This window comes from Streptomyces anulatus, assembly GCF_014650675.1.
Classification (GTDB): domain Bacteria; phylum Actinomycetota; class Actinomycetes; order Streptomycetales; family Streptomycetaceae; genus Streptomyces; species Streptomyces anulatus.
This window is the reverse complement of record NZ_BMVK01000004.1, coordinates 425,880-613,644: the sequence shown is the minus strand read 5'-3', so window position 1 is coordinate 613,644 and position 187,765 is coordinate 425,880. Positions and strand designations below refer to the sequence as shown.

The 187,765-nt window shown below is 72.0% G+C and carries 139 protein-coding genes and 5 pseudogenes; 89 read left to right on the top strand and 55 right to left on the bottom strand.

Features of this window, described 5'->3' with window-relative positions; all coding sequences use genetic code 11:
- On the top strand, positions 1 to 299 hold a 299-nt coding region (locus IE272_RS14205), incomplete at its 5' end, for an FG-GAP repeat domain-containing protein (protein ID WP_190006983.1).
- A 173-nt stretch (positions 300 to 472) separates the two neighbouring features.
- Here IE272_RS14205 and IE272_RS14200 read toward each other — a convergent pair.
- A complete protein-coding gene (locus IE272_RS14200) occupies positions 473 to 1,102 on the bottom strand; it encodes a class I SAM-dependent methyltransferase (RefSeq protein WP_190006982.1) in 630 nt (209 codons plus the stop codon).
- Positions 1,103 to 1,138: 36 nt separating this feature from the next.
- Here IE272_RS14200 and IE272_RS14195 point away from each other — a divergent pair.
- Positions 1,139 to 2,044 (top strand): annotated as a pseudogene (locus IE272_RS14195) (IS5 family transposase).
- Here IE272_RS14195 and IE272_RS14190 read toward each other — a convergent pair.
- From IE272_RS14190 to IE272_RS14175, 4 genes are all read right to left on the bottom strand, one after another.
- Positions 2,041 to 2,802 carry an isocitrate lyase/PEP mutase family protein gene (locus IE272_RS14190; RefSeq protein WP_098893288.1) on the bottom strand — a complete coding sequence of 254 codons (762 nt, stop codon included), beginning with the start codon at positions 2,800 to 2,802 and terminating at the stop codon, positions 2,041 to 2,043. The pseudogene IE272_RS14195 and the gene IE272_RS14190 overlap by 4 nt on opposite strands.
- Positions 2,803 to 3,066: 264 nt before the next feature.
- Positions 3,067 to 4,833 carry a discoidin domain-containing protein gene (locus IE272_RS14185; protein ID WP_190006981.1) on the bottom strand — a complete coding sequence of 589 codons (1,767 nt, stop codon included), beginning with the start codon at positions 4,831 to 4,833 and terminating at the stop codon, positions 3,067 to 3,069.
- 165 nt (positions 4,834 to 4,998) lie between these two features.
- Positions 4,999 to 6,114 carry a DUF1996 domain-containing protein gene (locus IE272_RS14180; RefSeq protein ID WP_190006980.1) on the bottom strand — a complete coding sequence of 372 codons (1,116 nt, stop codon included), beginning with the start codon at positions 6,112 to 6,114 and terminating at the stop codon, positions 4,999 to 5,001.
- Between the two features lie 408 nt (positions 6,115 to 6,522).
- Positions 6,523 to 7,668, bottom strand: a complete 1,146-nt coding sequence (locus IE272_RS14175; RefSeq protein ID WP_179890868.1) for a S1 family peptidase — start codon at positions 7,666 to 7,668, stop codon at positions 6,523 to 6,525.
- A 274-nt stretch (positions 7,669 to 7,942) separates the two neighbouring features.
- Between IE272_RS14175 and IE272_RS14170 the strand changes: the two genes are divergently transcribed.
- From IE272_RS14170 to IE272_RS38695, 3 genes are all read left to right on the top strand, one after another.
- Positions 7,943 to 8,983, top strand: coding sequence for an SCO7460 family lipoprotein (locus tag IE272_RS14170; RefSeq protein WP_190006979.1), 1,041 nt, complete (start codon positions 7,943 to 7,945; stop codon positions 8,981 to 8,983).
- 363 nt (positions 8,984 to 9,346) lie between these two features.
- Positions 9,347 to 12,898 (top strand): S8 family serine peptidase, encoded by a 3,552-nt coding sequence (locus IE272_RS39420; RefSeq protein ID WP_229897310.1) that lies wholly within the window; start codon positions 9,347 to 9,349, stop codon positions 12,896 to 12,898.
- Positions 12,895 to 13,137 (top strand): hypothetical protein, encoded by a 243-nt coding sequence (locus IE272_RS38695; RefSeq protein WP_229897309.1) that lies wholly within the window; start codon positions 12,895 to 12,897, stop codon positions 13,135 to 13,137. The genes IE272_RS39420 and IE272_RS38695 overlap by 4 nt, the downstream gene beginning before the upstream one ends.
- 99 nt (positions 13,138 to 13,236) lie before the next feature.
- Here IE272_RS38695 and IE272_RS14160 read toward each other — a convergent pair whose 3' ends face one another.
- Positions 13,237 to 14,250 (bottom strand): helix-turn-helix domain-containing protein, encoded by a 1,014-nt coding sequence (locus IE272_RS14160; RefSeq protein ID WP_190006978.1) that lies wholly within the window; start codon positions 14,248 to 14,250, stop codon positions 13,237 to 13,239.
- A gap of 259 nt (positions 14,251 to 14,509) precedes the next feature.
- On the opposite strand from IE272_RS14160, the gene IE272_RS14155 reads away from it, so the two are divergent.
- Positions 14,510 to 15,085 (top strand): GNAT family N-acetyltransferase, encoded by a 576-nt coding sequence (locus tag IE272_RS14155; protein ID WP_190006977.1) that lies wholly within the window; start codon positions 14,510 to 14,512, stop codon positions 15,083 to 15,085.
- On the opposite strand, the gene sigJ is transcribed toward IE272_RS14155, so the two are convergent.
- On the bottom strand, positions 15,082 to 15,996 hold the full coding sequence (sigJ, locus tag IE272_RS14150; RefSeq protein WP_190006976.1) for an RNA polymerase sigma factor SigJ: 915 nt from the start codon (positions 15,994 to 15,996) through the stop codon (positions 15,082 to 15,084). The genes IE272_RS14155 and sigJ overlap by 4 nt on opposite strands.
- A 96-nt stretch (positions 15,997 to 16,092) precedes the next feature.
- On the opposite strand from sigJ, the gene IE272_RS14145 reads away from it, so the two are divergent.
- The 3 genes and pseudogenes from IE272_RS14145 to IE272_RS14135 form a co-directional block, all read left to right on the top strand.
- Positions 16,093 to 16,455: a hypothetical protein gene (locus IE272_RS14145; RefSeq protein WP_190006975.1), complete on the top strand. Its 363-nt coding sequence runs from the start codon at positions 16,093 to 16,095 to the stop codon at positions 16,453 to 16,455.
- A 142-nt stretch (positions 16,456 to 16,597) separates the two neighbouring features.
- On the top strand, positions 16,598 to 17,494 hold the full coding sequence (locus tag IE272_RS14140; protein WP_229897308.1) for an ABC transporter ATP-binding protein: 897 nt from the start codon (positions 16,598 to 16,600) through the stop codon (positions 17,492 to 17,494).
- Positions 17,495 to 17,507: 13 nt separating this feature from the next.
- Positions 17,508 to 17,619 (top strand): annotated as a pseudogene (locus IE272_RS14135) (transposase); the annotation flags it as partial.
- An 828-nt stretch (positions 17,620 to 18,447) separates the two neighbouring features.
- Here IE272_RS14135 and IE272_RS14130 read toward each other — a convergent pair.
- Both IE272_RS14130 and IE272_RS14125 read right to left on the bottom strand, forming a co-directional pair.
- Positions 18,448 to 18,735, bottom strand: coding sequence for a hypothetical protein (locus IE272_RS14130; RefSeq protein ID WP_143674025.1), 288 nt, complete (start codon positions 18,733 to 18,735; stop codon positions 18,448 to 18,450).
- Between the two features lie 444 nt (positions 18,736 to 19,179).
- Positions 19,180 to 19,845 carry a hypothetical protein gene (locus IE272_RS14125; RefSeq protein WP_190006974.1) on the bottom strand — a complete coding sequence of 222 codons (666 nt, stop codon included), beginning with the start codon at positions 19,843 to 19,845 and terminating at the stop codon, positions 19,180 to 19,182.
- A gap of 274 nt (positions 19,846 to 20,119) precedes the next feature.
- On the opposite strand from IE272_RS14125, the gene IE272_RS14120 reads away from it, so the two are divergent.
- Positions 20,120 to 21,058, top strand: coding sequence for an SDR family oxidoreductase (locus IE272_RS14120; RefSeq protein WP_190006973.1), 939 nt, complete (start codon positions 20,120 to 20,122; stop codon positions 21,056 to 21,058).
- Between the two features lie 237 nt (positions 21,059 to 21,295).
- On the opposite strand, the gene IE272_RS14115 is transcribed toward IE272_RS14120, so the two are convergent.
- Positions 21,296 to 21,679, bottom strand: coding sequence for a hypothetical protein (locus IE272_RS14115; RefSeq protein ID WP_190006972.1), 384 nt, complete (start codon positions 21,677 to 21,679; stop codon positions 21,296 to 21,298).
- A 49-nt stretch (positions 21,680 to 21,728) separates the two neighbouring features.
- Here IE272_RS14115 and IE272_RS14110 point away from each other — a divergent pair, with 49 nt between their 5' ends.
- Positions 21,729 to 22,022, top strand: coding sequence for a hypothetical protein (locus IE272_RS14110; RefSeq protein ID WP_190006971.1), 294 nt, complete (start codon positions 21,729 to 21,731; stop codon positions 22,020 to 22,022).
- Positions 22,023 to 22,158: 136 nt separating this feature from the next.
- On the opposite strand, the gene IE272_RS14105 is transcribed toward IE272_RS14110, so the two are convergent.
- From IE272_RS14105 to IE272_RS14090, 5 genes and pseudogenes are all read right to left on the bottom strand, one after another.
- The gene (locus IE272_RS14105) at positions 22,159 to 22,311 is read right to left on the bottom strand and encodes a hypothetical protein (protein WP_190006970.1); all 153 of its coding nucleotides are present in this window, start codon (positions 22,309 to 22,311) and stop codon (positions 22,159 to 22,161) included.
- A 346-nt stretch (positions 22,312 to 22,657) separates the two neighbouring features.
- Positions 22,658 to 22,756: pseudogene (locus IE272_RS39295) on the bottom strand (hypothetical protein); the annotation flags it as partial.
- Positions 22,757 to 23,100: 344 nt separating this feature from the next.
- Positions 23,101 to 24,756, bottom strand: coding sequence for a carboxylesterase/lipase family protein (locus IE272_RS14100; protein ID WP_190006969.1), 1,656 nt, complete (start codon positions 24,754 to 24,756; stop codon positions 23,101 to 23,103).
- A 207-nt stretch (positions 24,757 to 24,963) separates the two neighbouring features.
- Positions 24,964 to 26,439 (bottom strand): UDP-N-acetylmuramoyl-L-alanyl-D-glutamate--2,6-diaminopimelate ligase, encoded by a 1,476-nt coding sequence (locus IE272_RS14095; RefSeq protein ID WP_056705281.1) that lies wholly within the window; start codon positions 26,437 to 26,439, stop codon positions 24,964 to 24,966.
- 531 nt (positions 26,440 to 26,970) lie between these two features.
- Positions 26,971 to 28,053, bottom strand: coding sequence for a DUF8017 domain-containing protein (locus tag IE272_RS14090; RefSeq protein ID WP_190006968.1), 1,083 nt, complete (start codon positions 28,051 to 28,053; stop codon positions 26,971 to 26,973).
- Positions 28,054 to 28,306: 253 nt separating this feature from the next.
- Between IE272_RS14090 and IE272_RS14085 the strand changes: the two genes are divergently transcribed.
- The 7 genes from IE272_RS14085 to IE272_RS14055 all read left to right on the top strand — a co-directional run bounded on the left by IE272_RS14085 (position 28,307) and on the right by IE272_RS14055 (position 36,634).
- Positions 28,307 to 28,840, top strand: a complete 534-nt coding sequence (locus IE272_RS14085) for a DUF5709 domain-containing protein (protein ID WP_050361921.1) — start codon at positions 28,307 to 28,309, stop codon at positions 28,838 to 28,840.
- Positions 28,841 to 29,016: 176 nt separating this feature from the next.
- Positions 29,017 to 30,456: an NADP-dependent phosphogluconate dehydrogenase gene (gene gnd / locus IE272_RS14080; protein ID WP_190006967.1), complete on the top strand. Its 1,440-nt coding sequence runs from the start codon at positions 29,017 to 29,019 to the stop codon at positions 30,454 to 30,456.
- 285 nt (positions 30,457 to 30,741) lie between these two features.
- Positions 30,742 to 31,716 (top strand): alpha/beta hydrolase, encoded by a 975-nt coding sequence (locus IE272_RS14075; RefSeq protein ID WP_050361923.1) that lies wholly within the window; start codon positions 30,742 to 30,744, stop codon positions 31,714 to 31,716.
- 313 nt (positions 31,717 to 32,029) lie between these two features.
- The gene (locus IE272_RS14070) at positions 32,030 to 33,103 is read left to right on the top strand and encodes a Dyp-type peroxidase (protein ID WP_190006966.1); all 1,074 of its coding nucleotides are present in this window, start codon (positions 32,030 to 32,032) and stop codon (positions 33,101 to 33,103) included.
- Entirely contained in the window at positions 33,103 to 33,900 is a 798-nt protein-coding gene (locus tag IE272_RS14065) for a family 1 encapsulin nanocompartment shell protein (RefSeq protein ID WP_050361925.1), read from the top strand. Before IE272_RS14070 ends, IE272_RS14065 begins: the two co-directional genes overlap by 1 nt.
- 91 nt (positions 33,901 to 33,991) lie before the next feature.
- On the top strand, positions 33,992 to 35,374 hold the full coding sequence (locus tag IE272_RS14060) for a type III PLP-dependent enzyme domain-containing protein (RefSeq protein ID WP_190006965.1): 1,383 nt from the start codon (positions 33,992 to 33,994) through the stop codon (positions 35,372 to 35,374).
- 486 nt (positions 35,375 to 35,860) lie between these two features.
- Positions 35,861 to 36,634, top strand: a complete 774-nt coding sequence (locus tag IE272_RS14055) for a PIG-L family deacetylase (protein ID WP_190006964.1) — start codon at positions 35,861 to 35,863, stop codon at positions 36,632 to 36,634.
- A gap of 144 nt (positions 36,635 to 36,778) precedes the next feature.
- On the opposite strand, the gene IE272_RS14050 is transcribed toward IE272_RS14055, so the two are convergent.
- Together IE272_RS14050 and panD are read right to left on the bottom strand one after the other, a co-directional pair.
- On the bottom strand, positions 36,779 to 37,132 hold the full coding sequence (locus IE272_RS14050) for a GNAT family N-acetyltransferase (RefSeq protein ID WP_190006963.1): 354 nt from the start codon (positions 37,130 to 37,132) through the stop codon (positions 36,779 to 36,781).
- A 61-nt stretch (positions 37,133 to 37,193) separates the two neighbouring features.
- Positions 37,194 to 37,619 carry an aspartate 1-decarboxylase gene (panD, locus tag IE272_RS14045; RefSeq protein WP_050361929.1) on the bottom strand — a complete coding sequence of 142 codons (426 nt, stop codon included), beginning with the start codon at positions 37,617 to 37,619 and terminating at the stop codon, positions 37,194 to 37,196.
- A 468-nt stretch (positions 37,620 to 38,087) separates the two neighbouring features.
- Here panD and IE272_RS14040 point away from each other — a divergent pair, with 468 nt between their 5' ends.
- The 3 genes from IE272_RS14040 to IE272_RS14030 all read left to right on the top strand — a co-directional run bounded on the left by IE272_RS14040 (position 38,088) and on the right by IE272_RS14030 (position 42,191).
- Positions 38,088 to 38,990, top strand: coding sequence for a DUF3626 domain-containing protein (locus tag IE272_RS14040; protein WP_229897312.1), 903 nt, complete (start codon positions 38,088 to 38,090; stop codon positions 38,988 to 38,990).
- Positions 38,991 to 39,486: 496 nt separating this feature from the next.
- Entirely contained in the window at positions 39,487 to 40,128 is a 642-nt protein-coding gene (locus IE272_RS14035; RefSeq protein ID WP_056705294.1) for a hypothetical protein, read from the top strand.
- Between the two features lie 284 nt (positions 40,129 to 40,412).
- The gene (locus IE272_RS14030; protein WP_190006962.1) at positions 40,413 to 42,191 is read left to right on the top strand and encodes an acyl-CoA dehydrogenase family protein; all 1,779 of its coding nucleotides are present in this window, start codon (positions 40,413 to 40,415) and stop codon (positions 42,189 to 42,191) included.
- A gap of 165 nt (positions 42,192 to 42,356) precedes the next feature.
- Here IE272_RS14030 and IE272_RS14025 read toward each other — a convergent pair whose 3' ends face one another.
- Positions 42,357 to 42,701 (bottom strand): twin-arginine translocation signal domain-containing protein, encoded by a 345-nt coding sequence (locus IE272_RS14025; RefSeq protein ID WP_050361934.1) that lies wholly within the window; start codon positions 42,699 to 42,701, stop codon positions 42,357 to 42,359.
- Positions 42,702 to 43,088: 387 nt separating this feature from the next.
- On the opposite strand from IE272_RS14025, the gene IE272_RS14020 reads away from it, so the two are divergent.
- Complete coding sequence (locus IE272_RS14020; protein WP_190006961.1) at positions 43,089 to 44,498, top strand: cytochrome P450; 1,410 nt, start codon at positions 43,089 to 43,091, stop codon at positions 44,496 to 44,498.
- A 104-nt stretch (positions 44,499 to 44,602) separates the two neighbouring features.
- Here IE272_RS14020 and IE272_RS14015 read toward each other — a convergent pair whose 3' ends face one another.
- Positions 44,603 to 44,962: a hypothetical protein gene (locus IE272_RS14015; protein ID WP_190006960.1), complete on the bottom strand. Its 360-nt coding sequence runs from the start codon at positions 44,960 to 44,962 to the stop codon at positions 44,603 to 44,605.
- Between the two features lie 354 nt (positions 44,963 to 45,316).
- On the opposite strand from IE272_RS14015, the gene IE272_RS14010 reads away from it, so the two are divergent.
- The 4 genes from IE272_RS14010 (at position 45,317) to IE272_RS13995 (ending at position 49,925) form a co-directional block, all read left to right on the top strand.
- Complete coding sequence (locus IE272_RS14010; protein WP_190006959.1) at positions 45,317 to 46,153, top strand: AraC family transcriptional regulator; 837 nt, start codon at positions 45,317 to 45,319, stop codon at positions 46,151 to 46,153.
- Positions 46,154 to 46,235: 82 nt separating this feature from the next.
- Positions 46,236 to 46,703, top strand: a complete 468-nt coding sequence (locus IE272_RS14005) for a cupin domain-containing protein (protein ID WP_057667136.1) — start codon at positions 46,236 to 46,238, stop codon at positions 46,701 to 46,703.
- Positions 46,700 to 47,419, top strand: coding sequence for an SGNH/GDSL hydrolase family protein (locus tag IE272_RS14000; protein WP_190006958.1), 720 nt, complete (start codon positions 46,700 to 46,702; stop codon positions 47,417 to 47,419). Before IE272_RS14005 ends, IE272_RS14000 begins: the two co-directional genes overlap by 4 nt.
- Positions 47,420 to 47,828: 409 nt before the next feature.
- Positions 47,829 to 49,925, top strand: a complete 2,097-nt coding sequence (locus IE272_RS13995) for a WD40 repeat domain-containing serine/threonine protein kinase (protein ID WP_190006957.1) — start codon at positions 47,829 to 47,831, stop codon at positions 49,923 to 49,925.
- Positions 49,926 to 50,018: 93 nt separating this feature from the next.
- Here the strand turns inward: IE272_RS13995 and IE272_RS13990 are convergent, their stop codons facing one another.
- Positions 50,019 to 50,267: a hypothetical protein gene (locus tag IE272_RS13990; protein WP_190006956.1), complete on the bottom strand. Its 249-nt coding sequence runs from the start codon at positions 50,265 to 50,267 to the stop codon at positions 50,019 to 50,021.
- A 137-nt stretch (positions 50,268 to 50,404) separates the two neighbouring features.
- Positions 50,405 to 51,382, bottom strand: coding sequence for a GNAT family N-acetyltransferase (locus IE272_RS13985; protein ID WP_190006955.1), 978 nt, complete (start codon positions 51,380 to 51,382; stop codon positions 50,405 to 50,407).
- Between the two features lie 53 nt (positions 51,383 to 51,435).
- On the opposite strand from IE272_RS13985, the gene IE272_RS13980 reads away from it, so the two are divergent.
- A complete protein-coding gene (locus tag IE272_RS13980; RefSeq protein WP_190006954.1) occupies positions 51,436 to 52,080 on the top strand; it encodes a TetR/AcrR family transcriptional regulator in 645 nt (214 codons plus the stop codon).
- On the opposite strand, the pseudogene IE272_RS13975 reads toward IE272_RS13980, so the two are convergent.
- The 3 genes and pseudogenes from IE272_RS13975 to IE272_RS13965 form a co-directional block, all read right to left on the bottom strand.
- Positions 52,081 to 52,269, bottom strand: a pseudogene (locus tag IE272_RS13975) (transposase); the annotation flags it as partial. It lies immediately after the preceding gene.
- A 52-nt stretch (positions 52,270 to 52,321) separates the two neighbouring features.
- Entirely contained in the window at positions 52,322 to 52,984 is a 663-nt protein-coding gene (locus tag IE272_RS13970) for a DUF1345 domain-containing protein (protein ID WP_073959473.1), read from the bottom strand.
- Between the two features lie 374 nt (positions 52,985 to 53,358).
- Positions 53,359 to 53,541 (bottom strand): hypothetical protein, encoded by a 183-nt coding sequence (locus tag IE272_RS13965; RefSeq protein WP_056705311.1) that lies wholly within the window; start codon positions 53,539 to 53,541, stop codon positions 53,359 to 53,361.
- An 81-nt stretch (positions 53,542 to 53,622) separates the two neighbouring features.
- Between IE272_RS13965 and IE272_RS13960 the strand changes: the two genes are divergently transcribed.
- The 3 genes from IE272_RS13960 to IE272_RS38690 all read left to right on the top strand — a co-directional run bounded on the left by IE272_RS13960 (position 53,623) and on the right by IE272_RS38690 (position 56,506).
- Positions 53,623 to 54,324 carry a hypothetical protein gene (locus IE272_RS13960; protein WP_190006953.1) on the top strand — a complete coding sequence of 234 codons (702 nt, stop codon included), beginning with the start codon at positions 53,623 to 53,625 and terminating at the stop codon, positions 54,322 to 54,324.
- 313 nt (positions 54,325 to 54,637) lie between these two features.
- Positions 54,638 to 55,528 (top strand): aminoglycoside phosphotransferase family protein, encoded by an 891-nt coding sequence (locus IE272_RS13955; RefSeq protein WP_050361948.1) that lies wholly within the window; start codon positions 54,638 to 54,640, stop codon positions 55,526 to 55,528.
- Between the two features lie 612 nt (positions 55,529 to 56,140).
- On the top strand, positions 56,141 to 56,506 hold the full coding sequence (locus tag IE272_RS38690) for a hypothetical protein (protein WP_229897307.1): 366 nt from the start codon (positions 56,141 to 56,143) through the stop codon (positions 56,504 to 56,506).
- Positions 56,507 to 56,645: 139 nt separating this feature from the next.
- On the opposite strand, the gene IE272_RS13945 is transcribed toward IE272_RS38690, so the two are convergent.
- Positions 56,646 to 57,914: a pyroglutamyl-peptidase I gene (locus IE272_RS13945; protein WP_190006952.1), complete on the bottom strand. Its 1,269-nt coding sequence runs from the start codon at positions 57,912 to 57,914 to the stop codon at positions 56,646 to 56,648.
- A 246-nt stretch (positions 57,915 to 58,160) separates the two neighbouring features.
- Here IE272_RS13945 and IE272_RS13940 point away from each other — a divergent pair, with 246 nt between their 5' ends.
- From IE272_RS13940 to IE272_RS13890, 11 genes are all read left to right on the top strand, one after another.
- Entirely contained in the window at positions 58,161 to 58,979 is an 819-nt protein-coding gene (locus IE272_RS13940; RefSeq protein ID WP_056705320.1) for a FadR/GntR family transcriptional regulator, read from the top strand.
- Positions 58,980 to 59,273: 294 nt separating this feature from the next.
- Positions 59,274 to 60,593 carry an ABC transporter substrate-binding protein gene (locus IE272_RS13935; protein ID WP_057667117.1) on the top strand — a complete coding sequence of 440 codons (1,320 nt, stop codon included), beginning with the start codon at positions 59,274 to 59,276 and terminating at the stop codon, positions 60,591 to 60,593.
- Entirely contained in the window at positions 60,593 to 61,573 is a 981-nt protein-coding gene (locus IE272_RS13930; RefSeq protein WP_190006951.1) for a carbohydrate ABC transporter permease, read from the top strand. The genes IE272_RS13935 and IE272_RS13930 overlap by 1 nt, the downstream gene beginning before the upstream one ends.
- Positions 61,570 to 62,415: a carbohydrate ABC transporter permease gene (locus tag IE272_RS13925; protein ID WP_032793553.1), complete on the top strand. Its 846-nt coding sequence runs from the start codon at positions 61,570 to 61,572 to the stop codon at positions 62,413 to 62,415. The genes IE272_RS13930 and IE272_RS13925 overlap by 4 nt, the downstream gene beginning before the upstream one ends.
- A gap of 37 nt (positions 62,416 to 62,452) precedes the next feature.
- Entirely contained in the window at positions 62,453 to 63,667 is a 1,215-nt protein-coding gene (gene manD / locus IE272_RS13920) for a D-mannonate dehydratase ManD (RefSeq protein WP_050361954.1), read from the top strand.
- A gap of 163 nt (positions 63,668 to 63,830) precedes the next feature.
- Complete coding sequence (locus IE272_RS13915; RefSeq protein ID WP_050361955.1) at positions 63,831 to 64,931, top strand: LacI family DNA-binding transcriptional regulator; 1,101 nt, start codon at positions 63,831 to 63,833, stop codon at positions 64,929 to 64,931.
- Between the two features lie 86 nt (positions 64,932 to 65,017).
- Positions 65,018 to 66,631 (top strand): FAD-dependent oxidoreductase, encoded by a 1,614-nt coding sequence (locus tag IE272_RS13910; RefSeq protein ID WP_050361956.1) that lies wholly within the window; start codon positions 65,018 to 65,020, stop codon positions 66,629 to 66,631.
- A gap of 215 nt (positions 66,632 to 66,846) precedes the next feature.
- Positions 66,847 to 68,976: a hydantoinase/oxoprolinase family protein gene (locus IE272_RS13905; protein WP_190006950.1), complete on the top strand. Its 2,130-nt coding sequence runs from the start codon at positions 66,847 to 66,849 to the stop codon at positions 68,974 to 68,976.
- Positions 68,973 to 69,605, top strand: coding sequence for a hypothetical protein (locus IE272_RS13900; RefSeq protein WP_190006949.1), 633 nt, complete (start codon positions 68,973 to 68,975; stop codon positions 69,603 to 69,605). Before IE272_RS13905 ends, IE272_RS13900 begins: the two co-directional genes overlap by 4 nt.
- Positions 69,606 to 69,609: 4 nt before the next feature.
- A complete protein-coding gene (locus IE272_RS13895; RefSeq protein ID WP_050361959.1) occupies positions 69,610 to 70,890 on the top strand; it encodes a TRAP transporter large permease in 1,281 nt (426 codons plus the stop codon).
- Between the two features lie 29 nt (positions 70,891 to 70,919).
- Positions 70,920 to 71,957, top strand: a complete 1,038-nt coding sequence (locus IE272_RS13890; RefSeq protein WP_050361960.1) for a glycoside hydrolase family protein — start codon at positions 70,920 to 70,922, stop codon at positions 71,955 to 71,957.
- A 167-nt stretch (positions 71,958 to 72,124) separates the two neighbouring features.
- Here IE272_RS13890 and IE272_RS13885 read toward each other — a convergent pair whose 3' ends face one another.
- Genes IE272_RS13885 through IE272_RS13860 form a run of 6 tightly spaced genes read right to left on the bottom strand, consistent with a single transcriptional unit; the run spans position 72,125 to position 88,317 of the window.
- A complete protein-coding gene (locus IE272_RS13885) occupies positions 72,125 to 73,315 on the bottom strand; it encodes a cytochrome P450 (RefSeq protein ID WP_057667107.1) in 1,191 nt (396 codons plus the stop codon).
- Between the two features lie 45 nt (positions 73,316 to 73,360).
- Positions 73,361 to 74,416, bottom strand: coding sequence for an MDR family NADP-dependent oxidoreductase (locus tag IE272_RS13880; RefSeq protein WP_190006948.1), 1,056 nt, complete (start codon positions 74,414 to 74,416; stop codon positions 73,361 to 73,363).
- Complete coding sequence (locus IE272_RS13875) at positions 74,413 to 76,137, bottom strand: phytoene desaturase family protein (protein ID WP_190006947.1); 1,725 nt, start codon at positions 76,135 to 76,137, stop codon at positions 74,413 to 74,415. Before IE272_RS13875 ends, IE272_RS13880 begins: the two co-directional genes overlap by 4 nt.
- A complete protein-coding gene (locus tag IE272_RS13870; protein ID WP_073959483.1) occupies positions 76,134 to 77,816 on the bottom strand; it encodes a phytoene desaturase family protein in 1,683 nt (560 codons plus the stop codon). The genes IE272_RS13875 and IE272_RS13870 overlap by 4 nt, the downstream gene beginning before the upstream one ends.
- Positions 77,806 to 87,315 (bottom strand): non-ribosomal peptide synthetase/type I polyketide synthase, encoded by a 9,510-nt coding sequence (locus IE272_RS13865; protein WP_190006946.1) that lies wholly within the window; start codon positions 87,313 to 87,315, stop codon positions 77,806 to 77,808. Before IE272_RS13865 ends, IE272_RS13870 begins: the two co-directional genes overlap by 11 nt.
- 60 nt (positions 87,316 to 87,375) lie before the next feature.
- Positions 87,376 to 88,317: a sterol desaturase family protein gene (locus tag IE272_RS13860; RefSeq protein ID WP_056705356.1), complete on the bottom strand. Its 942-nt coding sequence runs from the start codon at positions 88,315 to 88,317 to the stop codon at positions 87,376 to 87,378.
- Between the two features lie 585 nt (positions 88,318 to 88,902).
- Between IE272_RS13860 and IE272_RS13855 the strand changes: the two genes are divergently transcribed.
- Positions 88,903 to 90,111: a cysteine desulfurase-like protein gene (locus IE272_RS13855; protein WP_190006945.1), complete on the top strand. Its 1,209-nt coding sequence runs from the start codon at positions 88,903 to 88,905 to the stop codon at positions 90,109 to 90,111.
- 69 nt (positions 90,112 to 90,180) lie between these two features.
- Here IE272_RS13855 and IE272_RS13850 read toward each other — a convergent pair whose 3' ends face one another.
- Positions 90,181 to 91,155: a MerR family transcriptional regulator gene (locus IE272_RS13850; protein WP_190006995.1), complete on the bottom strand. Its 975-nt coding sequence runs from the start codon at positions 91,153 to 91,155 to the stop codon at positions 90,181 to 90,183.
- 193 nt (positions 91,156 to 91,348) lie between these two features.
- Here IE272_RS13850 and IE272_RS13845 point away from each other — a divergent pair, with 193 nt between their 5' ends.
- Positions 91,349 to 91,894, top strand: a complete 546-nt coding sequence (locus IE272_RS13845; protein WP_056705363.1) for a DUF4383 domain-containing protein — start codon at positions 91,349 to 91,351, stop codon at positions 91,892 to 91,894.
- Here IE272_RS13845 and IE272_RS13840 read toward each other — a convergent pair.
- Positions 91,879 to 92,721 (bottom strand): DUF1206 domain-containing protein, encoded by an 843-nt coding sequence (locus IE272_RS13840; protein ID WP_179890783.1) that lies wholly within the window; start codon positions 92,719 to 92,721, stop codon positions 91,879 to 91,881. The genes IE272_RS13845 and IE272_RS13840 overlap by 16 nt on opposite strands.
- Before the next feature lie 152 nt (positions 92,722 to 92,873).
- On the opposite strand from IE272_RS13840, the gene IE272_RS13835 reads away from it, so the two are divergent.
- From IE272_RS13835 to IE272_RS13825, 3 genes are all read left to right on the top strand, one after another.
- Positions 92,874 to 93,455, top strand: a complete 582-nt coding sequence (locus tag IE272_RS13835) for a fasciclin domain-containing protein (protein ID WP_050361969.1) — start codon at positions 92,874 to 92,876, stop codon at positions 93,453 to 93,455.
- 49 nt (positions 93,456 to 93,504) lie between these two features.
- Positions 93,505 to 94,005, top strand: a complete 501-nt coding sequence (locus tag IE272_RS13830; protein ID WP_056705366.1) for a MarR family winged helix-turn-helix transcriptional regulator — start codon at positions 93,505 to 93,507, stop codon at positions 94,003 to 94,005.
- A gap of 138 nt (positions 94,006 to 94,143) precedes the next feature.
- Positions 94,144 to 96,267: an MMPL family transporter gene (locus IE272_RS13825; protein WP_190006944.1), complete on the top strand. Its 2,124-nt coding sequence runs from the start codon at positions 94,144 to 94,146 to the stop codon at positions 96,265 to 96,267.
- Here the strand turns inward: IE272_RS13825 and IE272_RS13820 are convergent.
- On the bottom strand, positions 96,264 to 96,869 hold the full coding sequence (locus IE272_RS13820) for a DUF7144 family membrane protein (protein ID WP_169808554.1): 606 nt from the start codon (positions 96,867 to 96,869) through the stop codon (positions 96,264 to 96,266). The two genes, IE272_RS13825 and IE272_RS13820, sit on opposite strands and share 4 nt — an antisense overlap.
- Entirely contained in the window at positions 96,869 to 97,396 is a 528-nt protein-coding gene (locus IE272_RS13815) for a DoxX family protein (protein ID WP_050362258.1), read from the bottom strand. The genes IE272_RS13820 and IE272_RS13815 overlap by 1 nt, the downstream gene beginning before the upstream one ends.
- A 204-nt stretch (positions 97,397 to 97,600) precedes the next feature.
- Here IE272_RS13815 and IE272_RS13810 point away from each other — a divergent pair, with 204 nt between their 5' ends.
- Both IE272_RS13810 and IE272_RS13805 read left to right on the top strand, forming a co-directional pair.
- Positions 97,601 to 99,616, top strand: coding sequence for an NADPH-dependent 2,4-dienoyl-CoA reductase (locus IE272_RS13810; protein WP_190006943.1), 2,016 nt, complete (start codon positions 97,601 to 97,603; stop codon positions 99,614 to 99,616).
- Positions 99,617 to 99,685: 69 nt separating this feature from the next.
- The gene (locus IE272_RS13805) at positions 99,686 to 100,216 is read left to right on the top strand and encodes a PadR family transcriptional regulator (RefSeq protein WP_007456383.1); all 531 of its coding nucleotides are present in this window, start codon (positions 99,686 to 99,688) and stop codon (positions 100,214 to 100,216) included.
- A gap of 45 nt (positions 100,217 to 100,261) precedes the next feature.
- Here IE272_RS13805 and IE272_RS13800 read toward each other — a convergent pair whose 3' ends face one another.
- Entirely contained in the window at positions 100,262 to 101,230 is a 969-nt protein-coding gene (locus IE272_RS13800; protein WP_057667091.1) for a DMT family protein, read from the bottom strand.
- Entirely contained in the window at positions 101,227 to 102,222 is a 996-nt protein-coding gene (locus tag IE272_RS13795) for a phosphatase PAP2 family protein (protein ID WP_190006942.1), read from the bottom strand. Before IE272_RS13795 ends, IE272_RS13800 begins: the two co-directional genes overlap by 4 nt.
- Positions 102,223 to 102,382: 160 nt before the next feature.
- Between IE272_RS13795 and IE272_RS13790 the strand changes: the two genes are divergently transcribed.
- The 10 genes from IE272_RS13790 to IE272_RS13745 all read left to right on the top strand — a co-directional run bounded on the left by IE272_RS13790 (position 102,383) and on the right by IE272_RS13745 (position 110,540).
- Positions 102,383 to 103,012 carry a TetR/AcrR family transcriptional regulator gene (locus IE272_RS13790; RefSeq protein ID WP_190006941.1) on the top strand — a complete coding sequence of 210 codons (630 nt, stop codon included), beginning with the start codon at positions 102,383 to 102,385 and terminating at the stop codon, positions 103,010 to 103,012.
- Between the two features lie 239 nt (positions 103,013 to 103,251).
- Positions 103,252 to 104,046 carry an SDR family oxidoreductase gene (locus tag IE272_RS13785; protein ID WP_190006940.1) on the top strand — a complete coding sequence of 265 codons (795 nt, stop codon included), beginning with the start codon at positions 103,252 to 103,254 and terminating at the stop codon, positions 104,044 to 104,046.
- A 56-nt stretch (positions 104,047 to 104,102) separates the two neighbouring features.
- Positions 104,103 to 105,116 (top strand): SPFH domain-containing protein, encoded by a 1,014-nt coding sequence (locus IE272_RS13780; protein ID WP_190006939.1) that lies wholly within the window; start codon positions 104,103 to 104,105, stop codon positions 105,114 to 105,116.
- Positions 105,113 to 106,012, top strand: coding sequence for an inorganic polyphosphate kinase (locus tag IE272_RS13775; protein ID WP_050361978.1), 900 nt, complete (start codon positions 105,113 to 105,115; stop codon positions 106,010 to 106,012). The genes IE272_RS13780 and IE272_RS13775 overlap by 4 nt, the downstream gene beginning before the upstream one ends.
- A 93-nt stretch (positions 106,013 to 106,105) precedes the next feature.
- Positions 106,106 to 106,606 (top strand): nucleotide triphosphate diphosphatase NUDT15, encoded by a 501-nt coding sequence (locus tag IE272_RS13770; RefSeq protein ID WP_050361979.1) that lies wholly within the window; start codon positions 106,106 to 106,108, stop codon positions 106,604 to 106,606.
- A 110-nt stretch (positions 106,607 to 106,716) separates the two neighbouring features.
- Complete coding sequence (locus IE272_RS13765; RefSeq protein ID WP_007456404.1) at positions 106,717 to 107,121, top strand: SHOCT domain-containing protein; 405 nt, start codon at positions 106,717 to 106,719, stop codon at positions 107,119 to 107,121.
- Between the two features lie 104 nt (positions 107,122 to 107,225).
- Complete coding sequence (locus IE272_RS13760; RefSeq protein WP_229897306.1) at positions 107,226 to 107,636, top strand: hypothetical protein; 411 nt, start codon at positions 107,226 to 107,228, stop codon at positions 107,634 to 107,636.
- Positions 107,637 to 107,692: 56 nt separating this feature from the next.
- Entirely contained in the window at positions 107,693 to 108,241 is a 549-nt protein-coding gene (locus tag IE272_RS13755; RefSeq protein ID WP_190006937.1) for a hypothetical protein, read from the top strand.
- Between the two features lie 365 nt (positions 108,242 to 108,606).
- Positions 108,607 to 109,605, top strand: coding sequence for an acetylxylan esterase (locus tag IE272_RS13750; protein ID WP_190006936.1), 999 nt, complete (start codon positions 108,607 to 108,609; stop codon positions 109,603 to 109,605).
- 146 nt (positions 109,606 to 109,751) lie between these two features.
- A complete protein-coding gene (locus IE272_RS13745; RefSeq protein WP_050361983.1) occupies positions 109,752 to 110,540 on the top strand; it encodes an IclR family transcriptional regulator in 789 nt (262 codons plus the stop codon).
- A gap of 64 nt (positions 110,541 to 110,604) precedes the next feature.
- Here the strand turns inward: IE272_RS13745 and IE272_RS13740 are convergent, their stop codons facing one another.
- A complete protein-coding gene (locus tag IE272_RS13740; RefSeq protein ID WP_190006935.1) occupies positions 110,605 to 112,893 on the bottom strand; it encodes an FAD-dependent oxidoreductase in 2,289 nt (762 codons plus the stop codon).
- 343 nt (positions 112,894 to 113,236) lie between these two features.
- Here IE272_RS13740 and IE272_RS13735 point away from each other — a divergent pair, with 343 nt between their 5' ends.
- The 4 genes from IE272_RS13735 (at position 113,237) to IE272_RS13720 (ending at position 117,933) form a co-directional block, all read left to right on the top strand.
- Positions 113,237 to 114,163, top strand: a complete 927-nt coding sequence (locus tag IE272_RS13735) for a carbohydrate ABC transporter permease (protein WP_007456417.1) — start codon at positions 113,237 to 113,239, stop codon at positions 114,161 to 114,163.
- Positions 114,163 to 115,083, top strand: coding sequence for a carbohydrate ABC transporter permease (locus tag IE272_RS13730; RefSeq protein ID WP_032793577.1), 921 nt, complete (start codon positions 114,163 to 114,165; stop codon positions 115,081 to 115,083). Before IE272_RS13735 ends, IE272_RS13730 begins: the two co-directional genes overlap by 1 nt.
- Positions 115,084 to 115,145: 62 nt before the next feature.
- The gene (locus IE272_RS13725) at positions 115,146 to 116,447 is read left to right on the top strand and encodes an extracellular solute-binding protein (RefSeq protein WP_050361985.1); all 1,302 of its coding nucleotides are present in this window, start codon (positions 115,146 to 115,148) and stop codon (positions 116,445 to 116,447) included.
- Between the two features lie 181 nt (positions 116,448 to 116,628).
- The gene (locus IE272_RS13720; protein ID WP_190006934.1) at positions 116,629 to 117,933 is read left to right on the top strand and encodes a BNR-4 repeat-containing protein; all 1,305 of its coding nucleotides are present in this window, start codon (positions 116,629 to 116,631) and stop codon (positions 117,931 to 117,933) included.
- Between the two features lie 34 nt (positions 117,934 to 117,967).
- On the opposite strand, the gene IE272_RS13715 is transcribed toward IE272_RS13720, so the two are convergent.
- The 3 genes from IE272_RS13715 to IE272_RS13705 all read right to left on the bottom strand — a co-directional run bounded on the left by IE272_RS13715 (position 117,968) and on the right by IE272_RS13705 (position 120,596).
- The gene (locus tag IE272_RS13715) at positions 117,968 to 118,699 is read right to left on the bottom strand and encodes a C39 family peptidase (RefSeq protein WP_190006933.1); all 732 of its coding nucleotides are present in this window, start codon (positions 118,697 to 118,699) and stop codon (positions 117,968 to 117,970) included.
- Positions 118,700 to 118,783: 84 nt separating this feature from the next.
- Positions 118,784 to 119,569 (bottom strand): peptidoglycan DD-metalloendopeptidase family protein, encoded by a 786-nt coding sequence (locus IE272_RS13710; RefSeq protein WP_229897305.1) that lies wholly within the window; start codon positions 119,567 to 119,569, stop codon positions 118,784 to 118,786.
- Positions 119,570 to 119,663: 94 nt separating this feature from the next.
- Complete coding sequence (locus IE272_RS13705) at positions 119,664 to 120,596, bottom strand: peptidoglycan-binding domain-containing protein (protein ID WP_229897304.1); 933 nt, start codon at positions 120,594 to 120,596, stop codon at positions 119,664 to 119,666.
- 366 nt (positions 120,597 to 120,962) lie between these two features.
- Between IE272_RS13705 and IE272_RS13700 the strand changes: the two genes are divergently transcribed.
- From IE272_RS13700 to IE272_RS13690, 3 genes are read left to right on the top strand one after another with little or no spacing between them, the layout of a single operon-like run.
- A complete protein-coding gene (locus tag IE272_RS13700) occupies positions 120,963 to 122,048 on the top strand; it encodes a sensor histidine kinase (protein WP_229897303.1) in 1,086 nt (361 codons plus the stop codon).
- Complete coding sequence (locus IE272_RS13695) at positions 122,041 to 123,219, top strand: hypothetical protein (protein ID WP_229897302.1); 1,179 nt, start codon at positions 122,041 to 122,043, stop codon at positions 123,217 to 123,219. The genes IE272_RS13700 and IE272_RS13695 overlap by 8 nt, the downstream gene beginning before the upstream one ends.
- Positions 123,198 to 123,854 carry a response regulator gene (locus IE272_RS13690; protein ID WP_050362009.1) on the top strand — a complete coding sequence of 219 codons (657 nt, stop codon included), beginning with the start codon at positions 123,198 to 123,200 and terminating at the stop codon, positions 123,852 to 123,854. The genes IE272_RS13695 and IE272_RS13690 overlap by 22 nt, the downstream gene beginning before the upstream one ends.
- A 50-nt stretch (positions 123,855 to 123,904) precedes the next feature.
- Here the strand turns inward: IE272_RS13690 and IE272_RS13685 are convergent, their stop codons facing one another.
- A complete protein-coding gene (locus IE272_RS13685; RefSeq protein ID WP_373304172.1) occupies positions 123,905 to 127,213 on the bottom strand; it encodes a right-handed parallel beta-helix repeat-containing protein in 3,309 nt (1,102 codons plus the stop codon).
- A 201-nt stretch (positions 127,214 to 127,414) separates the two neighbouring features.
- Here IE272_RS13685 and IE272_RS13680 point away from each other — a divergent pair, with 201 nt between their 5' ends.
- Positions 127,415 to 128,710 carry a S8 family serine peptidase gene (locus IE272_RS13680; RefSeq protein ID WP_190006932.1) on the top strand — a complete coding sequence of 432 codons (1,296 nt, stop codon included), beginning with the start codon at positions 127,415 to 127,417 and terminating at the stop codon, positions 128,708 to 128,710.
- A gap of 94 nt (positions 128,711 to 128,804) precedes the next feature.
- On the opposite strand, the gene eccCa is transcribed toward IE272_RS13680, so the two are convergent.
- Positions 128,805 to 132,737 carry a type VII secretion protein EccCa gene (gene eccCa, locus IE272_RS13675; RefSeq protein ID WP_190006931.1) on the bottom strand — a complete coding sequence of 1,311 codons (3,933 nt, stop codon included), beginning with the start codon at positions 132,735 to 132,737 and terminating at the stop codon, positions 128,805 to 128,807.
- 269 nt (positions 132,738 to 133,006) lie between these two features.
- Between eccCa and eccD the strand changes: the two genes are divergently transcribed.
- The 16 genes and pseudogenes from eccD to IE272_RS38680 all read left to right on the top strand — a co-directional run.
- Positions 133,007 to 134,389: a type VII secretion integral membrane protein EccD gene (eccD, locus tag IE272_RS13670; protein WP_050362013.1), complete on the top strand. Its 1,383-nt coding sequence runs from the start codon at positions 133,007 to 133,009 to the stop codon at positions 134,387 to 134,389.
- A 72-nt stretch (positions 134,390 to 134,461) separates the two neighbouring features.
- On the top strand, positions 134,462 to 135,931 hold the full coding sequence (gene eccB / locus IE272_RS13665) for a type VII secretion protein EccB (RefSeq protein WP_190006930.1): 1,470 nt from the start codon (positions 134,462 to 134,464) through the stop codon (positions 135,929 to 135,931).
- A 233-nt stretch (positions 135,932 to 136,164) separates the two neighbouring features.
- Complete coding sequence (locus IE272_RS13660; protein ID WP_050362015.1) at positions 136,165 to 136,512, top strand: hypothetical protein; 348 nt, start codon at positions 136,165 to 136,167, stop codon at positions 136,510 to 136,512.
- A 48-nt stretch (positions 136,513 to 136,560) separates the two neighbouring features.
- Entirely contained in the window at positions 136,561 to 136,860 is a 300-nt protein-coding gene (locus IE272_RS13655) for a hypothetical protein (protein WP_050362016.1), read from the top strand.
- Positions 136,861 to 136,889: 29 nt separating this feature from the next.
- Positions 136,890 to 137,267, top strand: coding sequence for a hypothetical protein (locus IE272_RS13650; RefSeq protein ID WP_143666893.1), 378 nt, complete (start codon positions 136,890 to 136,892; stop codon positions 137,265 to 137,267).
- 3 nt (positions 137,268 to 137,270) lie between these two features.
- Complete coding sequence (locus IE272_RS13645; protein WP_190006929.1) at positions 137,271 to 139,475, top strand: flagellar basal-body rod protein FlgG; 2,205 nt, start codon at positions 137,271 to 137,273, stop codon at positions 139,473 to 139,475.
- Positions 139,472 to 140,149 (top strand): type VII secretion system-associated protein, encoded by a 678-nt coding sequence (locus IE272_RS13640; protein WP_056705429.1) that lies wholly within the window; start codon positions 139,472 to 139,474, stop codon positions 140,147 to 140,149. The genes IE272_RS13645 and IE272_RS13640 overlap by 4 nt, the downstream gene beginning before the upstream one ends.
- Positions 140,149 to 140,607, top strand: coding sequence for a YbaB/EbfC family nucleoid-associated protein (locus IE272_RS13635; RefSeq protein WP_056705433.1), 459 nt, complete (start codon positions 140,149 to 140,151; stop codon positions 140,605 to 140,607). Before IE272_RS13640 ends, IE272_RS13635 begins: the two co-directional genes overlap by 1 nt.
- Positions 140,600 to 140,911 carry a hypothetical protein gene (locus IE272_RS13630; protein WP_050362021.1) on the top strand — a complete coding sequence of 104 codons (312 nt, stop codon included), beginning with the start codon at positions 140,600 to 140,602 and terminating at the stop codon, positions 140,909 to 140,911. The genes IE272_RS13635 and IE272_RS13630 overlap by 8 nt, the downstream gene beginning before the upstream one ends.
- A gap of 33 nt (positions 140,912 to 140,944) precedes the next feature.
- The gene (locus IE272_RS13625; RefSeq protein WP_190006928.1) at positions 140,945 to 158,011 is read left to right on the top strand and encodes a WXG100-like domain-containing protein; all 17,067 of its coding nucleotides are present in this window, start codon (positions 140,945 to 140,947) and stop codon (positions 158,009 to 158,011) included.
- 98 nt (positions 158,012 to 158,109) lie between these two features.
- Positions 158,110 to 159,819: a hypothetical protein gene (locus IE272_RS13620; protein ID WP_190006927.1), complete on the top strand. Its 1,710-nt coding sequence runs from the start codon at positions 158,110 to 158,112 to the stop codon at positions 159,817 to 159,819.
- A 1,059-nt stretch (positions 159,820 to 160,878) separates the two neighbouring features.
- Positions 160,879 to 161,310, top strand: a complete 432-nt coding sequence (locus IE272_RS13615; RefSeq protein ID WP_229897301.1) for a hypothetical protein — start codon at positions 160,879 to 160,881, stop codon at positions 161,308 to 161,310.
- A 202-nt stretch (positions 161,311 to 161,512) separates the two neighbouring features.
- The gene (locus IE272_RS13610; RefSeq protein WP_098892495.1) at positions 161,513 to 162,379 is read left to right on the top strand and encodes a hypothetical protein; all 867 of its coding nucleotides are present in this window, start codon (positions 161,513 to 161,515) and stop codon (positions 162,377 to 162,379) included.
- Between the two features lie 242 nt (positions 162,380 to 162,621).
- Positions 162,622 to 162,861, top strand: a complete 240-nt coding sequence (locus tag IE272_RS13605; protein ID WP_179890785.1) for a hypothetical protein — start codon at positions 162,622 to 162,624, stop codon at positions 162,859 to 162,861.
- Between the two features lie 759 nt (positions 162,862 to 163,620).
- Positions 163,621 to 164,157 carry an ArsR/SmtB family transcription factor gene (locus tag IE272_RS13595; protein WP_050362026.1) on the top strand — a complete coding sequence of 179 codons (537 nt, stop codon included), beginning with the start codon at positions 163,621 to 163,623 and terminating at the stop codon, positions 164,155 to 164,157.
- A 495-nt stretch (positions 164,158 to 164,652) separates the two neighbouring features.
- Positions 164,653 to 164,913: pseudogene (locus IE272_RS38680) on the top strand (IS3 family transposase); the annotation flags it as partial.
- A 121-nt stretch (positions 164,914 to 165,034) separates the two neighbouring features.
- On the opposite strand, the gene IE272_RS13585 reads toward IE272_RS38680, so the two are convergent.
- Positions 165,035 to 166,825, bottom strand: a complete 1,791-nt coding sequence (locus IE272_RS13585) for a hypothetical protein (RefSeq protein ID WP_229897300.1) — start codon at positions 166,823 to 166,825, stop codon at positions 165,035 to 165,037.
- A gap of 252 nt (positions 166,826 to 167,077) precedes the next feature.
- On the opposite strand from IE272_RS13585, the gene IE272_RS13580 reads away from it, so the two are divergent.
- Entirely contained in the window at positions 167,078 to 168,091 is a 1,014-nt protein-coding gene (locus tag IE272_RS13580; RefSeq protein WP_050362028.1) for a LuxR family transcriptional regulator, read from the top strand.
- Positions 168,092 to 168,145: 54 nt separating this feature from the next.
- Here the strand turns inward: IE272_RS13580 and IE272_RS13575 are convergent, their stop codons facing one another.
- From IE272_RS13575 to IE272_RS13550, 6 genes are read right to left on the bottom strand one after another with little or no spacing between them, the layout of a single operon-like run.
- Positions 168,146 to 169,615: a phytoene desaturase family protein gene (locus IE272_RS13575; protein ID WP_229897299.1), complete on the bottom strand. Its 1,470-nt coding sequence runs from the start codon at positions 169,613 to 169,615 to the stop codon at positions 168,146 to 168,148.
- Positions 169,612 to 171,483 carry an ABC transporter ATP-binding protein gene (locus IE272_RS13570; protein ID WP_050362030.1) on the bottom strand — a complete coding sequence of 624 codons (1,872 nt, stop codon included), beginning with the start codon at positions 171,481 to 171,483 and terminating at the stop codon, positions 169,612 to 169,614. The genes IE272_RS13575 and IE272_RS13570 overlap by 4 nt, the downstream gene beginning before the upstream one ends.
- Positions 171,480 to 172,289: a class I SAM-dependent methyltransferase gene (locus IE272_RS13565; protein ID WP_056705456.1), complete on the bottom strand. Its 810-nt coding sequence runs from the start codon at positions 172,287 to 172,289 to the stop codon at positions 171,480 to 171,482. Before IE272_RS13565 ends, IE272_RS13570 begins: the two co-directional genes overlap by 4 nt.
- On the bottom strand, positions 172,286 to 172,894 hold the full coding sequence (locus tag IE272_RS13560) for a hypothetical protein (RefSeq protein ID WP_057667040.1): 609 nt from the start codon (positions 172,892 to 172,894) through the stop codon (positions 172,286 to 172,288). Before IE272_RS13560 ends, IE272_RS13565 begins: the two co-directional genes overlap by 4 nt.
- Positions 172,891 to 174,738: an alpha/beta fold hydrolase gene (locus tag IE272_RS13555; RefSeq protein WP_097967158.1), complete on the bottom strand. Its 1,848-nt coding sequence runs from the start codon at positions 174,736 to 174,738 to the stop codon at positions 172,891 to 172,893. Before IE272_RS13555 ends, IE272_RS13560 begins: the two co-directional genes overlap by 4 nt.
- Positions 174,645 to 177,311, bottom strand: a complete 2,667-nt coding sequence (locus tag IE272_RS13550) for an ATP-binding protein (RefSeq protein WP_229897298.1) — start codon at positions 177,309 to 177,311, stop codon at positions 174,645 to 174,647. The genes IE272_RS13555 and IE272_RS13550 overlap by 94 nt, the downstream gene beginning before the upstream one ends.
- A 110-nt stretch (positions 177,312 to 177,421) precedes the next feature.
- Between IE272_RS13550 and IE272_RS13545 the strand changes: the two genes are divergently transcribed.
- From IE272_RS13545 to IE272_RS13535, 3 genes are all read left to right on the top strand, one after another.
- Positions 177,422 to 177,901, top strand: coding sequence for a DUF309 domain-containing protein (locus tag IE272_RS13545; RefSeq protein WP_190006925.1), 480 nt, complete (start codon positions 177,422 to 177,424; stop codon positions 177,899 to 177,901).
- A gap of 90 nt (positions 177,902 to 177,991) precedes the next feature.
- On the top strand, positions 177,992 to 178,477 hold the full coding sequence (locus IE272_RS13540; protein WP_190006924.1) for a hypothetical protein: 486 nt from the start codon (positions 177,992 to 177,994) through the stop codon (positions 178,475 to 178,477).
- A 127-nt stretch (positions 178,478 to 178,604) separates the two neighbouring features.
- The gene (locus IE272_RS13535) at positions 178,605 to 180,530 is read left to right on the top strand and encodes a DUF2264 domain-containing protein (protein ID WP_050362052.1); all 1,926 of its coding nucleotides are present in this window, start codon (positions 178,605 to 178,607) and stop codon (positions 180,528 to 180,530) included.
- 4 nt (positions 180,531 to 180,534) lie between these two features.
- On the opposite strand, the gene IE272_RS13530 is transcribed toward IE272_RS13535, so the two are convergent.
- The 5 genes from IE272_RS13530 to IE272_RS13510 form a co-directional block, all read right to left on the bottom strand.
- A complete protein-coding gene (locus tag IE272_RS13530; RefSeq protein WP_050362053.1) occupies positions 180,535 to 181,167 on the bottom strand; it encodes a LutC/YkgG family protein in 633 nt (210 codons plus the stop codon).
- On the bottom strand, positions 181,164 to 182,720 hold the full coding sequence (locus tag IE272_RS13525) for a lactate utilization protein B (protein ID WP_190006923.1): 1,557 nt from the start codon (positions 182,718 to 182,720) through the stop codon (positions 181,164 to 181,166). Before IE272_RS13525 ends, IE272_RS13530 begins: the two co-directional genes overlap by 4 nt.
- Positions 182,717 to 183,484: a (Fe-S)-binding protein gene (locus tag IE272_RS13520; protein ID WP_050362055.1), complete on the bottom strand. Its 768-nt coding sequence runs from the start codon at positions 183,482 to 183,484 to the stop codon at positions 182,717 to 182,719. Before IE272_RS13520 ends, IE272_RS13525 begins: the two co-directional genes overlap by 4 nt.
- A gap of 173 nt (positions 183,485 to 183,657) precedes the next feature.
- On the bottom strand, positions 183,658 to 184,389 hold the full coding sequence (locus tag IE272_RS13515) for a FadR/GntR family transcriptional regulator (RefSeq protein ID WP_050362056.1): 732 nt from the start codon (positions 184,387 to 184,389) through the stop codon (positions 183,658 to 183,660).
- A gap of 126 nt (positions 184,390 to 184,515) precedes the next feature.
- Entirely contained in the window at positions 184,516 to 184,803 is a 288-nt protein-coding gene (locus IE272_RS13510; protein WP_032792764.1) for a DUF3040 domain-containing protein, read from the bottom strand.
- Positions 184,804 to 185,096: 293 nt separating this feature from the next.
- On the opposite strand from IE272_RS13510, the gene IE272_RS13505 reads away from it, so the two are divergent.
- From IE272_RS13505 to IE272_RS13495, 3 genes are all read left to right on the top strand, one after another.
- Positions 185,097 to 186,050 (top strand): HAMP domain-containing sensor histidine kinase, encoded by a 954-nt coding sequence (locus IE272_RS13505; RefSeq protein ID WP_050362057.1) that lies wholly within the window; start codon positions 185,097 to 185,099, stop codon positions 186,048 to 186,050.
- Positions 186,051 to 186,052: 2 nt separating this feature from the next.
- Positions 186,053 to 186,745, top strand: a complete 693-nt coding sequence (locus IE272_RS13500) for a response regulator (RefSeq protein WP_050362058.1) — start codon at positions 186,053 to 186,055, stop codon at positions 186,743 to 186,745.
- A gap of 79 nt (positions 186,746 to 186,824) precedes the next feature.
- Positions 186,825 to 187,733: a DUF2510 domain-containing protein gene (locus tag IE272_RS13495; protein ID WP_078961464.1), complete on the top strand. Its 909-nt coding sequence runs from the start codon at positions 186,825 to 186,827 to the stop codon at positions 187,731 to 187,733.
- Positions 187,734 to 187,765 lie beyond the last annotated feature (32 nt).

Below are 187,765 nucleotides of genomic sequence, written 5' to 3'. Positions count from 1 at the left end.
GACGCCTCTACTTCGCCGACATCACCGGCGACAACAAGGCCGACCTCATCGTCCACACCAACGACGGCAACATCGCCGTCCGCAAGAACATGGGCACCTACTTCGACGGCGGCACCCACTGGAGCGCCGGCTGGGGCCGCTTCCTCACCGGCAGCGACCAGGGCCGTCTCCGCTTCGGTGACACCACCGGCGACGGCAAGGCGGACATGTACGTCCACACGATCCAGAACGGCGAGGTCGCGGTGCGCACCAACATGGGCACCTACTTCAACGCAGGCACCCGGATGATCACTCTCTGACGGTCCCGTGTTCTGGCCGGCCTCCACCGGGCCGGCCAGAACACGCGAAGGAGCGCGGCCCCGGGGCGAAAGGCTCTAGGGCCTGTCTGACAATTCCCGTCGGACCAGCGAGCGTCCGTCGAGCTGGCAGCCCGGATATGCGCCGACGTCTGGCGGGTATTGCCGGGCAGGACCTACGAGCGGCGGGCCAGCAGGTGCGCGTCGAGGAAACCCCGTTCAGAGGCCGGATCGTGGAGCAGCCGGGCGAAGGGATCGAGCCCGGCATCGGCCAGCAGTTCGGCGAGGCTATCTGCCGGCCAGCTGTAGGCGGGCGCCACTTTGTGGTTGAAGCGAACCGGTTCTTGTCCGTCGGTCCCGAAGAAGGAGACCAGGAGCAGGCCATCCGGCGCCAGGACGCGTACCTGTTCGGAGAGTAGCTCCGGCAGCTCCCCCGGAGGGGTGTGGATCATCGAGTAGTGGGCCAGCACGCCGCCGAGCGCGCCGTCCTCGATCGGCAGGGATTCCATCCGCGCCTCTTGGAAGCGCAGCGCCGGATGAGCCTGCCGGGCGTGGTCGACCATGCCGGGGGCAAGGTCGAGCCCGAAGGCGTCCAGGCCCAGTTCGTGCAGCATGGCTGTCAGATGTCCGGGCCCGCACCCGACGTCCGCTGCCCGCGGGTTGCCCGTCGCGCGCACCAGTTCGGCGAAGGTGCCGATCATGGCCCGGGAGAAAGGCTGTGTCTCCAGCTGGTTTGCGAACAGCGATGCGTACAGCTCGACGACACCGTCGTAGGCCGTCCTGGTGTCGTCCTGATGATTTGCCACGGGCAGGACTCTATAGCCGGTCTGATAATTGATCTTGTGGCGGGTCGAGGTGAGTTGACGGATGCGGCATGGGGGCGAATAGAGCCCCTGTTGCCGCAGGTGGACGAACGCGGCCGTCCGTGGCGTGATCACCGGCAGGTGGTCAACGGGGTGCTGTGGCGGCTGCGGACCGGGGCCCCGTGGCGCGACCTACCCGAGCGGTATGGGCCGTTGCAGACCGTCTACGAGCGGTTCGCCCGCTGGGAGGCCGATGGCACATGGGCGAAGCTGCTGGAACACGTCCAGGTCCGTGACGATGCGGCGGGCCGGGTGGAGTGGACCGTCGCCGTCGGCTCCACGGTCAACCGGGCCCATCAGCATGCCGCAGGCGCCCGTAAAAGGGGGACGGGGACGAACTGGAAGATCCGGGCCGCTCGCAGGCGTGCCAGGCACTCGGTCGGTCTCGGGGCGGGTTGACCACCAAGGTCCATCTCGACGTCGACGGCCGGGGGCTGCCGCTGTCGATTGTGCTCACACCCGGAAACGTCAACGACGCCACAGCGTTCGCCGATGTCCTCAATGGGGTACGCACTCCTCGGGCCGGCACGGGCCGTCCGCGCACGACACCGGACCGTGTGCTGGGTGATAAGGCATATTCCAGCAGGGCCATCCGTCAACTGCTGAGGCGTCGGGGTATCGCTGCCACGATCCCCGAGCGCCGCGACCAGGTGGCCAACCGTCGGCGCCGGGGGCGCCGCGGTGGTCGGCCACCCGTCTTCGACACGGAGATCTATCGCGACCGCAACGTGGTCGAACGATGCTTCGCTCGCCTCAAACAGTTCCGCGCGATCGCAACCAGGTTCGACAAGCTCGCGAACCGGTACCGCGCGGGAGTCGTCCTGGCCTCCCTGATCCTCTGGCTCCGTGAAGCGGCCAGGTGATCATTTGTCAGACAGGCCCTAGGGCGCCCAGGGCGCCAGCATGCCCTTCATCGCGTCGGTCATCGCGAGTTGCAGCAGCGGGCCGTAGGTGATCCGGCCGACGCCGAGGCGGCGGAAGCGCTCGAGATCGTGCTTGACCGGATGGGCCGTGGAGTTCACGGGCACGGAGACGGCGGCCGTCACCGCCGCGAGCAGTTCGTCGTTGTCCTGGATGCGCACCGGGTAGACGCTGTCGGCGCCCGCCCGCACCAGGGCCCGCATACGCTCGATCGCCTCGTCGAGGACGGCGGAAGCGTCCTCCGCGTACAGGAAGAGGTCGGTGCGTCCGTTGATCCAGACCGGGACCCCGGCGTCGTCGGCCGCCGCGCGCAGGCCCGCGATGTAGCTCGCGTGCTCCTGCGTGCTGCGCACGCGTCCGCCCTCCGAGTGGACGGTGTCCTCGATGTTGAGACCGACGCCGCCGACCTCGATGAGACCGGCGACGAGATCCGCGGGCTTCTGTCCGTAGCCGGACTCCAGATCCACGGAGACGGGAACGTCGACCGCCGCGACGATCGGCCCGACGGCGGCGAGCACCTCCTCGAAGGTCTGCCCCTCCTGGTCGTCGGCCCCCCGGGAATCGGCGAGCGGGTGACTGCCGACGGTCAGCGCGGGGAATCCGGCGTCGGCCGCCGTCCGCGCGGACCAGACGTCCCAGACGGTCGGCAGTACCAGGGGCCGGTGCTCGGCGTGCAGTTGCTTGAGGCGTTGAGCGCGCTCAACGGTGGTACGAGAGTCCATGGGGAGGACGCTACCCCCCGCATCACCGAATACAACGTGCCGACGGGGCGCCACCGGGGGCGGACAAGGGGCTGTGTACGGGCGGGACGCCTCGGCGGCCGGTGAGCCGCGACCGGTACGCCCGGTGCACGGCGGTGTGCGGTGGTGCACCGCCCCCGGGCGCGACGAGCCCGCGGCGGTCACGGTGGTCCGTGGCCGCCGCGGGCCCCCTCCGCGCCGACAGCGGGGATGGGACGGCGCGAAGAGCTTCCCGGCCCCGCCGGATCAGCTCCGGTAGACGCCGAACTCGTAGAGCGAGTAGCCCCACGGGGTGCCGCGCTCGGAGGTGCTCACGCGGACGAAGCGGGCGTTGCCGGCGACCTCGATGTCATCGATGCCGCCGTTGCCCGCCGTCTGGGTGTGGACGGTGTTCCAGGCCTGCCCGTCGTCCGAGGTCTGGACCGTGTACGCCTTGGCGTAGGCCGCCTCCCAGGCCAGCTGGACGTGGTCGAAGGAGCTGGTCGCCCCCAGGTCGACCTGGATCCACTGCTGGTCGGCCCAGTCGCTGGCCCAGCGGGTGTCGAAGGAACCGTCGACGGCGTTGGCCGCCGGGCAGGGGCAGCCGACGCTGTCCGGCTGGAACGACGAGGCCTCGGCGGGCTTCCCGGAGGCCAGGTTCACCCCGTCGACCTTCGGCGGCACCACCTTGAAGGACTTCGTCTCGATGCCGACGTTGCCCTTCCCGTCGGTCGACTTGAGGTAGACCTTCCAGACGCCGAGCCTGTCCGGTGCGGTGACCTCGAACGTGCCGTCACCCCGGTCGGTGAAGGCCGCCTCCGTCAACTGACCACCGTTGTCGATGTACTTGGAGTTGACCAGCACCTGGTGGGTGAGCGCGTCGCCGTCCGGGTCGGAGACGGACGCCCTGAAGGTGAACGGCTTGCCCGCCTGGACGGCGGAGGCGTTGTCGACGGCCATCCCGCTGATGACCGGCGGGGTGTTGTCGCCCGAGGTGTCCGCCCCGAACGCCTCCTTCACCGCGTAGTAGGAGAGCCGCTTCTGGCCCGCGGGGAGCAGGTTGAACCAGACGCCGCCGAAGTCGTACTCGGTCCCGTAGTGGAACAGCGTGGCGCCGAGCGCCACCCCCTCGTGCCCGTCGACGCAGTCCCAGGCGCGCTGGTAGCCCTCGGCCTTCGCCACGTCGCCGGGCTCGTCCGGTACGCCGTTGGCGTCGTCCGGCACCTCCCACTCACCGGCGGGCCCGCCCTCGGTGACGATGTAGGGCTTGTCGTAGCCGCCGCTCTCCCAGGTGTCCCGGATGTCGCAGACGGCGTCGTAGGAGTTCACGGCGTACAGGTCGAGGTCGGGCGCGTTCTTCTTGTAGTACGGCCAGGCCCCGGTCCACGCGTCGGTCGAGGTGACCGGATGGTTCGGGTCGACCGCGTGGATCTTCTTGGCGATCTCGTTGACGAAGGTGGTGTAGGCATCGCGCTGCTGCTCCAACGCGTCGCCGCTGTAGCAGTTCTGCAGACCGAGCACCGACTCGTTGCCGACGTTCCACATCAGGACGCCCTCATGGTCCTTGTAGGTCTCCACCCACTTCGGGAACTCGGCGAGCATGTCGTTCTTGTACGCGGTGTCCGTCAGGTAGTTGACACAGCCGCCGCTGCCGGGACCGCCGCCCGGCTGCAGCCAGAACCCGGCGATCACCTTGATGCCGTTCGCCGCCGCGGTGTCCAGCAGGGGCTTCGTCGTGGCGTCGGTGCCCCAGGTACGGATCGTGTTGACGCCCATCGACTTCACGTCGGGCATGTACTGCCCGGCATCCGCGACGGACGGACCCCAGGTCAGGCCCTTCACGGTGTACGGGGCGCCGTTGACGGTCAGCTGCCAGGCGCCCTGGGAGCCGGTCACCTTCACCACGCTGCCGGCGGCCTGCGCGGCGGGCACCGGAAGCGCGGCCGCCGCGGCGGCCAACAGCGTGGCGACGGCGAGGCGTGCGGTGGTACGGCCCCGGGCGCGGGCCGGTCGTCGGATTCGGGACGTGATCATGGGGGGAGGGGCTCCTCACGGGAGTGCGGGTGGGGTGGGAGAGGCGGGAAGAGTGGGCCGGGGAGGCCGGACGGGTCGGAGCAGGGCAGGGAGATCACGGAGAGATGGGAGAGCGCTCTCCCCGATGGGTGCGGTGCGCCCATCGGGGAGACGCGGTGGGCAGGGTCAGGGCAGTTCGTAGTTCTCGTCCAGAACCGCGCCCTCGCCCGGGTTGTTCTCGTCGTAGCCACGGGCGTTGCACTGGAGGGCACCGACGATGCAGTGGTCGACCAGGGCGTCGAGCGTGGCGTCGTCCCAGGCGTTGAAGAAGTCGTAGTGGAAGGAGTGGCCGGTGCCGCTGGCCAGTCTCACCTGCGACATGTCACCGTTGACCGGCCACGCCATCTTGAACTCGATCATCGGCAGGGCGACCGGGTGGCTCGTCGGGCAGACGTCCTGGTTGGCCCCCATCACGACCGGATAGGCCATGTGGGCCTTGTGGTCGGGGGTGTCCAGGTTCTTGCCGTCCCAGCAACTGGGCGCCTGCATGCGCAGGTTGAGCTGGGTGTCCCGACTGGTCGGGCACGCGGCCGGGAAGTCGTAGTTGTGGTAGCTCTCGCCGCACTCGTAGCCCTCGACCATGCCGGGGTGGTCGCGGAACTCCTCGGCGGTCTGCGTGGGGCTGCCGACGACGAACCGCAGCCCCTTGGGGAAGGGCCGTACGGTGCGGTAGTCGGTGACTCCGGCCTTGTAGTAGATGGTCTGGGGGCCGACCGGGCGGATCTCCTCGTTCCCGTTGTAGAGGGTCGGCATCCAGTACGCGGACAGGTCGCCGGGCGCCAGGCACGCGGTACCGCCCGCGCTCAGGGACGCGGTGGTGCTGTTCGCGTTCGTGGTGTCGTTGCCCATGAACGTGTGGTCGTGCGACGCGCCCGCCCGGCCCGGGTAGACGATCGGGTCGTCCGGGGCGGTGTGGTTGACCGAGCAGTTGGCCTGGAACTCGTGGAAGTAGCGGTGCGGCGGGATCTCGTCGGACGGCTCCACTCCTGTGACCGGCGGGTCCGCCGGTATGTAGCCGTCGCCGTCGGGGTCGTCCCCGAAGGCCACGGGCTTCGCCGCCGCCATCGCGTGACCCCGCATGACGTGCGCGGCCGCAGCGGGCTTGTCGGACACGGCCGGGGCCGCCTCCGCGCCGGTCGCCCCGGCGTTCGTGATCGCGGTGAGCCCGAGCGCGACCAGCGCCAGGGCGGTCGCCACGATCAGCGCGGACACCAGGGTCGTTCTGTTGAGTCTTGTCACCATGGGGACCTCCATGCCGCTCTTCATCCCTGCACATCGGGTGCACGGTGGGGGGGAAAGGGTGAGCCGGACGGTGCAGCCGGGAAGAGGCTCGCCCCGTACGTCACGAGGCCGGCGGACCGCGGGATCCTCTGGGAGAGCGCTCTCCAAAGCGGTGCCAGTGTTGCGCCGGTGCTGAGAAGGTGTCAATAGCTGGTGAACGATGCACCGCGCACAGGCTGTTGAGCGGCGGGGAAACGCTCTCCCGCGGAGCCCGCATACGGAAGCGGCCCCGCACGTCGGCGGGGCCGCTCACACACTGCCTTCGCTGGGCCGGTCAATTTCGGCCACCCCGGACCGCACGCGGCCCGGCGCCTCACCCGTCGGCGGGAGCCGCTCCGCCGGGGAGGACGGCGGGGCGGCTCCCCCGGATCACGCGGTGTGCAGGGTCAGCCCGTACCGGTTGAGGATCTCGTTGACCGGCTGGTACCAGGTCTCCCCGCCGCCGGAGCAGTTGCCCCAGCCGCCGGAGGTGACACCCTGGGCCTGATCGCCGCTGATGAACGAGCCGCCGGAGTCGCCGCCTTCGGCGCAGACGCTCGTCTTGGTCATCTGGTGCACGGCGCCCTGGCTGTAGTTGACGGTCTCGTTCTTGGCGAGGACGTTGCCGCAGTGCCAGTGGGTGGTGGAGCCGGAGCGGCAGATCGAGGCGCCGATCGGAGCCTCGTTCGAGCCCCGGACGAGCTGGTCGGAGACGGTGCCCCAGCCGATGACGACCGGCACGGTCCACCAGCCGTTGGCCACGTTCACCCAGGCGTAGTCGTCGCCGGGGAAGGACGAGCCCTGGAAGTTGCCGATGGCCGAGCCGTCCCAGCCGCGCACGGACTGGCCGGCACCGCCGCAGTGCCCGGCGGTGACGAAGCCGCCGTGGACGGAGAAGCCGATGGAGCAGCGCACGTTGCCCGTGTAGTACGGGTCCCCTCCGACCGTTCCCGCGGCGAAGGTCTGCGGCGCTTCGGCCGTCGTCTCCACGGTCACGGGCCCGGCCTCGCGGGCCTTGGCGACGAAGGATCGGACATCGTTGTCACGACGCTCGGAGGCGACGACGTTCACGACGACGCTGCTGGTCGCCGGATCGACGTGCCAGCTGCTCACGCCGGACGGTGCGGGCAGGGCGTCGATGCGTGCCTTCGCCGCGTCGAGCTGCTTCGCCGAGTGCTCGACGAGCCGGGTTTCGGCACCGGCGGCCCGTACGGCCTCGGCCTTGCCGGCGTTCGTGACGGCGACGACCAGCTTGCCGGTCCTCGCGTCGAACCAGGAGCCGCCGAAGGCGGAGCCCGCGGCGCGCTGCGCCTTCGGCTCCAGGGCGGTGGCCGCCTTCTCGTCGGCGAGCCTCGCGACGGCTTCGCCCTCGGTGAGGCCGAAGTCCCGCTGCATCGCGGTGAGCAGGGCCGAGGAGGCGGGGGCCTCCGCGGAGTCGGTGGGGGCGGCGGAGGCGGTCGAGGGGCCGGCGGCGGCCCAGGCACCAACGAGCAGGAGTGCGGACAGACCGGTCCGCAGCACGGTTGCGTGTCTCAAGGGAGTGACCCTTCCTGTTGTTCCAGCGACGTGGGGGTGGAACGGGAGGCGTCCGGGAGCGCATGCCGATCGTGCCGCTTGAGAGCGCTCTCAGTGCGCCGTCCCGGACTGTAGCGGAGTTCGATAGTCAGGTCCATGCCAATGGCGGCGATGGGGTGGGAAGAGGTGCGCGAGGACGCCGCACACCGGGTTGAGTAGGCGTACTCATCCGGCCCGCGGGCGCTCGTCCTACTGTCACAGGAACAGGGGACGGGGCCAGGTGGAGGAGCAGATCATGACCGGATCACGCCGTAGAGGGTGGAAGGCCGCACTGACCGGCGTGCTGACGGGATCGCTGGTCGTGCTCCTGGGCGCGTGCGGAGTGGTCGACACCGATGACGACCGCCGTGCGGCGGAGGAACTGGCCGAGAAGCACTTCCCGGGGCAGCTCAAGGCGATCGGAGCACGCACGCTCTTCCCGGGCTCCGGCGGCTCGGAGGTCACGTTCGCGGTGACCGACGACCGCGATGCCGTGGTCCGGCTTCGCATCGACACGGAGAGGGCGGAGGAGGGCACGTGCGACCGGAAGGACTGCGCGCCCGCTCTGGCCGAGGCCCTGAAGCGCGGGCGGCAGCAGGCCGAGGACTTCCGCACGCTCAAGGGCGCCTTCGACGACTGCGGTTACGAGGTCGTCGCCCTGGGCCCGACCGGCGCCCCGCCCTACGTCGTGGCCGAGCTGACGAACGCCACCGTGACGAAGGTGCTCGGCGAGATCGGCGAGTGCGTCCAGCGCTGGGTCACGGCGAGCGGGGCGGACAGCACGTTGGCGCGGGGGCGGGGGTCGTACGTGAACGTGGTCTCCCCGTCCGTCGCCGACCGGCGCGACCGGGGCAAGGAGTCCTGGCCTGCCGTGATGCGGCTGACCCGGCCGGACCTTCTGGCCTCGCTCACCAAGCAGGCCTACTTCTCGGCGAGTTACGGGATCGAGGCGGGCCGGGTCGACACGACGGGCAGCGCCCGGGCCGTCCGCCCCTTCCGGGAGAGCCAGAAGTTCGGCGACACCGTGCAGAACGCGGTGAAGGAGCAACTCCGCGCCACCTACCCCCGGGTGGTGATGACCACCTACCAGGGGATCTGGCGACTGGAGCCGGGACGCGTCGACCGGCAGACCGGATACGTTCTCTTCTGCCCCGAGCCGGACGCGCGCGGGCGGTGCGTCAACAGCGACGACGCGGCCCTGGTGACCACGGACGAGCACGGCAGCCCGGTGGGGAGGATCCGGCTCGTGCACGACGTACGCGAGGGCACCGGGATGCTGCGACTGCCGCCGTACTAGTACGGGTCCTGGACCTCGACGGCGTCGGGCGACTGGAGGTCGGCGACGCCGCCGGTGACCGGACCCGCACCCGTGCGGGTCCGTACAGCGAGTGGTGCGACGCTCGGAGTTGGCCGCCACCAGCGCCCGGTCGGGCGAGTGCGACGTCCGTGAGGGCGTACCGGCCCCGTCCGCGGGGCTCGACCACCGCGGTGTTCCGGTCCACGGCAGCCCCGGGGATCCGAGGCACGCCGACCGGCTCTCCCGTGTCGTAGAGGCGACATGTCGCGATCACGGCACCCGCACCACGTGACACACGGGCTTCGCGGGACGGAGTGTTGATCCGAACCGCGCGCTCCGCTCCCGCACTTCGAAGAGGCCCCGATGCACCCACGGCTACGCCCCGCCGCGCTCCTGGCGGCTGGCGCCCTCATCGCCGCTCTGGCACCAGTTCTGGCCCCCGTCCCCCCGGCCGCCGCCACCGGACGGCCGGCCGCTCCCGCCTCCCGGACCTCCACCGTCACCCTCGTGACCGGGGACCGGGTACACCTGGAGCGCTTCCCCGACGGCCGGCAGGCAGTCTCCGTCGAGCCGGGCGCGGACGGCCCGGGCGGCGGCTACGACCAGGTGGAGATCGACGGCGATCTCTACGTACTCCCCGGCGAGGCCATGCCGTATCTGGCCGGCGGCGCTCTCGACCGCCAACTGTTCAACATCACCGGGCTGGTGGAGCAGGGATACGACGACGCCCGCACCAAGAGCATTCCGCTGATCGCCCGGTACCGCTCCGACGTCCGGCTCAACTCGGCCGAGGAGCCCGCCGGTTCCGAAACAGTACGCACGCTCGGCAGCGTGCGGGGGCGCGCGCTGACGGCCGAGAAGCGACAGGCCCGCCGCTTCTGGGAAGCAGTCGGCGCCGAAGCCCCCATGGCGTCGAAGGCTCCGAAGACGCCGCAGCTCGGCGCCGGAATCGACCGCCTCTGGCTCGACGCGAAGGTCCGCGCCTCCCTCGAAAGGAGCGTTCCGCAGATCGGCGCCCCGGAGGCCTGGAGCGCGGGTCACGACGGGACGGGCGTCACCGTCGCCGTCCTGGACACCGGCATCGACGACACCCACCCCGACCTCGTCGGCCGTATCGTCGGGGCCCGTAACTTCACCGATAGCCCCACCACCCGGGACGCCTTCGGTCACGGCACCCACGTCGCCTCCACCGTCGCCGGCACCGGCGCCGCCTCGCAGGGCTCCCGCAAGGGCGTCGCGCCCGGCGCGAAACTGCTGATCGGCAAGGTCCTCGGCGACAACGGCATCGGCTCCCTCTCCTCCGTACTCGACGGCATGGAGTGGGCCGCCTCCTCGGGCGCCGACGTCGTCAACATGAGCCTGGGCAGCGATACGGCGGGCGACGGTACGGACCCGCTCAGCCTCGGCCTCGACGAACTGACCGAGACCACCGGAACGCTCTTCGTCGCCTCGGCCGGCAACAGCGGCCCCGGTGAGTACACCGTGGGCACCCCCGGCGCCGCGGACAAGGCGCTGACCGTGGGGGCCGTGGACAGTGAGGAGCGGCTCGCCGATTTCTCCAGCCGGGGCCCCCGCACCGACGAGGCACAGAAGCCCGACATCACCGCCCCCGGCGTCGGCATCGTCGCCGCCCGCGCGGCGGGCACCGCGATGGGCGAGCCGGTCGACGACGCGTACACCGCCTCCTCCGGTACGTCGATGGCGGCCCCGCACGTCGCGGGCGCCGCGGCGATCCTGGCCTCGCAGCATCCCGACTGGCAGGCACAGCAGTTGAAGGACGCGCTGGTCAGCACGTCCCGCACCGCCCCGGACCGCACCGTCTACGAGCAGGGCGGCGGCCGCATGGACGTGGCGCGGGCGGTGAAACAGCCCGTGCACGCCACCGGCACGGTCGGCTTCGGTGAACTCACCCCCGAATCCGGCCCGCAGAGCGCACAGCTCACCTACACCAACACCGGCCCCACCCCGCTCACCCTGAACCTCGCCGCCGAGCTGCGCGACGCCACCGGCCGTCCGGCGCCCGCCGACGCGGTGCGCCTGCCCGACGGCGCGACGGTCACCGTCCCCGCGGGCGGCCGGGCCAGGATCACCGTCATCCTCGACCCGAAGTCCCTGCCCGCGGGCCGCTACGGCGGCAGCCTCACCGCGACGAGCGGCGACGGGAAGACCGTCGCGCACACCGTGCTCGCGGCGGCGAAGGGAGCCCCCCGGCACAAGCTCACCCTGACCGCCGTAGACCGCGCCGGCCGCCCGGCCTGGGTCACTCCGCTGGTGCTCGTCGGCCCCCACTCCCGCGACGACGTCGTCACCGCCCTGCGGCCCGGGGAGACGCTCACCGTGTCGGTGCCCGAGGGCTCCTACTTCCTGCACGGCGTGATCTCCGACCGTGTCGACAACGGCAGTGTGCAGAGCGTCGTCGTCGACCCCGAGCTGACCGTCGACCGCGACACACGTGTGGTCCTCGACGCCCGCAAGGCCGTCCGGGTCCGGGTCGAGACCGCCAGGCCGGCCGTCCAGGAAGCCGTCGTCAGCTTCTACACCCACCGCGCCGTCGGCGGGCGCAGCATCTCCAACGGGCACATGGACTTCAGCGCCGACGCCCGCCGTCTGTACGTCACCCCGACGAAGAAGGTCACCGGCGGTGTCTTCGAGTTCAACTCCCGCTGGCAGCTGACCGCGCCGCAGCTGACCGCCCGTTCGCTGCGGGCAGGCCGCGCGATCGACCTCGAAGGCGGTCTGCTGGGCAGCTCGCCCACCGTGGACGGCCGTCGCAGCCTGCGTCTGCTCGACGCGGGCACCGGCCGTCCCGAGGACTACGCGGCGCTGCGCGCACGCGGCCTGAAACCGGCCGGCGCCGCGGTGCTCGTGGACGCCACGGAGGCCCGCTACGAGGAGCAGGCCGTCGCGGCCGCGGCCGCCGGAGCAGCCGCCGTCGTCCTGACCGAAGGGGAGGGCGGCGTCGCCTGGACGCGCTGGAACCCCCGGGGCAAGCGCCTGCCGCTCCCCGCCGTCCTGACCCGCTACGACATCGGGGAGCGGCTGCGCGGGCAGCTGCGTTCCGGAAGCACCACACTGGAGCTGCGCGGCATCCCCTACAGCCCCTACCTGTACGACGTGATGCAGGTCGCCCGCCAGCGGGTGCCCGAGCGGGTGGTGCACCGGGTGACGGCCGCCAACACCGCTACGGTCGTATCGCGCTACCACCACACGGGCGGCGTCCCGTACGCCACGGAGCAGCGCTTCGGCTGGCGCCCCTGGATGAACACAGCCATCAACCAGTACCGGCGCGACGTGGCCACCCCGCTGACCCGCACCGAGTACGTGAGCGCCGGTGACACCCTCTGGCTCCACCGTGTGCACCACCGTCTGACCTGGGACGACAGCAGTCCCCTGAACTCCGGCATGCTCCAGCCCGCACGGACCTACCGGCCCGGCGATCGGCTGACCGAGAGCTGGTTCGCCCCCGTCGTACGGCCCGCCGTCCCCGCGGCGTCAAGGGCCTGGCCTCCTACCGCGAGAAGGACGAACTGGTCGTACGCATACCTGAGTTCGCCGACGCCACCGCGGGCCACTACAGCAGGCCGGACGGCGGCGACTTGGACGACACCCCCGCCGACGAGGTGCGGGCCGCCCTCTACCGCGACGGGAAGCTCCTGGCCGAAGCACCCGCCGCCTGGGAGGACTTCCCGGTCACCGGTGCGGGCGGCCGGTACCGCCTCGACCTGGATGTCGAACGCACCACCCCCGAATGGTCGCTGTCGACCGCCACCCGCACCAGCTGGTCGTTCACGGCCCCGCGCCCGCCCGCGGGCGAAACCCCGCTGCTGCCCCTGCTGCAACTCGACTACGACATCCCCACCGACCTCACCGGTACCGTCGGCGCACCGGCCGCCCGCACCCTCGGATTCAGGGTGAGGGCACGCCACCAGGACGGCCTCACCGGACCGAAGGTGGCGGGCATGGAGGTCTCCGTCTCCTACGACGACGGCGCCCACTGGAGCCGGGCGCGGACTGCTCCCGAGGGCGACGGGACGTACCGGATCCGGGCAGCCGGGTCCCGCACCGGCGGCTACGTGTCCCTGCGCGTACGGGCCTGGGACAACCGGGGCAACGAGGTGACGCAGGAGGTACGCCGCGCGTTCGCCACGAACTGAGCAGCGCCCTGCCGCGCACGTCGGGGCGTCCGTCGGGTCAGTATTCGGCCTTACGGACGCCCCGGCGTCCGCGCCCGTACGGGAACCTGGTCACGCCCGTCATGACAGCCACCCCTGCCGAGCCGCCTGCCACACCATCTGCGTACGGGTCGCGGCGCCGGCCCGCTGCATCAGCACCTGGATCCGGCGCTGCACCGTGCGCTGGCTGACCCCCAGCTGCGAGGCGATCGCCTTGTCGGCGACCCCGGCGACCACCAGGGACAGCAGATACCGCTCGTCGTCGGCGACGTTCGCGCCGGCCCGCGGACCACCGAAGTCGGCCAGCTCACCGGAGTCCGTGACGTGCAGCGGCGACGCCGCCGCCCACTGGCTCTCGAACAGCGCGATCAGCGCGTCGAGCAGACTGCTGCCGCGCACCACCGCGGCCGTCGGCTCCCCCAGAGAATCACCCGGACCGCCGGGCATCAGCGGGCAGATGGCCATCGCGCCGTCCGCGATCGCCAACCGCACCGGCAGCGTCCCGGTGGCCCGCGCCCGTTCACCCGCACGGATGCTCCGGGCGACGTTGTCCACCATGCCGGGCTCCTCCAGCAGCGCGCGCTCGTAGACCGCCTCGTACCGCACCCCGCGGGCGAGAAGCTCCCACTCCTCGTCGTTGTCGTCCGCGGGCATCGCCACATGGCCCGCCTTGCAGAACCACCGCAGTTCACGGGCCCCGTACGCCATATGACGCAGCCGCTGCCGGATCACGCTCGCCCCCGAGATCACCTCGACGAGCTGCCCCGCGTCATGCCGCCGCCCGCCTGCCCGGTACTCCTCGGTGAGCTGCTCCACCCCTCGCCGAGCCGACTCCAGCGCCTCATGCCCACGCAGCAGCAACGGGCGCAGCGCCGTATCGGGCGAAACCGGCACGTAGCGCACCGCGCCACCCGCCGCCGAAGCGGCCGCCGACCCCACCAGCCCCTTGTCGTGGAGCGAGGCCACCTCCCTCTGCACCTCTGCCACTTCCATGCCGAGGCGATCCGCGATCACCGAGGCATCAGCCTCACGCACCCCGACGAGGAAGCGGTACACCCGCTCCTCCCCCGCCCCGATCCCCGCAGCCTCCAGCACGTGCCCGCCTCCCACGACGCCCCGCCCACCCCAGCCGATGCGGGGCCTCTCGTTCGACCCCAGGGCCTGACACAGCGTGATCCAACCACACCCCGTACACCGGGACCGGCGCCACGGTTCCCGGCCTCGCCGCCACGCATCTGGAATCCGCGTCGCCGCAGCCGTCGGCTCCGGTGACCGAACCATCGCTTTCACCCCACTGGCCCGGCATGAGCAACACCCGGGGGTGCCATCGGTCGCTCCATGACATCGTGGCGCCATGACCATCGCAGTCCGCCCGGCTTCGGTATTCGAGGATGTCCGTACCCTGGTCGGCCCGAAGTCGCCCGGGGCCAACGTCTGCTGGTGTCTGAGCTACCGGATTCCGTCCAAGCTCAACAACGAGCTCCGCGGTCCGGCCCGAGGTGAGTATGTCGCCGGGCTGTGCCGTGCGGAGCCCCCGCCGGGGGTGCTCGCCTACGACGGCGACGATCCGGTCGGCTGGGCCGCCGTGGCGCCGCGCTCGGACACCGCCTTCGCCCGCAGTCGCAGCATCCCGCACGTCGACGATCTGCCGGTGTGGTCGCTGTGGTGCATCCGGGTTCGCCCCGGTCATCGCGGTGAGGGGATCTCGCACGCCCTGATCTCCGGTTCGGTCGAGTTCGCCCGTGCCCACGGTGCGCCCGCGGTCGAGGCGTACCCGCTCGACAGCGGCGACGCCAAGGTCGACCTGACGATGGCGTACGCCGGGATCCGGAAGAACTTCGAGCGCGCCGGGTTCACCCACGCCGCCGACACCACCTCCGTGCTGGCCGGCCACCCCCGCGTCCTGATGCGGCTCGACCTGCGCCGTTAGGGGCGACCGTCGCGGCCGCGGGTCACCCACGGCCGCAGCTTCTCCGGGTTGCGGACCACCCAGATCCGGGCGACGCGCCCCTCGGTCACGTCGAACGACGCCACGGTCAGGACGACACCGCCCCGCAGGGCCACCAGGCCCGGCGCGCCGTTGACCGATCGCTCCAGGAGTTCGAGCCCCGGGGCCCGGTCGGCGATGGCGACCATGTACGAGGCTATGCGCGCGTCCCCTTCGACCGGGCGCAGGGCGGCGCCGGCCAGGCCGCCGCCGTCGGCGGTCATCACGGCGGACGGGTCGAGAAGGTCGACGAGCGCCGCGATGTCCTTGTTCTCCCACGCCTCCTTGACGCGCCGCACCACGTCGGCCCGCGCGTCCACCGCGACCGGAGCCCCCGCGTCGGGCACCCGCCGCCGGGCGGAGGCCGCGAGCTGCTTGCAGGCGGCGGGGGTACGGCCGAGGACGGCGGCGATCTCCGCGAAGGGGTAGCGGAAGACATCGTGCAGGACGAACGAGACGCGCTCGGCGGGGGTCATCGTTTCCAGCACGACGAGGAACGCCATGGTCACCGACTCGTCCAGGACCATCCGGTCGGCGAGGTCGGATTCCCGGCCGCCGCCGCGCTCAACGGGGTCGGGCAGCGGATCGGGCAGCCACGCACCGACGTACCGTTCGCGCCGGACCCGCGCCGAGCCGAGCACGTCCAGGCAGATGCGGCCGGTCACGGTCGTCAGCCACGCGCCGGGCGACACGATCTCGTCCCGTCGGCTCCGCGGCAGCGCGTACCAGCGCGCGAAGGCCTCCTGCACGGCGTCCTCGGCCTCGGCGAGCGATCCGAGCAACCGGTAGGCCACATTGATCAGTCTGCCGCGCTCACCGGCTGTCTCCTCGGTGCCCGCCCCCGCCGCCCCCATGCTCCCGCCTCTTCCCGCCTTACCTTTCACCGGCCCGCGTCGAGGGTTGGTGAGACCTTATCGATCGACTGCCCACGGGCGGAAAAGAGGCGTGGCATGGCCACTCCGGCGACGGCACGGCGCGCATTCCCGTTTCTGCGGATCGCGATCGCCCTGCAGACTCTGACGATCTTCGTCCAAGCGGTCTCCTCCGGGCTGCTGATGACCTCGTCCTACGGGGAGACACTGCACAGCGCCGGAGCGCGCGTGATGTATGGGGCATCCATGCTGTACGTCCTCGCGGCGATACTGGCCTGGAAGCCGGGCGGCGGCTCGCCCCGCCCCGTCCTGCACGCGTCCGGCTTCCTGGTCCTGGCCTCGGTCCAGGTCGCGGTCGGCATCGCGCACCTTCCGGCGGTCCATCTCCCCCTGGGGGTCCTGATGTTCGGACTGAGCCTGCTGGCCCTGGCCCGGCGCTGAGGTCCGCCGCGGCAGCGCACGGGGAGCGGCTGCCAGGCCACGGGTGTCCGCGATGCAGTCATCCACGCGGATAAGTGCCACCTGCAGCTACTCTCCGTGCGGTACACGCGGCACCCACCGACGCGAAAGGCCGAACGACAGCATGGACGGGAACAACGGCACCGGCCACGGGCGCGTCGTCGCCGCATTGGACGGCGTGGGCATGCGCCGCCACACCACCGGTCAGGTCATCCTCGACAGCGTCGGCTGGACCGTCCGGGCCGGCGAGCACTGGGCGCTGCTCGGCCCCAACGGAGCGGGCAAGACCAGCGTCCTGCGGCTCGTCGGCGCCACCGCGTTCCCCACCACCGGCACGGTCGACGTCCTGGGCCACCGGCTCGGCCGCGTCGATGTGCGGGAGCTTCGCGCCCGTATCGGTCACGTCTCCACCTCCCAGCGCGTCCCGGGGGACCTGACCGGCCACACCACCGTTCTCACCGGCCACACCGGCACCGTCCAGCCGCTGTGGAAGTCGTACGACGACGAAGTGCGCGAGCGCGCCCGCACGTTGCTCGCCGAGCTTCGGATCAAGGACCTCGCCGACCGGCCGTACGGCGTCTGCTCGGGCGGTCAGCGCGCCCGTATCCTCATCGCCCGCGCCCTCATGGCCGATCCGGCCCTGCTGCTGCTCGACGAGCCGTTCAACGCACTCGATCTGCCCTCGCGCGAGGACCTCATCGACACCATGCGTCATCTCGCCCTCAACAGGCCCGAGTTGTCGACCGTGACCGTCACCCACCATCTGGAGGAGCTCTCCCCGGCGATCAGTCACGCCCTGCTGCTGCGTGAGGGGCGCGTCCTCGCGGCAGGGGCGGTCGAGGATGTCCTCACACAGGAGCGCATGACCGCCTGCTTCGGCCGCCCCATCGAGGTGTCACGACACGCGGGCCGCTGGCTGGCCCGCTCGGGCGGCTTCGGCCAAAGCGTGTCCGGCGGATCTCGCGACTGCCGCGGCTCCAGCTCGTCGACATGGACACGGGAGGGGAGATCTGACAGTTGATGAGTGACCTCGGCTGGTACCACATCTGCCCAAGACCGGACAGCGGGGCGGGCGTTGGTCGAGCCACCGCAGGGTGGTCAACGGAATTCTCTTCCGGGGCCGGACCGGGGCCTTGGCGGCACCTGCTCGGCCCAGGCCCTGCCGCTGCTGGGCGAAGATTTCGGTGACGTAGGGCTCGACGTATTCCTTGTGCTCGAAGTGGGCGTTGAAGTACCACCAGGCGACCAGTGAGTCGGGAGCCTGCGGCTCGGGCTGCCAGTCCCCCTGCAGTGCGAGTGGCATGCGGCCCTCGACCGGGGCGGACGCGAACCCCGTGCCGGTCGTGCGGAACACCTCGGCGTCAAGGCAGTCGGAGCTGTGCTCCAGAGTCTGGTAGGCGAGCCCGTGCAGGTCCAGCTTGTCGGCGATCAGCGACGCATACGCGCTGGGCACCAGGTAGCCGACGCGCACGGTGAACGAGGGCACTGTGCTGCCGCGATAGGGCACGCGCCAGATCTGCGGGGTTGCCGGGTCGTAGACCGTGACGGGTTCGCCGGAGATCAGGACAGTTCGCGGGTGTAGGCGTAACCGCGGAACTCGATGGTACTCACTGGCTCCGATGCGTTCTGTGGGCCTCCCTCTGTGCCGCTGGGGCCGTCGCGGCGGTCGACCACGACATCCAGGATGACGTCCTGGCCGCCCAGCATGCTCGCGCGCTGGAGGGCTGGTCGACCGCTCGACCCACCATCTGCGCCTCACCGACGCCGGGAAGTCCTTCCGTATCCGCGCGGCCGCCGCCCTCAACGCTGCCGAGGCCGCTTTCGACCCCGCCCGCGCGGGCCCCTGGCCGCTGCGTCTGGGGCACGCGTGGTTTGCCCTCGGCCGTCATACCGCCACCGTCATGCACCGCTGGCAGCAGCTCCATCCTCAGATGCCCCTGCACCTGCTGAGGACCGACTGACCGTCGGCGACAGCTACACGGTAATGGTCGTGACGTAGGCAGCTGTGGCCTTTACTCCCCCTGCGCAGTGGCTGGTTGAGAGCTTTCCGGCCTTCATCCAGGGGCCGACGCCCGCGTACTTGCCGTTGCAGTAGAGCATGACGGCGTGGCGGCGATTGGACGGCAGTTGCGGGCAGGACGAATAGCCGGTCCCACCGCCTTGATCGACGTCCATGGCGTAGAACTTCGCCTTGCATCCCCAGCGGGTCTCGGAAGCCGCCGCCGCTGAACCCGTGGTCGTCACGAGACCGGTCACGGCCATCGCGGATATAACAAATGCTGTCAATGTTCGCCTCAATGCACTGCCCTTTCATTGCCGTTCATTCGACTGCACTGGTGTGCACGATTCGACGTTATGAAGGGCCGGAACGACATGGGTGTGTTGTTACTGGCCTTGCATCAGGTGAGAACGCGATCGTCACCGAGGCCGCCCAGAATGCCCCGTAACCGCTGGTCCGGGCGGGATGGTCTGCCGCACGTGTTCGCGCCTGGCAGCGCCCGGAAACCTGAAGTCGTCCCGCCCGGACCATCCCGCGCAGCGGGGAGCAGTGCTCGGCGAACGCCGAGCCCAGGTTGATGGTGGGACCGTCCCAGCGCGCACGGGAATGGTCCCGGCGACGTCGTGGCGACCGCCGGACCGGCCGAATGTCTGCTTCCCGGGGAGCCGCACGGCCGAGTAGGTGCTGGGATTCAGTGGTGACGGCGATCAGCCGCCGTGGAGCCCCCACTCGTCGAGGCCGCCGTACACGTGGGCTTCCAGGCATTGCGGAGCGTCCATACCGACGGCCTCGCCCCGGTAGAGGGCGATGAGCGAGTCCTTGCCCCGCCACCACGTGTCCGTGACGCCCTGTACTTCAGGCACCGGATCGAAGCCGGCGAGGTCCAATGACTCAACCGCCTTCCCTTTGATTCTTGTCACGGTCCTGGCCCGGCGACCGGCATGGGCGGCGAGCGCCAGGGACTCCACCCATCCGTCCGTGCTGGCATGCAGTGGTGTCCAGCGGTAGGCATCGATCCCGAATGCGCCGTCGGAGCCGACCATGAAGCCATAGGCCATGGACACCCGACAGTCTCCCGCCGGAAACGACCAGCCCTCAGCGGCAGAGCCTTCAGGACAGTCGGCGTCCAGGATGCGCGGACCGCCCTCGTAGAACGGGGCGGGCGGCAGCGCGAGACCGCCCCAGCGGTCCTGGAAGGCCGCAGCACGGTCGATCTCCACCGCCGGGATCCCGTGCTCGATCCACCTCTCTCGGTACTTACCGAGGCCCTGCCGGGGAACACGAACGCCGTCCACCTCGACGAACCTCTGTGCACGGTCGGTCAGGCCGGCAGGCGCAACCGGAATGGGCGATACGGGAGGGGTGGCCGTCATGATGCCGGAGTCTAGTGGCGGGTGGAGGTCGCACTGCGGGTCGCGTAGCCGACCTCGCCGACCGGATAGGGGAGCACACCGGGCGCCGGCCACCGGCGGCGGCAGTTGCCCGCAGTCCTGCTCGCCGACCAAGACGGCGCCGCGCAGAGCCAGGCTCCCCTATCCGGCCGGCCCCGTCGCCCGGGTTTCTCCCGGTTGCGGTGGCCGGCTCCTGGCCTGACGGTGGTGCCGGGAGCACGGCCTGCAGCGGCACGGCCAGAAGCGAGGAGAACTGATGGACGACAGCCCAGGCGGGCGCCGGGTCCGGAGTGCTCCCGCCCGCCCTCTGCAGGGGCGGGTCGCTGTCGTCACTGGCGCCGCTCGCGGTGTCGGCGAAGCGCTCGCCCGCAGCCTCTCCGGTGCCGGGATGCAGGTCGCCCTGCTCGGCCGGGAAAGGGCGACCCTGCTGGAGACCGCCGGTTCCCTCCCCGGCCGGAGCATGTGCGTCGAGTGCGACATCACCGACCGCACGGCGCTGGTGGACGGTGCACGCCGCGTGGAGGCGGAGCTCGGGCCAGCGAGCGTGGTCGTGGCCAACGCCGGTATCGCGGTGAGCGGCCCGTTCGACCGTACGGCGGCCGAGCTCTGGCAACGCGTCATCGATGTCAACCTCACCGGATCCGCCAACACGGCCCGCGCCTTCCTTCCCCAACTCGGCGCGACTCGCGGATACTTCCTTCAGATCGCCTCCACCGCCGCGTTCGGTGCCGCACCCATGATGAGCGCCTACTGCGCCTCCAAAGCCGGAGCGGAGTCGTTCGCCCTCTCCCTGCGCGGCGAGGTCGAACCGGACGGCATCCAGGTCGGCATCGCCTACCTGCACTGGACCGGCACCGACATGCTCACCGGCATCGACGACGACCCCGTCCTCGAAGCCCTGCGCCGCAATCAGCCCCGCCCCGCACGCCGCATCCACAGCACCGCCGAGGTCGCCCAGTGGCTCACCCAAGGCATCACCCGCCGCAGCCCTCACATCTACGCCCCGCCCTGGCTCCGCTGGTGCCAGCCCCTCCGGCCCCTCTTCCCGGCACTCGTCGCCCGGACCGCCCGGCGCGAACTACGGGCCCACCCCGGCGGGACGAGGTCTTCCCGCGGCGAGGTCCTGGGCACCGGAGGGCACGCCGATTGGAACTCCTACCGGGCCTCCCGCTCCACGCCTCGGTCCGACCCGTAGGACGAGCAGTCCCTGTCCACGACCGCGGTCCGAGCCCTGGACAGTACAGAGACGCGACGAACAAGCAATGCCCGCAGGCGCGGAACCCGAGGCCTGCTGCTCCCCGCGCCCACGAGGATGGTCCACCGGTGTACGGCGCGAAGAGGGCGGCGGTCTCGGGCGTCGGCATGATGTGCCAGTGCAGATCACGGCGGCTTGCCGGCCAGAAGCGCCCCACCCTCTCGAAGAAGTTCTGCATCAGGCGTCCTCGATGCCGGGCCAGCGTTCCTGCCGAGTGATCCACTCCCGGCGGGCGTAGGCGCGGACCGCGTCGCGGTCGCTGTCGGTGCCACCGTCCTCCAGCTCGCCGGGGATGTCGCCGGTGGTGCTGGTTGCGTGCTGCTGGTCGTGGTGGACGAGTTGGTCGGCGACGTCCGAGGCGTCGGTGCGCAGCTCCACGTCCGTCGGGACCGGGGTGCTGGTCTCCTGGTAAAGGCGGGGCAGGTAACTGCCGTGTCCGCGGCACAGGGCGAGCATGTCCAGGACGACCGCTGTCTCCAGGAGGTCGTCGCGGCACTCCCGCGCGACGCTGGCGAGGTGGGAGTCGACCACGTCCTGGCGGCCGGCGTAGTGTGCGGCCACCAGGCCCCGCGGCCCATCAACGCCAGGCGCGGCCACGCGTTGGCAGCACATGACAAGCACTCGCATCACACAGCTGCACCGCGCCGCCCGTACGACACCCGCCCGGGCACAAGCCCGTCGCGCAGCACCGGACGACGCGGCCGAGCCTCGCCGCCGTCACCGCGTCGGCCGGCCACGCGGCCCCCGGAGGATCCCGCTGGCGACCCGGATCCTGCCGGAGGACGACACCTGGCTCACGGCGGCGCTGGAGCAGACCGGACTGGGTCTGCGGGACGGCGTCACCCAGGCACAGCGGCTGTGGTGCAAGAAGCTGAAGGTCCCCGTGCCAACCGCGCACGACTAAGGTGCGCGATTCACGGACGGGCGTACCTTCGAGGCAGTCGACGATCCCGTTCCGATCGTGGCCTGCGGCCGGGCGGCGGCGCAGCGAATCGTGAGCGTGTGCCGCCGAACCTTGTCGGACATGCGCAAGGTCGCCTTCAGTTGCCCTTCATCAGGAGATGCAGGAGTGTCACTACGCCGACTCCGACCAACAGGGCGGTACCGAACTGAGGATACTCAAGGGCCACGTACACCACGAAAGCGCCAGCAAGCATCATCAGCACGGTTCGGGGATCGAGTTCACTGTTCACGGCTACGGGCTCCTCGCCATGGTCTACGTGGAGGAACCAGCGCTTCCTGGGACAGCGCCATGCACACGCCTGCGAGGACTCTCGCCGCGCGCACGTGTTGGTGCAGCTCAGAAGGTGGAAGGCAGAGTCAACACCTCCCATGAGCTGGTGACCTTCTTGAGCAAGTGGGCGGAGATGATCCGGTATGACGGGCGGCCCGCTTGCCCGACCGGCCCTCGAAGTTGCGGTCGTTTGGCGGCTGCACCGCGACCGGCCCGTCCGCTATTCGCGGACGGGCCGGTTACCCCTGTTAGGTCTAATGGGGCTGCCCCGGGGTGGCGTGGGCAGAGCTGTTCAGCGGGGCCGGTCAGCGTTCGACGACGTCCTTGTCGAGGTCGCGGTCGACCAGGTCCACGTCCAGGCCGCGGGCAGCACAGCGCTCGGCGAGTTCGCCGGCCACCGTGGCAGCTCGGCGCCGGCCGCCCGCACACCCGGCGGCTACGGTGACCGGCTCCTCCTGGCGGGCCCGGCGAGGAACGCCCCGACCATGGCGAGGGGCGACTGGACCACCTCCTCGATGCTGTAGGTGGCCATCACCGCGTTTGTGCGACATCCCGTGAGTTCTCCTGAGCCCCTCAGAGTCACCACCCTCGCGGCCAGGGGATTCCCCCTCTCTGGATGTCCTGCCGCCGCCCACGGCGGCGCAGTTCAACCGCGACCCGAAGTAGCCGGGCCGACCGCGCGCGAGGCCCGTCCCCGCGATCGATCCGCTGCAACGCGCAGACCCGACAGGGAGGACGGCAGAGCGCCTCAGGGCGCCAGCAGGGGCAGTCCGGCCGTACGCCACAGATCACGGAAGCCGTGCTCCGCCCCGCGATCGTCCTCCACCCGGCGCACGCCCTCCGCTCTCCGCGCTCCTCCCGACCGCCGGGCCGCGTCCGCCTCCTCTTCCGCCTCCGTACGCCAGACCCGTACCGTCGCCCCGCTCCCGACGGGTCCGTCGAGGGGAGCCCAGCCCGGTTCGCCATGGGTGGCGAACTCGGCCCAGGCGCCGGCCATGCGCCGGGAGAGTTCCTGGTCCGCCGCGCCGGGCGGGCCGCCGACGAGGAAGTGGACGCTCTCCTCGTGGAGGTTGCCGAACGCGAACGGGATGTCCGCGCAGTGCCAGGCGCGCACCCGTCCCCCCGCACGGTCCCGGCGGCGGTCGAAGCGGGCGAGGAAGGCCCGGCCGCCCGCCAGGGCGTGGGCCTCGGCGAGGCGGGTGCTGTACTCGGCGAACAGGAGGCCGGAGTAGAGGGACAGATAGACATCGAGAAGCGGCGCGTCCGGCAGCCGCTCCCGGTGACCCTCGACGAGCGGTGCGGGAAGCCCGAAGTCGGCCGCGAAGGAGGCCAGTTGCTCCTCCGACGTGATCTTCGCACTGCTGCCGACCGCGTCCAGGAGCCAGTACTCCTCCGTGGTGTGGCAGACCAGCAGCTCCACCGCGCCGCCCGCTCCGGCCGCCAGTGCCTCCAGCGGGTCGGCGGTCAGGAGGACGCCGTCGGCGACCGGGCCGTAGATCGCCGGGTCGTAGTGGCGCTGCCCCGATCCGGGGTCCTGTGCGTACCGCTCGCAGACCCGGTCCGTCGCGGCCACGAGGGCCTCGGGCGGGGCGGCGAGCAGACCCGCGCGAGTGGCGGGCACGCCGGCCGCCGCCGCGACCTCGGCGGTCGTGCGGGCCGCCTGCTCCACCGTGGCGAAGGCGTTGACGGCGCTGTGCAGGACGGCGCGGCGGAAGAGGCCCCGCGCCCGGTCGGCCACCGTCAGGCAGGCCGCGGAGGTGGCGCCCGACGACTGTCCGGCCAGGGTGACCCGGTCGGGCGCGCCACCGAAGGCGGAGATGTTGTCGCGGACCCATTCCAGGGCGGCTATCTGGTCGAGGAGGCCCCGGTTGTCGGGGAAGGCCGCAGCGCTGGTGCCGACGCCGGGGACGGGCACATCGCCGTCGGCATCGGCGTCGGCGCCGGACAGATCGCTGTCGGCGTCGACGTCGGGCACATGGCCGAACCCCTCGAAGCCGAGGCGGCTGTTGAGGGTGACGACGACGAGCCCTCCGCCCGCCAGTGCGGTGCCGTCGAAGTCGGGCTGGGCCGATGACCCGAAGACGTACGCGCCGCCGTGAATCCAGACCAGCACGGGCAGGTCGCCCGGTCCGTCGGCGGGCGTCCAGATGTTCAGCGTGAGGATGTCCTCGTCGCCGGGCGACCAGCTCGGTGCGCCCGGCAGTTCGGCCGACTGGGGGGCCACCGGCCCGAAGGCGGTGCAGTCCCGCACGCCGTCCCAGGGTTCCGTCGGCTGTGGCTCCCGGAACCGGCGGACGCCGAACGGCGGGGCCGCGTACGGGAGTCCGAGTACGGTGACGATGCCGGGGTCCCGGGCGGCGCGTCGCCCCCGTACTCTCCCGGACTTCGTCGTGAAGACGTCCACGGCTCCCACGCCCCTTCCCCCGCTCCCGCTCCTGCCCCGTCCGGCCTCGGCGGGGCCGGGCCAGCATGCCAGCCCGCCCGACGTCACCACCAACGGATTGATCTTGGGCCGCTCCCCGCTCCCTCTCCCCCACGCGTCTGCCGCCTGCGCATCTGCCGGCTTCCTGCCCGCCGGCCCGCTTGCCCTTTCCGCCTTCCGCCTTTCCGCCTATCCGCCGATCAGCTCGCGCACGGTCGCCATGTCGCTGAACGGCAGCAGTTCGCCCCGGATGCTCTGGTGCGGTTCACTGCCCTTGCCCGCGATGAGCACGATGTCCGCCGGCCCCGCCTCCGCCAGCGCGGCGGCGATGGCCAGGCGGCGGTCGGTGATCCGCTCGAACGGCGTTCCGGTCGACGCGATGCCGGGGGCGATCTCGTCGAGGATGGCCTCGGGGTCCTCGTAGCGGGGATTGTCGGAGGTGAGGACGCACAGGTCCGAGTGGTCGCCCGCGATGGCGCCCATCTCGGCGCGCTTGGTCGTGTCGCGGTCGCCGCCGCAGCCGAAGACGGTGATGACCCGGCCCCGGGCGAAGCTCCGGATCGTGGTGAGGACCTTGCTGAGGGAGTCCGGCGAGTGGGCGTAGTCCACGATCACCGAGGTGCCGCCGGGGGTGTGGAGGCGTTCGAAGCGGCCGGGGATCTGCGGCATCCGCTCCAGTGCGTCGACCAGCCCGGCCAGACCGTGGCCGAGGAGGTGACAGGCGGCCACCGTGGCCAGCGCGTTGGAGACCGAGAACCGGCCCGGGGAGGGGATGGCCGCCGGGTACTTGCGGCCGTCGTGGTGCAGCGTGAACCGGGTGCCCGAGGCGTCCACGGTGAGATCGCTCGCACGGTAGTCCGCGTCGCCGTCCAGCGCGTACGTGGTCACGGCGTCGGGCATCAACTCCCGGATCCCTGCGCCCACCGGGTCGTCGGCGTTGACCACGGCACGGCGGCACAGCCCCTGGAAGAGGCGGAGTTTGGCGTCCCGGTAGTTCTCCATCGTGCCGTGGTCGTCGAGGTGGTCCTGGGTGAGGTTGGTGAAGACGCCGACGTCGATGAACGTACGGTCCAGACGGTGCGTCAGCAGGCCCATCGAGGTGGCCTCCAGGACGACGCTTCCGGTGGCGCGGTCGCGCATGTGCCCCAGCAGATACTGGAGATCGGGCGATTCCGGGGTGGTGAGCACCGAGGGGGGCATCGGGATGGGCTCGTCCCCGATGCGGCTGCCGGCGGTGCCGATCACCCCGACCCGGGTCCCTTCGGCGATCCGCAGAACCGACTCGGTCATGTACGAGACGGAGGTCTTGCCGTTGGTGCCGGTGATGGCGATCAGGTCCATCGCCCGGCCCGGTTCGCCGTAGTAGCGCGAGGCGAGGACCGCCGCGGCCCTGCGGACGTCGGGGACGCGTACGGCGCACACGTCGCCCGGCGCCGCGGGCAGCGGCGGCGCCTGTTCGTCGACGAGTACGGCGACCGCGCCGCGGGCGACCGCCGGGGCGACGGCTTCGGGACCGCCGGCGGCGTGGCCGGGCACCGCGGCGAAGACGGAGCCGGGGGTGACCCGGTCCGCGTCGAACGTCGCTCCGGCGGTGACTTCGGTGCGCGCGGGGGTTCCGCGCAGCACGTGGTGGTCCTGCCCGGCCATGAGGTCGCTCAGCTTCACGATGATCCCTTCGAGTGCGGCGCGGCCAGGTGGTGCGGCCGTCGCCGGGAAGCGGCACGGGCGGGTGTGCCGTGGGCCGCGTGGTGCTGTGGAGCCGATCGTGACGCTCGCGTCCGGCGAGCGCCGGAGGCGACGGTGAGCTCCGGCGCTCAGCGGGCCGGAGTGGTGGTGCGGGTGAGGGAGCGGCGGGCCGGGGGCGGTGACGCCGGGGGCCGGGAACGCCGGATGCTGCTGTCGGGAACCGCCGCGTGAACCGCTAGCCGTGGCCGTGCAGTGCGGTACGGCCCGTTCCGGGCGCCGCGTCCGCGGGCGCCGGGGGCACAGCCGCGCGCGTGGCAGCCGGGGACAGCGCGGAGACGGCCCGGTGCGGGCATGTCCTCGGTTCGGCGCTGCGTCCCATGGGCCGAGTGTACGTGCGGTGGGAAGGGTGCCGGTCCGCCGTCGGGCCGCCCCGACCGGGGCGAACGCCCGGAGCGGAGTCCCGGGCGGGGTTCGGGCCGAGACCGGGCGTCTTGGAGCGGGAGCCGGGCGTCAGGGTGTGCTGTCGACCAGCCGGACGGTGCCGAGGATCTTTCGCACGGTCGGTTCGGGGACCTCGTCGTCGACGCCGCGGACGCCGACGAACGTCCAGGAGACCGTCTCACCCGCCGGGTTCTCGAAGGCGAACGCGGTCGCCCTGCCGTCGTAGGAGCAGCGCCCCGTGCCGTCGACACCGGTCGAGGTGGCCGTCGCCACGCTCCCGGTGATGCCGGACCTGGTGGTGAACGGCTTCGCCGCTCCGGTGGTGACCTTCTCCTTCGACGGCTGGGCGTAGCTGCCGTAGACCCACAGGCGGGCGTTCTCCCGGGCCGCTTCGGCGGTGCTGCGGGCGTCGGGCTCGCCCCGGGAACCCGCGGCGGCGAGCGGGGTGTCCTCCTGGGTGCCGTTGCCGTCGTCGTCGGACCGGCACCACTTCTCCTTGAGGATCGCCGGGGCCGAGAAGCCGACGAGCGGTGTCTCCTCGGGATCGCTGTTCTCGGCGACGTAACTCACCCAGCCGGTCGACTTGAGCGCCCACGCGGCCGGGACGTCGAAGGCGATGCCGTGCTTGGGGTTGACCACGGTCTTCCAGCCGGGCACGAGGGGCGCGGTCCCGTCCTCGGCGCCCGCCCGGGTTTCCCCCGGGGACGCGGACGGCGGGACGGTGTCCGCCCGGGCGGGCCCCGCATCCGGCTTCCCGTCGTCTCCCCCGCCGCCGAGCACCAGGAACCCGGTGACCCCGGCGGCCAGCACCACGGCGGTGGCCGCGACGACGGCGACGACCGCGCTCCGGCGGCTGCCGCCGGTCCGGGACGCTCCGGGGTGCGGGGGCAGTCCGGAGGGAACAGTCTGCGCGCTCCAGGGGGCGGGGTGCCCGGGAGGTTCGGTCCGCGCGCCCCAGGGGGCGGGGGCGGCTCCCTCGTGGGGCAGGTCCTGCCGCTGCTCCTGGGGCTGCCATCCGTACGGCTGCTCCTGAGGCTGCCATCCGTACGGCTGCCCCTGCCCCTGCCCCTGCCCGTGCCCGTTTCCCTGTCCGTGCGGCGGCGGTCCCTGCTGGTGGTGATCGCCGCCGGGCGGCCGCTGTCCGTTCCCCATGGGACGTCACCCTATGCCGGACCCGCCGGACGATTCGAACGTCCGTGCCCGGGCTGCCGGACCGCCGGGAATCCCCCGGCTCCCACGACTCCCCGGATGCGCGGCGAACGGGCCGCGACCTGCGCACGGACCGGCCCGTACGCCCGTCCCGGGCACCGAAATCCGATCTTCCCTTTGCGGCCGGAGCGGGACCGGAGTGGAATTGCGTACAGGGGACAGTGGTATTCGGTACTCCCGGAGGAAAGGACGCGCCATGAGCGACACCGACTGGGGGGACGACGTCTACCAGCCCCAGGAACCCGAGGCTTCCGACCCCGGCGAACAGCTCGACGCCGGGGACACGCTCATGGATCCGTCCGGCACCGGCGACCCGCTGGACGAGGGCTACGCACCGCCGGACCGCCCCTGGGTGGTCGACGGCCTCGGCACCACGGCCAACGAGCGGCACACCGGCGAGTCCCTCGAAGCGCGGCTGACCAGGGAAGTGCCCGAGCCGGACGGTTCCGCCGGCGACGGCGTGGGCGATCTGGTGGGCGGCGACGGTGAGCCCTGGGACGACGAGGTCGGCGTGGCCCGCGCCGGACGGCTGACCCAGCAGGCGGACGGAAGCGTACCGGCCACCCTCACCGCCAGCGACGTGGGCATCGACGGGGCGGCGGCATCGGCCGAGGAGGCCGCGATGCACGTGATCCCCGAGCCGGGGGACGACGAAGCTCTCCTGGAGGCCGGTCCGGCCACCGGAACCGGCCCGGCCACCGGTGGCGCGGCAGCCTCGCCCTCGCCCTGAGCGGACCGTCGGCGAGCCCCCACTCCTGAACACGGCCGTCCCCGGGCCCGTACTCCCCTGACCGAAGCACCCCACGCACCGTCCAACGCACCTCGCGCCTCCGATCGCACCGGACGCACCGGACGCACCGGACGCACCGGACGCACCGACGTACTCGGATCCCCAGGAGCACACAGATGAGCGGCACTGCTCAGATCGGCGTCACCGGACTTGCCGTCATGGGACGCAACCTGGCCCGGAACTTCGCCCGCAACGGATACACCGTCGCTCTGCACAACCGCACGGTCGCCCGCACCCATGAACTCGTCGAAGAGTTCGGCGGCGAGGGTCATTTCATCGCGACCGAGAGCGCCCGGGATTTCGTGGCGGCCCTGGAAAGGCCACGACGCCTGGTCATCATGGTGAAGGCCGGGGAGGCCACGGACGCGGTGATCGCGGAGTTCGCGCCTCTCCTGGAAACCGGCGATGTGATCATCGACGGAGGCAACGCGCACTTCGAGGACACGCGCCGCCGGGAGCGCGAGCTGCGCGAGCAGGGCATCCACTTCGTCGGCACCGGCATCTCCGGAGGCGAGGAGGGCGCGCTCGAAGGACCCAGCATCATGCCGGGCGGCAGCGAGGAGTCGTACGACTCGCTCGGGCCGATGCTGGAGAAGATCTCCGCGAAGGCCGAGGACGGCGCTCCGTGCGTCACACATATCGGGCCGGACGGCGCCGGGCACTTCGTGAAGATGACGCACAACGGCATCGAGTACGCGGACATGCAGCTGATCGGCGAGGCCTACCAACTCCTGCGCGACGTGGCCGGATACTCCCCCGCGCAGATCGCGGACATCTTCCGCACCTGGAACACCGGGCGCCTGGACTCCTACCTCATCGAGATCACCGCGGAAGTCCTCTCGCATGTCGACGCGTCGACCGGCAAACCCTTCGTGGACGTCGTGCTCGACCAGGCGGAGCAGAAGGGCACCGGCCGCTGGACCGTGCAGATCGCCCTCGACCTGGGCGTTCCCGTCTCCGCCATCGCCGAGGCCGTATTCGCCCGCTCCGTCTCCGGCCACGCCGACCTCCGTGACGCCTCACGCCACCTCACCGGACCGACCGCACGCAGGCTCGGCGCGGACGAGGCGGCGGCATTCGCCGACCAGGTCGAGCAGGCGTTGTACGCCTCGAAGATCGTCGCCTACACCCAGGGCTTCCACGAGATCGCGGCCGGCAGCGAGCGGTACGACTGGAACATCGACCTCGGCAAGGTCGCCTCGATCTGGCGCGGCGGATGCATCATCCGGGCCGCGTTCCTCGACAGGATCACCAGCGCCTACGAAGCCCGGCCGAGGCTGCCCAGCCTCCTCGCCGACAAGGGTTTCGCGGAGGAGATCGCCGCCGCACAGGGCGACTGGCGCACCGTGACCGCCACCGCCGTCACCCGGGGCGTCCCCACCCCGGCCTTCGCCGCCACCCTCGCCTACTACGACTCGCTCCGCGCCGATCGCCTCCCCGCCGCCCTCACCCAGGGCCAGCGCGACTACTTCGGCGCACACACCTACCACCGCACCGACCGCGAGGGCACGTTCCACACCCTCTGGGGCGGCGACAGGACCGAGGTCGAAAGCTGACCCGCCTTCGAGACCGGCGCTCCGGTCGATCTGGACGGGGAGGGTGAGGATGCCCGTGTACCCGCGGTGAGGATGCCCGCGTACGTACCCGCAACCTCAATGTTCACCGTGCGTATTTCAGGTCCCGGTGTGTGCGGTCACCATCCGAAGCGGCGCCCGGCGCGGTTGCGCTCCACGGGCGGGGGGCGAGGATGGAACGAGGGGGCGGACCCGGGGGCGAACAGCAGCGGCGTCCCGCGAAGCCGCCCGAACAGGGTGCCCGCGCGCCCGCGACATGGAGCCGACATGACCGATCTTCCTCCTCCGATCACGCCCTGCCTCGAACCCGCCGCGAAGGAACTGTGCGAGGCCACGGACCCGCATCCGCGGATCTACGAGGTCCCCCCGGAGAAGGGCCGCGACATCCTGCTCGGCCTGCAGAGCGACCGGAGCGTGCCCCGCCCCGAGGTCGACGAGGAGTGGGTCGACGTGGACGCGGGCCAGTGGGGCACGGTCCGCACCCGCATCATCCGGCCCAAGGGGGCCACCGGACAGCTGCCGGTGGTGTTCTACATCCACGGCGCCGGCTGGGTCTTCGGCGACGACAGGACGCACGACCGCCTCTTCCGCGAACTCGCCGTGGGCGCCGGGGCGGCGGGCGTCTTCCCCGTCTACGACCGCGCACCCGAGGCGAAGTACCCCACCCAGGTCGAACAGAACTACGCGGTGGGCCAGTGGGTGCTGGAACACGGCGCGCAGCACGGCCTGGACACCTCCCGGATCGCCGTCACCGGCGAGTCGGTCGGCGGCTGCATGTCCGCCGTCTTCGCGCTGATGAACAAGGAGCGCGGCGGCATCGACCTCAAGGCGCAGGTCCTGCTGTACCCGGTCGCCGACGCCGACTTCAACACTCCTTCGTACCTCCAGTTCGCCGAGGGCTACTACCTCACCCGGGACGGCATGAAGTGGTTCTGGGACGCCTACACCGGCAACCTCGCCCACCGCACGGAGGCGTACGCCTCACCGCTCCGGTCCTCCCTGGAGCAGCTCCGGGGCCTGCCCACCACGCTGGTCATCACCGACGAGGCCGACGTCCTGCGCGACGAGGGCGAGAAGTACGCCAACAGGCTGCGCGAGGCAGGCGTGGACGTGACCTCCGTCCGCGTGGCGGGCATGGTCCACGACTTCCTCCTCCTGGACAGCCTGCGCGACACCCGCGCCGCGAACGTCGCCCGCAAGCTCGCCGTCGACGCCCTGCGAACAGCCCTGCACGACGGCTGAGGCCGCCCCACCGCGCCGACGGCCCGGACTCCTCGGTACCGGGCCACCACGATCTCGTGCCGGCCGTCAGGACGGCCCATCCGGTGGCGGACCCGCGCCATGCCCGCCGCCGGGCAAGGGCCTTGCCTGGCCAGCTCACCGGCAAGGCGTGTCCGGCGGATCCTGACCGGGTCCGTGCGCTCCCCCGGCCGGGCGCTCCCGGCGTGCGGCCGGGGGCGGGACGTGGGTTAGTGGCTGCGAGCCCTGTTCGTCGGGGTCCGTCGACCGCCGGCTGCTCACCGCCGTCCGTACACCGTCGTAGTGGAGTGCGCGCATGCCCGAAGCCGTCCCGGATCCCGTCTCCGTCCAGCCCGTCGTGGCGCCGTTGACCAGCGCGGCGCTGTTCCTGGTCGGCACGATCGAGCCGGGCGGCGAGAGCGCGGTGCGGGACGTGCTGCCGGATCTCGCGGCCGCCGCCCGGTCGCTCGGCTTCCGGTACCCGGACGCCGGTCTCGCCTGTGTGGCGGGGTTCGGCTCCAGCGCCTGGGACCGGCTGTTCGCCGGGCCGCGCCCGGCTCACCTGCACCCGTTCCCGGAGCTGCGAGGGCCTCTTCACCACGCCCCGGCGACCCCCGGTGACGTACTGCTGCACATCCGGGCCGAGCGGATGGACGTCTGCTACGCGTGGGCGACCCAGCTGCTCGACAAGCTAGGCGGAGCCCTGCGGATCGTGGACGAGACGCACGGCTTCCGCTACCTGGACCACCGGGACCTGCTCGGCTTCGTGGACGGTACGGAGAACCCGGTGGGCGACGACGCCCGTTCGGCGGCGCTCGTCGGGGCCGGGGACGATCCGGAGTTCGAGGGCGGCAGCTACGTCGTCGTACAGAAGTACCTGCACGACCTGACGTCCTGGAACGCGCTCTCCGTGGAGGAGCAGGAACGCGTCATCGGCCGCACCAAGTTGGACGACGTCGAGTTCCCCGACGACGAGAAGCCCGCCGACTCCCACCTCGCGCTCAACACGATCACCGACCCGGACGGCACCGAACGGGACATCCTGCGGGCGAACATGCCGTTCGGGAGCTTCGGGAAGGGCGAGTTCGGTACGTACTTCATCGGGTACGCCGCCGATCCCGACGTGACCGAGCGGATGCTCCGCAACATGTTCCTCGGCGATCCGCCCGGGACGCACGACCGCATCCTCGACTTCTCCACGGCGGTCACCGGTTCCCTCTTCTTCGCCCCCCGCGCCGACTTCCTCGACGCTCCGCCGCCCCCGCCCGTCCTGACCAGCTCCGGGGACCGGCCGGAACCGGTGCCCGCACCGGTCCGGCAGGAGCCTGTCGCGGCCGGGGCGGACCACGGTTCGCTGCGCATCGGCAGCCTGCAAGAAAGCGCCCAGTGATGAACAATCTGCATCGCGAACTCGCTCCGGTCACCCCGTCCGCCTGGGACGAGATCGAGGAGGAGGCACGGCGCACCTTCCGCCGCCATGTCGCCGGCCGCCGTGTCGTCGACGTGTCCGATCCGGACGGTCCGACGCTGGCCGCCGTCGGCGACGGCCATCTGACCGATATCGATCCGCCCACCCCGGACGTGGTGGCCCGGGCCCGCACATCGATGCCGGTCATCGAGTGGCGGGTGCCGTTCACGGTGACCCGCCAGGCCGTGGACGACGTGGAGCGCGGCTCCGCCGACAGCGACTGGCAGCCCGTCAAGGACGCGGCACGCACCTGTGCGTTTGCCGAGGACATGGCGATCATCGACGGGTACGCGGCGGCCGGGATCACCGGCCTGCGGGACGGTTCCTCGCACGATCCGCTGCCCCTGCCCGCCGACGCGCGGGACTATCCGGTGGCGGTCAGCCAGGCCGTGACGCGGCTGCGGCTGGCCGGTGTCGACGGCCCGTACCGGCTGCTGCTCGGCGCGGACGCGTTCACCGAGGCCGCCGAGACCTCCGACCACGGCTATCCGGTCAAGACGCACTTGAGCCGCCTGGTGGACGACGAGATCCTGTGGGCGCCCGCGGTCAAGGGCGGGGTACTCCTGTCGACCCGGGGCGGGGACTTCGAACTCTGTCTGGGCCAGGACCTGTCGATCGGCTACGCGGACCACGACGCCACGAGCATCCACCTCTACTTCCAGCAGGCCTTCACCTTCCGGATGCTGACACCGGAGGCCGTGGTCGGCCTGATCGCCTGATCCCCGGGGGCGCTCACCGGCGCGTGGCCGGGCGACCGAGCGCCCCCGTTCCGCCGAAGACCCGGGGGCAGCCATCAGGGACTCTGGCCGTATGACGCAGACGACTTCCGCGCACCACCAGGGCGGCACGGCACCTCCGGCAGCCCGCTTCGACGCCGTCGTCCGGGCGGCCGTCGGCCAGGGGCTGCTGGGCGAGGGCGGCCCGGTCGCCGGATTCATCGACCCGGAGGGCGTACGCGCCTCCGTCGGCGCCCTGCACGACGCCTTCGCCGCCACGCCCGAGGTGCTGCACACCTTCGCGGCCAAGGCCTGCTCCCTCGTCCCGGTGCTGCGACTGCTCGCCGACTGCGGCATGGGATGCGAGGTGGCGAGCCCCGGTGAACTGCGGCTGGCCATGGAGGCCGGGTTCGCCGCGTCCCGTGTCGTCCTGGACTCCCCCGCCAAGACTCGCGAGGAGATCCGGCTGGCGCTCGCCCTCGGTGTGGCCGTCAACGCCGACAGCCTCGACGAACTGCGCCGCATCGACGCCCTCCGTAACCCGGGCACCGCCTCCGTCCTCGGACTGCGGGTCAACCCTCAAGTGGGCGGTGGCTCGATCGGGCCGATGAGCACGGCGACGGACACGTCGAAATTCGGGGTCGCGCTGCGCGACCCGGGGGCCCGCGAGGCAATCGTGGAGGCCTTCCGGGAGCGGCCGTGGCTGACCCGGCTGCACACCCATGTGGGCTCCCAGGGCTGCCCGTTGGAGCTGATCGCGGACGGGGTGGCACGGACGTACGAGCTGGCCGAGGAGATCAACGCCACGCTGGGCGTCCGGCGGGTCACCAGCCTGGACATCGGCGGCGGCCTCCCGGTCAACTTCACCGATGAGACGGTGCGCCCCGGTTACGCGGACTACGTGGCGGCCCTGACGGCGGCCGCCCCCGGCCTCTTCTCCGGCCGCTACTCCCTGGTCACCGAGTTCGGCCGGTCGCTGCTGGCGAAGAACGGGTTCATCGGGGCCCGGGTGGAGTACACCAAGGATGCCGGGGGTCGCCGGATCGCGCTCACCCACGCGGGAGCCCAGACCGCGACACGTACCGTCCTCATGCCCGACGCCTGGCCCTTGCGGATCGGGGCATTCGGCCCGGACGGCACTCCCAAGACCGGGCCGTCGCTGGCGCAGGACATCGCGGGACCGTGCTGCTTCGCGGGGGACGTGGTGGCGTACGGCAGGGAGCTGCCGGAGCTGGCCGAGGACGATGTGGTCGTGCTGTACGACACGGGGGCGTACTACTTCTCCACCCCGTGGGCGTACAACAGCCTGCCCCGTCCCGCGGTGTACGGATTCCGCGCGGTGGCGGGGCCGGCGGACGGGTCGGGGCACGACGGACCGGTGACGTTCACGACGGTGCGGGACGCGCAGTCGCTGGACGACATCGCGGCGGAGAGCGGCCTCGCGCACGCGGACGCGCTGATCCAGCGGGACGGCTGAACGGGCGGGCCGGGCCCTGGCACCGGCCGGAACCGGACCCGGCCGCCGGTCACGTCCCGGCGGGCTGCGGCTCGGGCTCCGGATCCGGTACGGGGTCGGGGCCCGGCGCGGGCGGCTGAGGGATCGGGTCCGGCGCGGGGCCCGGCGGTACCGGCCCCGGGCCCGGCGGCACGGGCGGCGGGCTGGGCACCGGAGTGGGCGGGCCCGGTACGGGCGGAGGCGTCGGCGAGGGCGGTACGGGGTCGGGGTACGGGTGGGTCATCACGATCCTCCACAACGGTACGAAATGGACAGATGGAGCTTTCCTCCACCGTCTCCCGGAGCGGCTGCCCGCGCCTGCCGAGTCCACACCTGCGCCGGGCGACAGCCGCGCGGGCCGACGTGTGCCGGGCCGTCCGGAGTGGGCAGGACTCCGGCGAGGCGCCCGGACCTGACCGGATCCGTCCGGATCCGCGACCGGCGCCGTCGATGCGAAAGGTGTCTCCCATGCCCCTGCCGAGCGTTCTCGCCGTCCACGCCCATCCGGACGACGAGTCCCTGTTCTGCGGTGGCGTCCTCGCCCAGCACGCGGCGGCCGCCGGCGCCCGCACCGCGGTGGTCACGGCGACCTGGGCGGAGGGCACGCACAGGGCCGTCGAGCTCGCCGGGGCCCTCGACGCCCTGGGGGCGGGCGCCCCACGACTGCTCGGCTACGCGGACGCCCGTGTGCCGGAATCGGCCCCTGGCCGGCCCCGGTTCCTCGACGCGCCGCTGGACGAGGCCGTGGAGGCCGTCGTCGGCCATATCCGTGACGTCCGGCCGGAGATCGTGATCACGGTGGACGCCTACGGAGGCATGACCGGCCACCCCGACCACGTACACGCCCACCGGATCACCGCGCTGGCGGTCCGGGCCGCCGGCCTCCCCCGTTTCTGTCCGGGATCCGGTGATCCCTGGCAGCCGAGCGCCCTCCACCTCGCCACGCACCCCCGCTCGGCGGCCGTCCCGGTGGGCGGGCGGCTGGCCCGGCCGGGAACCCCGGCCGACGCGCTGTACTGCTCGGAGGACGCGTGGATCACCACGACCGTCGACGTGGGCCCCTGGTTTCCGCAGAAGCTCGCCGCGATCCTGGCGCACCGCAGCGAGGTGGAACGAGGAGCGGCGCCCGGCCGGATCGCCGCTCTGCCTCCGGCAGTTCAGCGCGAGGTGCTGGGCACCGAGTGGTACATCCGCCACGACCTCGCACCACGGAGCGGGTCGGCCACGGAACTGAGCGCGTGAGCTGCCCCGGGCCTTGCCCCGGTGGGGGGGGGCGGCTTGGTCCGGTAGCCCCTGCGAGGGCAGCGGCCGCGATTCCGCTACGGCCGCTACGGCGACTACACGCCCCTAGCCCTGCCCCTGCCCCTCCCCTCCCCTCCCCTGCCGTCAGAACAGCTCGGGGTAGTTCCTGAGCTGCCGCTCCGCCTCCTGAACGAGCTCGGCCGGTGCTTCGGGCGCCTCGTCGGGGTGACGCTGCGCCCACTTCGCCGCGTACGGGCACAGCGGAACGACGGGGACTCCCTCGCGGGCCGCCATGGTGTAGAACTCCCGGACGAGCGCCCCCGCGATGCCCTTGCCCTCGTGCTCGGGCCGGACGACGGTGTGCACGGCCACCAGCGCCCCGGGGGCCGGGTCCATGACGAAGTACGCGATGGTCCCGGTCGGCTTGCCGTCCTCGTACGCCACGAGACTGCCGTGCTCCCGGTCGTCCCTGATCTCTACCGCTGCCTTCTCGGCCATGGCCCCTGCCTTCTCGTTCGTGGACGGGGACGTCACCCGTCCGGAAACACGGACGGCAACCTCAGCCGCCCGCGACGACGGCCTGCGGGCTCCGCTCCGTACGGGTCCCGGGGACCGGCGCCGAGGCGTCGGCGCCGAGCGCCACGATCCGGTTGTCCGCATCCACGTGCACGACCCGCGGCACGAGGGCACGGGCCTCCGCGTCGTCGACCTGTGCGTAGCTGATCAGGATGACCAGGTCACCGGGGTGCACGAGGTGTGCGGCCGCGCCGTTGATCCCGATGACACCGGAGCCGCGCTCGCCCTCGATGACGTACGTCTCCAGGCGGGCGCCGTTGTCGATGTCAACGATATGGACCAGCTCGCCGGGCAGCAGGTCGGCGGCCTCCATCAGGGCGGCGTCGATCGTCACGGAACCGACGTAGTGCAGGTCGGCCTGGGTGACGGTGGCCCGGTGGATCTTGGACTTGAACATCGTGCGCAGCACTTGGGACTCCTCTGAGGCGGCTCCCTGCCTGCTTTGCGCAGGTCAAGGGCGCTCTCGACTTTACACCGGCACGTGCCGAACAATGCCTGTGAGGAACATCGCTCCCGCCGGGCGAAACGGCTTCCTCCCCGGGCTTGCCCTTCGCACCGCCGCCTGTTGGGACGACCGCCCCGGAACGCGCGGGGACTCGCACTGACCGGATGCCGACATGCCTGATGACCCGTCAAGCATGAGGGAGACCTCGGCGCCGATGGCTCCCCTCAGCACATGGGTGACCTGCTCGGGCTCAAGGTCGATACGTTCGAGCCCTTCCAGGGTCTGTGGGACCTCCTCCAGCGCAAACTCGCCGCGATTCTTTCGTCGCGATCGGCGATCGGCGATCGGCGCTCGGCGCTCTGTGACGCCGGGACGGAATGTCGGTGGACAATCCGGGTGCGCCGGTTGATCACGTCGGGAAACACTGTGCGGATGAACTCCGCAGCCTCCTCAACAGCGCATGAACGGGCCCTTCGGCATGTCGCGGAACTGGCGTCGGGCCCTCCGGTGGACCCGGGGCTGCGGGTGACCCTCAACTTTCACCCGGACCGGCTGCTGCACGGAAAGCCGATCCTGGACGCCCTGGCCGAGGACGGCGTCTACCGCTCGCAGTTCGTCACGGGGACCAGCAACGGCGGACTGACCGCGTATCCCGGCGGGGACCGGTGGGGCTGGGAGAGCCGAATCTTCGGCGGTGCATACGACAAAGCACCTGCTCATGAGCGGCCGGTCTACGGGGCGCTGAACTTCCGTCGCAAGCCGGTCGGAGCGGCACCACGGTTCGGCTCCGGCCACTTCCGGCTGACTGCCGAAACACTGGCGCGGACCACTTTCTGCTACCCGGACAGCTTCCTTGAACCTGCGGATTTCGGTGTCGCGGCCAGCATGGGGCTTCTTGAGCTTGCCCTCGCCGATCGTCAGGACGACCTGGACGACTACATCGAGGCGCAGGTACACGGGCCGGTGCGGCCGATATGCCACGTGGAGGCGCTGGTCCTGGACCCCTGCTACCGGGGCACGGCTGTCGAGGACGCGGCCCTGCGTCTCGGCTGCCCCGTGGAGTGGCATCTCGGTTTCCGGCTCAGCGTCGAGGAACTCCGCCGCCATCCTGGCTACCGCGGCCAGGAGCACGTCGACTTGGGCACGCAGATCGCGGTCGACGGCGTACTCGATCCCCGCCTCGTCGGGGATGCCGCACGCGCAGGCCACTACGACCCCCAGGCCGTCAAGAAGGTGTGGCACTACCTCGCGCGTTTCGGCGCGCCCCGGAAGGACGCTGACGAATCGGCGAGTGCGTCACCGGTGGAGGGGGCTGTACTCGATGGCCCTCGCTGAGGGCTGGTCCCGGAGATGCTGCGGGAGTCGTTTCGGGCCGTAAGGCTGATGGAGGAGTACGTCGCGGGCGAGGACCTGGTGGTGCTGCTGGGGCCGGTGTCGGAGCCGCTGCGGGTGCTGCTCGCCGGGCGCCCGAACGTGGCCGGGCGGCTGCTGGAGCCTTGGCGGTCGGTTGCCGGATCGGGGCCGGCTGGAGGCGGTGTGGCTGGGCCGGCAGGGCACCGCCCCGGCTCCCTACGTCTGGCCGCCCGCTCCAGCCGGGCGACCAGCACAGAGTGCCGATCGCCGTGTCGATGACCCGTCCGTCGGCGTGAAACGGCAGCAGAAGCCACGTTCTCCGAGGCGTGCCGAACCCGTCGCGCACCTGTGCCGCGCCTGTGGCGAGCCTGTGTCATTCCCACCTCAGCCTGATATGGGCGTCTCAGCGCGCCTCGCTGACGCTCCGTTGAACGTTCCGGCTGTCGCACGGGCAGCCCTCACCGCTATTTAGGAAAAAATGACATACAAGGGACGCATCGTCTTCGCAGTTGCCCTCACCACCCTGGGGCTCGGGCTCACAGCCTGCAACGACGGCGAGGACTCGGCAACGACACAGGAATCACCTTCGGCCTCCGCCCCGGCGTCGCCCGACCCGAGCAGCGAGAGCCCGTCCGCGGGCACCGACGACGACGCCGCCGCTCCGGCCGGTGATGTCGCCGCACCGGGCACGGAGGTCAAGATCGGTGACCGAGCGGTCCTGCCGTTCACGTACGGGACCGACAAGAAGGGCACCATCGCCGTGACCGTCACGGCGATCGAGAAGGGGGCCGAGGCCGACATGGCCGCCTTCGGTGACAAGGCGAAGGGCATGACGCCCTACTACATCCGGATGAAGGTGGAGAACGTCGGTGGCACCGACCTGTCGTACGCGTCACTGAAGTTGCGCGGCAAGCTGGAGGGCGGCGGCCCCACGGGCGTCATCCTGATCGGCGACCTCCCGGACAAGTGCGACAGCGAATCGGCACCCCGCGACTTCACCACCAAGGGCGCGTCCTTCGAGACCTGCTCGCTCAGCGCCACGAAGACCGATCCCATCGCGGCTGCCTCGTTCGAGGAGGGTGACGCGTACCGCGACAGCCCGGTCCTCTGGACGAGCTGACCACCCGATCCCGTAATCCGCGCGCCGGGCATCTCGTCCTTGACGGAATGCCCGGCCGGCGGCCGGCCCGCGCTCTCCAGCTTTTCGGCGAGCAGCACGGTGTGCGGTGGCCGACCGTGCTTTCTGAGCCGGATCGACCGGTTCGCACCCTGACCGTGATCATGCCCGGCCACCTGACAGGTGGAAGTGGGTGACGGAGCAGGCGCCTACCGTATTTTTGCCCGGTTCAATCGTGTTGATCATCACCCCGTCAGACATGATCGATCAGGCTAGTTTTCTCGAGTGTGACTGACTCTCATATTCCGGATTCCGCATACGTCTCCGCCGCGCTCGCCGACGCCCTGTTCGCTGGTCAGCTGGGCGCGGCTCACGATCGATGGAGGCGGCTCTTCAGCTCCGCCCCGTTCCGTTTCCAGGAGGGGCTGACCCACCGAGAACGCATAGACCTGAGCTACGACCGGCTCCGGCTGGTCAACGAGACCGTAGAGGCTCCGCAGGTCCTCGCGAACGATCCGGTCGAACTCACCGCCGTCCACGAGTGGGCCGGTGCGGTGGACCCCGGCATGGCCACCATCGTCGCCATCCACTACAACCTCTTCTTCGGAAGCCTGGTGGACCACGAACCGGCAGGGCGCGACCTGGCCGAGTACGTCCGCGCGGACCGCATCGGAACGTTTCTCTGTACCGAGGTTTCCCGTGGCAATGACGCCGTGCATATGTTGACCACAGCGACGTTCGACCGGGCGGCGCCCGGGTTCGTGCTGAACACCCCGACGCCCGCCGCCGCGAAGTTCATGCCCAACACCAGCCCGGCCGGAGGGGCGAAGGGGGCCGTCGTCGCGGCCCGCCTGATCGTCGACGGCACCGACCACGGCGTCTTCCTGTTCCTGACGCCGCTCAGCGACGCCGAAGGCAGCCCGTTACCCGGTGTAGAGGTGCGGCCGTTGCCCCAGACGGCCAGCAGCCCCGTCGACCACTGCGCCACGACGTTCCACAACGTCCGCCTCCCGTTCGACGCCCTCCTCCAGGGCGACCACGGCCGCCTCACCCCGGACGGCGAGTTCACCAGCGCACTCGGAAGCCCCCGCCGACGGTTCCTCCAGTCCATCGGACGGGTCACGATGGGCAAGCTCTGTATGACCGCCCACAGCCTCGGCGTCATGCGGCACGCTCTCGACGTCGCCATGCGCTACGCCCACACCCGGGTCACCTCGGGCATGACCAACGGACAGCGCGTCCCGCTGATCGCCCACCGCGGCCACCACACCCCCCTGCTCGACGCCGCCGCGACGACCTACGCCGCCACGCTGCTCCAGCGGTCGGTCGTGCGTCAGTGGGACCGGGCGACCGGCGAGGAACGCGAGGCGTACGAGCGGCTGACGGCGATCAGCAAGGCCTGGATCACCTGGCGGGCCCGCGCGGTCATGACCGAGTGCCGCGAGCGTTGCGGAGCCCAGGGCCTCATCCAGGCCAACGGCATCGCGTTGCAGCTCGCCTCCATCGAAGGCACGATCACGGCCGAGGGCGACAACCAGGTCATCATGCAGAAGGCCGGGGGCGAGATGCTGCTCGGCGGCGTCGACCTCAAGCCGGAGAGCGAGATCGCGCCCGCTCACCGGGAGCTGACCGACCCCCAGCACCTCCAGGACCTCCTGGCCGACATCGAGCGCATCTCCCACACCCGTGCGAAAGCCCGGCTCCGGCAGCGCGCCGCATCCCCGCTCGCCCGCTGGAACGCGACCGTGACGCCCGCCGTCGCGCTGGCCGACGCCCACGTCCACCGGCTCGCCGCCGAGTCCCTGCTGACCGCCGCCGATCAGGTTCCCTCCGGGCTACCGGCGGACCTGCTGCGCGGGCTGCACGCCCTTTTCGCCCTGCGCCAGGTCGCCGCGCACAGCGGAGACCTGCTGGCACGCGAGCGCATGACGGCCGATCAGGTCGAGCACCTGCCCGACGCCGTCGACGCGGTCCTCGGCTTCCTGGAGCCCCACGCGCTGACCCTCACCCACGCCTTCGCCATACCCGATGCGCTGCTGGAGACGCACCCGATGCTCAGCACCTGACCAGCACGACGGGGGAAACAGGTCCCCCGGCCGCCGGACGGGGACGGCGGCCGGAGCGACACCGGCGCGGTGTCGGCTTCCTTCTCGCCGCCGGTGGATTCGGCGGGATCGAGCCGGTACCTGGCGATGGACGGTCCGAGGGAACGCGAACGCTGCGCCTCGGCGTCAGTTGAGCGCGACGGGAGGCGGTGTGCCGTAGAAGGTGAGCGGCGGCCAGCCCTTCGACTGAGCAAGTGCTGACAGCGCCTCGGCCACCTCGAGGGGCGTGATGTCCTGCGCCGAGGGGTAGCCGTTCGGCTTGTCGACGCGGAGCTTGAAGGTCACGTCCATCATCAGATCGCTCTCGGACATTCTCGCGTCGGCCCGGAACTCGCTGCCCTCCATGAACTCAACCGTTGTTGTGGCCGGGTCCGCTTCCGCGGCGTCGGCCGCCGAGGTGGACGCGAACACGGCTCCTGCCGCGGCCGTCCCTGAGTACCCCAGCAGCTTGCGTCTCGATATCTCCGACACGAACCCCTCCCTCTGTCGACGTTCCGGGCATCCCGGAGCTGGAATCGATCCTATGAACGAGAGGCTCCTCGCGAAGGGCTTTCCCCGGTTCTGGGAGGGGCTGCTTGTTACCCCACCGCCGAGGCCGCACCCGACTCGGGCGGCCCGTCCCGTTCAGCTTCGCGCTGCCCTTGATCGCGGCGAGCACGGCGGTCAGCACGGGGTCGACCTGCTTGCGCCCCTCCATCGCCGCCAGGACCGGGCGTCCGTGAGGTCGTTGGTGTCGGGCACTCGACGGCTCGCACAGGACCGGCCCACCCGTGACCGCCCCCGCAGTTGATCGTTGCCCACACGTACTGGCGGCCGGAGCCGCAGAGGCCGACGAACGTGGACAGGACAGCGAAGCCGATGAGTGTGGACAGGACAACCTGCCCCGGACAACCGTTCGCGCAGCCCGGCGCGGGAGTACTCGCCCACTCCCGCGCCCTGCGGTTCTGGCTGGACCCGGCCAACCTCGCGGCCCGCCTCGAGCAGGCGGGCCCGGTCGTCCCGACCAGGACAGGCCCGGCGACAGCCTTCCAGGTCAACGACCCGGCACTGCTGCGCAAGGTCGGCAGTGATGAGGACACCTTCCGGTTCTGGGGCCCGGACCCGAGCCTGCGCGACTTCAACGAGAACGGGGTGGTCGGCCTTGAGGGCACCGCCCACCGGGAGCGGCGCGCCGTGATGAGGCCCGCGTTCACCGCGTCCCGGCTCACCGCTCTCGGGCCCAGCGTCCAGGCCCGTACGCGGCAGCTCCTCGCCGACCTGCCCGCGGACCGACCGCTCGACATGCGGGTGGAGATGAGCCGGCTCGCCTGCGGCCTCCTCGTCAGCTGTGTCCTCAACAGCGAGCTCGCTCCCGACACCCTGTCCAAGATCGCAGCCGCTCGCTCCACCCTGTCCGGCGGCATGTTCTGGCGCTACGCCCTCGCACCCTGGCCCTGGGTGCCCGTGCCCCGGCGCCGCGCCTGCCGCCGTGCGCTCGCCGAACTGGACGAGGCCGTCCGCCAGGTGCGAGCCCGCCACCGCCCCGACCCCGACGGCGGGGATCTGGTGTCCTTGCTCGAAGCTGCCGCTCCCGGGAACTCCCACGTGGTGCAGCGCGACATTCGCGCTCTGCTGATCGCCGGCATGGAGACGAGCGCCTCCACCCTCGCCTGGACCTGCTACGAACTGGGCCGCAATCCGCACTACCTGCAGGCGCTCCAGGAAGAAGCAGACGCCACGCCCGATCCGAGCCGCCTCCAAGCACACCAACTCCCGCTCGCGACCGCCTTCGTTCAAGAGGTCACCCGCCTCCACGGCATCCCGTTCCTGGTCCGCCGCACCCGCCACCAGACCAACCAGGGCGGTGTACAGATCCCGGCCGGAGCCGTGGTCACCCTGCCTCTGGGGGCCCTGCGCCGCGACAGGAACCGCTACCGCGACCCGGACGTGTTCGACCCGCAGCGCTGGCTCCCCCACGCCGAGCCGTCACCGGCCCCCACCGCGCTGCTCGCCTACGGCCTGGGTCCCAGGTACTGCCCCGGCGCAGCCGCGGCCGATGCCATGCTGCCCGTCGCCCTGGCGACCCTGGCCGGGTCGCGCACGCTGCGCCCGGCGCGGCCGGGCCGCAAGATCGGCGTGAGCCTGGAACTCACACCGACGCCCAAGGGCCTGACCATGTACGCCACACCGTGCGAACCTCAGCTCGCCGACACCGGGCCGGCACCCGACACGAACATCGTTTCCGGTTCCGGGGCGCCACCATGCTCAGGAGCTGGTCGGCCAGCCTGACCGCGCCCGCCTCCTGCTCGGCCCTCCGCCGCTTCGGCGCGGAGGGCCGCCGGTTGCGTACTTCATGCGCTCGTGAGTACCGGTCAGTCCTGGGTGCTTTTCCTCTACCAGGCATGCCAGAGCACACCATGACGGTGACGGACCGGCGGTATATCCGCGTCGTCAAGGTCGTGGCCGGCGCGATGCAGCCCGCGGATCCGCTGGGCCTCCAGGCGCCCCTGGAGCCGGGCGCGCCCCTCAGCCGAAGCGATCTCTCCGGAGAACGAGCCCTTCCGGCAGTACAGCACCATCCCTTGCCAAGAGGTGATCCGGCGCAGTGTCTTCGCCGGGGCAGGGCGACGGCCTTCACGGGCGGCTTGGGCCAGTTCGGCGTTCGCGTAGCGCAGGTCATACAGGGAGATGGTCTCCGATGCGCCCTCTCGGACGCGGAGCTGACGGGGAGTCGTGCGGACGGTTCGGGACATGAGAAACCTCCGTAAGGCTCTCTGGGCTTTCCAGAGGGCCTACGGCGGGTGCGTAGTGGTCAGCACAGCCCAGCTCCCTTCGTCGGGCGGGACGATCTACCCGCAGCACAGTAGTCGCGCGGAGATGTGGAGGCCGAGGTTTCCCGCTCGCCCCTACTGCCGGGTCAAGCTCCAAGATCACGTCCACGCGAGGAGAGATATGGGCACCTGGGACATCGGCCCCTTCGACAACGACACCGCCGCAGCAACGGGTAGTCGGTGTGCCCGTAGGAGCCGTGCCATCGGCCGCAAACGGCGGTGATCAGACCTTGAACGGTGATCTTGCTGGGCTGCGCGGCTCGTACACTGACGAAAATGGAGGACCACACGGCCACCGGGATCGCCGCCCATCCGGCACCCGCCTTGCGGCAGTACGTCGACTCGTACGTCGGTTTCGACCTCCGCGGGCTCCCGGCGGGGGTGCACTGCGGCCCGCCGAGCCGCGCGCTCACTGCGGTGATCAGCCTGTCAGTTCCTTTGGAGCTGTCGGCGGGTGTTGACGGCGGGTCACCGGCCACCCGATTCAGCAGCGTGGCCGGCGGTCTGATGAGCCGGTCCGTCGCGATCCACCACGACGGACGCCAGCGGGGCGTGCAGCTGTCGCTGACACCGCTCGGGGCCCGGGCCATCTACGGCATTCCCGCCGCCGAGCTCGCCCAGCGGCTGGTCCCACTCGACGAGCTTCTCGGAGCGCTTGCCATCGAGCTGGTCGACCGGCTCCGAGCGGCGACGACATGGACCGCGCGGTTCACCGCGCTGGACGAATTACTCCTCCGAGCTGTCGGCCGCCGCACCGGCGGCGACCGCGCGCCCCGGGAGCGCCCCGAGGTGGCCGAGGCGTGGCGCCGCCTCGTCGCCGCGCGGGGTTGCGTCCAGGTTGGTGCGATCGCCGCGGAACTGGGCTGGAGCCGTCGGTATCTCACGGAGCGGTTTCGCGGTGAGGTGGGCCTGTCGCCGAAGACCTTCGCCCGGGTTCTGCGCTTCGAGCACGCACACGAACTGGCGGCGGCACAGGACCCGCTTCCGTGGGCCGATGTGGCAACCGTCTCCGGCTACGCCGACCAGGCCCATCTCGTTCGGGACTGGCGCGAGTTCACGAACCGAACACCGACGGCCTGGCGTCGCGGCGAAGTCCTCCTCGGGGCCGGGTAGCCCCCAACCGTCCGCGCGTCGCGTCGGCCTCTCTTCCCTTTCCTTCAAGACCACCCGATCGCTGTCGTGGACGATCGCCGGCATGAGACTCGTCAACCACGAACGCAACGCCATGGACCTGCGGACCACCCCTGTGCACCTCGGACGGGGATCGAGAGCGAAGCCCGTCGAGGGCTTCGCCTGGGAGCCGGAGGTGCTCCAGGCCTACAGCGCCGCCGTCGCGGCGGACGGTGCCGAGGGCCGGATGGTGATGATCTTCGACGGCGACGGCCGCGGCGACCACTGGGAGAGCCACCCTGCAGGCGACGAACTGGTCGTTTGCCTCAGCGGGTCCGTGACGGTCACCCGCGACGTGGACGGGGTGCCCGACCGCGTTCAGCTCGGGCCGGGCGAGGCCACCATCAACCCGGCCGGGGTATGGCACGTGGTCGACATGGAAGGGCCGACGTCCATCCTGGCCATCACCGCGGGCCTCGGCACCGAACACCGCCCTCGGACCGACCCCCCGACCGGACGCGTCGGCGCGCCCGGCCCGGAGGAAGCGCCGTGACCCTACGCGTCGCGTGCCTCGGCGACAGCCTCACCCGCGCGCAGTTCAGCGCCGACTACCTGGGTCCTCTCGAACGACGCCATCCTCCCGGTGACGTGCGGCTTGCCCGCTTCGGCGTCAACGGCGACTTCGCCCACAACCTCTTGCAGCGCCTCGATGCCGTCGTCACGAACCCGCCCGATGTGATCACCGTGTTGATCGGAACCAACGACGCCCGAGCAAGCCTCGCCGGCTACCCCGTCGATCAGGCCATGAAGCGTAAACAGCTCCCCGAACGCCCGTCAGCCGGCTGGTTCCAACAGTGTCTGGGAGCCGTCGTCGCACGGCTGCGAGCGGAGACCGACGCGACGATCGGTCTGCTGTCGCTCCCGGTCCTCGGCCAACAACTCGACGGAGCAGCGGCCCGGGCATCGCAGGCATACAGCCGGATGGTCGCCGAGGTCGCCGCCACCGACGAGGTGGTCTACCTTCCGCTCCACGAACGCCAGACCGAGGAACTGCGCCGAGCGGACCCGCCACCGATTCCCTACCGCGAGGTGACGCCCGCAGCGGTCGTCGGCGTCCTCGTCCAGCACGCCGTGCTGCGCCGCAGCTTCGACACGATCGCGCAGCGTCGAGGTCTCGTGCTCACGACGGACCACATCCACCAGAACAGCCGTGGAGCCGCTCTTGTCGCCGAGGTCATCGACGCCGGACTGCTGACCCGGAGCACGTAGCTGGTTCCAGCGCCCAGCCGGTCGGATGCCATCTTCCGCGTGGAGGTGGCATCCGATCCAGGCGTTCAACGCTTACGGCCCCATCGCGGTGGGGCTTCTGCGCGGCGGTGATCAGCCTATGGGCGTCGACCGCGATGACAGCGGCACGGATGACGACGTACATGAACGGCTTCGTCGCCCGGGTTGCCCAGACGTCCGGGCGGGGCGACAGGCACGGCAGCCCCCACAGCCGTTCCGAACCCGGTGCGCTGTCCCGTCGCCGCGATCCGAAGTCAACCTCGGTGCCCATGAGTTGTGGTGTGAAATGATCCGGGCCAGGTTCGCGCGCCCCGACAGTCGCGGGCCGTCGTCGAGCAGAGGTTTGGAGTGTCATGATCCGCTGCACCGCATCCACCGAAGTGCTTGCGGGATGACGGGTAGGGCAGACCCGGCCGGTGGCATACCGGCGGAGATAGGTCCGTACCGGCTGGAGGGGTTGCTGGGTGAGGGCGGCATGGGCCGCGTGTACCTGGGGCGCACGCCCGCCGGAAGTGCCGTGGCCGTCAAGGTCGTTCACCGTGCGTACGCCGCGGACCCGGAATTCCGCAAGCGGTTCGCGCTGGAGGTCGCGGCGGCCCGGCGTGTTCAGGGGCTCTACACCGTGCCCGTCGTCGCGGCGGACCTGGACGCCGGGGAACCCTGGCTCGCCACGGCCTACGCCCCCGGGCCGTCCCTCCAGCAGGCCGTCGGTGAATGGGGGCCGCTGCCCGCCGACGAGGTCCTCGTGCTGACGGCGAGGATCGCCGAGGCGCTGGAGACCATCCACGCCGCCGGAGTGATCCACCGCGACCTGAAACCTTCCAACATCGTCCTCACCGCCGACGGACCCAAGGTCATCGACTTCGGCATCGCCCGCGCCGTGGACGTCACCGCCGTCACCGCCACGGGTATGCGCGCCGGAACGCCGGCCTACATGGCACCCGAGTACATCCGGGGGCAGCAGGTCACCGAGGCCGGTGACGTCTTCGCGCTCGGCCTCGTCGCCCACTTCGCCGCCACCGGACGGCTCGCCTTCGGCGGCGGCAGCGACCACGGTGTGGCGTACCGGATCATCGAAGCGGCGCCCGACCTCGACGGCTGCCCCGAGTCCGTGCGCCGCGTCGTGGCGCGCTGTCTGGAGAAGGACCCGGCCCGGCGGCCGACGCCCGCCGAGGTCGTCCGGCTCTGCGGCGGGGCGGAGACAGGGGGCACCGGTGACGGCCGCACGCCCACCGTCGTGTCCGCACCTCCGGTGACCGGCCCGGACGCGCCCACTGCCACCGCACCGGCGCGCACCCCCGCACCGGACGCCGGCCCCGTGACCCCGTCCACACCGCCGTACGTCGCCCTCCTCGGCGTCGTCGGTGTCATCGCCCTGGCCGCCGTCCTGGTCGCGGTGCTGCTTCCCTCGTCGAAGAAGCCCCCGAAGAGCAAGCAGCCGTACCCCGTGGTCGCGGCGACCGCGATCTTCGCCAAGGGGACCAGCGGCATCGCGTTCAGCCGGGACGGCAGGACGCTCGCCACCGGCGGCGAGCAGGGCAAGGTCAGGCTGTGGGACGTCGCCACGCGCAAGGTGCGCACCACGCTCATCGAGAAGGACTGGGCGGGGAAGCCCCTGAGGGTCCTCAACGTGGTGTTCAGCGCCGACGGGAAGACCCTGGCCACAAGGACCTACAGCCATGTGGTCGGTGTCTGGGACGTTGCGGGGCGACGGGAGATCCGCCGCATCGAGGAGCACGCCTATTCCATCGCCCTCAGCCCCGACGGCAAGCGGATCACCCTCGGCAGCAGCGTCGGAGCCGGCCTGTGGGACGTCAACAGCCGCAGTGAGGACCCGCGTGCCCACTTCACACAGGAGGTGCGCGTGACGGACGTGGCGTTCAGCTCCGACGGCAAGACCCTCGCCTCCGTCGGTGACGCGTCCGACAACCGCAGCTCCCCGAACAACGAGCCGGCCAAGCTGTGGGACCTGACCCGGATCGATCCGGAGCCCTACGGTCAGGGCGACCCCCGCCGCAACCTCGCTCTCGAGGACGTCACCTACGCCGTCGCGTTCAGCCCCGACGGCAAGACCCTCGCCACCGGCGGACCCGGCGGCGACGTGCGGCTGTGGGACGTGGCCACCGGCCGCCTCAAGGCCACCCTCGCCAACCGCCGCATCGAGGCCCGGGACCTGGCGTTCAGCCCCGACGGCCGGAGCCTCGCCGTCACCGCCGACGGCGGGGTGCTCTTGTGGAACCTGGCCGACCGCAGGCCGAGCGCCATCCTGGCCGACGACGACACCGGCTACGGTGACGACGAGATCCGGGAGCTGGCCTTCAGCCCGGACGGACGGCTCCTCGCGGGCAGCACCCTCGGGGGCGTCGACGAACCCGACGAAGGTTCGGACAGCCCGGACCAGTACGGCGCCCCGGACGACCGCGAGGCGAACAACGGCGTACGACTGTGGGAGGTCCCCTCGGGGTCCGCTCCGTCAGCGTCTCCCTGACGGGAAGTCAGGGGGACGCGGGTTCCGGGGCCCGCTTCGTCCTGCCGGCCTTCCACGCTGCCCTCCATCGGCCGACCAGCAGCGACCTATCCCCTACGCGTGGTCGGCGAAGGGCTGGGGCTCATGCGCCCTGAGCGAGACAGAGCGGCCGTCGTGCGGGGCGAGGACCGCCACAGCGCCACCACGCTGAACACTGCGCACCCACCGATCACCGTAGTCGGGCAGCCCACGCATGACGGACGAGGGCGCCTCGCAATCTTCGGCGGAGCCGAACCCGGTGATGGACTCGAAGTAGTTGCCGCCTCTGGCGTCCGGGCCGAAGATCTCGTGCGCTGCGTTCACTCCCCTCGGCCGCCTCACTGATCGTTTCAGAATGAGCTGCGGAGTCGGCTCAAGCAGATGACGGAACAGGCGAGATGAAGCCTGACGTGGAAGCTGCGCAGAAGCCCGGGCTCTCGGTCCCACCCTGGTCCGCTCGGTCATTCGGTGACGGTGGCGGGCGCGTCGTCCCAGGCCAGTGAGGACATCCTCCACCCTGACGGGGTCCGGACGAACTGGGTGGTCTTGTGGCCGGAGCCCTCGAACCACTCGCCGTGATGGAAGCCGGACTTGCGGTATTCACTGAACCGGTGCGCGATCGATCCGAAGATCTCGGTCCGCTCAGCGACCTCCCATTCGCAGAACTCCGTCAGCGTCCCATCTGTGAGCATCTTCTGCCGGGGCTCGATGAACGCATCGAGGTCGTAGATGACGGGCTCGTCCCCGACGTTCGCGATGATCCTGCCCTGCGGAATGAAGACGTCGCGGATGACCCCGAGGTCCGGCCGGCTGTCGCCGGTGTTGGTGAAGGCGCCGACGAACACGCGCATCAGCCGATCGAGCTCGGCCTGGACGCGGGACCCGGACACTTCGCCGGGAGAAGGCCATTCTTCGGAAAGGACCGACCAGACTTCGCTGTCGTGCCGCACACCTCGATACGAAGAACGCTGCCGCAGCACGCCGTCGCGGGTCATACCCAGCCGGCGCGCGACGGCGATGCTGCGGGTGTTGCCCGCCGCGACCCACCATTCGACGCGGCTCATCCCGCGTTCCTGGAAGGCCCAGTCGATCAACACCCGGCAGGCCCGGGTCACCAGGCCCCGTCCCTCCCCGGCCTGCTCCAGCCAGCAGCCGATCTCGCACACCCCGGAGGCGCTGTCGAAGCGGGTGAACATGACGCCGCCGACCAGCGTGCCGTCCAGCCAGATCCCGTAGATCCGGCCGGTGTCCTCGGCCAGACGGTCGGCGTAGCGCTGGAGGGAAGCCGTGGCCGAGTCGAGGTCGGTGCTGAACGTCGCCCAGGGTATCCACGGGTCCACGGAGACCCGGGCGCGGTCGATATGGGCGAGGAACTCCTGTGCATGCCAGGGCACCAGGGGGCGGAGTTGGGCATGGTCGCCGAGCGGCAGGGTGAACATGGGAGCCTCGCTCTCTGGATGCGTAACAAGCGTTCGGTACGTAAGCTAGCAGCATGCCGCCCGCACCAGGAGACCGTGAAGCCCGCCGCAAGGACGTATCCGAGGCGGTGTGGCAGGTACTCGCCGAGAAGGGGTTCGGTGGGCTGACCCTGCGTACCGTCGCCGCTGCGATGGGGGTCTCGACCGGGATGCTCATGCACTACTTCCCGAGCAAACGGGCCCTGATCACGCACGCCTTGGACCTGCTGGAGAAGCGCACCGCAGAGAGGCCCCGCCGCGCGCGTCCCGTCGCGGGCCTCGCCACCGTGCGCGCCATGCTCCTGGACATCCTGCCGCTGACCCCGGGCGACACCGCCCGCAACCACATCTGGGTCAGCTCCTGGGACCTCTCCCTTGCCGACGACGGGCTCGCCACGGATCAGGCCGACCGCTACACCCGGCTGCGCTCGACGATCCGCCCACACCTCGAAGCCGCACGCGACCTCGGCCAGCTCCCCGCAGACGCCGACCCGGAACAACTCGCCGCCACTGCGGTCGCCTTCACCCACGGACTCGTCGTCCAGGCCCTCTTCGACCCCGGCCGATTCCCCAAGGACGTGCAGATCACCATGCTCGACGACTTCCTCGCCTCGACCGCGCTGCCCCGGTCCGACGGCGGCAGCCGGCCGGCTCCTGGCATCAACGAACGGTCCTACTGATCAGAGGATGGTTCGCAGTCGTCTCAAGCGGATGAATGCTGCAGGCGAGTTGGAGCAGGCCGAGGGGGAGGTCGGCACGTATCCCGTAGCGGGTCCGCAGTCGTTCGAACCGGTGGAGCCAGGCGAAGGTCCGCTCGACGACCCAGCGGGTCTTCCTGGGCCGGAACCGTGGGCGGTGCCTTTGCGGGCGACCTTCTCGCACCTGATCCGGGCCGCACGCCACAGCCTTCCGCGACCCGCTTCAGTCGCGGAGCGCGGAGACCAGGCTGGCGACGGTGACCGTGTTGAAGACGAAGGCGATGATCGCGTTCGCCGAGATGGTCCGCCGCATGTCGCGTGAGGTCACGTTGACGTCGGTGGTGCCGAAAGTCGTCATGACCGCCACGGCGAAGTAGACGTAATCGGCCCAGGCGGCGGTCCCCGCTCCGGGGAAATCGAGTGCCTCACCGTTCTCCACCAGGTTGTCGGCCTGGAAGGTGACCGCGAACGCCACGACGACGCAGGTCCAGGCGATGACGACGAGCGACAGTGCCAGCAGGGCGCGCGAGCCCTCGCCGAAGGTGGTGCTGAGGTGGCCGGGCAGCCACACAACGGCCACGGCCAGCGCGGCGGCCGCGATGAGGATGGACGCCCCCGGTCCGGGCGCGGTGCCCAGGACGTACCGCTGCAGGAAGGTGCCGCGGGCTTCCCGGTCCGCCCAGGAGCGGATCCGCTCCGGTGAGGCGCTCAGGAAGGCGATCAGCGTGATGGCCAGGTACGGGACCAGGTAGGCGAAGAGCACCAGTACGCCGACGTCGGAAGCCGAGATCCGCGCGACGCTGTCGAGGGGCAGCACCAGGGCCGCGCTCACCGAGATGAGCAGGCACACGAGTGAACGGCGTCGTTCGGACAGCCAGGAATTCACGGGCAGGTTCCTCCGGACGTTCACGGTACGGATGCGGCGACGCTAGATGAATGAACTCCCCCTGATGGCGTGAGCCCTCGCGGCGTCCACGAGGTAGCGCTGCCCGTCCCCCGAACGGCGCACGGAGTGAGCTGCCCCACCGCGTCGGGCGCCCTCCAGGCCGACGGCCCGCAGCCGGGCGGGGAGTCCGTAACAGCGGCAGGTGGCCGCTGACGGCCCGCCGAGCGGGCCGCTGTCTCCTCGATCGCCCATGCTCCTCACGAGCGGCATGCTGCGTTTGAACCGATCATGCGGGCCAGTTGTCGGCCCGTCGCCCGTAGTGGGCTCCTCGCGGCGCACGGCCTGGGCGACCTGCTCGATGACCGTGTCGAAGTTCAGAGGGTGAGAAGGCTTCGCAGCGTGAGACTGATCCCCACGGTGAGGACGGCGAGCGCGGTGAGCACCGTCGCACAGCGGGTACAGCGGCGCAGGGAGGGCAGGTGGCGTTCGCTCAGTGCCGCGAGTCTGCTGCCGCCTCCGGAGAGCAGGAGGCCGGCGGCGGTGAGCGTGATGGCCATACCGAGCCCGTAGCCGACGTGGCCCCTCCGGGAAGCGCATCTGACGCCTTCCCCCACCCTCCTCACAGACTGGAACCCTCCATGGGTATGCACGCGATCCGCCGTCTCATCGCCGTGGCCGCCGTGGCCGCGCTCTCCGTCCCGCTCGGCCTGACGTCATCCGGAGCGGCCGCCCAGCAGCCGGCCGGCACCACCAGGGCGGCGGCCGTCGCCGCGCCGCTGCCGGGCGCCCACATCTCCCCGTGGGGCGACGCCCAGGTGGCGATCGGTGACGAGACCCTCGCCTGGATGGAGCGGGAGGGCATCACCCTGGAGGCCATCAGCCCGTTCGTGATGGACTCCGACGGCCGGGGTTTAGGCATGCCCATCGGTTCGACGGCCGGTGACGGGCTCGACTCCAAGGGACGCATCTTCTACCCCGGTGGCCTCAGGATCCAGCACCGGGCGTCCGGCAAGTCCATCACCCTGCAGTCCACGTTCATCCGCGTCATGCCGACACCCGCCTACTCCGCGGGCGTATCGATCGACGGCGAGAGGTTCCGCGAGGAAGTGGTGATCGCCGAGTCCACCTACGTCGAGGTCATGGCCGGCGCCCGTCCGAGCCCCACCGGCTTCCGCATCAAGAAGGCGCCGTTCTACGTCACTCAGGAAGCCGCGGACCTCTTCGCGGCGGCGACCGGAGCCACGGCTCCGCGCGCCGGCAGTCTCTTCGGGACGCTCACGCCCAACTTCGACTACGTCCCGGGTGCGGCGACGCCGCCTTCGTTCCCGACCTTCCCGTAACCCGTGGCGCGCGGCCGGCGTCGTGTGTCGCCGAACAGGCCGACTCCGGTCGACGTCGGTCGGCGTCGACCGATGCCGACCGGCTCCGGTCGCGCAGCCGCTCGGAGGGCGCGGACGACGAGCTGGTTCTGTTCCCCGTCGATGACCTCGCCCGGAGGCGCTTCACGGACCTCGCCAGGGCACTGATCGCAGCACGCCGATCACAGCGAGAGGTTCCGGAGAGCAAGAGCCGCGCCATCTACCGCCCGCCGCCTACCTCCTACCGCCTGCCGTCTGCCGTCTGCCGTCTGCCGCCTCGGTACTGTGATGCAGCATGACCGAGATCGAGATCACCGCAGACCTGGTCCGCGCCCTGCTGCAGGAGCAGCATCCAGACCTTGCGGGGCTGGCCGTCCGCGAGGTGGCGGGCGGCTGGGGCAACCAGATGTGGCGCCTCGGGGACGATTTGGCCGTGCGCATGCAGCGCATGGACCCCACCCCGGAACTCCAGCTCAAGGAGCGGCGGTGGCTCCCCGTGCTCGCCCCGCGCCTGCCGCTCCCGGTGCCGACCCCGGTGCGGTTCGGCGAACCGTCGGAGCGCTTCCCCAAGCACTGGACCGTGATGACGTGGGTTCCCGGTGAGCCGCTGGACCACGGCTCGATCAGCCGCGGCGACCACGCGGCCGACACCCTGGCGGGCTTCCTCCGGGCGCTCCATGTGGAGGCGCCCGCCGATGCGCCGATCGCCGAGGACCGCGGCGCCCATCCCAGGAACTGCACGGACGGCTTCGAGAACTGTCTCCGGTCCGTTGCGCCCGACGACATCGCCGCCGACGTCCGGGCCGTCTGGGCCGACGCCGTCGCGGCCGACGCGTGGGAGGGCCCGCCGGTGTGGGTGCACGGCGACCTGCATCCCGCGAACGTCGTCGTCTCGGACGGAACGCTCGCGGGCGTCGTCGACTTCGGCGACATGTTCGCCGGGGATCCGGCCTGGGACCTCGCCGCCGCATGGGTGCTGCTCCCGGCGGGCACGGCCTCACGGTTCTTCGACATGTACGCGCATGCGGACGAGGCGGCGATCCGGCGTGCCCGCGGGCTGGCCGCCATGAAGAGCCTTTTCCTCATGCTCATGGGGCAGAACGGCGACCGAGGCCTTCCCGGCGGCAAGCCGCACTGGGGACCTGCGGGTCGGGCGGCACTCGACCGGGTCCTGAAGGGCGTTTGACGCACGCTTCGGCGGCAGCGCCCCAGGTCCACCCGGCCAGGTCGTTCCCCCGGAGGCTTCCGCCGCATCCATCGCGGAACCCATTCCTCCACGGCATGGCACACATGCGATCCAGTCGCTGGTGGAACACGTCCCCTCGCCCTACCGTCGATCGGGGCGGCCGTGCACCGGCCGCCCCGATCACTGCGGGGACCTGATTCCCCCTGCCGAACGAGGGGAAGCGCCGTGTTACGAGGACGTAGGCACCCAGGTGGCCGACGCGTACGCGGGGGTCGCGACCGCGGCTTCCCGGGCCTGGCTGCTCGCCGACCCGATCACCACGACGCCGCGCCGGGCCGTCCCGGACGCGTCCTCGTGCCGCTGCTGCTCACGGTCGTCACCGCTGTACTGCTCACCGCCTGCGCCGGAGCCGCGTCCGGCCCTGCCTCGGGCGGCGCGAAGCCGCCCGCACGACCGACCCCGACGGCGCCTTCGTCTCCGACTCCGAGTTCGACCCGCCCTTCGTCTCCGACCACCTCGGCGACCGCCTCGCCGACACCGAGTACGGCCGCCGAGATCACCGAGGCCGTCACCCAGTGGTACGAGTACGGAGGCGGGACGGCGATGGTCAGTTTGATCGAGGAAGCCGAGAAGGCCCAGTCCGGTCGCCCCGACGAGGAAGAGGAATTCGCCCTCGTGATCCTGGACTTCAGCGGTCTCGATGAGGCGCTCAGCACCGCCCGGCTGTTCGGTTCGATCCCCGACCCCAAGACCCAGAAAACCTGGTCGGCCGCCATCGAGCGCCTCGACGAGGGTGCGCGTGAGGTACTGGCGTCGGTGCCGCAGGGCAGGACGTTCCAGTCGCCCACGGAGGCCGGACAGGCGTTCCGGGGGTGGAAAACCTTTGACGAGGGGCTCAAGAACCTCAAGAAGACCGTGGCGAGACTCGACCGCACCTTCGGGTTGAAGCCGCCGTCGGACCCGTGGGAAAAGGGATAGCCCCCTGGTCTCGTCCGTGAAGCCGGACGCCTGCGTGCCCTCGGGCCCGAGGGCACGCAGGGCAGCGTTCTGGTACGACCGGCACCACGGGCTCATGGATGCCGCAGCGGGACAGGGCGAGGTCGCGGCCGAGGTGCTTTCAGCCGGTCTCCCCCACCGCCGTCTTCACCAACTCCCTCACCTGGCCGACGATGTCCGCCCGGTTGCGCTCGAAGTCCGGGTCGGTGACCGTGCCCGTCCGCGGGTTCGTGTTCTCCGCGCCGAACTGCAGGACCGGTGTGTGCAGATGCCCGCCCGGCAGCTTCGGCAGCCCCAGCCGGTCGCGCAACAGGGTGGCCCGGTAGGCGATCTCGTTGGAGAGGTAGTCCCCGCCGCCTCCGGCGCGCGACGCCGAGCCCGGCGTCGGTCCGTCCGGCCTGGTCACCGGTTGGGTGCCGCCCGCGGGGATCTCGGTGACCTCGGTGTTGTCGTACACCGGGAAGCGGCCCGTCTCCGCTTCGGTGAGCTGTCGGTACGGGAGTGTCGTGGTCGTCCACTGCGGCTGCGAGCCGGGGTCGGCGACGGGGACCGTCCCTGTGCTCGCCGCGTTCTCGTTGTCGGGGAAGCCGCCGCGCCAGGCCCCGTTGGTGCGCTCCACGTCGAAGCGGCCCTGACGGCCCTGGCTGACAGTGGTGAACAGGTCCAGGTGGGGCAGCTGCCGGGCGAGGACCCGCTCGACGGTTCCCTCCGCGAAGTCCGCCCAGCGCACCGGGAAGACGACGGTCTCGATCCGGGCCGGCCCCTCGGCGGTCCGCACCAGGGTGCCGTCCAGGGCGAGCGCGCTCGCGCCCGAGGGGTTGCCGATGCGGGTGTCCCTGTCCAGCGTGAACGGGTCGAAGCCGGTGACGAGGACCCGCTTCACCCGGTGGCCCGGGAAGCGGATGTCGTCCTGGCCGCGCGAGGAGGTCTCCAGGGCCGTGTGCAACGCCCGGCGCTGCTCGTCGGCCAGCGCGAACCGGGGTGTCCACGCGCGCAGTTCGCGGCTGAGCGCGAGTCGGGCCCAGTACAGCGGGCGGTCGTCGCCCCGGCTCAGGTCACCGGTGGCGGGTCCTCGGCCCTGGGCGCGGTCGACGGCGCGCCGCCACAGAGCCGAGGCGTGGCGGGTCACCGTTCGCTCGGCCTGCGCGTAGCCGTCGGAGCCCCTGAGGGCACGCTCGAAGCGCGGGGCGAGGGCGTCGAATCCGCTGCGCCGCAGGATCTCCTGCGGCGCGGCCCGGTCGAGGCGCTGCTCCTCGACGGTCGTCGCCGTGGGGGTGCGGGCGCCGTCCGCCGGGGACGCCGAGGCGGGCAGCGCGGGGCCCGCGAGAACGAGCAGGAGCGCCACGCCGCCGAGGCCGAGCCGGGGGGTTGCGGAGAGTCGGTGCGTCACGTGGGTCCTTTCGGGTCAACGGCTCGTCGCAGTATCGCGGCACCGCCGGAGGCGATGCCATAGGGCAAGAACCGTGCAAGCACGTGGAGAAGGGGACGGAGTACGCAGAACACACGCGGAGCATCCGCGGGGGCGCCGGCAGCGCGCGACGCCCGTTCCGGCCTCCGCCGCGCAGGTCGCCTCCTCGCCCACGGGCCGGTGCCGGGAGATGCCCGTCGGGCCCCGACCGGCCTGTACGCTGCGATCATGCAGCCGTCCGCCCCCTCCTCCCCGTCGGGTTCCGCGCGGCCGGGTCCGGTCGCGGATCCCGCCCGGCGCGGGCTCCTGACGGAGCGCATCGCCCGCGAGCTGGAGCACGACATCCGCTCCGGCCAGATCGCCGTCGGGACGAAGCTCCCCTCCGAACGGGAACTCGCCGCCCAGTTCGGCGCCAGCAGGAACGTCGTGCGCGAGGTGCTGCGGCGGCTGGAGGCCCAGCATCTGATCGAAGTCGCCCCGGGGCGCGGCTCCTTCGTCCGCGAGCAGTCCTCGGGGCAGGCCCGGGGGTACGACGCGCTGTACCGGGCGGGCCGGCCCACCGTCCGGCAGCTCATCGAGGCGCGGATCCCGCTGGAGGTCGAGATGGTCCGGCTGGCGACCGAGCGGGCCACGGACGAGGACATCGCGGCGATGCGGGCCGCCCGGGACGCCCTGGAATCGGCGACGGACGTCGTGGTCAAGGCCCAGGCGGACATGGACTTCCACGAGGCCATCGCCGTGGCCAGCAAGAACCCGGTGCTGAGGATCATGCTGTCCTCGATCGGCGGCATGATGTTCGAGATGATGCTCCGCTCGAACTCCGATCCGTCGATCGGTGAACCCGGGGTACCGCACCACCCGGAGATCTTCGAGGCGGTCGAGGCACGGGACGTGGACCTCGCCTGCGCGCGGATGCGGGAGCACCTGATTCTGGGCCTGCGGACGTACGGGGCCGATCTCGACGTCCAGGTCGACACGATGGCGCGCAACCACATCGAGACGCTGCTGGACCAGGCCGAGGGCCGCCGGACACCTCCGGGACGCTAGTCCGGGGGCGGGCCGGGGGCGGGCGGCTACGCAGGGGGCCACTGACGCGGTACGCAGCCGGCCCGCCCGGCCTCGCCGGTCCCGCCCCGGTCCCGCCCCAACCCCGCCGGTCCACGCGACCCCGCCCGATCCGTCCGGTAGGCGGAATCTTTGCTTCAGGGTCTGGTCGGGGAGGTTTCCCTGCTGTTACGGTCCCGCGTAGACCAACTGGTCCTACCAGTTGGACCAGGTCGGACCAGTCCGGTCCCACAGGGGCCGGCAGGCAACACGTACCGCAGAGAAACGAGGACGAGGATGTCCACGAGCAGCCAGCTCCTGAGCCGGCGCGCCTTCGGCAGGCTCGCCGCAGGGGCCGCGGCGGCCGCCGGGGCGGGAGCGCTGAGCGCCTGTTCGGGCGGGGGCGGCAAGCCCTCGGCCGACGCACCGTTGCGGATCATGGCGATCAACCACGTCTGGTCCCAGGCGGTCAAGCGCCGCACCGCTGAGTTCGAGGAGCGGATCGGGCGGCGGGTCTCGATGACGCTGCTCACCGCCGACCAGCTCGCCAGCAGCTACAACGTCAAGCTCAACGCGTCGGGCACCGACGTGGACGTGATGATGGTCCGCGCGCTCCAGGAGCAGTTGCTCTTCGGCCACAACGGCTGGCTCGCCGACCTCAGCGACCGGGTGGCGGACGACGCGAGGTTCGCCTGGGACGACTTCCAGGAAGCGCCCCGCCAGGCGTCGACGACCGCCGGGAAGGTGCTGAGCGTCCCGGTGGTGACCGAACGCCCCGCCCTCTACTACCGCAAGGACCTGGTGGAGGACCTGGGCGGGCCGCCGCGCACGCTGGAGGCGCTGATGGAGGCCGCACAGGAGCTGACCCGCCGGGACAAGGGCTTCTACGGCTATGTCGGCCGGGGTCAGCGCAGCGGCGCGGTGTCCCAGTGGTCGAGCTTCCTCTACTCGCACGGCGGTGACTTCGTCGTGGACGGGAAGTCCGGGATCGGCAGCGCCGAGGCCGTCGCCGCCTACGAGTACTACGGCCGTCTGCTGGCCGGCTCCGGACCGCCCGGGGCGACCAATATGAGCCTCGAACAGGCGATGCCGATCTTCGCGCAGGGCAAGGCCGCCTTCTTCATCGACGCCGACGCGATCTACAGCAGCTTCCTCGACCCGAAGGTGTCCCGGGTGCGCGAGAGCGTCGGCTTCGCGCCCTTCCCCGCCGGGGCGGCCGGGGCCAGGCCGCACAACATCCCCTCCTGGAGTCTCGGCATCAACACCTTCTCCCGACTGCGCGACGACGCCTGGGAGTTCATCCGATGGGCGGCCGGGCCCGAGATGTCCGCCGCGCTCCAGTCGGAGGGCATCCCCGGCGCCCGCTCCTCGGTGTGGTCCGACCCGAAGACGCTGGCCGCCTTCCCGCCGGAGCTCGCCGAGGCCATGCGGCTCAACGCGGAGCGCGGGGTGGGCTACGACCGGCCCCGGGTCCTCCAGGTCGGCCGGGCCCGGGACATCGTCGGCCGCCCGCTGGTCGCGGGCATCCTCGGCGAGTCCGTCCGGCCGGTCGTGCGTGACGCGGACGCGGAGTTCGCCCAGTTTCTCGTACGCGACAACCGCCACAAGGAGTCCTGATGTCCGCCACCGAGGTCACCGGGACCGCAGAAGCCACCCGGGGCTCCACCGCCCGCGCTTCGGGCCCGACACCGCCCGGGGCGGGGCGACGGCAGCGGACCTTCGAGCAGGCCAACCGGCGGCTCAAGTGGGCGATGCTCAGCCCGGCGGTGCTCTTCGTCGGCCTGATGATCATCTTTCCGCTGGTCTTCACGCTGAATCTCAGCCTCACCGACGCCTTCGGGGCGGTGAACGCCGACAGCGCCCACGTCGGTCTGCGCAACTTCACCGACGCGCTGGGCGACACCCGCCGGTTCTGGCCCGCCGCCCGCCGCACCCTGGTGTTCACCGTGGGCGCGGTGGTGCTGGAGACGGTGCTCGGGCTCGCCCTGGCGATGCTGATGCGCAAGCCGTTCCGGGGGATGCGCTGGGTCCGTACCGTGCTCATCATTCCGCTGCTGGCCACGCCGGTCGCGATCGGCATCCTCTGGCTGCTGATCCTCGATCCCACCAACGGCATCGCCAACCATCTGCTCGAAGCGGTCGGCGTGCCCCGGCAGGAGTTCCTCGGCTCGGTCGGGCAGTCGCTGCCGACGCTGATGCTCATCGACGTGTGGCAGTGGACCCCGATGATGACGCTGCTGCTTCTGGCCGGACTGACCACGCTGCCCGAGGAGCCGGAGGAGGCCGCCCTGGTCGACGGCGCGAACGCCTGGCAGCGCTTCCGCCACGTCGTCCTGCCGATGCTCGGGCCGACGCTCGCCACCGCGTTGGTGCTGCGCGCCGTCGACGCGCTGAAGACCTTCGACATCCTCTACGCCACCAAGGGCGCGGGCGGCGGTTCGGACTTCGAGGTGGAGACCCTCAACGTCTACGCCTACGGGCTCACCTTCGACTACCAGGAGTACGGGCTGGCCGCCGCCGTCCTGGTCCTGTTCACGCTGTTCATCATCGGTGTCGTGGTGCTGCTGCGCCGCCGGGGCGGAAGGAAGAACGCATGAGTGCCACCCTCTCCCCCGCACGGGCCCGGCGTGGACGGCCGTACGGGTCGTGGCTGCGCGGGGCCGCGATCACGGTCGTGACGCTCGTCTTCGCGCTGCCGCTCGTGTGGATGTTCGCCGCGGCCTTCAAGACCAACGTCCAGGTCACGGACCCCTCGGTCGGGCTGTGGTTCACCCCGACGCTGGACAACTTCCGCGCGGTCGTCGAGGCCGGGCAGATCGTGCGGTCGATGGGCAACTCCCTGCTGGTGGGGGTGGTTTCGACGGTGCTCTCCGCCGTGATCGCCGTGCCGGCGGCCTGGGCGGTGGGCCGGTTCTCCATGCACCGCACCGGCTCCGTCATCCTCGTCGCGCGCATCGTCCCGGCGATCTCGCTGCTCGTGCCCTGGTACTACCTGTTCGCACGGATGGGCCTGGTCGGCTCCTACACGGTGCTGATCCTCAGCCATATGTTCGTCTCGGTGCCCCTGATCATGTGGATCATGATCAGCTTCTTCGCGGGGCTGCCGGTCGAGCTGGAGGAGGCGGCCCGCACCGACGGGCTGAGCGCCTTCGGCGCGTTCTGGCGGATCTCGCTGCCGCTCGCGGCGCCCGGAACGGCCACCGCGTCGCTGCTGGCCTTCGTCTTCAGCTGGAACAACTTCATGTTCGCGCTGGTCTTCTCCGACGACCGGACACAGACCGTGCCGGTCACGCTGTTCAACTTCATCTCCTACGCGAGCACGGACTGGGGCGGCCTGATGGCCGCCGCCTCTCTCATCACCGTGCCCGTCGTCCTGGCCGCCGTCCTCGGCCAGAAGTATCTGGTGGCCGGGCTGACGTCCGGCGCCACCAAGGGCTGAACCCCCACTCCCCCACCTGTGGAAAGAGCACACACGCATGAAGATCGTCGACGCGAAGGTCGTCGTCACCAGCCCCGGCCGCAACTTCGTCACCCTGAAGCTGACGACCGACGAAGGGCTCACCGGCCTCGGCGACGCCACCCTGAACGGGCGGGAGCTGGCCGTCGTCAGCTATCTCACCGACCATGTCGCCCCCCTGCTGATCGGGCTCGACCCGCACCGTGTCGAGGACACCTGGCAGTCGCTGTACCGGGGTGCGTACTGGCGGCGCGGCCCGGTGACGATGGCCGCCATCGCCGCCGTGGACGTGGCGCTGTGGGACATCAAGGCGAAGGCCGCCGGGCTGCCGCTGTACCAACTGCTGGGCGGTGCGAGCCGGGAGCGGATCGGGACGTACGGCCATGCCAACGGCCGGGACGTACCCGAGCTGCTCGACTCCGTACGGGCCCGGCTCGCCGAGGGCTACCCCGCCGTCCGCATCCAGTCCGGCATCCCCGGCCTCAAGGCGGTGTACGGGGTGACCGACACCGACGACACCGGTGCGGCCGTCCTCCACCAGCAGGCCCGCCCCCTGGTCGAGGACTGGGACACCGCGGCGTATCTGCGCCATGTGCCGGCCGTCTTCGAGGCGGTGCGCGCGGAGTTCGGCGCCGAACTGCCGCTGCTGCACGACGCCCACCACCGGCTCACCCCGATCCAGGCCGCCCGGCTCGGCAAGGACCTGGAGCCCTACCGGCCGTTCTGGCTGGAGGACTGCACCCCGGCCGAGAACCAGGAGGCGCTGCGTCTGGTCCGGCGGTCCACCACCACGCCGCTGGCCGTCGGCGAGGTGTTCAACACGGTGTACGACTACCAGGCCCTGATCACCGAGCAGTTGATCGACTACGTGCGCTCGGCGGTGACCCACTTCGGCGGCGTCACCCCGCTGCGCAAGCTCTTCGACTTCGCCGCGCAGTACCAGATCAGGAGCGCGATCCACGGCCCCGAGGACATCTCCCCGGTCGGGATGGCCGCCGCCGTGCACCTGGACCTCGCCGTGCACAACTTCGGCATCCAGGAGTACTCGGGCCACAGCCCGCTCACCGACGCGGTGTTCCGGCACGCCTACACCTTCACCGACGGCCACCTGCACCCCGGCGAGGAGCCCGGCATCGGCGTGGAGCTCGACGAGGAGCTGGCCGCGGCGCACCCGTACGCGGCCGCGTATCTGCCGGTCAACCGTCTCCACGACGGGACCGTCCACGACTGGTGAGCCCCCGGTGCGGGGTCCGGCGAGCGCCGGGCCCCGCACGCACAGGCCGGTACCCACACGGCCGAAAGAAGTCTTGCGCAATCCCTTGACCCCTGCGGAACGGAGGTTCACAGTACTCACTAATGCGCATTAGTAATACGCATTAGTGATCCGGAGGAACACCGTGGAAGAACCCAGGAAGCGGTCCAGGCCGGGCCGGGCGCCCGCCCCCGCGGGCCGTACGTCCCGTCCGCGCCAGGCCGAGGTCGCCCGGCTCGCCGGGGTCTCGCAGGCCACCGTCTCGCTGGTGCTGGGGGCCCGGAAGCAGGGCGCCACGATCTCCGAGGAGACCCGGCAGAAGGTGCTCGACGCGGTGCGGGCGCTGGGCTATGTGCCGGATCCGGCCGCCAGCCGTCTGGCGGCCGCGCGGAACAATCTGCTCGGGGTCTTCAGCTTCACGTCCACCTTCCCCACCGATGTACAGCACTCGTACTACCCCTTCCTCGTCGGCGTCGAGCAGGAGGCCGCGGCCCGCGGCTACGACCTGGTGCTCTTCACCGGCTCCAGCACGGGCGGCGCGGGGGCCGCCGGGCCGAACGCGCTCTCCCGGGTCCGGCTGGCCGACGGCTGCCTGTTCCTGGGACGCCACGCTCCCGCCGACGAACTGCTGCGGCTGGTCGCCGACGGCTTCCCCGTGGTCCACCTCGGCCGCCGGGACGAGCTGGAGGGGCTGGCGTGGGTCGGCGCGGACTACATCAGCGCGAGCCAGGAGGTCGTCGCGCACCTCGCCTCGCTCGGCCACCGGCGCATCGTGCTCGTCCGGGAGGACGACGAGGCGCCCGCCTCCACCGACCGTGAGCACGGCTTCCTCAAGGGCCTGGAGGAGGCGGGACTGCCCGGCGGCCCCGCCGCCGTCTTCCGCTCCGCCGACCCCGAGCGCGATCTGACCGCCGAGCGGCTGCGCGGCTGGCTCGACGACGGCGTGACCGCGTTCGTCGCGGAGGAGACCGACACCGGCGACGCCTGGCGCGCCCTGCACGGCGCCGCGCACTTCGTCGGCATCGACTGCCCCCGCGACGCCTCGCTCGCCCTGCTCGGCAGCCCCCCGCCGGATCTGGCGGACGGGCCCGTCCCCACCGGTTTCGACGTCCCCCGGCCCCAACTGGGCGCGGCCGCCGTGCGGATGCTCGCCGCGCTGGTGGCCGGGGAGGAGGCGACGGAACCCCTGGTGGCCTGTGCCTTCCGGCCCGGCTCGACGGCCGGCCCGGCCCCCGTACGTCTCTGACGCTCCCGTATCTCTCCGACCCGGCCCCCGGAGGCGGTCGCACCAGCTCCAACGCACCACGTTCACACAGCACTTCAAGGAGAACCGTGACATCCGAACCCGACATCCTCATCGTGGGCGCCGGACTCGGCGGCGTGGCCGCCGCTCTCGCCGCCTGCCGGGCGGGGCGCACCGTCGTCCTCACCGAGGAGACGGACTGGATCGGCGGCCAGCTCACCTCGCAGGCGGTTCCGCCGGACGAACACCCGTGGGTCGAGGAGTTCGGCACCACCGCCTCGTACCGCACGCTGCGCGAGTCCATCCGGGACTACTACCGCCAGTGGTACCCGATGCGTTCCGAGGCCCTGGCCCTGCGCAACCTCAACCCGGGCGCCGGGCGCGTCAGCAAGCTGTGCCACGAGCCGCGCGTCGCCCTGACCGTGATGGAGGCCATGCTCGCGCCGCATCGCTCCTCGGGGCGGCTGACACTCCTCACCGAGCACCGGCCGGTGGCCGCCGAGGCCGGCGACGACGACACCGTACGGTCCGTCACGCTGGCCGACCTGCGGGGCGACAACCACCGTACGATCAGCGCCCGTTACGTGATCGACGCCACCGAGACCGGTGAACTGCTCGAACTCGCCGGGGTGGAGCATGTGATCGGCGCCGAGGCGCGGAGCGAGTTCGACGAACCGCACGCCCCCGAGGAGGCGCAGCCCCTCAACCAGCAGGGCATCACGGTGTGTTTCGCGCTCTCGCACCACGAGGGCGAGGACCACACCATCGAGCGCCCCGCCGACTACGACTTCTGGCGCTCCTACCGGCCGGACTTCTGGCCGGGGCCGCTGCTCGGCTTCCTCGCCCCCGACCCGCGCAGCCTGGAAGCCGTCCCGCGGACCTTCGTGCCCAATCCGGAGCTGGATCCGCTGGACGTCAACGCCGACCAGTCGGCCGACGCGGGCGACAAGGAGCTGTTCGGCTTCCGCCGGATCCTGGCCCGCAAGCTGCACCGGCCCGGCGCGTTCGACTCCGACATCACCCTGGTCAACTGGCCTCTGAACGACTACTGGTTGAAGCCGCTGATCGGCGGGGGCGAGGAGACGTCGGCCGCCGCGCTGGCCGAGGCCCGCCAGCTGTCGCTCTCCGTCCTGTACTGGCTCCAGACCGAGGCCCCCCGGGCGGACGGCGGCACGGGGTTCCCGGGCCTGCGGCTGCGCCCGGACGTCACCGGCACGGCGGACGGTCTGGCCAAGGCCCCCTACGTACGGGAGTCGCGGCGGATCAAGGCCGTCACCACGGTCACCGAGCACGACGTCTCGATCGACATCGTCGGTCCCTACGGCGGCACCCGCTACCGGGACTCGGTCGGCGTCGGCAACTACCGCATCGACCTGCACCCCTCGACCGGCGGCGACAACTACGTCGACATCGGTTCGGTGCCGTTCGAGATCCCGCTCGGCGCGCTCATCCCGCGCCGCGTCCGCAACCTGCTGCCTGCGGGCAAGAACATCGGCACGACGCACATCACCAACGGCTGCTACCGGCTCCACCCGGTGGAGTGGAACATCGGCGAGGTCGCCGGCGCGCTGGCCGCCCACTGTGTCGCCGAGAGCGTCGAACCGCACCGGGTCCAGGCCGAGGACAAGCGGTTCGAGGCGTTCGCCGCGCTGCTGGAGCGCGACGGCGTGCAGCGCCACTGGCCGGACGTACGCGGCTACTGACCCCGTACGCGCACGACGGACGGCGCGGACGACGCACCACCCGCTCCACCGCGGTACCCGACACACCCGTTTCACCGCACGGCCCCCAGGGGTGAGCGCGGAGCGCCGGGCGGGCGCAGCTCCACCTGTACCCGCCCGGCCCCAGGCCCCGGCCGTCTCGCGACGTCCGGACCTGCCGCCCTCGCCCTGCCACCCGCACAAGGAGGTGCCCAGCCATGAACACCCACCGCATCCGCGTCGGCATCGACGTGGGCGGAACCTTCACCGACGCCGTGGCCGTAGACGCCACGACCCTGAATCTGCTGGGGCAGGTGAAGGTTCCCACCAGCCACCATCACGAGGACGGCGTCGCCCACGGCATCGTCGAAGCTCTCGACCGTCTGCTGGAGCAGACCGGCCACACGCCCGAGGACGTGACGTTCCTCGCCCACGGCACCACACAGGCTACCAACGCCCTGCTGGAGGGCGACGTCGCCACCGTCGGTCTGATCGGCATCGGTGCAGGCCCGAGCGCCACGCTGACCCGCCGGCTGGCCGCGTTCCGCAAACTGGAGCTGACGCCCGGCAAGCGGCTGCCGCTCGCCTACGCGCATGTGGCCGACCCGGACGACGCGCCCGCCGTGCGCGCCGCGCTCGACGCGGTCGTGCGGGAGGGCGCCGAAGTCGTCGTCGCCAGCCAGCCGTTCAGCGTCGACCGTCCCGAGGGTGAGGACGCGGTCGTGGCCGCCGCCGAGGAGCGGGGGCTGCCGACGACCGCCGCGCACGACATCACGTCGCTGTACGGGCTCCACAAGCGGACCCGGACCGCCGTGGTGAACGCCGCGATCCTGCCGCGCATGCTCGCCACCGCCGATCTGGTCGACGCCTCCATCACCAAGGCGGGCGTGAGCGCACCGCTGATGGTGATGCGCTGCGACGGCGGGGTGATGTCGCTGGACGAGATGCGGCGCAGACCGCTGCTGACGGTGCTGTCCGGACCGGCGGCGGGCGTCGCCGGCGCGCTGATGCAGGAGCGCGTCAGCGAGGGTCTGTTCCTGGAGACCGGCGGCACCTCCACGGACATCAGCGTCGTGCGGCGGGGCAAGGTCGCCGTCCGGCACGCCACGATGCTCGGCCGGACGTCGTACCTCTCGGCGCTCGACGTGCGGACCGTCGGGGTCGGCGGCGGATCGATGGTCCGCGTCGACGGCGGCAGGGTCGTTGGTGTCGGGCCGCGCAGCGCGCACATCGCGGGGCTGCCGTACGCCTGTTTCGCGACCGAGGACGACCTGCGCGACGCGAAGGTCACCATGATCCGTCCGATGGCGGACGACCCGGCCGACTACGCGGTGCTCGACGCCGCCGGGGGCCGCTTCGCGATCACCATGACCTGTGCGGCGAACGCGCTGGGCCGGGTGCCGGAGGGGGACTTCGCCCGGTGCGACCCGGCGGTGGCGAAGGCCGCGATCACCCCGCTGGCCGCCGCGCTCGGCACCGATGTGGCCACGGCCGCGACCCGGCTCCTGGACGCGGGCACCGAGCAGGTGAGGTCCGTGGTCGAGGCGATGATGCGCGACTACCGGCTGGACAAGGACACCGCGCTGCTCGTCGGCGGGGGCGGCGGCGCGGCCTCCGTGACCCCGCATCTGGCGGCCGTCACCGGCCAGGAGGGCAGGATCGCCCGGCACAACGAGGTGATCAGCCCGATCGGCGTGGCGCTGGCCCTCATCCGGGAGCAGGTGGAGCGGATCATCCCGGGGGCGGGCCAGGAGCAGATCCTCGCCGTGCGCGCCGAGGCGGAGGCCGCCGTCGTCGCCCAGGGGGCCGCCGCCGACGGGGTGGAGGTGGAGGTCACGGTCGACCCGCAGACCAGCACCGTACGGGCCGTGGCGACCGGCGCCACCGAACTGCGCACCCAGGACCGTGCCCACCGGGCCGACGAGGCGGACCGGCTGCGCGCCGCAGCGACGAGCCTGCGGACCGATCCGGCCTCGGTGCGGGTGCTCGCGGGCACGCCGGCCCACACCGTGTACGGCACCGAGGTGCACCGTCGTTTCCGGGCGGACCGGCACCCGGTGCGGGTCGTGGACGCGGACGGCGTCGTACGGCTGCACGCGCCGGACGCCCGGGTGGAGACGACCACCGTGGGGCAGGCGCCCGAGGTCCTCGCGGGGCTGGTGAAGGAGGCCACGTCGTACGGTGACGGCGGGGTCCGCGCCCCGGCGCTGCGGCTGCTGCTCGGGTCCCGGATCGCGGATCTGTCCGGGGTGATCGACCCGGATCCGCTGCTGGCGCTGGCCCGCAGCGAACTGCGCGCCCGCGCCGCCGACGAACCGGTCGTCGCCGTGGTGGAGGTGCGCTCATGAGCGCGGCGCTGCTGGACCGGGCGGCGCTGGCGGCCATCTCGGCGCTGGAGGCCGACGACGACGTCGAGTTCGGCGTACGGCTGCTCGCGAACACGCCCACGCACGAGGGGCGCGACCCGGAGCTGCTGCGCCACTGGGCCCGTACGGCCGACGCGTTCGGTGCGGCGCTGCCGCCGGTCGCCGCGACGGCCCGGATCGTGGAGAGCGACGGCGGCCTCGCGAAGGGGCTCCTGGCCCGCTACACCTCCCGGCCGGTGCCCACCGTCGAGCTGTTCACCGACACCCTGGCCCTCGCCGAGGAGGTGATCGACCTGCTCGGCTGGCGGGACCGCTATCCGTCCGGGTCGGTCCGGGCGGCGGCGATCGCGCACGAGGCGGTGCACGAGCGGCTCCACCACGGTCCGGCGAAGAAGGCGCTCAAGCACGCCCTGAACCATGTGGTGCTGCGCGCCGGCCGGCACACCCTGTACGGCCATGTCGCGGGCGCCGACGAGATCGCCGCCCATGCCCATGCCCGCACGGTCTGCGGCCTGGGCCGCAGTCCGCTCCTGCTGACGGCCGCCCTGGCCACCGCGGCCGAACCTCGGCACGGGTCCGCACCCGGATCCCCGCACGGAAGAGAGAAGTAACGCCATGGGCGTCGTCATCCTTCTTGTCATGGCGGCCGGTGTCGCCGCGATGCTCACCCGCAAACTGCCCACCGCCTTCGCGCTCGTCATCCTGGCCGTCGTCATCGCGTTCGTCGCGGGCGCCCCGCTGACCGGCGAGAACAGTGTGCTGGACACGGTCCTCCAGGAGGGCGCTCCGGCCCTCGGCGCGACGATGATCGCGATCCTGCTGGGCTCCTGGCTGGGCAGGCTCCTGGACGAGACGGGGATCGCGGGCACCCTGGTGCGCAAGATCGTCGAGTTCGGCGGGGACCGGCCGGTGGTGGTCGCCCTCGGCGTGCTCGCCGTCTCCACCCTGGTCGGCACGGTCACCGGTTCGGCCCCCGCGGCGATGCTCGCCGGGATCATCGGCATCCCCGCCATGATCGCCGTCGGCATCCCCAAGGTCACGGCCGCCGGGACGATCCTGATGGGCATCGCCGCCGGCATGCCGTTCGAGCTGCCCATCTGGCAGTTCTTCTCCACCGCGCTGGAACTGCCCGTCGAGACCGTGCGCGGCTTCATGATCAAGCTGTTCCCGTTCGCACTGGCCGCCGCCGTCCTCTTCGTCCTCGTCGAGACGCGCAGGCGCGGAGTCGAGCACGCCTGGTCGCTCAAGTCGGCTTCCGCCCGACCCGTTTCGCGCCGCAAGCAGCTGGGCGACGCCCCGTGGTACGCGCTGCTCACCCCGGTCGTCCCGCTGGTCCTCGCCCTCGGCTTCGAGGTGGCGATCCTGCCGTCGATGCTGGCGGGCATCCTGTTCGCGCTCGTCACGACCACCCGGCCGCGCGAGATGAACAAGCGGCTGCTGCGGACGCTGTACGGCTCGTTCGAGGTCGCGGCCGCTCCGATCGTCCTGTTCATCGCCATCGGCATCCTGCTCGCCGCGGTGAAGCTGCCCGGTGCGGTGGAGTCGCTGGAACCGCTGGTCAAGGCCGTCAGCCCGCAGAACCCGGTGCTGTTCGTCCTGGTCTTCACACTGCTCGTGCCGCTCTGCCTGTACCGGGGGCCGCTGAACGTCTTCGGTCTCGGCGCGGGCATAGCGGGCGTCCTCATCGCCGCCGGCATCTACCCGGCCGTCGCGGTGCTGGGCCTGGCGACCTCGTACAACCAGGTCTTCGGGGTGTCGGACCCCACCAGCACGCAGACCGTGTGGAGCGCGCAGTACGCGGGGGTGACGCCGCAGCAGGTGATGCTGCGGACCCTGCCGTACGTCTGGGCCGTGGCGCTCGGCGGCTTCTGCGTCACCGCCGCCAGTTATCTGTGATCGCTCACCTCTTCGGGACGGAGAACGACATGACACAGCACGAGGACACTCCGGTCGCGGCCGCCGCGACCCACCCGGGCCGCCGCATCTTCCTGCGGGGCGCGATAGCCGGTACGGCGGCGGCCGCCGGTCTGATCGCCACCGGCGCGGGGGCGGGGAGCGCGGTCGCGGCTCCCGGCGGATTCCCGGACTACCGCCATCTCAAGCCGCTGCTGACGCCCTCCCGGCTGAAGTACAACCCGACGGGCGAGATCATCTTCCCGTGCATCCGGGGCGTGTACGACAAGCTGGCGAACCCGCTGGGCCGCTACTACCTCTACTACGCCCCGCACGACGCACCCGGTGGCATCTGCCTGGCCTACGGCGACTCGTTGGAGGGCCCGTTCACGGAGTACCCGGCGAACCCGCTGGTCTCCAACGACTGGCAGCCGCACTACAAGGTCAGTCACGTCTCCTCACCGCACGTCCTGTGGAACGAGGACGTCAAGGAGCTGTGGCTCTACTTCCACGGCGAGAACCACACGACCCGGCTCGCCCGGTCCAAGGACGGCATCACCTTCACGTACGACAGGACCGTGCTCACCAAGGACATGCTTCCGGCGGGCACCAGCGAGACGTCCTACGCGCGGGTGTTCCGGCACGACCTGCCCGCGCGCGGTGCGCGATACGTGATGCTGTTCATGGTCAACAACCAGTCCGACCACCGCGACATCGCCTGGGGCTGGTCGAAGGACGGCCGTGACTGGACCTTCGCCCAGCAGCCGCTGATCCGCCACTCCGACGTCGGCGTGAACAACCTCAGCGGCCCGCACCTGCTGACCCGGGGCGGCAGCACGTTCGTCGTCTATCACACCGGCAAGGAGAACGGCGGGAACATCCTGATCAGCGAGGTCGGCAACGACTTCTCCCGTCGCGACCACCTCGGCGTCCTCTACGACTCGGGCAGCGCGGCGCCGGAGAACGGCCGCGCCGCCTCGCCGAGCTTCGGCACGGACCGGGGCGTGCCGTACCTGGTCTACGAGGCGGGCGACCGGCTCGGGGGCTCGATCGCCGTCGCACGCGGCTGACGGCGGCCGGGGTGCGCCGCACGAGACCGGCGCACCCCGGCCCGTTCTCCCGCTTCCCGCCGCCGGCCATCCCGCCCGCGTACGTCGACGTGTGCTCCCCCGCCTCTCGCTCCCGCGCAGGGCCGCCGGCGAGCAGATCGCGGTGCTGCGGCGGGTGCTGGGCGGCCCTACCATCTGACGCCGAGCCGCTGCGGGCTGCGGGAGGTCGTCCCGGTCCGCCACGCGACCGTGTCCATGGGCGCGGCCAGGCGCAGGTCCGGGAAGCGGGCCGCCAGGCGGTGGAGGGCGAGCTGCAGCTCCGTGCGGGCCAGCCAGGCGCCGAGGCAGTAGTGGGGGCCGGCGCCGAAGGAGAGCGTGGGGGCCTCCATCGGGGCGAACAGGTCGTGGAGGGTGGCGGGCGGGAAGACCTCAGGGTCGCGATTGGCCATGCCGCAGTCGGCGAGCACGATCGCGCCCGCCGGGATCGTCACCCCGCCGATCTCGACGTCCTCGGCGGCGTGGCGGGTGCTGCCCCGGTCGTCGCCCAGCGGGACGAGGTGGATGAGGCGGTCCACGAGGCGTCCGGCGGCCTCCTCGTCGGCGCCGAGGCGGGGCCAGGTCTCGCGGCGTTCGCCCAGGAGGTAGAGCAGCGCGTTGCCGAGCATGGTCATCGTGCTGTCGTGGCCGCCGACGACCAGGCCGCACACCAGGCTGACCAACTGGGCCTCGGGGACGCCCCCTTCCTCGTCGGCCGCCGCGACCAGACTGCTGATCAGGTCCTCGCCCGGCGTCCGGCGCCGCTCCGTGAGGAGGTCCGCGCCGAACGCGCCGAACTCCTTGAGGACCGATGCCACCTGTTCGCCCTCGTGGGTGCCGTCGGAGAAGGCGTGTTCGCTCCAGTGCCGCATCCGGTCCCACGCGGACCCGTCGATCCCCATGAGGCGGCTGATCACCGCCACCGGCAGCGGGAGGGTGAACTCCGCCACGACGTCGACGGGTTGCTGTCGCGTCTCCAGTCGGTCGAGGAGCTCGTCCACTATCGCGGCGATCCACGGCCGCCAGCGGGCGACGGCCCTCGGGGTGAACGCACGCCGCAGGGTGCGGCGCAGCCGCAGATGGTCGGGGCCGTCCTGGTTGAACATCAGGTCGGGGTCGTTCACGAGGTCGGGTACGCCGGAGAGGGCGGGCGCGTCGGGGGCGTACAGCTGCGCCCGGCCGAACCGCGGATCGGATAGCACCTGGCGGACGTCGTCGTACCGGCTGACCAGCCAGGCGGGTCCACCGCCCGGCAGCTCGGCGGGGCGCGGTGGCCCGGACTCCTCGAAGAACAGGCGGTGCATCGGCTCCGGGGCTGGTTGCGTGGGGTCGATGGTGGTCAACGTGCCTCCTGGGCAGGGGCGTTCGATGGAGGGACGGCGCCTCGGTCAGAGTTCGACGAGCACCTTGCCCCGGTTGGCCGCCCGGTCGCCGTAAAGGCTGCCGTAGGCGGCGGGGATCCTGTCGAAGCCGTGGTGCAGGGTGTGGTCGCAGACGACCTCGCCGCGCCGGACGCGGCCGCCCAGGTCGGTGTGGAGGTCCTGCCAGTTCTGTTCGGTGAACCACTCCAGGGAGAAGATGCCCCGGACGGTGGCGCGCGGGAACATCAGGTAGGGCAGGAGCCGGGGGCCGGTGGACTCGTTGCCGACCTGGGTCGCCCACTGCCAGCACACCGCCACCTGGCTCCCGATGTTGAGCATGGGGAACACCGCGTCGGTGACCGAGCCGCCGAGATTGTCGAAGTACCGGTCGACGCCGTCGGGGGCGGCCTGTGCGAGTGCTTCCCGGACGGTGTCCGCGCCGTCCCCGTGGCGGTAGACGATCACGGCGTCGAACCCGAGCCCGGTGAGGTAGTCCGCCTTCTCCGGGGACGAGGTGGTGCCGATCACCCGGGCCCCGGAGAGCGCGGCGAGCTGGCCGACGAGGGCGCCCACCGAGCCGGAGGCCCCGCTGATGACGAGGGTCTCTCCGGCGCTGATCGTCATGTACTTGGTGAGGGTCCCCCAGGCGGTCATGCCGGGGCCGCCCATCACGCTGAGGGCGGTCGGCAGCGGCAGGGCGTCGTCGTACCACCGGGGGTCGAGCCTGCGGTAGGCGGGGAAGACCATGGGGAACGTGCCGGTCTGCCAGAGTTCGGGGACGCCGGTGCTGATCACATGGGTGCGCCAGCCGCCGAAGCCCTGTACGAGGTCGCCGACGCGGTGGGCGGCGCGCGGCCCCGCCTCCACCACCTCCATGATCGAGTCGGCGCCCATGTGCCGGCCGATCGGGGTGTCGAGGGCGATGCCCTGGAGGTAGGGGTCGACGGAGACGTACAGCGTGCGCAGGAGCATCTCGTCGGGGGCGAGCGTCACGTCGATGTTCTCGACGACCTTCTCGTAGACGCGGTCCACGTCGGGGACTCCTTCGACGTGTTCGCGGACCACCCATTTCGCGATCTTCATGGTTTCCTCTCCGTCGGTACGGCGGGGCGGACGGGCACGGGGATGACCCGGTGGGTCGGTGGTGGTGCGGTGAGGTCGAGCGACGCGGTGAAGGGCCGGTCGTCGTCGCGGCAGACGAACTGCATGACGTGGCGTCCGGCGGCGGCGGCCCGGATGAGGCCGCCGGTGGTGGCCCAGACGCCGGACTGGTAGAAGTCGCGCAGTCCGGGGAGCCCCGGGCCGTGCTTCTTGATCAGCTCTTCCAGGGTCTCGCCGCTCTCGACGAAGGGCTGCCAGCCGAGGACGGTCCCGTCGTAGTTGCCGGTGTAGCGGACCTGGGTGAGGGGGCTGGAGACGTCCCGGACGACGATCGCGTCCCGCAGGCCGGGATAGCGCTGTTCCAGGAAGCCGACGAGCGCCTCGCGGGCCCGCCGTTTCGCCGCGTAGTAGCCGCGCCCGTGCCGTACGGGCAGGGTGTGCAGCTCCTGGCCGCCGCGGGTGCGGGTGATCTGTTCGGGGCCCTCGTCCAGGGACCGCCAGGGGGCGATGTCGCAGAAGTAGGTGGCGTAGACGACGGTGGTGCCGTCCGGGGACAGTTCGGGGTAGTGGCGGCTGCGGAACTGGACGTTGATGCTGGGGTGGCGGATGCCGGTCAGTTCGGCGGCCGTCGCCCCGTCGAGGAGGTAGGTGGTGCAGGGGTCGCCTTCGGGGAAGGGGCGGGAGAGGCCGAGGAAGAGGGTGAAGTAGCCGGGGAAGACCATGCCGGGCTCGTGGATGGTCTCGGTGTAGAGCTTCCGGTAGTCCTCGCCCAGGTACTTGCCCTCCAGGAACTTCATGGTCGTGGTGTAGCCGTCGCAGGCCGACACGACGATGTCGGCGCGCAGCTCCCGACCGTCGCTGAGCCGGACGCCCACCGCCCGGTCGTCCTCGACGATCACCGTCTCGACCTTGGTGTTGTAGGAGACCTCGCCGCCGAGCCGGCGGTAGCGGGCCTCGATCGACTCGGCGAGGCCGAGGGAGCCGCCCTCGGGGACTCCGGCGGAGAGGTTGGCGTGCGAGGCGAGCTGGAAGTGGAAGGGCAGGACGGGGAAGGCCGGGTGCTTCTCGTAGAGGATGAAGTTGAAGGCCTGCCGCAGGAGGGGGTCCTTGAACTTCGCGGAGAAGTCGCTCATCAGGACGGTGATCGTGGTGCGGACCGAGTTGAAGTACGGCAGGAACGAGGCGAGCATCCGCCAGCGCTCCCGGCGTCCCATCAGTCCGACGGGCTTGAGGAAGGGGTAGACCGCGAGCGCCTTGCGGAAGCTGCGCAGTTGGGCGCAGAACTTCCGTACGAGGCGGGCGTCGGCGGGCGAGAGGTCGATGAGGTGGGCTTCGAGCCGGTCGGGGTCGGAGTAGAAGTGGACGGCGCGGCCGTCCGTGCCGCGCACGATGTTGAAGACGTCGAAGTGGCGGATCTCCTTGCCCTGGAGGGCGCCGAGCTCCAGCCAGATCTGGTGCATCTCGTTGCCGGGGCCGCTGCCCAGGAGCCAGCTGACGCAGGCGTCCAGGGTGAAGCCGCCGCGCTCCCAGGCGGTGCAGCAGCCACCGGGGATCTCGTGCATCTCCAGGATGCGGGTGCGGTAGCCGTTCATCTGGGCGTAGCAGCCGGTGGAGAGCCCGCCGAGACCGGCCCCGATGATGATCATCGTCTCCCGGGGCCGGCGGGCGCCGCCGGGCCGGGTTCCGTTCCTGTCGACGCTCATGAGCCCTCGCTCTCCCGTGCGGACCACCGGTCGAGCTGGGGCAGGTGTCCCAGCTTCCCGGAGTGCCAGGGTTCGGCGCCCTTGCTCTCCCAGGCCCGGAATTCCAGGCCCAGTTCCTGGCAGAGGTACTGGACGGCGAAGCGGCCGGTGGAGGCGGCGCGGATCAGGCCGCCCATGCCGACCCACTGTCCGGCCATGGAGAAGCCGCTCAGTCCGGGCAGTCGCATCCGGTCCCTGCCGACGAGGCGCGCCGCGACGTCGTCGGCGTCGGAGAACGCCTTCCAGGCGAGGATGGAGCCACCGAGGTTGCCGGTGTAGCGGTGGGTGGTGGCGGGCGTGGCGACCTCGACGATGTCGATGCGCTCCGCGATGCCGGGGGTGCGGCGTTCCAGGAAGTCGCGGACGAAGTGGGCTACTTCGCGCTTGCGCCGGCGGTACTCCTTGCGGTCCCTGGTGCGCAGGTCCTTCCAGTGGGCGTAGTCGCTGAAGTAGGTGCAGTGCAGGACGGAGTGGCCCGGCGGTGCGAAGCCGCCGGAGTAGCGGGAGCGTGCCTGCACGACGAGGCTGTCCTGGAGGGCCCCGGGGAGGTGGGCCGCGTCGTCCGGGCCGAGGAGGTGTGTGGTGCTGTGCGCCTCCTCGGGTTCCAGGTCGCCGCGCAGGCCGACGAAGGCGGAGACGACGGCGGGGAAGAGGGTGCCGGGTCGGTGGAGGAGGTCGGTGTAGAGCTTGTCGATCCGGGGGCCGGTGTAGCGACCGCCCAGGAGTCCGTAGACGGTGGTGTGGCCGTCGCAGGCGGAGACCACGTGTTCGGCGAAGTACCTTTTCCCGTTGCGGAGTTCGATGCCGATCGCCCGGTCGTCCTCGACCAGGATCTGTTCGGTGCGAGCCCGGTAGGTGATCGTTCCGCCCAGGCTCTTGTAGCGCTCCTCGACGGAGCGGGCGAGGCCGAGCGAACCGCCCTGCGGGAAGCCCGCGTTGCCGTGGTGGGCGGCCGCCATGTTGAAGAGATACGGCAGCATCGGGAAGCCCTCGGGGTCCTGGAAGAAGATGTTGCGGAACGCCTTGCGCAGCAACGGGTCCTGGAACCGGTCGGCGAACACGTGCATCGGGGTGGCGGCGGTCCGCCAGAACAGCCGGAACGCGGGGAGCACCGTGCGCAGGGTCTGGGCGCGTTCCCGTACCGTCCGCAGCGCGGGCGCGGTCAGGAACGGGTACAGCTCGATGTCGATGAAGCGCCGCAGGTCCCGGGTGAAGGCCCGGATGAGCGGGGCGTCGACGGGTGAGACCTCCAGGAGGTGGGCCTCCAGGCGGTCGGGGTCGTTGTAGAACGTCACCGACCGGCCCGAGGCGTCCTCGACCTTGTTGAACAGCTCGAAGTTGGTGACCGTCTTTCCGTCGAGCGCGCCGAGTTCGCTCCACACCCGGTGGGCGTCGTTGCCCGGGGCGGTGCCGATGAGCCACTCGATGCAGTAGTCGAAGAGGTACCCGTCGCGGGACCAGGCGGTGCAGCAGCCGCCGGGCAGCACGTGCTTCTCGAAGATGCGGGTCCTGGCTCCGCTCATCTGCGCGTAGACGCCGGTGGAGAGGCCGGCCACCCCCGCGCCGACGACGATGACGCGGGGCGGGGTGCCCGGGGTGCGTTCCCTGCTGGTCCAGTCGGTGGGGTCGTCATCCGCCATGGGCCGCGTCTCCCCTCAGGACGGAGCGCACCAGCTCGGCGTTGCGGGGCAGGTGTTTGGCGTCGAGCATGTCGGCGTGGACGCCGGAGCCGCGCAGTACGGCGGTGGCGCCGGTGGAGCTGCCGTGCCAGGTGCCGTGCTCCCCGGCGGCGTAGAGGGCGGCCTTCTCCTCGTCGGTGATCACGCTGACCGTCGCGGCGACCGTGCCGGTGTTGGGGGTGCGCCCGCAGAAGGCGAGGTATTCGGCGGCGTGGGCGAGGGTCTCGTGGGCGACGGCCTCGGAGCCGGTGTGCTTGCGTACGTGGTCGGCGAGTTCGCTCTCGAAGGCGGCGATGCCCGAGGCGTCCGGTTCGTAGGCGGCGAGGATGCGGCGGGAGTCGAGGATGACGACGTGGTCGACGTGGCGGCCGCGCCTCTCCAGTTCCTTGGCCGTCTCGAAGGCGAGGTTGCCGCCGAGGGAGTAGCCCAGGAGCAGGTAGGGGCCGTCGGGCCGGGTGGCCTCGATGAGGTCGGCGTACCGGGTGACCTTGTCGTCGCCGGGGAGGTAGTTGAAGCCGGTGACGGTGTAGTCGGGGAGTTGTGCGGCCAGGCCCCGGTAGACGAGCCCGTGGCCGCCGGCGGGCGGGAAGCAGAAGAGGGCGGGGGCCTGTCCGGCGTTGAAGGTGAGGCTGGGCAGTTCGTCGGCGGTGGTGCCGAGCAGGACGTCCTCCACGGTGGCGGCCATGCCGTGCAGGGTGGTGACCTGGTAGAGCCTGCTGACGGGGACGCCGACGCCGAACTCGGTGCGCAGGTGGTGGAGGAGTTCGATGAGCTTGATCGAGCTGCCGCCGAGTTCGAAGAAGTCGTCCTCCAGGCCGATCTGTTCGCGCCCGAGCAGGGTCTTCCAGTGGCGGGCGACGCTGACCTCGTACAGCGTCACGGGTTCCTCGTGCGGCCGGTCCCGCTCCTCGGCCCGGGGGGCGGGCAGGGCGGCCCTGTCGACCTTGCCGTTGGCCGTCAGCGGCAGCGCGGGCAGCTCGGTGAAGTGGGACGGGATCATGTACGAGGGCAGCGAGCGCGCCAGGTGGCGGCGCAGGGCCCGGACGTCGAGGGCCGCGCCGGGCGCCGGTACGCAGTAGGCGCAGAGCGCCGCGTCTCCCCCGGTGTCGGTGCGTACGGTGACGACGGCCCGGGCGAGCGGGGGCCACTGGGCGAGCTGTGCCTCGATCTCGCCGATCTCGATGCGGTGGCCGCGCAGTTTGACCTGGCCGTCGGTGCGGCCGAGCAGGTGGACGCGGCCGTACGCGTCCCAGCGGGCGATGTCGCCGGTGCGGTAGAGCCGTTCGGGCCGGGCGCCGGCGGTCCGGCCGAGCGCCCGGGTGACGAAGCGTTCCTCGGTCTGCTCGGGGTCTCCGGCGTAGCCGAGGGCGACGCCGTCGCCGCCGATCCAGAGTTCGCCGGGCACACCGGGCGGGACGGGTTCGCCGTGGGCGTCGAGGACATGGAGGGTGCTGTTGGGCAGGGGCCGGCCGATCGGGACCATCGCGCCGGGCTCCAGGTCGTCGACGGGCCCCTCGAAGTACGCGCTGTCGATGGTGGCCTCGGTGAGGCCGTAGGAGTTGACGAGGCGGGTCCCGGGTCCGCAGAGCCCGGCCAGTCGGCGGTACTCCCCCACGCTCCAGGCGTCCGAGCCGACCACCAGCAGCCGCAGGAAGTCCAGCCGCAGCCCTTCCCGTGCGCAGTGGTCCATCAGGCCGCGGACGACGGCGGGCACGAACTCCGCGCAGTCGACCCGCTCCTGACGCATCGTGCGGTAGAGCCGGGTCGTGTCGAAGAGGAGGTCGCGGTCGGCCAGGACGAGAGTGCCGCCCGAGCAGAGGGCGCGCACCAGGTCGCCGGTGAACACGTCGAAGGATGGTTCGGCCATCTGGAGGTGCGTCCGCACGTCGGTCTCCAGCCGGTACTCCTGGCGCCACGCGGCGTGGGCGGAGGCGAGGTTCCGGTGGCTGACACGGACGGCTTTGGGGCGGCCGGTGGATCCGGAGGTGGTGATGACGTACGCGGGCGAGTCGGGGCCGGCCTCGGCCGCCGGTCCTTCCGGGTGCGGTGCGGTGCGCCCGAGCGCGGCGAGGGTGAGCGTCGGGACGGTCAGGGCCCCGGTCTGCTCCGGCGTGGCGTCGTCCGCGACGACGACGAGTGCCGCGCCGGTGGTCGTCACGAGGTGGGCGAGCCGGTCGGCGGGCTGGTCGGGCCGGAGCGGGAGGTAGGCGGCGCCGGCCCTGAGCACGCCGAGCAGGGCGGCGATCAGCTCGGGCGACTTGTCCAGGCACAGCACGACCACCGAGCCCTCGCCGACGCCGAGCGCCCGCAACCGGGCGGCGGTGTCGGCCGCCTGCCGGTCCAGCTCCGCGTAGGTCAGCCGGTGCGCCCCGCCGTGCGCGGTGGGCATGGTGACGGCGACGGCCGCGGGGTGCTCGGCGGCGATGCGGCCGATCAGCGTCTGGACCGGGGTGAACGGCTCCTCCCCGGGTCCGGCGGACGGCAGGGCCGGGCGGCTCCACTCCCCGACGATCCGTTCCCGCTCCCGGTCGCCGAGCATCTCCAGCCGGGAGGCGGGCTGTTCGCCCGGCACCCGGGTCATGCGGTCGAGGAGCCGGGTGTAGTGGGCGGCCATGCGGCGCATGGTCTCGGGGAGGAAGAGGTCGGTGTTGTACTTGAACACGCAGTGGAAGCGGCCCTCGGCCTCGTCCTCGTAGGCGGACAGCGTTATGTCGAACTGCCCTTCCTCCTCGGGGAGTTCGATGTACTCCAGTCGGTAGCCGTACTGCTGGGCGGCCACCTTGTGGGTGAGGAGGATGAACATCGCCTGGAAGACGGCGGAGCGGCTGGGGTCGTGCTGGAGGCCCAGCTCCTCGACGAGGAGGACGAAGGGGTACTCCTGGTTGTCCAGCCCGCCGAGAACGGTCCGGCGGACCTGTTGCAGCAGTTCGGCGACGGTCGGATCCTCGGACAGGTCGGCGTGCAGGGGCAGCGGGTTGACGAAGTAGCCGTAGACGGAGGCGAAGTCCTGCCGGGTGCGGCCGGTGACGGGGCTGCCGACGACGATGTGGTCCTGCCCGGAGTAGCGGTGCAGCAGGAGGTAGTAGGCGCTCAGCAGCACCATGAACGGCGTGACGCCGTGGGCGCGGGCGAGGGCGTGGACGCGGGCGCTGAGGGCGTCGTCCAGGACGAAGAACTCGGAGGCCCCGTTGTGGGTCTGGACCGCCGGGCGCGGCTTGTCGACGGGCAGGTCCAGGAGCGGGACCTCGGCCGGCAGGTGGCTGCGCCAGTAGTCGAGCATGCCCGCCGCCCCGGGCCCGGACAGGAAGGCGTTCTGCTGGTTGAGGAAGTCGAGGTAGCGGGCCTCGACCGGTGGGAGCCGGTGTTCCTGGTTGCGGCGCAACGCCTCGTAGACGGCGAGGAGTTCCTCGATGAAGGTGAAGGTGGAGATGGCGTCGGAGACGATGTGGTGGACGGCCTTCATGATGATCCAGCGGTCCGGGCCCCGCTTGAAGAGCCGGAAGCGGACCAGTGGGTCGTGGGCGAGGTCGTAGGGCTTGCGGTACTCCTGGACGATCGTCGCGTGGATGGACTCCCAGTCCTCGCCCTGGACGTCGAAGAGGGCGAGGTCGGTCGCCGCGTTCTCGGAGACCCGCTGCACGGCCTGCCCGTCCACCAGGAGGAAGTTGGTGCGGAGCGCGGGGTGCCGGGCGATGAGCCGGCGGACGGCCTCGAACATCAGGTCCGGTTCGAGCGCGACGTTCACCTCGACGGCCCCGCCGATGTTGTACGCGTAGCCGTCGGGGTTGAGGTGCTTGAGGAACCAGAGCGCTTTCTGGTTCTGCGTCAGCGGGTACTGCCGTTCGTCGCTGTGGAGTTCCACCGCGCCCGGGGTTCCGCCGGGGGTGTCGGCCGAGGCCAGGGCGGTGAGGCCGTCGTGGAGCTGGGCGGCGAGTTCCCCGGCCGGGGTGCCGCTGAGCAGGGCGACCACGGGCAGGGCGACACCGAGTTCGGCGTGGATCCGGGCCCGTAGCTCCATGGCGAGGAGCGAGTCGAGTCCGAGTTCGCCGAGTCCGGTGGCGGGGTCGATGCGGTCCGTGCCGGTGCGCAGCACGGTGGCGGCGAGCGCGGCGAACCGCTCGGCGACGAGGGCGCGGCGGGTCTCCTCGTCGGCGGCGCTGAAGGTGTCGAGGAATCCGTTGCCCGAGGCGGCGTCCGCCGGCGGGGCGGCGGCTGCCGCGAGGTCGACGACCAGCGGCGGCGGCGACGGGTACCAGGCGAGGAAGACGGGCCAGTCGACGACGGTGGCGACGACCAGTTGGGCGTGGTCCTGAGCGATGACGCGTTCCAGGACGGCCATCCCGGCGTCCGGGGACAGCGAGCTCATGCCGCGGCTGTGCAGGTAGTGGTCGACCAGGCCGAGTTCCTCGATCATTCCGGTGGCCCAGGGGCCCCAGTCCAGGCTGAGCGCGGGCAGTCCCTGGGCGCGGCGGTGGTGGGCGAGGGCGTCCAGGAAGGCGTTGCCGGCGGCGTAGTTGGTCTGGCCTGCCGTGGTCAGCAGCGAGGCGATCGAGGCGAAGAGCACGAAGTGTTCGAGGGGTTCGTCCCGCAGGTGCCGGTGCAGGAGGTGGGCGCCGACGGTCTTGGGGTCGTGGACGGCGTCGAAGGCGGCCCGGTCCAGGTCGGCGACGAGCGTGTCGCGGACCTGTCCCGCGAGGTGGAACACCCCGCGTACGGGTGGCGCTCCGCTGTGCCGGTGGGCGTCGAGCCAGCCGGCCAGGGCGTCCTCGTCGGTGATGTCGAGGGTCGCGAGGACGGGCTGCGCGCCGAGCGCCTCCAGCTCGCGGAGCAGGGCGACGGCCCGGCCCTCGGCGGTGGCGGGGTCGGTGCCGGCCCATTTCTCCCGGGCCGGGACGGGGGTGCGCCCGACCAGGATGATCCGGCGGGCCCCGCGGCGTACGAGGGTGCGGCACAGCAGCCGTCCGAGCGCGCCGAACGCACCGGTGACCAGATAGCTTCCGTCGGTCCGCAGTCGCAGCGGCAGCGGCCGGGTCAGGCCCTCTGCGGGGCGGAGGCGGCTGGTGCGGCGGCCGCCGTCGCGCAGGGCGATCTCCTCCTCGTCGTCGCTGAGGACCTCGCCGAGGAGCGCTTCGGCCTCGGCCCGGTCACCGTCGGGGCCCGGCTGCCGTCGGGGGTCGAGGTCGATGAGTTTGCCGGGGTGTTCGACCAGTTCCTGGTGCCGCAGCACGCGGCCGATGCCCCAGGCGGGTGCTCCGAGGGGTTCGGGCCCCTCGCCGGGCAGGGCGGGCTGGGCTCCTCGGGTGACGATGTGCAGGCGGCCTCCGTCGCCCCGGGCGAGCAGGAGCCGGGCGAGGGCGATCAGTGAGTAGGCGCCCGCGCCGGTGTGGTCGGTCAGTGAGGTCCGGTCGCACGCGGCGAGGGCGGGCGCGTCGAGGTTCCACAGGTGCAGGACGGCCCCGCGGAAGGGGCCCCCGTCGCGGTCCAGGTCGGCGAGGAGCCGGCGCAGATCGCTGTCGGATCCGGGGTCGACGGTGAACGTGGCGCCGTCGCCGGACGCGGTGTAGGCCGCGCCCCGGCGCACCAGGCGGCAGCGTTCGCCCCGGGCGGCGGCCAGGGCGGCGAAGGCGTCCGCGACGCCCCCGGTGTCGGCGAGGACCAGCCAGTCGTGGTCGCGTGCCGCTGTCGCGGGCGCCGGCCGGCGATCGGCTCCGCACCCCGTCGGCCCGCCGCGTACGTCACCGTCGTTCACGTCGCTGTCGATCACGTCGCTGTCGTTCACGTCCGACGGCCGGGCGCGGGCGTCCTCGGTGGGCAGCGGCGGGCAGTCGGTCCAGACGGGTTCGGCGAGCCAGGAGTCGATCGTGGTCCGGGCGACGGCGGTGGCGGCCTTCTCCACGTCGGCGGCGCGGAAGCCGAGGACGCGGCCGAGCGTCGTTCCGTCGTCGGCGTACAGGGCGATGTTGCCGAGGGTGGTGTCGGCGTCGCCGGGGAGCAGGGTGGCGTGGGCCCAGAACGGCTGGTCGCCGATGGGTTCGAGGGCGACCTCGTCCAGGGAGAGCGGCAGCCTGATCCCGGTGACCGGTGCGGGGTCCTCGGGGGTCAGCGGGATCAGCGGAGTCAGGAGCGTCTGGAAGCAGGCGTCGAGGAGGACGGGGTGCAGGTGGTGGCCGGCGGCGTCGTCGCCGATCGCCCGGGGCGGGCGGATCCGGGCGAGGACCTCTCCGGCGCCGATCCAGACCTCCTCGATGGCCTGGAAGGCGGGGCCGTAGTGGTAGCCGAGGGCGGCCAGAGCGGCGTAGCAGTCGGGGCCTTCGAGGCGGCGGAGGGACCTGGCCCGGATGGCGGGGGCGTCGAGCGGCGGGGCGGTGCGGCGGCGTTGCCCGGTGCGGACGATCCCGCCGGCGTGCACGGCCCGTTCCCCGTCGTCCCCGGCCGGGGAGGCGATGGTGAAGGCGGCGTTCTCCAGGGAGAGCGACACCTCCACGGTCCGGTCCTCGCCGTCGGGCAGGAAGAGGGCCTTGCGCAGATCGACGTCGGCCAGGACGGCGGTGGTGCCGCCGGTGAGCCGCAGGACGGCCTGGGCGGCCATTTCCAGATAGCCGGCGGCGGGGAAGACCACGGTGTCCTGGATGCGGTGGTCGGCGAGGTAGGGCAGGTCCTCGGTGTCCAGGCGGGCCTGCCAGGTGGGCTCCGTACGGTCGGTGCGGCGGCCCAGGAGGGGGTGGTCGCGGTGGCCCAGGCGGACCTGGGCGACCGGCCGGGGTTCGGTCCAGTGGCGGTCGCGCCGGAAGGGGTGGCGGGGCAGGGTGACCGGCCGGCCGGCCGGCTGGAGGACGCCCCAGTCGATGGTGACGCCCAGGTTGTGGAGCGAGCCGAGGGAGGCGGCGAAGCGCTCGCCCTCGTTCTCCCGGCGGCGGATCGAGGGCAGGGTGAGTCCGCTCGTACCGCCCGCGTCCAGGCATTCGCGGATCGCGTGGCCGAGGACCGGGTGCGGGCCGATCTCCAGGAACACCTGGTGGCCGTCGTCGGCGATGCGGTCGACGGCGGAGCGGAAGCGCACCCGCTCACGGACGTTCTTCCACCAGTACGCGGCGTCCAGTTCCTCGCCCCGGGCGGTCCCCTCGACGCCGGTGAGATACAGCGGCACCTGGGCCGCGCGCGGCTCCAACGGGGCCAGTTCCGCGAGCAGTTCGTCCTTGATCCGCTCCATGACGACGCTGTGGTACGGCACTTCGACGGTGAGGAACTTCGCGAACTGCTGCTCGGCCCGCAACTCCTCGGCCAGCAGCGTCAGCGCGGCCTCGTCCCCGGCCAGGGTGATCGCGGTGGGGCTGTTGACGGCGGCGATGGAGACCCGGTCGCTGTAGGGGCGTACCCGGCGCTCCGCCTCGTCCTCCGAGAGGCTGACGGCGAGCATGGCGCCGGTGCCGGCCAGGGTCTGCTGGAGACGGCTGCGGTGCACGACGATCCTGGCCGCGTCTCTCAGGGAGTAGACGCCCGCCGCGTGGAAGGCCGCGATCTCACCGGTGCTGTGGCCGACCACGGCGTCAGGGCGCACTCCGTGGGACCGCCACAGGGCAGCAAGTCCCACCTGCACGGCGAAGTTCGCGGGTTGGGCGAGCCAGGTCTCCCCCATCCGGGAGACGGACTCGTCGGCGGTCATCTCCTCGATCAGGGACCAGCCGGCGAACTCCCGCAGCGCCCGGTCGCACGCGGTGACGGCGTCGCGGAAGACCGGCTCCTCCTCCAGCAGTTGGCGGCCCATGCCCCACCACTGGGGCCCCATGCCGGTGAAGACCCACACCAGCCGCCGGTCGGCGGCGTCCCGGGCGCGGCCGTGGACGACCCGGGGGTGGGCCTCGCCGCGCTCGTGGGCGGCGAGGGCCTCGTCGAGGGAGGCGCGCGAGGTATAGGCGACGGACAGCCGCTCGGGGAGGTGCTGGCGGCGGTGGGCCAGGGTGTGGCCGAGGTCGTCGAGGGCCACGGCCGGGCCGTCGTCGCCCGCCAGCTCGCCGCGGATCCCGGCCGCCATCTCCGCCAGGGCGTCGGGGTTGCGGGCGCTGAGGGGCAGGATGCTCCAGCTTCGCCCGGCGGGCGCGTCGGACGCGTCGGACGCGTCGGGGCGGATGTCCGGCGGGGGCTCGGGTGCCTCCTCCAGGACGACGTGGGCGTTGGTGCCGCCGAAGCCGAAGGAGTTGACCCCGGCGCGGGCGGGCCCTTCGTGTTCGGGCCAGGCGGTGGGCCGGGTGGGGATCTCGTAGGGGAGGGTCGCCGGGTCGATGGCGGGGTTGAGGTTCTCCAGGTTGATGTGAGGCGGGATCGTGCGGTGCTTGATGCTCAGGACGGTCTTGATCAGCCCGGCGATCCCGGCGGCGGATTCGGTGTGGCCGATGTTCGTCTTGACCGAGCCGACGTAGGCACGGGCGCCCGGGGCCCGTCCGATGGCCAGCGCGCGGGCCAGGGCGTTCGCCTCGATCGGGTCGCCCACCGGGGTCGAGGTGCCGTGCGCCTCCATGTACTGGAGCGCCCCGGGGGTGATGCCGGCCTCGGCGCAGACCCGGCGGATGAGGTCGACCTGCGCGTCGGGGTTGGGCACGGTGATGCCGTTGGTGTGGCCGTCCTGGTTGACGCCGCTGCCGAGGATCACGGCGTGGATCCGGTCCCCGTCCCGTACGGCGTCGTCCAGCCGCTTCAGCGCGACCAGGCCGACGCCCTCGGCCCGTACGTAGCCGTCGGCGGCGGCGTCGAACGTACGGGAGCGGCCCTCGGGCGACAGGAACCCGCCCTTCGTCTCCGCGACGGTGTACTGCGGGGCCATGTGCAGCAGGGTGCCGCCGGCCAGCGCGAGGTCGCTCTCGCCGTTGTTCAGCGCCTGGCACGCCAGGTGGACGGCGACCAGGGAGGAGCTGCACGCGGTGTCGATGGACAGGCTGGGGCCCCGGAAGTCGAAGCAGTACGAGATGCGGTTCGACACCATCGTCATCATGGTCCCGGTCGCGGTGTGGGCGGCCAGCGAGGTGAAGCCCAGGTCGGCGAACTGCAGGATCTTGTAGTCCAGGGTGAACGCGCCGACGTAGACGGCGACGTTGCCTCCGGCGAGGTCGGCGGGCCGCTGGCCGCCGTCCTCCAGCGCCTCCCAGGCCACTTCGAGCAGTTTGCGCTGCTGCGGGTCCATGTGGTCGGCCTCGCGGGGGCTGATGCCGAAGAACGCGGGGTCGAACTCGTCGAAGCCGTCGATGTATCCGCCGCGGCCGCCGACGAGGCGTCCGGGTTTGTCGCGGAACCGGCTGCCGAGCGTGCTGACGTCGTACCGGTCGGGCGGTGTGGGCGTGATGCAGTCCTTGCCCTCCACCAGATTGCGCCAGTACGTACGGTGGTCCGAGGCGCCGCCGGGCAGGCGGCAGCCCATCCCGATGATCGCCACCTTGTCCCGTAACGCCCGGTTGTTCGCGTCGGCCATGTCGAACTCCTCAAGTCGTGGTGGAGCAAGTCGTGGTGGAGCGTCGGGAGGGGGCGGCGGTCACTCCGGCCCGGGGCCCGGTGCCGGTCGGCGTCGCCAGGGATGTGTGAGGGCGGCGAGGATCTCGCCGGTGCCGGGGAAGGACGTGGGATCGTGCAGGCCCACGGCGGCGGGCTCGCGGCCGGGGTACCAGGTGAAGCTGCCGAAGAGGTGGTCCCAGCACGACAGGTCGGAGCCGTAGTGTCCGGCTTCGGACAGATCGGTGCTGTGGTGCAGACGGTGCTGCTCGGGACTGGCCAGCAGATGGTTGAGCCGTCCGATGCGGACATCGATGTTGGCGTGGACGAAGTAGCCCTGGGCGGCGACGAAGAGTCCGACCACCAGCACCGCGGGGCGGGAGAATCCGACGAATGCCAGCGTCAGCTGGACGAGGCTCTGCGCCAGGACGATGTCCAGCACGTGGTTGACCCCGTTGTTGGCGACGTTGACCTTCTCCGGCACGTGATGCACTCCGTGCAGCCGCCAGAGCAGGGCGTTCCGGTGACCCAGCCGGTGCACCGCATAGCTGACGAGAGATCCGGCGAGGAGCGCGCCCGGGATCTCGATCCAGAGGTGGCGGGCCGATTCCGCCGGCGAGATCAGGCCGACGGCCAGCGCGACCAGGAGTTGCGCCAGTCCGCTTCCGACCATGGTGAGGAGGAAGTAGATGCCGTACCAGCGCCATTCGGCCTTTCCGGGGTGCCAGTTCCGGTCATAAGGAATCAGCCGTTCCAGGAGAGCCAGATAAGCGATGGCCCCGATCAGGAAAAGCGAACTGACCCAGGCCGGATCCCACTGCAGCCACAATGCGGCCACACCCACGGATACGACCGCGAGGAGGAGAACCGGGTACGCAGCGGCGCGAAGAAGCCGAGTCGAGGAATTACCGGCCGGCCCCTTCCGGTCGGCCGAATAGTCGGCCGAATAGATTCCGCCATCGGCGGAGTGCTCGCGCTCGTCCATCCGTGACCCTCCACAAGTGACAGTGACGGGGAGAGAGACCATCGCATCGCATCAGAGCAGGCCAGAGCACCCCTGGAACAGGACAGGAAACCCCGGACGGCGACCATGGCCCCCGCGCTGGCGACTTTCAGACACCCGACCCCGATGAAATTCGGCCGTGGCGTGAACTGATGCCCCCGACCCCATCAGCCCAGATCATCTATTTCCCGTTCCCACCGCTTTAATCACGACCGACTCGCAGAAATCATCCGGCACTTTTATCCAGGACGGGAATGCGAGAAGGATCGCACAACCGAGGCGAGTTCATTTGTGCGAGCAATTATTTCGTAGGATCATCGCGCCGTTTGAGTACGGCGCATTCCGGTGCGCCGGGAGACGCTGCCCCACGCTCGGGCGCGCATTCGGTCAGGGAGCGGAGCGCCCGCGCGAAACCAACTCTCCCGAAAGCGCCCCCCGATGCAGGACCCCGGAGCGGGGCTCCTGACGAGGCCCCTCCGGAGGGCTCCCACTCCTTCCGCCGGAGGACACCGCCCTGCGATGATCACAGCGAGATCCGGCAGTACATCAGCGATTCGAGGAGCCTCCTTGTCGTACGACGTCGGCGCGGTGCGCGCGCAGTTCCCTGCCCTGCGGTCCGGTACGGCGCACTTCGACGGGCCGGGCGGCACACAGACTCCGGCCTCCGTCATCGCCGCGATCGGCGAGGCGATGAGCGGTCCCCTGTCGAACCGGGGCGGCGCCCTGCCCGGGGAGGTGAACGCGGAGGAGATCGTCCGCGGGTTCCGGCAGGCGATGGCGGATCTGCTGGGCGCGGACCCGGGCGGGATCGTGTTCGGCCGCAGCGCCACCCAGCTCACGTACGACTTCTCGCGCACCCTGTCCGGGACCTGGAGCCCGGGGGACGAGGTGGTGGTCAGCCGGCTGGACCACGATGCCAACATCCGGCCGTGGGTGCAGGCGGCCGAGCGGGCGGGGGCGGTGGTGCGCTGGGCCGACTTCGATCCGTCGACCGGCGAGCTTTCCCCCGAGGCCGTCGGCGCGCAGATCACCGGGCGGACCCGGCTGGTCGCGGTGACCGGCGCCTCCAACCTCATCGGCACCCGGCCCGACATCCCGGCCATCGCCCGACTCGCCCACGGGGCCGGCGCCCTGCTGTACGTGGACGGGGTCCATCTGACGGCCCACCACCCGGTGGACGTGGAGCGGCTCGGGGCGGACTTCTTCGTCTGCTCCCCGTACAAGTTCTTCGGACCCCATCACGGGGTGCTCGCCGCCCGGCCCGAACTGCTCGGCAGCCTTCGCCCGGACAAGCTGGCGCCGTCCACCGACGCCGTGCCGGAACGTTTCGAACTCGGCACTCTGCCCTACGAGTCGATGGCGGGGACCCGCGCGGCGGTGGACTTCCTCGCGGGCCTGGGGGCCGGCGCGGATGCGGCGGGCGGGCGTCGCGAGCGGCTGCGTTCGGCGTACGCGGCGATCGACACCCACGAGACGGAGCTGCGGGAGAGCATCGAGAAGACGGTGGGCGAACTGGGCGGGGTGACGGTCCACTCCCGTGCCGCCGAACGCACCCCCACCCTGCTGCTCACCTTCGAGGGCCGGGACGCGGCGGACGCCTACCGCTTCCTCGCCCGCTCCGGGGTGCACGCACCCGCCGGTTCCTTCTACGCCCTGGAGGCCTCCCGCCATCTGGGGCTCGGCGACAGCGGCGGCCTGCGCGTCGGACTCTGCGCGTACAACGACACGGACGACGTGGAGCGCCTTCTGACGGGGCTGTCGGACTGGCTGAGCTGACGGCGGGGGCCACGGCTACGGTGACGCCGGGGTCGCAACCCCGGTTGCGACCCGGGTGACGGCCCCGGGTCACCGCGCACCGAGTGTGGCCAGGGCGTCCACCGCGTCGGCGAGCCCGGACGGGTGCCGGGTCCCCGGGGGCTGCCGCCCGGCCCAACCGGGCCCGGCGGTGAAGACGACAGGCCGTCTGCGCGCGCCTCGTACGCCCCACTCGATCGCCTCCACCCGGGCCGCGAGCGCGCGGCTCGCCGTGCCGTGCGACTGCGCCCAGAGCACCACCGCGGCGGGTCCGGTGCGCCGGACCGCCTGCTCCAGCGCCTCGACGGGCAGGGCGGCGCCGAACATGCGGACCGGCAGTCCATGCCGGGTGAGCGTGGCGGAGAGCGCCTCCAGGGCCAGCGTGTGGGTCTCACCGGGTACGCAGGCCAGCAGGGACAGGCCCGCACCGGGGACGGGAGACCCGGCGGCACGGACACCGCGCAGCGCGCCGGAGATGTGCCAGGACAGCAGGTGCTCGACCTCGATGTACCGCTCCCCCGCGGTCTCCCACTTGCGGCCCACCGCGTGCAGCGCCGGCGCCATCACCTCGTCCCACGCGGCGGGCAGCCCGTAGCGGTCGAGGACCTCCGTGAGCAGTTCCTCCATGGCCGGCGCGTCCAGCCGGAGCGCCGCCCGGGCCAGGCCCCGGCATTCCCGGCGGGCGCTGCCGAGCGGAAGCGCCCCGGGGGCCCGGGATGCGGGCCCGCACGGTGGCGGGGCCGTGGCCCGGGACGCTCCGGCCAGGACGGTACGAGCCGCCTCGGCCGGCGGCAGGCCCGCGCTCGTCAGGCGGCACATGTTCCGCAGAGCGGCGATGTCGGCCCCGGTCCAGCGACGGTGCCGGCCGCCCTCCCGTGCGGCCGGGCCGATGCCGTAACGGCGGTCCCACGAGCGCAGCGTCGTCGGCGCGACACCCAGGAGGCGGGCCACCGCACCCGTGGTCAGCCCTCCGTCGGCCGCCGCTCGCGGGGGCCGACCGCCCGTGCGGTGACCCTCGGGTCCCATCACCGCGTCCGCCACGGGGTCCATCACGGGTTCCACCACTGGGTCCACGAATCCCACCATACGACGCAAAACCGATGCATGTTGCCCGGCCTGCCGTCGCGCGGTTCGCTGGAGACATCGGGGCCCTGCTCGATGCCCTCACCCATCACACGTCGCCCCGCCCCGACCGCGGCAGGACGGACAGGAGACGGCCATGAAACTGAGCGACGAACTCCCCGTCGATCATCGGCTGGCGAAGGTGTACCGGATCGGCGCGGGTCTCTGCGGCACCATCCTGCTGGTCTTCGGCATTCTCGGCTTCACGAGTCGACTGAGCTTCTTCGACACCAGCGGCGATCACATCGCCGGACTGTCGACCAACGGTCTGCTGAGCCTGATCTCGGTGGTCGTCGGCGTGCTGCTGATCGCCGGGGCCGTGGTGGGCGGAAACATCGCGTCCACCTTGAACATGACGATCGGCGCGCTCTTCCTGCTGAGCGGCTTCGGCCACCTCTTCATCCTGGACCGGGCCGCGAACATCCTGGACTTCGGGATGCCGAACGTCGTCTTCAGCTTCGTGATGGGGCTGTTGATCCTCACGTTCGGCATGTACGGACGGGTGACGGGCGGCCTGCCGCACGACAATCCGTACTGGCGCCGCCGCCACCCGGAGCAGGCGGACCGCGAGGCCGCCGCCGCCCGCAGAAGCGCGGTGGCGGGCGGACAGCTCGGGCGGAGTGGCGCTCAGACCTTGCGGTAGCGGGCGTTGACCCAGGAGAACGCCCCGAAGGCAATCAGTCCGAGGGCGATGACCACGAGGAGCCACGGGCCGACGGGGGTTTCGGTGAAGGAGCGCAGGGTGTCGTCCATGCCCTTGGACTCGTCCGGCTGATGCTTGATCGCGGCGGCCACCGCGAATCCGCCCGCCGTGGCGAACACGATGCCGCGCGCCGTACCGCCGAAGACTCCGGTGAAGTCGACCGCCTGCCGGACCCGCTTGGACATCTCGGACATCTTCAGGTGCTTGTGGTACTTCCGCAGGAGCGCCCGCACCGCGATCCAGACACCGGCGCAGACCACGCCCACGCCCGCGATCCCGACGATCCACTGGCCTCCGGTCCAGCCGAGCGCCTTGGCGGTGATGTCCTTCGACTGCTGGTCCGACGACCCGCTCCCGCTGCCCGAGTCACCGGCGGCGAAGGCCAGTACGGAGTAGGCGACGAACCCGTAGAAGACGGCACGGCCCGCCGCCATGGCCCGCTTGGTCGGCTTGCGGCCGTCGGGTCCGGCCGCTCCGAACAGGGCCTCGGACAGCCGCCAGAGCGCCATTCCCACCAGGGCGATGCCCAGCACCCACAGCAGGATCTTCCCGAAGGGCTTCTCCGCTATCTCGCCGATCGCGCCGCCCCGGTCGGCCTGTTCTCCACCGCCTCCGGACAGCCCGATCCGCAGGGCGAGGACGCCCACGAGGACGTAGATCACCCCGCGGGCCACGAAGCCCGCACGGGCTCCCGCCTCCATCGCGGTGCTGTTCGCGGCTCTCTTCGCCTGGCCGCGTCCCTGCGCTGTTACTGAACGGGTATTCATGTATCCCGGTTGCCCCGGTCCGATGGATCGATGTCATGAGCGCATCGGAACGTGACTATCGACGCAGAAACGACGCGGCGGGCGGTGCGGGCGGAGGAGCGTCAGCGTGGGTGAGAAGGAGAAGACCCACCTCGCCCGCCGGAGGAGACATCATGACGATCACCCGTCCGCAGCGCACCGCGGCGGCCGCCGCGGCACTGGTCCTTCCCGCCTCTCTGGCGTTCCTCGCTCCGCAGGCCCGGGCCGAGGCGCCCGCCGAACCGTACGGCCCCGCCTGCTCCTCCGTACCGAAGGAGGGCGCGGGCAGCCTGGAAGGCATGGCGAAGGACCCGGTCGCCACCGCCGCGTCGAACAACCCCGAACTCTCCACCCTCGTCAGCGCGGTGAAGAAGGCAGGCCTGGTCGACACGCTCAACAACGCGAAGGACATCACGGTGTTCGCGCCGACCAACGCCGCCTTCGAGAAGATCCCGCAGGCCGATCTGGAGGCGCTCCTCAACGACAAGGCCGAGCTCACCAAGGTGCTGACGTACCACGTGGTGGGCGAGAAGGTCACGACCCAGCAGATGGAGGACGGCACCTTCAAGACGCTGGAGGGCAGCGACCTCACGACGAAGGGCTCGGGCACCGAGTTCACGGTGAACGACTCCTCGAAGATCGTCTGCGGCAATGTGCCGACGGCCAACGCCACGGTGAATCTGGTCGACACCGTGCTCATGCCGCCGTCCCAGTGAGGGCGGTCGCGCCGCAGCCCTCCGCGCGTCCGTTCTATACGCTGAGGGCGTGACCAGCGCCGACGACCGACCGACCCGCAGCGGCGCCTCGGAACCCGAGGCGCCGCTCGCGGACCTCCAGGCGTTCGCGGTCGAGCTCCGCCGGATGAACGGCGAGATCAACCGGATGACCCACGGTTTCGCGGCGAACCAGCAGCTGCACCCCACGGACGTGAGCGCGCTCGCGGCCATTCTCGACGCCCCGACGCCTCTCACTCCGGGGGCGCTGCGCGAGCATCTGGGCCTCACCTCCGGCGCGGTGACCGCCTGCCTGGACCGGCTGGAACGGGCCGGCCATGTCCGCCGGGCCCGGGAGAGCACCGACCGCCGGGTGGTGCACGTGTACTACGAGGCGAGCGCCCGGGCGGCCGCCCGCGACTACTTCATGCCGCTCGCCGAGGCCACGGCACGAGCCAGGGCGCGCTTCAGCGAGACGGAGCTGACGACCGTCCTGCGCTTCCTCGCCGCCATGAACGAGGAGCTGGGAGAGGTTCTCCCGGCGCGTCGCTGAGCCTTTCCCCGGCCGGGTGCGTCCATGAGGGGACGGGCCGCCGGACCACCCCCCGCGATGCCCGCGCGAGCAGTCCCGTAATGTATTTCAACGATTGAGATTGTTAACCGCTGAGATATCTCCACCCCCGGGAGAGACATGTCCACCCCTGCACGGTCGATCCGCTGGCTGATCCCCGTCGTGCTGCTGATCGCGTGGCTCGGCATCGGCGGCGGGCTCGGCCCGTACGCCGGGAAGCTCGGCGAGGTCGCCACCAACGATCAGGCCGCCTTCCTGCCCCAGAACGCCGAATCCACCCAAGTCATCGACGCGCAGAAGGCGTTCCAGCAGAACGAGACCCTGCCCGCCATCGTCGTCTGGACGTCGGCGGAGAAGGACGCTCCGGTGAGCGACGAGCAGCGGGAGGCCGCCACCGGCGCCCTCGCCTCGCTCGCCGGGAGTGACGGCGTCGTCGGAGCACCGTCCCCCGCCCTGCCCTCGAAGGACGGCCTCGCGCTCCAGGGCATCGTGCAGTTGAGCCCCGGTCTCGGGGACGAACTGCCGACGGTGCTGGAGAGGATCGACGAGGCCGGCGCGTCCGTGCCCGGCACGACGGTCCAACTGGCGGGGCCGGCCGCCAGCCAGGCCGACTTGTCCGACGCCTTCGCGGGCATCGACGGGCTGCTGCTCGGGGTCGCCCTGATCACGGTGCTCGTCATCCTGCTGCTGGTCTACCGCAGCGTGCTGCTGCCCTTCGTCATCATCCTCGGCGCGGTGTTCGCCCTCGCCCTGTCCTGTGCGATCGTCTACGTCCTCGCCGACCACGACATCGTGCGCGTGGACGGTCAGGTGCAGGGCATTCTGTCGATCCTGGTGATCGGCGCGGCGACGGACTACGCACTGCTTCTCACCGCCCGGTTCCGGGAGGAACTCGCCGTCCACGGCGACCGGTTCGCCGCGATGCGCATCGCCCTGCGCGAGTCCTTCGGTCCGATCACGGCCAGCGCCGCGACGGTGGCGGCCGGCCTGCTCGCCCTGCTGCTCAGCGACCTCACCAACAACCGGGCCCTCGGTCCGGTGGGCGCGATCGGCATCGTCTGCTCGGTCCTGAGCGCTCTCACCTTCCTGCCCGCCGCCCTGGTGCTGCTGGGCCGGAAGGCCTACTGGCCTGCCAAGCCCAAGCCCGCCGACGACAAGGTGTCCGGCGGCCACGGCATCTGGCACAAGGTCGCGGCCCTCGTCGACCGGTCACCCCGCAAGGTGTGGGCGATCACCCTGGCGGCCCTGATCGCCTGTGCCGCGTTCGCCCCCACGCTCACCTCCAAGGGGGTTCCGCTCGACGAGATCTTTGTCAACGACGCCCCGTCCGTGGCCGCCCAGGAGACGTTGAGCGAGCACTTCCCCGGCGGTTCGGGCAATCCGGCGGTGATCATCGCCGCGGCGGACCGCCTGCCCGAGGTCACCGAGGCCGCCGAACGCACCGAAGGAGTGGCCTCCGCCGCACCGGTGAGCGCGAGCGGGCGGCCGGGCGGCGAGCCCCTCGTCGTCGACGGCAAGGTCCGTATCGACGCGACCCTAGAGGACGCGGCGGACAGCGACAGCGCCAAGGAGGCGGTGGCCGCGCTGCGCACCGCGGTCCACGCGGTACCCGGATCGGACGCCCTGGTCGGCGGCTACACCGCCCAGCAGTACGACACCCAGCGGACGGCGGAAGACGACCGCATGCTGATCGTGCCGGTGGTGCTGGCCATCATCCTGGTGATCCTGGTCTTCCTCCTGCGGTCACTGCTGATGCCGGTGCTGCTCGTGGCGACCGTGGCACTGAACTTCCTCGCCACGCTGGGCATCTCCTCGCTGGTCTTCACCCACGTGTTCGGCTTCAGCGGCACGGATTCGTCGGTTCCCCTGTACGGATTCGTGTTCCTGGTCGCCCTGGGCGTCGACTACAACATCTTCCTGATGTCCCGGGTCCGGGAGGAGTCGCTGCGGCACGGCACCCGGGAGGGCATCCTGCGCGGGCTGACCACGACCGGCGGGGTCATCACGTCGGCGGGCGTCGTCCTGGCGGCCACGTTCGCCGCGCTGGGTGTGATCCCGCTGGCGTTCCTGCTCCAGATCGCGTTCATCGTGGCCTTCGGCGTACTGCTGGACACCCTGGTCGTCCGGTCGCTCCTCGTCCCGGCGCTGGTGCGCGACATCGGGCCGAAGGCCTGGTGGCCGGGGGCCCTGAGCCGCGAGACGCCCCAGGGGGTGTCCGGCGGATCGGGGCCGGACAAGCCCTAGGGCCGGCGCAGCGCGTCCCCCGGGGCCCAGCCCGGGTCCCGGTAGGCCGCCAGGGCCCAGATGACGAAGATGTCCAGGCCGATGACGATCACCGACCAGAGGGGCGCGTACGGCAGGAAGAGGAAGTGTGCGAAGAGGTTCAGGGAGGCGAAGACGATGCCGGTCACCCGCGCCCAGCCCGCCCCCTTGAGCAGTGCGGCCCCGGTGACGGCCACACAGACGCCCAGCACCAGGTGGATCCAGCCCCAGCCGGTGAGGCTGATCCGGTAGAGGTACTCGCCGACGTCGCCGTAGACGTCACCGTCGGCGAGGGCCGCGATGCCCTCCAGGGCCGCCACGACGCCCTGGCAGAGCATCAGGATCCCGGCGAAGAGCACACCGCCGGTCACCCAGAGGCTGTCCGGATCGGGCTCCGGCGCGGGGCCGGCCGGGCCGTCGGCGCGCTGCCACGGCGCGTCCTCCTGGCCGGGGCCGGTCCGGGGCCCCTGACCGAAGCCGGTCGGTGCCGGGGAGCCGGGCCCGGACGGCGCGACCGGGCCGGCCGGTCGCGGCGTGGCGTCGGGGCCGGACGGGTCGGCGGCCCGGGAGGGGTCCTCGCCCATCAGGACTCCTCCCGCTCCTGGTCGGCCTGCCCCTTCGCGCGCCTGCCGACCACCGCCGCGGCGGCGACCGCACTGCCCGCGAAGGCCAGCGCCACCATCCAGGGGCGGTCGAAGACATGGCAGGTGGCGTGGTCCACGGAGTAGCGGCCGGGGCCGGTCAGACCGATGGCCGCGGCGGTGAAGCCGAGGAACGCCGGGTACTCGTAGCCGCCGCCCTGGGCGAAGAAGCCCGCCGGGGCGTGCACGGCCACCGCGCCGGCCATCGCCCCGGCCGCCGCCGCACCCGCCGCCGGGGTGGCGAGGCCCAGCGCCAGCAGGACGCCGCCGCCAGCCTCGCCGAGCCCGGCGGCCACGGCGCTGTGCTTGGGCGGGTGGAATCCCATCGCCTCCATCGCGGCCGTGGTGCCCTGGATGCCTCCGCCGCCGAACCAGCCGGCCAGTTTCTGGCTGCCGTGGGCGGCGAGCACCGCGCCGGTGCCGACGCGCAGGGCGAGCAGACCGAGATCACGCCGGTTGACGCAGACCATGAGGACTCCCGGGGTGAGGGGGTTGCGGGTACGGATCCCACTCTCGTCGGAGGGCGGCGGGCGGGCGCGGCCGAATACGCCGTCCGTGGCACGGGCCCGGCGCCACACGGTGCGGGGTGCGACGCAGATCATTGTGCAACTTGTTGCATAAGCGCTTGACGGTGGTCTACAACTGACCCGACGACCCCGCGCGGAGGAGACCCCATGAGCCTGTATCCGAACCTGCTGAGCCCACTCGACCTCGGGTTCACCACCCTTCCCAACCGGGTGCTCATGGGATCGATGCACATCGGCCTGGAGGAGGCCGAGCGCGGCTTCGAGCGGATGGCCGCGTTCTACGCCGAGCGCGCCCGGGGCGGCGTCGGCCTCATGGTCACCGGCGGCATCGCCCCCAGCGAGCGGGCCTGCTCCTTCCCCGGCGGGGCCAAGATGACGACCGAGGCGGAGGCGGAGCAGCACCGGGAGATCACCTCGGCGGTGCACGCGGCGGGCGGCCGGATCGCGATGCAGATCCTGCACTTCGGGCGGTACGCGCACCACCCCGACCTGGTGGCGCCGAGCGCGCTCAAGGCCCCGATCAGCGGGTTCACCCCGAACGCGCTCACCGACGACCAGGTCGAGGAGACCATCGAGGAGTTCGTCCGGGCGGCCGGGCTGGCCCGCCTCGCGGGCTACGACGGTGTCGAGATCATGGGCTCCGAGGGCTATCTGATCAACGAGTTCATCGTCTCCGCGACCAACCACCGCACCGACCGCTGGGGCGGCAGTTACGAGAACCGCATGCGCCTGCCGGTCGAGATCGTGCGCCGGGTCCGCGAGCGGGTCGGCGACGACTTCATCCTGATCTACCGGCTCTCCATGCTGGACCTGGTGCCGGGCGGTTCGACGCTGGAGGAGGTCGTGACGCTCGCCAAGGAGATCGAAGCGGCGGGCGCGACGATCATCAACACCGGCATCGGCTGGCACGAGGCGCGGATCCCGACCATCGCCACCTCCGTGCCGCGCGGCGCGTTCAGCTGGGTGACCGAGAAGGTGCGCGGCGCGGTCTCCGTACCGCTGGTGACGAGCAACCGCATCAACACCCCCGAGGTCGCCGAGGAGATCCTCGCCTCCGGCCGGGCCGACATGGTCTCCATGGCCCGCCCCTTCCTCGCCGACCCGGAGTTCGTCGCCAAGGCGGCGGCGGGCCGGGCGGACGCCATCAACACCTGCATCGGCTGCAACCAGGCCTGCCTGGACCACATCTTCAGCCTCAAGATCACTTCCTGTCTGGTCAATCCGCGTGCCTGCCACGAGACCGAGCTGGTCCTGAGCCCGACCCGGACCCGTAAGCGCGTCGCCGTGGTCGGCGCCGGTCCGGCGGGCCTCGCGTGCTCCGTGACGGCGGCCGAGCGGGGGCACGCGGTGACCCTGTTCGACACGGCGGACGAGATCGGCGGGCAACTGAACGTGGCGCGCCGGGTGCCGGGCAAGGAGGAGTTCGACGAGACGCTGCGCTACTTCCGTACGCGGCTGGCCGAGCTGGACGTCGAGGTCCGCCTGTCCACCCGGGCCGACACCGGGACCCTGGACGGTTACGACGAGATCGTGCTGGCCACCGGCGTCGAGCCGCGTACTCCGGCGATCCCCGGCACGGACCGCCCGAACGTCGTCAGCTACCTGGACGTGCTGCGCGACGGGGCGCCGGTCGGCGACCGGGTCGCGATCGTCGGCGCGGGCGGCATCGGCTTCGACGTCGCGGAGTTCCTGACCGACGGCGGCGACGCGGCGAGCCTGGACGCGGACACGTTCTTCCGGCAGTGGGGCGTCGACACCTCCTACGCGGAGCGCGGCGGGCTGCGCGCGCCCGAGCGTCCCACCTCGCCGCGCACGGTCCACCTGGTCCAGCGCAGGACCACCAAGGTCGGCGCGGGGCTCGGCAAGACGACGGGGTGGATCCACCGCACCGAACTGCGCCACCGAGGCGTCGAGATGATCGCCGGAGCCTCCTACGACCTCATCGACGACGAGGGCCTCCACCTCACCGTCGACGGCGAGCGGCGGGTGCTGCCGGTCGACACGGTGGTGCTGTGCACGGGCCAGGAACCGCGCCGCGAACTGTACGAGGAGCTGCGCGCGGGAGCCGTCCCGGTCCATCTGATCGGCGGCGCGGACGTGGCGGCCGAGCTGGACGCGAAGCGCGCCATCCGCCAGGGCACGGAGCTGGCCGCCGCGCTGTGAGCGCCCGGGGCCCGGGCGCCGGGGGAAGGCCGCGCGCCCCGGTCTCCGTACGTCCTTAGGATGCACCCCATGTCACTGCCGCACGCGATTCTCACCGCTCTGCTGGAGAAGCCGTCCTCGGGTCTGGAACTGACCCGCAGGTTCGACCGGTCGATCGGCTACTTCTGGTCATCGACGCACCAGCAGATCTATCGCGAGCTCGGAAAACTGGAGCAGGCCGGGCGGATCAGGGCGCTGCCCGCCGCGGTGCCGGCCCGGGGGCAGAAGAAGGAGTACGAGGTACTGCCCGCCGGCCGCGAGGAACTGGCCGCCTGGGTGGCGCTCCCCGAGGATCCCCGGCCGGTCCGCGATCCGCTCCTGCTGCGGATGCGGGCGGCGGCGGTCGTCGGGGCCGACGGCATGGGCGCGGAGCTGCGCCGCCACCTCACGCTGCACGAACGCCAACTGGCGGAGTACCGGGAGATCGAGGAGCGGAACTTCACCCCCGCGCCGACGACCGACGAGGACCGGCTGCGGTATCTGGTGCTGCGGGGCGGCATCGATCTGGAGACGTTCTGGATCAGCTGGCTGACCCGGGCCATCGCCGACCTGGACGGCTGAGCGGTCGAACCGTACGCCCCGGTCGCCCTCCCGCCGCGCGGCCGGTCAGCCGCTCGCGTGCGCGGGGAGAGGTTCCGGGACGCCCGCCGGGGGTGCGGTGTCCGCGCGCCGGGGGCTGCCGATGACCACCCTGGAGGGGACCTGGTCCCCGGGGACGGGTGCCTCCGGCGGGGCGGCCGGGTCCGTGTTCCGCGCCTGGGCCCGGCTGAGGAGGACCACCCCGCGCACGGCCGCCGCCGTGCCGAGGAGCGCGAGCACCAGGCTGACCGGCCCGCCCTGGAGGCGCTCGCCGAGCAGGGCCAGGCCGATCGCGGCGGCGGCCACCGGGTTGGCGAGGGTGACCACCGCGAGCGGCGCGCCGAGCCCGCCCCGGTACGCGGTCTGGGACAGCAGCAGGCCGCCCATCGCGAAGGCGGAGACGAGCAGCGCCACGGTCAGCAGCCGCCAGCTGAACAGCGGGCCGCCGGAGTGGTCGGTGACCGCGACGGTGAGGGTCTGGGTGAGCGCGGAGGCGACCCCGGAGGTGATCCCGGAGGCCGCCGCGTGCCGCAGCCCCGGGCGGGCCCCGGGCCGGCCGAGTCCGGCGACGACCGCCATGGTGGCCGCGCCCACGCCGAGCGCCTCGGGAAGGCTGAGGGTCTCGTGCGGGGCGGAGCCGCCCGCGGTCAGGAGCAGGGCGCCGAGGCCGAGCAGGGTCAGGGCCGTGCCGCGCCACTCGGTGCGGCCGACCCGGCGTCCGGCGGCGCGCGCCCCGAGCGGGACGGCGACGACGAGGGTGAGCGCGCCCAGCGGCTGGACCAGGGTGAGCGGGCCGAAGTTGAGCGCGGCGACGTGCAGCAGCGCTCCCCCGGCGTTGAGGCCGACCGCCGACCACCAGGCCCCCCGGCCCAGCAGTCGCAGGACTCCGGTGGAGGGGTCGGTGCGGCCGGCGAGCCGGGACTGCGCCACGGCGGCGGCCGCGTAGGCGCCGGCCGAGACGAGGGAGAGCGCAACGGCGAGCAGTGTGGCGTTCATCGCGCGGCTCCGGCCCGGGCGGGCGCCCGTGATCCGGCGTCCGCGCCGTCGGCGGGCTCGGCGGACCCGCCGACGGCCCCGAAGGACGGCGGCGGACCGGCCGACGCGAAGGCCCCGGGCGCGAAGGCCCCGGGCGCGGCGGACCCCGCCGGGACGGCCGACGCGAAGGCCCCGGGCCCCCCGCCACCCGCGTACGCCGGTACGGGAGACCCTTCGACGCTCCCCCGCAGGTCCGGCCGGGGCTGCCGCGCGGGCGCGGTCCGGGCGGACGGCGGCAGCCGGAAGACGGCGAGGGCGACGGCGAGCATCGCCCCGACGACGATCGCGTCGAGCCAGTAGTGGTTGGCCGTGCCCACGACGACGAGCAGCGTCAGCGCCGGGTGCAGCAGCCACAGCCAGCGCCACCGGGAACGGGTGGCGACGATCAGTCCGACGGCCACCATCACGGCCCAGCCGACGTGCAGCGAGGGCATCGCGGCGAACTGGTTCGCCATCGTGTCGGTCGCGGGCGTCTGTCCGTACACCGTCGGCCCGTAGACCTGACCGGTGTCGACGAGCCCGGCGGCCGGGAGCATCCGGGGCGGGGCCAGCGGGAACAGCAGATGCAGCACCAGGGCGGCGCCGGTGAGCGCGGCGAGAACGCGGCGCGACCGGACGTAGTGGCGGGGCCGGCGCCAGTAGAGCCAGACCAGGAAGAGGGCCGTGGCGGGAAAGTGCACGGCGGCGTAGTAGGTGTTCGCCGCGTGGATCAGGGGCTGGCTGTGCAGCAGCAGACCCTGGACCGCGCCCTCGCCGGGGAGGTGCAGGGTGCGTTCGAGGTCCCACACGTTCCCCGCGTTGCGGAACGCCTCCTCGACATGGCCGTTGGCGGCCTGGCGGCCGAACTTGTAGGCCAGGAAGAGTCCGGCCACGAGAAGGAACTCGCGGACGAGGGGCGGTCGGGCACGTATGTCCGGCTCCTGGTCCGTGGGCTCGGTGCGGGCGTATGTCACCCGGTGCCCCCTTGGATGCGAAGCGGTGTCAGGACGGCCCGGTCAGATCCACGCCGTATCGATACGCCAGTGTACCGATACGTCGGCGTATCGGTACACACGCGTATCGGTACACTGGCGTATCGAGAACCTCACCGCACCGCCGCAGGAGGTACAGCCCATGCCGTCGCCCGATTCCGTACAGGAGTCAGCCCTCACGTCCCGCCGGTCGAAGATCACACCGGAGCGGGCGCAGGAGCTCTACGCGGCGGTGCTGCAGCTGCTGCGGGAGAGCGGTTACGAGTCGCTGACGATGGAGGGCGTCGCCTCGCGCACACGGTGCGGGAAGTCGACGCTGTACCGGCAGTGGGGCTCCAAGCCGGAGCTGGTCGTGGCCGCGCTGCACGGCACCCGGCGGATGCGGCTCCCGAACATCGACACCGGGTCGCTGGCCGGGGACCTGCTGGAGGCCGCACGGACGATCGGCGAGGCCTCGGGGAGCGACACCCCGCTGATGCACGCCCTCAGCCATGCCGCGCTCCAGAGCCCGGAGCTGCTGTGCGCGCTGCGCGAGGCACTGATCCTGCCGGAGATCGCGGCGATCGACACGATGGTCCGGCGGGGCCGGGAGCGCGGCGAGATCGCGGCGGACCTTCCGGGGGCCGAGTTCGTCGCGGCCCAGCTGCTCGGAGTGATGCGCGCCCGTCCGCTGCTGGAGGGGCGCTACGCCGACGCGGCGTATCTGACCCGGTTCGTGGAGATGGCGATCCTCCCGAGCCTCGGACTCACGGCGGGAGCGCCGGAGTCCTGACAGACGTGGACCGCCCACCCCAGCGGATGGGGGGCGGTCCACCCGCGCCGCACCGTGGGGACGGGGGCGGCGCACCGCCCGGCCGGCCGGTGACCTCTGCGGAGGCCACCGGCCGCCCGTGTGTCCGCGCCTCTTCACGGCTCACCCCTGGATCCCCTAACAAGCGCTTGGTAGATTCCGGGAGGAGTGGGCGGGACGAGCCCCGGCGAGGCTCCGGGACCAGGGGCGAAGGGAGGACCATGAACCAGTCCCACGCGATGGACTTCACCGGACGAGCGGTGCTGGTCACCGGCGGCACCAGGGGCCTGGGGGCCGCGCTGGCGAGAGCGTTCCTCGCGAGCGGGGCGGACGTCATGGTCTGCGGGCGCGGCACGCCGGCCGCACCGCCGTCGTCGGGCGGGCGCGAGGCCTCGTTCCGGGCCGCGGACCTGCGGGACCCCGCGGCAGCGGCGGACCTCGTCGCCGCGACCGCCGACCGGTTCGGCCGGCTCGACGTGCTCGTGAACAACGCCGGCGGCTCTCCGGACGCCGACGCGGCGACCGTCTCGCCACGCTTCGTCGAGAAGGTGGTCGCGCTCAATCTCCTCGCGCCCTTCTACACGGCCCAGGCGGCGAACCTGGTGATGCGGGAGCAGCCGGACGGCGGGTGCGTGATCAATATCGGCAGCGTCTCCGCCCACGACCCGCAGCCGGGCACCGCCGCCTACACCGCGGCCAAGGCGGGCCTGCTCGGGCTGACCCGGGCGCTGGCCCTCGAATGGGCGCCGCGGGTCCGGGTCAACCACATCACCGCGGGCCTCATCCGCACCGAGAACGCCACCGCGCTGTACGGCGACGACGGCGGGGCGGCGGTGGCGGACATCGTCCCGATGGGGCGACTGGCGGAACCGGACGATGTGGCGCGGGCCTGCCTCTGGCTGGCCTGCGACCTCTCCTCGTACGTCAGCGGGGCCGATCTCGCCGTGCACGGGGGCGGCGAGATCCCGGCCAGGCAGGTGATACGCCGCACCCGACCCCCCTTTTCGTCACCTTGACTCTTTCCCCTCCCACCCATTATCGTCGCAATGACGAAATCAAGGGGGGCCTCATCATGGCCGACATCACCCGGCGCTTCGGCTGGCGCCACCTGCGCTCCGCGCCCACCGCCCACATCCGCCACCACAACCGCGGCCGGCTCGCCCACGACGGTCAGGGGCTCAGCTTCTGGTACCGGTCGCTGTCGGCGGCGCTCTCCGAAGTGCCGGTCGACGACCGGGAGCTGGCCATGGCGTTCCACGCCCGTACGGCCGACTTCCAGGACGTCACCGTGCAGGCCACCGTCACGTACCGGATCAGCGATCCGGCCGAGGCGGCGAACCGGCTCGACTTCTCCGTGGACCCGGACACCGGAAGCTGGCGCGGCGCACCGCTCGAACAGATCGCCACCCTCCTCACCGAGACCGCGCAGCAGCACACGCTGGACGTGCTGGCCCGCACCCCGCTCGCGGCGGCCCTGGTCGACGGCGTCGCCTCCGTGCGCGAACGGGTCGCCGCCGGCCTCACCGCCGAGCCCCGCCTGCCGACCACCGGCATCGACGTGGTGGCCGTGCGCGTCGTCGCGATCCGCCCCGAGGCCGAGGTCGAGCGCGCCCTGCGCACCCCGGCCCGCGAGCAGATCCAGCAGGAAGCGGACCGGGCCACCTACGAGCGGCGGGCCGTGGCCGTCGAGCGGGAACGCGCCATCGCCGAGAACGAGCTGGCCAGCCAGATCGAACTGGCCCGGCGCGAGGAGCAGTTGGTCGACCAGCGCGGCACCAACGCCCGCCGCGAGGCCGAGGAGAAGGCCGCGGCCGACGGCGTACGGACCGAGGCGGAGGCGGCCCGCAAGGTGCGCCTGGCCCGCGCGGAGGCCGAGGCGGCGCGCGAGACGGGCGCGGCCCGGGCCGAGGCCCAGGCCGCCTGGCTGCGGGTGCACGGCGAGGTCGATCCGGCCACGCTGCACGCCCTGGCGGCGACCCGGCTCGCGGAGAACCTGCCGCGCATCGAGAGCCTCACCCTCTCCCCCGACGTCCTCACCGGGCTGCTCGCCAAGCTCGGCCGTCCGGAAGGCGGGGCGGGAGCGTGAGCCTGGCGCCCCGGGCGGTGCTCGTCCACCGGCGGACGGAGTACGAGGAGCTGCTCGCCCGGCACGGGACGCACGGGCAGGCCGCGTTCTTCCTGTCCAGCCGGGGCCGCTCGATCGACGAGGTGGCGCGCCGCCACGAGGACACCCGGCAGGCGCTGCGCGAGGTGGCGGCGGCGGTGCCGCTCACCTGGCGCTCCACCCGGGTGGAGCGGGCGGACCTGGACCGCTTCCTGTTCGCCCCGGAGGACGTGGTGGTCGTGGTCGGCCAGGACGGTCTGGTCGCCAACACCGCGAAGTACCTGTCCGGGCAGCCGGTGGTGGGCATCGACACCGACCCGGGGCGCAACCCCGGCGTCCTGGTCCGCCACCGCCACGCCGACGCGGCCGCCCTGCTGCGCGCCGCGACCGCCGCCGGAGGGCGGGCCGAGGAGCTGACCATGGTCGAGGCCGTCGCCGACGACACGCAGCGCCTCCTCGCCCTGAACGAGATCTACCTCGGGCCGCCCGGCCACCAGACGGCCCGCTACCGCCTGGGGCCCGACGGCGAGACGGCCCCCGGCGAAGCCCAGGCCTCCTCCGGGGTGCTGGTCGGCACCGGCACGGGCGCCACCGGCTGGCTGCGCTCGCTGTGGCTGGAGCGCGGCGGCACGATGCCGCTGCCCGCGCCGTGCGACGCGCGCCTCCTGTGGTTCGTCCGCGAGGCCTGGCCCTCCCCCGCGACCGGGACGTCCAGGGTGGCGGGCGAACTGGGCCGGGGGCAGGGGCTGCGGCTGACCGTGGAGTCGGACCGGGTCGTGGTCTTCGGGGACGGGATGGAGTCCGACGCGCTGGAGCTGACCTGGGGTCAGAGCGTACGGCTCGGCATCGCGGAGAGGTCGCTGCGCCTGGTGACGTGAGCGCGCCCGCCCTCGCCGCACCGGCCCCCGGCCGCCCCGGCCGCTTCGCTACGGTGGTCCGGACCCGGCACCGGAGAGCGGAGAACCAGCACCATGTCAGCCGACCCCGTCACCCCGCCCGCCCGCAACACCCGCCCGCCCACGGCGCAGGCGGCCCTCGGAGTCGGCGTGATCGTCGAGGACGGCCGGGGGCGCGTACTGCTGGGCCGGCACCACAGCGGTACGTGGGAGCTGCCGGGCGGGAAGGTCGACGCGACGCACGAGTCGATCGCCGCGGCTGCCGCCCGGGAGCTGCGCGAGGAGACGGGTCTGGCGGTGGACGAGGCGGCCGTGGACGTCGTCGCGATGGTCCACGACGTGATCGGCGGGATCAACCGCGTCAGCATGGCAGCCGTCGTACGGCTCGCCTCCGGCGTCCCGGAGGTGACCGAGCCGCACCTGATCAGCACCTGGCGGTGGACCGATCCCGAGGAGCTGCCGGCCCCGCTGTTCGACCCGTCGGCACAGATCCTCGCGGCCTGGCGACCGGAGCTGGGCGTCACCCACCCGCCCGCACATGTGCTGCGGATCGCCCCGGACGAGAACCGCACCTGACGCACGCCCCTCTGCTCCCGTACCTCCCCCACGGCCGCTTACTTACAGATGCGGACCAATCGGACCCACTGTATGAATAAGGGACCATCCGTGCGATAGGGAGTAGGACCATGGACGATTACCCGCTCCTGGACGTCTTTCTGACCATGCTGTACCTGTTCCTCTGGGTCATGTGGTTCTTCCTGCTGTTCAAGGTCGTCACCGACCTCTTCCGGGACCACTCGCTGAACGGCTGGGCCAAGGCGGGCTGGCTGGTCCTCGTCATCCTGCTGCCCTACCTGGGCGTACTGATCTACCTGATCGTCCGCGGTCGCAGCATGCACGAACGCGACGAGAAGCTGGCCAAGGACTCGGAGGCGGCGTTCCGCAACTATGTGCGCGAAGCCGCGGCGAGCCAGGGCGGATCCGGCGGCAGCGACCATGTGAACGATCTGGCGAAACTCGCCGAACTCAAGGACAAGGGCGCGCTCAACCCCGAGGAGTACGAGCGGGCGAAGGCGAAGCTGCTCGCCTGAGGCCAGGCTCCGGCCCTCGCCCTTTCCTGCTCCGGCCCCTGCTCCTGCCCTCGCCCGAGGTCAAGGGCAGGGGCCGGAGCGCTGCTCGCGTGTTCTATCGTGGGGTGACCTCCCAGGAAGAGCAGGCGTACATGAGGCGAGCGACGACCCCCGCGGCGGCCACCGTCGCGCTGCGCGGTCTGCTCGTGCTCCTGATCGCCGCGGTCGGCCTGCTGTGCCTGCTCGGCCGCGCCTCGCCGCAGGACACCGCCGTTTCCGGCGCGACGTCCGTAACGCAGGTCGCTACCGCCGTGCAGCCCTCGGCCGACGAGGGCTCCGCTCCGTGCGGCAAGAAACCGGTGGCAGCCGAGGACGTCGCGCCGCGCTCCGACGCCGCTTCGGGGACCGCCCCGGCGTCCGGTTCGCCGCAGTGGACGGACGGCCCCGTGCCGACGGCCGGTTCGGGCGCCTCGTTCTGCCGCGGTGGCCCCGCGCCACCTCGTCCCGTCACCACCTTCTCCGTTCTGCGGATGTAGGCCGGCCCTCGCGGTCGCGTCCTTGATCCCTTCCATCCGGAAACGGAGATTTCCGCATGTCCTCTTCCCGTCGATCCTTCGGCCGGGCCGGCAAGGCGCTGCGCGCGTGGCAGGCCAGGCAGTGGCTGGTGGCGGGGCTCGGCGCCCTGGCCACGGCCGTCGCCGTCGGCGTGCCCACCGATGTGGTGCCCACCCCCCTGTTCGGCCGCTCGGTACCCGTGCAGTGGTGGAACTATCCCGCCCTCGCCCTCACCGCCGTCCTGGCAGGCCTCGTGCTGAGCACGTACGTCCGCCCACCGGTCGCATCCCCGATCCAGCCCCCGGGCGCATCCCCGTCCGCGCAGCCACCCGGGACCGCCCGGGACGGCCGCATGGGGGCTCTCGGCGGGGTGCTGTCGTTCTTCGCCGTGGGCTGCCCCGTGTGCAACAAGCTCGTGCTCGTCCTCCTCGGGTCGTCCGGTGCGCTGAGCTACTGGGCACCCCTGCAGCCGCTGTTCGCCGTGGCGTCCGTCGCGCTGCTCGCGGAAGCGGCGCTGCGGCGCCTCTCCACCGAGAGCCAGTGCCCGGTCGTACCCGCGCCGAACGCCGGCGTCCCGGGCGCCTGACCGGGTGGGCCGCAGGGGGCACGCGTTCCCCTGCGGCCCGACAGCCCGCCCTTGCACGCCTCGGGTGAATCACCGTAGGGTCGCGCGGACGATGATCACGACGGGGAACCCCGTCGGCGGGCACCGCGAGGCCCTCGGGCCGCTGTCGGCGTCGGAGCGGGGTGAAGCCGCTTCGCACCGGGTCCCGGCATCGTCCACGGACCGGCGTCGTCCCGGTCCTGCGCACACCGTCGACCACGGATCGCCCTGCCGCCGGTCCCGTCGGGACCGCCTCCGTGACCTCGCGTCCCGGCAGGACGGGATACGTCGTGCCGAGAACCGTTCCGGTCGTGCGTGCCACCTCCTCCACCGAACAAGGAGAGATCTTGTCCACCCATCCGCTGACGTCCGACGGCACTGAACTCGGCCCCCTTCCCCATGACTTCCCCTTCGACCCGACCCACGGCTACGACCTCCCACGCCTCCTCGCGGTGGAGGCCCCGCCGGGCCCGGACGACTTCGCCGACTTCTGGCGGGAGCGCCATGCGCGTGCGCGGCGCGTCGACCCGGCGCCCCGGATCGAGGGGCCCTGGACCACGGTGGACGGCGTGCGGATCGCCGACATCTCGTACGTGTCGGTCGACGGCGTCCGTATCGGCGGGTGGCTGACCGTTCCCGCCGACGGCGGCGTCACCCAGGGCTGTGTGGCGACCCACGGATACGGAGGCCGGGAGGCCCCGGACCCCCGGCAGGCCCCACCGGGGACAGCGACGATCTGGCCCTGCCTGCGCGGGCTCGGAACACGGAGCCTGCTGCCCGGCGTACCCGCGAACTCGGCGGGGCACGTTCTGCACGGCATCGAAGCCCGGGAGTCGTACCTCATCGGCGCGTGCGTGGCGGACGTCTGGTGTGCGGCCACCGCACTGCAGCGCCTGGTGCCGGAGGCCGCCGGGCGGCTGACCTATCTGGGCACGAGTTTCGGCGGCGGCATCGGGGCGCTGGCGCTCCCCTGGGACGACCGCTTCCAGGCCGCCGGGCTCACGGTACCGACGTTCGGAAACCATCCGCTCCGGGTGACGCTCCCGTGCACGGGCAGCGGGGAGTCGGTGCGTTCGCGGCTCGCCGAGGACCCCTCGGTACTGGACGTCCTGGCGTACTTCGACGCCGCGACGGCGGCCCGGCACCTCCGTATACCCGTACAAGTGGGCGCGGCCCTGTTCGACCCGTCCGTGCCCCCGCCGGGCCAGTTCGCGGTGCACAACGCGCTGGCCGGGCCGCGTGAACTCGTCGTCCTGCGGGCGGGGCACTTCGACCACGCCGGCGAGCGGGCCGAAGCGGCGGCCCTGGAGGAGGCCCAGAGGCAGTTCCTGTCTCCCTCCCGGTGACCGGGTAGCCCGCGGTCCCACCGACGTCCGCCCCGCAGGACGCCGGTGGGACGGAACCGTCACGGTCGGGATTTCAGGTACGTACGTCGATCATGCGCGATAGGGTGATGCAGATAGTGCAAGAGATTTGCAAAGCTAGGAGGGTCATGGTTACGCGGGCTACTGATGTCGGGACGAACCAGAGCGTCGAACGAGCAGTCTCGGTGCTGCGCGCACTCGACTCGGGCCGGCCCGAACTCCGCGTCTCCGACGTCGCCGAGCTCACCGGACTGGGATCGTCGACCACCTCGCGTCTGCTGTCCACCCTGGAGCGCCTCGACATGGTCGAACGCGATCCGGTCAGCAACCTCTACCGGCTCAGCCTCGGTCTGCTCCCCCTGGCCGCCACCGCCACCAACCGTCACCCCGTGCACCGGGCCGCCCGCATGGTGCTCCAGGGCCTCGCCACCCGCACCGGGCTCGGGGCCAACGTGGCCGTACGCCGGGGCAGCGAGCTGATGTTCCTGGGCAACTTCGAGGGCACCCGCGCCCCCAAGTCCTACACGCAGGCCGGACACACCGCTCCGCTGCACGCCACGAGCATCGGGAAGTGTCTGCTCACCGGTCTCACGCCGAAGGAGCGTCGCAAGCTTCTGGGCGATCCTCTGGAAGCGCACACCGAGTACACGACCACCAGCCACGACCACCTCGACACCGAGATCGACACCGTCCGGCGCACCGGTTACGCCGTCGAGGCCGAGGAACGGGCCCTGGGCCGGGCGTCCCTGGCCGCGCCCGTGCGCGACGCCTCGGGGGACATCGTCGCCGCCATCTCCCTCTGGGGCCCGACCTCGGTGCTCGGCGACCACTCCGACACCGAGGGGCAGCGACTCGCCCTCGTGCGCGAGGTCATCGAGGCCGCTGACGCCATCAGTCAGGCGCTCGGCGCGCTCTGACGCACACGGCAAAAGGGCCGGTGGAAGGCCGTGACGGCCTTCCACCGGCCCTTTTGCCGTGCGGTTACGCGCCGTACGCCTTGAAGGCGATCACGTGCGCGCGCCGCGCCCCGTGCGTCGCGTCGACCACGAGCCGCAGCGCTCCGGTGCGTACGGGGCCGCCGTCGGCGTCCTCCAGCGTGTGCACGCGGTGGCGGCGCCGGTTGTCCGTCACCGTCAGGAGGGTGTGCCACGCCCCGGCGGCGTCGCGGCTCTGGACGCGGTAGTCGCGTACGAGTTCCGGCATGACCTCGTACGGGGTGCGGTGGCGGTGCAGGTTGTTGAGGTACTCGTCGACGTCGTCGTCGAACACCAGGCGGATCTCGGCGAGTTCCCGCTCGTCGTCCCAGTCGAGACGGAGCCACTCGGTGTCGCCCTCCGGCCCGGAGGACCACATCTGCGGACCGCCGTAGGGCCGCTGGTATCCGCCCACGGCCCGCTCGGGATGGAACGCCGTGGTGTCGGGGGTCGCCCGGAAGGCGAAGGTCTGCCGGCGCAGCCCGCGGGCCTGCCACTCCACGACCAGCTGACCGTCCTCTTCGGGGATGTCGTGGTCGACGGCCGCGTCCCCCTCGACCTTCCTGCGCAGAGCGAGGACGCCGTCGGTGCGTACGGGGAGGAGGACCAGGGCCGTGTCCGTGCAGGCCCGGACGACAAGGATCACGTTGCGGGGGGTGTCGGGGTGGTGGTCGAGGCGGGCCGTGACCCAGTGGGGGCCGTCGGGCGGGACGGTGACCGTGGTCGTGAGGAGATGGTCGACGGGGACCGCGTTCTCGGGGTGGCCCGTGCTCCACAGCTCCACGGTGAGTTCCCGGGACCGGCCGTCCGGGGCGCCGTGGACGAGCAGGTCGACCGTGTCGAGCGCGGGGTCGACCGGCAGCAGCAGGGCGAGGTCCCGGGTGAGGGGGTAAGGGGCGCCGGGCGCGTCCGGGGCGGGTTCGGCGGCGAGCCGGGTCAGCCAGGAGGAAGCGGTGACGCGGGCCGTGCGGGCGAGGTTGTCGGGGTCCTCGTCGGCGAGGCCGATCACCGAGGCGTCCTGGCGCAGCAGGGTGCGGCGCACCAGCTCCGGCCGTTCGGTGGCGAGCTGTCGCGGGGTGATTCCCTCGGCGACGCACAGGGCCGCGGCGGTGCCCGCGGCCTCGCCGAGCGTCGCGCAGGTGGCCATGACGCGGGTGGCCCCGAAGGCGATGTGGGTGGCGGAGATGTTGCGCCCGGCGAAGTGCAGGTTCGTGACGTTCGCCGAGTACAGGGAGCGCAGCGGAATGTGGAAGATGCCGTCCGCGTACTGCTGGCGCGCGCCGGGCTCGTCGGCGTACATGCCCTGGACGGGGTGGAGGTCGACGGACCAGCCGCCGAAGGCGATCCGGTCCTCGAACTGGCGCTGCTGGAGGATGTCCTGCTGGGTGAGGACGTAGTCGCCGAGGAAGCGGCGGTACTCGCGCTTGCCGGGGAGGCTGCCGACCCATTCCAGGGTGAGGTTCGCCGCGTCGGGGAACTGGCCGGAGTTCTTGATGTGGTCCCAGATGCCCATGATCACGGACTGGAGTTCGTCGCGGATGCGCTCGTTGTCGTGGACGGTGTCGAGTTCGCCGCCCCACTCGATCCACCAGTAGTCGCACCCGTTGTCGCCGGTGCGCAGGATGCGGTTGCGCAGGATGGGCGTGGTCGACAGGTCCTTGGCGTGGGCGGGCGGTACGAACTTCACCGGACGGCCCGTGTCCTTGGTGTGGAAGAGGATGGTCGAACCGAGCAGCGACCGGTCCGCCTCGGACGGCGCCCAGGGCTCGTCGAACTCCGTCCGCGCCTCCCGGCCTATGCGGTAGTGGGCGCCGGCGAGGTGGCCGAGCAGACCGTCCCCGGTGCAGTCGAGGAACTGGCGCGCGTGGAAGGTGATGCGGCGCTCCGAGCCCATCATCCAGCCGGTGCAGGAGTGCACCTCGCGGCTGTCGGCCGGGCCGCTCGCGTCGACCTCGCGCACGTCGGTGTTGAGGTAGAGGTCGATGTTCGGTTCGGCCCGGACGGCGTCGAGGACGACCTGGTCCCAGTAGTAGGGGTTGCCCTCGGGGTTGCGGTACTGGTTCTCGGTGTACAGCTCGCCCATGATTCCGGTCTCGCGGGCCCAGCGGTGCACGCCGTGTGCGGTGGCGCCGCAGACCCAGACGCGGATCTCGCTGCTGGCGTTGCCGCCCAGGACGGGCCGGTTGTTGACCAGGGCGACGCGTCGGCCGAGCCGGGCCGCGGCTATGGCCGCGCAGGTCCCCGCCAATCCACCGCCGATCACGGCGATGTCGTAATGGGCCTCTTCTTCCCGCACGGTGCGGCCTCCTTGGTGTGAAGCTCGGATACTCCCCGCCGCAGCGGAGCGACTCCGAACGTACATCACATCCATATTGTGCAACCACTGTTCAGTCAGTGGGAATCCCTGTAGGTTCCGGTTGCGGCCATCGACCTGGCCGTCGCGAGCCGACGTGCACCTTCGATGCAGGCGAGGCGTGTTCGCCAGTCCTGACAGAACCGGCGATTCACCGACCAAAAGGGTTGACGCCATCGCACGATATGGAGAACGATCCCGCATGCTGCAACTTGTATTCAACGCAGCAGGCTCGACGTTCGCGCAGGGCCCCGGCGCTCCCGCCACCATGTGAGAGGACAGACCCATGAGTACGGCCGCACCCCCCCAGAAGGCGCCCCCGCCCCGCCAGCGGACCGGGGCGCGGCTCTCCAACGGTGCGTTCGCCCTGCTGCTGACCGCGCCGGGACTGGCCCTGTTCGCGGCGATCATCTTCTACCCGCTGCTGTCGGCCCTGTTCACCGGCTTCTTCAAGCAGGACCTGCGGCTGCCGGGCCGGGAGTTCGTCGGCCTGGAAAACTTCGCCCACTGGCTGAACGGCGACCTCTTCACCATCCTCGAGCAGACGCTGGTCTTCACCATCGGCGCGACGCTCGCCCCCTTCACCATCGGCTTCGCGCTCGCTCTGGCCCTCAACACCGGGATCCGGGGCAGCGGGTTCCTGCGCGGCCTGTTCCTGTTCCCCTGGGTGATCCCCGGCGTGGTGGTCTCCTTCCTCTGGATGTGGATCTTCAACGCGAACTACGGGGTGCTCAACGGCGTCCTCGTGAAGGCCGGCATCCTCGACGAGTCGGTGGCCTGGCTCGGCCAGCCCGGCACCGCGATGCTCGCCGTCATCATCACCAAGACCTGGGCCAGCTTCCCCTGGATGATGGTGATGCTCCTGGCCGGCCTGCAGACCGTGCCGAAGGAACTCCACGAAGCGGCCGCGATGGACGGGGCCGGCTCGATCCGGCGCTTCTTCGCCGTCACCTGGCCGCAGGTCCGAGGAGTCGCCTCCATCGTGCTGCTGCTGGAGTTCATCTGGAACTTCCAGCACTTCGACACCATCTACGTCCTCACCGGCGGCGGCCCGGCCGGCACCACCGAGACGTTCGCGACCGCCGTCTACCAGACCGCGTTCAAGGGCTTCGACATCGGCCGCGCCACCGCGCTGGGCGGACTGTGGATGCTGCTCCTGCTCCTCCTCGTCGTCGTCTACCTCAGGATCACCGAGCGGAAGGGCGACGCCTGATGACCTCCACCACCTCTCCCCCGCTGCCCGCCGTAGACCGGCCGCAGCCGTCCGCCCCGCCGGCCGGGCGCAGCCCCCGGCGCCGTATGCGCAAGGACCTGCTGCGCTCGCGGATCGCCGCCTGGAGTGCGGTCGTCGTCATCGGCGCCTTCGGCCTGCTGCCCGTCTACTGGCTGCTCGCCACCGCGCTGAGCACCCCGGAGTCGACCTTCCAGTTCCCGCCCAAGCTGATTCCCACCGATCTCACCCTCGGCAACTTCACCGCCCTGGCCGAGAACGACCAGCTGATCGACTACATGATCAATTCGCTCGTCGTGGCCTCGGTCACCGCCGTGCTGAGCGTGGTCGTCGCCACGTACATGGGCTACTCGTTCTCCAAGTTCCGCTACACGGGCCGACGGTCGCTGATGCACCTGGTGCTGGCCTCCCAGATGTTCCCGCAGGCACTTCTGCTGGTGACGCTGTACACGGTCTTCTCCAGCTTCGGCATGCTCAACACGTACACCGCCCTGGTGCTCTCCTTCACCACGTTCACCATGCCGCTGTGCGTCTGGATGCTGAAGGGTATCTTCGACACCATCCCGGACGCGCTGCTGGAAGCGGCGTCCATCGACGGCGCGTCCCGGTGGCGGACGCTGCACTCCATCGTGGCGCCGCTGGCCGCGCCGGGGATGATCGCCGCCGGCCTCTTCGCCTTCGTACGCGGCTGGAACGACTTCATCTTCGCGCTGACCCTGGCCGACAAGGAGAAGCAGACCCTGCCCCCCGGGCTCGTCTCCACCTACATCGGCGAGTTCCAGACCGCCTGGCCCCAGCTGATGGCCGCCTCGCTGGTGGTGTCCGTCCCGGTGATCGTCGCCTTCATGTTCCTGCAGCGCTACCTGGTCGGCGGCATGACCGCCGGTTCGGTCAAGAGCTGATCCCCGGAGCCCGACGGCTCCCCCTCCACCTGCCCTCCCGCACACTCCCCCATGGAGAGATCATGACCACCTCTGGCATCAGCAGGCGCGGCGCGCTGCGCATGCTCGGCATCGGCGCACTCGGCGCGGCGGGCGTCGGTGCGCTCGGCGCCTGTGCGCCGTCCGGCGCCGGCGTCGCCTCCAACGGCGGCGACCCGAAGTCGAAGAACTTCGACTTCACCTCCTGGTCGCTCAACGAGGAGGCCGCCAAGCCCTCGATCGAGAAGATCATCGCGGCCTGGGAGAAGGCGGAGAACTCCAAGATCCGCGCGGTCTCCTATCCGTACAACGAGTATCTGAGCCAGCTCACCCTCAAGCTGGGCGGCGGGGAGACGACGGGGGCGGTGCACCTCGACATCGCCTGGCTCGCCGCGATGGCCCAGATGGGCAAGCTGGTCGACGTCGGCCCGGTGGCCGACAAGGCCGGGTACACGGACGTGGCGCTCAAGAGCGGTGTGTACGACGGCAAGCAGTACGGGCTGCCGTGGAACACCGGATCGATCGGAGTGATCGCCAACTCCAAGCTCCTGGAGAAGGCCGGGATCAAGGAGCACCCCGCCACCGTCGAGGAGTTCGAGGCCGCGCTGCGGGAGCTGAAGGGGCTCGGCGGGGGTGTCGTGCCGTACGCCGCCGCCACCAAGGTCGCGCAGCTCAAGGACATCTTCCCGTGGATGCAGACGTTCGGCTGCGACCTGTTCGACGGCGGGAAGGTCACGATAGGCGACGACGCCTCGGTCGACGCCGTCACCTGGTACAAGAAGCTGCACGACGAGAAGCTGATCGCCGCCGACGTGGACCGCTTCGACGCGCGCGCCCTGTTCGGGCAGGGCAAGGCCGTCTTCTACGACGACGCGATCATCGGCAAGGGTGTGACCTCCGCCCAGTCCAAGGACAAGACGCTGGCCGACGCCATGCAGCCGATGGAGCGTCCGGTGCTCAAGGCCGGTGACACCCCGCAGGCGATGCTGTGGGGCGGCGTGATCGCGATCGTGAAGGGCAAGGGGCAGGAGGCGGCGACCCGGTTCGCGCTGCACGCCACCACGGACCGGGCGACCACGTCCGAGTACTTCGCCGCACGCGCGCTGCCGCCGTCCACCACCGCGGGGCTGGCCGCGCCCGAGGTCGCCAAGGACACCTTCACCACGGAGTGGACCCAGAAGATCACGAAGACGGCGACCGGCAGCCCGTTCTGGCAGTTCGCCCAGAGCGCCCAGATCGACGAGGCCGTCGCCAAGCAGGTGCAGGCCGTCCTCGTCGGCACGTCGAAGCCGAAGGACGCGATGAAGCGGGCCGGTGAGGAGGTCGCGGCGCTCATCAAGCGCTGAGGCCCAGGACACGACCCAGCACCGTGCTCCGGGCCCGGCGGACGCCGCACGCTTCGCCGGGCCCCGCCCTGTCCCGCCCTGTCCCACCCCGCACGACGACCGCGCCGGCCGGCTGCCCGCGGGCAGCCGCCGTCCGCGTCACCTCCACGCCCGCACCCACGCACCCGCGAAGGAGTTCATCTTGCGACGTCACACGGTACGCACGTACACCGCAGCGGCCACGGCCCTGGTCGCCCTCCTCCTGCCCGTCCCGGCCGTCGCAGCCGACACCGCGCACAGCGCCGCGGCCGCGACGACGGTGACCGAGAAGGTCCCGTACGCGATGGACTCGTCGAACCAGGCCGCCTGGTGGACGCCGGTCGCCACGTACAAGGGCCGCGGCCAGTACACGTACTTCGCCTTCAACGAGCCGGGCTCGACGGCCGCGACGCACCGGCCCGCCATCGCACGGCGCGACCCGGACGGGGCCTGGAGCCTGCTGCCGCTGGTCAACCGCGACGGGCAGCGAGCCGAGTTCCCCGACGACAACGGCCACAACCAGCCCTCGGTCGCCCGCGACGGCAGCGGACGCCTGCACGTCTTCGCCTCCATGCACGCCAACGCCTGGCGCTACTACCGCACCGAGGCCCCCGGCGCCGCCGTCACCGACCACGCGACCGAGCTGCCCGACCAGGGCGTCGGCATCACCTACCCGATCGTCACCACCGCCCCCAACGGCGACCTGTACCTGGCGGCCCGCGTCGGTTCGGGCTCCGACCAGCGCCCCGGCAAGCTGTACCGCTGGAACAACGCCGACTCCCGCTGGAGCGTCGTCGCGACCTTCGCGAGCGCGCTGAACCGCTCCGTGTACCCCGACGACATCACCGTGGACGCCTCCGGCCGCGTCCACCTCCTCTACGAGTGGGGGAAGGCGCCGGCGACCGCGTTCCGTCACCAGCTCTCGTATCTGACCTACGACCCGTCGACCGGCGCCTTCGCGGACAGCACGGGCGCCACGGTCACCGCCCCGGTCACGCCCGCCACCTCCGACGTCGTCCAGGACCTCACCGCGGGCGAGGAGTGGAGCAACGACAACACCTACCCCGGCCCCTCGGTGCAGAGCGCCAAGCTCACCCTCGACGGCACCATCCCGAAGATCGCCTACCGCTACCGCTCGGCCGACAGCGGTGGCCACTTCCGCGTGTACTACGCCTATCCGAGCGGCGGCGACTGGGTCCGCAAGACCGTGTACGCCGGCGGACAGACCGCGGCCGCCCTCGGCATCACCTGGGACGGGACGGACACCAAGCGGATCTACTACGTGACCGCCTCGGGCACCGACCGGGTCTTCGCCGCGACGCAGTCGGCGGACGGAGCCTGGACCGCGCAGTCCGCCGCGCCGGGCGTGAGCGCGGACCGGCTCGCGGTGCGCCGGGACTCGGACGGCCGCGATGTGCTCTATCTGCCGGACACCACGCGCAACTCCCTCTATTACGTGTCGCGTTGAGGAGCGTCGCGTCGAGGAGTCCTACGGCGCGGGGTCAGGCCGCGTAACCCTTGGGCGGGATGAGGCCGGCGAGCTGGGAGAAGTTCAGCCAGTAGATCTGCCAGCCGTTGAAGGACGCGGAGTCGGCGATGCACACCGTGTTGTGGTCCGTGTCGTACCCGATCACCGCGAAGTAGTGGTAGACCGTCTGGTCGGCGGGGTAGCCCGGGGGCTGGTTGCCCGGGGGCGCGACGATGTTGGCGACGATCGGGTAGTTGTTGTCGACGTCGTCGACGACATCCGACCAGAGCAGGTCCACCTGGGCCTGGGTGGGCGGGTCGTCGGGCATCTCCCGGGTGAAGTACTGCCCCGCGTCGATACGGGAGTTCAGTACGGACGTCACCTGGCTGATGTGGTCGGTGCCGCCCTGGTGCGTGCCGAGTTCAGCGGCCAGCGTCGCCTGGCTGGGCGCCGCCACCCGCGCCGAGAGGGCGATGCGGGTGGCGGCGGGGCCGCACCACCAGCCGGTCTCCTGGACCTGGTACTCCACCGACAGGACGTGTTCGCCCCGGGCGTGCACCTCCTTGGTGCGCAGCACCGGGAACGCGCCGCGGTGTCCGCGTACGACCTCGGTGGCGACCTGGATGCCACGGGAGTGCGCGGGGCTCGGTGGCAGCGGGGCCATCTGCCGGCCGGCCGGGCGGGGCACCGCCTGCGCGCCGCCGGTGGAGAGCGCGACGCCTGCCGCGGTGAGTGCCGTCGCGCTGAGGAAGCTCCTTCTGAGCATCAGGTTCGATCCGTTCTTGGTGGGGGGATGGGTGTGCTGACGGAACGCCGCGGTCCGTGTCGTGTGGGGGCGGGCCGCTGATGGTCAGCCGTTCCGGCTCACCGGGGCGGAGCCCGTCGGGTAGCGGGTGCCGGCCTCGACGCTGTTGGGGATCTCTCGGCTGCGCTGGCTGTCGCAGTTCACCACGTTCCAGTGCAGGTGCGGGCCGGTCACGTTGCCGGTGGCGCCGGAGGTGCCGATCCGCTGGCCCTGGGACACCCGGTCGCCGTTGTTGATGATCGTGGCGCTCAGGTGGGCGTACTGGCTGCACCGGTTGCCGCCGTGGTCGACGAGGGCCATGATGCCGCCCGCCCCGTTCCAGCCCTCGAAGCGGATGGTGCCGGCCGCCGAGGCCAGGATCGGGGTGCCGGTCGGCGTGCCGAAGTCGACGGCGTGGCGGTTGTAGTCGTCGTTGTGCGAGTAGCCCTCGCCCGGCGTCTGGGTCACCCGGTACGCGCTGCCTGCGGGGAAGGGCAGCTTGAACGGGGCGCTCCCGCCCGTACAGGGCCCCACCACCGGGCTGTTCGACCCGGTTTCGAGGAAGCCGTCGGTGACCCAGCCGCCGGTCGGCAGCCTGTTCCAGATGGTGGTGTTGCCGCCGATACCGGCCACGACGTCGCCGTGGCCGTAACAACTGATCGTCACGCGGCTGCGGTTGGCCAGGCTGCCGATCACCGCGGCCCGAAGGTTCGGTTCGGCCCGCACCTGGAGCGGCAGTCCGCTCGGTACGCTCACCGTCACCACGGCGTCGGCGTGGGCGGCGGTGGCCGACACCATGACCCCGAGACCGGTGAGAAGCAGGGCCAGTCCGGCCCGTACGCCACGACGCATCGTCGCCTCCTGAGGGAGTGGGGAACGAGGGGAAACGCACCCGGGTACGCGTCGAGAGCGGGAACCCGGGTTGTTGAGCCGATCTGTCGTCGCTCTACGCGTCGGACCGGCCGACCAGTTGCTTCGCACGTTCGATCACGTCGCGGGCCACGCCTTCCACGGCGTCGTAGCGGTCGGGGTAGGCCGAGACCTGGACGGCCTGCGCCACCTGTCCCGCGGTCATGCCCGGGTTGTTCGCCGCCACCCTGATCGCGGGGGTGAAGAAGGCGTTGGACGCGTACGACACGTCCATGATCTGTTCCGGCGTGCCCCAGCCCTGCGACGGGCGCTGCTGGAAGACACCGAGCGAGTCCCGGTCGCCGCAGTCCAGGTTGTTCATGTTCGACTCGACCACGCCCGCCTCGAACCCGGCCAGCAGAACCCGGTCGTCGACGCCGAGGCCGACGGCCGTACGGTAGACGGCCTTCAGCACCTCGGGGTCGGGATCACTCGGTACCGTGCAGCCCCCGCCGCCGTTGCCGCCGCCCGTGCCGATGAGGTTCTGCCAGGTCTGCGGGCCGATGATGCCGTCCGGGGTCAGACCCCGGGCGCTCTGGAACGCCTTGGTCGCCGCCGTGGTCGCCGCGCCGAACCGGCCGTCCACGGACAGTCCGTGACCGTGCTTGTTCAACGCCGTCTGCGCGGCCGAGACCGCGTCACCGCTCTGTCCCTCGCTGACCGTGACGATCAGGCCCGGCCATGTCTGCGCGCCGATCACCCCGTCCGCGCCGTATCCCTTGGACGTCTGGAAGGCGATCACCGTGTTCTCGGTCGCCGGGCCGAAGGCCCCGTCGACCGAGATGTCGTACCCCGCTCCGCGCAACAGGTACTGGGCGGTGGTGACGTTCGCTCCGGACGTGCCGTTGGCGAGCGCGGGCCAGGACGGTGCGGCGGCGGCCGGTGGCGTGAGAGCCAAGGCGGCCAGCAGCGCGGCGCAGGCTACGGCCAGCGTGACCCACGCCCGTCTGATGCGTGTTCCGGACAGCAATGCGGCTCCCGTCGTCCGAGGGCGTCAAGGGACCTTGGAGCGCCGAAAGGTAGCAACCGGCGGGAGATACGGCATCGGGTGTTCGACCGACGTACGAGAGCTGACATGTCCGCCGTGTCGCTTCCGCCCCGGCCACGCGCCGACCTGCCCGGCCCCGTCGGGGTCCGGCGTAGGTTCGCAGGCGGCCGGAGCCGGCCACCGCACGGCTTCGGTATAGTCCGCGACCCCGGGTTCCCGTTCTCCGTAACCGAGTTGGTCCGCCCGACCAGGAAGATCGGTGTTCCGATGCCTCGGCACGGCCCACTGGCCCCGCCGGTGAGGGGCGCGCTTCCGGTCCCGCCGCGCGACGGCGTCGAGGAGCGCTTCGTGGCTGCCGCACGGCGGCTGGCCCCGCCCGTGCGCGGGGTCGCGCTGGTCGTCATCAGCGTCTTCGGGCTGCTCGCGGTGGACGGGGCCGCCCTGCCGCTGGGGTTCGCCCTGTGCGGGCTGGTGCTCGTAGGGGCGGCGGTGGACTTCTGGGTGGGGTTCACCGGGCGGGGCTCGGCGCTGTCGCTGGTGTTCGCCGTCCTGCGCGTGACAGCGGTCTGCGTCACCCAGGAATGGACCGGCGGCCCGGCGAACCCGTGGGCGCTGAACATGCTCACCACCACGGCGATCACCCTGCAGTGGGAGTGGCGCCCCGCGGTCGCCGTACCCGTCACCGCCGGGCTGTTCGTGGTCGATGTGACCGCGATGGGGGTCGACGTCCTCGGCGGTCTGCTGCCACGCCTGGTCTTCGAATGCCTCCTGGCACGCCTCGGGTTCGTGCTGCTCCGCCGGTCGGGCCGGCAGGTGGACGAGTCCCGGGAGCGCCGGTCGGCGCTGGCACGGGCGGAGGCGCTCGCGTCGGCGCGGCACCGGCAGGAACGCGAGTACCTCGCGCTCCTGCACGACACGGCGGCGACGACGTTCCTCCTGGTGGCGGCGCAGGCGAAGGAGATGGGGCCGGAGCGGATCGCCGAGTACGCCCGGCACGACCTGGCGGTGCTCACCGGCACCGCCGGAGGGGCTGCCGCGAAGGACAGCGCCGTGGACCTGACGGCCTCGCTGCGCGCCGCCGTCCGCCACGGCCGGGTGTCCGTCGACGTCCGCGCGGAGGGCGCCGCGCTGGTACCGGCCTCGGTGGCGCTCGCTTTCGTCCGGGCGGTGCGCGAGGCGCTGGTGAACGTCGAGCGGTATGCCGGGGTCGACACCGCGGTGCTCGCCTCGTACCGCGAGCAGGGCAGCGGCGGCCGGGTCGTCGTCGAGGTGACCGACCACGGGGTGGGCTTCCGCCCGGAGGAGGTGCCGTCCTCCCGTCGCGGCATCCGGGGATCGGTGGTCGAGCGCGTCGTCGGCGTCGGCGGCAACGCCACCGTCGCCTCGCGGCCCGGTGCGGGGACGACGGTGAGGCTGGTGTGGCCCGGTGAGTGAGCAGCGCCCTTCGGGCGGTGGCCCGTGCCGTACGGACCCTGCCTCGGGAAACCGTACGGACGGCGTCCCGGAGCCCCGCGCGGCCAGTACCCCGGGCGACCACGTGTACGCGACGATGCGGATCATCCTGGTCTGCGCCGCCGTGCTGCTGCAGTTCGGTCTCGGCCTGCGCCCCCTGCTGACCCACGGGTACCCCTCCCGGTGGCCCGCTGTGGCCGCCTTCGTCGTGCTGGCCTGCGTCACCGCCGCCTGCTGCGGTTGGGTGCTGCGGCGCAGGCCGCTGCCCGTCGCCCTCGTGGCGGCCGCCACTCCGGTCGTGCTCGCGGCGTCGTTCTGCGCCACGGCCGCGGTCGCCCCGGACCAGCGGTTCCAGGCCCCCGACTGGTCGTTCGGCCTGGTGGGGTGGCATCTGCTGGTCCTTCTGCTGGACCGGGCCCGGGTGCTGGTCGCGGTGCTGGCCACGCACCTCGTGGCGAGCACGGGCCTGTTCCTGGCGGCGGGCGTGCCCGAGCGGGCGGCGTTCGGTGCGGCCGGGGCCGCCGCCTTCGGCGCGCTCGCCGTCCAGCTGGCGGTCCTGCTGATCACCCGCGTACTGCACCGGCAGTCCCACGAGGCGACGACGGAGGCCGAGGAGCGGGACCGGTTGGCGACCCGGATGCTGGCGGCGCATCAGTGGGAAAGGGACCGGCACAGCGTGTTCGCCGGGCAGTTGGGGGCGACGCTGCCGCTGCTCGCGGGCCTGGCCGACGGCGCGCTCGACCCGCGCGACGCCGGCACCCAGCGGCGGTGCGCGCTCGCCGCGACACAGTTGCGGCGGCTGTTCGCCGAGAACGACGAGGTGCCCGACCCGTTGGTGCACGAGGTCGCCGCCTGCGTCGACGCGGCCGAACGTCGGGGCGTGGACGTGTCGTTCGCGGTCAGCGGCGCGGCGCTGCCGGTGCCCTCGCAGGTGCGCCGCGAGCTGACCGGGCCGGTGATCACGGCATTGTCGGCGGCGCGGGGCCGTGCCAGGGTAAGCGTGCTGCGCACCGATGAGGAGGTGCGTATCGCGGTGGTCGCCGACGCCTGTGCCGATGTGGTCACCGCCTCCACCGGCCGGGTCGTGGTCGAGTGCGGCGTCCATGGTGAGCATCTGCGGCTGGAGGCCCGATGGCGCAAGAGGCCCGGCTGAGCGCGGTCATCGTCGACGACCACCCCGCCGTGCGTGCCGGGGTCGCCCAGTGGCTGGTCACCGGAGTCCCGCCGATCGAGGTCGTCGCGTCGGGCGGCGATGTCCGGGTCGCGTGGACGGGCGACGGCGCGACCGCCGACGTGGTCGTCCTCGACCTGCATCTGGGCGGTCCGACGCCCGCCCTGGGTGAGCTGCGCAGGCTGACCGAAGCGGGGCGGCAGGTCGTCGTTTACTCGATGCGCGCGGACAGCGCGATCGCCCTGCAATGCCTGGAGTTGGGAGCGTTGAGCTATCTGACGAAGGCCGAGGGCGCGGAGCATCTGATCGAAGCAGCCGTCGCCGCCGCCTCGGGCCGTGCGTACACGCCGCCGGCGCTGGCGGGCGCACTGGCCGGTGACCGGTCCACCGGCCGGCCGACGCTCTCGGCGCGCGAGACCGAAGTGCTGGTCGAGTGGTTCCAGTCCGAATCCAAGGACTTCGTGGGTCAGCGGCTGGGCATCTCCCCGCGTACGGTCAGCACCCACCTCGAACACATCCGGGTCAAGTACGCGATGAGCGGCCGCGAGGCGCCCACCAAGGCGGCGCTCCTGGCACGGGCCATCCAGGACGGGCTGGTTCAGCTCGACGACCTGTGACCCCTTGCCCCCACAGGAGCGCCATGGCGCGGGGCGAGGTCCCGCTCCGCTCAGCGCGGGGCGAGGTCCTCGGGGTGGAGGAACCGCATGTCGTCCAGGCTCGGTTCCGCGACCGTGCTCAGCCGTCCCGCCTGGTGGGTCATCATCCGCTCCAGCGTCTGGCGGGCCAGGCGGGCGTTGCCGAACGACGTGCCCCGGGGGACGGCGTCGAAGTGGGCCCGTAGCGCTTCCGCCGTGCCGGGGGTGCACGCGTAGCCGTTGTCGGCCGCGTGCATGGAGACGATCGTGACCAGTTCGTCCGAGGAGTAGTCGGGGAACTCGACCCGGCGCGAGAAGCGGGAGTCGAGGCCAGGGTTGGAGTTCAGAAACCGGTTCATCTCCGCGGTGTACCCCGCCGCGATCACCACCACCTCGTCGCGGTGGTCCTCCATCAGCTTCAGCAGCGTCTCCACCGCCTCCTGGCCGTAGTCCGCCGAACCGCCGGCCACGTGCGGTGTGAGGGTGTACGCCTCGTCGATGAACAGGACGCCGCCCAGTGCCCGTTCGAACGCCTCGCGGGTCAACTGCGCGGTGTGCCCGACGTAGCGGCCCACCAGGTCGGCTCGGGACACCTCGACGAGTTGGCCGCGCGGCAGCACTCCCAGCGAGGCCAGCAGTTCGCCGTAGAGCCGGGCCACGGTCGTCTTGCCGGTGCCGGGCGGGCCGGCGAGGACCAGGTGGTTGCTGATCCGCGGCGCGGGCAGGCCGGCCGCCTTGCGCCGGCTCGCGGCGGCGAGCAGATGGACCAGGTCACCCACCTCGCGCTTGACGGACGCGAGGCCCACCAGGCTGTTCAGCCGCAGCAGCGGGTCCGCCCGCTCCTCGTCCTCGGGCGCGACGCCCGCCGGGACGCCCACGTCCTCCGCGGTCAGCAGGGCGAGCTGCCGCTCGTCCGCCACCGCCAGGGCGGCCAGCCGGGACGCCTGCCGGTCCACCATCTCCTCGAAGACCTTGCGGGCGGTACGGCCGTTGCCGAAGCCCGCGTCGCGGGGGATCCGGTCGAAGCGGGTGACGAGAGCGGTGCGTGCCGCCGGGTCCAGCTCGTAGCGGTGGCCGGTGCACATCCGCTCCACGATCGTGACCAGCTCCTGAGAGGTGTAGTCGCTGAACTCGACGTTGCGGGTGAAGCGCGAGGCGAGCCCCGGGTTGGACGCCAGGAACTCGGTCATCTCCTTCGGATAGCCGGCCGCCACGACCACCACGTCGTCGCGGTGGTCCTCCATCAGCTTCACCAGGGTGTCGATCGCCTCCCGTCCGAAGTCGGCGCCGTTGCCGCCGCCGTCGGAGAGCAGGGTGTACGCCTCGTCGATGAACAGCACCCCGCCCAGCGCCTTGGTGAAGGTCTCGGTGGTCTTGATCGCCGTACCGCCGATGATCTGCGCCACCAGATCCGCGCGCGAGACCTCCACCAGGTGACCGGAGCGCAGCACGCCGAGCGAGGCGAGGATGGAACCGTAGAGCCGGGCGACGGTGGTCTTGCCGGTGCCGGGTGGGCCCGCGAAGACCAGGTGACGGCTCATCGGCGGGGCGGGCATCCCGATGCGGGCCCTGCGCTGTGCCATCCGGTTGAGGTTGATCAGCGTCAGCACCTGCTGCTTGACCTCGTCGAGGCCGATCAGCGACTCCAGCTCGGCCACCGGGCCCGTGCCGGGCGGGGGTTCGGCGACCGGGGCGGCTCCGCCGGGCAGCCGTCCGTCGCCCGCGGCCTGCGCCTGCTCGGCGGTGCCCCAGGCGTCCGGGGCCCCGTTCTCCGCGCTGACCAGCCCCTCGACGGCGAGCCGGTCGCCGGCCACCGTCTGGCGTACGCCGCTGCCCCGGTTGCCGCGGACGGTGCAGCCGGTCAGCGTCACGGCGTCGGGGCCCTCCACGCGTACGCCGTCGGCGCCCGATCCCGTCACCTCGCAGCCGCTGAGGGAGGCGCGGGCCCCGGGGGACACCTGGACGCCGCACTCGGCGGCTCCGGTCACCACGGCGCGTACGGCGGCCAGTTCACCCTCGGCCTCGATATGGACGCCCGCCCCGCCGGACCCGTCCACCGCGGTGTCCCGCAGGGTGAGCATGCCGAGCGCCCCGATGTGGACGCCGGCCCCGGTGGAGGAACGCAGTCGGCCCTTGCCCACGAACACGTTTCCGTGGCCCGCGACATGGACCGCCGACTCGCCCGACCGCTCGACGACGCACTCCTCCAGACGCCCCCGGCCGTCCTTGACGACCTGGACGCCGTGCGCGCCCGACCCGGTGACGGTGGTCCGCTGCAGCAGCGGGTTGGCGCCGCGACGGATCACGATGCCGCTGCCCCCGCTGCCGTGCACCTCCAGGCGGTCGAACTCGGCGGACGAGTCCTCGTCGAGCAGGACGCCGGTGCCCCTGGCGTCCCGGACGGCCGTGTCCGTCAGCACCGGGGAGGAGAAGCCGGTGATCCGCACGGCGGACTCCTCGGCGGTCGCGAACGTACAGCCCCCGAACGTGCCGCGACTGCGCTCGGCCACCAACAGGCCGTGCCCGCCCGTCCGTTCGGTGCCGCACCGGGTCAAGGTCGGGGAGCTGCCGCCGCCCAGGACGAACCCGTGGCCGGTGGTGTCGCTGACCGCCACGCCCTCCAGGACGACCGGTCCCGTGGTGTTCACGAACACGCCGACGGCGGCCTTGCGGACCGTGCCGCGCACCATTCGGACCGAGCTCTCCTCCTCGACGGCGACGCCCGGCTTGCCGGTCGCGGATATCGCGCAGTCCTCCAGGAGGACGTGGGCCCGGCCGTTGGTGAGGACGCCGTTGCCCTGGGTGTCCCTCAGTTCGCTGAACCGCGCGGTGATCCTGCCCTGTTCACCGGCCACCAGGGCGGAGGTCCCGAGGTGTTCGACGACGCACTTCTCCAGGAGGCTGTCGGCGGTGGAGGTGGAGACCACGCCCGCGCCCGCCGTGTTACTGATCCGGCACTGCCGCAGCCCCAGCGATCCGCCCTCGCGCGCGTAGAGCGCCGCCCAGGCCGACCCGTGGATGTCGCACCGGTCCATCGCCAGCTCTCCGCGCGGCGCGTCGACCACGGGGAGCTCGTCGTCGTGCCCGCGCAGCACGAGGTCCCTGACCATCACGGCGTCGCCGGTGAGCGTCAGCGCCGTCCCGCGCCGGGGGGCCAACTCCGCCGTTCCCGGGCCCTCGGAGGCGATGAGGGTGATCGCCGCGGAGACCGTCACGCACTCCTCGTACCGTCCCGGAGCGATGCTGACGACCGCCCCGGTGCGGGCCCTGGCGACGGCCTCCCCGACGGTGCGGTGATCGCCCGTCCCGTCGGCGGCGACGATGAGCATCTGGCGTGACACGTTCGACCTCCCGGACCCCCTGCGCCGTAGGTACGGGGCGGAGACGCGCGACATGTAGGGCGAGGGAAACTGCTGGTCCCATCATGCCTGTTACCGCAGGTCGACCGCCATCACGGTCGGGTCCGGACGGCTCCGCGCCACCGGCCCGGAGGTTCCGGAAGCGTGTTCCGGCGGCGGGCGGAACGTCGCTACCATCAGCTCATGCGATCTTCGAGGTCCTCGGTGTCCCGCACACTCGGACCGGCGGTTCTGGCGGCCCTGCTCCTGATACCCAACGCCGCGTCCCCCGCGGGAGCGGTGCCGGGGGACGAGGACAGCCCCTCGCTGCCGGGCATCCGCGCCACCGTCGCGGACGGCCGCCCGTGCACCGCGAAGTCCGCCAAGAAGTCGGCGCGGACCCCCTGGGCGCAGAGCTTCCTGGGGATCGACAGGGCCTGGGAACTGAGCCGGGGCGCCGGGGTGGAGGTCGCCGTCGTCAGCACCGGGGCGGATGCGAGCCGGGTGCCCGCGCTGGACGGCCGGGTCACCGGTGGCCGGGACGTGGTGGCCGGCGGCACCGTACGGGACGACTGCGTCGGGTACGGGACGTTCCTCGCCGGCCTCGTCGCGGGCAAGCGGCAGGAGGGCCTCGCGGCGGCCGGGGTCGCCCCGGAGGCCCGGGTGATCGCGGTCCGGGCCACCGACAAGGGGGGCCTGACCACGCCCGAGGCACTGGCCGACGGGATCGGGGCGGCCACCGCTTCGGGAGCGCGGATCATCCACGTGGCGCTGGCCGTTCCGTCCGCACCCCGGAAGTTGAAGGACGCCGTCGCCGCCGCACTCAGAGCCGGCGCCGTGGTGGTGGCGCCGGCCTCGGCGCGGGAGTGGGAGAGCGAGTCGGGGGCGTCACGGGCGGAGAGCGGCCCCGTCTACCCGGCGGCGCTGCCCGGGGTGCTCGCGGTCTCCTCGGTGGGGCCCGGCGGCGAACCGGACCCACGGGGCACGGGGCAGGGGCCGCGGACGCGGCCGAGGCTGAGCGCGCCCGGCGTCTCGGTGACGGGCCCGGGGCCGGGCGGCGGCGGGCAGTTCACCGGTGGCGGCGACGCCGTGGCCGGCGCGTTCGTGGCCGGTACGGCGGCCCTGGTCCTCTCGTACCACCCCGGGCTCAGCGGCGAGCAGATCGCGCACCGGCTGGAGGCCACCGCGTACGGGGCCGTGCCCGACGCCCCGGACCCCGGCGTCGGGCCGGGGGTCGTCGATCCGGTGCGGGCGCTCTCCGCCGTGCTCCCCGAGGAGCACGCCTCGTCCCCGTCCTCGTCCGGCACGCGGAACGCCTCGGCCGCCCACGCCGTTCCGCCGCTCGACCCGCCGACCGCGCGCGACCACGCGCTGGCCGTCGCGGGCGGGGCGGTCGCGGTGACGCTGCTGGTCGCGTTCCTCGCGGTGGTCCTGCCCCGGGGGCGTCGTCGCGGGTGGCGCGCGGGGACAGCCGGTGGGCCGACCTCGTCGGCGGACTGAGCCGCCCGGCCCCCGGGACGGGCGGGCCGTGAACCGGGCGGTCCGGCCCGCCCGGGACCGGCCGGGCGGCCCTTGTCCGGCGCTCCCCTCCCGCCTACTCCCTCTCCTCCTCCAGGTCCGGCAGCAGCGGGGTCTGTACCTGGACCACTCCCCTGCGCGTGATCAGCTGCGCACGGCCCGGCGGCAGTTGCTTCGGCTTGGTGTCGTTGAACAGGTAGCCCTCCGACGGCGGGCAGGAGAGCAGCGCCGCGGGCGTGTTGACCTCCATCAGCCGGCGCAGCAGCGAGTCGTTCATCGCCCGTGCCGCACCGTTGGCGCTGCGCGCCACGATCAGATGCAGGCCCAGCTCCGCGCCCTGGGCGAGGTAGTCGAGCAGCGGTCCGAAGTGGTTGCTCATGTTGCCGCCGGAGACCATGTCGTAGTCGTCCATGACCAGGAAGACCCGCGGGCCGGTCCACCAGTCCCGGCGCTTGAGCCGGGCGGGTGAGATGTCGGCGCCGGGCAGGCGCTCCTTCATGGCCCGTGCCACGCCCTCCACCGCCTGCTTGAGCACGTCCACGGAGACCGCGTAGCCCAGCCGGTGCGACTCGGGGATGCTCTCCAGCAGCCCGCGTCGGTAGTCGATCAGCAGGATCCGTGCCTCGTCGGGGGTGTAGCGGTCGGTGACCGCTCGGCAGACCGCGCGCAGCAGGTTGGTCTTGCCGGTCTCCGCGTCGCCCACCACCACCAGGTGGGCGGTCTGGGAGAAGTCGTGCCACATGACGTCCAGTTGGCCCCCCTCCAGACCGAGCGGGACACGCAGGTCGCCGTCCGCGCCGACCTCGGCGTCGGGCAGTTCGGCCGGGTCCAGGACCCCGGGCAGGGTACGGACCGGAGGCGCGGGAGGACCCTGCCAGTGCTCGGCCACCCGGGCCACCGCGTCCGCGACGCCCGCGCCGAGGTCCGTGGCGCTGTCGCCGCCGTCCAGCCGGGGCAGGGCGGTGAGGAAGTGGTGCTTGGTCTCGGTCATGCCGCGGCCGGGCGCCTTCGGGATGGTCGCGGCGGCCCGCATATTGATCATGGAGTCCATGCTGTCGCCGAGCCGCAGCTCGAAGCGGGTGCCGAGCTGGTCGCGCAGCGCGGTGGGGATCTCCGCCCAGCGGCTCGCCGCCACGATGAGGTGGACACCGTAGTTGAGCCCCCGGACCGCCAGCGCCGCGACGGTGTCCATGACCTCCATGAAGTCCTGGCGGATCGTGCCCCAGCCGTCGACGACGAGGAACACGTCGCCGTACGGGTCGTCCGAGAGCTCCCCGGCGGCCCGGCGGGCGCGCAGCGTCGCCATGGAGTCGATGCCCTCGTCGGCGAACTGCTTCTCGCGCCGGGCCACCAGCGCGTGCACCTCGGCCAGCGTGCGGTGCACCCGCTCCAGGTCGAGCCGTCCCGTCACCCCGCCCACATGCGGCAGGTCGCGGAGTGCGCCGAGCGACCCGCCGCCGAAGTCCAGGCAGTAGAACTGGACTTCGCGCGGGGTGTGGGTGAGCGCCAGCGCCATGATCAGATCGCGTACGAGGGTGGACTTGCCGCTCTGCGGGCCGCCCGCGATGCCGACGTGCCCGCCCGCACCGGACAGCTCGGCGATCAGGGGCTCGCGGGCCTGGTCGAAGGGCCGGTCGATGATGCCCACCGGCACCGTCAACGTGCCGTGCAGCTCCGGATCGATGGCGGTCAGGCCCCGCTCGGGGTGCGGCGCCACGCCCATCAGCAGGGTGTCGAGCGACAGCGGGCGGTCCAGCGGCGGCAGCCACACCTGGTGGGCGGGCCTGCCGCCCTCCCGCATCCGGGAGACGGCCAGCGCGAGCAGGGTCTCCTCGCTCTCCTCCTCCCGCACCACCGGTTCCGGGTCGGGTTCCGCCGCGGGGAGCCTGGGCGCGGTCCACTCCGTCCGGTACGGGACGACCTGTCCGGCGACGGCCGCGGCGGCGACCCTGCGGACGCCCTGGTAGGGCCCGGAGACGTATGCGGCCTTGAACCGGACCAGGGTTCCGGTGTCCTTCTTCAGGATGGCGCTGCCGGGTACGGAGGGGAGCTGGTAGGCATCCGGTACGCCGAGGACGCCGCGGCTCTCCATCGAGGAGAACGTGCGCAGGGCGATCCGGTACGAGAGGTGCGATTCCAGCTGGGTCATCCGGCCCTCGTCCAACCGCTGCGAGGCGAGCAGCAGGTGGACGCCGAGGCTGCGGCCCAGCCGCCCCACCATCACGAACAGGTCCATGAAGTCGCGGTGGGAGGAGAGGAGTTCGCTGAACTCGTCGACCACCACGAAGAGCGTCGGCAGCGGTTCCAGCGCGGCGCCCGCCGCACGCGCGGTCTCGTACTCGTACGCCGACGTGTAGTTGCCGGCGCTGCGCAGCAGTTCCTGGCGGCGCATCAGTTCACCGTGCAGGGCGTCCTGCATGCGGTCCACGAGGGCGGACTCGTCGGCGAGGTTGGTGATGACGGCCGAGGTGTGGGGCAGGTCCTCCAGGCCGAGGAAGGTGGCGCCGCCCTTGAAGTCGACGAGGACGAAGTTCAGCTTCTCCGACGCGTGGGTGAGGGCCAGCGCCAGCACCAGGGTCCGCAGCAGCTCGGACTTGCCGGAGCCCGTCGCGCCGATCAGCACGCCGTGCGGGCCCATTCCGCCCTGCGCCGCCTCCTTGATGTCCAGTTCGACCGGGCTGCCGTCGCCGGCGAGGCCCAGCGGAACCCGCAGCCTGGCCCGCTCGCTGCGCTCGTCGCGTACGGCGTCCAGGTCGACAGTGTGCAGGTCCGGAAGGCCGAGCAGGGTGGTGAGCTGGACGTCGGAGGTGAGCGCCTCGCCGTTGTCCGTGGTGACGCCCATCCGCCGGGGGGACATCAGGGTGGCCAGCGCCCTGGCCCGCCGGGGGCTCAGCGCGTCGGGGCTGCCGAGCGCGGTGGTGGTCTCCTTGCCCGACCGGTCGGTGCCGACGAGTTCCAGCCGCTTCCCGGTGATCCGCAGCCGCAGCGTGTGGCGGAACGGCTTCCAGGCCAGGGAGCCGGAGACGTCCAGCGTCACCGTGTTGCGGTACCCGTCGGTGGCGAGCCGGGAGTCCTCGGGGGTCCGGGCGCTGTCCAGCACCACGACGCAGTAGGGCTCCTCGGTGCTCGGCACCGCGTCCGGTTCGAAGGGGGGCCGGCCGGTCAGTTCGTCGCCGAGCAGCGATTCGAGACCCAGGACGGAGTCGGTGACGAGCCGTACGGGGCCTCCGCCGTCGACGTCCGTCGGGTGCTGGCTGTGCGGCAGCCACTTCACCCACTCCCACGCGTCCCGCCGGTCGCGGTCGGCGAGCACCACGATCCGCAGGTCCTGCGGAGCGTGGAAGACGCCGAGCTGGGCCAGCAGGGCGCGCACCATCGCGTGCGCGGGCTCCGCCTCGGACTGGAGCAGGACGCGGGCATAGGTCCGCAGGTAGACGGCGACGGGCTGGTCGGGCACGGTGCCGTACGCCTTGATGAAGCGGCGCAGGGCGTGCGCGGACAGCGGTTCCAGGTCCTCCACCGGCTTGGTGCTCAGGGGCGTGAGCTTGGTCGCCAACTGCTGCTCGCCCACGCCGATCCGCACCTCGGCGAAGTCCGCGTGCGCGGACCGCCGCTCCCACAGCCTGGACGTCGGCACCAGGCTCCACAGGGAATCGGGGTCCGGGTGCGACCACGCCTGCGCCTCGCGCTGCTGGTTGATCACCTTGCGGACGCGCCTGCGGCTGATGGCCAGGTAGCGCATGTAGTCGCGCCGCTCACCGAGCAGCGCCCGCTTGCGGTCCCCGGAGGCACGGACGATCTGCGAGACCAGCATGCCGACGGCCGACAGCGCCATCAGGCCGATGGCGACGTACATCATGGGGCCGCCGCCGCTGCCGGGGCGCAGGAAGATGAGCACCATGCCGAGCGAGCTGAGCGCCATCGGCATGTACGTGATCATGTTGCCCATCGCGCTCTGCGGCTCCGGCACCGAGGGCGGCTCCTGGAGGCTCAGTTCGCCATGGGGCATCTCGGGGCCAAGACGCCGGGGAGGCCTCTTGAAGAGGACCACGCTCAAAGGGAATCGCCTTCCTGATGAGGGATGCCGGCGGGTGCCGTGCGGTACCGCGAGGTGACGGGAGTGTGGACGCCGGTGGAACAGCCCGGCGAAGCCGGTGGGATGAGCGAAGCGGAATCGTCGATCCCGGGCGGTACCCCACAACCTACAGACTGCACACACAAGTTAATGTGATCAATCCGACCGCGTCGACCACCGTCCTGGAAGGCGATGAAACGCGCTTGACCGACATATCCGCGGCACTCCTGTGCCGTCTCACGGTGATGACGCCCGACCGCACCGTCGAACTCGCCGTCCCGTCCGACATCGTGCTCGCCGACCTCCTGCCGACCATCGTCGACCACGGGGGCGCCGATCTGTACGAGCGCGGTGCGCCGGCGGGCGGATGGGTGCTCCAGCGCCTCGGCCAGGAGCCCCTCGACGAGGAGAAGACGCTCGGCGACCTCGGCCTGCGCGACGGCGAGACCGTCCACCTGCGGCTGCGCGGGGACGCCCTCCCCGAGATCCATTACGACGACCTCGTCGACGGGCTCTCCAGCCGGCTGCGGGAACGCGCCGACTCCTGGCGGCCGGTGTGGTCGCACCACCTCATGACCGGGCTCGCCCTCGGCGCGCTCGCCACCGCCCTGCTGCTCCTGCTGCTGCCCGGCCCCGCGGGGCTCAGGGCGGTCTGCGCGGCGGTCACCGCGATCCTGCTGCTGGCCGGTGCGGCCGCGGCGTCGCGGGCGGTCGGCGACGTGGGCGCGGGCGCCTCGCTCGGCGCGGCGGCCGTCCCCTTTCTCGCGCTGGCCGGCTCGCTGGTGCCCCAAGGAGCCTCGTCCGACGCCGAACTGGGCGCACGACTCCTCGCGGGCTGCTCCGCGGCGGCCGGCGCGGCCGTGCTCGCGGTGGCCGCCGTGGGCGCGTGCGCCCCGCTGTTCCTGGCCACCGCGCTGGCCGCGGCCCTCGGGGCGACCGGCGGGGCCGTGATGCTCTTCGGCGTCCCGGCCACCGGCACGGCCGCCCCGCTGATCCTGGCGGTCGTCCTGCTGGGGAACTTCCTGCCGTCGCTGGCGTTCCGCCTGTCCGGGCTGAAGGTGCCGCTGCTGCCCACCAACACGGGCCAGCTCCAGGAGGGCATCGACCCCACTCCGGACGAGGTGATCGCCGCCCGCGGCGCCGTCGCCGACCAGTATCTGACGGGCCTCTACGCCGCCACCGGTCTGGTGGCGGCGAGCTGTCTGACGGTGCTGGCGTTCCAGACGTCCTGGGCGCCGCTCACCCTGGCCTCGGTTCTGTGCGCGCTGATGTTCACCCACGCACGGGCGATCGGCGGGGCCTGGCAGCGGCTCGCCGTCGTGCTGCCGGCCGCGTACGGCTCCGTCCTGCTGACGGTGCGCTGGGTCCTGGAGACCGACGCCGGGTCCCGGCCGCTGCTGCTCGCCGGCCTGCTGGCCGCCGCGGCGGTGCTCGCGATCACGGGCTGGACGCTCCCCGGCAGGCGGCTGGTGCCCTACTGGGGGCGCGCGGTCGATCTGCTCCATCTGCTCTTCGCCATCGTCCTCGTCCCGCTGGCCCTGCTCGTCACCGGTCTCTACGGGTACCTGCGCGGCCTCAACAGTTGACCCCGGCGGCCGGTGGCCCCGACGCCCCGGGCTCTCGCTCGCCGGGCCGGTGCCCGGTCGGAAAGGCAAGGAATGCAGTCCAGGCGGGACCAGGTCCACGCGCACATGTTCGTCATGAGCCGGCTGTCGCTGGGCATGCTCCGGGACGACCCGGACGCCCCCGAGTCGCCACACCGGCGGACCACGAAGGGCTTCGTGATCGGCCTCGTGGTCGCGGCCCTGGCGGCACTCGTCGTCGCGGTGTACGGGCTGGTGGTGCCCGGCGGCTCGAACGCGTGGAAGGCCACCGGGACGCTGGTGCTCGATGAGCGCTCGGGCGCCCGCTACCTGAGCGTCGACGGGGTCCTCCACCCGGTCCTCAACGAGACCTCGGCCCGGCTGCTGGCCGGTGACCGGATGAAGGTCGTGAGCGTCAAGCCCGCCTCCATCGAGGACGCCCCGCGCGGCGCGACGCTGGGGATCGTCGGCGCACCGGACCCGCTGCCGCAGGCGGGTGCGCTGAGCCGTGAGGCCTGGTCGGTGTGCGCCACCCGGCCCGACGCCGCCGACGACCCACTCCTCACGCTGGGCGTGGGCCTGACCGCCAAGGGCCGGCCCGTCACCTCGGGCCGGACCACGCTCGTCCGCACCGTCCCCGGCGACACCACGTACCTGCTGTGGCACGGCACCCGGATGCGGCTGGCCCCCGCGCACTATGCCGTACAGGCTCTGGGTTACGACGCGGACGCGGCGTACCCGGTCCCGGAGGCGTTCCTCAACGCGCTGCCGTCCGGCCCGGATCTCGCGGTGCCGGAGGTGGCCGGGCGCGGCAAGGCGGGCCCCTCGCTGGCGGGCCGGCCCACCCGGGTCGGGCAGCTCTTCGACGGCCCCGGGGGCCACTACCTGCTGACGGAGCGCGGGCTGAGAGAGGTCACCGCACTGGAGGAGGCACTGCTGAAGGGCGATCCACGCACCCAGCGCACCGCCTACGCCGGGGAGGCCGTCACGCTGCCCAGGATCGGGCCGGACGACCTGGCGCGCCATCAGGACACCGTGGGGGGACGGCTCGTGGGCACCGGCGGCGGCACGGTCCCGACCGGCCTGCCCGAACCCGGCCCGGTCCGCGCGGGCGAGGGCGTCTGTGCCGTCGTCGGCACCGCGGACGGCAGGCCGACGGTCTCGGTCGTACTGCCCCGCGCGGACGCGGTGGCGGGCCGGACGGTGTCCAACCAGCCCGGCATCACGGCGGGTCCGGGGGCGGCGGACATGTTCGCCGTACGTCCGGAGGGCGGCGCCCTCGTCAAGGCGCTCTCCTCGGCGGGCACGGGTACGGCGTACTACCTGGTGACCGGATCGGGCGCCAAGCACCCGGTCCCCGGCGGGGACAAGGAGCTCCAGCGGCTCGGCTACCGGGCCGACCAGGCCGTCCCCGTCCCGTCGGGCGTACTCGGGATGCTGGCTTCGGGGCCCGCTCTGGACGGAACGGCCCTGCTGGCCCAGGGACTTGTGGATGCGACGAAGGAGGTGGCACCCGATAAGCAGGCGGCCGCCTCCGGCAATTGAGCTGGATTTGAGCAAAGGGAAGTCGTCATGCTCCGCGCCCGGCGGCATTCCCGCAGCTCACGCCCGTGGTGAAGGTGAACTCTCAGATAACCGGAGCCCTTTGGTTCCCACCCGCTCCACCCCGTATTAATGTGATCATCGTCGGCCCTCGGAGGGGGTATTCCCGAAGCGGTCGGCCTCGTCGTGCACCCGTGGTGCCACCGTGTTCCCCGCAGCGTCCAGGAGGACTCTCAATGTTCGATGTTGCCGGTTTCAACATTAACTCGTCGGACGGCCTGTCCAACGACGAGACCGCGATGCTCCACACGCTGCAGACGCTGGACAAGCACCTCGGCGACATGGAGGCGGCCGGCACGACGGTCAAGAACATTCAGACCCAGGTGTCCGAGGCCTACCGGGCCAGGTCCTCGGCGACCCACGCCGCTGGCATCGACGAGTGGCTCAAGACACACGCCCGCATCACGGAGCGCACCCGGTTCTTCCTCGAGGGCACCAAGATGGCCACGAATCTCCTCGCGGACGCCGAGGACGAGTCGAACACCTACGCCCTGAACATCGCCAACACGGTGAACCCCAAGTAGCCTCCGGCCCTCCCCGCCGCCTTCCCCCCTTCACCGAGGAGTTCCTTCATGACCGTCGCGATCAGCCATGCAGCGCTTCAGGAAGCCATCAGGAACATGGGCAGCGCCCAGAAGGAGATGGAGGAGGGGCTCGCCTGGATGCAGAACAACTTCAACGCGCTGCGCGAGACCCTGACCGGTGAGACCCGGCTCTCCTGGGAGAACTTCGAGGCGGAGCTCGGCAAGCTCAAGTTGCAGCTCGCCGATGAGTACAGGACCGCGCAGACGACTCTTCAGCGCATGCACGCCCGGCAGATCCAGGGTGACTCCTCGGGCAGCGAAGCCGTGAAGAAGACGCAGCTCAGCTGAGCCGACTGCCGAACCGTGGAGGTATGAACATGGCCGCCGACGAGACTCCTGCGGACATCTACCAGTCGACCGATGGCGTCTATCTCGACTACGCGAACAAGAAGCTCCCCACGTTCCGCCGTCACCTCACGGTCAACCCGCACTATGTGCTCATGGGGACGGAGATGTCTCTCGGGCTGGGACGTTCCGAGCAGAGCATGCTGGCCACGGCGCTCGACACGGAATTCGACAAGTTCCGCGGTGCCATGCGCAAGCGCTACGAGGGTGCGATCACGCTCATGAACAATTTCTCGGCCAGCCTCCGGGATGTCGAGAGGGAACACCGGGAAGCCGAGGACGACTCCAACAGCATCGGCAGCACCCTCCTCGACGAGTTCGCCGAGATCCTCTCTCCGAAGGGAAAGTGAAGCATGGCCGAGGAGCCGCCCCAGACGGTACCCCACGGGATGCCCGCCGAGTGGGAGGACATCCTCGCCATGTTTCACGACGGCGTCACCAAGCTCCCCGACCGGAACGCGGTGGCGGGCCCGGGTTCCAAGCCGTGGGTCGTCCGTACGATGACCGGTGTCTGGCACTACGACAAGGGAGTGGACTTCGCGAAGGAACAGGGCCTGGACGCGTTCTACGAGTTCTGGTTCCCCGACAAGAAGAACCAGGCCCTGATTTTCGGATTCGGTTACAACTGGGGCGAGTTCGGGAACGACAGCGGAGCACTAGCCGAATTCACCGGGGCATCCGATCCCATTCTCACTTCGGTGATCACCGGGAAGAACAAGGATGCCAACCCTCAGCTGTCGAGCGACGCCTCCACCATGCTCAACAACATGGACGACTGGACCGACGGCTGGGTGACCCAGTTCAACTCCTGGGCGGAGAACGTCGGAAGCGGGGCCGACCAACTGCAGGGAGAGTCCGCCGAACTCTTCGAGGCGACGCTCCAGGCGGTGAAGCGCTCACTTCAGGAGACGTACTCCTTCTACATGAACGGTGAGCTGCAGAAGCAACTCGGCGCAGTGAGCACTCAGTTGACCAACACCATCGGGAGTCTCAGGACCAACGCCTCCAACTGGTTCAACAAGACACAGCCCGTGGGGACCATGTCCGGCGGAGCCGAGGTGGAACAGGGCTCCGTCGCCATGGCGTTCACTCATCTCTATACGAGCTTCCTGAACGAGATGAGCAAGCTCACCCCCTTGTCGAACTACCACACACAGTCTCCCAAGCCCGACTGGACCGCCATGGAGGCCACGGCGAAGGCGAACTGGATCGCCGAGGTCGAGAAGGAGCTCGACGCGAAGTCCGTCGCCACCATGACCGCTCTGGCCGGCGCGTACGAGGCCGCGACGATGGTGTTCTCCGACGCGAACGCCATCGTGAATCCGGAGTTCACCATCTCGCTGACGGCGGACGAGCAGAAGAACTTCTACGGCTCCGCGGGTCCGGGTGGCGGGGGCGACGGCGGTACGGGGGACACCAACGACATCCTCAACAAGTTCCAGGAAATGTTCGGCGGCGGTGCGGGCGGCAGCGGCGCGGGCGGTGACGGCACCGGAACCGACGGGAGCGGCAACGACATCAAGGTGGACACCCCGCCCCCGGTCACCGGCCCCGGCGGCAGCAGCTACGGCACCAATCTCCCCTCCGGCGCCAACCTCCCGAACACCAAGAACCTCCTCCCGCAAAGCCCCGGCGGGAGCGGCGGTGGTACGACCGGCGGGCCCCTGTCGCTGCCCGCCGGCTCACGTATCGACCCCAAGACCGGCGCCGTCACCGACTCCAACGGCAAGCCGGTCACCGGCCCGGACGGGAAGCCGCTGGTCGTACCGCCCGGTTCCACGCTCGGGCCCGGGAACAGCATCGTCCCGCCCAGGACCACCGTCCCGAAGGGACCGACACTGCCCAGCGGCTCCTCCGGGGACCTGACGAACGGCATCCGGGTCGACTCCAACGGGAACATCATCGTTCCCAAGGGCGTCACGGTAGACGCCCAGGGGAATCTGATCGGCGCGGACGGCAAGCCGCTGACCAACGCGTACGGGGGAAAGCTCACCGTTCCGCCGGGCTCCCGTGTCAACCCGGACGGGACCATCACCGACCCGCAGGGCAAGCAGATCACCCAAACCAGCAACAGCCTCAAGACCCGCAACCCCATGACGCTGGACGACCTGGTGAACACCCAGCGGCGCCCCTCCACGTCCAGCGGTGACATCTTCGGCGTCTCCAAGGGGGGCTCCAACGATCTCTTCGGCGGCTCGAAGGGCCTCTCCGACGGGCTGCGCAAGTCGTTCGACGGCAACGGCGCCACCGGCCGTGAGGCGATCGGCGGGGCCGGTGGGCTCAGCAGCCGCGCCCGCGCCGCCATGGGGTTGCCGGCGGTGCCCGCCGCTCCGACGCAGGGCACGTTGTCCACCCAGTCGGGCAGCGTCCTCGGACGGGCCGGAGTCGCCGGCGGGACGGGCAGCGGGATGCCCTTCATGCCGCCCATGGGTATGGGCGGCGCCCCGGGCGGGGGCGGAGGCAGCGGCAACGACCGCCAGCGCAACGTCTGGCTGTCGGAGGACGAAGAGGTGTGGGGCACCGAGCCCGAGGCCGGAACGGGTGTGATCGGGCGATGAGTTCCGCAGGTACGGCGACCGGCGGCACCGGCATCGACTCCGGCGAAGCCGGCACGGCCATGCCGCCGGTGCCGGACGACATCCGCGCTGCGGCGCGCACCGCGCCCGACCACTGGTTCGGCACGGTCGACCCGGCGTGGCGCGGAGAAGGCGAACCACCCCTGTGGGCGGTGATCGGACAGTGGCGCTCCGACGCCGACGGCGAGATCGTCGAGTGGCAGCGCAACGAGCAGTACCGGCCGTCGCCCGGCATGCTCGGCTGGCCCGAGCCGACCGACGACGTGGACGCCGCCATGCAGCTCGCGGCGACCGGTTACGGCCCGGTCGAGAACGTCGCCCTGGCGGCGATCGCGGCCGAACTGGCCGTGCTGATCGCACCGGACGGCGGTGCGGTCAGCGCCTGCACCCCCGAGGGCGACCCGGTGGTCCCGGTGTTCACCTCGCCCGGCCATCTGAAGCGGGCGGGCGCGCTCGCCCACCGGATCCTGCCCCTCTCCGAGGCGTTCGCCCTCGTGCCCGAGGGCCAGGACCTCTATCTCAACCCGACGGGTCCCGTCGCCCTGCGCCTGTCCGCGGGCGATCTGTCCCGCGCGGTCGACGCACTGGAAGCGGCCGGAGGGCCGGAGGCTTCGGAAGCCTCCGCATCCCCGGCGGCCGAGGAGGAGCAGAACTGATGTCGTTCCAGGAGCAGCTCGCGGAGGCCATGGCCCAACTCGCGGAGCAGACGAAGAAGATCCAGGAGGTGCAGGAGGAGCTGGCCAGGACGTCCGCGACGGCGACCTCCAAGGACCGGATGGTGACCGCGTCGGTCAACGCCCACGGCGAGGTCGTCTCGTTCAAGTTCCACACCGAGGGCTTCCGCACGATGCCGGCGGCGCAGCTCGCCGAGGTTCTGAAGACCACCGTCAACGCGGCTCGCGCGGAGGTGAGTTCGAAGGTGACCAGTTCCGTACGCCCGCTGATGGGCGCCCAGGAGGACTTGGCGAACGGCTTCTTCGGTGGCGGCGGCGAACTGGACGATCTGCTGGCGCCCCTGCGCGCGATGCAGCCGGAGGGGTTGACCGAGACGGTGCTGGGCAAGAGCCGCAAGCCGTCCGCGAACCGCGGCGAGGAGGACGGTCTCTATGGCTGACGGGACCCTGAGCGTTCCGGGCGATCTCCCCCGGCGGTTCAACCAGTTCGGCGACATCGCGAGGATCGTCAACGAGCTGGGCACGCTCAACGAGCGCATCAACGTGGCGAACCGGACGGCGGGCGGCCGGGACGACGTGTACGCGAAGGAGTACCACAAGTTCGTCGACTCGACGGGCAAGGGGCTCACGTACGGCCTCGAAGGGCTCTCCGAGCTGCTCGACATGGTCGGCATCAACGGCAACACGGCCTCGATCATCCTGAACGACGCCGAAGAAGACGCCAACCACCTCGCCGCCGGCTGAGCCGGCCGTACTCCGAAGGCGCAGCACCACACCATGGCCATCGAGGTCCCCGACGGGTGGGCGACACTCCTCAAGACGCTGACCGGCATGCCCTTTCCGCAGGCGAACGAGGACTCCCTGCGGCTGGTCAGCGACGACTACCGGCTGATGGCCGAGAAGTTCCAGGAGGTCGAGGAACTTCTGCGGCAGGTCGTCAGCCGCGTCGACGAGGACTTCGAGGGCCGGACCGCGACGGAGTTCGTGGCGTACGCGCGACAGTTCGTCGAGAGGACGAACGGCAACCAGAGCATTCTCGACAGGGCGCACGAGGACGCCATGAAGCTGTCGAAGAACGCCCACAAGACGGCCGCCGACATCGAGTACACCAAGTGGATGATCTTCGGCCAACTGGCTCTGCTGGTCGTGCAGATCGCCCTGGCCCAGGCGCTGATGCCGCTCACCGCCGGGCTGTCGGAGATCTGGGCCGCCGCGGCGATCGGCGCGTTCCGGACCATGGCGCTGCTGATCCTGAAGTTCCTGGTGGCCCAGATCATCATGCAGACCATCACCGGTCTCGTCGGTGGTCTGCTGCTCGACAGCATCCTCCAGCTCACCCAGATGGGCCGCGGTGACCGTACGGAGTGGAACACGGACTTCACCAAGGACGCGGCGAAGTTCGCGGCCATCGGGGGTGTGCTCGGCGGGCCGTTCGCGCTGCTGGGCGGCGCCTTCGGCAAGCTGCTCGGCAACCTGGGCGGCAAGGCGCTGGGCAAGATCCTCGGCAACGACGCGGGGAACGTGCTGGCGAAGGGCCTGGCCGGAGGCGCCAAGGGAGCGGGCGCCGGGGCCGGCAAGGGCGGAGGCGCGCTCGGCAAGGGAGCGGGAGCCGGCGTCGGCAAGGGAGCAGGCGCGCTCGGCAAGGGCGCGGGAGCCGGGGCCGGAGCGGGAGCCGGAAAGGGCGGGGGCGCCCTCGGCAAGGGCGCGGGCGCCGGGGCCGGAGCGGGCAAGGTACCCGGTGGCCTGGGAGCCGGTGCCGGCAAGGTCCCCGGCGGTGCCGGAGAGGGGCTCGGCAAGGGCCTCAGCGGCGCGGGCGACGGCATCGGCAAGGGCGTCAGCGGTGCGGGCGACGGAGCCCTCGGGGCCGGAGCGAGGTCCGGGGCGGGCGCCGCGGGCAACACGATCTCGGAGACGTCCGCCCGTGAGCTCGGCGAGCGCCTGGGCAACATCATGGGCCGCACCAACGAGTCCCTGAACCAGCTGGGTGCGGACGGTGTGCGGGGCGCGGCCGCCGGAGCGGTCGGCCGGGAGGTCGTCAAGGACTTCGCGAACGCCTTCGAGAAGCACCTCGGAGGGGCCCTCGGCAACGAGACCGCCAAGAACCTGGGCCGTGAGTACGGCGAGGCGCTGGTCAAGAACTGGGCCGGCAAGGCCGATTGGCAGGGGCTCACCCACTCGCTGGACGACGCGCTCAAGCCGTTCGCGAAGGATCTGGGCGAGAGCGGCGTCCGGGCGCTCTCCCACGATCTGCCCGGCTCGTTCGTCCGGACGGTCGGCGGGAACCTGGGCTTCCACATCGGCAACTTCGTCGGCGAGATCGCCGGCGAATCGGCGCACGCCGTGGTCACCGAGGGCATGTACAACCTCATCTTCGGCCCGGAGCACAAGTTCACGGTCAGCGGTTGGACGGCCGCCGCGGGCGCGATGGGCGGCGTCCTGGGCCGAGGCGTGGCCCACGGCTTCCAGTCGATGCACAACATGGTCCAGGGACCGCCGGCGGCTCCCCCGCCGCGCCCTCCGGTGTTCTCGTCCGACGCCCCCGCACCGCCGACCGCCTCGCCGCGGCCCAGCACCGAGTCCGGCCCCGCGGTGCGCGACGGTTCCACCCCGAGGACCGACGCGGACAACCGCACGCTCACGGACTCCGGGTCGGACACCGACAGCCTGTACTACCTGGACGTGGACGACTTCTCGGACAGCGCAACGCTGTACGGGGACGACGACGGGAACGGGGGCACCGCCCCGTCCGGCGCGCCCACGGCCTCCGCCCCCTCCTTTGCCACCAGTTCCGGCGGTGCGGACATCACGAACACCGGCGACTTCACGTCCACACCGAACAGGAGCGACACCCCGAACGGGACCGACAGCCCGAACAGGACCGAAGTCCCGAACAGGAACGAGAACCCGACCGGGAACGAGCCCCCCGATCTGCCGGACACGGTGTCCGGGCTGGACCTGCTCCTGAACAGCCTGCCGGACGTACCCGACGCCCCGCCGCACCCGCAGCCGGACCCGGACGTGGTCCCGGATCAGATTCCGGAGAGCGTGACGCAGGACCTCAGGGACCTGGACCAGGTGCTGACGGACCTCCCCCGCGTACCCGACGCCGCACCGGGGGCCGCGCTGACGCCGGACCAGCTGCTCGCGAGCCTCCCCGACATACCCGACACCCCGCTGGGCCCGCCGCGGACGCCGGAGGAGCTGCGGTTGCTGGCGGACCTCCCCGACGTACCGGAGGGCAGCCCCTGGCAGACGTCCGGCGACGGGTCGGGCGGGTCACCGTCCGGCCGGGCCGGCGACTCCGAGCAGGGGCACCGGTCCCCGGACGACCTCGACCGCCTCCTCCGGGAGCGTCAGGACCGGCTCACGAACCAGCAGGACCCGGACGACCTGGACGCCGACCTGGCGGCCCGGTTGGCGAAGCTCCGCGAGGGCGGGCCCGACGACCTCGGCAGGCCCGCACGGGTCGACGAGCTCCGCGAGCAGTACCACGCGGCGCTGGAGGAGGAGGGCACGGGCGGACCGGACCGCGACGGTACGGTGACGGGCCCCGAGGACGATGCGACCGCGCTCCCGTACGCCGCCACGGGCGGTACCGGGACGCCCAACGCCACGGGCGGTACCGCCGCAGCACAGCGTCCCGCCCCGACCGCTTCGACGACGACCGCACCCAACTCCGGTAACGGACCTGGCGGTTCACATCCGCAGTCCCCGGCGGGCACGAGCCAGGACGGACTCGACGCGTCGTTGCCCGACGTCCCCCAGAACCCCCCGGGCTCCCGGCCGGCCGCCGCGGACGAGACGGACCTCGTTTTCCCCGACGTGCCTCAGCAGGCACCTACCGCGCGGCCCGAGGCGAGGCGGACCGAGAGCGACGGGGCCGGTACGGTCACGGACGACCCGCCGAGCCCTCCCCGTACGGAGTCGACGGACGAGCTGCCCTTCCCCGACGGTTTCGACGACGGCGGCGATCTCGACGCGCTGCTGGCACTGCTCGACGGCGCCGTCGTCGTCACGGACGACCCGCTCGGCCAACTGGCCCAACTGCCCGACGTACCCGAGGGGCTGTCCTCCGCAGACCGGCGCAGGCTGGCCGCGGACACGACGCGGGAGACGGACGCCCTGCTGGCGGACGCGCGGCGGGTGGGCGTCGACCGGGAGACACGGCAGCGGCTCGGCGAGCGCATCCAGGACGACGTCCGGGCGGGCAGGCACGCCGAGGCGGCCGATGGCCTGCGCGAGCTGAGCGACCTCGTCGCGCAGCACGGTCTCGGTGAACGGCTCCAGCAGTTCCGCCGCCACATGGACGGCGGGTACGAGGGCCGTGCCGCGCAGTTGGGCATGCGCCGTACGGAATGGCTGCGCCACGGCCTCGACATCGAGGAGGCGGCGCTCAACGGCGATCCGCGCCGTACGACCCAGTTGCTGGACGACTTCGAGCAGCGGCTCGGCGCCCTCGGGGCCGAGCTGAAGGACCGCGCCGACCACTCCCCCGAGGCGTTGGAGAAGCGGCTGGCCGACAACCGGCGGGCCGACGCCGAGGCCGCGGGCCTGGACCGCGAGCGGTTCCGCGCGTGGGAGGACCGCCTGGAGCAGGCGGCGACCCCCGACGAGCTCCAGAAGACACTGGCGGACTACGAGGCGGAGCTGGAGACGGCGCGCCGTCTCACGACCCTGCGGGAGCTGGGGGCGTCCGAGAACGAACTGGCCTCGTGGAAGGCGCGTTTCGAGGGCCCGGGGCGGGGAGGCGACCTGGACGCCCAGTACGAACGCCGTACGACCACCCTCCACGGCGAAGCCGAGGTGGCCGCCCTCCAGGAGAAGGTGGCCGCCCTGTACGAGGACGACGCCCCCCGGCAGGGGCCCTCACAGCCGCCCCCGCCGCACGACGGGACCGGCGACGACAACACCTCCACCGGCCACCGGTCGAAGGACTCGGACGCCGAGAACGACGCGTCTCTGGAGGCCCGACTGGAGAAGATGCGCGAGGGCGACGACCACACCGGGCTGTCGCGCGAGGAGCAGCGGCAGTGGGCGGACCGGCATGCGCGGGCCGAGGACGACGCGGCGCGGCAGGCCGTCGAGCGACAGCACGCCGAACGGATGGCGCAGGTGGAGCGCGACCGGCGTCTGAAGGCTGTCTCGGGGGGCGGTCCCGAGGGGGCGCGGCGCAGCGCTGAGCGCCAGGACGCGTGGCAGAGCAGGATCGACGAGGCGGCGGACGACCCGCGGGCCGTCGACCGGGTGCTCGACGACTACGACGCGGAGACGGACAAGCTGCGGCGCGAGGGGAAGGAGCGCCTGGAGCAGGAACTGCGCGCTCCGGACCGCCTGCGGGACCTCGACCGGCGCATCGACCGCTCGCTGGACCGGCTGCCCGAGGAGGTGCGCACCCGGGCCGCCCGGGACGCCCGCACGCTGGTGGAACGGCTGCGGGACCTGACCGCCGTACCCGAGGAGACCCCTGCCCCGAAGACGGACGACGCCGTACCGGAGCAGAGCGCCGCGCAGGACACGGACCCGCTCCGTCCGACGCCTGCCCCTGCCCCTGTACCGCATCCGACACCGAGCCGTTTCCCGTCCCCGTCCCCGTCTCCGTCTCCGTCTCCGTCTCCGTCCTCTTCCTTGGACTCGTCTTCCTCCTCGTCCTCCCGTTCGAACGGCGACGAGCGTGGCGGCAGCAGCACCGAGAAGACCCCGCGTCCGGCCGGCTCCGAACGGGACCGGCGTGCTCCGGCCTTCCCCGGAGAGCAGCTGGTGGAGGCCCCTCGGCAGCGGAACGCCTCGTCGGCGTCCGAGGACGGCGGCAGCACGCACTCGCGGGACCGCGACGACCTGCCCTCGCCGGACAGTCGCCGCATCCCCACGGAGACCGAGGAGGACGCGCTGCCCTCCTCCGCTCCGGAGAGCCCCGAGAACGCCCAGGACACCCAGGCCCCCAAGGACACGGAGGGTTCCGGGGATTCAGAGAATTCCGAGAGCCCCGCGAAGGAGAACGGGAAGTCGCAGGGCGGCGAAGAGACCCAGGGCGCGCCTTCCGGTGACGGCCACCGGCCGGGCGGCTCGTCCGAGGAGCAGCAGCCGCGGCTCCCGGCCCGGGACCAGGCTCTCAACGCCCTTTCGGCGGACGAGTTCGAGAAGCGCATGTACCGCGCCCGGCGCGACCGGCCGGAGCTGACGACCGACGAGGCCCTGCGCGACGAGGTGTACCGCCGGATCAACGATCCCGGCGTGAAGGTGGAGAAGGAGGTGTCCCTCGCCCGTCCGCTGCTGGCCGAGGTCGTGGCGCCGCCGTCCGGGCGGTCCGGCGCGTTCGTGACGTTCGACGACGACGCGATGCTGCCCACCTCCCTGCGGGGCAACGGGCACGGGCACATCACCCTCCGGGGCGTCGAGCGGCTGGTCGACGCCCTCACCACGCGCTGGCGTCTGCACCCCGACGGGGCCGCCCAGTTGAACCTGGTGCTCACCCGGAGCCCGCACACGCTGCTCGGCCCCCGGACGTTCGTCCTGCCGACACTGGACGGCGGCCGCCGGGAGATCGCTCTCTCGCTGGACAGCTACGGGAACTGGCGCCGCTTCACCGAGCCGACACCGCCGGCCGTCCCGGACTCCGCGGCGCAGCCCGCACCCGGCACGGCCGAGGGCAGCACGACCACGACCACGAACACGACCACGACCACGACCACAACCACGCCGAAGCCTCCCGCCGTACAGGCTCCGACGTCCCCGGCGGAGGGGTCCACCACCACCGCGCCCAAGACCGGCACCCCCGAGTCCGACGCCTCCAAGACCGACGAGGCCAAGACCACCACCGACGCCCCGGTCAAGGTCGAGACCGAACTCCGCACCCGGCCCGGCGCGACCGAGACCAAGACGCTCGGCACCTCCCGAGCCTTCGGGCTGGCCGTCCCGATCGGCCCTTCCGGGACGCCCTTCGGCGCGCTCGGGTCCGTGTCCCTCAGCGGCCGGCGCATGGAGGCGTCCTACACGTACACGCAGGAGAACCGCGCCCAGAGCAGCGTGACCACCGTCGGCAAGGACGGCAGCCATCTGCACGTGAGCGACCTGCACATCGTGGCCGAGTCCCTGCACGTCTGGGACAAGAAGGGCCGGGAGTCGCCCGCGAACCGGCAGGCCGGCACCGCCGACCAGCAGCGCTACCGCATCCAGGACGGTGTCGCCTGGCGCGTCCCCGACAGCGTCACCGACCCGGCGATCCCGGACCGGCTGCCCCCCGCCTTCACGTTCGCCCCCGGCGCCCGGCCGCACCTGCTCGCGCCGCTGAGCGTCACCACCGGGACCCGGCTGCTGGACTGGGCGCTCAGGAACTTCCCCGAGGCCGCCCCCGGCAGCTTCCTCCGCCGCCAACTGGCCGATCTGTTCGGGGAGGAGAGCCTGCGCACCATGATCGCGCAGAGCTCCGGGGAGACCGTGGTCACGGCCCCGCTCTTCGCCGGGCTGGGCAACCGCTCGCTGGGCTCCGTCGAACTGCGGCTGGTCCCGGTCGACGCCACCCTGCTCCAGGCGTCCGACCAGACCGAGGTCAAGAGGGCCGACGCGCAGCGCTCCACCGGTACCACGGAGAAGAAGAACACCCAAGGGGCCGGGCTCGGCCTCACCGTCGGCCCCCAGTTCGGCCTGCTCCAGCCTCCGGGCGCCCTGAACCTCCAGGTCGCGGGGGCCGCCGGGCTGACGACCCAGCGTGCCGAGAGCAGCTACAGCGGCAACACGGCCGAGTCCGTGCGCACCCTCAACAGCCGCGGCCACTCGGGGCTCTACGACGTCCGCTTCCGGCTGGAGGTGCGTCGGCAGGGCGGTACGTGGGAGTCGCCCGCGCCGGTCCGGCAGGGTGACCGGGCAGGCGGGGCCAACCCGGCCGAGGGCGGCGCGTTCCTCACGGCCACCGTGCAGATCCCCCGGGCCGACGCGCGCAGGCTGGCCGGCTGGGACGACGGCACCACGCCCGTCCCGGACGCCGAGGCGCCACCCGCGCCCGTATATCTGACCCCGTCGAACCCGACGACGTTCGGCCTGCACGCGGTCGTCGACCTCGCGCCGGTCGGCGATGCGCAGGCGCCGCCGCCCCACACGTCCCTCACGGACGCGCTGGTCGACCGTATCCAGGCCGGTCTGCACCGGGCCTACCCCGACCTCGTGCTGCCGCCCGGGACGAACACCGCGCCCACCCTGCCCACCGCGAACGGCGGCAGCGACCGTACGTACAACAACGCGGTACGCAACACCCACCTGCTGCGCCAGGCGCTCGCCCGTACGGTGCTGGAGGGCGCCCTCGACCGGCTGACGAGCACCGGGCTGCGCATCCCGCTCGAACAGCTCGGCACGGTCAACAAGCGGTACGTCGTCGTCACCGTGCGGGCACAGGCCACGGACCGCCGGTTCATGGGGACCCATCACGACCTGGGCGTGGCCAACAACGTCCTGTCGACCCGCCGCGCGGACAGCGCCACCACCCGGACGCACGGCTGGTCCGTCGGTTTCGACGTGGGGCTGACCGGGCTCGATCGCTTCGGCGGCACCGGCAGCGTCGGCTACCGGTACGGCAAGCAGACCGCGTACGGCATGACGTACGGTCCGACGCTGACCCCGGACGGCGGCATCACCAGCTCCGGATCGCAGCACCTGTGGTCGTACCACCTGAACTTCACCGCGGAGGCCACCAGCTTCACCCGGCCGCGCCAGATCGCCCGGACGATGACCGGCGAACTGCTCGGCACGCGCTGGTTCGTGAAGCAGGCCGCCGAAACCGTCGACCTGCTGCGTACGGATCGGACGGGCCGGACCGGCACGACCACCGCCCGACCGCCTGCCACCGCCACCGCCCCGGCCCCTGCCGCCGTCGCCCCTGCCGCTGTCGCCGGGCGGGTCACCGTCGCCGTGCCCGCGTCGCTGTCCGTACCGTCCTCGCTGCCCGTCGACCGGCCGCAGAACACCGCGCGGACCGCGCGGACCGCCCCGACGACCACGCCGATGACCCCGGCCATGGCCGAACTGCTCTCCTCCGGGAAGCCCGTCCCGACGACCGACTGGACTTCTCACCCGCTCCTCGACGGCCTGCACTCCGTGCAGAGCGTCACCTCGCCGCAGCTCGTGCAGCAGCACCTCAAGGAGCTGCTCGCCTCCGTGTCCGGCAATTCGTGGGTCTACGGGAACGACGGGACCCCCGCGACCGGGGCGCTCGCCGAGGCGTTCGCGGTCGGCCGCAACGAAGCGGACTTCAGCGACGCGGCGCAGACCGGCAAGCACGTCAGCGATCTGTTCGGGCGGACGGCCGTCACCGACATCACCGCTTCGGTCAGTGCCTGGCCCCAGCTGCGCAGGCCGCGCGTGGTGGCCGTCGTCGACTCCAGCGACCTGGCCCTCTCCGCCGTCGGTTCGGGGACCAGCGGGGCGGGGCACTCCGTCGCCAAGGTCAGCAGCCACACCGTCTCCCTGCTGGGCGCGTTCCGGGCCAAGCACACCGACACGTTCCAGACCGCCGGCACCTACGGGGCGATCTGGACGCCGTACCAGCGCACCAGCACCGCGACCGAGACCGCGGCCTTCTCCGCGAACCCGGCCCACACCGTGCAGTACACCGGGCCGATGGCCCTGGTCGGCGCCGACGTGGCGTGGCACCTCGCGGCCCGTTCCCAGCCCTCCGGTCTGCTCCAGGCGCCGATGGAGCTGGTCCGTGGACGCAAGCCCGAGGGGCGGATCGTGGAGGTCCCCGACGGCGTGCTCGTCTGGGTGCCGCTGGCGGAGGCCCGGAAGGCCGGGCTGTTCGACGACGGCCTCGTCGCGCCGCCCTCCCCGCAGCTCTACACCACCACCGGGGCCGCCGCGCACGGCACGCTCACGGTCGGCCGCATCGACATGGCCCCGGCGGTCAAGGCGTTCACGGACCAGTTGCTCGCGACCCTGCCCCAGCACCAGAGCTGGCTCGGGCCGAAGAGTCTGCTCGCCGACCAACTCGGCGGCCTGGCGCGGCAGATGACCGCCCTGTCGCCGTCCGGTATGCGCGCTCTGCAGACGGGCATGGAGAACGGCGGCACCTCGCTGCGCCTGGCTCGGAACAAGATCGGCCCGTCCAAGGACGCCAGCCTCACGGTGACCCTGCGACGCACCGGCTTCACCCCCGGCCCCCTGCGCCACGACGTGAAGCCGACGATCGCCCGGCCCACGTCCACGGCGGAGACCGTCACCCAGAAGCTGGCGCGCGGGTACGAGGCCGGGTACCGGCTCGCCGAGGCGCCCACCGTCCAGAACGACCCGGTGGTCCGCAACGGCGGCTTCACGCTCGACGACAAGGTCGGGTCCTCCCGTTCGGCCGCCCTGGCCCACGCGGTCACCGACGCCGTCAGCGCCCAGGTGGCCTTCGAGGGGCCCGTGGTGACCGGCCGGACGGAGTTCGAGGCCACCTTCACCCTGGAACTGCCCGACGGGACCGTGGTGACGCACACGCGGAGCGTCGGCGACGCCGAGGTCGTGCTGCCCCTGAGCCTCGCCCGACCGGAGCCGACAGCCTCACCGACCGCAACGGCCGGTGCCGGCGCGACGGCCGGAACCAGTGCCACGGCCGGAGCGACGGGAACCACCGGAGCCACCGGGACCACCGCGGCGACCGGAGCGAAGGCGTCGGCCACCGCGAACGGGACGCCCGCGTCGAGTGCCACGCGGCAGGCCCCCCGCCCGATGCTGCTGCCCCCGGAGCAGCCGCGGAGCGTGGCGCCGCGGGAGCGCGGCTCGGCGGGCAAGGAACTGTTCGCCACCGGTCCGGAGAGCGTCGTCGTGACGACGGTCGGCGGCATCCCCGCCCTCCGGGACGCCGCCGCGTACGCCGTCGACACGGCCGTGAAGGGACGCGGTACGAAGAGCGGCGACGCGACGCCCATGCCCACCGACACCCACGGCCGCTACGTGCGGAGGACGGCGCTGACGCGGCCCGGCACCGCCGCCGGGGAAGCGCTCAAGGGAGGCATCAGCACCGATGTGCTGAGCGCCTACCTGCCGCAGATGGTCCGCGACAGCCTGACCGTCACCCTGCACGACACCACGTCCGCGGTCGGCGGGACCGACGCCACCCTCACCCTCTCCGCGCACGTCGACCTGTCCCGGGCCACGCTGCTGGCGGTGGACGCGCAGGCGGGGCTCGGCGGCAGCCGGCGCACCTCGGACAACGACACGTACACCGGCGACACCACCGACAGCCACCTGCCCTCGATGACGGCGGGGCCGGGCTTCCACTCGCAGCCCGTGGTCCAGAGCACGGCCGCCGTGCCGGGCTGGGCGGACTCCGACGCGGCGGGCAGCGCCGCCGACCGCCGGACCTCCGCGCTGACCACGCTCAAGCCGTTCGCCGGCGGTGCCGTGCTCGTCCGGGCGCCCCTGCACGTGGTCCAGACGGCGAAGGCGTCGCATCGCGTCGCGGACCTGCCGCTCGTCCCGGCGACGCTCAGGCCGGGGTCCCGGCCGCCGGTCACCGTCGAGCACACGGTGCCGGACGGGGTGACGATGTGGGTGTCGTTCGACGTCGCCCGCAAGCACGGACTGCTGCCCGCCGAGGTCGAGGCCGCGGCGGACCTCGTCAAGCAGCAGACCGAAAAGTACGTCACGGCCGCCAAGGAGGCCGCGACGGCCGAACGGCGGCTGCGCGCACTCGACAGCGAGGCCGCCGCCCTCCGGACCCGGCTCCGCGACCTTCTCGCGACGCCGTCGCCCACCGGAACGGACGTGGCGGCAGCGCGGGAACGGCTCGCCACGGCCCGTACCCGGTACGCCGAGGCCCAGCGGCACCTGGTCAACCACCGCCGCGATCTCGCCACCGCCGAGCAGCACCTCGCCGGGTCGTCCGAGGCCGCCTGGAAGGCCGTCGAGCACTACACGCTCACCGGCCCCCGCCCCACGGGCACACCACCGGTTCCCTGGACCGAGCCGACCACGGCCACGACCCCGGACACGACGGGAGCGGGCACGGACACGGACACGGCGACGGGTACGACCACCGAGGCGCCCCCCGCCACGGTCCCCGGCTACCCGCCGCTCTCCGAACTCCTCGCCGACGCCACGCCCGATGTGGGCCCCTCCACGTCCGCCTCCGCCGCCACCCCGCAGGACGTCCTGACCCGTACGGAGTTCTGGCTCGGCGAGACCGGGCCGCTGTCGGACGTGGAGGCCGTCCGCAGGGAGCAGGCCAAGGCGGCCGCCTGGGCGGAGCACCTGCTGGCGGCGGACGCCGCCTACCGGGCGTCGCTGGAGACCGTGCGCGCCGCCCGCGAGGACAGGGACGCCGCGCTGCTGCGGGAGGCCCGCAGCCGGAAGACGGCGGCCCGGGACGCGACGCCGGGACAGTTCGACGCGGCCGACGCCGACGTACGCACCACACGCGCCGCCCACGACAAGGCGGTCGAGCGGCTGACCGCCCAGTACCGCGAACTCGGCCTCGTCCACGCGAACTTCGATGCGGTGGATACGGCCGTACGCCCGCTTCTCGCGCCACGCCCCGAGGGCAGCGCTCCTCCCGTCATCACCCCCTGGCACCCCACCGCGGAGCCCGACGGGTACGTCCGTCCGACCGAGACGCCCGTCCCCGACCCGTACACCTCCCAGGGCGAGGACTCCGAGGGCCGCCCGGTCACCCTGACGGACCCGGACGGGCGCGTCCTCCAGCTCGTGGAACCGCCCTCCACCGGCCCCGCGCACCTCGACCACGGCACGAGCTTCCACCGCTCCCTCCTCGACTCGGTCGAGCGCGCCCACCCGGGGCTCCTCGCCGCCCAGGGGCTCCACGCCACGGGCCGGGGCCTCTCCGCCGCCGACGTCCAGCATCTGAGGAACCGCCTGGCCGACCGGCTGACGACGGACCGCGACGAACTCGCGCCGTTCCTCGCGATCGACCTCCAGGAGCGGTTCACCGCACAGGAGTTGGCCGATGCGGGCATCGTGCTGAGCGCGGCGGAGGCCGCCGAGCACACCGCCTCCCGCGACCGCCTCCCGCAGACGGTCGCCGCCCGGCTCACCCCCGACCAGCGCGTGGAGCTGGCCCGTACGACCCTGCTGCGCCCCGGCGACCAGCAGATCGGCGACCGCAAGGACGCGGGCTGGAACCACTCCGCCGGGGACCTGGCCGCCCTGCTCGCGGCACGGGTGCTCCGGGTCCCGGTCACCGTGGTCCACGCGGACCTGAACCACGTGACGTTCACACCCGCGAGCACGGACACGGCCGGGCCGGCCCGGTCGGGCGTGGTGCTGCACCTCGCGGACAACGACCTGTACCGGCCCGCCGTGCCGAGCACGACGGACGCCCTGCTGCTCAACACCGAATCGGAGATACGCCCGGAGGGCCCGACGTACTACATGGGTGGCGGCTCCGGCGAACTCGCCCCCGTACCCCGGCAGATCAACTTCATCTGGCTGGGCGGCACGTTGAGCCCGGCCGCCCGCGCCAACATCGGTAACTGGGCGGACCGCGCGCAGGCCGCCGGATGGACGGTGACGATCTGGACGGATGCCGCCGGCGCACGGAACAACGAGGGATTCCTGCAGAGCACGACAGGGACCGGAGTCGCCCAGCACGGCAAGGTCAAGCACCTGTTCGCCAAGGGCAAGGGGCCCATCTGGCAGAAGAACCCGCTCTCCAAGGCGCAGACACTGTACGAGGCGGCTCTCGACCTCGAGAGCTTCGCGATGGCCTCCGACGTCGCCCGGTACGCGCTCCTCCACAAGCACGGCGGGGTGTACCTCGACGTGGATCTGGGGCCGGGAGCCGTGACCCTGCGCCCCGGGGGCGTGATGATGCCGCTGGGCGACGACACCCTGCCGATGTTCGGCCCGCTGCTCCAGGACCTCGGCAGCGTAAGGAAGAAGCTCAAGCTCCCCGACGGGTCCGTACCCACCGAGGAGCAGATCCAGCAGGCCGCCGCGATGGCGTACGAGGACGGGGACTTCGGGAACCACTTCATCGTCGCGCACCCCGGAAGCGCCTTCCTGAAGCAGGTTCTGGACAACCTTCCGGACTACAACACCAAGGACCCGCTGACCAAGGGCTACCTCGTGGCGGACATGAAGTCGAAGAACGTGGCCGCCAAGACCGGACCGCTGTTCCTCGTACGGCAGTTCATCACGCACGCGGGGACATTCCCGCCCCCGGGCGTGTCCACGGACCCGGGGAACGCTCCGGCCGCGGAGAGCGACAAGGCGGCGGGCAAGCAGAAGTTCGCCCCCGCCCCGCACAACCGGTACCGGGTCCGGACGGAGGACTGGACCGACTGGGCGCGACTGGAATGGCTGACCCCCGAGAGCGAGAACCAGGAGGCCCCCACCACCACGTCCGCGCCCGCCCGGCAGGAGACGCTGGTCAAGCGCATCGGCGGCACCGTCAGGAAGCTCAAGAACAACGTGGCGACATGGGGCAGCGGCCGGACCGGCTCGGGCCCGACGCTGTCGAACGACGGCACGCTGCTGACCGGCTTCGACCCCGCGTCGGACCAGCTCGACCCGGGCGGCGGGACGCCGCAGGACGAACTCGTCGGCAAGGACGGCCGGAAGGTCTCCTTCGAGCAGATGCGGCAGAGCCTGCGGAAGATCCGGGACGCCTCGGGGGAGGTCATCGGTTACGCGTCGCACAGCGAAGAGGACTGGGCCCCACGCAAGGACTTCTACGCGAACTACCGCGCCGACCAGGCCTCGTACGCGGTCTACCGGCCGGAGGGCAAGGGCACGTTCGCCGCCGTACCCGCGGACTCGGCGGTGCCCCGCACCGTGCCCTGGCACGCCGACGCCCGCGCCACCTCCGGTACCGACACCGCCACCACCACCACGAGCACCAGTACCGCGAAGGCCACCGGAAAGGACGTTCCGGCGGGGCAGCAGCAGTCCCCCAAGCCGATCTTCTTCGATGCGCACGGCTCCCGGCACGGCGTCAAGCTCCACATCCACGGTGAGCTGCCGCTGGTGGTGGACGGCGCCCAGTTCGCCCGCTTCATGGAGACGCTGACCGACCCCGACCAGCCGCCCGCCCCGGTGGTGCTCGTGGCGTGCAACACCGCGGTCACCCGTTCCACGGACGGTGGAAGCGTCGTCATGGACGCCGCACGGGCGGTGCCGGGACGCCGCTGGTACGCCCCCGACGTCGCGGTCGGCCATGTGACCGGGTCCGGCGCAGGTGGAACGACCGGCGTGCTGGCCCTGCTCCAGGACCCGACGGCCGGGCGACCGGGCCAGTGGGTGACCGCGAGCGAGCCCGACGCGCTGGACGCCCTGCTCGGGCAGGAAAGGGGGCACGGCGGCGAGGACGGCGACACGGCCGTCGGCGGGCTGACGAAGCCCAAGGACGGCCACGCCCCGGTGCGGAACGCGGACAAGCTGCTGCTGAACGATCCGGACAAGGGCGTCGCGGCCGCCGAATCATCCAGCACGGCGGGCGATGACGCCACGCTGAAAGCACAACAGGACTTCGACCGACAGCGAGAAGAGCTGTGGGACCGGATCAACAGCATCAAGCCGCTGGCCGGGAATGAGGAATTCCGACAGGGCGTGGCCGCGTGGCTGGAAACCGTCGCATCGGACAGGAAGATGGCCCTGGCCGGACGCACGGACAGGAACGAGATCGACACGGCCGCCGTCGCCGCGATCATGAAGGGCTTCCAGTCGGAAGAGGTGATGGGCCACCAGCTGAACTACCTGTGGTTCCTCCAGCACCAGGACACAGCGGGCTTCGACGGAATCGTGGTCAGGCGCGCCGCGGACTCGGCCGAGCACGGCCAGATCTGGTCGAAGATGGGTGCGGCCGAGGCGATCAGCACCGCCACCGTCGGAGCCGGCGTGGCCTTGGAATCATCCGTCCAGGGCTACATCTTCAACGGCCTCGGGTTCGGGCTTCCCCGTTGGGACGACTCCCCGACCATGGGTGAGCTGTGGCTCCAGTTGTCCCGTACCTACGCCCAGGGCCTCACGAACCGGGTCACCGCCCACGTGCTGGACGGAATCCACGACAGCAGCGTCCTCACCACCACGGAGTGGCCCGAGGCCAGGAAGCGGATCGCCGGCGGCGAGATCGGCGGCCTGGACATCCTCGTCTACACGGCGTCTCCCGGTGAGAAGCGCAACGAGCTGATACTCACGACCACGTACACGGTGCGGACCCAGGAAGATTTCGACAACCTCCCCAGGGTGCCCGACACCGACGAATGGAGGGCGAAGCAGCGGGAGATCGACGCGGAACAGAAGCAGGCACTGACCGAGATCTATGAACGTGCCCGCGAGGTCATCCGTTTGAACTCCGAGATGGCGAACCTTCTGGGTGATCAGGACGGGGAGGACAGAACCCACTTCCGCCCCATGCGCACACCGAACAACTCCGTGACCGACCTGACGGCAGTTCGGGCCGGAGACGACTCCGTCGCGCAGCAGCACGGTATGCGGGTCGCGGCGGACGAAGGGGTGGAGCCGGACGCCGCCGCGCTCCCTGCCCCGCAGGAGGGAGCGCAGCGACCGCCCGTCTCGCTCTCGGACACGATCTTCGAGGCGCTCAACCCCCTCCTGCTGAACACGGACGAGATCGTCCCGGCCGCCCCGGAAGCGACCGAGACCGCTCAGGACACATCCGAGACCGCCCCGGACTCACCCGAGCTCATGGCACAGCGCGCGGTGCACGCGCAGTTGATCGACGATCCGCAGGACTTCCTGAGGACCAACAAGCTCTCCATGGACACGACGGCGGGCATGAACGCGCGCTGGGACAGGCCCGCGCTGAAGGATGCCCACGGCAGACTCGCGGAGGCCCTGGACACCATGGACCGGCACTGGTTCGTCCTGACGCCCGACCCTCGGCGACACGGCCCGGACAGTCCGGCCTACCTCTTGACGCCCGCCCTGGAGAAGTATGTGTCCCACCAGGGGTACCGGACGGCGCACCCCTTCCTGGCGGAGCTCGCCGGGAACGCGGATCTGCCGCCCGTACAGGCCGAGCACAACTACCTCCACTCCTCGTACGTTCCCTATCTCAGGGGCGGAGCGAGCAACCCCGAGACGCAGGTGGGCCACGCGGAGGTCCCCCTGGTGCCGGGGGACGCTCCCGGTGCGGGCCTCGTCTTCACGGCCACGATGAACGGATGCGCCTTCGCCGTCACCAGGAGTCCTCAGGGGCCGGACAGCTTGAGGGTCTGGCACTACCAGTCACCCGGCCGTCGGATGGCGGACGCGCTGGCGTTCCAGCACACTCACCGCACCATGGACTGGTTCGGCGACGGCGAGTACATGAGCAGCGGGGGCGGCAGGACCTTCCCCGAGGTCACGAACATCCTGGGTTTCGGGCCGAACGGCTGGAAGATCTTCGGCCAGGAGGTCCTGGCATCCGCGCACAGCATGGATGAGGCGCACATCAGCAAGACGTCCGCGCGTCCGCTCAGCCTGGCACCGGCCGACGACGGGGAGAGGTTCAGACAGGCGGACGCGGTCTACAGGGCTCTGGCCCACGAACACCTGCGCAACATCGGTAGCGCGAGCGACGGGATCAAGACCAACAAGGCGCCGAAGAGCGTGCGGGACGCGGCCACCACGGCCCACGGAAAGGTGGCCGACGGTGCGGGGGCCATCCTCATCGCCGGGAGCGCCGCCGAGCTGCACTCGTCCGTCGGTCCGGCCCTGCTCGCCGCCAATGTCACGTTGGTGTCGCTGCGGAACGAGTTCTACCAGCACGCGGCGAGCAAGGAGGTGTGGGCCAACAACATGGACCGCTTCCTCCAGTCGTTCGAGAACTATCTGCAGTGGTTGAGGGACCTGCGGACCGCCGCGGAGCGCTTGCGGCAGCCACCGGGCGAAGACTCGGCCGCGCCAGTGGTGTGACGGCGTGTCGACTCGCCTGACGGAGGAGGCAACCCAACCCTCCCCGAAGCGATCCAAGAGGACGAAGAAGGTCAATGGCAGGAAATGAGAGGCGACCTGTGAAGCAACAGCGGTCCAGCGAGGAGAGCGAGCCCGGCAACGGCCGGGACGCGGCCTCCGGGGAAACGGCGCCGGACAGTGCGCAGGGCTCAGGTCCGGGGAGCATAGGGGCCCCGTCCGCGCCGGCGTCCCGGACGGCGACGCAGGGCGGGGACACGTCGGTCGCCGGCGACGGGGACGGCGGTGGCGCGCGTACGCCGACCTCGTCCGCGCCCGGCCCGGAGGAGGCCGGGGAGCGGGAGGCCGGGGCCCCGGCGGCCGTGCACGCGGTCGGCGTCTCCATCGGCAGGACCACGGCGGGGGCCGAGGAGCAGCCGGAGGGCTCGGACGCGGCGGCTGCCCGGGAGGAAGCGGCGGAGACGGCCGGCGGAAGCACGGTGGCGGCCGCCGCCGGGGCGGTTCCGGCGGCAGAGGCGACGACCGCGAACTCGGCGGAGGAGACGGCCGAGGCGAAGACGGTAGCCCCCGCAGGGGCGGCGGCTGCGGCCGCCACGGAGACCGCTGCCACGGAGTCGGGTGCCACGAAGACCGAATCGGTGTCCCAAGAGGCCGCCGGGACCGCCGAGACCGCCGGGACCGCCGGTGCCGCCACCGCCGAGACCGCCGCATCCGGTGCCACCTCGACCGCCACCACCACGGCCACCGCCACCGTCGCCGCGAGCCCGCCCGACAGCGCGTCGGCCACGGAGGGCGGCGCTCCGGAGCGTCCCGGCCGGGTGTCGCGTCCGATGGTGGTCGCCGCGGCCTTCGCCGGGGCGCTGCTCCTCGGTGCCCCGTTCGTCGTGGCGGGCGCCCAGAAGGACGACGGCAAGCCCACGCGCGGCGAAGCGGCTGCGGCCGCGTGGAAGCAGGACGGCCAGGAGGGCGGGTACGTGCCGGGCACCGACCCCGCGGGCCCCGACGGCGTACGGGCTCCCGGCTCCCCCCAGCAGGGCGCCGCCCCGGTCCGGGGCGACAAGGGCCCCGCCAACCACGTCCGCGGGGGCGACGGGCCGCAGCGCGCGAACGGGTCACCCGAGACCGAGCGGGGTGATGGCGCCAAGGGCACCAAGGACGCGAAGGGCTCCGCGGGCACGGGCGGCACGACGGACAAGAGCGGTTCCAGCGCGAAGGCCCCCGCCGGTACGGGCTCGGAAGGCTCCGCCAAGGCCCCCTCGGCAGAGACCGCGCCCCAGTCGCAGCCCCAGACGACGCCCAAGGCGCCCACCGTGGTGTACAGCGGGGTGTCCGGCCACGAGTGCCCCACCCAGCGCTTCCAGCGGGACGGCTACTACAGCGACGGCAAGGAGGGCTGGGCCACCCACAGCGGCGGCTTCGGCGGTTACGGCTGCGCGGGCAAGTACCTCTCCATGCCGATGTCCGGCAGCTCCTCCAAGGACTCCGGCGGCTCGGCGACCTGGCTGTTCGACCTGCCCGCCTCCGCCAAGAAGTGCAGCATCTCCGTCCATGTGCCCGGCAGTTCGGACATCGTGCGGGTCGGTGGCGACCCGAGCTACTACACGGTGTACGACCGGTTCCTGCCCAGGACCAACAACCTGGTGGGCTCCTTCTACGTCAACCAGCAGGACCGCCGAGGCACCTGGTACAACGTGCCGGGCACCTTCGCCGTCGACGCCAAGAAGCTCTCCGTCCGCATCCACGACCGGGGCCGGGACAGCAAGTACGAGCACCACGCGATTTCGACGATCAAGGCGACCTGCACCGGCTGAGCAACGGGCGCAAACCGTGCGGAGCCGCCGGTCGTGCGGCCGTCCGCCGGCTCCGTCCCGACCTCGACCCCGGCCCCGTACGTGACCCGGAGCGCGTCACGTACGGGGCCGGGGCGCGTCGGACGGTGACGGCCAGGAACAGCCGACCGAAAGCCGACGCCAAGCCGGACCGCTTCGAGGAGGTCCGCCCCTCGTCGCCCAGCGCTACCTGCACCCGGACGTCCGCATGCTGGTCCCCAAAAAAATGATCAAGGGCCGGTTTCGGATTGTTCCGAAACCGGCCCTTGATCTACGACTGTCTCCAGTCGGGACGACGGTGGAGTCCCCGCCCACCAACACCAGCCGGCCCTCGTACGCCGCCCGCGTGAGCCTGGTGCGGATGACTGCGTCCTGATCCCGGGGGACGTAGGGGGCACGGCGTCGCCGGATTCGTCGGGGCGTGACCGGTGAGTACCCGCCGCGAGCGCGTCCCAGCCGCCGGCCAGCAGAGAGGTTCCCGCAGATAAGCGGGCACACGCTTGCCCGCGGTGGTAAAGGTGACGGGGCCGGAGACGGTCCCGGCCATGACCACGTTCTCCTTCCTGCCGCCGGAGATCCTGTTACTCGTCCCCGGCACTTCCCCTCCCGGGCCCACCCCGCAGCCTCCCCCAGCTCCGCGCACACCTCCGGGCCCGGACCTCATGCTCCACGATCCGGGCCGGAGCCGCAGGCGGGAGACGGACACTGCCCGAACCGGTTCGGCACCACCGGACCCAGCCCGCGCAAAGGCTCACGCGGCGGATGACCAACCGGTTTCGACGAGGACCGGTACAAGAAATGCAACACCATCGAACGGGCCATCACCCGGCTCAAGCAGCACCGAGCCATCGCCACCCGCTACGACAAACGCCGTTATGTCCACCTCGGCACCGCGACCGCCGCAGCCCTCACCAAATCTGGCCCCGAGCATGACCGATCGGACAAGTCCTGGGCGGCGGCCTCTGCGTGCGGAAGGAGCTCCGACGGCTCCGGGGCCCAAATCGATTGCCCTCAGTGCCCGGCGCGGTGTGACATGTGGGCATGAGCAGAATGGCGCAGGTCATCGTGTTGGCGCGGTACGAGGACGAGGTGATGGAGCCGCTGACTCGGCCGGACGAGGCCCGCACCTGGCACGGCTGTTTCGTGCAGATCCCCTGGTTCGTCGGGGGCTGGCACATCGAGTTCGAGCGGTGGAACGGGCGCCGCGGCGTGCTCAAGGACCTGGAGTCCCTACCGTGGAACGAGCCCGCCTGCGTGCAGGTCATGCTGCACGACGAGGACGACGATCTGTTCGGTCTGTGGATGTTCCGCGGCGGGGTCCTCGTCGAGGTGGGCATCCCCGGCACCCAGCGGGTGCACATCGCTGGCCCGCCGTGGGACGCGGATCCCGGCTTCCTGGTCCAGACCGGCCTGGGCAGGGGAGAGGACCGGCACTCGCCAGAGCACGTACAAGACCCGCGGTCGTGCTGGTAACCCGGTCCAGACCAAGGCCGGACAAATACTCACGTCGCCGTTGCCGGTCCTGCCCGGGGCCGGACCGGTTTCATCTGGCCTCGGACAGGATCGGCCGGACAAGCCCTAGGCGTCCCTCTCCTCTTTCTGCCGCGCGCGCCGCCGACCGCCGCTCACCGCAGCGCCCAATGACCGTGACCGCCCACCCCAGGAGAGCCCGCCCGTGCAGAAGACCGCCCTCACGCCCTACACCCACCTCCCCCGAGCGCACCACAACCTCCACGTCCTGACCAGTACCGTCGATGTCTTCGGCGCCGCACACTGGCTGCTCGGCGAACATGCTCCGCAGCCCGGCGGCGATGTTCCGCCCTTCGACGCCCTTGTCGTCTCCGTCCATCCGGGCGGCAGCGTCGAGCTCACCGAGCTGAGCGCCGTACGGGCCCGCTGGCCGCACCTGGACCGCCTGCCGGACGGCGGGTTCGTCGTCGCCGCGTCCCGCGCCCGCCGCTACGAGGACTCGAAACAGGTCCAGGTCTTCGACGCGCTCGGGCGCGAGACCTCGTCCTTCTCCGTCGGAGACGCCATCGAGCACCTGCTCGTGGACGAGGCCGGCCACATCTGGGTCGGGCACTTCGACGAGAACCCGGCCGGAATCCGCCGCTGGAGCGCCACGGGCCGGCTCATCTGGACGTCGGACGACGCCCACATCCCCGGTCTCTTCGACTGCTACGCCCTGAACGTGTCGGGCACCACCGCCTGGGCATGCCCGTACACGGACTTCCCGCTCGTCGAGATACGCCCCGACCGCACCGACCGGCCCGTGAGGGTGTGGGAGAACCGCGTACGGGGCGCCAAGGCGGTGGCTGTCCACCGCGATCGGGTGGCCTTCTACGGCGGCTACCGCGAGGAGCAGGACCGGCTCGCCCACGGAGAGCTCACCGAAACATCCGTCGAACCAACGGACGTCGGCCTGCTCACCCTGCCCAACGGCTCCGTCGTCGGCCGCCGACGGGTCGTCGGCCGAGGAAGCAGGATCTACGTCCAGGCCGAACCGTTCACCGAGTGGGGCGTGTTCGACCTCAGCGGCTGATCCCCACCACGGGAGAGACCAGTTCGGCCCAGTCGCCGACCAGTCCCGCAAGGACCGTTTCGCGGCACGTGCCGACAAGGGTCAGACGTCTTCGACCGGTTGACCGAAAGGTGCACCGCGGTGCTCGACGGTGTCGCGTTCGACGAACAGGGCCGGTGCGACTTTCGTGGGGGCCCCTATGTGTTTGGTCGAGGTCCAAGGCCAGTAGGTTCGTGAGGTCAAGGGCGGGCTGAACCGTAGGAATGTGCATGAGTGATGGCCAGGTCACGATCAAGCTCACGAGTGACGAGGCACTGGTGTTGTCGCACTGGCTGGAGAAGCTCCAGATGACGGATCTCAGCCGAGTTGTCGACGATCCGGAGGTCTGGGCGCCGATCCATCGGATCGCCGGAACGCTGGACAAGGCGCTTTCTGAGCTGTTCGCGCCTGACTATGACCAGCGACTTGATGCCGCTCGTCAGCGGCTTCGGCCGGAGGACTGACCGGGCGGTCGGAACTCCTCACCTGGCCGCAGCCGATTGGGGTTCGTAGGCCAACCGGAGTGGCCGGACCTCCTCACGCCCACCGACCGGCGCGGCCTGACCCCGCTGTTCTGGTCCCCTGTCCGGCCCCTACGGTGAGGTCAACCCCGACATGGGCACCCGTCTCCACCTCGCCGCGGCCTCCGTGCCGGGGCCCCGGACGACCAGGCCGCCGGGCGCGAGAGGGACGTCGTCCACGGGCTCACAGAGTACTTAGACGCGGTACGAGCCTGTTGGCACTCCGTGGGCAACTCCGTACGGAGTCAGGGCGATGACGCCGACACCGTGTGAGGTGGTCTCCGAGTTGATGCGGAGAGGGCTGGTCGTCACCTGGACCGGGCCGACGGCATCGGTCAGTGTCACCACCTCCGCCGCCGGAGCGGCCTGTGCTGCAGGAGCGGAGAGCAGGGGTACGAGGGCGAGGGAAAGCGCACTGAAACCGCGCACGAAGTTCTTGATCACCCCAGTGTTTACCGGCCGCACCGCCCGCCGCGAAGCCCGGAACCCCAGCCGTCACCCGAGCAGGCGTGAAGGTTCACCGCAGGAACGCTTCCCCTGCTTCCGCCGTCCGGACCTCGAAGGCGGCCGATATGCTGACGGCCATAACGGGCAATCCAACGCCTGCCCATGCGTCACTGTCGCCGACCGGGGCCAGACGGACTGCAGGTTCACTTCGGTGGGCGAGGGCCGTGCGCGCGCGTCCGACGATAGGCTGACCGAATGGGTGATCTTGCGCCGTCGTGGGACGCGTTGGTTGGGCAGGTCGCCGAGGTTTCTCGGCGACTCTCCGAGCTTGAGGAGCGAGTGCAGAGCGCCACGCCTGAGCCAGGTGCCAAAACCGCGTCGATTGAAGCTTACTGGGCATTGCCGAAACTTCGGGAGCGCTTGCAGGAAGTAGCGCGAGGGGGAGTGATCTTTACCGGGTCCGTGGTCGGTCTGGACGGTGAGCTTGTGGAGTGGGAACGGTCCGAAGCCACGGAGTCGGTGTTGAGTTCTGACTGGTCTGAGGCGGCCGACACGCTGGGAGCTTTGGGGCACCCCGTGCGGTTGCGCCTGATCCAGGCCTTGGCTGGAGGACGGACTGCGGTTACCGAACTTGTGGAGCTGGAGGGGCTCGGTACGACCGGGCAGATCTATCACCATCTACGACAACTCGTTTCCGCCGGCTGGCTGGAGACGACCGGACGTGGGCAATATCAAATTCCTCCGTCCCGGCTCGTTCCGCTGCTGGTCGTGGTCACCGGAGCTCGCCGCTGACTGGGTCGTTCTGCAACCCCGGTCGGCGCATACCTCGCCCATCCAGGCAAAGCACCGGGTGCAACGGATGGCCTCGAACAAGGCGCCCGCCGTGGCGCCGCGGGGTACCGGAGGTTGATCTTCTTTGACGGGATGTTCGAGAGCTGGGCCTCAGCGCGTTGCAGCGGCTGCCTCGGCGAGCAGGCCACGGCCGCCCTCAAGGGCTGGGGCCTGCTCCGCAAGCTCAGCTGTAGTACCAACCCGGATCACCGACATCGTGAAAGCCGTCGTCGTCCTGCACCACGCCTCAACATGAGGCCGAAAAGAGCTCCTTCATCTCTCGCACAGCATCGCTTTTGGGAACTGCCCTACAAACAGACCCCTTTCGCGTTCAGGACACAAACACCCCGAGCCCTCCTCCGCCTCGCCCGCCGGCGCATCAACGTCCTGTTCGCCATGCTCCGCGACGGCACCTTCTACGAACCCCGAACCCCCACCGTCACCCTCGCAGCATGAATTGACCGACAACCTCAAAATCGACCGCACCACCTCGACGAACGACGAAGTGGTGCCCCCAGGATCACCGCCGAGCTCCGCGAGACCGGCAAACGTGTCAACCACAAACGGGTCGCCCGCGTGATGCGGAGCATCACTGCGCCGGCGAGCGGGTAGTTCCTCTGCCTGGCCACCGTCATCGACCTCGCCTCACGGCATCCGACCGGCAGGCCGATCGCGGATCACCTGCGCACCGATCTCGTCATCTACGCCCTCACCGCCTGCGGCTACACCTTCGTGACGGTGCCGCAGCTCCTGGTCCCGGCAGGGCCGAGCCGGGCGAGGTCCACCGCTGAGGCACCCGGCCCGCCGCCCACCGCCGCTGCCGTCATCCCGGCACCCCTCATGGGACGCTCCGTTCCGCCGCGAGTCCGCCGCCCACCAGGTCCAGGCCGTGCCGGAGCCGTCGGAAGTAGGTGGCGCGGCTGATGTGGAGCTGCTGGGCGAGCCGCTGATGGGTGCGCGGCCGTCCGAGGTAGTAGTGCTGGAGAATCCACCCGGCCTCGGCCTCCTCGCGCACCTCGCTGTCCGCCAGCCGTCGCACCGCCTCCCACAGGTCCGCGCGCAGTTCCGCCACCGTCCGGGGGCGCGGCGAGGAGAGCAGCGGGCTCTCGGCAAGCCGGGCCGGGTCGGCGATGACGGCGAGGGCACGGGCCACCTCCTGGCCGGTCGGACGCGGGCCGCCGCGCGCTCCCGAGGTGCGGGCGAGCCGCTCCGTCCAGACGGGCAGCGCGGCGGAGCCGAAGTCCTGGCTGAAGATCTCGGGCTTGCGCCCGCAGCGGTAGACGTCGTCGGTGGTGGTGCCGTGACGCTGGAAGCGCAGCCCGCGCAGCAGCCGCTGGTAGTCCGGGTTCGGGGTGGACACCGTCAGCAGCAGGCCGCCCGTGATGACCTGGCGCAGCAGGCCGCGCAGCAGGTGCGCATGGGCGCCCCGGTCGGGGCAGTAGGCCGCGCCGAGCAGCCATCCCCCGGCGCCGCGCGGGCGGCCGAGCAGCCGGTCCGTGTGCTGCTGGAGCAGAGGTTCCACACAGTTCATGGTGCGTTCGGTGACCTGCTGGGTGTTCGTCAGGCCGATGATCCGGTCGCCGCCGTCCCGGATCAGCTGGAAGCTGGCGGGGTCGTCGACGAGCCAGCGTTCCACCAGGCGGTCGGTCCAGCGCACGTCCAGCCCGCCCTGCCGGGCCCACTGGCGCATCAGGGTGCCGATGGTGTCGGCGTCGTCCGGGGTAGCGGTGTGGATCACGTCCCGGGTCACGCTGATGGGGAACATGGTCTCGCGGACGGCGTCGTCATCGGCCAGAGCGATGATCCCCTCGGTGAGACGGCTACGGCGGTCGGCGGCGGGCTCGTCGGCCAGCAGCTTCTTGCGGTGGGCCAGCGCGCGGGCCCACGCGCCGCGGTGGGCGGCGGGCCGACGCCAGCGATGGGCCAGTTCGATCACCCCGCGGAAGGGCTCGGTGAGGGCCAACCCGAGTTCGGTGGGGACGACCGGGCTGAGCCCCGCCAGGGTGTCGAACAGGTCCGGGTCGGCGTCGAGCAGTTCCTCGTCCGCCGACCACACGGTGGCCAGCCGGACCAGGGCGTGCTGCCACGGCCCGGCGGGCCGCTCCCGGGAGAGCCGCTCCACGATCTCCCGGGCGGCGCCGTCGGCCACCGCCCCGGCCGCGGTCGGCGGCGCACCCGCGTGGACGGCCCGGCAGGCCGCGTCGGCGATCAGCGGGTTGCCCGCGGCGAGCCGGACGATCAGCTCCCGGCACCGCGCGTCGGTCACCCGCGCCTCCGCCGTCAGACGCCCGATCCGCGCGTCCGGCCACGGGACGGTCTCCACGACCGCGACCCCCGTGTCGGCCCATCCCGGCCGGGCCAGCAGGGAGCGTCTGCTGACCACGAGGACGGGCCGGCCGCTGCCCGGCCGGCGCAGCCGCAGCGGCTCCAGCGCGGCCAGGGCACGGTCGTCGTCGGCGCTGTCCACGACCAGCGGAGCCGGGGTGTCCTCGGCGAGCGCGGTCGGCAGCCGCTCCAGGGCGCCGGGCCGGTCGAGGTCAACGAGGGAGAGGGGCCCGAGTCCGGCGACTAACCGGGACTTCCCGCTGCCGAGCGGGCCGGTGAGATTGGCCAGATCACGGCTTGCCACCACCTCCCGAAGGGAGTTCGGCGTGGCTTGTTCCGGCGCTGCGGCTGCGGGTGCCTCGGCCATTGGACCTCCAGGATCACTTCGGTGCACGGCCCCCTGTCATAGCGATCAGAGCCCGTTCATTCAAGTGGTCACGCATCCGGAACTTCCCTGGTACCAGCGGGGCGTGAGACTTCGCTGAGACCTCACGCCCCGCCTCCCCGGGCAGACTTGGGCTCCTCCGTCCCGCCGGACATGATCAAGGGAAGGGCCATGGGGTCCCATACGATGTCGCCACTCGGTCTGAGCAGCACCGAAGAAGCGGTGTACCGGTTTTTCCTGCGGAATCCGGGCGCCGCCGTCCGTGACGCGCGCACCGCCGCGCCGGTGGACGAGGAGGGCGTGCACCGGGCCGCGGAGCGGCTGCGCGACCGGGGGCTGCTGCACGGGAGCGAGGTGCGGACCTGGGCCACGGACCCGGGGGTCGTGGTGGCGCGACTGGCGGAGGAGCAGTTGGACGCCGCCTACCGGACGCTGCGCCGCCTCGCCGACCCGCGGCCGATCCTGCGCTCCCTGTGGCGGGACGTGCCCGCCCCCTCCATCGCGGGCGGCGGGGGCGTCTACGCGGGTTCCGCGATCGCCCTGGACCGCCTGGAGGACCTGGGGCAGGCCCTCGCCCGGATCGACCGGGCGGCCTTCCACGCCGACGCCGAGATCCTGGCGGCGGTGCCCAACCGGGCCCTGGTACCGCTGGGCACGGCCCACACTCTCTCACTCGGCCTGCGCTGCCTGCGGCGCGGCGTCCGGGTGCGGACCCTGGTGGGGAGCGATGCTCCGACGCCCCCGACCGGCGCGGACCACCTCCGGCGGCTGCGCTCCCACGGCGCGGAGGTCAGGGTCGCGGAGGGGCTCTCGGAACTGGTACTGGTCTACGACCGGCGCACCGCGCTGGTTCCCGTCGACGCGCACGACATCGACCGGGGCGTGCTGTGCATCGAGGAGAGCGGCCCGGTGAGCAGTCTCGTCACCCTCTTCGAAAGGTTGTGGGCGGCGGCGACGGACCTCGCCGACCGTCCCGCGCCGAAGCCGGGCACCGACTGCCCCACCGGGACCCAGCGCACGGTGCTGCTCCTCATGTGCACCGCCACCAAGGACGAGGCGGGCGCCCGGGCGGCGGGCATGTCGCTGCGCACCTACCGGCGCCATGTCTCCGATCTGCTGGCTCTGCTGGGCGCGTGCAGCAGGGCCCAGGCGGCGCTGCTGGCCCGGGAACGCGGCTGGGTGTGACCCCGGGCCCGCGGACCGGGGCCGGGGTGGCGCCGGCCGGGCCGGGCAGGGTCGTCATGCGGCCGGGGTTCCCGCGCCGACCGGGCCGAGCGCGGGCAGCGGCCATCCGAACTCGCGGCGCAACGCTGACCGGGCCGCGAGAAGGCCGCACATACCGTGCACCCCGGGTCCGGGCGGGGTGGCCGCCGAGCAGAGGTAGACGCCGGGCAGCGGGGTCCGGTAGGGGTCCCACCGGGGGACGGGCCGGAACACGGTCTGCCGCAGGTCGATCGCCCCGGTCGCGATGTCGCCGCCTACGTAGTTGGGGTTGTAGGCGGCGTAGTCCCGCCCGGACAGACCGCGTTGGGCGACGATCGAGTCGGTGAAGCCCGGCGCGTGCCGCTCGATGGCCGCGCGGATCACGGGCAGCGGGTCGCACGCGCTGCCGTGCGGCAGATGGGCGTACGCCCACACCGGGCGGCGCCCGGCCACCTCGCGCCCCGGGTCGGTCACGGCCGGGTCGACGACCAGGACGAACGGTGAACCCCCCTCCCGGCCGCGGGCGTTGGCGGTCTCCTGGCGGAAGACCTCGGCCGCCGTGCCGCCCAGGTGCACGGTGCCCGCCCGACCGGTCTCCGGGGCCGACCAGGGGATCGGCCCGGAGACCAGGAAGTCCGCCTTGCCCGCGGCCGGGCCGTACCGGTACCGGGACAGCCACCGGGTGTAGCCGGGCGGCAGGGCGCCCCCGGCGAGGCCGGGCAGCGCGGTCGGCGCGATGTCCAGCAGAACGGCCCGCGCCCCCGCCAGTTCCCGCAGGTCGGTGATCTTCCGCCCGGTATGCAGTTCTCCTCCGTGCGCCCGGATGTCGTCGGCCATGGCCTCGGCGATGCGCGGGCTGCCGCCGCGCGGCAGTGGCCAGCCGGGGCCATGGGCCAACTGGGCCAGCAGCAGCCCGACCCCGGCGCCGGGCAGCGAGGGCAGCGGGCCGACGACGTGCGCGGCGGCCCCGGCGAGCAGTGCGGGCGCCGCCTCGCCGCGGAAAGTGCGGGAGCCGAGCCGGGTCCCGTGGAGCAGGACCCGGCTCAGTACGGCGGGTGCGGCGCGCAGCCCGCGCGGGCTCCGCAGATCGGACAGCAGCAGGTCGACCATGGCGTCGCTGTGTGTCAGCAGCGGTTCCATCAGCCGCCGCCAGCGCGGCCCGTCCGGGCCGAGGCCCGCGCAGGTGGCGTCCAGGTCGTGGTGGGCGAGGGCCACCCGGTCGCCGCCCAGCGGATGGGCGTAGCTGACGTCGGGCCGCAGCATCCGCACGCCCCGTCCCGCGAGGTCGAACTCCCGGAAGAACGGCGAGGCCACCGCCAAGGGGTGGACGGCCGCGCAGATGTCGTGCACCACCTCGGAGTCGAACAGCGCGGCGCCGCGCAGTCCCCCGCCGATCGTGTCGGCGGCCTCGTACACGGCCACCCGCAGGCCGGCGCGGGCCAGGGTGACCGCGGCGGCCAGCCCGTTCGGCCCGCTGCCCACGACCGCCGCGTCCACTGTGCTCACCGGACGGCTCCCGCGTCCGGCAGGGCGGCCGGGACCGGCTCGGGCACCGGACCGGAGCCCGGCACCGCGCCCTGGGCCCCGCCCGGTACGGGGTCCGGCACGGGGCGTCCGCCGAGGGGGCCGTCGGCGAACTGAGTGGCGGCCAGCCGCCGGTAGAGGGCGTCGTTGCCGAGGAGTTCGGTGTGCGTGCCCACGGCGCGCACCCGGCCCTCGTCCAGGACCACGATCCGGTCGGCCTCGGCCACCGTGGAGATCCGGTGGGCGATGGCGACGACGGCGCACCGCTCGGCGATGCCGCGCAGACTGTCGCGCAGCGCCGCCTCCGCGTCGGAGTCCAGGTGCGCGGTAGCCTCGTCGAGCAGCATCACGTCGGGCTTCTGGAGCAACGCCCGTGCCACGCAGAGCCGTTGCCGCTGTCCGCCGGAGAGTCCGGTGCCCTGGTCGCCGAGGAGGGTTTCGAGGCCGTCCGGCAGCTCCGCCACCACCTCGGTGAGACCGGCGAGTTCGACGGCCTCGGCGATCTCCGCCTCGGTGGCGTCGGGCGCGGCGTACACGATGTTCTCGCGGAGGGTTCCGCGCATCGCGGCGTTGTCCTGCTGGACGTAGCCGACGCGGCCGCGGATCTCGGCGGACGGGAGGTGGGCGATGTCCCTGCCGTCGAGGAGGATCGCGCCTGCCCGGGGCCGGTAGAAGCGCTCGATGAGCTGGAAGACGGTGGTCTTGCCCGCGCCGGAGGCACCCACCACGGCGGTGAGCCCTCGGGCGGGGACGGTGAGCGACACGCCTTCCAGCACCTGCCGGTCGCCGTAGCCGAAGGAGACATCGCGGAACTCCACCGCGTGGTGGCCGCCGGGCGGGGCCGGAAGGGCGACCGGGTCGCCGGCAGGGGTGCCGGCCGGGTGCTCGTCCTCCTGCGGCAGAGTGTCGAGTTCGTCCACGCGCTGGACGGCCGCCCGGCCCTGGAGGTAGGTGCCGATCGAGAGGAAGACCAGGACCAGCGGAGACACCAGGTAGAACAGGTACATCGTGAACGCCGAGAAGTCGGCCAGGCTGATGGAGCCGCTGACGACGCGGGCCATGCCGATGCCCATCACGGCGGCGAGCGACGCCTGGAGACCGACATTCAGCGCGGGCGTGAACAGGGCGTTCAGCACGGTGACCCGGTTGCCGGAGGCACGGGCGCGGTCGGCGGACTCCGCCAGGCGGAGCTGCTCACGGCCCTCGGCATTGGCGGCCTTCACCGTCGTCAGGGCGGTGAGCACGCGCTGCAGGTCGGCGCCGAAGTCGCCGATGTCCTCCCGGTTGGCCAGGGCGGCCCGGCGCAGCGCGCGGGCCAGCCAGACCGACCCGGTCCCGGCGACACCGAGGCATCCGACGGCGATCAGAAGCAGCCAGACATCGGTGAACGCCATCATCACCACGGCGCCGACCACGATCAGCCCGTTGAGGACGATCTGAGCGAGGCTCTGGGTGAGCGCGATCTTCATCAGGGAGGTGTCGGAGACCAGCCGGGTGTGCAGGTCGCCCTGACGCCGGGTGTCGAGGTGCGCGCGGTCGGCCCGGAGCACCTTGCCCGAGAGCAGGACCCGGGCGTCGCGGACGATGTTCTCGCCCGCCCGGCCGATGAGACAGCCCTGGGCGGCCGAGAGCACGGCGTCCAGCAGGAACAGCACGACCAGCGCTACGACGATCCCGACCACCGGGCGGTTGTCCGCGGCGGCCCTGATCAGGTCGCCCAGCAGCACCGGCTGCGCCAGCGTGCACACCACGCCCACCAGTCCGAGGCCGGTGCCCCCGAGCAGCAACCGCCACTGCCCGCGGGTCAGGTTCCGCACGGCGCCGCCGGACGCCGCCGCGGCGGCCGTCATGACCGCTCCTCGGAGGCGGGGCGGCGGTAGCGGCTGATGTGGACGCCGCTCCCCTCGGGCTGGAACGGGCTGCCCGCCCAGTCCCCCTGCCGGGACACCAGGACGAGACCGGCGTCGGCGGCGTAGGAGTCGACGTCCTCGGCGGTGGTGAGCCGGGTGATCTCGGTGCCGATGCTCACCCGGCCGCCCTCGTGCACCAGGTGCGAGGCGTGCCAGAGCCCGCCGGGGATCAGGGTGGAGTAGGTCTGCACGCCGGTGCCCGGTTCGGCGTAGGGAATGAAGAAGGAGGTGCGCGCAAGCCCCTCGTGCAGGGCGGTCACAAAGCCGGGGTTGTGGGTCTCCACGACGAGGGTGCCGCCGGGTGCCAGGTGCCGGGCCGCGCGCGCGACGGCCGTCCGCTGCTCCGCCGGGTCGCAGATCAGCGAGAGGGTGGCGCAGATGCAGTAGACCAACCCGTACCGGGAGTCGTCGGCGTAGGTGCGGATGTCGCCGTGCACCGGGGTGACGGGGGCGCCGGTGGCGTCGACGGTTTCGCACAGCCGCTGGAGCATCTCCGGCGACGAGTCCACACCGACGACCTCGCCCGAGAGCCGGGAGAGCGGGACGGCGACGCGTCCGGTGCCCACGCCGAGTTCGAGGGTGCCTCCGCCGGGGTGCCAGGAGGCGAGGACCTCGGCGGTGCGTTCGGCGGAGCCGTCGTGGGGCAGCAGACGGTCGTAGAAGTCGGCGAACACCCTTCCGTAGCCGATGTCCTGGACCTCGGGGGCGGTGGCCACGGAGGTCGAGGAGGGGGCGGCGGTGCTCATACGGTCTCGCTTTCTCGCACCGGTGCCGCGGTCTCGCGCATCGGTGTGTAGGGGGAGAGGAAGATGATCTCGGGCTCCTCGGCCTTGTCGTAGCCCGATTCCTGGACCAGGGCGAACTGGAAGCCCTTGACGTCCGGCGTGCCGGACCGCTCGATCTCCTCGCGGAAGAACTTGCGCAGGATGCGGAACGACGGCAGGGTCGCGGCCACCTCGAACCCGCGGTCGAGGACGCGCAGGATCTCGCTGCCCAGGTCGTACACCGCCTTCTCGGCGCGCCGTTCGGGGAACCAGACGAACTGGCGGGCGCGGCGGCCCTGGATGACCTCCAGCGCGGACCAGTCGGAGGTCTCGCCCGCCTCGTCGAGGGTGCGGTAGTAGAACTGGAAGTCGTGCTGGGCCGGAGTCGGGGCGAAGAAGCGCCAGTTGGGGAAGATGCTGGAGAGCGGGTCGAGCCGCTGGACCCGGTCGAAGGACGGGTGCGGGTGCTGGCAGCAGACGGCGCCCAGGAAGACGATGCCGGCCGCGAGGCGGATCTTGCCGTCCGTGCCGCCGAAGGCGCGGGTCAGCAGCGAGCCCGTGGCGGTCGGGAGACGGGGGGTGCTCATCGGTTCTCCTCGGACGCGGTGGTCAGGCCGGACGGCTCCGTACCGTTCAGGAGCCCGGGCCGGGACTCCGGTTCCCGCCCGGCGGTGTCGGCCAGGAAGGCCAGCAGATGGCGGAGCGTCTCGGCGGCGTACTGGGGGTCCGTGAGGATGCCGTCGTGGTCGGCGCTCTCGATGACGACGTTGCGGACGGTCCGGCCCTCGGTGTGGGCGTCGGCGAGGTCCTTGTGCATCAGCAGGTGGTCGGGGTCGCGGTCCACGGTCCGCTGGGCGGAGAGCACCAGGGCGTGGGTGTCCAGGGAGTCGAGTGGCCCGGTGAAGGAGGGGAAGTCCCGCTCGACGGCCTTCCACTCACGCACCGCGGCAGTCCACACGCGGGAGTCCGCGAATTCCGTCCTGACCTTGTCCCGCACCTGTTCGGGCAGGTTGGCGACCGGCTCGGGCGCCCGCATCAGCACCCCGAACCCCAGCCGCAGGCTGATGGCCATGGCGCGCAGGCCCTCCCCGATCCGCGGTGCGGTAGCGCCCTGCTGCGCCGACCGGTTGAGCTGGCCGGGATGCGAACTGTCGACGTAGACGACGGAGTTCACCCGGGAGCCCAGCCTGACCGCCGCGCGGCGGGAGATCTCGCCGCCCAGGGAGTGCCCCATCAGTACCACTTGGCGACCCTCGGGGACCGCTGCGCCGATCAGGTCGACCAGGTCGTCGACCGACTCCTCCAGCGTGTACTCCCCGTCCGCGCGGCGCCGGCTGGGGCCGTAGCCGGCCCTGTTGTACATCAGCCACTGCCGGTCCCCGCCGACGAGGGCGCGGGCGATCCAGGCGAAGTACGCGGGGCAGGCGCCCAGTCCGTGGACGAAGACCACCACCGGGTCCGCACTCCGGCGGTCGAGGGTGCTCTGCACGCTCAGTTCGTTGCCGTGCCGGGTGGTGACGACGGTGCCGCCGTGCGGGGCGTCGGTGACGCGCAGCCGCCGGGCCACCGCGACCGTCCCCAGCACGGCCGCGCCCCCCGCCGCCAGCAGGGCCACCGCGGCCGGCATGGTGTCGTCGCGGCCCGCCACCGCGGGGTGGCTGCGCGGCGTGCTGGTGTAGGCGACCATCGGGTGCATCGCGGCGAAGGCCGGGAGGAACCTGCCGAGGCCCATGACGTAGCCGTTGGCCACGTGGAAGAGGACGGCGCCGCTCAGCACCGGGCGGGTCAGCCGGCCGCCCTTCAGGTAGAGCACCGGGAACAGGCACTCCAGGCTCAGCACTCCGTAGACGAGGGCGCGGGTCGTGCGCGGGTAGCGATGGGCCAGCTTCCAGACCCCCTCGTGCCCGTACGTCCTGGTCCGCATCACCCCCGCCAGCGCGGCCCCCGACCGCCAGTCCGGACCGAGCAGCTTGACCCAGCCGGAGATCAGGTAGGACAGGTTCCCCTGGAGCGCGACGTACCAGATCAGGGCGTCCTGGGTGCGGGACGAGGGGGCGAGCCTGGCCAGCCCGGTCACGGTCTGCACCATGGTGGACGCCTGGTCGGAGCCGTCGGTGCCGTAGCGCTCACCCGGGTAGAGCAACGCCCCGCTGACGCCGAGGTAGAGGGTGGCGGCCCCGCGCCACCGGCCGTTGCCGGGCAGCATGAGGGCAGCGCTCGCGGCCACCCGCCCGGCGTGCAGCGCCCGGTTGGTCCGCTCGTCGGAGGCCAAGTCCAGCAGCTTGCGGAAGGGCCTGCCGTAACGGGCGTACGCGTCACGGGAGATGGCCCATTCGTTCATCCGGCTCGACCCGTGCTCCCGGCGGCGCGCGAGGTGCTCGACGCTGGACAGCAGCGACGTCGTCGCGGCCAGTCGCTCGGTTGCGCCCATGGCTTGCTCGCGGGAGAGCGGGACGGGGCCTTGCAGGGCGGACATGACAGCGCGCAGCGTCGGCCGCAGCCTGCTGGGTCCACTCGGTCTGGTGGGGCGTGAGGGCATGGACGGGCCTTCCGTGCTGGGGACGAACGAGGCGGGGGCGTCGGGGTGACGAGGCGGAGGGTGGCGGGCGACGCTCGGGCCGGTACGGGTCTCCCGGGCCAGGTGGGGGGCGGTACGCGGGTCGTGCGGGACGGGTCGTCCTCGGCCAGGGCCCGCGCCAGGTCGCCGGCCCAGGGAGCCCAGATGCCGTTGAAGCGTTCGCGCGACTCCAGAGCGGCGCCCGCCGCTTCGAGCTCGGCGATCGCTTCCTCCTTGCGGCCCTCCGCCAGCAGCAGGCGGCCCCGCATGCACGGTCCGTCGGGCAGCACCATGGCGCTGGGGTAGGGCGGGCCGAAGTCGTAGCGGTCGGCGATGCGGCGGGCCTCCTCGGTGCGTCCCCGGGCCAGCAGGGTGTCGATGAGGAGGCAGGCCGCGTCCCAGTGCACGGGGAGTCCGGAACCGACGCGGTCGGCGAGGCGGAGCCCTTCGCGCAGGAAGCCCTCGGCCTCGGCGAGGCGGCCGCGACGGCGGTGGACCATGCCGAGCAGGGTGTGGGCGAACGCCAGGTGGGCCCCGCTCCAGCCGGAGATCTCGAAGGCCCGGACCGCTTCGCCGAAGAGGCTCTCCGCGCGGTCCAGCTGGTCGACGAACGTGTAGGTGATGCCGACCATGGTGGGGAGTTCGAAGCCCCACTCGGAGTCGGTCCAGCCGAGGCCACGGGCCGGGCTGCCGTCGATCAGGGCGCGTTCGCACAGGTCCACGATGAGCTGGGCGTTCTCACCGCGCACCATGGCGTCGAAGGCCCGCAGCGTGAGCAGCGCCCGCTCGGCGTTGTCGCGGCCCTTCAGGTGGTCGGCGTTGCGGGTGAGCCGCCGGGAGCGGGCGGGTCCGTCGTCCTCGGCGGCCTGCATGCCCTCCCACATGAAGTGCGCGGCCTGCAGACGCATCAGCCCGGGGCCGGGTGCGGTGCGCGCGGCCTCGGCGGCCAGCGAGAGCGCCGCGTCCTTGAGCTGGTTGTTGTGGGCGAGCGCTGCGGCGAGCCGGAAGGTGGCGTCGACCCGCAGCCCGTCGTCGAGCCCCGGCATGTCCAGGGCGGCGCGCAGGTGCTGGACCGTGGTGGGCGGGGAGCTCAGCAGCGTCGCGCAGCCCAGCTCGTACAGCAGGACGGCCCGGTCCTTGGGGCGCGGCGGCTCCTCGATCGCCCGTTCCAGGCAGCGCCGGGCCGCTTCGGGCGCACCGACGGCGAGGTGCTGGCCGGCGGCTTCCCGCAGTTGCGCGACCAGTTCCTGGTCGTCGTCGGGGTGGACCTCCAGCAGGTGCCGGGAGGCCGCGGCGGCACCGAGGCCGGCCCGGGGGATCGCCCAGGCGGCGCGTCCGTGCATGGCGGTGCGGGTGGCCGGCGGGATCGAGCGGTAGACCGCCGTCGCGATCAGCGGGTGGACGAACTCCAGCGGGTCGAAGCCGCTGACGATACGGGCGTCGCGCAGCCGGGCCGTGCAGTCGGCGGCCTCCGCCGAGCTCATTCCGGCGAGGGTGGCGGCCAGTTCCTGCGAGATGTCGGTGCCGAGCACCGCGGCGGCCCAGGCGAACCGGTTGGCGTTCGTGCCGAGCCGCTCCAGCCGGGCGACGAGCCCGCTGCCCCTGGCGGACGCGCCGAGCTCGCGCAGTTCGCCCGCGGATTCCTCCACCGGCGGCAGTTCGCGGTCCTGGACCTTGGCGACCAGCTCGACCGCCTCGTACGGGTTGCCTCCGGTGACGGCCCACACCTCGCGGCAGAACGGGTCGTCGGCGTGATCGCCGAGGCCCGCGCGGACCAGTACGGCGGTGGCGTCCGGGGTCAGCGCCCGCAGGGCGACCCGGGTCACCGTGCCCTTGCTGCCGAAGCCGCGCTCGGCCTCACGGTCGGCGATGTAGTTGGCGTCGCGCTCGGCCAGCTCCTGCGGGCGGTGGGCCTGCACCACCAGGACCGGCAGTTCTCCGAGGCGGGCGGTGAACGAGGCCAGCCAGGCGAGGGATTCGCCGTCCGCCCAGTGCGCGTCGTCCACGATCAGCAGTAACGGCCGGTGGCTGAGCCGGGACGCGAGCCGGCCGACGACGAAGTCCAGTCCGTCGCGGACACCCTGCGGGTCGGGCTGCGGGCCGCTCGGCTCGGCGAGTCCCAGAGCCGGGGCGGTCGTCTCGTACCAGTCGCCGAACAGGGCGCGGGTCTCGTCGGGCGGGAACTGGTCGAGTGCGGGCTGCAGCAACTGCCGTACGACGTGGAACGGTACGGAGGTGACGGTCTCGCCTCCCCGGGCGGACCAGACGGTGCAACGGTCGGCGGCCATCCTCCGGATCTCCGCGAGCAGTGCGGTCTTGCCGATCCCCGCCTCTCCGCTGAATACCAGGAGTCCGCCGACGGCCTGCGCACCGCACAGGGCGTCCACCGCCTCCGCAGCGGCGGCGAGTTCCGGTTCACGCTCGTACAACGGCCGGGACGGCTTCATGCCCACCCTTCCCACAGAGGCAGTCTTCTCGACGGTCGAGCCTAGTCGTGCGCGGGTGCTCGCCGACAGGGTTCGCACGATTCTCCGCAGGTGCGGGGCACAATCGAGTAGTGAACGAGACGCGCAGAGACCGTGATGCCGAGGGCCGGGCGCGCAACGCGCGCCCCCGTGACGGGCTGGGACGCCCCCTGCCGTACGGGACACCCGGCGTCGAACGACAGCCGGAGGGGGTCGTTCGCACCCCTGCGGAGACGCTCCGGGAGGCGCAGCGGCTGCTGGACGCGGGGATGCCGTTCCACGCGCACGAGGTCTTCGAGGACGCCTGGAAGTCGGGCCCCGAGGACGAAAGGGAGCTCTGGCGGGGGCTGGCCCAGCTCGCGGTGGGACTGACCCATTCCGCGCGGGGCAACACCGCGGGCGGGGCCCGGCTGCTGCGCCGGGGCGCGGAGGCTCTCGCCCCGTTCGCCGGGTCCGGTCCGCACGGAATCGCGGTCTCCGGACTGTCCGACTGGGCGCGGGAGTTGGCGGACCGGGTGGAGTCGGGCCCGACGGTCGACGCGGCGGCCGAGGCACCCCTCCTGCGGGCGTAGCCCGAAGACCGGGACCCGTGGGCCCGGAGCGGGAGCGGAAGATTCGGGTCCGCGGACCCTGGCTCCGTACAGCTACTACGATCCGGCTCCATGAGCACTTCTGACCAGGACCAGCACCGGGACCAGCGCGAGGACGGGCTGAACGACGAGGAAGCCGACCGGGACCAGGAACGGGACCGGGGCGCCGGCACCCCGATAGCCGACACCGCCGCGGAGACGAAGACGGTGGCGGCGGCGGAGACGGTAGCGGCGGCGACGACTGAGACGGATGGAATCGACGGATCCGGTGGTGAGGACCGTGGGGACGGCCAGGACGGGAAGAGACTCACCCCGCGCCAGGCCCGGCGGCTGCGGATCGCGCTCTCCTCGGTGGGCATGGCGGCGATGGCCCTCGTGCTCGGGCTGCGCATCGCGAGCCGCTCGTCGGTGCTCGTGGTCGGCGTCTACGGGCTCGCGCTCATCCTGTGCGGTGTGGTGATCGAGCTGAGCAGGAACGGTCGCACCAGGCTGGCCAGCTGGCTGCTGGGGGCGGGGCTGCTGGCCGCCGTGGGAGCGGACTGGCTGCTGCTTCCCTGAGGCGACGGCACGGCGGCCTCCCCATCACCCGTCACCCACCACCACCCACCCAATGAGCGTTTGATCGATTCATCCCTCTTGTGATCGATCTATTGACCCTCTTTGATCAGTCGCTCAGGATTCCCGCATGACCGTCTCCCCTGGTGCCCTCTTCGGACTCCCCCCGGAAGACCGCACGTCGAGCCCGTACACCGGTTACACCCGCGCCCACTGGGAGGCGGCGGCCGACGGGATGCTGGCCGCCGCGTGGAAGTGGGCCACGCCGGGCGGCGCCCGGCTCGACCTGCCCGGTCCCCCGTCTCACTCGGGTGTCCGCTCCGACGGGCTGGAGGGGTACGCGCGCACGTTCCTGGCGGCCGGTTTCCGGGTCGCGGGAGCGGGCGGCAAGGACCCGAACGGCCTGCTGGAGCGGTACGCGGACGGGCTCGACGCCGGTACGCGGACACCGGGCCGGGACGACGCGGAGTCCTGGCCGCTGATCCTGGACCACGATGTGCAGGGACAGCCCATGGTGGAGTCCGCCTCGGTGGCCCTCGGTCTGCGGCTCACCCGGCCGTGGCTCTGGGACCGGCTGACGCCCGACGTGCGGGACCGGGCGGAGCACTGGCTGCGGGGCGCGCTGCGTCACGTTCCGGCGGGCAACAACTGGTACCTCTTCCCGTACACCGTCGCCGGATTCCTGGAGTCGGTGGGCCGGGGCGACGCGGAGACGGCACGGGCCCGGGAGCGGGCGCTGGAGCTGCTGGAGCACTGGTACCGGGGCGACGGCTGGTACGCCGACGGGGACGGGCGCGCCTTCGACCACTACAACGGCTGGGCGCTGCACCTGTATCCGCTGCTCGACGCCCATCTGTCGGGCGACGCGCGGGAGTCGGCGCGGCACGGGGCGCGGTTGCGGGAGCATCTGGAGAGCTTCTCGCTGATGTTCGGCGGTGACGGGGCCCCGCTGCACTTCGGGCGCTCGCTGACCTATCGCTTCGCCGCGGGCGCGGGCGTGGGTCTGGGCGCGGTGACCGGGCACACCCCGCTCGCCCCGGGGGCGTCCCGACGAGTGGTCAGCGGGTCGCTGCGGTACTTCCTGGAGCGCGGTGCGGCCGGCGGTGACGGGCTGTTGAGCCTCGGCTGGCACGGCCCGCACGCGGCGACGCTGCAGACCTATTCCGGCCCCGCATCCCCTTATTGGGCCTCGAAGGCGTTCGTGTCCCTGTTGGCTCCCGCCGAGCATCCTTTGTGGTCGTCGCCGGAGGAGGCAGCCCCGAGCGAGGGCCCCGACCGGGTGCTGTCCGTGCCCGCGGCGGGCTTCCTGGTGCAGTCGACGCGGGCGGACGGCGTGGTGCGGCTGCACAACCACGGCAGCGACCATGTCCGCCCCGACGAGGGCGAGTCCGCGGCCGACGAGGACCCGCACTACGCGCGGCTCGCGTACTCCACCGTGACCGGGCCGACCTCGGCGGCGAACACCGCGGACAACCATCTGTCGGTGACCGTCGGCGGGGCGCGCAGTGCGCGGCGGCGCATCCACCCGCTCGGGTCCGGGCACGGCGAGGGCTGGGGCTGGGCGGCCTCCTGGCACCTGCCGGTGTTCCCGGCGGGCCCGTCCACCGTCCCCGGGCTGCGGGTGGAGAGCGTGATCGTGGCGCGGGGCAGCCACGAACTGCGGGTGCACCGGGTGCTGGGCGCGCCGGACGGGGCGCGGGCCGAGCTGACGGGCTGGGCGACCGACCCCGGCGGCACGGTTCGCTCGCGGTTGCGGGGGCTGCACGGCTGGGACGGCCCCGAGGACGTACGGGCCCCGCAGGGAACGGCGTTCGCCCCGTGGGTGACCGTGCCCCGGCTCGCCGCCGACGTGAGCGGCACGGTGGTCCTGGCCGCCCTGGCCTCCCTCACCGCCGCCCCTGGAGCGGACCCGGAAGCCTCCGGGGTGGTGGACCGGGTGGCGGTGGCCGGTGACACGGTCGAGGTGCGCTGGGCGGAGGACGGGGCCCGGACGCGGATCACGTTCGGCGGTGCGGCGGTGACGGTGGATCACGGGCTGCCGGGAACCGCCGCCTAGGGCGCTACGCGTCCGTACGGATCACCACCACCAGCGTCCGGGGCCCGTGCACGCCCTCCACCCGCTCCAGCTCGATGTCGGACGTGGCGGACGGGCCGCTGATCAGCGTCGTCGGCCGTTCGGGCGCCAGGCGGGCCACCGCCTCGGGCACTCCCGCCTCGACGGCGGAGAGGTCCACCACGCAGAGGTGCAGATCGGGGACGAGGGACAGTGCCCGGCGGCCCTGGCCGGGCGAACCGTCCAGGAAGATCGTGCCGGTCTCGGCGCAGCCGACGGCCGATGCCGTCACCACCGCGTCCAGGGCGTCGAGATGTGTGTGCGGGACATCGGCGCCGTCCTGCCGCACCTCACCGTCGTACCGGGCGAGCCAGCGCGCGTCCAGCCCGGCCGGCACGCCGATGCGGCGGACGCCGTGCTCCCGCAGGACGTCGCCGACGACCTCGGCGGTGCGGCCGGCCGTGCAGGGGTGCACCCGCGCCTTGTAGTCGAGGAGCCGGTCGGTGAACAGGGCGAGGCGTTCGTCGTCGGGCAGGGCGCGGCCGGTGCGGTAGTCGCGCGGGACGACGACGGCGGGTGTCGGGGCCAGCGCGAGGGCGTCGCGGATCCGGCCCAGCACGGTCTCGCGGGCACTGTTCATGTCGCGTCCTCCTCGTCGTGCTCGCCGCCGGTGGTGGTCGCGGCGTCGTGTTCGGCGGCCGCGGCCCGCAGGGCGGCCGTGCCCTCGTCGGAGACGAACCAGGAGCGGAAGGTCTCCCGGGGCGGGGCCGGGGTGTCACGGCTGTCGCTCCAGCCGCTGAGCGGTGGGGGCAGCCGCCCGATGACGCCGTCGCGCCCCGCGATGACGCGGCCGAGCCCGGACGCCTTCTGCGCCGCGGTGTACAGGCCCGGGCGGCGCATCACGGCGGCGGCCGCCCTCATCGCCAGCTTCTCCGGTGTGACGCCGGTCTGTTCGGTGTGCTGGTGGCGCAACTCCACCAGCAGCGACGGGATATCGATCTTCACGGGGCAGGCGTCGAAGCAGGCCCCGCAGAGGCTGGAGGCGTACGGCAGGGAGCTGTTCGGGTCGTCCTTCGCCGCGTGCATTCCCGCCAGTTGCGGAGTGAGGACGGCGCCGATGGGTCCGGGGTAGGTCGACCCGTAGGCGTGACCGCCGGTCCGCTCGTACACCGGACAGACGTTGAGGCAGGCGGAGCAGCGGATGCAGTTGAGGGCCGCGCGTCCGATCGCGTCGGCGAGGGCGGCGGTGCGGCCGTTGTCGAGGAGGATCAGGTGGAAGTCCTGCGGACCGTCGCCGGGCGTCACTCCGGTCCACAGCGAGGTGTAGGGGTTCATCCGCTCCCCTGTGGAGGAGCGGGGCAGGAGCTGGAGGAAGACCTCCAGGTCCTGGTAGCGCGGAATCACCTTCTCGATGCCCATCACGGTGATGAGCGTCTCGGGCAGGGTCAGGCACATGCGTCCGTTGCCCTCGGACTCGACGACGGCGAGCGTGCCGGTCTCCGCGACACCGAAGTTGGCGCCGGAGACGGCGACCTTCGTGGAGAGGAACTTCTCGCGGAGGTAGCGGCGGGCGGCGGCGGCGAGGTGGGCGGGGACGTTGTCCAGATCCGGGTCGACGCCGGGGATCCCGTCGAGGAAGATCTGCCGGATCTCGTCCCGGTTGCGGTGGATCGCGGGCACCAGGATGTGCGAGGGCCTGTCGTGGGCGAGCTGCACGATGAGTTCGGCGAGGTCGGTCTCGTGCGGGGTGATGCCGACGGACTCCAGGTGTTCGTTGAGTCCGGTCTCCTGGGTGGCCATTGACTTGACCTTGATGACCTCGTCGCTGCCCGCGGCCCTCACGAGCCCGGCGACGATCTCGTTGGCCTCGGCGGCGTCGCGCGCCCAGTGCACGGTGCCGCCGCGCTCGGTGACCTTGCGCTCCAGTTGTTCGAGCAGTTCGGGCAGCCGGTTCATGGCGTCGGTCTTGATGGCGGAGCCCGCGTCCCGCAGGGCCTCCCAGTCGGGCAGTTCGCCGGTGACGTTCAGACGTTTGGCGCGGATGGTGCCGGTGGCCCGGCCGAGGTTGCGGCGGAGTTGGTCGTCGCCCAGTCCATCGTGGGCGGCGCGGGGAAAGGCCTTGTCGCCGCGGAGGTTGCCGGTGCCGTACGGGGAGCGGGGCGGCGGGGCGGGCATGCCGAGGAACGTGCTCATACGGAGGCCTCCGTCAGGACGTCGGGCGTGGTACGGGTCGCGGCGAGGATCCGGGCGAGGTGCAGGGTGCGGGTCCCGGACCGGATCCGGGAGAGCCCGCCGCCGATGTGCATCAGGCAGGAGGAGTCCCCGGCGGTGCACACCTCCGCCCCGGTGGCCGCGATGCTCGCCGTCTTGTCGTGGAGCATCGCGGTGGACGTCTCGGCGTTCTTGAGCGCGAAGGTGCCGCCGAATCCGCAGCAGGAGTCGGCCCCCGGCAGCTCGACGAGGTCGACCCCTTCGACCTCGCGCAGGAGCCGGAGGGGTTTGTCGCCGACCCGGAGCATCCGCAGCGAGTGGCAGGTGGGGTGGTACGTCACCCGGTGCGGGAAGTACGCACCGACCCGGGTGACGCCGAGGACGTCCACGAGGAGTTCGGAGAGCTCGTACGTCTTCGCCGCGACGGCGTCCACTCCGGCGCGGAGTGCGGCGTCCCCGTAGCGGTCGGCGACGATCCGGTGCTGGTGCCGGACGGAACCGGCGCACGAGCCCGACGGCATCACGACCGCCTCGATCGAGGCGTCGCCGAACCCGGCCGCGAAGTTGCGTACCAGGGGCACGGGTTCGCGCTGGTAGCCGGTGTTGATGTGCATCTGCCCGCAGCAGGTCTGGCCCGGCGGGAACACCACGTCGTGGCCCAGGCGCGTGAGCAGGATCGCGGTTGCCTTCACCGCGTCGGGGAAGAGCGTGTCTCCCAGACAGGTGGCGAAGAGTCCGATGCGCATGGGGCCTCCCCGGTCGGGTTCTTCGCGGCGGTCGGTGTCCGTCGCGTTTCACTATGAGGTTTCTATGGTCGGACCATACTAGGCGCAGGCCCTCGAAGGGAACGTCCGCGATACGCGTCGCACGCGGCGCGCAACGCCTGCCGGTGGGTGCCGTACGGGGCCCGCTCGGGGTCCTACGGCGTGATGGGCCCCTCCACCAGCGTGCCGTGCAGTCCCCGGATATGCCGCTCCACCAGGTCCGCGGCCTCCCCGCCCCGCCCTTCCCGCACCAGTGCGAGGAGGGCCTCGTGCTCGGCGTTGAGGGCGCGAGCGGTGGCCGGCCAGTCCTCGGCGGCTTCCAGGGCGCGCAGGATCAACGGCCGTACGGACTCGCGTACGGCGGAGGTGAGCGTGGACGTCAGGGCGTTGCCGGAGCTGCGGGCGACGAGCACATGGAAGCGGGTGTCCAGATCGTTGAAGCCGCTCACCCCGATGCCCGGCTCCGCCATGCCCGCCACCAGCTCCGCCGCCTCGTCGAGATCCTCGGGCGGTGCGTGGCAGGCGGCGGCCTCGAAGCTGGACCGCTCCAGGACCACCCGGGCCTCCAGAACGTCCTGGAGGCTGTAGCTGCCGAGGGCGAAGTGGAGACGGAGCAGCCGGCCCAGGGCGTCGTCCGGGTTGCGCACGATGCGGGCCCCGGCGTCGGGTCCCCGGCCGGGCTGGGCCACCAGGACCCCGATGGTCTCCAGCACCCGGAGCGCCTCGCGCAGGGCGGAGCGGCTGACGCCGAGCACCGGAGCCAGTTCCCGTTCGGGCGGCAGCCGGTCACCGGCGCGGAGCTCCCCGGCGAAGACCCGTTCCTCGATGCTGCGGAGCACGAGCTCATGGGTGCGGGACTGCCGCACGGGCTGCCATTCGACGGGCATCCGTCACTCCCTGCCTCGGCCGGATCCGGACATGATCCGGACATGCAGCCTATGTCACACCGGGCATGTGGTCCGACCTCAGAGCAGGTGGTCCGATCCCACGGGAGACGGCAGCAGGGACGCGGGTCAGCGGGTGCTGGGGATGTCCCGTCCGTGCAGGCGTCCGCGCTGCGGGTCGAAGAGGTGGGCCGCCGCTCCGGACACGACCAGACCCGCGGCGATCAGGAGACCGTGGCCCACGGCGATGCCGGTGCCCAGTGCGGCGAGCCCGACGGCGAGCCACAGCCAGGCGGTGCGGCGGCGGTACTCGCGCGGGCTGCGCGGAGTCCCGCCGGACATCGCCTCGGCGAACCCGGGGTCGTCGTGGCGCAGCTGCTCCTCCAGGTCGCGCAGCCGCTCGTCGTACGTGGGCATGGTGTCTCCCTCCCGGTACGGAAGCCCTCTCGGCTCCGGAAGCCCCGGCCCCCGCCGTGCGGCACGGGGCAGGGCCCCCCGGGGCCCTGGCCTCATGGTCGTCGGGGAAGGCCTCCGGGGACCATCGGGGACAGCACCCATATCCGGGGGTGCGCACCATGCAGACGGGGCGCGCGTGCGGTGCCGCAGGGGCAGGTCCGGGCGTCGACGGCCGTCCCCGGCCCCGCGCAGCGGCGATAGTGGAGGCTGTCAGCGCGCCCGCACGACCCGACCTCCGAAGGAGCCGTTCGACCTTGTCCCTGTTCTGGCGGATCTTCCTGCTCAATGCCGCCGTGCTGGTAGCGGCCGGCGCCCTGCTGCTGCTCGGGCCCATCACCATCTCCACCCCGGTCCTGCTGACCGAGGCCATGATCCTGACCGGCGGGATCGCCTTCATGCTCGCGGCCAACGCGGCCCTGCTCCGGCTCGGCCTCTTCCCGCTCCAGCGGGTCACCCGTGCGATGACGACCACCGATCTGCTGCGTCCGAGCCCGCGCCCCGAGGTCGCGGGGCACGGTGAGATCGCCGCGCTGATCGAGACGTTCAACACGATGCTGGACCGGCTGGAGGCCGAGCGCGCCACCAGCAGCGCCCGCGCCCTCTCCGCGCAGGAGGCCGAGCGCCGCCGTGTGGCGCAGGAGCTGCACGACGAGGTCGGGCAGACGCTGACCGCGGTGCTGCTGGAGCTGAAGCGGGTCGCCGATCACGCCCCGGAGCCGCTGCGCGGGGAGTTGCGCCAGGTCCAGGAGATCACCCGGGGGTCGCTCGACGAGATCCGCCGGATCGCGCGCAGGCTGCGACCCGGGGTGCTGGAGGAACTGGGCCTGGTGAGCGCGCTGACGGCGCTGATCACCGAGACGCCGACGCCGGACGGGCTGACGATCCGCCGCCGGATGGGAAAGGACCTGCCCGAGTTGGGCGCCGAGGCCGAACTGGTCGTCTACCGGATCGCGCAGGAAGCCCTCACCAACACGGTCCGGCACGCCCGCGCCACCCGGCTCGAACTCTCGCTGCGGCGCAGCCCCGGCGGAGTGGAACTGCGCATCCGCGACGACGGCCGCGGCCTCGGGGACGCCCAGGAGGGGGCGGGCCTGCGCGGTATGCGCGAACGCGCTCTGCTGATCGGGGCCGAGGTCTCCCTCGGTCCGGGTCCGCAGGGCGGCACCGAAGTACGTCTCGATGTGCCCGTCCCGAACGGAAGCAAGTGACCATGCCCACCTCACCGTCCATCGCCACGCCTTCCAGGGGCGCGACCGCACCGACCCGCATCCTGCTGGCCGACGACCACGCCCTCGTGCGTCGCGGGGTCCGGCTGATCCTCGACGGCGAACCGGACCTGACGGTCGTCGCCGAGGCCGGCGACGGCGCCGAGGCCATCGAGATGGCCCGCGCCGAACGGCCCGACCTGGTCATCCTGGATATCGCGATGCCCCGCCTGACCGGCCTCCAGGCGGCGCGCGAGCTGTCCCGGGTCATGCCCGGTCTGCGCATCCTGATGCTCACGATGTACGACAACGAGCAGTACTTCTTCGAGGCGTTGAAGGCGGGGGCGGCCGGGTACGTCCTCAAGTCGGTCGCGGACCGGGACCTGGTGGAGGCCTGCCGGGCGGCGATGCGCGACGAGCCGTTCCTCTACCCGGGCGCGGTGACCGCCCTCATCCGCAACTTCCTCGACCGGGCCAAGGACGGCGAGGACCTGCCGGCGCGGGCCATCACGGAGCGCGAGGAGGAGATCCTCAAGCTGGTCGCCGAGGGCCACTCCTCGAAGGAGATCGCCGAGCTGCTCGTCATCAGCGTCAAGACCGTGGAGCGGCACCGCGCCAACCTGCTCCAGAAGCTCGGCCTGCGCGACCGCCTGGAGCTCACCCGCTACGCGATCCGCGCCGGGCTGATCGAACCCTGACCCCGCGGGGTCGGGGTCGGGGGCGCGGGCAGTTCATGTGATTCTCACCCGGTCCGCATAGGGTGCCCCCGTGACCCAGATGACCCCGCCCGGCTGGCATCCAGACCCCGGGTACTCAGGCAATGGCCCCGCTCAGGAACGCTGGTGGGACGGAGCGCAGTGGACCGGCCATGTCCGCGCGTCGCCCGGCGCGGCACGCCGCCGCGGGATCCGCATCGGCGTCGGTGTGACGGTCGGCGCGGTGGTGCTCGCCGCCATCGGGGGCGGGGTGTATCTGCTGGGCGAGGACGGCGGCGGCCCGCCCGGCACGGCGGCCTCCTCGCCGTCCGCCGTCCCTGATCCGCCGGGCGCACCGGACGGCGGCGAGAAGGACGGTGAAAAGGGCGGCGAGGGCAACGGCGGGGAGAACGGCGACGGTCAGGGGCCCGGTGGACAGCTCCCGCCGACCGAGCCGGGCTTCGCCACCGACCTGGCCGCAGGGATCAGCCTGCCGGTTCCCAAGGGGTGGAAGGGAACATCCGGGGCGGTCGGCGCCGGGCTGACGACGGGTGAGCACGCGTGCCCCGGCGACACCGCCGAGACCTGCGTGCGCGGCGGGGTGTTCTCCGCCCCGGCCGCTGCCATGAAGCTCACCGCGGGGACGCCCGAGGAGGCGGCGAAGAAGGACATCGCCCTCAACGCCCAGGAGTCCTACGGCGGTAAGAGCTACGGGAAGATCTCCTCGCACGATGAGCTGAAGTCCGAAGCCGTCACGGTGGCGGGCGGCAAGGGCTATGTCGTGCGCTGGAAGGTGGTGACGGAGAAGGGCGACGACGGCTACGTGGAATCGCTGGTGTTCCCCTCCCCCACCTCCAAGGACATGCTCGTCGTGGTCCGGTCCGGGTTCGACGTCAACAAGGACGCGCCGAAGCTGTCCGTCCTGGACGACATCACCCGAGGGATCAAGGCCGCTTCGGGTGCCGGAGGAGGCGCGGGCGGAGCCGTCTGAACGGCCCCGCCCGGCGCCGCGTGACCGGCGGG

Excerpts from the sequence above, each read along its gene's own strand:
- IE272_RS14120 (WP_190006973.1), top strand. The coding sequence starts at position 20,120 with ATGGACGACAGCCCAGGCGGGCGCCGGGTCCGGAGTGCTCCCGCCCGC.
- IE272_RS13905 (WP_190006950.1), top strand. The coding sequence starts at position 66,847 with ATGAACACCCACCGCATCCGCGTCGGCATCGACGTGGGCGGAACCTTC.
- IE272_RS13865 (WP_190006946.1), bottom strand. The coding sequence starts at position 87,315 with ATGGCCGACGCGAACAACCGGGCGTTACGGGACAAGGTGGCGATCATC.
- IE272_RS14010 (WP_190006959.1), top strand. The coding sequence starts at position 45,317 with ATGGAGGACCACACGGCCACCGGGATCGCCGCCCATCCGGCACCCGCC.
- IE272_RS13805 (WP_007456383.1), top strand. The coding sequence starts at position 99,686 with ATGTCACTGCCGCACGCGATTCTCACCGCTCTGCTGGAGAAGCCGTCC.
- IE272_RS13890 (WP_050361960.1), top strand. The coding sequence starts at position 70,920 with ATGACACAGCACGAGGACACTCCGGTCGCGGCCGCCGCGACCCACCCG.
- IE272_RS13735 (WP_007456417.1), top strand. The coding sequence starts at position 113,237 with ATGAGTACGGCCGCACCCCCCCAGAAGGCGCCCCCGCCCCGCCAGCGG.
- IE272_RS13550 (WP_229897298.1), bottom strand. The coding sequence starts at position 177,311 with ATGAAGCCGTCCCGGCCGTTGTACGAGCGTGAACCGGAACTCGCCGCC.
- IE272_RS13745 (WP_050361983.1), top strand. The coding sequence starts at position 109,752 with ATGGTTACGCGGGCTACTGATGTCGGGACGAACCAGAGCGTCGAACGA.
- IE272_RS14055 (WP_190006964.1), top strand. The coding sequence starts at position 35,861 with ATGCCCCTGCCGAGCGTTCTCGCCGTCCACGCCCATCCGGACGACGAG.
- IE272_RS13955 (WP_050361948.1), top strand. The coding sequence starts at position 54,638 with ATGACCGAGATCGAGATCACCGCAGACCTGGTCCGCGCCCTGCTGCAG.
- IE272_RS14170 (WP_190006979.1), top strand. The coding sequence starts at position 7,943 with ATGACCGGATCACGCCGTAGAGGGTGGAAGGCCGCACTGACCGGCGTG.
- eccB (WP_190006930.1), top strand. The coding sequence starts at position 134,462 with ATGCAGTCCAGGCGGGACCAGGTCCACGCGCACATGTTCGTCATGAGC.
- IE272_RS13860 (WP_056705356.1), bottom strand. The coding sequence starts at position 88,317 with ATGGACGAGCGCGAGCACTCCGCCGATGGCGGAATCTATTCGGCCGAC.
- IE272_RS13980 (WP_190006954.1), top strand. The coding sequence starts at position 51,436 with ATGCCGCCCGCACCAGGAGACCGTGAAGCCCGCCGCAAGGACGTATCC.
- IE272_RS13715 (WP_190006933.1), bottom strand. The coding sequence starts at position 118,699 with ATGCTCAGAAGGAGCTTCCTCAGCGCGACGGCACTCACCGCGGCAGGC.
- IE272_RS13495 (WP_078961464.1), top strand. The coding sequence starts at position 186,825 with ATGACCCCGCCCGGCTGGCATCCAGACCCCGGGTACTCAGGCAATGGC.
- IE272_RS13660 (WP_050362015.1), top strand. The coding sequence starts at position 136,165 with ATGTTCGATGTTGCCGGTTTCAACATTAACTCGTCGGACGGCCTGTCC.
- IE272_RS14050 (WP_190006963.1), bottom strand. The coding sequence starts at position 37,132 with ATGGCCGAGAAGGCAGCGGTAGAGATCAGGGACGACCGGGAGCACGGC.
- IE272_RS13565 (WP_056705456.1), bottom strand. The coding sequence starts at position 172,289 with ATGAGCACCGCCGCCCCCTCCTCGACCTCCGTGGCCACCGCCCCCGAG.
- IE272_RS13850 (WP_190006995.1), bottom strand. The coding sequence starts at position 91,155 with ATGGGACCCGAGGGTCACCGCACGGGCGGTCGGCCCCCGCGAGCGGCG.
- IE272_RS13560 (WP_057667040.1), bottom strand. The coding sequence starts at position 172,894 with ATGAGCACCCCCCGTCTCCCGACCGCCACGGGCTCGCTGCTGACCCGC.
- IE272_RS13500 (WP_050362058.1), top strand. The coding sequence starts at position 186,053 with ATGCCCACCTCACCGTCCATCGCCACGCCTTCCAGGGGCGCGACCGCA.
- IE272_RS13925 (WP_032793553.1), top strand. The coding sequence starts at position 61,570 with ATGAGTGCCACCCTCTCCCCCGCACGGGCCCGGCGTGGACGGCCGTAC.
- eccCa (WP_190006931.1), bottom strand. The coding sequence starts at position 132,737 with ATGCCCCATGGCGAACTGAGCCTCCAGGAGCCGCCCTCGGTGCCGGAG.
- IE272_RS14185 (WP_190006981.1), bottom strand. The coding sequence starts at position 4,833 with ATGATCACGTCCCGAATCCGACGACCGGCCCGCGCCCGGGGCCGTACC.
- IE272_RS14130 (WP_143674025.1), bottom strand. The coding sequence starts at position 18,735 with ATGGCCGTGACCGGTCTCGTGACGACCACGGGTTCAGCGGCGGCGGCT.
- IE272_RS13725 (WP_050361985.1), top strand. The coding sequence starts at position 115,146 with ATGACCACCTCTGGCATCAGCAGGCGCGGCGCGCTGCGCATGCTCGGC.
- IE272_RS13900 (WP_190006949.1), top strand. The coding sequence starts at position 68,973 with ATGAGCGCGGCGCTGCTGGACCGGGCGGCGCTGGCGGCCATCTCGGCG.
- IE272_RS14155 (WP_190006977.1), top strand. The coding sequence starts at position 14,510 with ATGACCATCGCAGTCCGCCCGGCTTCGGTATTCGAGGATGTCCGTACC.
- IE272_RS13650 (WP_143666893.1), top strand. The coding sequence starts at position 136,890 with ATGGCCGCCGACGAGACTCCTGCGGACATCTACCAGTCGACCGATGGC.
- IE272_RS13960 (WP_190006953.1), top strand. The coding sequence starts at position 53,623 with ATGGGTATGCACGCGATCCGCCGTCTCATCGCCGTGGCCGCCGTGGCC.
- IE272_RS13595 (WP_050362026.1), top strand. The coding sequence starts at position 163,621 with ATGGGTGATCTTGCGCCGTCGTGGGACGCGTTGGTTGGGCAGGTCGCC.
- IE272_RS13525 (WP_190006923.1), bottom strand. The coding sequence starts at position 182,720 with ATGAGCACGTTCCTCGGCATGCCCGCCCCGCCGCCCCGCTCCCCGTAC.
- IE272_RS14180 (WP_190006980.1), bottom strand. The coding sequence starts at position 6,114 with ATGGTGACAAGACTCAACAGAACGACCCTGGTGTCCGCGCTGATCGTG.
- IE272_RS14085 (WP_050361921.1), top strand. The coding sequence starts at position 28,307 with ATGAGCGACACCGACTGGGGGGACGACGTCTACCAGCCCCAGGAACCC.
- IE272_RS14035 (WP_056705294.1), top strand. The coding sequence starts at position 39,487 with ATGACATACAAGGGACGCATCGTCTTCGCAGTTGCCCTCACCACCCTG.
- IE272_RS13800 (WP_057667091.1), bottom strand. The coding sequence starts at position 101,230 with ATGAACGCCACACTGCTCGCCGTTGCGCTCTCCCTCGTCTCGGCCGGC.
- IE272_RS13540 (WP_190006924.1), top strand. The coding sequence starts at position 177,992 with ATGAGCACTTCTGACCAGGACCAGCACCGGGACCAGCGCGAGGACGGG.
- IE272_RS13520 (WP_050362055.1), bottom strand. The coding sequence starts at position 183,484 with ATGCGCATCGGACTCTTCGCCACCTGTCTGGGAGACACGCTCTTCCCC.
- IE272_RS14040 (WP_229897312.1), top strand. The coding sequence starts at position 38,088 with ATGAACTCCGCAGCCTCCTCAACAGCGCATGAACGGGCCCTTCGGCAT.
- IE272_RS13690 (WP_050362009.1), top strand. The coding sequence starts at position 123,198 with ATGGCGCAAGAGGCCCGGCTGAGCGCGGTCATCGTCGACGACCACCCC.
- manD (WP_050361954.1), top strand. The coding sequence starts at position 62,453 with ATGAAGATCGTCGACGCGAAGGTCGTCGTCACCAGCCCCGGCCGCAAC.
- IE272_RS13580 (WP_050362028.1), top strand. The coding sequence starts at position 167,078 with ATGGGGTCCCATACGATGTCGCCACTCGGTCTGAGCAGCACCGAAGAA.
- IE272_RS14065 (WP_050361925.1), top strand. The coding sequence starts at position 33,103 with ATGAACAATCTGCATCGCGAACTCGCTCCGGTCACCCCGTCCGCCTGG.
- IE272_RS13625 (WP_190006928.1), top strand. The coding sequence starts at position 140,945 with ATGGCCATCGAGGTCCCCGACGGGTGGGCGACACTCCTCAAGACGCTG.
- IE272_RS14090 (WP_190006968.1), bottom strand. The coding sequence starts at position 28,053 with ATGGGGAACGGACAGCGGCCGCCCGGCGGCGATCACCACCAGCAGGGA.
- IE272_RS13875 (WP_190006947.1), bottom strand. The coding sequence starts at position 76,137 with ATGAGCGTCGACAGGAACGGAACCCGGCCCGGCGGCGCCCGCCGGCCC.
- IE272_RS14060 (WP_190006965.1), top strand. The coding sequence starts at position 33,992 with ATGACGCAGACGACTTCCGCGCACCACCAGGGCGGCACGGCACCTCCG.
- IE272_RS14070 (WP_190006966.1), top strand. The coding sequence starts at position 32,030 with ATGCCCGAAGCCGTCCCGGATCCCGTCTCCGTCCAGCCCGTCGTGGCG.
- IE272_RS14145 (WP_190006975.1), top strand. The coding sequence starts at position 16,093 with ATGGCCACTCCGGCGACGGCACGGCGCGCATTCCCGTTTCTGCGGATC.
- IE272_RS13615 (WP_229897301.1), top strand. The coding sequence starts at position 160,879 with ATGAGCAGAATGGCGCAGGTCATCGTGTTGGCGCGGTACGAGGACGAG.
- IE272_RS13570 (WP_050362030.1), bottom strand. The coding sequence starts at position 171,483 with ATGACGGCCGCCGCGGCGGCGTCCGGCGGCGCCGTGCGGAACCTGACC.
- IE272_RS14005 (WP_057667136.1), top strand. The coding sequence starts at position 46,236 with ATGAGACTCGTCAACCACGAACGCAACGCCATGGACCTGCGGACCACC.
- IE272_RS13780 (WP_190006939.1), top strand. The coding sequence starts at position 104,103 with ATGGCCGACATCACCCGGCGCTTCGGCTGGCGCCACCTGCGCTCCGCG.
- IE272_RS13645 (WP_190006929.1), top strand. The coding sequence starts at position 137,271 with ATGGCCGAGGAGCCGCCCCAGACGGTACCCCACGGGATGCCCGCCGAG.
- gnd (WP_190006967.1), top strand. The coding sequence starts at position 29,017 with ATGAGCGGCACTGCTCAGATCGGCGTCACCGGACTTGCCGTCATGGGA.
- IE272_RS14075 (WP_050361923.1), top strand. The coding sequence starts at position 30,742 with ATGACCGATCTTCCTCCTCCGATCACGCCCTGCCTCGAACCCGCCGCG.
- sigJ (WP_190006976.1), bottom strand. The coding sequence starts at position 15,996 with ATGGGGGCGGCGGGGGCGGGCACCGAGGAGACAGCCGGTGAGCGCGGC.
- IE272_RS13555 (WP_097967158.1), bottom strand. The coding sequence starts at position 174,738 with ATGGGCGCAACCGAGCGACTGGCCGCGACGACGTCGCTGCTGTCCAGC.
- IE272_RS13630 (WP_050362021.1), top strand. The coding sequence starts at position 140,600 with ATGGCTGACGGGACCCTGAGCGTTCCGGGCGATCTCCCCCGGCGGTTC.
- IE272_RS13810 (WP_190006943.1), top strand. The coding sequence starts at position 97,601 with ATGAGCCTGTATCCGAACCTGCTGAGCCCACTCGACCTCGGGTTCACC.
- IE272_RS13895 (WP_050361959.1), top strand. The coding sequence starts at position 69,610 with ATGGGCGTCGTCATCCTTCTTGTCATGGCGGCCGGTGTCGCCGCGATG.
- IE272_RS13845 (WP_056705363.1), top strand. The coding sequence starts at position 91,349 with ATGAAACTGAGCGACGAACTCCCCGTCGATCATCGGCTGGCGAAGGTG.
- IE272_RS13770 (WP_050361979.1), top strand. The coding sequence starts at position 106,106 with ATGTCAGCCGACCCCGTCACCCCGCCCGCCCGCAACACCCGCCCGCCC.
- IE272_RS14125 (WP_190006974.1), bottom strand. The coding sequence starts at position 19,845 with ATGACGGCCACCCCTCCCGTATCGCCCATTCCGGTTGCGCCTGCCGGC.
- IE272_RS13765 (WP_007456404.1), top strand. The coding sequence starts at position 106,717 with ATGGACGATTACCCGCTCCTGGACGTCTTTCTGACCATGCTGTACCTG.
- IE272_RS13965 (WP_056705311.1), bottom strand. The coding sequence starts at position 53,541 with ATGGCCATCACGCTCACCGCCGCCGGCCTCCTGCTCTCCGGAGGCGGC.
- IE272_RS13510 (WP_032792764.1), bottom strand. The coding sequence starts at position 184,803 with ATGCCCACGTACGACGAGCGGCTGCGCGACCTGGAGGAGCAGCTGCGC.
- IE272_RS13785 (WP_190006940.1), top strand. The coding sequence starts at position 103,252 with ATGAACCAGTCCCACGCGATGGACTTCACCGGACGAGCGGTGCTGGTC.
- IE272_RS14190 (WP_098893288.1), bottom strand. The coding sequence starts at position 2,802 with ATGGACTCTCGTACCACCGTTGAGCGCGCTCAACGCCTCAAGCAACTG.
- IE272_RS39420 (WP_229897310.1), top strand. The coding sequence starts at position 9,347 with ATGCACCCACGGCTACGCCCCGCCGCGCTCCTGGCGGCTGGCGCCCTC.
- IE272_RS14020 (WP_190006961.1), top strand. The coding sequence starts at position 43,089 with ATGAGTGTGGACAGGACAACCTGCCCCGGACAACCGTTCGCGCAGCCC.
- IE272_RS13730 (WP_032793577.1), top strand. The coding sequence starts at position 114,163 with ATGACCTCCACCACCTCTCCCCCGCTGCCCGCCGTAGACCGGCCGCAG.
- IE272_RS13935 (WP_057667117.1), top strand. The coding sequence starts at position 59,274 with ATGTCCACGAGCAGCCAGCTCCTGAGCCGGCGCGCCTTCGGCAGGCTC.
- IE272_RS13640 (WP_056705429.1), top strand. The coding sequence starts at position 139,472 with ATGAGTTCCGCAGGTACGGCGACCGGCGGCACCGGCATCGACTCCGGC.
- IE272_RS13635 (WP_056705433.1), top strand. The coding sequence starts at position 140,149 with ATGTCGTTCCAGGAGCAGCTCGCGGAGGCCATGGCCCAACTCGCGGAG.
- IE272_RS13995 (WP_190006957.1), top strand. The coding sequence starts at position 47,829 with ATGACGGGTAGGGCAGACCCGGCCGGTGGCATACCGGCGGAGATAGGT.
- IE272_RS13870 (WP_073959483.1), bottom strand. The coding sequence starts at position 77,816 with ATGGCGGATGACGACCCCACCGACTGGACCAGCAGGGAACGCACCCCG.
- IE272_RS13605 (WP_179890785.1), top strand. The coding sequence starts at position 162,622 with ATGTGCATGAGTGATGGCCAGGTCACGATCAAGCTCACGAGTGACGAG.
- IE272_RS13530 (WP_050362053.1), bottom strand. The coding sequence starts at position 181,167 with ATGAACAGTGCCCGCGAGACCGTGCTGGGCCGGATCCGCGACGCCCTC.
- IE272_RS13535 (WP_050362052.1), top strand. The coding sequence starts at position 178,605 with ATGACCGTCTCCCCTGGTGCCCTCTTCGGACTCCCCCCGGAAGACCGC.
- IE272_RS13985 (WP_190006955.1), bottom strand. The coding sequence starts at position 51,382 with ATGTTCACCCTGCCGCTCGGCGACCATGCCCAACTCCGCCCCCTGGTG.
- IE272_RS13655 (WP_050362016.1), top strand. The coding sequence starts at position 136,561 with ATGACCGTCGCGATCAGCCATGCAGCGCTTCAGGAAGCCATCAGGAAC.
- IE272_RS13840 (WP_179890783.1), bottom strand. The coding sequence starts at position 92,721 with ATGAATACCCGTTCAGTAACAGCGCAGGGACGCGGCCAGGCGAAGAGA.
- IE272_RS13790 (WP_190006941.1), top strand. The coding sequence starts at position 102,383 with ATGCCGTCGCCCGATTCCGTACAGGAGTCAGCCCTCACGTCCCGCCGG.
- IE272_RS13710 (WP_229897305.1), bottom strand. The coding sequence starts at position 119,569 with ATGCGTCGTGGCGTACGGGCCGGACTGGCCCTGCTTCTCACCGGTCTC.
- IE272_RS13820 (WP_169808554.1), bottom strand. The coding sequence starts at position 96,869 with ATGGGCGAGGACCCCTCCCGGGCCGCCGACCCGTCCGGCCCCGACGCC.
- IE272_RS14015 (WP_190006960.1), bottom strand. The coding sequence starts at position 44,962 with ATGTCCCGAACCGTCCGCACGACTCCCCGTCAGCTCCGCGTCCGAGAG.
- IE272_RS13835 (WP_050361969.1), top strand. The coding sequence starts at position 92,874 with ATGACGATCACCCGTCCGCAGCGCACCGCGGCGGCCGCCGCGGCACTG.
- IE272_RS13930 (WP_190006951.1), top strand. The coding sequence starts at position 60,593 with ATGTCCGCCACCGAGGTCACCGGGACCGCAGAAGCCACCCGGGGCTCC.
- IE272_RS13940 (WP_056705320.1), top strand. The coding sequence starts at position 58,161 with ATGCAGCCGTCCGCCCCCTCCTCCCCGTCGGGTTCCGCGCGGCCGGGT.
- IE272_RS13825 (WP_190006944.1), top strand. The coding sequence starts at position 94,144 with ATGTCCACCCCTGCACGGTCGATCCGCTGGCTGATCCCCGTCGTGCTG.
- IE272_RS14140 (WP_229897308.1), top strand. The coding sequence starts at position 16,598 with ATGGACGGGAACAACGGCACCGGCCACGGGCGCGTCGTCGCCGCATTG.
- IE272_RS13880 (WP_190006948.1), bottom strand. The coding sequence starts at position 74,416 with ATGAAGATCGCGAAATGGGTGGTCCGCGAACACGTCGAAGGAGTCCCC.
- IE272_RS13755 (WP_190006937.1), top strand. The coding sequence starts at position 107,693 with ATGTCCTCTTCCCGTCGATCCTTCGGCCGGGCCGGCAAGGCGCTGCGC.
- IE272_RS13515 (WP_050362056.1), bottom strand. The coding sequence starts at position 184,389 with ATGCCCGTCGAATGGCAGCCCGTGCGGCAGTCCCGCACCCATGAGCTC.
- IE272_RS14110 (WP_190006971.1), top strand. The coding sequence starts at position 21,729 with ATGACAAGCACTCGCATCACACAGCTGCACCGCGCCGCCCGTACGACA.
- IE272_RS13815 (WP_050362258.1), bottom strand. The coding sequence starts at position 97,396 with ATGGTCTGCGTCAACCGGCGTGATCTCGGTCTGCTCGCCCTGCGCGTC.
- IE272_RS13680 (WP_190006932.1), top strand. The coding sequence starts at position 127,415 with ATGCGATCTTCGAGGTCCTCGGTGTCCCGCACACTCGGACCGGCGGTT.